Annotated in this window: 214 protein-coding genes, 5 tRNA genes, 1 other RNA gene and 1 pseudogene (2 of these 221 cut by a window edge); 109 read left to right on the top strand and 112 right to left on the bottom strand. The window is 68.0% G+C overall.

Annotated features, from left to right (window positions below; all coding sequences use genetic code 11):
• The 5 genes from purM to G1H10_RS04460 form a co-directional block, all read right to left on the bottom strand.
• Positions 1–369: the beginning of a phosphoribosylformylglycinamidine cyclo-ligase gene (gene purM, locus G1H10_RS04480; protein WP_163733177.1), read on the bottom strand. 705 nt of this gene lie to the left of the window's left edge; the window shows 369 of its 1074 coding nt (coding positions 1–369); it begins with the start codon at positions 367–369; the stop codon falls past the left edge of the window.
• Between the two features lie 80 nt (positions 370–449).
• Positions 450–1199, bottom strand: coding sequence for a VOC family protein (locus G1H10_RS04475; RefSeq protein WP_163733175.1), 750 nt, complete (start codon positions 1197–1199; stop codon positions 450–452).
• A complete protein-coding gene (locus tag G1H10_RS04470; RefSeq protein WP_163733172.1) occupies positions 1196–1360 on the bottom strand; it encodes a ribbon-helix-helix domain-containing protein in 165 nt (54 codons plus the stop codon). The genes G1H10_RS04475 and G1H10_RS04470 overlap by 4 nt, the downstream gene beginning before the upstream one ends.
• A gap of 154 nt (positions 1361–1514) precedes the next feature.
• Entirely contained in the window at positions 1515–3122 is a 1608-nt protein-coding gene (purF, locus tag G1H10_RS04465) for an amidophosphoribosyltransferase (protein WP_163733169.1), read from the bottom strand.
• 98 nt (positions 3123–3220) lie between these two features.
• Positions 3221–4774, bottom strand: a complete 1554-nt coding sequence (locus G1H10_RS04460; protein ID WP_163733166.1) for a DEAD/DEAH box helicase — start codon at positions 4772–4774, stop codon at positions 3221–3223.
• A 370-nt stretch (positions 4775–5144) separates the two neighbouring features.
• Here G1H10_RS04460 and G1H10_RS04455 point away from each other — a divergent pair, with 370 nt between their 5' ends.
• The gene (locus G1H10_RS04455) at positions 5145–5468 is read left to right on the top strand and encodes a DUF3817 domain-containing protein (protein WP_163733164.1); all 324 of its coding nucleotides are present in this window, start codon (positions 5145–5147) and stop codon (positions 5466–5468) included.
• A 42-nt stretch (positions 5469–5510) separates the two neighbouring features.
• On the opposite strand, the gene G1H10_RS04450 is transcribed toward G1H10_RS04455, so the two are convergent.
• A complete protein-coding gene (locus G1H10_RS04450; RefSeq protein WP_163733160.1) occupies positions 5511–6851 on the bottom strand; it encodes a dipeptidase in 1341 nt (446 codons plus the stop codon).
• A gap of 201 nt (positions 6852–7052) precedes the next feature.
• Here G1H10_RS04450 and G1H10_RS04445 point away from each other — a divergent pair, with 201 nt between their 5' ends.
• Positions 7053–8555 carry an APC family permease gene (locus G1H10_RS04445; protein ID WP_216852894.1) on the top strand — a complete coding sequence of 501 codons (1503 nt, stop codon included), beginning with the start codon at positions 7053–7055 and terminating at the stop codon, positions 8553–8555.
• Positions 8556–8644: 89 nt separating this feature from the next.
• Here G1H10_RS04445 and G1H10_RS04440 read toward each other — a convergent pair whose 3' ends face one another.
• The 6 genes from G1H10_RS04440 to G1H10_RS04415 form a co-directional block, all read right to left on the bottom strand.
• Positions 8645–11419: an ExeM/NucH family extracellular endonuclease gene (locus tag G1H10_RS04440; protein WP_163733158.1), complete on the bottom strand. Its 2775-nt coding sequence runs from the start codon at positions 11417–11419 to the stop codon at positions 8645–8647.
• A 194-nt stretch (positions 11420–11613) separates the two neighbouring features.
• On the bottom strand, positions 11614–11871 hold the full coding sequence (locus G1H10_RS04435; protein ID WP_163733156.1) for an LPXTG cell wall anchor domain-containing protein: 258 nt from the start codon (positions 11869–11871) through the stop codon (positions 11614–11616).
• 133 nt (positions 11872–12004) lie between these two features.
• The gene (locus G1H10_RS04430; RefSeq protein WP_163733153.1) at positions 12005–13537 is read right to left on the bottom strand and encodes an Rv2578c family radical SAM protein; all 1533 of its coding nucleotides are present in this window, start codon (positions 13535–13537) and stop codon (positions 12005–12007) included.
• A 125-nt stretch (positions 13538–13662) separates the two neighbouring features.
• The gene (locus tag G1H10_RS04425) at positions 13663–14454 is read right to left on the bottom strand and encodes a sterol carrier family protein (RefSeq protein WP_163733150.1); all 792 of its coding nucleotides are present in this window, start codon (positions 14452–14454) and stop codon (positions 13663–13665) included.
• Positions 14455–14516: 62 nt separating this feature from the next.
• Complete coding sequence (locus G1H10_RS04420) at positions 14517–14939, bottom strand: type II toxin-antitoxin system VapC family toxin (protein WP_163733147.1); 423 nt, start codon at positions 14937–14939, stop codon at positions 14517–14519.
• A complete protein-coding gene (locus G1H10_RS04415; protein ID WP_163733145.1) occupies positions 14936–15250 on the bottom strand; it encodes a type II toxin-antitoxin system Phd/YefM family antitoxin in 315 nt (104 codons plus the stop codon). Before G1H10_RS04415 ends, G1H10_RS04420 begins: the two co-directional genes overlap by 4 nt.
• A gap of 118 nt (positions 15251–15368) precedes the next feature.
• Here G1H10_RS04415 and G1H10_RS04410 point away from each other — a divergent pair, with 118 nt between their 5' ends.
• Positions 15369–16037: an ArsR/SmtB family transcription factor gene (locus G1H10_RS04410; protein ID WP_216852893.1), complete on the top strand. Its 669-nt coding sequence runs from the start codon at positions 15369–15371 to the stop codon at positions 16035–16037.
• Between the two features lie 2 nt (positions 16038–16039).
• On the top strand, positions 16040–16234 hold the full coding sequence (locus G1H10_RS04405) for a hypothetical protein (protein WP_163733141.1): 195 nt from the start codon (positions 16040–16042) through the stop codon (positions 16232–16234).
• A 192-nt stretch (positions 16235–16426) separates the two neighbouring features.
• On the opposite strand, the gene purL is transcribed toward G1H10_RS04405, so the two are convergent.
• The 4 genes from purL to G1H10_RS04385 form a co-directional block, all read right to left on the bottom strand.
• Positions 16427–18688 (bottom strand): phosphoribosylformylglycinamidine synthase subunit PurL, encoded by a 2262-nt coding sequence (gene purL / locus G1H10_RS04400; RefSeq protein ID WP_163733138.1) that lies wholly within the window; start codon positions 18686–18688, stop codon positions 16427–16429.
• Positions 18689–18743: 55 nt separating this feature from the next.
• Positions 18744–19415 carry a phosphoribosylformylglycinamidine synthase subunit PurQ gene (gene purQ / locus G1H10_RS04395; protein WP_163733135.1) on the bottom strand — a complete coding sequence of 224 codons (672 nt, stop codon included), beginning with the start codon at positions 19413–19415 and terminating at the stop codon, positions 18744–18746.
• Between the two features lie 109 nt (positions 19416–19524).
• On the bottom strand, positions 19525–19770 hold the full coding sequence (purS, locus tag G1H10_RS04390; protein WP_163733132.1) for a phosphoribosylformylglycinamidine synthase subunit PurS: 246 nt from the start codon (positions 19768–19770) through the stop codon (positions 19525–19527).
• Between the two features lie 106 nt (positions 19771–19876).
• On the bottom strand, positions 19877–20752 hold the full coding sequence (locus tag G1H10_RS04385) for a phosphoribosylaminoimidazolesuccinocarboxamide synthase (RefSeq protein WP_312856527.1): 876 nt from the start codon (positions 20750–20752) through the stop codon (positions 19877–19879).
• 81 nt (positions 20753–20833) lie between these two features.
• Here G1H10_RS04385 and G1H10_RS04380 point away from each other — a divergent pair, with 81 nt between their 5' ends.
• Genes G1H10_RS04380 through G1H10_RS04370 form a run of 3 tightly spaced genes read left to right on the top strand, consistent with a single transcriptional unit; the run spans position 20834 to position 23398 of the window.
• Positions 20834–21778 carry an ABC transporter substrate-binding protein gene (locus G1H10_RS04380; protein ID WP_163733129.1) on the top strand — a complete coding sequence of 315 codons (945 nt, stop codon included), beginning with the start codon at positions 20834–20836 and terminating at the stop codon, positions 21776–21778.
• Between the two features lie 7 nt (positions 21779–21785).
• A complete protein-coding gene (locus tag G1H10_RS04375; RefSeq protein ID WP_163733127.1) occupies positions 21786–22646 on the top strand; it encodes an amino acid ABC transporter permease in 861 nt (286 codons plus the stop codon).
• Complete coding sequence (locus G1H10_RS04370) at positions 22643–23398, top strand: amino acid ABC transporter ATP-binding protein (RefSeq protein ID WP_163733124.1); 756 nt, start codon at positions 22643–22645, stop codon at positions 23396–23398. The genes G1H10_RS04375 and G1H10_RS04370 overlap by 4 nt, the downstream gene beginning before the upstream one ends.
• A 34-nt stretch (positions 23399–23432) precedes the next feature.
• On the opposite strand, the gene G1H10_RS04365 is transcribed toward G1H10_RS04370, so the two are convergent.
• Complete coding sequence (locus G1H10_RS04365; protein ID WP_163733121.1) at positions 23433–24230, bottom strand: LLM class F420-dependent oxidoreductase; 798 nt, start codon at positions 24228–24230, stop codon at positions 23433–23435.
• 251 nt (positions 24231–24481) lie between these two features.
• Here G1H10_RS04365 and purB point away from each other — a divergent pair, with 251 nt between their 5' ends.
• Positions 24482–25933 (top strand): adenylosuccinate lyase, encoded by a 1452-nt coding sequence (gene purB, locus G1H10_RS04360; protein WP_163733118.1) that lies wholly within the window; start codon positions 24482–24484, stop codon positions 25931–25933.
• A gap of 100 nt (positions 25934–26033) precedes the next feature.
• Here purB and folE read toward each other — a convergent pair whose 3' ends face one another.
• From folE to dacB, 6 genes are all read right to left on the bottom strand, one after another.
• Entirely contained in the window at positions 26034–26639 is a 606-nt protein-coding gene (folE, locus tag G1H10_RS04355) for a GTP cyclohydrolase I FolE (RefSeq protein WP_163733115.1), read from the bottom strand.
• Between the two features lie 3 nt (positions 26640–26642).
• Positions 26643–28679, bottom strand: coding sequence for an ATP-dependent zinc metalloprotease FtsH (gene ftsH / locus G1H10_RS04350; protein WP_163733113.1), 2037 nt, complete (start codon positions 28677–28679; stop codon positions 26643–26645).
• Positions 28680–28844: 165 nt separating this feature from the next.
• Positions 28845–29396: a hypoxanthine phosphoribosyltransferase gene (gene hpt, locus G1H10_RS04345; RefSeq protein ID WP_312856525.1), complete on the bottom strand. Its 552-nt coding sequence runs from the start codon at positions 29394–29396 to the stop codon at positions 28845–28847.
• Between the two features lie 31 nt (positions 29397–29427).
• Complete coding sequence (gene tilS / locus G1H10_RS04340; protein ID WP_163733399.1) at positions 29428–30408, bottom strand: tRNA lysidine(34) synthetase TilS; 981 nt, start codon at positions 30406–30408, stop codon at positions 29428–29430.
• Between the two features lie 66 nt (positions 30409–30474).
• Positions 30475–31692 (bottom strand): Rv3626c family coenzyme F420 biosynthesis-associated protein, encoded by a 1218-nt coding sequence (locus G1H10_RS04335; protein WP_163733107.1) that lies wholly within the window; start codon positions 31690–31692, stop codon positions 30475–30477.
• A gap of 31 nt (positions 31693–31723) precedes the next feature.
• Positions 31724–33151 (bottom strand): D-alanyl-D-alanine carboxypeptidase/D-alanyl-D-alanine endopeptidase, encoded by a 1428-nt coding sequence (gene dacB, locus G1H10_RS04330; RefSeq protein WP_163733105.1) that lies wholly within the window; start codon positions 33149–33151, stop codon positions 31724–31726.
• A 282-nt stretch (positions 33152–33433) separates the two neighbouring features.
• On the opposite strand from dacB, the gene G1H10_RS04325 reads away from it, so the two are divergent.
• Positions 33434–33922: an inorganic diphosphatase gene (locus tag G1H10_RS04325; protein WP_163733102.1), complete on the top strand. Its 489-nt coding sequence runs from the start codon at positions 33434–33436 to the stop codon at positions 33920–33922.
• 50 nt (positions 33923–33972) lie between these two features.
• Here G1H10_RS04325 and G1H10_RS04320 read toward each other — a convergent pair whose 3' ends face one another.
• On the bottom strand, positions 33973–35442 hold the full coding sequence (locus G1H10_RS04320; RefSeq protein WP_216852891.1) for a C40 family peptidase: 1470 nt from the start codon (positions 35440–35442) through the stop codon (positions 33973–33975).
• Between the two features lie 189 nt (positions 35443–35631).
• Entirely contained in the window at positions 35632–36081 is a 450-nt protein-coding gene (locus tag G1H10_RS04315) for an Lrp/AsnC family transcriptional regulator (protein WP_163733396.1), read from the bottom strand.
• Positions 36082–36215: 134 nt separating this feature from the next.
• On the opposite strand from G1H10_RS04315, the gene ddaH reads away from it, so the two are divergent.
• The 3 genes from ddaH to G1H10_RS04300 all read left to right on the top strand — a co-directional run bounded on the left by ddaH (position 36216) and on the right by G1H10_RS04300 (position 38609).
• Positions 36216–37070: a dimethylargininase gene (gene ddaH / locus G1H10_RS04310; protein WP_163733096.1), complete on the top strand. Its 855-nt coding sequence runs from the start codon at positions 36216–36218 to the stop codon at positions 37068–37070.
• 26 nt (positions 37071–37096) lie between these two features.
• Positions 37097–38323, top strand: coding sequence for an ornithine--oxo-acid transaminase (rocD, locus tag G1H10_RS04305; protein WP_163733094.1), 1227 nt, complete (start codon positions 37097–37099; stop codon positions 38321–38323).
• Between the two features lie 97 nt (positions 38324–38420).
• A complete protein-coding gene (locus tag G1H10_RS04300; RefSeq protein WP_163733091.1) occupies positions 38421–38609 on the top strand; it encodes a hypothetical protein in 189 nt (62 codons plus the stop codon).
• A gap of 57 nt (positions 38610–38666) precedes the next feature.
• Here the strand turns inward: G1H10_RS04300 and G1H10_RS34405 are convergent, their stop codons facing one another.
• Both G1H10_RS34405 and G1H10_RS04290 read right to left on the bottom strand, forming a co-directional pair.
• Entirely contained in the window at positions 38667–39314 is a 648-nt protein-coding gene (locus G1H10_RS34405; protein ID WP_163733089.1) for a response regulator, read from the bottom strand.
• The gene (locus G1H10_RS04290) at positions 39311–40762 is read right to left on the bottom strand and encodes a sensor histidine kinase (RefSeq protein ID WP_163733086.1); all 1452 of its coding nucleotides are present in this window, start codon (positions 40760–40762) and stop codon (positions 39311–39313) included. Before G1H10_RS04290 ends, G1H10_RS34405 begins: the two co-directional genes overlap by 4 nt.
• Positions 40763–41508: 746 nt before the next feature.
• Here G1H10_RS04290 and G1H10_RS04285 point away from each other — a divergent pair.
• Positions 41509–43707, top strand: coding sequence for an MMPL family transporter (locus G1H10_RS04285; protein ID WP_163733083.1), 2199 nt, complete (start codon positions 41509–41511; stop codon positions 43705–43707).
• A 112-nt stretch (positions 43708–43819) separates the two neighbouring features.
• On the opposite strand, the gene add is transcribed toward G1H10_RS04285, so the two are convergent.
• The 4 genes from add to G1H10_RS04265 form a co-directional block, all read right to left on the bottom strand.
• Complete coding sequence (gene add / locus G1H10_RS04280) at positions 43820–44812, bottom strand: adenosine deaminase (RefSeq protein ID WP_163733080.1); 993 nt, start codon at positions 44810–44812, stop codon at positions 43820–43822.
• A gap of 39 nt (positions 44813–44851) precedes the next feature.
• Positions 44852–46099: an MFS transporter gene (locus tag G1H10_RS04275; protein WP_163733077.1), complete on the bottom strand. Its 1248-nt coding sequence runs from the start codon at positions 46097–46099 to the stop codon at positions 44852–44854.
• Positions 46100–46239: 140 nt separating this feature from the next.
• A complete protein-coding gene (locus G1H10_RS04270; RefSeq protein WP_216852890.1) occupies positions 46240–47127 on the bottom strand; it encodes a helix-turn-helix domain-containing protein in 888 nt (295 codons plus the stop codon).
• 71 nt (positions 47128–47198) lie between these two features.
• Positions 47199–47621, bottom strand: coding sequence for a RidA family protein (locus tag G1H10_RS04265; protein WP_163733075.1), 423 nt, complete (start codon positions 47619–47621; stop codon positions 47199–47201).
• A gap of 97 nt (positions 47622–47718) precedes the next feature.
• Between G1H10_RS04265 and G1H10_RS04260 the strand changes: the two genes are divergently transcribed.
• Complete coding sequence (locus G1H10_RS04260) at positions 47719–48150, top strand: DUF2000 family protein (protein ID WP_163733390.1); 432 nt, start codon at positions 47719–47721, stop codon at positions 48148–48150.
• Positions 48151–48320: 170 nt separating this feature from the next.
• Here G1H10_RS04260 and G1H10_RS04255 read toward each other — a convergent pair whose 3' ends face one another.
• The 7 genes from G1H10_RS04255 to G1H10_RS04225 form a co-directional block, all read right to left on the bottom strand.
• The gene (locus G1H10_RS04255) at positions 48321–49034 is read right to left on the bottom strand and encodes a sirohydrochlorin chelatase (protein WP_216852888.1); all 714 of its coding nucleotides are present in this window, start codon (positions 49032–49034) and stop codon (positions 48321–48323) included.
• Between the two features lie 370 nt (positions 49035–49404).
• Positions 49405–50553: a uroporphyrinogen-III synthase gene (locus tag G1H10_RS04250; protein WP_163733388.1), complete on the bottom strand. Its 1149-nt coding sequence runs from the start codon at positions 50551–50553 to the stop codon at positions 49405–49407.
• 74 nt (positions 50554–50627) lie between these two features.
• Positions 50628–51035, bottom strand: a complete 408-nt coding sequence (gene nirD, locus G1H10_RS04245; protein ID WP_216852886.1) for a nitrite reductase small subunit NirD — start codon at positions 51033–51035, stop codon at positions 50628–50630.
• Positions 51032–53578, bottom strand: coding sequence for a nitrite reductase large subunit NirB (nirB, locus tag G1H10_RS04240; RefSeq protein ID WP_246219101.1), 2547 nt, complete (start codon positions 53576–53578; stop codon positions 51032–51034). Before nirB ends, nirD begins: the two co-directional genes overlap by 4 nt.
• A complete protein-coding gene (locus tag G1H10_RS04235) occupies positions 53575–55191 on the bottom strand; it encodes an FAD-dependent oxidoreductase (protein ID WP_163733069.1) in 1617 nt (538 codons plus the stop codon). Before G1H10_RS04235 ends, nirB begins: the two co-directional genes overlap by 4 nt.
• Before the next feature lie 13 nt (positions 55192–55204).
• The gene (locus G1H10_RS04230) at positions 55205–57388 is read right to left on the bottom strand and encodes a molybdopterin oxidoreductase family protein (protein WP_163733065.1); all 2184 of its coding nucleotides are present in this window, start codon (positions 57386–57388) and stop codon (positions 55205–55207) included.
• 239 nt (positions 57389–57627) lie between these two features.
• Positions 57628–59067, bottom strand: coding sequence for an MFS transporter (locus tag G1H10_RS04225; protein ID WP_163733062.1), 1440 nt, complete (start codon positions 59065–59067; stop codon positions 57628–57630).
• 632 nt (positions 59068–59699) lie between these two features.
• Here G1H10_RS04225 and G1H10_RS04220 point away from each other — a divergent pair.
• Entirely contained in the window at positions 59700–61061 is a 1362-nt protein-coding gene (locus G1H10_RS04220; RefSeq protein WP_163733058.1) for a threonine/serine exporter family protein, read from the top strand.
• Positions 61062–61106: 45 nt separating this feature from the next.
• On the opposite strand, the gene arsM is transcribed toward G1H10_RS04220, so the two are convergent.
• The gene (arsM, locus tag G1H10_RS04215) at positions 61107–61898 is read right to left on the bottom strand and encodes an arsenite methyltransferase (RefSeq protein ID WP_163733056.1); all 792 of its coding nucleotides are present in this window, start codon (positions 61896–61898) and stop codon (positions 61107–61109) included.
• A gap of 126 nt (positions 61899–62024) precedes the next feature.
• Between arsM and G1H10_RS04210 the strand changes: the two genes are divergently transcribed.
• The 6 genes from G1H10_RS04210 (at position 62025) to G1H10_RS04185 (ending at position 66808) form a co-directional block, all read left to right on the top strand.
• Positions 62025–62396 carry an ArsR/SmtB family transcription factor gene (locus G1H10_RS04210; RefSeq protein WP_312856523.1) on the top strand — a complete coding sequence of 124 codons (372 nt, stop codon included), beginning with the start codon at positions 62025–62027 and terminating at the stop codon, positions 62394–62396.
• Positions 62397–62634: 238 nt separating this feature from the next.
• Positions 62635–63015, top strand: coding sequence for a hypothetical protein (locus G1H10_RS04205; RefSeq protein ID WP_163733050.1), 381 nt, complete (start codon positions 62635–62637; stop codon positions 63013–63015).
• Positions 63016–63158: 143 nt separating this feature from the next.
• The gene (locus tag G1H10_RS04200; RefSeq protein WP_216852885.1) at positions 63159–63926 is read left to right on the top strand and encodes an aquaporin; all 768 of its coding nucleotides are present in this window, start codon (positions 63159–63161) and stop codon (positions 63924–63926) included.
• A 20-nt stretch (positions 63927–63946) separates the two neighbouring features.
• Positions 63947–65383: an FAD-dependent oxidoreductase gene (locus tag G1H10_RS04195; protein ID WP_376778571.1), complete on the top strand. Its 1437-nt coding sequence runs from the start codon at positions 63947–63949 to the stop codon at positions 65381–65383.
• A 19-nt stretch (positions 65384–65402) separates the two neighbouring features.
• On the top strand, positions 65403–66074 hold the full coding sequence (locus G1H10_RS04190; RefSeq protein ID WP_163733045.1) for an arsenate reductase/protein-tyrosine-phosphatase family protein: 672 nt from the start codon (positions 65403–65405) through the stop codon (positions 66072–66074).
• Positions 66075–66151: 77 nt separating this feature from the next.
• Positions 66152–66808 carry an arsenate reductase ArsC gene (locus tag G1H10_RS04185; RefSeq protein WP_312856522.1) on the top strand — a complete coding sequence of 219 codons (657 nt, stop codon included), beginning with the start codon at positions 66152–66154 and terminating at the stop codon, positions 66806–66808.
• A 94-nt stretch (positions 66809–66902) separates the two neighbouring features.
• Here G1H10_RS04185 and pstB read toward each other — a convergent pair whose 3' ends face one another.
• The 4 genes from pstB to pstS form a co-directional block, all read right to left on the bottom strand.
• Complete coding sequence (gene pstB / locus G1H10_RS04180; RefSeq protein ID WP_163733042.1) at positions 66903–67682, bottom strand: phosphate ABC transporter ATP-binding protein PstB; 780 nt, start codon at positions 67680–67682, stop codon at positions 66903–66905.
• Positions 67683–67702: 20 nt separating this feature from the next.
• Complete coding sequence (gene pstA / locus G1H10_RS04175; RefSeq protein ID WP_163733039.1) at positions 67703–68806, bottom strand: phosphate ABC transporter permease PstA; 1104 nt, start codon at positions 68804–68806, stop codon at positions 67703–67705.
• A complete protein-coding gene (pstC, locus tag G1H10_RS04170) occupies positions 68806–69765 on the bottom strand; it encodes a phosphate ABC transporter permease subunit PstC (protein ID WP_163733036.1) in 960 nt (319 codons plus the stop codon). Before pstC ends, pstA begins: the two co-directional genes overlap by 1 nt.
• A 127-nt stretch (positions 69766–69892) precedes the next feature.
• Complete coding sequence (gene pstS / locus G1H10_RS04165; RefSeq protein WP_216852884.1) at positions 69893–71089, bottom strand: phosphate ABC transporter substrate-binding protein PstS; 1197 nt, start codon at positions 71087–71089, stop codon at positions 69893–69895.
• A gap of 290 nt (positions 71090–71379) precedes the next feature.
• Between pstS and G1H10_RS04160 the strand changes: the two genes are divergently transcribed.
• Both G1H10_RS04160 and G1H10_RS04155 read left to right on the top strand, forming a co-directional pair.
• Positions 71380–71697: a DUF2795 domain-containing protein gene (locus G1H10_RS04160; RefSeq protein WP_163733031.1), complete on the top strand. Its 318-nt coding sequence runs from the start codon at positions 71380–71382 to the stop codon at positions 71695–71697.
• Positions 71698–71785: 88 nt separating this feature from the next.
• Positions 71786–73114: a ferredoxin--NADP reductase domain-containing protein gene (locus tag G1H10_RS04155; RefSeq protein ID WP_163733029.1), complete on the top strand. Its 1329-nt coding sequence runs from the start codon at positions 71786–71788 to the stop codon at positions 73112–73114.
• Positions 73115–73147: 33 nt separating this feature from the next.
• Here the strand turns inward: G1H10_RS04155 and G1H10_RS04150 are convergent, their stop codons facing one another.
• From G1H10_RS04150 to G1H10_RS04120, 7 genes are all read right to left on the bottom strand, one after another.
• Positions 73148–75607 carry a transglycosylase domain-containing protein gene (locus tag G1H10_RS04150; RefSeq protein WP_163733025.1) on the bottom strand — a complete coding sequence of 820 codons (2460 nt, stop codon included), beginning with the start codon at positions 75605–75607 and terminating at the stop codon, positions 73148–73150.
• Positions 75608–75742: 135 nt separating this feature from the next.
• On the bottom strand, positions 75743–76204 hold the full coding sequence (locus tag G1H10_RS04145; RefSeq protein ID WP_163733022.1) for a DoxX family protein: 462 nt from the start codon (positions 76202–76204) through the stop codon (positions 75743–75745).
• Between the two features lie 67 nt (positions 76205–76271).
• Entirely contained in the window at positions 76272–76811 is a 540-nt protein-coding gene (locus G1H10_RS04140; RefSeq protein ID WP_163733020.1) for a TrmH family RNA methyltransferase, read from the bottom strand.
• 32 nt (positions 76812–76843) lie between these two features.
• Positions 76844–77452: a class I SAM-dependent methyltransferase gene (locus G1H10_RS04135; protein WP_163733018.1), complete on the bottom strand. Its 609-nt coding sequence runs from the start codon at positions 77450–77452 to the stop codon at positions 76844–76846.
• Positions 77453–77510: 58 nt separating this feature from the next.
• Positions 77511–78548: a class I mannose-6-phosphate isomerase gene (locus tag G1H10_RS04130; protein WP_163733015.1), complete on the bottom strand. Its 1038-nt coding sequence runs from the start codon at positions 78546–78548 to the stop codon at positions 77511–77513.
• A gap of 40 nt (positions 78549–78588) precedes the next feature.
• Positions 78589–80031, bottom strand: a complete 1443-nt coding sequence (gene gnd, locus G1H10_RS04125) for an NADP-dependent phosphogluconate dehydrogenase (protein ID WP_163733012.1) — start codon at positions 80029–80031, stop codon at positions 78589–78591.
• Positions 80032–80183: 152 nt separating this feature from the next.
• Positions 80184–80705 (bottom strand): gluconokinase, encoded by a 522-nt coding sequence (locus tag G1H10_RS04120; RefSeq protein WP_163733009.1) that lies wholly within the window; start codon positions 80703–80705, stop codon positions 80184–80186.
• 193 nt (positions 80706–80898) lie between these two features.
• On the opposite strand from G1H10_RS04120, the gene G1H10_RS34400 reads away from it, so the two are divergent.
• A complete protein-coding gene (locus tag G1H10_RS34400) occupies positions 80899–83322 on the top strand; it encodes a Tex family protein (protein WP_163733006.1) in 2424 nt (807 codons plus the stop codon).
• A gap of 396 nt (positions 83323–83718) precedes the next feature.
• Complete coding sequence (locus tag G1H10_RS04110) at positions 83719–84603, top strand: SigB/SigF/SigG family RNA polymerase sigma factor (RefSeq protein WP_216852883.1); 885 nt, start codon at positions 83719–83721, stop codon at positions 84601–84603.
• Here G1H10_RS04110 and G1H10_RS04105 read toward each other — a convergent pair.
• A complete protein-coding gene (locus G1H10_RS04105; RefSeq protein ID WP_163733003.1) occupies positions 84542–85276 on the bottom strand; it encodes a GAF and ANTAR domain-containing protein in 735 nt (244 codons plus the stop codon). The two genes, G1H10_RS04110 and G1H10_RS04105, sit on opposite strands and share 62 nt — an antisense overlap.
• 170 nt (positions 85277–85446) lie before the next feature.
• Between G1H10_RS04105 and G1H10_RS04100 the strand changes: the two genes are divergently transcribed.
• A complete protein-coding gene (locus tag G1H10_RS04100; protein ID WP_163733001.1) occupies positions 85447–86550 on the top strand; it encodes a baeRF2 domain-containing protein in 1104 nt (367 codons plus the stop codon).
• A 67-nt stretch (positions 86551–86617) separates the two neighbouring features.
• Here G1H10_RS04100 and G1H10_RS04095 read toward each other — a convergent pair whose 3' ends face one another.
• Both G1H10_RS04095 and G1H10_RS04090 read right to left on the bottom strand, forming a co-directional pair.
• On the bottom strand, positions 86618–87946 hold the full coding sequence (locus tag G1H10_RS04095; protein WP_163732998.1) for an NAD(P)/FAD-dependent oxidoreductase: 1329 nt from the start codon (positions 87944–87946) through the stop codon (positions 86618–86620).
• A gap of 58 nt (positions 87947–88004) precedes the next feature.
• The gene (locus tag G1H10_RS04090) at positions 88005–89189 is read right to left on the bottom strand and encodes a zinc-dependent alcohol dehydrogenase (RefSeq protein WP_163732996.1); all 1185 of its coding nucleotides are present in this window, start codon (positions 89187–89189) and stop codon (positions 88005–88007) included.
• A 168-nt stretch (positions 89190–89357) separates the two neighbouring features.
• Between G1H10_RS04090 and G1H10_RS04085 the strand changes: the two genes are divergently transcribed.
• Both G1H10_RS04085 and G1H10_RS04080 read left to right on the top strand, forming a co-directional pair.
• Complete coding sequence (locus G1H10_RS04085) at positions 89358–90641, top strand: ATP-grasp domain-containing protein (protein ID WP_163732993.1); 1284 nt, start codon at positions 89358–89360, stop codon at positions 90639–90641.
• Between the two features lie 14 nt (positions 90642–90655).
• A complete protein-coding gene (locus G1H10_RS04080) occupies positions 90656–92680 on the top strand; it encodes a CocE/NonD family hydrolase (RefSeq protein ID WP_163732990.1) in 2025 nt (674 codons plus the stop codon).
• 58 nt (positions 92681–92738) lie between these two features.
• On the opposite strand, the gene G1H10_RS04075 is transcribed toward G1H10_RS04080, so the two are convergent.
• Positions 92739–94592, bottom strand: a complete 1854-nt coding sequence (locus G1H10_RS04075; RefSeq protein ID WP_174264024.1) for a transketolase — start codon at positions 94590–94592, stop codon at positions 92739–92741.
• 70 nt (positions 94593–94662) lie between these two features.
• Between G1H10_RS04075 and G1H10_RS04070 the strand changes: the two genes are divergently transcribed.
• The 10 genes from G1H10_RS04070 (at position 94663) to G1H10_RS04025 (ending at position 106842) form a co-directional block, all read left to right on the top strand.
• On the top strand, positions 94663–95052 hold the full coding sequence (locus G1H10_RS04070; protein ID WP_163732985.1) for a YidH family protein: 390 nt from the start codon (positions 94663–94665) through the stop codon (positions 95050–95052).
• Positions 95049–95402 carry a DUF202 domain-containing protein gene (locus tag G1H10_RS04065; protein ID WP_163732982.1) on the top strand — a complete coding sequence of 118 codons (354 nt, stop codon included), beginning with the start codon at positions 95049–95051 and terminating at the stop codon, positions 95400–95402. Before G1H10_RS04070 ends, G1H10_RS04065 begins: the two co-directional genes overlap by 4 nt.
• Before the next feature lie 110 nt (positions 95403–95512).
• Positions 95513–95806 (top strand): Fe-S cluster assembly protein HesB, encoded by a 294-nt coding sequence (locus G1H10_RS04060; RefSeq protein ID WP_163732979.1) that lies wholly within the window; start codon positions 95513–95515, stop codon positions 95804–95806.
• 182 nt (positions 95807–95988) lie between these two features.
• Positions 95989–97407 (top strand): extracellular solute-binding protein, encoded by a 1419-nt coding sequence (locus G1H10_RS04055; RefSeq protein WP_163732976.1) that lies wholly within the window; start codon positions 95989–95991, stop codon positions 97405–97407.
• Positions 97408–97412: 5 nt separating this feature from the next.
• Positions 97413–98375 carry a carbohydrate ABC transporter permease gene (locus G1H10_RS04050; RefSeq protein ID WP_174264023.1) on the top strand — a complete coding sequence of 321 codons (963 nt, stop codon included), beginning with the start codon at positions 97413–97415 and terminating at the stop codon, positions 98373–98375.
• The gene (locus tag G1H10_RS04045; protein ID WP_163732973.1) at positions 98372–99301 is read left to right on the top strand and encodes a carbohydrate ABC transporter permease; all 930 of its coding nucleotides are present in this window, start codon (positions 98372–98374) and stop codon (positions 99299–99301) included. The genes G1H10_RS04050 and G1H10_RS04045 overlap by 4 nt, the downstream gene beginning before the upstream one ends.
• A 39-nt stretch (positions 99302–99340) precedes the next feature.
• Complete coding sequence (locus G1H10_RS04040; RefSeq protein WP_163732968.1) at positions 99341–102061, top strand: glycoside hydrolase family 2 protein; 2721 nt, start codon at positions 99341–99343, stop codon at positions 102059–102061.
• A complete protein-coding gene (locus G1H10_RS04035) occupies positions 102058–103479 on the top strand; it encodes a GH1 family beta-glucosidase (RefSeq protein ID WP_163732966.1) in 1422 nt (473 codons plus the stop codon). Before G1H10_RS04040 ends, G1H10_RS04035 begins: the two co-directional genes overlap by 4 nt.
• The gene (locus G1H10_RS04030) at positions 103476–105272 is read left to right on the top strand and encodes an alpha-amylase family protein (protein ID WP_163732964.1); all 1797 of its coding nucleotides are present in this window, start codon (positions 103476–103478) and stop codon (positions 105270–105272) included. The genes G1H10_RS04035 and G1H10_RS04030 overlap by 4 nt, the downstream gene beginning before the upstream one ends.
• The gene (locus G1H10_RS04025) at positions 105259–106842 is read left to right on the top strand and encodes an FAD-dependent oxidoreductase (protein ID WP_163732961.1); all 1584 of its coding nucleotides are present in this window, start codon (positions 105259–105261) and stop codon (positions 106840–106842) included. The genes G1H10_RS04030 and G1H10_RS04025 overlap by 14 nt, the downstream gene beginning before the upstream one ends.
• A 790-nt stretch (positions 106843–107632) precedes the next feature.
• Here G1H10_RS04025 and G1H10_RS04020 read toward each other — a convergent pair.
• A complete protein-coding gene (locus tag G1H10_RS04020) occupies positions 107633–109345 on the bottom strand; it encodes a glycoside hydrolase family 84 protein (protein WP_163732958.1) in 1713 nt (570 codons plus the stop codon).
• 23 nt (positions 109346–109368) lie between these two features.
• On the opposite strand from G1H10_RS04020, the gene G1H10_RS04015 reads away from it, so the two are divergent.
• The 6 genes from G1H10_RS04015 to G1H10_RS03990 all read left to right on the top strand — a co-directional run bounded on the left by G1H10_RS04015 (position 109369) and on the right by G1H10_RS03990 (position 118758).
• On the top strand, positions 109369–111252 hold the full coding sequence (locus G1H10_RS04015; RefSeq protein ID WP_216852882.1) for an MBL fold metallo-hydrolase: 1884 nt from the start codon (positions 109369–109371) through the stop codon (positions 111250–111252).
• Positions 111253–111261: 9 nt separating this feature from the next.
• Positions 111262–112356: a LacI family DNA-binding transcriptional regulator gene (locus tag G1H10_RS04010; RefSeq protein ID WP_163732952.1), complete on the top strand. Its 1095-nt coding sequence runs from the start codon at positions 111262–111264 to the stop codon at positions 112354–112356.
• A gap of 220 nt (positions 112357–112576) precedes the next feature.
• Positions 112577–113545, top strand: coding sequence for an ROK family protein (locus G1H10_RS04005; RefSeq protein ID WP_163732949.1), 969 nt, complete (start codon positions 112577–112579; stop codon positions 113543–113545).
• Entirely contained in the window at positions 113538–114161 is a 624-nt protein-coding gene (locus tag G1H10_RS04000; RefSeq protein WP_163732946.1) for a D-sedoheptulose-7-phosphate isomerase, read from the top strand. The genes G1H10_RS04005 and G1H10_RS04000 overlap by 8 nt, the downstream gene beginning before the upstream one ends.
• Positions 114158–116722, top strand: coding sequence for an alpha-mannosidase (locus G1H10_RS03995; protein ID WP_163732944.1), 2565 nt, complete (start codon positions 114158–114160; stop codon positions 116720–116722). The genes G1H10_RS04000 and G1H10_RS03995 overlap by 4 nt, the downstream gene beginning before the upstream one ends.
• On the top strand, positions 116719–118758 hold the full coding sequence (locus tag G1H10_RS03990) for a hypothetical protein (RefSeq protein WP_163732942.1): 2040 nt from the start codon (positions 116719–116721) through the stop codon (positions 118756–118758). The genes G1H10_RS03995 and G1H10_RS03990 overlap by 4 nt, the downstream gene beginning before the upstream one ends.
• Here the strand turns inward: G1H10_RS03990 and G1H10_RS32265 are convergent.
• Entirely contained in the window at positions 118755–119276 is a 522-nt protein-coding gene (locus G1H10_RS32265) for a phosphotransferase (protein ID WP_281354120.1), read from the bottom strand. The two genes, G1H10_RS03990 and G1H10_RS32265, sit on opposite strands and share 4 nt — an antisense overlap.
• Positions 119277–119916: 640 nt before the next feature.
• Between G1H10_RS32265 and G1H10_RS03980 the strand changes: the two genes are divergently transcribed.
• Positions 119917–121104 carry a Cmx/CmrA family chloramphenicol efflux MFS transporter gene (locus tag G1H10_RS03980; RefSeq protein WP_163732939.1) on the top strand — a complete coding sequence of 396 codons (1188 nt, stop codon included), beginning with the start codon at positions 119917–119919 and terminating at the stop codon, positions 121102–121104.
• Positions 121105–121130: 26 nt separating this feature from the next.
• Here G1H10_RS03980 and G1H10_RS03975 read toward each other — a convergent pair whose 3' ends face one another.
• Together G1H10_RS03975 and G1H10_RS03970 are read right to left on the bottom strand one after the other, a co-directional pair.
• Positions 121131–121559: a MaoC family dehydratase gene (locus G1H10_RS03975; RefSeq protein WP_163732936.1), complete on the bottom strand. Its 429-nt coding sequence runs from the start codon at positions 121557–121559 to the stop codon at positions 121131–121133.
• A gap of 117 nt (positions 121560–121676) precedes the next feature.
• Positions 121677–122672 (bottom strand): helix-turn-helix transcriptional regulator, encoded by a 996-nt coding sequence (locus tag G1H10_RS03970; protein WP_163732933.1) that lies wholly within the window; start codon positions 122670–122672, stop codon positions 121677–121679.
• Positions 122673–122735: 63 nt separating this feature from the next.
• On the opposite strand from G1H10_RS03970, the gene G1H10_RS03965 reads away from it, so the two are divergent.
• Positions 122736–123209 (top strand): pyridoxamine 5'-phosphate oxidase family protein, encoded by a 474-nt coding sequence (locus tag G1H10_RS03965; RefSeq protein WP_163732930.1) that lies wholly within the window; start codon positions 122736–122738, stop codon positions 123207–123209.
• A gap of 82 nt (positions 123210–123291) precedes the next feature.
• Here G1H10_RS03965 and G1H10_RS03960 read toward each other — a convergent pair whose 3' ends face one another.
• A complete protein-coding gene (locus G1H10_RS03960) occupies positions 123292–125541 on the bottom strand; it encodes an MMPL family transporter (protein WP_163732927.1) in 2250 nt (749 codons plus the stop codon).
• Between the two features lie 158 nt (positions 125542–125699).
• On the opposite strand from G1H10_RS03960, the gene G1H10_RS03955 reads away from it, so the two are divergent.
• Positions 125700–126479, top strand: a complete 780-nt coding sequence (locus G1H10_RS03955) for a TetR/AcrR family transcriptional regulator (RefSeq protein ID WP_163732925.1) — start codon at positions 125700–125702, stop codon at positions 126477–126479.
• 1 nt (position 126480) lies between these two features.
• On the opposite strand, the gene G1H10_RS03950 is transcribed toward G1H10_RS03955, so the two are convergent.
• Complete coding sequence (locus tag G1H10_RS03950) at positions 126481–126705, bottom strand: hypothetical protein (protein WP_163732922.1); 225 nt, start codon at positions 126703–126705, stop codon at positions 126481–126483.
• A 59-nt stretch (positions 126706–126764) separates the two neighbouring features.
• On the opposite strand from G1H10_RS03950, the gene G1H10_RS03945 reads away from it, so the two are divergent.
• Positions 126765–127253: a DUF6221 family protein gene (locus tag G1H10_RS03945; protein WP_163732919.1), complete on the top strand. Its 489-nt coding sequence runs from the start codon at positions 126765–126767 to the stop codon at positions 127251–127253.
• A 17-nt stretch (positions 127254–127270) separates the two neighbouring features.
• Here G1H10_RS03945 and G1H10_RS03940 read toward each other — a convergent pair whose 3' ends face one another.
• From G1H10_RS03940 to G1H10_RS34935, 7 genes and pseudogenes are all read right to left on the bottom strand, one after another.
• Positions 127271–128275, bottom strand: coding sequence for a serine hydrolase domain-containing protein (locus G1H10_RS03940; protein ID WP_163732916.1), 1005 nt, complete (start codon positions 128273–128275; stop codon positions 127271–127273).
• Complete coding sequence (locus G1H10_RS03935; protein WP_163732913.1) at positions 128272–128508, bottom strand: helix-turn-helix domain-containing protein; 237 nt, start codon at positions 128506–128508, stop codon at positions 128272–128274. Before G1H10_RS03935 ends, G1H10_RS03940 begins: the two co-directional genes overlap by 4 nt.
• A gap of 70 nt (positions 128509–128578) precedes the next feature.
• Positions 128579–129502 carry an RNA polymerase sigma-70 factor gene (locus G1H10_RS03930; RefSeq protein WP_163732910.1) on the bottom strand — a complete coding sequence of 308 codons (924 nt, stop codon included), beginning with the start codon at positions 129500–129502 and terminating at the stop codon, positions 128579–128581.
• The gene (locus G1H10_RS03925) at positions 129499–130428 is read right to left on the bottom strand and encodes an NAD-dependent epimerase/dehydratase family protein (protein WP_163732908.1); all 930 of its coding nucleotides are present in this window, start codon (positions 130426–130428) and stop codon (positions 129499–129501) included. Before G1H10_RS03925 ends, G1H10_RS03930 begins: the two co-directional genes overlap by 4 nt.
• A 196-nt stretch (positions 130429–130624) precedes the next feature.
• Complete coding sequence (locus tag G1H10_RS03920; protein ID WP_174264058.1) at positions 130625–131032, bottom strand: nuclear transport factor 2 family protein; 408 nt, start codon at positions 131030–131032, stop codon at positions 130625–130627.
• On the bottom strand, positions 131029–131835 hold the full coding sequence (locus G1H10_RS03915) for an MBL fold metallo-hydrolase (protein WP_163732902.1): 807 nt from the start codon (positions 131833–131835) through the stop codon (positions 131029–131031). The genes G1H10_RS03920 and G1H10_RS03915 overlap by 4 nt, the downstream gene beginning before the upstream one ends.
• Positions 131836–131862: 27 nt before the next feature.
• Positions 131863–132475, bottom strand: a pseudogene (locus G1H10_RS34935) (DsbA family protein).
• A gap of 84 nt (positions 132476–132559) precedes the next feature.
• Here G1H10_RS34935 and G1H10_RS03905 point away from each other — a divergent pair.
• Complete coding sequence (locus tag G1H10_RS03905) at positions 132560–133588, top strand: AraC family transcriptional regulator (protein WP_216852879.1); 1029 nt, start codon at positions 132560–132562, stop codon at positions 133586–133588.
• A gap of 129 nt (positions 133589–133717) precedes the next feature.
• Here the strand turns inward: G1H10_RS03905 and G1H10_RS03900 are convergent, their stop codons facing one another.
• A complete protein-coding gene (locus G1H10_RS03900) occupies positions 133718–133981 on the bottom strand; it encodes a helix-turn-helix domain-containing protein (RefSeq protein WP_216852878.1) in 264 nt (87 codons plus the stop codon).
• A 342-nt stretch (positions 133982–134323) separates the two neighbouring features.
• Entirely contained in the window at positions 134324–134509 is a 186-nt protein-coding gene (locus tag G1H10_RS03895; RefSeq protein WP_216852877.1) for a helix-turn-helix transcriptional regulator, read from the bottom strand.
• 295 nt (positions 134510–134804) lie between these two features.
• Between G1H10_RS03895 and G1H10_RS03890 the strand changes: the two genes are divergently transcribed.
• Positions 134805–135938: a DUF4238 domain-containing protein gene (locus G1H10_RS03890; RefSeq protein WP_312856520.1), complete on the top strand. Its 1134-nt coding sequence runs from the start codon at positions 134805–134807 to the stop codon at positions 135936–135938.
• Between the two features lie 91 nt (positions 135939–136029).
• On the opposite strand, the gene G1H10_RS03885 is transcribed toward G1H10_RS03890, so the two are convergent.
• The 5 genes from G1H10_RS03885 to G1H10_RS03865 are packed head-to-tail and all read right to left on the bottom strand — an operon-like array spanning position 136030 to position 139694.
• Entirely contained in the window at positions 136030–136971 is a 942-nt protein-coding gene (locus G1H10_RS03885) for an S-4TM family putative pore-forming effector (protein ID WP_163732895.1), read from the bottom strand.
• Entirely contained in the window at positions 136935–137783 is an 849-nt protein-coding gene (locus G1H10_RS03880; RefSeq protein WP_163732892.1) for a CBASS oligonucleotide cyclase, read from the bottom strand. Before G1H10_RS03880 ends, G1H10_RS03885 begins: the two co-directional genes overlap by 37 nt.
• Before the next feature lie 13 nt (positions 137784–137796).
• Complete coding sequence (locus G1H10_RS03875; RefSeq protein WP_163732890.1) at positions 137797–138306, bottom strand: hypothetical protein; 510 nt, start codon at positions 138304–138306, stop codon at positions 137797–137799.
• 7 nt (positions 138307–138313) lie between these two features.
• A complete protein-coding gene (locus tag G1H10_RS03870; RefSeq protein WP_163732887.1) occupies positions 138314–138796 on the bottom strand; it encodes a CBASS system Cap8 protein in 483 nt (160 codons plus the stop codon).
• A gap of 1 nt (position 138797) precedes the next feature.
• A complete protein-coding gene (locus G1H10_RS03865; protein ID WP_163732884.1) occupies positions 138798–139694 on the bottom strand; it encodes an AAA family ATPase in 897 nt (298 codons plus the stop codon).
• A gap of 210 nt (positions 139695–139904) precedes the next feature.
• Between G1H10_RS03865 and G1H10_RS03860 the strand changes: the two genes are divergently transcribed.
• Together G1H10_RS03860 and G1H10_RS03855 are read left to right on the top strand one after the other, a co-directional pair.
• Positions 139905–140207 carry a type II toxin-antitoxin system TacA family antitoxin gene (locus tag G1H10_RS03860; protein ID WP_163732881.1) on the top strand — a complete coding sequence of 101 codons (303 nt, stop codon included), beginning with the start codon at positions 139905–139907 and terminating at the stop codon, positions 140205–140207.
• Entirely contained in the window at positions 140204–140716 is a 513-nt protein-coding gene (locus tag G1H10_RS03855) for a GNAT family N-acetyltransferase (protein ID WP_163732878.1), read from the top strand. Before G1H10_RS03860 ends, G1H10_RS03855 begins: the two co-directional genes overlap by 4 nt.
• Here G1H10_RS03855 and G1H10_RS03850 read toward each other — a convergent pair.
• The gene (locus G1H10_RS03850; RefSeq protein WP_163732875.1) at positions 140706–142088 is read right to left on the bottom strand and encodes a hypothetical protein; all 1383 of its coding nucleotides are present in this window, start codon (positions 142086–142088) and stop codon (positions 140706–140708) included. The genes G1H10_RS03855 and G1H10_RS03850 overlap by 11 nt on opposite strands.
• A 659-nt stretch (positions 142089–142747) precedes the next feature.
• Between G1H10_RS03850 and G1H10_RS03845 the strand changes: the two genes are divergently transcribed.
• From G1H10_RS03845 to G1H10_RS03830, 4 genes are all read left to right on the top strand, one after another.
• The gene (locus G1H10_RS03845) at positions 142748–143206 is read left to right on the top strand and encodes a hypothetical protein (protein WP_163732872.1); all 459 of its coding nucleotides are present in this window, start codon (positions 142748–142750) and stop codon (positions 143204–143206) included.
• A gap of 14 nt (positions 143207–143220) precedes the next feature.
• A complete protein-coding gene (gene mobF / locus G1H10_RS03840; protein ID WP_163732869.1) occupies positions 143221–146874 on the top strand; it encodes a MobF family relaxase in 3654 nt (1217 codons plus the stop codon).
• A gap of 74 nt (positions 146875–146948) precedes the next feature.
• Positions 146949–147149, top strand: coding sequence for a hypothetical protein (locus G1H10_RS03835; RefSeq protein ID WP_163732866.1), 201 nt, complete (start codon positions 146949–146951; stop codon positions 147147–147149).
• Positions 147146–147562, top strand: a complete 417-nt coding sequence (locus G1H10_RS03830) for a type II toxin-antitoxin system VapC family toxin (protein WP_163732863.1) — start codon at positions 147146–147148, stop codon at positions 147560–147562. The genes G1H10_RS03835 and G1H10_RS03830 overlap by 4 nt, the downstream gene beginning before the upstream one ends.
• A 34-nt stretch (positions 147563–147596) precedes the next feature.
• Here the strand turns inward: G1H10_RS03830 and G1H10_RS03825 are convergent, their stop codons facing one another.
• Positions 147597–147863 carry a helix-turn-helix domain-containing protein gene (locus G1H10_RS03825; RefSeq protein WP_163732860.1) on the bottom strand — a complete coding sequence of 89 codons (267 nt, stop codon included), beginning with the start codon at positions 147861–147863 and terminating at the stop codon, positions 147597–147599.
• 210 nt (positions 147864–148073) lie between these two features.
• On the opposite strand from G1H10_RS03825, the gene G1H10_RS03820 reads away from it, so the two are divergent.
• From G1H10_RS03820 to G1H10_RS03810, 3 genes are all read left to right on the top strand, one after another.
• A complete protein-coding gene (locus tag G1H10_RS03820) occupies positions 148074–148406 on the top strand; it encodes a winged helix-turn-helix domain-containing protein (protein ID WP_216852875.1) in 333 nt (110 codons plus the stop codon).
• Positions 148407–148412: 6 nt separating this feature from the next.
• Positions 148413–148796: a hypothetical protein gene (locus tag G1H10_RS03815; protein WP_163732857.1), complete on the top strand. Its 384-nt coding sequence runs from the start codon at positions 148413–148415 to the stop codon at positions 148794–148796.
• A gap of 104 nt (positions 148797–148900) precedes the next feature.
• Positions 148901–150046: a site-specific integrase gene (locus G1H10_RS03810; protein WP_163732854.1), complete on the top strand. Its 1146-nt coding sequence runs from the start codon at positions 148901–148903 to the stop codon at positions 150044–150046.
• Positions 150047–150116: 70 nt separating this feature from the next.
• Here the strand turns inward: G1H10_RS03810 and G1H10_RS03805 are convergent.
• Positions 150117–150192, bottom strand: a tRNA-Arg gene (locus G1H10_RS03805).
• Positions 150193–150670: 478 nt separating this feature from the next.
• On the opposite strand from G1H10_RS03805, the gene G1H10_RS03800 reads away from it, so the two are divergent.
• Entirely contained in the window at positions 150671–152509 is a 1839-nt protein-coding gene (locus G1H10_RS03800) for a phosphoenolpyruvate carboxykinase (GTP) (protein ID WP_163733351.1), read from the top strand.
• Positions 152510–152541: 32 nt separating this feature from the next.
• On the opposite strand, the gene G1H10_RS03795 is transcribed toward G1H10_RS03800, so the two are convergent.
• Positions 152542–154197, bottom strand: coding sequence for an LCP family protein (locus G1H10_RS03795; protein WP_163732851.1), 1656 nt, complete (start codon positions 154195–154197; stop codon positions 152542–152544).
• 252 nt (positions 154198–154449) lie between these two features.
• Complete coding sequence (locus G1H10_RS03790) at positions 154450–155121, bottom strand: phosphoribosyltransferase (protein ID WP_163732848.1); 672 nt, start codon at positions 155119–155121, stop codon at positions 154450–154452.
• 67 nt (positions 155122–155188) lie between these two features.
• On the opposite strand from G1H10_RS03790, the gene G1H10_RS03785 reads away from it, so the two are divergent.
• A tRNA-Ser gene (locus G1H10_RS03785) sits at positions 155189–155280 on the top strand.
• 245 nt (positions 155281–155525) lie between these two features.
• On the opposite strand, the gene G1H10_RS03780 is transcribed toward G1H10_RS03785, so the two are convergent.
• The 3 genes from G1H10_RS03780 to G1H10_RS03770 all read right to left on the bottom strand — a co-directional run bounded on the left by G1H10_RS03780 (position 155526) and on the right by G1H10_RS03770 (position 157494).
• Positions 155526–156686, bottom strand: coding sequence for a pyridoxal phosphate-dependent aminotransferase (locus G1H10_RS03780; RefSeq protein ID WP_163732845.1), 1161 nt, complete (start codon positions 156684–156686; stop codon positions 155526–155528).
• A 51-nt stretch (positions 156687–156737) separates the two neighbouring features.
• Positions 156738–157235, bottom strand: coding sequence for a hypothetical protein (locus tag G1H10_RS03775; protein ID WP_163732841.1), 498 nt, complete (start codon positions 157233–157235; stop codon positions 156738–156740).
• A 61-nt stretch (positions 157236–157296) separates the two neighbouring features.
• Positions 157297–157494, bottom strand: coding sequence for a hypothetical protein (locus G1H10_RS03770; protein ID WP_163732840.1), 198 nt, complete (start codon positions 157492–157494; stop codon positions 157297–157299).
• 277 nt (positions 157495–157771) lie between these two features.
• Here G1H10_RS03770 and G1H10_RS03765 point away from each other — a divergent pair, with 277 nt between their 5' ends.
• The 6 genes from G1H10_RS03765 (at position 157772) to G1H10_RS03740 (ending at position 162132) form a co-directional block, all read left to right on the top strand.
• A complete protein-coding gene (locus G1H10_RS03765) occupies positions 157772–158314 on the top strand; it encodes a TQO small subunit DoxD (RefSeq protein ID WP_163732836.1) in 543 nt (180 codons plus the stop codon).
• Positions 158311–158736, top strand: a complete 426-nt coding sequence (locus G1H10_RS03760) for an Rv1678 family membrane protein (protein WP_163732834.1) — start codon at positions 158311–158313, stop codon at positions 158734–158736. The genes G1H10_RS03765 and G1H10_RS03760 overlap by 4 nt, the downstream gene beginning before the upstream one ends.
• A complete protein-coding gene (fadE16, locus tag G1H10_RS03755) occupies positions 158733–159908 on the top strand; it encodes an Rv1679 family acyl-CoA dehydrogenase (RefSeq protein ID WP_163732831.1) in 1176 nt (391 codons plus the stop codon). The genes G1H10_RS03760 and fadE16 overlap by 4 nt, the downstream gene beginning before the upstream one ends.
• An 11-nt stretch (positions 159909–159919) precedes the next feature.
• Positions 159920–160735 (top strand): Rv1680 family SBP-like protein, encoded by an 816-nt coding sequence (locus G1H10_RS03750; RefSeq protein WP_163732829.1) that lies wholly within the window; start codon positions 159920–159922, stop codon positions 160733–160735.
• Positions 160729–161739 carry an Rv1681 family radical SAM protein gene (locus G1H10_RS03745; RefSeq protein WP_163732827.1) on the top strand — a complete coding sequence of 337 codons (1011 nt, stop codon included), beginning with the start codon at positions 160729–160731 and terminating at the stop codon, positions 161737–161739. The genes G1H10_RS03750 and G1H10_RS03745 overlap by 7 nt, the downstream gene beginning before the upstream one ends.
• A gap of 105 nt (positions 161740–161844) precedes the next feature.
• A complete protein-coding gene (locus G1H10_RS03740) occupies positions 161845–162132 on the top strand; it encodes a hypothetical protein (RefSeq protein WP_163732824.1) in 288 nt (95 codons plus the stop codon).
• Positions 162133–162216: 84 nt separating this feature from the next.
• On the opposite strand, the gene G1H10_RS03735 is transcribed toward G1H10_RS03740, so the two are convergent.
• Positions 162217–162411, bottom strand: a complete 195-nt coding sequence (locus G1H10_RS03735; protein WP_163732821.1) for a tail-anchor membrane protein — start codon at positions 162409–162411, stop codon at positions 162217–162219.
• Positions 162412–162660: 249 nt separating this feature from the next.
• Between G1H10_RS03735 and G1H10_RS03730 the strand changes: the two genes are divergently transcribed.
• From G1H10_RS03730 to G1H10_RS03720, 3 genes are read left to right on the top strand one after another with little or no spacing between them, the layout of a single operon-like run.
• Positions 162661–163785, top strand: a complete 1125-nt coding sequence (locus G1H10_RS03730; protein WP_163732818.1) for a Re/Si-specific NAD(P)(+) transhydrogenase subunit alpha — start codon at positions 162661–162663, stop codon at positions 163783–163785.
• Positions 163785–164084 carry an NAD(P) transhydrogenase subunit alpha part 2 gene (locus G1H10_RS03725; protein WP_163732815.1) on the top strand — a complete coding sequence of 100 codons (300 nt, stop codon included), beginning with the start codon at positions 163785–163787 and terminating at the stop codon, positions 164082–164084. The genes G1H10_RS03730 and G1H10_RS03725 overlap by 1 nt, the downstream gene beginning before the upstream one ends.
• Positions 164081–165451, top strand: coding sequence for an NAD(P)(+) transhydrogenase (Re/Si-specific) subunit beta (locus G1H10_RS03720; protein WP_163732812.1), 1371 nt, complete (start codon positions 164081–164083; stop codon positions 165449–165451). Before G1H10_RS03725 ends, G1H10_RS03720 begins: the two co-directional genes overlap by 4 nt.
• 66 nt (positions 165452–165517) lie before the next feature.
• Here the strand turns inward: G1H10_RS03720 and upp are convergent, their stop codons facing one another.
• The gene (gene upp / locus G1H10_RS03715; protein ID WP_163732810.1) at positions 165518–166159 is read right to left on the bottom strand and encodes a uracil phosphoribosyltransferase; all 642 of its coding nucleotides are present in this window, start codon (positions 166157–166159) and stop codon (positions 165518–165520) included.
• A gap of 80 nt (positions 166160–166239) precedes the next feature.
• Here upp and tadA point away from each other — a divergent pair, with 80 nt between their 5' ends.
• The 3 genes from tadA (at position 166240) to G1H10_RS03700 (ending at position 168586) form a co-directional block, all read left to right on the top strand.
• Positions 166240–166725: a tRNA adenosine(34) deaminase TadA gene (gene tadA, locus G1H10_RS03710; protein ID WP_246219100.1), complete on the top strand. Its 486-nt coding sequence runs from the start codon at positions 166240–166242 to the stop codon at positions 166723–166725.
• 66 nt (positions 166726–166791) lie between these two features.
• Positions 166792–166878 (top strand) — tRNA-Ser (locus G1H10_RS03705).
• Positions 166879–167092: 214 nt separating this feature from the next.
• Complete coding sequence (locus G1H10_RS03700) at positions 167093–168586, top strand: potassium/proton antiporter (RefSeq protein WP_163732807.1); 1494 nt, start codon at positions 167093–167095, stop codon at positions 168584–168586.
• Here the strand turns inward: G1H10_RS03700 and G1H10_RS03695 are convergent, their stop codons facing one another.
• On the bottom strand, positions 168587–169144 hold the full coding sequence (locus G1H10_RS03695) for a LytR C-terminal domain-containing protein (protein ID WP_163732805.1): 558 nt from the start codon (positions 169142–169144) through the stop codon (positions 168587–168589).
• Positions 169145–169341: 197 nt separating this feature from the next.
• Positions 169342–169632 (bottom strand): type II toxin-antitoxin system VapB family antitoxin, encoded by a 291-nt coding sequence (locus tag G1H10_RS03690; RefSeq protein ID WP_163732802.1) that lies wholly within the window; start codon positions 169630–169632, stop codon positions 169342–169344.
• A gap of 100 nt (positions 169633–169732) precedes the next feature.
• Between G1H10_RS03690 and G1H10_RS03685 the strand changes: the two genes are divergently transcribed.
• Genes G1H10_RS03685 through G1H10_RS03670 form a run of 4 tightly spaced genes read left to right on the top strand, consistent with a single transcriptional unit; the run spans position 169733 to position 175203 of the window.
• A complete protein-coding gene (locus tag G1H10_RS03685; protein WP_163732799.1) occupies positions 169733–172177 on the top strand; it encodes an ATP-binding cassette domain-containing protein in 2445 nt (814 codons plus the stop codon).
• Positions 172170–172874, top strand: coding sequence for a response regulator transcription factor (locus tag G1H10_RS03680; protein WP_216852874.1), 705 nt, complete (start codon positions 172170–172172; stop codon positions 172872–172874). The genes G1H10_RS03685 and G1H10_RS03680 overlap by 8 nt, the downstream gene beginning before the upstream one ends.
• Positions 172871–174004 (top strand): sugar ABC transporter substrate-binding protein, encoded by a 1134-nt coding sequence (locus G1H10_RS03675; protein WP_216852873.1) that lies wholly within the window; start codon positions 172871–172873, stop codon positions 174002–174004. The genes G1H10_RS03680 and G1H10_RS03675 overlap by 4 nt, the downstream gene beginning before the upstream one ends.
• Positions 174001–175203: a sugar ABC transporter permease gene (locus tag G1H10_RS03670; RefSeq protein ID WP_163732791.1), complete on the top strand. Its 1203-nt coding sequence runs from the start codon at positions 174001–174003 to the stop codon at positions 175201–175203. The genes G1H10_RS03675 and G1H10_RS03670 overlap by 4 nt, the downstream gene beginning before the upstream one ends.
• On the opposite strand, the gene G1H10_RS03665 is transcribed toward G1H10_RS03670, so the two are convergent.
• The 6 genes from G1H10_RS03665 to G1H10_RS03640 all read right to left on the bottom strand — a co-directional run bounded on the left by G1H10_RS03665 (position 175143) and on the right by G1H10_RS03640 (position 180712).
• A complete protein-coding gene (locus G1H10_RS03665; protein WP_163732787.1) occupies positions 175143–176039 on the bottom strand; it encodes a carbohydrate ABC transporter permease in 897 nt (298 codons plus the stop codon). The two genes, G1H10_RS03670 and G1H10_RS03665, sit on opposite strands and share 61 nt — an antisense overlap.
• Entirely contained in the window at positions 176036–176923 is an 888-nt protein-coding gene (locus G1H10_RS03660; protein ID WP_163732784.1) for a carbohydrate ABC transporter permease, read from the bottom strand. Before G1H10_RS03660 ends, G1H10_RS03665 begins: the two co-directional genes overlap by 4 nt.
• A 109-nt stretch (positions 176924–177032) precedes the next feature.
• Positions 177033–178313, bottom strand: a complete 1281-nt coding sequence (locus tag G1H10_RS03655; protein ID WP_163732781.1) for an ABC transporter substrate-binding protein — start codon at positions 178311–178313, stop codon at positions 177033–177035.
• A 506-nt stretch (positions 178314–178819) separates the two neighbouring features.
• Positions 178820–179590 (bottom strand): class I SAM-dependent methyltransferase, encoded by a 771-nt coding sequence (locus G1H10_RS03650; RefSeq protein WP_163732778.1) that lies wholly within the window; start codon positions 179588–179590, stop codon positions 178820–178822.
• Between the two features lie 13 nt (positions 179591–179603).
• Positions 179604–180416 (bottom strand): LLM class flavin-dependent oxidoreductase, encoded by an 813-nt coding sequence (locus G1H10_RS03645; protein ID WP_163732775.1) that lies wholly within the window; start codon positions 180414–180416, stop codon positions 179604–179606.
• A 211-nt stretch (positions 180417–180627) separates the two neighbouring features.
• Positions 180628–180712 (bottom strand) — tRNA-Ser (locus G1H10_RS03640).
• Positions 180713–180872: 160 nt separating this feature from the next.
• On the opposite strand from G1H10_RS03640, the gene ffs reads away from it, so the two are divergent.
• From ffs to G1H10_RS03600, 7 genes are all read left to right on the top strand, one after another.
• Positions 180873–180970, top strand: an RNA gene (gene ffs, locus G1H10_RS03635) — signal recognition particle sRNA small type.
• Positions 180971–181033: 63 nt separating this feature from the next.
• Complete coding sequence (locus tag G1H10_RS03630; protein ID WP_216852872.1) at positions 181034–183295, top strand: DNA polymerase III subunit gamma and tau; 2262 nt, start codon at positions 181034–181036, stop codon at positions 183293–183295.
• Positions 183296–183793: 498 nt separating this feature from the next.
• A complete protein-coding gene (locus tag G1H10_RS03620) occupies positions 183794–184228 on the top strand; it encodes a YbaB/EbfC family nucleoid-associated protein (protein WP_216852871.1) in 435 nt (144 codons plus the stop codon).
• Between the two features lie 27 nt (positions 184229–184255).
• A complete protein-coding gene (recR, locus tag G1H10_RS03615) occupies positions 184256–184855 on the top strand; it encodes a recombination mediator RecR (protein WP_163732768.1) in 600 nt (199 codons plus the stop codon).
• Positions 184848–185447, top strand: a complete 600-nt coding sequence (locus tag G1H10_RS03610; protein WP_163732766.1) for a DUF5063 domain-containing protein — start codon at positions 184848–184850, stop codon at positions 185445–185447. Before recR ends, G1H10_RS03610 begins: the two co-directional genes overlap by 8 nt.
• 94 nt (positions 185448–185541) lie before the next feature.
• The gene (locus tag G1H10_RS03605) at positions 185542–186819 is read left to right on the top strand and encodes an aspartate kinase (RefSeq protein WP_163732764.1); all 1278 of its coding nucleotides are present in this window, start codon (positions 185542–185544) and stop codon (positions 186817–186819) included.
• Positions 186816–187874 (top strand): aspartate-semialdehyde dehydrogenase, encoded by a 1059-nt coding sequence (locus G1H10_RS03600; protein WP_163732762.1) that lies wholly within the window; start codon positions 186816–186818, stop codon positions 187872–187874. Before G1H10_RS03605 ends, G1H10_RS03600 begins: the two co-directional genes overlap by 4 nt.
• Positions 187875–187940: 66 nt before the next feature.
• Here G1H10_RS03600 and G1H10_RS03595 read toward each other — a convergent pair whose 3' ends face one another.
• Positions 187941–188396, bottom strand: a complete 456-nt coding sequence (locus G1H10_RS03595) for a GatB/YqeY domain-containing protein (protein ID WP_163733339.1) — start codon at positions 188394–188396, stop codon at positions 187941–187943.
• A gap of 168 nt (positions 188397–188564) precedes the next feature.
• On the opposite strand from G1H10_RS03595, the gene G1H10_RS03590 reads away from it, so the two are divergent.
• The 6 genes from G1H10_RS03590 to G1H10_RS03565 all read left to right on the top strand — a co-directional run bounded on the left by G1H10_RS03590 (position 188565) and on the right by G1H10_RS03565 (position 194772).
• A complete protein-coding gene (locus tag G1H10_RS03590) occupies positions 188565–189443 on the top strand; it encodes a metallophosphoesterase (RefSeq protein ID WP_163733337.1) in 879 nt (292 codons plus the stop codon).
• Between the two features lie 53 nt (positions 189444–189496).
• Positions 189497–189570, top strand: a tRNA-Pro gene (locus G1H10_RS03585).
• A 574-nt stretch (positions 189571–190144) separates the two neighbouring features.
• On the top strand, positions 190145–191398 hold the full coding sequence (locus G1H10_RS03580) for a Gfo/Idh/MocA family protein (RefSeq protein WP_163733334.1): 1254 nt from the start codon (positions 190145–190147) through the stop codon (positions 191396–191398).
• Between the two features lie 67 nt (positions 191399–191465).
• Positions 191466–192398, top strand: a complete 933-nt coding sequence (locus tag G1H10_RS03575) for a carbohydrate ABC transporter permease (RefSeq protein WP_163732760.1) — start codon at positions 191466–191468, stop codon at positions 192396–192398.
• Positions 192399–192416: 18 nt separating this feature from the next.
• Positions 192417–193394: a carbohydrate ABC transporter permease gene (locus tag G1H10_RS03570; protein ID WP_163732758.1), complete on the top strand. Its 978-nt coding sequence runs from the start codon at positions 192417–192419 to the stop codon at positions 193392–193394.
• A gap of 10 nt (positions 193395–193404) precedes the next feature.
• Positions 193405–194772 (top strand): ABC transporter substrate-binding protein, encoded by a 1368-nt coding sequence (locus tag G1H10_RS03565; RefSeq protein WP_163732756.1) that lies wholly within the window; start codon positions 193405–193407, stop codon positions 194770–194772.
• 72 nt (positions 194773–194844) lie between these two features.
• Here G1H10_RS03565 and G1H10_RS03560 read toward each other — a convergent pair whose 3' ends face one another.
• Positions 194845–195912 carry a serine hydrolase domain-containing protein gene (locus tag G1H10_RS03560; RefSeq protein ID WP_163732754.1) on the bottom strand — a complete coding sequence of 356 codons (1068 nt, stop codon included), beginning with the start codon at positions 195910–195912 and terminating at the stop codon, positions 194845–194847.
• Positions 195909–196673 carry an IclR family transcriptional regulator gene (locus tag G1H10_RS03555; protein ID WP_163732753.1) on the bottom strand — a complete coding sequence of 255 codons (765 nt, stop codon included), beginning with the start codon at positions 196671–196673 and terminating at the stop codon, positions 195909–195911. The genes G1H10_RS03560 and G1H10_RS03555 overlap by 4 nt, the downstream gene beginning before the upstream one ends.
• Before the next feature lie 157 nt (positions 196674–196830).
• Here G1H10_RS03555 and G1H10_RS03550 point away from each other — a divergent pair, with 157 nt between their 5' ends.
• Genes G1H10_RS03550 through G1H10_RS03530 form a run of 5 tightly spaced genes read left to right on the top strand, consistent with a single transcriptional unit; the run spans position 196831 to position 201914 of the window.
• Positions 196831–198384: an ABC transporter substrate-binding protein gene (locus G1H10_RS03550; RefSeq protein WP_163732751.1), complete on the top strand. Its 1554-nt coding sequence runs from the start codon at positions 196831–196833 to the stop codon at positions 198382–198384.
• Complete coding sequence (locus tag G1H10_RS03545) at positions 198381–199322, top strand: ABC transporter permease (RefSeq protein WP_163732749.1); 942 nt, start codon at positions 198381–198383, stop codon at positions 199320–199322. Before G1H10_RS03550 ends, G1H10_RS03545 begins: the two co-directional genes overlap by 4 nt.
• Positions 199322–200236: an ABC transporter permease gene (locus G1H10_RS03540; RefSeq protein ID WP_163732747.1), complete on the top strand. Its 915-nt coding sequence runs from the start codon at positions 199322–199324 to the stop codon at positions 200234–200236. The genes G1H10_RS03545 and G1H10_RS03540 overlap by 1 nt, the downstream gene beginning before the upstream one ends.
• Entirely contained in the window at positions 200233–201051 is an 819-nt protein-coding gene (locus G1H10_RS03535) for an ATP-binding cassette domain-containing protein (RefSeq protein ID WP_163732745.1), read from the top strand. Before G1H10_RS03540 ends, G1H10_RS03535 begins: the two co-directional genes overlap by 4 nt.
• Positions 201048–201914: an ATP-binding cassette domain-containing protein gene (locus G1H10_RS03530; RefSeq protein WP_163732743.1), complete on the top strand. Its 867-nt coding sequence runs from the start codon at positions 201048–201050 to the stop codon at positions 201912–201914. Before G1H10_RS03535 ends, G1H10_RS03530 begins: the two co-directional genes overlap by 4 nt.
• Before the next feature lie 5 nt (positions 201915–201919).
• Here the strand turns inward: G1H10_RS03530 and G1H10_RS03525 are convergent, their stop codons facing one another.
• Entirely contained in the window at positions 201920–202852 is a 933-nt protein-coding gene (locus G1H10_RS03525; RefSeq protein WP_163732740.1) for an ROK family protein, read from the bottom strand.
• A 62-nt stretch (positions 202853–202914) separates the two neighbouring features.
• On the opposite strand from G1H10_RS03525, the gene G1H10_RS03520 reads away from it, so the two are divergent.
• Both G1H10_RS03520 and G1H10_RS03515 read left to right on the top strand, forming a co-directional pair.
• Positions 202915–203727, top strand: coding sequence for a creatininase family protein (locus G1H10_RS03520; protein WP_163732737.1), 813 nt, complete (start codon positions 202915–202917; stop codon positions 203725–203727).
• Positions 203728–203773: 46 nt separating this feature from the next.
• A complete protein-coding gene (locus G1H10_RS03515; protein WP_163733331.1) occupies positions 203774–204901 on the top strand; it encodes a mandelate racemase/muconate lactonizing enzyme family protein in 1128 nt (375 codons plus the stop codon).
• 4 nt (positions 204902–204905) lie between these two features.
• Here the strand turns inward: G1H10_RS03515 and G1H10_RS03510 are convergent, their stop codons facing one another.
• Entirely contained in the window at positions 204906–205199 is a 294-nt protein-coding gene (locus G1H10_RS03510) for a WhiB family transcriptional regulator (RefSeq protein WP_163732733.1), read from the bottom strand.
• 220 nt (positions 205200–205419) lie between these two features.
• Between G1H10_RS03510 and G1H10_RS03505 the strand changes: the two genes are divergently transcribed.
• Both G1H10_RS03505 and G1H10_RS03500 read left to right on the top strand, forming a co-directional pair.
• Positions 205420–207891 (top strand): transglycosylase domain-containing protein, encoded by a 2472-nt coding sequence (locus tag G1H10_RS03505; RefSeq protein ID WP_246219148.1) that lies wholly within the window; start codon positions 205420–205422, stop codon positions 207889–207891.
• Positions 207892–207990: 99 nt separating this feature from the next.
• On the top strand, positions 207991–208329 hold the full coding sequence (locus G1H10_RS03500) for a DUF2510 domain-containing protein (protein ID WP_163732727.1): 339 nt from the start codon (positions 207991–207993) through the stop codon (positions 208327–208329).
• Positions 208330–208367: 38 nt separating this feature from the next.
• Here the strand turns inward: G1H10_RS03500 and bagB are convergent, their stop codons facing one another.
• The 5 genes from bagB to G1H10_RS03475 are packed head-to-tail and all read right to left on the bottom strand — an operon-like array spanning position 208368 to position 213976.
• The gene (bagB, locus tag G1H10_RS03495) at positions 208368–209507 is read right to left on the bottom strand and encodes an ArsA family ATPase (RefSeq protein ID WP_163732724.1); all 1140 of its coding nucleotides are present in this window, start codon (positions 209505–209507) and stop codon (positions 208368–208370) included.
• A complete protein-coding gene (bagA, locus tag G1H10_RS03490; RefSeq protein WP_163732721.1) occupies positions 209504–210484 on the bottom strand; it encodes an ATPase BagA in 981 nt (326 codons plus the stop codon). Before bagA ends, bagB begins: the two co-directional genes overlap by 4 nt.
• Before the next feature lie 11 nt (positions 210485–210495).
• A complete protein-coding gene (locus tag G1H10_RS03485) occupies positions 210496–211332 on the bottom strand; it encodes a phosphatase PAP2 family protein (protein WP_216852866.1) in 837 nt (278 codons plus the stop codon).
• Between the two features lie 44 nt (positions 211333–211376).
• Entirely contained in the window at positions 211377–213032 is a 1656-nt protein-coding gene (locus G1H10_RS03480) for an ABC transporter permease (RefSeq protein WP_163732719.1), read from the bottom strand.
• Positions 213032–213976: an ABC transporter ATP-binding protein gene (locus G1H10_RS03475; RefSeq protein ID WP_163732716.1), complete on the bottom strand. Its 945-nt coding sequence runs from the start codon at positions 213974–213976 to the stop codon at positions 213032–213034. The genes G1H10_RS03480 and G1H10_RS03475 overlap by 1 nt, the downstream gene beginning before the upstream one ends.
• 200 nt (positions 213977–214176) lie before the next feature.
• Here G1H10_RS03475 and G1H10_RS03470 point away from each other — a divergent pair, with 200 nt between their 5' ends.
• On the top strand, positions 214177–214746 hold the full coding sequence (locus G1H10_RS03470; RefSeq protein ID WP_216852865.1) for a GbsR/MarR family transcriptional regulator: 570 nt from the start codon (positions 214177–214179) through the stop codon (positions 214744–214746).
• Positions 214747–214777: 31 nt separating this feature from the next.
• Here G1H10_RS03470 and G1H10_RS03465 read toward each other — a convergent pair whose 3' ends face one another.
• Positions 214778–215662 (bottom strand): DMT family transporter, encoded by an 885-nt coding sequence (locus tag G1H10_RS03465; RefSeq protein ID WP_163732713.1) that lies wholly within the window; start codon positions 215660–215662, stop codon positions 214778–214780.
• A gap of 349 nt (positions 215663–216011) precedes the next feature.
• Between G1H10_RS03465 and G1H10_RS03460 the strand changes: the two genes are divergently transcribed.
• The 5 genes from G1H10_RS03460 to G1H10_RS03440 all read left to right on the top strand — a co-directional run bounded on the left by G1H10_RS03460 (position 216012) and on the right by G1H10_RS03440 (position 218835).
• Positions 216012–216539 carry an Lrp/AsnC family transcriptional regulator gene (locus G1H10_RS03460; RefSeq protein ID WP_163732711.1) on the top strand — a complete coding sequence of 176 codons (528 nt, stop codon included), beginning with the start codon at positions 216012–216014 and terminating at the stop codon, positions 216537–216539.
• 31 nt (positions 216540–216570) lie between these two features.
• Entirely contained in the window at positions 216571–216729 is a 159-nt protein-coding gene (gene sp36, locus G1H10_RS03455) for a Sp36 family protein (RefSeq protein WP_129666855.1), read from the top strand.
• 49 nt (positions 216730–216778) lie between these two features.
• On the top strand, positions 216779–217240 hold the full coding sequence (locus G1H10_RS03450; protein ID WP_163733323.1) for a RidA family protein: 462 nt from the start codon (positions 216779–216781) through the stop codon (positions 217238–217240).
• A 71-nt stretch (positions 217241–217311) separates the two neighbouring features.
• Entirely contained in the window at positions 217312–217962 is a 651-nt protein-coding gene (locus tag G1H10_RS03445) for an NUDIX hydrolase (RefSeq protein ID WP_163732708.1), read from the top strand.
• A gap of 51 nt (positions 217963–218013) precedes the next feature.
• Positions 218014–218835, top strand: a complete 822-nt coding sequence (locus G1H10_RS03440; RefSeq protein WP_163733320.1) for an MBL fold metallo-hydrolase — start codon at positions 218014–218016, stop codon at positions 218833–218835.
• 282 nt (positions 218836–219117) lie between these two features.
• Here the strand turns inward: G1H10_RS03440 and G1H10_RS03435 are convergent, their stop codons facing one another.
• From G1H10_RS03435 to G1H10_RS03420, 4 genes are read right to left on the bottom strand one after another with little or no spacing between them, the layout of a single operon-like run.
• Positions 219118–219837: a cytochrome c biogenesis CcdA family protein gene (locus G1H10_RS03435; protein WP_163732706.1), complete on the bottom strand. Its 720-nt coding sequence runs from the start codon at positions 219835–219837 to the stop codon at positions 219118–219120.
• A 4-nt stretch (positions 219838–219841) separates the two neighbouring features.
• Positions 219842–220480, bottom strand: coding sequence for a thioredoxin family protein (locus G1H10_RS03430; protein ID WP_163732703.1), 639 nt, complete (start codon positions 220478–220480; stop codon positions 219842–219844).
• A gap of 60 nt (positions 220481–220540) precedes the next feature.
• On the bottom strand, positions 220541–222004 hold the full coding sequence (gene nhaA, locus G1H10_RS03425) for a Na+/H+ antiporter NhaA (RefSeq protein WP_216852861.1): 1464 nt from the start codon (positions 222002–222004) through the stop codon (positions 220541–220543).
• A gap of 9 nt (positions 222005–222013) precedes the next feature.
• On the bottom strand, positions 222014–222724 hold the full coding sequence (locus G1H10_RS03420) for a Crp/Fnr family transcriptional regulator (RefSeq protein ID WP_163733315.1): 711 nt from the start codon (positions 222722–222724) through the stop codon (positions 222014–222016).
• Between the two features lie 206 nt (positions 222725–222930).
• On the opposite strand from G1H10_RS03420, the gene nth reads away from it, so the two are divergent.
• The 3 genes from nth to G1H10_RS03405 are packed head-to-tail and all read left to right on the top strand — an operon-like array spanning position 222931 to position 225486.
• Complete coding sequence (gene nth / locus G1H10_RS03415) at positions 222931–223641, top strand: endonuclease III (protein ID WP_216852860.1); 711 nt, start codon at positions 222931–222933, stop codon at positions 223639–223641.
• The gene (locus G1H10_RS03410) at positions 223638–224288 is read left to right on the top strand and encodes an NUDIX hydrolase (protein WP_163732700.1); all 651 of its coding nucleotides are present in this window, start codon (positions 223638–223640) and stop codon (positions 224286–224288) included. Before nth ends, G1H10_RS03410 begins: the two co-directional genes overlap by 4 nt.
• A gap of 4 nt (positions 224289–224292) precedes the next feature.
• The gene (locus G1H10_RS03405; RefSeq protein ID WP_163732698.1) at positions 224293–225486 is read left to right on the top strand and encodes a MarP family serine protease; all 1194 of its coding nucleotides are present in this window, start codon (positions 224293–224295) and stop codon (positions 225484–225486) included.
• Between the two features lie 216 nt (positions 225487–225702).
• Here the strand turns inward: G1H10_RS03405 and G1H10_RS03400 are convergent, their stop codons facing one another.
• The 5 genes from G1H10_RS03400 to G1H10_RS03380 all read right to left on the bottom strand — a co-directional run bounded on the left by G1H10_RS03400 (position 225703) and on the right by G1H10_RS03380 (position 230449).
• Entirely contained in the window at positions 225703–226620 is a 918-nt protein-coding gene (locus G1H10_RS03400; RefSeq protein ID WP_216852859.1) for an alpha/beta fold hydrolase, read from the bottom strand.
• Positions 226617–227045 (bottom strand): phage holin family protein, encoded by a 429-nt coding sequence (locus G1H10_RS03395; protein WP_163732695.1) that lies wholly within the window; start codon positions 227043–227045, stop codon positions 226617–226619. The genes G1H10_RS03400 and G1H10_RS03395 overlap by 4 nt, the downstream gene beginning before the upstream one ends.
• 114 nt (positions 227046–227159) lie before the next feature.
• Positions 227160–228434 carry a Na+/H+ antiporter NhaA gene (gene nhaA / locus G1H10_RS03390; protein WP_216852858.1) on the bottom strand — a complete coding sequence of 425 codons (1275 nt, stop codon included), beginning with the start codon at positions 228432–228434 and terminating at the stop codon, positions 227160–227162.
• Between the two features lie 181 nt (positions 228435–228615).
• On the bottom strand, positions 228616–229653 hold the full coding sequence (locus G1H10_RS03385) for a hypothetical protein (protein ID WP_163732689.1): 1038 nt from the start codon (positions 229651–229653) through the stop codon (positions 228616–228618).
• A gap of 34 nt (positions 229654–229687) precedes the next feature.
• Positions 229688–230449 (bottom strand): GntR family transcriptional regulator, encoded by a 762-nt coding sequence (locus G1H10_RS03380; RefSeq protein ID WP_163732686.1) that lies wholly within the window; start codon positions 230447–230449, stop codon positions 229688–229690.
• Positions 230450–230623: 174 nt separating this feature from the next.
• Here G1H10_RS03380 and G1H10_RS03375 point away from each other — a divergent pair, with 174 nt between their 5' ends.
• Positions 230624–230686, top strand: partial view of an SIS domain-containing protein gene (locus tag G1H10_RS03375; RefSeq protein ID WP_163733307.1) — the 5' portion only. It continues 987 nt past the right edge of the window; 63 of the gene's 1050 nt are visible here — the first part of the coding sequence; its start codon is at positions 230624–230626; the stop codon falls past the right edge of the window.

Raw genomic sequence — 230686 nt, 5'->3', positions numbered from 1 at the left:
GCGTTCCGGCACCACCTTGCCGCACGCGACGTAGTCCGTCATGAACAGCGGCTCCGCTCCACAGACGACGAGGTCGTCCACGACCATCCCCACCAAGTCGAAGCCGATCGTGTCGTGCACGTCCATCCGCTGAGCGATCGCGACCTTGGTGCCGACGCCATCGGTACTCGTGGCGAGCAGCGGGCGCCGGTAGGTCTTGAGCGCGCTGGCATCGAACAGTCCGGCGAAGCCGCCCAGCTCACCGTAGGTCTCCGGCCGGCGCGTCTTGGCGACCCACTCTTTCATGAGCTCCACGGCGCGGTCACCGGCAGCGATATCGACGCCCGCCGCGGCATAGCTCGCGCTCGGTCGCGCACTCTCACTCGTCATACCCACACTCTATGCGCTGACCAGCGCTGATCAGTGGCTGACCCCGGAGGCCCGCGGACGCCGGGCCGGCTGCGACGACGCTACCGCGGCGCGCGATGAATCTCGATCCGCTGACCGTCCGGATCGGTCACCAGGACGATGGTAGTCCCACGTACGCTGCCCAGCCGGGCGTCCGAGTGCCCGTCGGTGTGGAGACGTTCGACCAGGTTCTCCGGCGGCTCCGCGGTCTCGAACGACAGCCCGACGCCGGAGCGTCGAGGGTCGCTCTCCGCCCCGATCGTGTGCAGCCCGACGACACCACTGGGCTCGGCGGTTCGGAACGTCTGCCAACCAGCCGCCGCGGGCGGGTCCGGGACGTATCCGAGCTGCCGCAGTACCGTCTCCGGCACAGCGAAATCCACGTGGAACCAGACACCCACCACATTCACGCGTGGGGCTCGCCCGGGCCTGTCATGACGCCGGTAGCCATAGAAGTCCTTCATCTCCTCATTGAGGCCGACCCGGAGGTCGTGCCAGTCAGAGACGTGGAGATAGCGGCCGTATGCCTCGTCCACGATGGTCGCGTCCAGACCGAGTGACGTCAGATACGTACGTGCACTGTCCCCGTCGGGTGTCTCGAAGCACAACCTCGTCTCGCCCGGTTCGGCGCCGACCGCGGAATCGGCCGAGCTGTGCACGGCAATCCGTCCCGATCGACCGCTCAGGATGGCGAACGACTCGCTCCGCGAACTGACGGTACGGGCGAGCCCCAGCGTCGTCAGGAAGTTGATCATGCGTGGCGGGTCATCCGAGAACCGGTAGGGACACAGCGTGAACGCGGGCGCGGTCATTCGGCCCCCTCCTTCTTCTTCGCCAGGTACTCGGCCAAAGCCGTCTCGACCACCGCGGAGAGGCTCCGGCCCTCATCAACCGCTAGGTGCTTGATCCGGACAACCAGCTCCGGCGGGAGATAGACGTTGAACTGCTGCTTACGTGCACCACCGGTTAGCATGCTAGCATGCTAACCGGCCTTCGACGGCCGGATGTCAAGGGGACTGCATGGCTGCGCCGGCCAGATCGACTCGATCAGGGACGGCACCGGGAGCGAGTCCGGCACACCGGAGCCGCGTGCCCGCTCCGGTGTGGGCCCTCGGTGCAGAAAGAGCTCAGGGGTGACGCAGCGCGTCCGCGGCACCGCCGCTGGACGCCAAGGTGGTCAACCCGTCGGTCGGGTCTCCCATGTGGAGGCTCTCCGCTAAGCCGTCCCGGTCCGGGGACTCGCATCCCTGGCCGGACTGGCCCTCCGCCAACCCCGGCAGCGCGGGCTGCTCCAGCGCGCCCTTTCCGGGGGCGACCGGAGGCTCGATCGGGTATACACCGTCGAAGCATGCCCGGCACAGATTCCGCTTCGGCACGGTCGTCGTCTCGATCAACGTATCCAGCTCGACGTAGGCGAGTGAATCGGCACCGATCGAGCGGCAGATCTCATCGGTCGAAAGCCCGTTGGCGATCAACTCCGCGCGGGAGGCGAAGTCGATCCCGTAGAAGCACGGCCACTTCACCGGCGGACTGGAGATGCGCACATGAACCTCGGCGGCGCCTGCTTCGCGCAGCATGCGCACCAAGGCGCGCTGAGTATTGCCGCGCACGATCGAGTCATCCACCACGACGAGCCGCTTGCCGCTCACGATCTCCCGGAGCGGGTTCAGCTTCAGCCGGATACCGAGTTGCCGCAAGGTCTGCGAAGGCTGGATGAACGTCCGCCCGACGTAACTGTTCTTCACCAGTCCCATGCCGTACGGGATACCTGAGGCTTCGGCATATCCCACCGCCGCGGGCGTTCCGGACTCCGGCACCGGGATCACCAGGTCGGCGTCGACCGGATGCTCCTTGGCCAGGCGGCGCCCGATCTCCACCCTGGTCTCGTGGACCGACCGGCCGGAGATATGGGTGTCCGGCCGCGCCAGGTAGACGAACTCGAACAGGCAGCCCTTCGGCTCGGCGGCCGCGAACCGGCGCGACCGCAGGCCCTGTTCGTCCACCGTGATCAGCTCGCCCGGCTCCACCTCGCGGACGAAGGACGCACCGACGATGTCCAGCGCGGCGGTCTCGCTCGCCACCACCCAGCCGCGTTCCAGCCGCCCCAGCACCAATGGCCGGACGCCCTGCGGGTCACGCGCCGCGTACAGCGTCGTCTCGTCGCAGAAGACCAAGGAGAAGGCACCTTTGACCTCGGCCAGCGCCGCCGCGGCGGCCTCCTCCAAGGTGTGCCCCGCGTACGAACCGAACAACGCGGTGACCAGCGCCGTGTCGGTCGTGTTGCCGTACCGGAGCTCGCCGACGTCGCTGCCGACCCGCACACGGACCAGTTCCAGCAACTCCTGCGTGTTGGTCAGGTTGCCATTGTGGCCGAGCGCCACCGTGCCCGCCGGCGTGGCGCCGAGCGTCGGCTGCGCGTTCTGCCACTCGCTCGCTCCGGTGGTGGAGTAGCGGGTGTGCCCGATCGCGACATCCCCGATCAGCGTGCTCAGCGTCGACTCGTCGAAGACCTGGCTGACCAGGCCCATGTCCTTGTAGACGAGGAGGTTGTCACCATTGCCGACCGCGATACCGGCCGACTCCTGACCCCGGTGTTGCAGTGCATACAACCCGAAATAGGTGAGCTTGGACACCTCTTCTCCGGGTGCCCACACGCCGAAGACGCCACAGGCGTCGCGGGGGCCGTGATCGGAAGGATCGAGTTCCTGGGTCAGCTTGCCATCCCCGTGCGCCACATACTTCAGTGTACGTGCTTCGGCGGCGTACCACCGTCGGACGCCGATTCCCGGAGCCCGGAGGCGGTGTACCGCCGAAGCACGAGCACGCGTTGCGATCAGCCGCGGGTCCGTCGGCCCTGGCGCGATCCTCCCGCTGAGCCACCGGACCGCCACGGGCGGCCGCGGCCGGTTCCCGGCCGACGGTTACGTGCCCCGTCGGCGCTCCGGCCGCGATCGCGGCTCGGCAGGTCCATCTCCGGTGCCTGCGCCAGGACGTCCACCGTCATCGGCCCATCGGACACCGCACGCGCGTCGACGTTCTTGGCCTCGACCCCGGCGCGCTGGAGCAGCTGCCCCAGCCCACGCGCCTGACCCGGAGTGGCCATGGTCACCACCGCGCCGGATGCGCCCGCGCGCGCGGTGCGCCCGGACCGGTGCAGGTACGCCTTGGGCTCGCCGGCCGGGTCGTAATGGACCACCATGCCCACGCCGTCGACGTGGATGCCGCGCGCCGCGACGTCGGTGGCGACGACCACCTGTGCCCGGCCGCTCCGGAACCGGTCCAGGTTGCGCTCCCGGACCCGCTGGGAGAGATCGCCATGTAGGTCGACGGAGGGGACACCGGCGTCCTCCAGATCCGCGGCCAGCCGGCTGGCACCATGCTTGGTGCGGGTGAACACGATGCTGCGGGGGTTCGCCTTCAGCAGCGCCGTCGTCACGTCCAGCCGGTTGGCCGGACCGACGACGAGGACGTGGTGGTCCATCGTGGTCACCGAGCCCGCATCCGGGTCGATCTCGTGCCGAGCCGCGTTGGTCAGGTGCCGACGGACCAGCCGGTCGACGTCGCCGTCCAGGGTGGCCGACAGCAGCAGCCGCTGCCCGCCCTGCGGCGTCTGACTCAGCAGGTCGTCCACGACCGGGAAGAAGCCGAGGTCGCACAGGTGGTCGGCCTCGTCCAGAGCCACGATCTCCACGTCCTCCAGCCGGCACGCGCCACGGCGGACCAGGTCGTCGAGACGCCCCGGGGTGGCCACGACGACGTCCGCGCCGCGGTCGAGGCGGCGGATCTGACGGTCGTACGGGGAGCCGCCGTAGACGGTCACCATCTTCAGCCGGAACGCGTCCGCCAGCGGTTCCAGCGCGGCCGTCACCTGGCCGGCCAGCTCACGGGTGGGGACGACGATGAGCGCCCGCGGGTGGTTCGGGCGGCTCCGGTCACCGGCCAAGCGACCGAGAACCGGCAGCCCGAACGCGAGCGTCTTTCCCGAGCCCGTCCGCGCGCGCCCCAGCACATCCCGGCCGCTGTTCGCATCCGGGATGACGGCGGCCTGGACGGCGGTGGGCTCGACGATGCCGTCGACGCCGAGAATCTTCACCGCGAGCTCCGGAACGCCCATCGCGGAGAAAGCGGAGCCGGCAGGGTCGAACGCCTCGATGGCGGCGCGGCGAGCCGGGTCGAACCCGGACCGTTCCCGCGCCGGTCCCTTGCCACGGCCCGAGCGGCCGGCCGAACGGTCGAAACGCTGGCCGTCGCGACGTTTGCCGGACTGCCAGCCACGTCGGCCGGCGGACCCGTCGCGCGGGCCGTCGAAGCCGCGGCCGCGGGGACGATCCGAGTGAGAGCGCCTCGAACCGGCGTTCGAGGGCATGTTGGATTGGTCGATGGTCATGGGCATGCTCCGGTCACAACGAGTGTCGGGCGCACCCGGCGTGCGACCGCAGGTGCGGCGCACGATGAGCCAAGGGTGCGCGGTACCCGACTTTGCTCGACGTGATTACCGTCTACGGACCCGGTCCGTGACCCTTCTCCAGGTCACCACCGGTGTCCACCGCGCGCCGTCATGTCTCCAGCATGCCGACGTGCCTACAACCCGGGCACTGAAACGGCCGGGATCCGCATGGACCCGGCCGTGGCTTCCATAAGCATACCCGATCATCGGACGGTGTCCGGACCCTCCGTCCAGGTATCGTCAACGAAGCCGCGATAATGGGCCCTGGCCGTCCTCGGCAGACCCTCCCGTCAAGCGGACCAAGGAAGACATGAACCCGCGGATCGCGTTCCGTTCCATCGCCATCATCGAAGCCGTCACCTGGCTCGGCCTGATCATCGGCATGATCGTCAAATACGGACCGGCCGACAACGAGATCGGCGTGACGATCTTCGGCCCGATCCACGGCGTGGCGTTCATCATCTACGTGCTCGTCGTGGTCGGCCTGTTCCGCAGATTCCGGTGGCGGTTCGGGACCACAGCTCTGGCCCTCGCAGCAGCGGTGCCACCGTTCTGCACGGTCCTGTTCGATGTGTGGGCGGAGCGCACCGGCCGTCTGGATGCGGCCGCGCCAGAACGCGCGTCCACCGGCTGAGCGCTCAAGGAACACCGCGCTCCGCCATCGGAGGCCGCCGTATCAGGCGCCGTGCTCGGCGAGCCGCTGGAGCAGCAGGGCCTCCGCGTGACAGACCTTGGCGAACTGGTCCAAGTGCAGGCTCTCGTCCACGCCGTGCGCTCGTGAGTCAGGGTCCTCCACGCCGGTGACCAGCACCGTCGCCTCCGGGAAGAGTTCGGCGAACTCGGCGATGAAGGGGATCGAGCCGCCCATGCCGATCTTCGCCGGCTCGGTGCCGAACGCCTCGGTGCACGCCGCGACCGCCGCCTCGAACGCCGCCGAGCTGGTGTCCAGCACACACGGTGCGCCGAGAGCACCGTCCACGACGGTGACCTCCGCGCCGAACTCCGCGTGGCCGCGCAGATGCTCGGTGAGGGCGTCCAGCGCCGCCCGCGGGTCTTGCCCCGGAGCAAGCCGCATGCTGATCTTCGCCCGGGCCCGATGGATCAGGATGTTCGCCGCATCGGCCACCGTGGGCGCGTCGATCCCGATCACCGAGATGGCCGGCTTCATCCACAGCCGGTCGACCAATGAACCGGTGCCGGACAGCTCAACTCCGTCGAGCACGTCGGCTTCGTCGCGATACCGTTCCGCCGCGTAGTCCAGGTCCGCTGCCGTGCCCGCCACCAGCCCGGGCACGGCCACGTCGCCCTTGGTGTCGTGCAGAGTGGCGAGCAGTCGGCACAGTGCCGTCAACGCGTCGATCACCGGCCCACCGAACAGCCCGGAGTGCACCGCGTGCTCCAGCACCCGAACCTCGACCTCGCAGTCGACGAGGCCACGCAGACTGGTGGTGAGCGCCGGGGTGTCGACGCTCCAGTTCACCGAGTCGGCCACCACGATCACGTCGGCGGTCAGTTGCTCGCGATATGTCTGCAGGAACGGGCCGAACGTCGGCGAACCGATCTCCTCCTCGCCCTCGACGAACAAGGTCACGCCCACCGGTGGCCGGCCGCCGAACGCGCGTAGCGCGGCGATGTGTGCCATCACCCCGGCCTTGTCGTCCGCCGCGCCGCGACCGAAGAGCCGCCCATCCCGCTCCGTCGGTTCGAACGGCTGACTCGTCCAGTCCGCGAGCCTGCCGGTCGGCTGCACGTCGTGGTGTGCGTAGAGCAGCACGGTCGGGGCCCCGTCCGGAGCGGGCCAATGGGCGACCACCGCCGGCGCGCCCGATTCCACCGAGAGGATGTGGGCGTCCGCGGCTCCGGCGGCACGCGCGAGCGCAGCCACCGCTTCCGCGCTGGCCTGCACCGCGTCCGCGGACGCCGGGTCAGCGCTGACACTCGGTATGCGGACGAGGCGCTCGAGGTCGTCTCGGACGGAGGGAAGCACGTTTTGGACGGAGTCACGCAGATCGGTCACAGACGCGACTCTAGCGTCCCGCCCGATCACGGCATCGGCGGATGCCGCCATCGGTAACGACACGGCTGCCCCGCCAAACTCAGTACCGGGCCTGCGCCGCTCACGGCATCACGGGAGGAATCGCCACAAGCGGGATGACACCCTCGCATGGGCAAGTACTCTGAGTGCCGTTCATCGACACATGGATGAGGGTGTCCACTTATGGAACACATGACTGGTGACGGCGACGCCGCGCCGACCCATGACGCACAGCGCATGGAGCTGTCCAAGACCTTCAAGCCCAGCTGGATCTGGGCCGTGGCGCTGGGATCAGCCGTCGGCTGGGGCGCATTCGTGCTGCCGACTGACTGGATGTCCACCGCAGGCCCCCTCGGCGCGATCCTCGGATTCGGCATCGGCGGTGCGTTGATGCTCATCATCGCCGTCAGCTACGGCACGTTGATCCGCACCTTTCCGGTCTCCGGCGGCGAGTTCGCCTACGCGTTGTCCGCGTTCGGGCGGAACCATGCCGTCCTGTGCGGTTGGTTTCTCACGCTCGGCTACATCTGCATCGTCGCCCTCAACGCCTCGGCGCTGGCGTTGCTGGCCCGATATGTCCTGCCGGACATCGCTGAGCAGGGCCGCCTCTACGAGGTCGCCGGTTGGGACGTCTACCTGGGCGAGGTCCTGATCGCCACCCTGGCGCTGCTGATCTTCGCATACCTGAACATCCGCGGCACCACGCTCTCCGGCCGGCTGCAGCTGGTGTTCTGCGTGGTCATGCTCGTCGGGGTCGCGTCCATGCTGGTAGGCGTCCTCCTGCATCCGGACGGCCAACTGGGCGACATACAGCCGATGTTCCCGGACGACAAGAGTGCGTGGGCGGCGATACTCGCGATCGTGGCCATCGCCCCTTGGGCATACGTGGGTTTCGACAATGTCCCGCAGGCGGCCGAGGAGTTCGCCTTCTCTCCGCGGAAGGCGTTTCGGCTGATCGTGGCAGCGATCACGGTCGCCGCCATGGTCTACGCGGCGATGATTCTGGTCACCGCCGGTGCGACGTCGTGGACGGCCCTGGTCGCCGAAGACCCGCGCTGGGGCACCGGTGACGCCGTTTCGGACCTGTTCGGCGACGTGGGCACCACCCTGCTGGCCATCTCGGTTTCGATGGGCATCTGCACCGGTCTGAACGGCTTCTACCTGGCCGCCAGTCGCCTACTGTTCGCGATGGGCCGCGGCCAGATGATTCCGAGTGTCTTCGCCCGCCTACATCCGGTCAACCGCACGCCGTACATCGGCATCGCGTTCGTGTGCGGCGTGTGCCTGGTGGCGCCGTGGTTCGGCCGCGAGGCGCTGCTGTGGGTAGTGGACATGTCCGCGGTAGGCGTCACCATCGCCTACACCTACACGTGCCTCGTCGCACTCCGGTTGTCGGTGAGACCCGACGCTGTGCTCGGCCCCGACGCACCACAGCAGCAGCTCGAGACGGTGCGATCGCGGACGTCCGCCCGCACCCAGATCGTCGGCCTGCTCGGTGTGTTGACCGGACTCGCTTTCCTCGCGCTCCTGCTCGTCCCGGCGTCGCCGGCCGCACTCAGCCAGGAATCGCTCACCGCGCTGGCCGTATGGGTCGTTCTCGGCCTGGTCATCTATCTGCTCCGCCGCAAGGAGAACGCGAAACTCTCCGATGAGCGGTTGAGCTACCTCGTTCTCGGCCGCGACTGACGCCACGCCCTAGCCGCCAACGAACGACGTTGTGGTCGTGGTCACGACCACAACGTCGTTCGTTGCGTGCGACGGTAGGCCCTTCCCACTCAGGCGCGGCTCGGCGCGCCGCTCCGGCGCGACCACCCGTAGAGGCCGGCGCCACCTGCCAGGCCGATCATTCCGGCGATCATGAGGCCAGTCGAGATCCCGCTGCCGGTGTCCGGCAGGTCGCCGTCCGCGCCGGTGCCGTCGTCGGTGCCACCGCCGTCGTGGCCGCTGCCGTCATCGCCGATGCCGCCGTCACCGTTACCGTCATCGTCCGCGCCGTTGTCGCCGCCGTCCTCGGCGCCCACGTCCGTGCCCGCGTCGCCTCCGGACTCCAGGCCGCTCTCCGAACCCGCATCGGAACCGTCGTCAGCACCGCCGTCGTCACCGGATTCGGCACCACCGTCGGTCCCGCCTTCAGAGCCGTCGTCGTCACCGGTCTCGTCTCCGGGATCACCGCCGCCGTCCTCCGGCCCGATCCCGACGAGGATCGGGTCGTGGTCGCTGGCTCGCCACACGGTGCCCGGCTCGAACAGCTCGCTCGCGAAGTAGTTGTACCGCGAGTACTCCATCAGCACCGACTCGACCGAGTTGATGTTCCACACGTCGACGCCGCGCACCAGCTCGCCGTCGAGCACCGAAGAACTGGCCAGCACGTGGTCCAAGGATCCGACCTTGCCGTCGAAGACGTACGTCGTGCCGGCCGCGAACTCCGTGGCCAGATCGGTGTAGCCCGCCTCGCGGAACACGTGGATCGGGTCCTCCTGGCCGTAGGCATTGAAGTCGCCGATCAGGAAGACGTCGTCCGTACCGGCCTCTGTCGCCACGTCCTCGGCGAACTCCACCAGCGACTCGGCCTGCGCCACCCGGTCGGCATTGTGGCAGCCCTCGGGGATGTCGTCAGAGCAGTCGCCACCCTTGGACTTGAAGTGGTTCACGATGCCGATGAACGAGTAGCCGGTCTCCCGGACGGTGAACTGCTGAGCCAGCGGCTCGCGCGCATTGGAGAACGCCGAGTCGTCGATCAGAATGGCCGAGTCACCGGCCGGCTCCACGGCGTCAGGCTTGTAGATGAACGCGTTCCGGATGACGTCCTCGTCCTCCGGCGCCGGCACCTGGTCCGGCGACTCCGCGTACGCCCAGGTGTCGGGCGCGTCCTCGTTCAGCGCGTCGACGAGCGCCGCGAGCGCGGCGTCCCGGTCCTTGCCGAACCGCGCCGAGTTCTCGATCTCCTGCAACGCGACCACGTCTGCGTCGAGCGCGTTGATCGCCGCGACGATCTTCGCCTCCTGGCGGTCCAGATTCTCCTGGTCCCACGCGCCGCGCGCATCGCAGCCACCCCGGACGGTCAGCGGATTGCCGTCACGGTCGGTGTACGCCGTGCACCCATCGAGATCCACGCCCAGCGTGGTGAAGTAGTTGAGCACGTTGAAGGTGGCGATGCCGACGTCACCGCCGACCTCCGCGGGCTGCTCGTTCCGATCCCGCGTGTCGCCTCCGTCGAAGAGCACGATGTCCGACGCGTCGCCGTTGACCGGGCGGGTCGGCTGGAAGTTCCACTGGAACCGGTAGTCGAAGATCACGTCGTCGACGAAGGTCAGTTCGACGCCGGTGCGCACCGGGGTGTCGGCCGTGAGGTACGGCACCTCCTGGTCCGACGACGTCCGCGCGGACTGCCCGTCGTCCAGCGTGACGGCGCGAGCCGCGTTGTCGGCCACCACCTCGTCGTACTCCGGTGTGCCCGGACGGGCGACGTCGGTCTCCTGCAGGAGCGGGCCGCCGAGACCGAGGCCGATGGAGCCGAATGCGTTGGTGCCCCAGCCGCCCAGTGCGTACGTGTCCGACACCACGTAGCCGTCGACCGGGCTGACCACCATGCCCTCGAACGGCTCACGATCCTCATCGGTGGCCGGGAGTTCGAACTCGATCGGCTTGACCGCCGCCGCCGGCTCATCGGAGATCTCCAGACCCTCCGCACCGACGACGATCTCGGTCAGACCGAAATGCTCCTCGACTTCACCCGCCACCCGCACGTGATCGCCGACCTCGACCGACCCCGCCGTCTGCGGGGAGTAGACGAAGATGCCGTCCGACGCCGTACGTTCGGTGAGGTCGGTGTCTCCGCCGCTGCCCGCCGTCTGAATGTAATAGCCGTCGAAGCCACCGACCGGATAGGCGGCGGTGACCACACCAGATGTGGTCACCGTCTGGCCGACCAGCGCAGACTCCGCACCCTCACCTTGGATCTCGGCAATGGTGTGGGTGTCTTCGTCCGGCACACCCGGCTGACCGGGCTGACCGTCGTCGCCGTTGCGGGCACCCTTCGTAGGGCTCGAGCTGACCCACTCACCGTCGACGAGCTGGATCGACTGACTGCCCGACGCGGCGGTCACGTCGGTCGGCCGCGCAGACTCGCCACGGACCGCCTCCGGCAGCAGCGCGCTGTCGCCGGCGGTGCTGCCACCATCGACGCCACCGTTCGAGTCCGGCCGGAATCCGATGGTCCAGAAGTCCATCAGCTCGCCCGCTGCGTCGACGGCGAAGACGCTGGACCCGTAGCCACCGGTGGTCGAGTTCGTGATCGGCACGTCGATCGCGAGCGCCCCGGACTCCGGGATGACCGTCCCGTCCGGCACCGTGACCACATGGTCCGCGGTGTGCGGGCGGTCGCCCCGGGTGATGGAACCGAGGACCCAACCGGAGATGTCCGTGCCCTGCGGACCTTCGAGTTCGACGAAATCGGCGTCGTCCCCGCCGGCGTAATGGATCTCGCTGACGAGAGCATCGCCGTCGGCCGAAGCGGCCGGGGCGATCCACATCAGACCGACCCCGGCCATTCCTATCGCTGTCGCGGCCGCGAGCGGCCCCCTCACACGCCCGGTCCGGCGCATCACAACCTCCAAAGACGGAATAATCGCGGCGAACCTACCGTCGGAGGGTGAACGCCCGACCGACACCATGTGGCCGACGCGTGACGCATATGAACACCCGACGGCCGGCCGGCTCCGGTCGCGGGCAGTGTCGGAGAGCTCTACTCGCCGCTGGTACCCGCCCCGCTGTCAGCACCGGTTCCGCTGCCCTTCTTGCTGCTCCACCGCGAGTAGGCGTACAGCCCTCCACCGATCACGAGGACAGCGATCGCGATGATCAGCCACCACTGGACGGACGAGCCGGTGTCGGCCAGAGAGCCGCCCGTTGCCGCCGACGCCGGAAGGGACGCCAGGCCGGTGCCGACGAGGCCGAGCACGGTCGCGACGATTAATCGATCGGAACGCCTGATCTTGCGCATCGGGGAACCTCCACCCACGAGTGATTTCCACAACAGACCAAGGACACGCTACATCGTGCCGCTGACGACGACCGTTGTGGGCCACAGCGCCCGACGAAGATCCATCCGCCCAAGCCCTGCCGCTACTCCGAGATCAGATGAGGCTCAGCTGCTCGTTCCACGTCGGGGGTGCCGCGGCGTCGCCGTCTCGAACGCCGCCTCCGCCGTCGGTGTGTCCGGCATCCCGGTGCGTCCTCCACGACTGATTGACGCCATGTCGCTCCAGGATGGGCTCGATCCGGCTCTTGAGCGCGGACTTGTACTCCGGCGGAACATAGGCGCCACGCTTGTACAGCCACTCGTACCGAGAGACCAGATCGGGTCGTTCCCTGCGGAGCCACTGCATGAACCATGGTCGTGTCCCCGGCCGCAGATGTAGCGGGATCATCGCGACACGCGACGCCCCGGCTTCCGCGAGAGCAGCGACCGTCGTCTCAAGCTGTTCCGCCGAGTCGGTCAGCCACGGCAATACCGGAGCGAGCAGAACCGAGCAGTCGAAACCCGCCTCCCGGATCGCGCGCACCAGATCCAGTCTCGCCCGCGGGGATGGAGTGCCGGGCTCCATACTCCGGTGCAACTCCTCATCCAGGATCGCGATGGAGACCGCCATGCCGATATCCACCGTCGAGGCCGCATCCACCAGCAGCGGGATGTCGCGCTTGAGCAGGGGCCCTTTCGTCAGGATGGAGAACGGAGTGCCGGAGCCGGCCAACGCCTTGATGATCCCCGGCATGAGCCGGTAGCGGCCCTCCGCCCGCTGGTACGGATCGGTGTTGGTTCCCAGCGCCACATGCTCACGTGACCAGGAGCGCCGCGCAACCTCACGCGCGAGCACGTCCGGGGCGTTCACTTTGACCACGATCTCGGTGTCGAAACCCTGGCCTGGATCCAGTTCCAGCCACTCATGGCTTCCGCGAGCGAAGCAGTTATGGCTCACCACTCCGTTGGCGATGAAATCCCCGGTACCGGTCGTGATGTCATGCATCGGGACCGCTCGCCCGAGCGGCTCCACGGAGACGACCCGGAGCGTGGGATGACTGGCGACCGCCGCGCCGTCGATCTGCTGCACACGGCCGAAGGCATCCTTGCCGATGCCGGACATCTGGCTACGCACGGTCAGGTGCGGACGCCGGCGACCGCCGGGCCCGCTCCCGGTCACATGCTTCCAGCCGCGGTTGGTGAGAAACCTGTGGTCTCCGCTCGCCACGAGACGGGTGCCGTCAGCAAGCTCGATCCGATACGCCGGCTTGATCGTCTGCCAATGCGCCACCACCTCGGTGGGAACGTATCGCCGCCGCGCACCCTGACGTCGCGTGCCGTAGATCCGATCGCCGGCCCGCAACTGGTCGAGACGTTTGGCCCTCCCATCGGCCATCAGGATGGGCGTATCTCCCGCAAGGCAATAGGTGCATGCGTGCGTGCATCCGCGGTACGGATTGACCGTCCAGCGGAATGGCACCTCCGACGTGGCCGGCACCTTGTTCAAGACACTTCGCGCGGCTACCTCATGGAACGTCACACCGGCGAACTCGGGGGTGGTCACACTGCGCACCAACCCGGGTATCCGCTGCAGCCCGGGAAGCGCCTCGTACACCTCCGTGTCGAGAGCCTGGGTTTCCCATCGCATTCCCCTATTCGAACATACGTTCCCCGCTGTTGCCAAGTCCTCGTCACACAGCTGGTGGCTCACCGCGCAGCCGTCGGCTCGCATCTCGACAGAAACGCCGGCGACCAGGCACCCGCGGCTTGGCCCTAGAGCACTGGAAGGTGCGCGGACAGGTCCGCGCGGTCGCCACTGGCGGACACGTGCGCCTCAGCCACCTCGCCGGCCCACGTCGTCCGGCCGGCCGCGAGGCGGATCCACGTGGTCGCGTCCATCTCGACGACATTCGGTGGAGTCCCACGGGTATGGCGGGGGCCCGCGATGCATTGCACGGCGGCATGGGGTGGAACGCGAACCTCGACGGTTCTTCCCGGGGCCCGTTCGACGAGGACGTCGAGGAGTGTCCGCACCGCCGTCCGCTGAACACCCTGAGGCATGACCGGAGCATCCAGGTCGGCCAGGGAACGCGCGAAATCGTCCGCATGTACCACGAGTTCGATGACGCGCGTCAGCAGGAAATCGCCCAGCCGGATAGGTCCACGCCGAGCTTCGACGACCTGATCACCGAGACCGAGGCGCCGCACGTGCTCGCCCGCCCGTTCGAACCGTTCGTCGACCGCCGCAAGGATCTCCTGCGGCTTCTGCCCGGCGTCCGCGGCGATATCACGGGTGCCCTCCGAGATGGTGTTCGCCGCCTGCGCATAGCCGGAGATGTAGCCGGCGATACTCTTGGCGACGACCCGCGGACGAGCCTCGACGAGCGCCACGATCGAGTCACCCACCATGGCGATATGCGCGGCCAGGTCGGCAATGGTCCATCCCGGTAGGACACTGGCACACTGCCAATGCTCGTCGGGGATTCTCCCGAGCCACCTCCGGAGAGCCGCGTGTCCCTCCGCGTACATATCCCACGCTTTGCTCGGATCGCTTCGCTTCGCCACGCTGAAACGTTACCCGGCCACCGGACTGGGGCGATGTCTCACCCGGGCAGGACGGCGAACCGTCATCCACTCCACGGATTGCATATCTTCACGCCGGTCGCGCTGAAGTGAGCGACATTACGCGTCACCACCTCCAAACGATGCGCCTCCGCCGTTGCCGCGATCAGCGCGTCGACGACCTCAACACAGCGTCCGACCTTCTTGGTGCGTGCCATCATCCGGCCCCACGCGTCGGCCACCTCAACGTCCACGGGCAGAACACGGCCCTCGAACCGCACCAGCAAGTCGTCGTCCAGCCACTCTGTGTGTCGTTCTCTTCGCCGACCCGGCGGCATCCGTTCCATTCCCTCTCGCAGTTCGCCTATGGTGACGACACTCAGGTACGTACGGTCCTCATCTACCGTGTGGGTCCAACTGACCAACCCCGGATCGGGCTGAGGCTTGAGCCACTCCGACACGACGTTCGTATCAAGCAGGTAGCTCACAACCCGATGCTCTCCGACTCGACATCTTCCTCGGCGTCGAGATCGTCGAAGTCAACCTGTCTCATCTGTCCCCGGGCGCGCTCGATCACCACATCGGACCCGACGAGCGGCGAGGCAGCGAAGAACTCAGCCAGAGTCCCCTTCCGTGTGCTCTTCTTGTGCCACTCCTCGATAGAAACGACCACAACGGCCTCCTTTCCGCGACGGCTGATGATCTGCGGCCCTTCACGCTCCGCCCTGTCGATCACTTCACTCAAGCGGGCCTTGGCTTCGGCAACGCTCCACGCGTGATCAACTTTCGGCATGTCCATACGATCACCTCCAATGACCAAGATAGTCATTATAGTCATCTGCCGCAATCGGCCAAGGCCGTCGGTCGTACCGGTGCATCGCTTGACAGTATGGTCCGCATTGACCGACCATACTGTTATGGCCGACCATATGGCGGATGCCGACCATTTGCGTCCCTCAGAGCACCATCCCGCGGACTCGCTCGTCGACGGCGGCTCTCCAGCAGTCCCGGATTACGAACTCGCCGACGAACTGACCCTCTCGCGGCCGGAGCAATACCGGGCGTTGTTCGAGGACACCCGGCTGGAGATCGTCAGCCTCCTCTTGGAGCGGGCAGCGACCGGGTCGGAGCTCGCCGACGTCCTCGGCAAACCCAAGGGGACGATCGGCCACCATCTCAAAGTGCTCGAAGACGCGGGTCTGGTCCGCGTCGTCCGCACCAAACGCGTCCGTGCGATCGAGGCGAAGTACTACGGCCGGACCGCCAGAGTCTTTCTCTTCGAAAAGGTCGGCGAGGCGACAAACCGGATGCCACGCATCCTCGAGACGGCCGCCAAGGAACTCCAGGAGGTGGACGGGCCCGACCAGGTCGCGATGGCCAACGTCCGTTACGCCCGGATACCGCGCGATCGCGCATGGGAATGGCGACGGAGACTCAACGACCTCGCCGATGAGTTCGCCGCCGAACGACGGGGCGACGACATCATCTACGGCCTCGTCGTCGGTCTGTACGAGACCACGCGCCGCAGCCTGCCGGCGACCGATGACTCCGCTACTCCGGAATCGGCCGGGGAGACAGATCGCTGACCATGTTGCCGCACACCACCGCCCTGATGCGCCACGAGCATCGCCAACGCGAGCGAGAGGCCCTGGATTCGCTCATCCGCACGGTCTCCGCCCGACAAGCACGCGCCGAACGCGGTCTGCGCCGCCGCGAGCGCCGGTTGGCCCGGCTCTCGGCTCAGTCGGCCCGGCTCCGCCGCATCACGTCGCCGACCTACTGAGAATGAGCATGGACATCACCACCGCAGCCGGCTTCCCGATGCCTCGGCTTCCCTTTGCAATGCACACCTATACGCATCGGCCGGCTCGCGTACGTCCCAGATTCTCGTGCCGCTGCTGAGTCGGAGGGCCGTTGCGTATACGTGTGCATTGCAAAGGCGCCGCGAGCCTTGCCGGCCGCTACCGGTCCGCCGCTACTCGCCGAGCGCCGAAGGCAGCGTCTGCTCGTGCGCCCGCCGAAGTTCGTCGAAGCCGATACTGAACTGGCCCTGCACCTCGAGTGTGCCCTCGTCGTCGATCACGCCGATCCGTGTGTGCGGGAACCTGCGAGCCTCGCACATGCCGGTGAACCGCACCTCTTCCGGATGCGGAACAGCGACGACGGCTCGGGCGGTCGACTCGGAGAACAGGAAGACGAACGGGTCGAGCCCGTCCGGCACCCACACCCGTGCACCGACGCCGTGGCGCAGCACCGATTCCACCAACGCCTGCGCGACGCCGCCATCGGAGACGTCGTGTGCCGCCGAGACGAGCCCGTCCCGGGACGCACTGTGCAGGATCTCCGCCAGCTCACGCTCCGCGTCCAGATCGACGGCAGGCGGCAGACCACCCAGGTGAGAGTGGACGACGTGCGCCCACTCGGAACCGCCGAACTCGTCCGCGGTGTCGCCCAGCAGGTAGATGATGTGGCCAGGCGTCCGGAACCCGGACGGAATCCTGCGCGCCACGTCGTCCAGCACGCCGAGCACACCCACCACCGGTGTCGGCAGGATCGCCGTGTCCCCGGTCTGGTTGTACAGCGAGACGTTGCCACCGGTCACCGGGGTGCCCAGCTTCTGGCAACCGTCGGCCAGACCACGCACCGCCTCGGCGAACTGCCACATCACACCCGGGTCCTCCGGCGAGCCGAAGTTCAGGCAGTCGGTCACCGCCACCGGCTTCGCACCCGTGACGGCGACGTTCCGGTAGGCCTCGGCCAGGGCCAGCTGCGCGCCCGCGTACGGGTCCAGCTTGGCGTACCGGCCGTTCGCATCGACCGACAACGCGATCCCCAGCCCGGAATCGTCGTCGAGCCGGAGCACACCGGCGTCCTCCGGCTGCGCCAGCACGGTGTTCCCGAGCACATAGCGGTCGTACTGGTCGGTGACCCAGGCCCGGGAGCACAGGTTCGGTGAGGCGACCATGCGCAGCAGCGTCGACCGCAACTCGTCCCCGCTGGACGGACGCGGCAACGACGACGAGGCGGCCGCCTGCAGCTCATCCAGCCACCCCGGCCGCTCGTAAGGCCGCTGGTAGACGGGGCCCTCGTGGGCGACCGTACGGGGCGGTACGTCGACGACGGTCTCCCCGCGCCACTCGATGGTCAGCCGGCCGGACTCGTTGACCTCACCGATGACGTCGGCCTGAACATCCCACTTCGCGCAGATCTCCATGAACCGCTCGACGTCGGCCGGCTCGACGACGGCCATCATCCGCTCCTGAGACTCGCTCATGAGGATCTCTTCCGGAGCGAGCGTGGAGTCGCGCAGCGGCACCCGGTCCAATTCCACGTGCATACCGCCGTCGCCGGCGCTGGCCAGCTCCGACGTCGCACAGGAGAGACCGGCGCCACCCAGGTCCTGAATACCGGCGACCACGCCGGCGGCGAACAGCTCCAGCGTGCACTCGATCAGCAGCTTCTCCATGAACGGATCGCCGACCTGCACACTCGGTCGTTTCGCCGGGCCGGAGGACTCGAACGTCTCAGAGGCGAGCACCGAGACACCGCCGATGCCGTCCCCACCGGTACGGGCGCCGTACAGGATCACCTTGTTCCCGGCCCCGGACGCCTTGGCCAGGTGCAGATCCTCGTGCCGCATCACACCGACACAGAGCGCATTGACCAGCGGGTTGCCGGAGTACGTCGAGTCGAACACGACTTCCCCGCCGATGTTCGGTAACCCCAGGCAATTGCCGTAGCCGCCGACACCGGCGACGACGCCGGGCAGTACCCGGGCGGTGTCCGGCGCGTCGAGCGGGCCGAAACGCAACGAGTCCATCACACCGATCGGCCGGGCGCCCATCGCGAGGATGTCGCGGACGATCCCGCCGACGCCCGTCGCCGCACCCTGATACGGCTCCACGTACGACGGGTGGTTGTGCGACTCGGCCTTGAACGTGACCGCGTAGCCGTGCCCGACGTCGATCACGCCGGCGTTCTCCCCGATGCCGGCCAGCAGCTTGCCGACCGGCGTCTCCTGCTGCAGCTCACCGAAGCGGCGCAGGTGCACCTTGCTCGACTTGTATGAACAGTGCTCGGACCACATCACGCTGTACATGGCCAGCTCGGAGCTGGTCGGGCGGCGCCCGAGGATGTCACGGATACGCTCGTACTCGTCCGCCTTCAGGCCGAGCTCCGCCCACGGCTGCGATTGTTCAGGCGTCTTGGTCGCGGTCTCGACGGTGTCAACTGTCACGCTCGGGCTCCTCGCTCGTCCCTCGCTCGTCGCCTCGCCGTTCCGGTGTCCAGGCTCACGCTGCCACCAGGCTTTCCAGAACCGAGGCGAAGAAGCCGAGCCCATCGGTGCCGGGTCCGGTGAGCTCCTCGACCGCGTGCTCCGGATGCGGCATGAGACCGACCACATTGCCCCGTTCGTTCGTCACGCCGGCGATGTCGCGGTACGAGCCGTTCGGGTTGACGTCGAGGTACCGGGCGACGACCCGCCCGTCGGTCTCCAACCGGTCCAGCGTGGCCTCGTCGGCGACGTATCCGCCCTCGCCGTTCTTCAACGGGATGACGATCTCTTGGTCCTTCTGGTACGACGACGTCCAGGCGGTGGACGCGTTCTCGATCCGCAGCCGCTGGTCACGGCAGACGAACTTGCGGTGGTCGTTACGGACGAGGGCGCCGGGGAGCAGGTGCGCCTCGCACAGCACCTGGAAACCGTTGCAGATACCCAACACCGGCATGCCGCCGTGCGCGGCCCGGATGAGCGGCTCCATGATCGGCGCGAACCGCGCGATGGCCCCGCAGCGCAAGTAGTCGCCGTAGGAGAACCCGCCGGGCAGGACCACGGCGTCGACACCCCGCAGGTCCGCGTCGCCGTGCCACAGCCGCACCGCGTCACCACCGGCCACGCGCACGGCGCGCGCGGCGTCGCCGTCGTCGAGCGAACCCGGGAAGGTCACGACTCCAATGGTCACGCTCGGCTCCTCACTCCGCGCCACCCGAAGATGTTCCTCGCTCGCGCTCGGATACCGCACGGGAACACCGACTCCTCGGCCGTCGTCTCGACCGTTCCGCGACCGACCGTCATGGTTCCACTCGCAACGCGAAGTCCTCGATCACCGGGTTGGACAGCAGCGTCGATGCGGCCCGCTCGATCTCGGCCACGCGCTCGGGCGTGGCGGTTCCGTCGAGCTCGATCTCGAACCGTTTCCCTTGGCGTACCGAGGCGACCCCGTCGAACCCCAGCCGGTCAAGCGCGCCGTGTACGGCCTTGCCCTGGGGGTCGAGGATCTCGGGTTTCAGCATGACGTCGACGACCACACGGGCCACGGTCAGACGCTCCTTGCATGGCTGGAGTAGGTGGGCACGACAAGAATACCCGCTGCTCATGATCATCGACGCGCGCCCGCGGCAACAGGCTTTCGGCCCTCGGCGATCAGCCGAACGTGCGGCCGGTCAGCCGCTCGTATGCCTCCACGTAACGGTCCCGGGTGCGTTCCACGATGCGGTCCGGCAGCGGGGGCGGCGGCTCGTCGCCGGAACGGTCCCATCCTGAGTCCGGCGAGGCGAGCCAGTCCCGCACGAACTGCTTGTCGAACGAGCGCTGCGGGCGGCCGGGCTCCCACTCGTCCAGCGGCCAGAACCGCGAGGAGTCCGGTGTCAGCACCTCGTCGGCCAGCACCACCGTCCCGTCCGGCCGCAACCCGAACTCGACCTTGGTGTCGGCGAGCACGATGCCGCGCTCCCGAGCCAGCGCCTCGCCGCGCGTGTACACGTCCAACGTCAGCCGGCGCAGCGTCGACGCCAACTCCGGTCCCGCGATCTTCTCGACGGCCGCGAAGTCGATGGCCTCATCGTGTTCGCCGATGGACGCCTTGGTGGTCGGCGTGAAGATCGGCTCGGGCAGGCGTGACCCGTCGACCAGGCCGTCCGGCAGCGGGATGCCGCACACCGCGCCGCTCGCCCGGTAGTCGGCCAGACCCGACCCGGTCAGGTAACCGCGCGCGACGCATTCCACCAGGATCATGTCCAGGCGCTCGACCAGCACGGCGCGGCCGGCCACGGCGTCGGGCACGTCCGTGGCGATGACGTGGTTCTCCACCAGATCGGCCAGCTGCTCGAACCACCACATCGACATGGCGGTCAGCACACGCCCCTTGTCCGGGATCTCCGTGGCGAGTACGTGGTCGTAGGCGGAGATGCGGTCGCTGGCGACGATCAGCAACCGATCGTCGCGGCCGTCCGGCCGGTAGAGGTCACGGACCTTTCCCGAGTAGACATGCCGGTAGCCCGGCAGGGATGGAGCAGTCACACCACGCAGACTATCCCGTCGCGCCGTCTCGAAGTGCAGTCACGAGGACCACAATGTGGACAGCCCGGTACGATCTGCGCTATGCCGAATCTCCCGAGACGCGTTCTGTTCGGTATCCCCATCGCCGCCGCGCTTCTGGTGGCATCCTGCGGATCCGACGACGAGAACACCACCGCCGCCGATGACACCACGGCGGAGACCGGTGCGCCTGCCGATGGCGGAAACGACGACGCCGACACCGGCGACGGCGACACCGACGGCGACGCTACCGATCAGTGCACGCCCGAGAACCTGGAGACGTTCGAGGCGGGCACGTTGACCATCGCCACCAGCGAACCCGCGTACGAGCCGTGGATGGTGGACAACGATCCCTCGAACGGCCAAGGTTACGAGAGCGCCGTCGCCTACGCCGTGGCCGAACACCTCGGATTCGGCTCCGACCAGGTCACCTGGACACGCGTCGACTTCAACGCCGCCGTCCAGCCCGGCCCCAAGGACTTCGACTTCGACATCAATCAGTTCTCGATCACCGACGAACGCAAGACCGCCGTCGACTTCTCGTCCTCGTACTACGACGTCGCGCAGGCGGTCATCACCGTGGAAGGCAGCCCAGCCGCCGACGCCGCGTCGCTGGCCGACTTGAAGGACCTGAAGCTGGGCGCCCAGGTCGGTACCACCAGCCTGCAGGTCATCGAGAACGCCATCGAGCCGTCATCCGATCCGTCCGTCTACAACAGCAACGACGATGCCAAACTCGCGCTGGACAACGGCCAGGTCGACGGCCTCGTGGTGGATCTGCCCACGGCCTTCTACATGACGGCCGTCGAGATCGAGAACGGCGTCATCGTCGGTCAGCTACCACCGATCGGGGAGGAGATCGAGCAGTTCGGCTTGGTGCTGGACAAAGACAGCCCGTTGACCGAGTGCGTCACTCAGGCGGTGGACGCGTTGCGCGAGGACGGCGTTCTCGCCGCGTTGGAGCAAGAGTGGCTCGCCGACGTCGTCGACGTGCCGCGCCTGTCCTGACAGATCGGTGCGCACCACAGAGTTGTACGAGCCCAGTGCCCGCGAACTGGACCGCCGAGCTTACCGGCGGTCCAGGGCGCGCCGCTCCACAGCGGTAGCACTGGCCAGCACGCTCGTCTTCGCTCTCCTCGCCTACCTGACGGTCACCAACGCGCCCGGCTGGGACCGCACCCGGGCGACGTTCTTCGACATCTCGTACGGCTGGGAGGTACTGCCGGACATCCTCGAAGGGCTCTGGCTGAACATCCGGGTCCTCGCCGTGGCGGCGGTCGCCGTGGTGGTCGTCGCCCTGATGCTGGCCCTGCTGCGAACCCTGCGCGGACCGGTCTTCCTGCCGCTGCGGCTGTTGGCGACGGCCTATATCGACCTGTTCCGGGGAATGCCGCTGCTCATCGTCCTGTATCTGGTGGGCTTCGGGTTGCCGGCGCTGCGGCTGGACTGGCTGCCCACCAGCGAGACCACGCTGGGGACGATCGCCCTGGTGCTGACGTACTCGGCTTACGTCGCCGAGGTGTTCCGCGCCGGCATCGAGGCCGTCCACCCGAGTCAACGCGCCGCCGCCAGGTCCCTCGGACTCACCTACCGGCAGACCATGCGCATGGTCGTGCTGCCGCAGGCGGTGCGCAAGGTCACGCCGCCGCTGCTGAACGACTTCGTCGCGATGCAGAAAGACGTCGGCCTGATCTCCGTGCTCGGCGCCGTCGACGCGATCCGCAAGGCACAGATCGAGGTCGCGCAGACCTTCAACTTCACCCCGTACGTGGTGGCCGGGCTGCTCTTCGTGCTGCTTGCCGTGCCGTCGGCACGGCTGGCGGACTGGGTGACCAACCGCGCCGCGCGGCGGCAACAGGCGGGAGGATTGGTATGAGCGGGGCCGCTCCGGTGCTGTCGGTGGACAACGTGGTGAAGTTCTTTGGCGAGCACCAAGTGCTCCGGGGCATCAGTCTCGATGTCGCCGAGCATCAGGTGGTGACCGTCATCGGATCCTCCGGATCCGGCAAGTCGACCCTCATGCGTTGTGTCAACCTGCTCGAAGTCATCGACGACGGCGTGATCGCCCTCGACGGCCGCGACATCACCGATCCGCGAGTCGATCCTGACCACGTACGCCGCCGCATCGGAGTGGTGTTCCAGGCTTACAACCTTTTCCCGCACATGAACGTGCAGGACAACATCACGCTCGCGCCGCGGGTCGTGCACGGCGTTCCGCGCGCCGCGGCGGTCGAGCGTGCGCGGGAGCTGCTCGCGCGGGTGGGGTTGGAGGACAAGGCCGACGAGTACCCCGACCGTCTGTCCGGGGGTCAGCAGCAGCGGGTCGCGATCGTGCGCGCCCTTGCGACCGATCCGCGGCTGCTCCTGCTGGACGAGATCACCAGCGCGCTCGACCCGGAGTTGGTCGGCGACGTGCTGCGGCTGGTGCGCGAGCTGGCCGAGCAGGGCATGACCATCCTGATGGCCACGCACGAGATGGGCTTCGCCCGGCAGGTCGCGGACCACGTCTGCTTCCTCGACCAGGGAGTCGTCTTGGAACAGGGGCCGCCCGAGCAAGTGCTGGGCGACCCCGTCGAGCCACGGACCCGGCAGTTCCTCGCCCGCATCATCGACGCGGGACGGTTGTAGCCGGGAGGGTTGTAGCGAGGACGGTCGGCGTCACCTAGCCTTGACGCGCGTTGTACTCGTCGCGCCAGGCCACCCACTCCCGGACCGGCCCGAGGTCGTACGACGGACCGGAGACCCCGATGGTGAACATCGTGGCCCCCGCGTCCAGCACGTCGCCGACCACGTCGTCGGGAGAGCTGCCCTGCAGCGCACGGACGCCCGTCGACCGCTCGATGTGGGCAGGATCTGTCCCCACGTCGGCGCAGTGATCAGCCAGGATGGCGCTCTTGCGTGCGAGTGTCGCCGCGTCCGAGAAGCTGTGCCAGATGTTCGCGTGCTCGGCCACCAGGCGCAACGTCTTCTTCTCGCCACCGCCGCCGATCAGGATCGGAATGTCCCGTAGCGGCTGCGGGTTCAGCTTCTCCCAGCGCGCACGGATCCGGGGCAGCGCCTGTGCCAGGTCGGCCAGGCGGGTGCCAGGTGTGCCGAACTCGTAGCCGTACTCGTCGTAGTCACGCTGGAACCAGCCGCCACCGATGCCGAGTATCAGCCGGCCACCGCTGATGTGATCGACGGTGCGTGCCATGTCGGCGAGCAGGTCAGGGTTGCGATAGCTGTTACAGCTCACCAGCGCGCCGATCTCCACACGGGACGTCGCCTCCGCCCATGCCCCGAGCATGGTCCAGCACTCGAAGTGCTTGCCGTCGGCGTCGCCGCTGAGCGGAAAGAAATGATCCCAGTTGAAGATGATGTCGACGCCGGTCTCCTCCGCGTCCGCCACGGCCTGACGGATCTGCTTGTAGTCGGCATGCTGAGGCTGGATCTGCACACCGATGCGGACGGCACGGTTCATCGTTGCCCTCTTTTCGATTCTCATCACACACGGCCGGGCGTCACACGGGCGCGTCCGGCCGGCCGGCCGGGTTGCGCGGCCGAACCCACGTTCGCAAGTTCAGGACGGGTTAGCGGTTCCACCTTCCGCGAGCAGACGATACCCACGCGCCGAGCCGCCGTATACGTTCTTCCCTCTCAGCTGAACCGGGAATAACGTCGCACCCCGGGCAGGCTGTGTGGACCAGAGCGCGGCTGTGTAGGTTGGCAACCGTGCCAGAGAACCAGCCCGCTGCGGAGAAACCACTCGTCCGCGACGTCCTCGCCAGCCGCTACGCGTCCCCGGAGCTTGCCCGCCTGTGGTCCGCCGAGCACAAGATCGTGCTGGAGCGCCAGCTCTGGCTTGCCGTGCTCCGCGCCCAGCGCGAGCTCGGGGTGAGTGTGCCGGACGGCGTCGTCGAGGACTACGAGGCCGTCGTCGACGACGTCGATCTGGACAGCATCGCGGCGCGCGAGCGCATCACCCGGCACGACGTCAAGGCCCGCATCGAGGAGTTCAACTCGCTGGCCGGCCATGAGCACATCCACAAGGGCATGACCAGTCGTGACCTGACCGAGAACGTGGAGCAGCTGCAGGTGCGACGCTCGCTGGAGCACGTGCGAGACAGCGTCGTCGCGGCGCTGGTGCGGCTGGCCGCCCGAGCCGGCGAACACTCCAGCCTGGTGATGGCCGGGCGCAGCCACAACGTCGCCGCGCAGGCGACCACTCTGGGAAAACGGTTCGCGTCCGCCGCCGACGAGCTGCTCATCGCGTATGAGCGGCTCAGCGACCTGATCGATCGCTATCCGCTCCGCGGCATCAAGGGCCCGGTCGGCACCGCGCAGGACATGCTCGACCTGCTCGGCGGCGATCCGGCGAAACTGGCCGAGTTGGAGCGCCGTGTCGCCGGCCATCTCGGCTGCTCGCGCGTGCTCACCAGCGTCGGGCAGGTCTATCCGCGCTCCCTCGACCATGACGTCCTCTCGGCCCTGGTCCAGGCTGCCGCAGGGCCGTCGAGCCTGGCGACGACCATCCGCCTGATGGCCGGTCAAGAGTTGGTCACCGAAGGCTTCCGTGCCGGCCAGGTCGGCTCCAGCGCGATGCCGCACAAGATGAACACCCGTTCCTGCGAACGCGTCAACGGGCTCACCGTCGTGCTCCGCGGCTATGCGTCGATGGCCGGAGAGCTGGCCGGAGCGCAGTGGAACGAGGGCGACGTCTTCTGCTCGGTGGTCCGGCGGGTCGCGCTCCCGGACGGTTTCTTCGCCGTCGACGGCCTGTTCGAGACCTTCCTCACCGTGCTCGACGAGTTCGGTGCCTACCCAGCCGTCATCGGCCGTGAGCTGGACCGCTATCTTCCCTTCCTCGCGACCACAGCTGTTCTCATGGCGGCGGTCAAGGCGGGGGTCGGCCGTGAGACGGCGCACGAAGTGATCAAGAAGCACGCGGTCGACGTCGCTCTGGACATGCGCGAACGCGGCGCTGACCGCAACGACCTCCTCGACCGGCTGGCCGCCGACGACCGCCTCGGTCTGACCAAGGGCGATCTCGACACATTGGTCCGCTCACCGATCGAGTTCACCGGCGCCGCCACCACGCAGATCGCCGAGGTCATCCACCGCGTCGAGGAGGTCGCCGCCTCCCACCCCGACGCCGCCGCCTACACCCCCTCCCCCATCCTCTAGCCCTCGCCTAAATGATCATGTGAAGTGGGTTTTCTCGTGCCGTACCATGTCTGCAGGCATGGTAGTGCTGGAGAAAACCCACTTCACATGATCATTTAGGTCAGCGGCCGATGATGAGGCTCATGGCTTCGGAGCGGGTCGCGGAGTTGCGAAGTTGGCCTCGGACGGCGCTGGTCAGTGTCTTCGCCCCGGGTTTGCGCACGCCGCGCATCGTCATGCAGAGGTGCTCGGCCTCGACGACGACGATCACCCCGCCCGGTTTCAGCAGCTCCACCATCGAGTCGGCGATCTGCGTGGTCAAGCGCTCCTGGACCTGCGGCCGCTTGGCGAATACATCCACCAGCCGGGCGAGCTTGGACAGCCCGGCTATCCGGCCGTCCGAGCCCGGGATGTAGCCGATGTGGGCGTAGCCGTAGAACGGCACCAGGTGATGCTCGCACATCGACGCCAGCTCGATGTCCTTGATCAGGATCATCTCGTCGTGCCCGAGCTCGAACGTGGTGGTCAGCGCTTCCGCCGGATCCTGTTGCAGGCCCCGGAACATCTCGGCGTACGCGCGTGCCACACGAGCAGGGGTGTCGAGCAGCCCATCACGCTCGGGGTCCTCACCGATCGCGGCCAGCAACTCTCGGATCGCGGCCTCGACTCTCTCCTGGTCGAAGACGCCTCCCGCCGGCCGCGCCGGCGTCACCGGGGGTTCGGTCAACTCCTAGCTCCCCGGCATCTGGTTCGTCGGGCCCGCCTGGTGACCCGGCTGAACGTGCTCGCCGGCGATCGGCTGGTGCTCATCGGGGGACACCGTGGTGCCCTCCTCGTGGTCGGACTCCGAACCGTTGGTCGAGACCTTGACCGGGATGTCGACCGGGCCGAGCTCGGACGGCTTGCGCGTGGGCGAGCCGGTCCACGCGGGGCGCCGCTCCAGCTTGCGCACCGACTCGAAGACCTCCGCCACTTCTTCCTTGTTCAGGGTCTCCCGCTCGAGGAGCGCGATCACCAGGCTGTCGAGGATGTCGCGGTTCTCCACGAGGATGTCGTACGCCTCTTGGTGCGCGTTCTCGATGAGCTTGCGGACCTCCTCGTCGACCTGACCGGCGATCTCCTCGGAGTAGTCCCGCTGGTGGCCCATCTCCTTGCCGAGGAATGGTTCGGCGCTGTCGGAGCCGAACTTGATCGCACCGAGCCGCTCGGTCATGCCGTACTGAGTGACCATGCGACGGGCCAGGGTCGTGGCCTTGTCGATGTCGTTGGCCGCCCCCGTCGTGGGGTCATGGAAGACGAGCTCCTCCGCTGCCCGCCCACCCATCATGTAGGCGAGCTGATCAAGTATCTCGTTCCGCGTGGTGGAGTACTTGTCCTCATCGGGGAGCACCATCGTGTACCCGAGCGCACCCCCGCGTGGCAGGATCGTCACCTTGTGCACCGGGTCGGTGTGGTGTAGTGCGGCTGCCACCAGCGCGTGCCCGCCCTCGTGATACGCCGTGATCCGCTTCTCCTCGTCCTTCATCAGGCGGGAATTCTTCTGCGGACCGGCGATGACCCGGTCGATCGCCTCGTCCATGAACTTCGGCGTAATGACCTTGGCATCGGCGCGCGCAGTGAGCAGCGCGGCCTCGTTGAGGACGTTGGCGAGGTCGGCACCGCTGAAACCAGGAGTCCGCCGTGCCACGGCCATCAAATCGACGTCCGGCGCCAACGGCTTGCCCTTCGCGTGCACCTCGAGGATGCGCCGCCGCCCGTCCAAGTCGGGAGCGCCGATGGTGACCTGCCGGTCGAAACGACCGGGACGCAGCAGCGCAGGGTCCAGGATGTCTGGGCGGTTCGTCGCGGCGATCAGGATGACATTGGTCTTGATGTCGAAGCCGTCCATCTCGACCAGCAGCTGGTTCAGCGTCTGCTCGCGCTCGTCGTGACCGCCGCCCATGCCGGCGCCGCGGTGCCGCCCGACGGCGTCGATCTCATCGACGAAGACGATGGCAGGCGCGTTCTCCTTGGCTTCCTTGAACAGGTCACGGACCCGCGACGCGCCCACGCCGACGAACATCTCGACGAAGTCCGAACCCGAGATCGAGTAGAACGGCACGCCGGCCTCGCCTGCGACCGCTCGGGCCAGCAACGTCTTACCGGTACCGGGCGGGCCGTACAGCAGCACACCCTTCGGGATCTTCGCGCCGACGGCCTGGAACTTGGCCGGCTCCTGCAGGAACTCCTTGATCTCCTGCAGCTCCTCAATCGCCTCGTTCGCCCCGGCGACGTCGGCGAACGTGGTTTTCGGCGCGTCCTTCGACGCCAGCTTGGCTCGGTTCTTGCCGAACTGCATGACTCGGCCGCCGCCACCCTGGACGCGGCTGAGGAAGAAGATGATCAGCGCCACCAGCAGCAACAGCGGCAGGACGGTACCGAGAATCGCCATCCACGGGTTGGACTGCGGAATGTCGACGTTGTACCCGTCGGCCAGCGTGCCATCCTCGTGCTGCTGCTGCAGCTGATTGACGAGGTCCAGGCCCTGGTCCTCGACGTAGTAGGCCCACAGCTCCTCGTCGTTGTTCAGCGTCAGCTCGATCCGCTGAACATCGCCACCGGTGATCTCAGCAGACTTGACGTTACCCGCCTGGATCTCGTCGACCACCCGCACGGTGTCGACCTCTTCCGGCCCGTCGCCGCTGGAGAGGAAACTGTTCAACACGATCGCCACGAGGACGAACATGGCGAACCAGATCGCCGGTCGGACAAATCGCTTAGCGTTCATGATGCGGGGCCCAGACCCCGTTCCTCCTGCTGAGTCGGTGGCAATCTTGACCGGCGCGACGATGTCTCACCATGCGCTCAATCAAGACGTCTGATCTTTACGACGATACCCTGCGCACGCCTTCTGCGACCATTCGCCGGGTCCCCGCAGGCGGCCAGTGGTCGCCTAAGAGTACATGTGGGGCGCCAGCGTGGCCACGACTCGGAGGTTCCGGTACTTCTCGGCGAAGTCCAGGCCATAGCCGACCACGAATGAACTGGGGATGTCGAAGCCGACATACCGCACGTCGACCGCGGTCTTGGCGGCCTCCGGTTTCCGGAGCATGGTGCAGATCTCGACCGAGGCCGGCCCGCGCGATCGGAGATTGGACACCAGCCACGAGAGAGTCAAGCCGGTGTCGATGATGTCCTCGACAACCAGCACGTGCCGCCCGGTGATGTCGGTGTCGAGATCCTTGATGATCCTGACGACGCCGCTGGATCGGGTGCCCGACCCGTACGACGAGATGTCCATCCAGTCGATCTCCACATGCCGGGAGAGGTGCCGGGAGAGGTCGGCCATCACCATGATGGCGCCCTTGAGCACGCCGACGAGCAACACGTCCTTGCCCGCATAGTCGCGCTCGATCTCCACGGCCATCTCGGCCAGCCGGCTCTGGATGTCGTCCTCGGTCAACAGGACCTTTTCGATGTCGCCATCGATATGCTGCGGTTCCACGCTTCGAAAGCCTGCCATACGCCGCTGCCGCTCACGTCATCCGGCCGAACCACAGGGCACCACCCGAACGCGTGACGCGGATCGCCCCCGGCAGATCGACGCCCTTCTGACCATGCCATTCACTGATCAACGCGTCGATCGATTCGACATGGGCGGCGGTGAGATCGCTGCCGCCGCATCCCGCCTCGAGTGCTGCCGCTCGCAGCACCCGCCACCGGACGGCGCGCGGCGACGAGGCCAACGCGGTGACGTCGTAACCGACCGATCCGGCGGTCGCGGTGTGCTCCGCGGGCCCGACGGTCGCCGCCTCCTTCGCCTCGTGCGCCAGCGTGTCCAGCGCGTCCGCATCCGCGCGCAACAAGTGCGCGGTCCGCGCCAACGCCTCCGTCATGCCCGGCCCCAGCTCGGCCTCCAGTGCCGGCAGAACCCGGTGCCGCACCCGCGCACGCGCATAAGCGGCGTCGGCGTTGTGCGGATCTTCCCAGGGCTCGACGCCGTCCGGGACCGCGGCGCGCACAGTACGGCGACTCAGCCGGAGCAGCGGCCGCCGGAACACACCGGTGCGCGGCGCCATCCCGGCGAGCGACCGCGCCCCGGATCCCCGTGCGAGTCCGAGCAAGACGGTCTCCGCCTGGTCGTCCAGCGTGTGTCCGAGCAGCACGGCCGCCGCGCGGTGCCGCGCGGCCGCCGCCTGCAGCGCCGAGTACCTCGCCCGCCGGGCATCTCCCTCCGGCCCCGACGGCCCGCGTGCGATCCGGACGTGCAGCGATTCCACCGGGTCGAGTCCCATCGCCACCAGCGTCGCGCCGACGTTGCGGGCCCGCCGCGCCGAATCCTGCTGCAGGCCGTGGTCCACGGTGACACCCCCCGCCGCGACGCCGACCCGGCGTGCCTCCGCGGCCAGCGCGGCCGCCAGCGCCAACGAGTCCGCACCACCGGAACATGCGACCAGCACACACCCGTCGCCGACGTGGGCCAGTTCGGCCCGCACGGCGCGGCGCACCTGGAGCATCTCGGGCGAGCTCTTGCGGGATGGCGCCGCCGGCTCCGCGTGTCCGTGCTCGACCACGCTCACCTGTCACATTCCGTGTACGCGCTTCACCCACGCATCCGGGTCGGCGATCTCCGCCGACGACGGCAGCGTCTGCGGGGATTCCCAGATCCGGTTGAAGCCTTCCATGCCGACCCGGTCGATCACGGCATTGACGAACTTGGCGCCATCGCGGTACTGCCGCATCTTCGCCTCGAAGCCGAGCACCTTGCGCACACCACGATCGACCCCGCTGCCCTTGCGGCGACGTTGGAAGCGTCGGCGGATCGTCTCCACGCTCGGCACCACCTCGGGCCCTACCCGGTCCATCACCACGTCCGCATGACCCTCGAGCAGAGACATGAGGGCGGTCACCCGCTGCACCACGGCCTTCTGCTCCGGTGTCTGGAGCAGGTCGAGCAGGCTCGTGGTGTCCCGCTGACCGCGGACAGCACGGACGAGCGCCTCGACCACCTCGCGCAGGTTGGCCACCAGCGCCTTGCTGTCCAGCTGCGACGCCGAGACGAACGACCGGATCTCGTCCTGGAGGTGCTCGCGCAGCCACGGCACCGCCGTGAACTGGACGCGGTGCGTCTCCTCATGCAGGCAGACCCAGAGCCGGAAATCGCGCGGCTCGACCTGCAGCTCTCGCTCAACGTGCACGATATTCGGGGCCACCAGCAGCAGCCGCCCCAGTGACTGGGCCGACGGGACCACCGCCGAGCCCGCACCCGAGACCACAATCGGGCCCACATCGGAGGTCTGCGACGCGTCCCGTGCACCCCGGGCGGGCGACACGTCGGCATCGTCGCCGGCGGGCTCCGGTTGCGCCGATTGACCCGGCTCACCTGCCCAGAACGGGTCGAACTGGCCCAGCACACGTCCGGCGATGAACGCCAGGAACACGCCCGTCTCCAGCCCGGTCGCCTTCGGGCCGATGAAGTCCAGCGGCCCGCCCTCCTTGCCTTCGCGTGCCTTCTGCACCTTGGCGATCAGAGGGGCGACCACGGTGCGCAGGCTGTCCGTGTTCGCCCTGATCCAGCCCTCGCGGTCCACCACCGCCAGCGGCGCCGACGCCGACGAGCCGTCCAGCCCGGTCACCGCCCGTACATGGCCCTCGGCCTCCGCGGCAAACTCACGCAGGTCGGCGACCGTCTGATGTGCCTCGTCTTCGGTGACCACCGGGCCCGAACCAGCGAGCCGGGTCGCCGTCTTGGCCGCCAGGTCCCAGTCGACGAGTTGTCCGGCCGCGTCGTTCGTCGTCATACGTCCACGCTACGTCAACGGACGGCGATCGTTACTCCGCTTCTCGACTCAGGGCGGCGGCGAACTCGTCGAGCGCTGCCCGCGCGCCCAGCGCGTCGTCCGCATCGTCGGCGAGGATCGCGAACGCATATGTGGTTCCATCGACCGCGACGGCGATGCCCGCCAAGCTGTGTACCCCGGTCAGCGTTCCGGTCTTGGCCCGCACGTATCCCGCGCTGCCGTCCGGGGCACGGTCGGCGAGGGTGCCGTTGAAGCCGGCCACCGGCAGACCGCTGATCACCGGCCGCAGCTCCGGCCGCTCCGGATCCGCCGCCATGACCAGGACCGAGACCAGCGCCGACGCCGTCACCGTGCTTCCCCGCGAGAGACCGCTTCCGTCACGGATCTCGATGCCGTCGAGGTCGACACCGAGCTCGCCCAAGACCTCGGTGACCGCCTCGCTCGCCTCCGCGGAGGTCGCGGGCCGGTCCAGGCCCAGCGCCACGTGCCGCGCGAGCACCTCCGCGGCGTCGTTGTCGCTGGTCCGCAGGGTGTGCGCGACAATCGACGCCAGTGCGGGCGACTCGACCGAGGCCACCGGCTCGGAGTCCGGGTGCGCCGTCACCCGCTCGACGTCGCCGGTGACGGAGACACCCTCCTCCTCGAGCATCTCGGCGAATCTCTCGGCGGCCGCCAGCGCCGGATAGTCCGAACGCTCACGCAGCCCCGGAACCTCGCGGGCGCCGTCCACGGCGAGCGCGCTCACCGGACCGGCGACACCGTCGGGCACGTAACTCGGCCGCCAATCGGGGTCGATCGGCGGGCCGGAGAACACGCCGTCGTCGAAGGAGAGCTGCACGGATGTCACGCCGGCGTCCTGCAGCGCACGTGCGGTCCGCGAGGTCAGTGCCTGCAGGCTCGTGGCGCCGCCGATGCGCGTAGCGTCGCGCGTGGACGCGAGCAACGGGTCTCCGCCGCCGACGAGCGTGAGCTCAACGTCGCCCTGCTCGAGCGGCGTGGCGGTGACCGCCTCCGTGGTGAAGGTGTGGTCCGGACCAAGCACGTGCAGCACCGCCGCGGAGGTCAGGAGCTTCATGGTGCTTGCCGGCGTCAGCGCGCCGGTGGGATTGCTCTGGTAAACGTCCTCGCCGGTATCGAGGTTCGCCACGGAGACGCCGACTCGACCACCCAGTTCCGCCGCGCCCGCCAACCCGCCGAGCACATCGGGGAGCGCGCCGGTGGCGGCCGACGCCTGCCCCGCCTCGGACACCTCCGCACCGGCATCGAGGACCGTACCAGCCGGCTCCCACGGCGCCGGTGCCGTCGCCTCGGGGACCGCTCCGGCCGCCTTGCCCACCGCCTGCGACGGCGGCAGGACCCCGGCGGCGAACAACCCGCCGACCGCGAGCCCGGCAGCCGCGATGACACCCGCCATGGCCAGCGCCACCGTCCGCAGCCCGCGCCGTCCGCGGCCTGTCACGCGGCGCTCACGCCGGCTCTCCTGGCCCACAGGCGCTGGGGTGTCGTGCCGCGACATCTCTCTCCGAAGGTCTCGCTGCGCCACGGTGGGAAGCAGCAGTTACATGCCCGTGACGTATTAAACACGCGGGCAATCGCCGATCACGTACCACGGTACGGGAGACTAGTGACATTCCCGGGCCGCGCATACCCGCCGCGGCCGACGCCTCGCTGCGCGCCCGCATGGGTCGCCTGCCCGGGCGAGGACTGAGTGGGTCAAGGACGACGGAAGAAAGGTCACGCCGTGGAGTTCGACGTCACCATTGAAATCCCTGCGGGGAGCCGGAACAAGTACGAGATGGACCACGAGAGCGGACGGATCCGACTCGACCGCCGGCTGTTCACGTCGACCCGGTACCCGCACGATTACGGGTTCATCGACAACACGCTCGGGCTCGACAGCGACCCGCTCGATGCGCTGGTTTTCATCGAGGAGCCGACCTTTCCCGGCTGCCTGATCCGCTGCCGGGCGATCGGCATGTTCCGCATGAAGGACGAGGCCGGCGGCGACGACAAGGTTCTCTGCGTGCCCGCCGACGATCCTCGCAAGGACCGATTGACCGACATCAGCGACGTGCCCGAGTTCGATCGGCTGGAGATCCAGCACTTCTTCGAGGTCTACAAGGATCTGGAGCCGGGCAAGTCAGTCGAAGGCGCCACCTGGGTGGACCGGGCGGCGGCCGAGGCGGAGATCCGCGACTCCTACGCCCGCGCCAAGAAACACGCGCACTGAGAAGGAGCCGGCACGAACGCCACCTCCCCCGGCTCAGGAGACCGCCGGGTTCAGGAGACCCGGCCGTAGAAGGCCGGATCGACCCAGTAGAAGACGCTCTGTACCTCCACGTTCTTGCCGGGACGCGGCGCGTGAATCATCTGTCCGCCGCCGATGTAGAGCCCGACGTGGTACACGCCTGACGCCTGACCGTTGTCCGACCAGAAGATCAGATCGCCGGGCCGCATCTGCGCATAGGAGATCCGCGTGACCGCCGCGGCCTGGGCCGCACTACTGCGCGGCAGGACCTTGCCGCCCGCTTCCCACGCCCGCATGGTCAGCCCCGAGCAATCGAACCCGTGCGGTCCGTCGCCGCCCCACTGGTACGGCTTACCGATCTGCGCGTGTGCGTAGGCGATCGCCGCGTCCGCTCCGGACGCCGGCGGAGCGGGCTCGTCCGGCTCATCCGGCTCCTCGGGTGGCTCAGGCGCTTCAGGCTCATCCGGCTCATCCGGTTCATCCGGTGTCTCCGGCTGGTCAGGCGCTTCCGGCGTCTCCGGCACGTCCGGTGGCCGCGGCGCTTCAGGCTCATCCGGATCGTCGGTGTCGTCTGGCCGCTCGGGCTCCTCGGGCTCGTCCGGCGCTTCGGGCGTCTCCGGTTCCTCCGGGCGCTCCGGCTCACGATCCGAGGGGTCACTCGGATCCGGCGATGGCCCGCCGTCTGGGACGTCGGGGTCTTCATCGGGTTCCTGCTGGTCCTCCTCGGCTCGGCGTTCGCGCTCCGCCCGCTCGGCATCCGCACGACCTTGCTGCCGCTCCTCCTCAAGCGCAACCGTTGTTCCGCGAGCTTCGGCGAGCTCGGCGATCAGCCGGCGGCGTTCTTCCTCGGCCGCGGCGGCCCGTTCCTCTTCCGCGGCGACGGCGGCCTGCGCCTCCGTGCGCGCTTCCTCGGCCTCACCCGCCGCCCGCTCGCGCGCACGGAGTGCGTCCTCGGCCTGCTCCGCGGCCTGCTCGGCCTCGTCGGTGGCGGTGATCGCCTGGTCGACGGCGCCCGCCTGGGAGCGCGTCACGGAGCGGAACGCGGCCACCTGGTTCCGTAGCGCCTCACCGGACTCCGCCTGCAGGATCGTCCGTAACCCCGCGAGGTCACCGCCGTTCTGGTATGCGGCCATCACCACCTGAGCGAGCACATCCCTCGCCGCGGCTGCGCGCTCGGCGGCCTCACTCGCCTGCCGCTGAGCCTCCGCCTCGGCTTCCTCCGCCTCGGCCAGCGCCTCCTGCGATCGGTTGTACTCCTCGGATGCCTTGGCGACGTCGACGCGCAACTGATCCAGCTCTGCCCTGACCTCCGCCAATCGTGCCTCCGCCACGGCAACGGCGTCGCCCGCGGTGCGCTCGGCGTCGCGCGCCTCGTCGACGTCCTCCTGCGACGGATACGTCGGCTCGGCCACCGCCGGAACCACGCCGTACGTGGCGACCGCACACGCCATCGCCGCGATCAACGTGCTTCCCCGCGCAGCGCGCCGGTTCCCCCTACCCATGTGGCCGACCTCCCCGTCGTCAGGCATCACAGGAGACGAGCGTAACCACTCTGATCACACAAGGGAACACTAAGAACACTTTTCCCAATCACCACACGGCGTGTCGACTTGACTAACTACAGCAGTGTCATTTCGAACAGGCAGGTAGAAGCCTCAGCGCCACGCGAGGAACCACACCGCCGCACCGTCTCACATTCCGAGATAGTCTCGGCGCAGCAGCGGAGAGAGCACGAGAACGCTGCGCGTCCGGGCGACGAACGGCTCCGCCGAGATCTCGCTGAGCACTCGCTCGAAATGGCGCATATCGGATGCGAAGACGTGCAGCAGCGCATCCGCGTCGCCGGTCACCGTGAAGGCCGCCACCACCTCCGGATAACGCTCGGTACGGCGCAAGATCTCGTCGCCGGATGTGCGGCGGTTACAGAACAGCTCGACATATGCCTCGGTCGTCCATCCGCGCGCCGCGGGGTCCACCCGCACGGTGAAACCGGTGATGACGCCACGCTCCCGGAGCCGGTCGACGCGTCGTTTCACTGCCGGCGCCGAGAGGTTGACCTTGGCGCCGATCGACCCGTAGCTGGCTCTGCCGTCTTGGGAGAGCACTTGAATGATCTGTCTATCGACGTCGTCGAGCGTCACAGTCACATCCTGATACGGTTCAGCACCGTGACGCAATATTTCGCCGTCATATTGGCATCATGTGCAACGAAATGCATATATGAGCGCAATACTACGGTATAGCGTTGCGTCACGGCGAACTCTATCTTCGTGTCATGGCTCAGTACTCGGTCCGGCGTTATGTCATGTGCCCTCCCGCGCACTTCGCGGTGGAATACGCGATCAATCCTTGGATGGACACGTCGCGGCCGGTGCATCGTGGCCGCGCCGTGGCGCAATGGGAACGGCTGCGAGAGACCTACGAGGCCCTCGGCCACCAGGTCGACCTGCTCGAGCCCATACCCGGACTCCCGGACATGGTCTTCACGGCGAACGGGGCCATGGTGATCGGTGATCGCGCATTGGGCGCCAGGTTCCGCGAATCCGTGCGCGAGCCCGAGGCTCCGGCCCACCGGGAATTCCTCACCGGTCTGGGCATCGATGTACGCCTCCCGCAGGCCGTCAACGAAGGCCAAGGGGACTTCGCCTGGACGGGACGGCACATCCTCGCCGGTAGCGGCTTCCGGACCAGCCGTGAGGCACATGTCGAGGTCGAGCAGACGTTCGGCGTTCCGGTGCTCGCGCTGGAGCTGGTCGATCCGCGTTTCTACCACCTCGACACCGCGCTCTGCGTGCTCGACAGCGACGTCATCGCGTACTACCCCCCGGCGTTCTCCGAGGCCAGCAGACGCATTCTGGCCGAGGGCTATCCCGATGCGATACTCGCCGGCGACGACGACGCCCAGGTGCTCGGGCTGAATGCGGTCAGCGACGGCGAGCATGTGGTCCTGGCCGCACAAGCGGAGAAGTTGTGCGCGCGTATCGCTGAGGCGGGATTCACACCGATTCCCGTGGACGTTTCTGAGCTTCTTCGGGGTGGCGGAGGCGCGAAATGCGCCACCCTGGAACTACACGACCATAACCGTCCCCGCGCGCACACCGCTGGACCGAGAGCCGGGGCCGGCCAATGAGCGTACAAGCCTTCGAAGGAGCCGATATGACCGTCGACACCAACCGCACACAAGAGCTGATCACGCTCACCGAACGCAGCACCGCGCACAATTACCATCCGCTGCCGGTGGTGGTCGCCGAGGCCGACGGTGCATGGGTCACCGACGTCGAAGGACGACGCTACCTCGACTGCTTGGCCGCGTACTCCGCGGTGAACTTCGGCCACCGCCACCCCGAGATCGTGGATGCCGTCCGCGCTCAACTCGACCGCGTGACGCTGACCAGCCGCGCATTCCACCACGACACGCTAGGTCCGTTCGCCCGCGAGCTCGCCGATCTGGCGGGCAAGGATCTGGTGCTGCCGATGAACACCGGCGCGGAGGCGGTGGAGACGGCGATCAAGGTCGCCCGCAAGTGGGGCTACGAGGTCAAGGGTGTACCGGAGGACCGTGCGACCATCGTCGTCGCGGACGGCAACTTCCACGGCCGGACCATCAGCATTGTCAGCTTCTCCACCGACCCGGTCGCGCGCACCCACTTCGGGCCGTTCACCCCCGGATTCAAGGTGGCCCCGTACGGTGACGCGCCGTCCGTGGCCGATGCGATCGACGAGACCACCGTCGCCGTCCTGATCGAGCCGATCCAGGGCGAGGCCGGGGTCATCGTCCCGCCCGAGGGTTACCTCTCTCAGGTCAGGCAGCTCTGCGATGCGCGCGAGTTGCTGTTCATCGCGGATGAGATCCAGTCCGGTCTGGGCCGCACCGGCGCCACGTTCGCCTGCGATCACGAGGACGTCGTGCCGGATCTGTACCTGCTGGGCAAGGCGCTCGGCGGCGGCGTCGTCCCGGTCTCGGCCGTGGTCGGGAACGAGGACGTCCTCGGCGTCATCCACCCGGGCGAGCACGGAAGCACCTTCGGCGGCAACCCGTTGGCCTGCGCCGCCGGGCGCGCCGTCGTCGGCATGCTCGGCACCGGTGAGTGGCAGCGTCGAGCCGCCGAGCTGGGAAGCCATCTGATGGACGGATTGCAGCCACTGGTGGGTCACGGCCTGCACGCAGTCCGTGGCCGTGGCCTGTGGGCCGGCATCGACATCGACCCCGACCTGATGAGCGGCCGGCAGGCGTGCGAGGCACTGCTCGCCGAGGGGGTGCTGGTCAAGGACACCCATGGCTCCACCATCCGGCTCGCGCCGCCGCTCGTCGTCGAGGCGGAGGAAATCGATCTCGCTGTCGACGCGCTCTCACGAGTCCTCGCCGCGGGACCGCAGCGCTGAAGCGCGCACAGAATCCAACGCCCACTCCGGCATGTTTGTGTCGTTCGACACAGTGAGTCTGCTGACGCACACCTGAAGCGAGGAGTAACGTAAAGGTGTGGCCAAACAATCCAAGAAAGACGTCGCGGTTTTCAAAGTGAATCCGACGGTATGGGCACAAGCTCTTGAGCTTGCCGAAGGCGATGGCCGGCGCATCGAGATTCGCGGAGAATTCGACGTCGTCGTACACAATGATCCTCTTCCGCCGAACAAACGCACGCAATTCGCCGCTGCGAACGATAGGTAGCGAGGCGTCCCGCAGAGCCAACAGGTAGGTTCACTCTGCGGGACCTTGCGTGACGCTTCACACCCATCCGGCGTCATGCGCCAGGATGGCGGCTTGCACGCGGTTGGTCATGTCGAGTTTGCTCAAGATTCGGCTGACGTGCGCCTTCACCGTCGCCTCGCGCATGCCCAGGGAGCGTCCGGCCTCGGCGTTGGACATACCTTGTGCCACCGCCACGAGGACAAGCCGCTCCCGCTCACTCAACACATCAAGCCTCTTCGCCGCCACCTCACCATTCCGAGACGCGGCGATAGCGAATCGTTCCAACAAGCGTTTGGTGACGTTCGGCGCCAGAAGAGCGTCACCGTTGTGAATCGTCCGGACCGCGGCAATCAGGTCATGAGGCGGCGTGTCCTTGAGCAGAAATCCCACCGCGCCTACCTGAAGCGCTTTGTGAACGTACTCGTCCAGGTCGAACGTCGTGAGCACAATCACCTTAGGCGGTCGCGGCAGCGCCACGAGCCCGGCGGCCGCGGTCAGCCCGTCGACGCCGGGCATTCGGATATCCAGCAGCAACACGTCAGGTCTCACATCCTGAGCGATCCTGACCGCTTCGGTTCCGTCGGACCCCTCGCCCGTCACCTCGATGTCGTCAGCCGACTCGAGGATCATGCGCAGCCCCGATCGCACGAGCTGCTCGTCGTCGACAATCACCACTCTGATCACGGGTTGGTCTCCGTCTTCCGGTCACCGACATGTTCATCGCCGCTCCCATCCGTACCGCCAGCCGATTCGTCGTCTGGCCGTACCCCGGAGTCCGCTCCGTGGGTGCGCTCATGTTGATCCTCGACGTTCTCGGGCAGGGTAGCGCGGACTTGCCACGAACCGTCCGATAGCACGTCCGTATCCAGCTTCCCGTGGGCCAAGAGGACACGCTCCCGGAGGCCGGCCAGGCCGTAGCCGCTCACCGAGGAACACCCGCCGCCGTGGCCGAAGGTAGTGACTGACCGTCCGTTCGTCACTGTCACGATCAGTTCCTCCAGCCGGTAGTCCAGTTGGACGCGCACGAACGCGCCGGGCGCGTGCTTGGCGGCATTGGTCAGGGCCTCTTGAACCACTCGGTAGCCGGTGCGTTCCACGAGCGCCGGGAACGGGCGGACCGAACCGGTCCGCCCGTACTGCAGGATCATCCCGGCACTCCGCCAACCCTCGACCAGCCTATCCAGGTCGGCCAGCACCGGAAGTGGGGCGGTCGGTGCCTCGGCTTCCGAGTCGTCCCGCAGCACCCCCAGCACTTCCCGCAACTCCGTCAGCGCCTCGCGACCGGTGTCCCGGATCTGAGCGGCCGTCTCCACCACGCCCGGGTCGGTCTTGGCGACCTCAAGCCCGCCGGCGTGCAGGACCATCAGACTCACCCGGTGCGCGACCACGTCGTGCATCTCTCGCGCGATCCGGGTCCGTTCGGCGGCGACCGCCCGCTCGGCCATCAGCTGCTGCTCGCGTTCCAAGCGTTCGGCGCGCTCACGCAGGCTGGCGACGAGTAGCCAGCGGGTGCTGATCCACAGGCCAAGACTCATCGGCATGCCAACGACGACGCCCACGAAGAGGACGCCCAGGAAGAGCTCCGACCAGGTCTGTGGTGTATTCCAGAGGCCGATGACGAGTGCGACGGCGGCGGCCGCCGCCCATCCGACCAGCCGCCTGCGGTTGGTGAACCACGCCGCATAGCTGTAGAGCGCGACAACGATCGGAGCAAGGTCGCCGAACAGGAGCAGCATCATGACCGCGAGGGTCAGCAACCGCTCCGGTTTGGTCCGCCGGTACAGGATTGCCCATGCGGCCAACCCAGGCAGGACGATGGTGGCAGCCAGCCCGAATGCGATGTTGTGGAACACCGCTTCGACCATGCTGTCGAGGCCGGCGAGCTCCGAGTTATCCGGCAGCAGCCCGGGGAGAAGGCGGAACGCCAGACTCGGTGTGTCGCTACGCGACATGTCGCCGTCGTCGACCAGAGCGAGCCCGCCGGGTGTGACCACGAACACGAACACGAAGGGAAAGCAGACAACCGCCACAATCCAGTCCACGACCCGGTGCCGCCGCTGCCGACGCCAGCGGGACACGGACAGGTCAATCTCGGTTTCCGCTGACAGTATGCGACGAAGGAATCCGCTCATGAATGACAACAGCATACGCAGACGTCACCTGTACGCGTCACGTCTACGGAAGACCGCGACGGCGACAGCGAGGGCGGTGGCCGCGAATCCGGCCTTGATACCAAGACCGGTCCACGGCTCTCCCATCCCGTCCACCGGCAGCTCGAAGAGCGTCTCAAAGCCCGGCGAGACTGTGTGGTCAGCCCGGTCGCCTGAATCATGGCATGCCCCTCCCACTCATCGCCTTCCTTTCGAAGGCACATCTTCATATCCAGCTCCTTACCGCATCGGCAGCGACGCGGGCGGGCCGTCGGCCCCTAGCAGTCTCAACACTAGGCACGTCAAATACGGGTGAGCGCCATCCCGAGCACCGAATTCTGGCACCACCTCATGGCCGGTTCTCCGCCGTGCGGCGGCGACTTTCGGCGTAGGGCATGCATCGACCTTCGTCGATTCCCGAGGCGGGGGAACATCGGAGCCCAGGTCGCTGACCTTCAGAAATGCGGCGACACTATCCGTGCCACGCGAGGCGAACGCCGACGACCTCCGACGAAAGTCACACCGATATCTACGTCTAACAGCTCAACCACGCACTTATTCGAACTCTTTCGAGACGGGCGATCTCGGCACTGAGACCGACGCCGATTAAGCGTGCGCGGAAATAGCGTGATGTTGGGTTCGGAAGGTGAGCCCACGGCCGCGGGAATCGAGTTCTGAAGGCCGTGAGAGCAACCCACCTGACAACGGGTGTTCGACAAGGAGATTTCGTGGCACAGTTCTTATATAAGCTTTCCCGCTGGTGTTTCCAGCGGCGGAAGACCGTGCTCGCCGCCTGGCTCGGCGCACTGGTACTCGTGAGCATCGCCGGGGTCACGCTCTCGGAAGAGACCGTGGATGAGTTCGAGATCCCGGATACGGAGTCCTCGCAAGCCTTCGATCTCCTGGAAGAGCGCTTCCCCGACGACTCCGTCGGTTTCACGTCGGCTCAGGTGGTGTTCGCCGCTCCCGACGGCGAGACGCTGATGGACCCAGGAAACCAGGCGGTCCTCGAGCGGACCATAGAGCGCCTGGCCACGGCGCCGGGCGCCTTGGACGTGACCTCGCCGTTCGATGCTGGCACAGTCGCCGAGGACGGCTCCGTGGCTTTCGCGGAGGTAGCGTACGGCGAGGATCCACCCGACGACGCAGCGGACACGCTGGACGAGGCCGTCACAGACGCACGCGACGCCGGGCTGACCGTGGAAATGCGCGGCGAGGCCCTCGAAGTGGAAGGGGAGGCCGGCGCTGCGGAGCTCATCGGCCTGGCAGTGGCGGCACTAGTGCTGGTCATCACCTTCGGCTCGTTCGTCGCCGCTGGGCTGCCGCTGCTGAACGCGGTCATCGGTGTCGGTATCACGATCATGGGCATCGCGGCCGCAACCGCCGCATTCGACCTGGCCAGCGACACGTCGACGATCGCCATGATGCTGGGAATGGCGTTGGCGATCGACTACGCCCTGTTCATCGTCTCCCGGTACCGGCATGAGCTGGCCATCGGACGTACGCCGATGGAGGCTATCGGCCGCGCCGTCGGCACGGCCGGTTCGGCGATCGTCTTCGCGGGCCTGATCGTCATCGTGGCGTTGGGTGGTCTGGCGATCTTCGGCATCTCCTTCACCACGCAGCTCGGCCTCGGGGCCGCAGCAGCCGTCGCGATCGCAGTCATCATCGCGTTGACTCTGCTTCCCGCGATGTGCGGGTTCGCCGGCACCCGCATCGTGGGTGGGCGCATCCCCGGTCTGAGAGCACGGGATCCCGAGTCCAATGGAGGCAAGCCGACGGCTGGGCGCCGGTGGGCCCAGTTCGTCACGCGCCGGCCTGCCCCGGTGCTGGCCATCGCGGCCATCGGCCTGGGCACCCTGGCGGTACCGGCGCTGGACATGCACATGGCGATACCCGACGACGGCACAGCGGCGGAAACCAGCACAGCGCGCAAGGCGTACGACTTGGTCGCCGACGGATTCGGCGCCGGCTACAACGGCCCGCTGACGATCGTCATCGACGCGACAGACAGCTCCGACCCGGTAGGCGCCGCCGCCCACGTCGCCGACGTGGCTGGTCAGCTCGACAATGTCGCCGCCGTCTCGCCGGCAACCTTCAACCCGGCGGGCGACACGGCCACTGTGACCGTCCTCCCCGAAACCGGGCCCAGCTCGCAGGAGACCGAGGATCTGGTCAACGCACTCCGGGATGAGGCCACGGAAGCCGAGGCCGCGACCGGCGCTGCCCTCATGGTCACCGGAGTCACCGCCGTCCACATCGACTTCACCGGGACGCTTAGCGATGCGCTGATCCCCTACCTCACTTTCATCGTCGGCATATCCATGATCCTGCTGATGCTGGCGTTCCGCTCGATCCTGGTCCCACTCAAAGCCGCGCTCGGATTCTTGCTCACCATCTCAGCCACTCTCGGTGCCCTGGTGGCGGTGTTCCAGTGGGGATGGCTGCGCGACGTGTTCGGGGTCGAGAGCACCGGCCCGATCATGAGTTTCCTACCGGTCATAGCGATCGGCATCGTGTTCGGGCTTGCCATGGACTATCAGATCTTCATCGGCACCCGGATGCGGGAGGAGCATGTGCACGGCGCCGCGCCGATGCCCGCCGTGGTCAACGGGTTTCAGCACGGCGCCCGCGTGGTCACGGCTGCCGCGATCATCATGATCAGCGTCTTCGGCAGCTTCATACTCGGCGAAGGCACCATCAAACAGGTGGGCTTCGCCCTGGCATTCGCGATCGCCGTCGACGCGTTCATCGTGCGGATGACCATCGTCCCCGCCGTCATGGCGCTGCTCGGACGTCGAGCGTGGTGGATACCCAGCTGGCTTGACCGGTTGCTGCCCAACGTCGACGTCGAAGGCGAGAAGCTGCGGCACACGCTGGGCGAATCCGCCGACCACGAACAGGAGCTGGCTCACACACCACAGTGACCACAGGCGGGGCGAGCGGACACGGGGCCGCTCGCCCCGCCACACAAACATCACGCCGGACACGGTCGACGGAGCGATCACCATGATGTGGGCAACGCTCGTGCTCAGGTCCCTACCGAAACCACGCGTCTACACCGGCCGTCAGGACACGTTTGATCTCGTCGGGAGCGGCGGACGAGGCGATGCTGTGCCTGGCGAGAACGGCCAGCAGGGCGTCGTCGAGACCGAGCACGTCTCTGCACAGTGCGTACTGTTCGGCGAGACCGGCACCGAAGACCAACGGGTCGTCACTGCCGATGGTGACCGGGATGCCGGCATCGAGGACGGTGCGGACCGGTACGTCGGAAGGTTCGTGGACGCCGAGCGGCGCGTAGGAGGTCGGGCAGATCTCCATGGCGACCTGTCGCTCGGCGAGCAGCGCAAGCACGGACGGCTCGGTGACGGCGGCCGTCCCATGGCCGATACGAGTGGCTTTCAGCAGGTCCACGCAGTCGCGGACGTGGCCCGCCCCGGTATAGAAGCCCGAATGCGGGGTCAGCAGCAGGCCGGCGTCCGCGGCGAGCCGAAACGCGGGCACGTAATCCACGACGTCGCCGAGACGTTCGTCGTTGGAGAGCCCGAAGCCGACGACGCCCGATCCGGCGTATCGGACCGCGAGCCGGGCGAGCGCCTCGGCGTGGTCCCCGGACCGGGCCCAGCTCGAGGCGATGATCACACCCGTCGGCACCGGCGACGCCGCCGCCGCTGAGAGCACCGCCTCGACAACGGCCTCCATGCCACCGAAGGCCGGCGCGTACGACGTCGGATCGACCTGAATCTCCATCCAGCCGCAGCCGTCGGCCGCATCGTCCTCCGCCGCCTCAGAGATCACACGGGCGACGTCGGTGGGCGTCCGGATCACCTCCCGGGCCGCGTCGTACCGTCCCTGAAAGGCGGCCCACTCTTGGACTCGCGTGTGATCCCAGGCAGGAGGCACCGGCACGCCGTAGCGGGTGGCCAGCTCACGCAGAGTGCCCGGACGCATGGCACCGGTCAGATGCAGGTGAGACTGCGCCTTCGGCAGGGCTCGGATATCCCCGAACGACGTCGCGGCTACGTTATCCATCCGGGTCACACTCTCCATACGTGAACGACGTCCCACACTTTAGGGCGTCGACTCATCACGGTCGATCAGGCGTCGTTCAGCGCCCGCCAGAGCCGCGGCAAGCCAGCGGCGTGCCAGCAACGCCAGCGCGAACGCGGTCGCGCACGCCGTCAGCGTCACCGCGAACGCCGCCCGATGCCCGCTGACGTCGGCCAGCCGGCCCGCAGTCCCGGATCCGAGGGCGTATCCAATTCCCGTCGCGCCGGCAAGCAGCGTCATCGCCATTCCTGCCTGGCTCAGCGGCATCAGCTGACGGGCCAACATCGCGACGCTGATCATGTACGGCGCTATCGCCAATCCCAGGACCAGCACGATCGGAATCAGCCCAGCAAGCGAATTCACGAACACCAGGGGTACCGCGAATACGGAAAGGCCGGCGGCGAAGGCCAGGAGCCGACGCTCGTATCCGAACCGTGCCGGCAACGAGGCCACGGATAGCCCCGCCACGACACTTCCGACGGCGAGCAGCGCATGCACCAGGCCGGCGTGGCCGGGATTACCCTGCTCCGTGGCCAACACCGTAGTCCCGGTCTGCGTGGCGCCGAACACCATGCCGATCAGCAGCTGGGCGGCGGCGAGGACAACGAGCTCGGGCGTGATCAGCCGCCGTCCCTTCGATCGGCCGGCGAGCCAAGGGCGGGCGGGCGGCGCCGTCGGATGGATGGCGAACCAGCTCCCGAAGACGGCGAGTAGTGCGGATGCGACGATCAGCGCACCACCGGGATGGACGATGGCGGCAACGGCGCCGACCAAGGCCGGGCCGAGGACGAACGACGCCTCGTCGGCCGCACCCTCGTACGCGAACGCCGCGTCGACCAGCTTCACCTGGCCGGCGCCCGTCCCCCGGGCGATGTGCGGCCATCTGACGCGCGCCAGAGGTCCGACCTGCGGCATGCACAGACCGGTGAACCCGGCGACGACGACCACGACTCCCAGCTCCGCGCCAGACGTGGCCAGCACGACCAGAGTGGCCAAACCGGCGGAGGCCGCGAGCGACTGAATCAAGACCACTGGGCGCTGGCCGACGCGATCCGTCATCATGCCGGCGATCGGGGCACCGACCGCATTCGCCACAGCCACGGCGCCGGCGGTCAGTCCGCCCGCCGAGTACCGCCCGGTCTCGGTAGAAACGAGAAGCAGAGCACCGAGCTGGATCATCGCCATCGGCAGTCGGCCGAAGAACGCGACGACGACGTAGGCGGGACCGACCAGGCCGAATAGACGGCGGTATAGCAACAGGGGCGACACACCGGGCTCCAGATTCGACGCGGTGCGCGTCTCCCCGCCCAGACACGCTGTGTAGCCCCTGCATGGGATCACAAGGATCCGCTGCGTCTACGGCGATAGTACCGAAAGACCGAGGTCCGGTCGACGTCGCGGTGAATGCGTCATCGATCAGCAAACCGGGCATATCGCGCCGGGCTGGTCCCGAGATAGCGCTTGAAATGCCGCGTGAGATGGGACTGGTCGTAGAAGCCGACGGCGGTCGCCACGTCCGCGGGTCGCTCGCCCGCGAGCAGCAGACGACGGGCGAGGTCCATCCGCCGACCGGTGAAATAGGCGTGCGGCGGCATGCCGAACGTCGAGGTGAAGGAACGCACGAGGTGAGCGGGATGCGCCTGCAGGATGCCGGCCGCTTCCGCCAGCGACATCCCGGCGGTGACGCGTTCGTCGAGCAGCTCTCGCAATTCGGCTGCCTTGTCGGGGCGCGCCTTCGCGGGACGCGTCCGTATCTCGGCGTCCGCACGACCGCTCTGCGAGTCACGCGGCCGCGGGCGACGCGCATCGGCGAGCAGATGATCGACGAGCCGCTCGCGCACCAGGGCCAGCCGGCCCTCCGCCTCGAACGCGTCATCGCGGTGGAGAAGTGCCAGGTGCAGCCGGTGTATGCGGTCGCGCAACAGCTCGTCGTCGAATGCGGGGACGTCGACCGCAGCTCCGATCAAATCCTCGCCGAGAACCGTCGAATCCAGGTACACGACCCGTTTGCGGAATCCACCGGAACCGGCGGGACGTCCGTCGTGAACCACGTGCGGCGGCAGCAGCGTCACGGTCGTTCGCCCGGCGCCGTGATGGTGACGGTGCAGGTCATACTGGATCGCGCCGTCGTCGATGATCAGCAGTGCCCAGGCGTCGTGCGTGTGTGCCGGATACGCATGCTCGAGGAATCGGGCGTGGAAGGCCTCGACCACGCCGGGAACCGCGGGCCGCCACGCCCGGATCACCGGATTCGTCGCGCCGTGGCTGACCGGCCGGACGTTCGCCAGCTGGCTCACACGACGAACATATAGGACCCAGGCCGGGGCTGACCACCGTCATCGCAAGTGACGTCCCCCCAGCTCGTCCATCACGTCGCCGGGGACGATTCCCGCACCGCCGCCACCGCCTCGACTTCGACGAGTTGATCGTCGTATCCGAGAGCGGCGACACCCAGCAGGGTACTCGGCGGGTCATGGTCGCCGAAGTAGTCGCGGTATACCTCCCACGCCGCGACGAGATCGGCCTGATCGGTGGAGGCCACGTAGACGGTCGTCTTGACGACGTCGGACAACTCGGCACCGGCCTCATTGAGCGAAATGTTCAGGTTCTCCATGACTTTGCGCATCTGCCCGACGTAGTCACCCACGGCGGCTGTGGAGCCGTCCAGGTTCAACGGGCATGCCCCGGCGACGAACACGAACCTGGCGGATGCTGGTGCTGTCGAGGCGTACGCGTATTCGGCGGCGTCGGAAAGCTTGGTGCTGCGGATAAGGGTTATCGCGTGGTTCACGACCAGATATTAGTCGGAGGTCGCGGCGGGCCACGAACGAGTTTTCGGCCACGTACGCAAAGAACGTACAAGACGTCACGCCGAGCCGACCACCATCATCGGCAGCGTGAACGAACCGATCCGTTTCGACACCAAGATCGCCGTCCTCCTCCGTGACGACCTCGAAGGCTGGCAACGCCTGAACGTCACCGCCTTCCTCGTCAGCGGCATAGCCGGTACCGATCCGGAGCTCATCGGGGAGCCGTACCAGGATGCCGACGGCACCGCCTACCTGCCGATGTTCCGCCAGCCCGTGCTCATCTTCTCGGGCGACAAGGAAACCGTGACACTCGCCCACTCGCGGACGCTGCAACGCGGTCTGCGGTGCTCGATCTTCACGCGCGACCTATTCAGCACCGGCAACGACCGAGACAATCGCTCCGCTGTCCGGGCCGTCGGCCGTGACGCGCTCGACCTCGTCGGCCTGGCCGTGCACGGCCCCAAGAACGCCGTGGACAAGATCCTCAAGGGCGCCGCGCTGCATGGGTGAGGCCGGATGTGCACTCAGGTAACTTCGTGGCCGGGGCACCACCCGTCGATGTCGTTGCCGGCCGCCTCGAACGGATCTGACGCGAGCTCCGGGGCGCAGGCCCCACACGCGGCCGGCAGCTGCGACGCCGGCGGTGTCAGCGCCCCGAACACGGACGGTTCCGGCTTCGCTCAGCGCGGGACGCCCACGGCAGCGCGGTAACGATCGGCGACGAGATCGACGACGGACGGGTGCACGCCGATCGGCGGAGCGACGACGTCGGCGCCCATTCCGTCAAGGCGGCGCAGGAACAGCCCGGGAGCCAACAAGTATGTCGCGATCCCGACCCGCTCGTGTCCGGCGACGCGCAGCGACTCGACGGCGTCCTCCACGGTGGGCGTGGCCGTCGTGATGTAGCCGACGACGACGTCGCGGTCGATCAGCCCGGAGAGTTTGGCCGCGGCGGCCTCCACCTCGCCGAGCGCGCTCTCGTCCGACGACCCGGCGGCGGCCAGCACGACGGAGTCGGGCAACTCGTCCCCCGATGCTTCCCGCAGCCGGTCGGCTACCGCCGCCACGACGGCGTCGTCGGGCCCGAGGGCGGACGTCACCACCGCCCTCCCCCCGGTGGTCTCGACGGCGTCCGGGACGTCGACACGAACGTGGTAACCGGAGGCGAGGAACATCGGGACGACGACGGGTGCTCCGCCGGCCTCGGCCAAGACCTCGTCCAGCATGGGACCGATCACGTCCACGTAGGCGATCCGGACGTCGACGCCGGGCAGCTGCGCCCGGACCTGGTCGAGCAGCTCTTCCAGCACGACGGGACCGCCGGGGTCACGGGTCCCATGCGCGGCCGCCACCAGTGTCGGCGGCGTCGCGGGCCTCGTCTCGGGGATCGTCACGCTCGCCCTCGTCCATGCCCCGGGCGGCTCCCCGGGGTACATGTCACCCTGCCGGCGATGAGGCGGAAGTACGGCAGCTCTTGATTCACGAACACGCGGATCCTCCGGTCATGTCTCCAGTCCTACGCTACCTTGCGGTCTGATTCCGCCCGCCTTTGCAATGCACACATATACGCAACGCCCGCAACGCGATCATCCGCACCTTGCAATGCACATACATACGCAACGCCCGCGCGGTCGCAGGGCACCTGTTGCGTATATGTGTGCATTGCAAAGGCGGTGATGCAGGTACGCGGACCTGCGGCGTTGCCGCAGGAACCGGCGGGGCGATCGCGCCGCGGGCGGGCGGTCGGTCCCCACGCCGCCGGCGTCATCTCGAGGGTGTTCCGTATTTCTCGTCGGCTGTCTCGGGCTCATAGGCGAGTCGATACCCACGCTTCACCACCGTCTGTACCACCCGCGAGCCGAGGACCGCGCGCAGCCGGGTGATCGCCATCTCGACCGCGTGCTCGTCGCTCCCGCCGCCCGGCAGCACGGCCAGCAGATCCGCGCGCGATACCACCACCCCAGGCCGACGGACCAACTCGCGCAGGATCGCCATCGGCGCCGGAGCCAGCTCCCGCGCGACGCCGTCCACCAGTACGGCATGGCCGCGGACCTGCAGCTCGTGCCCGGCGGCCCGCAGCGTCCGGCACCGCGTCGGCAACTCGGCCACAATCTCGCGCACCAGCGCACCCAGGCGCGCACGTTCCGGCTGCGTCGTGGTCACGCCCATCCGCTCCAGGCGTGCCGCGGTCACCGGTCCGACACAGGCCGGCACCACATCGTGCATGAGCGCCGCCAGAATCTCGTCCGCCACGCCTCTCTCGGCCGCCACCGACAGCAGGCTGGCTACCGCGGGAGCGCTGGTGAACACCACACAATCCACAGTGCGCGCCACGATCGCCTCGATGACCCGCTCCAACGGGCCGACATCCTCCGGCAGCACCCAACGGTAGACCGGGATCGGAACGACCTCGGCGCCGGCCGCCTCCAACGCGTCGGTGAAGTCCGGCAGCGGTTCGCCATGGAGCTGGACGGCGACCCGCTTTCCGCTCAGGTCACGCTCCAGCAGGTAATCCAGCACCTCGGCAGACGACTCGGACGCCGGCGACCAGTCATCCACCAGCCCCGCCGCCCGGATCGCACCACGCGCCTTGGGTCCGCGTGCCAACAGCGTCGCCGCGCCCAACCGTGCCAGCAGCGCCTCACCGAGGTCCCAACCGTCGGCGGCCTCCATCCATCCCCGGAATCCGATCCCGGTGGTGGCCACGGCGATGTCGGGAGGATTCTGCACGCATGCCCGGGTGGCGGCGAGGAGCTCGGCGTCGTCGTCCAGCGGGATGATCCGGATCGCCGGCCCCTGCATCACCCGGGCGCCACGTCGCTCCAGCAGTGCACCGAGTTCTTCTCGTCTCCGAGCAGCGGTCAACGCGACGGTGAATCCCTGCAGCGGCAATGCATCGCCGGCGCCGGCCACCGCGTGCTGCGCGTCCGGGGCGTGCACAGCAGTACGAGTCCCTGCACCGTGTCGCGCGGCGGAGACCGCAGCCGTCACGTCACCACCACCTCGACGCGGCCATCCCGGATGCGCACCTCATATACCGGGACGGCGACCTCCGGGTGATCGAAGCACACCCCGGTGCGCAGGTCGAAGACCTCCTTGTGCATCGGCGAGGCCACGGTCGGCGCGTCGCCGCGGGTGCCGACGATGCCCCGGGACAGCACGTACGCGCCGGAGAACGGATCACGATTGGAGACGGCGTGGATCTCACCGTCATAGGTACGGAACAGCGCCACCTGCACACCGCCGACGAGCGCCGCCGCGCCACGCTCCGGGAGCAACGCATCGTAGGCGCAGACGTCCGCCCATTCCTTGCGTCCTGCGGACCGAGCGTCCGGGCCCGCAGTCTGCAGGACATCGGGGATGTGGGTCGTCAGGGTGTCGGTTGTCATGGTCATCGGCGCACCACCTCGAGTTCGGGGCCGGCGATCGGGACGGGCCCATCGCTCGGCGACTGATCGGCCGGGCGGATCTGATCCCGCTCGGTGACGAACTGAATGCTGGGGTCGGGAACGTCCGGCGCGTTCACGAACGAGACGAACCGGCTGAGTTTCTCCTCGTCCTCCAGCACCGCCGCCCACTCGTCCGCATAGGCCTCCACATGCCGCTGCATCGCCGCGTCCAGGTCAGCACAGATGCCGAGTTCGTCGTCGACGATCACCCGCCGGAGATACTCCAAGCCGTCGCCGTGCTCCTCGTTCAGCGCCTCCATCCACGCCGCCGTGCGCTGCAGCCGGTCGGCGGTGCGGATGTAGAACATCAGGAAGCGATCGATGGTGCGGACGAGGTCCTCGGTGGATAGGTCGACGGCGAACTGCACGGCGTGCCGCGGATTGAAGCCGCCGTTGCCGCCTAGGTAGAGGTTCCAGCCGTTCTCGCTGGCGATGATGCCGAAGTCCTTGCTCCGCGCCTCGGCGCACTCCCGCGCACACCCGGAGACGCCGGACTTCAACTTATGCGGAGAGCGCAGCCCGCGATAGCGCAGCTCCAGCATGATCGCCAGCGACGTGGAGTCCTGCACCCCGTACCGGCACCACGTCGAGCCGACGCACGACTTCACCGTCCGCAGCGCCTTGCCGTACGCGTGCCCGGACTCGAAACCGGCATCCACCAGCCGCTTCCAGATCGCCGGTAGTTGGTCCACCCGGGCGCCGAACATGTCGATCCGCTGGCCACCGGTGATCTTCGTGTACAGGCCGAAGTCCCGTGCCACCTCCCCGATGACGATCAGCTTCTCCGGCGTCAACTCGCCGCCCGGCACCCGCGGCACCACCGAGTAGGTTCCGTTGCGTTGCAGGTTGGCCAGGAAATGGTCGTTGGTGTCCTGCAGGGCGGCCTGCTCGCCGTCCAGGATGTGCCCGGAATCCAGGCTGGCCAGGATGGAGGCGACCGCCGGCTTGCAGATGTCGCAGCCACGGCCCGTCCCGTGCCGGGCGATGATCTCCGAGAAGGTCCGCGCCCCCGTCACCCGGATCACGTCGAACAGCTCGGCCCGGCTCATCTCGAAGTGCTCGCACAACGCGGTGCTGACCTCGACGCCGGACTGCGCGATCAGCGTCTTGATCAGCGGCACGCAACTCCCGCAGACCGTACCGGCCTTGGTACAGGCCTTCACCGAGGCGACATCACAGCAGCCCTCGTCGTTGATGGCGGCGCGTATCGTGCCGGCGCTGACGTTCTGGCAGGAGCAGACCTGCGCCGCGTCGTCCAGGCTGGACGTCGCGGGGCCGACCATCAGCACCTGTTCAGGGGTGTCCGGCAGCGGCTGCCCGACCATCGTCCGCAGCGCCGCGTACGCCGACGCGTCGCCCACCAGCACACCGCCCAGCATGGTCGAGGCGTCGTCGGTGACCACCAGCTTCTTGTACACCCCGGCCACCGGGTCGGCGTAGACCACCTCCAGCGCGTCCGGCGTCGCGGCGTGCGCGTCACCGAAGCTCGCGACGTCCACGCCGAGCAGCTTCAGCTTGGTGGACATGTCCGCCTCGGTGAACGCGGCGTCTCCGTCGACCAGCCGATCCGCCACCACCTCGGCCATGTCATATCCGGGCGCCACGAGGCCGTAGATCTTCCCGCAGGCCAGCGCACACTCACCGATCGCCCAGATGTTCGGATCGGACGTGCGGCAGCCTTCGTCGACGACGATCCCGCCGCGCTCGCCGACCTCGAGCCCGCAATCGCGAGCCAGCTGATCCCGCGGGCGGATGCCCGCGGAGAACACCACCATCCCGACGTCCAGCGGATCACCGTCGGCGAAGACCATCCGCAGCCGGCCGTCATCCAGAGCCTCGATCTGCTGGGTGGCGGTCGCCGTGTGGACGGTGAGCCCCAGCTCCTCGATCTTGCGACGCAGCATCTCGCCGCCGCCCTGGTCGATCTGGGCGGGCATCAGCCGTGGTGCGAACTCGACGACGTGCGTGGCCACCCCCAGCGAACGCAGCGCGTTCGCCGCCTCCAGCCCGAGCAGACCGCCTCCGACCACGGCCCCGGTGCCGGCCGTGCCGGCCCGCTCGCGGATCGCGTCCAGGTCCTCGAGGGTGCGGTAGACGAAGCAGCCGTCCGCGTCGGCGCCCGGAATCGGGGGCACGAACGGCGACGACCCGGTGGCCAGCACCAGCGCGTCGTACTCGACCACCCGGCCGGACGCCGTCGTCACCGTCTTGGCGTCCCGGTCGACCGCCACCGCCGGGTCGCCGACGTGCAGCACGCAGTGCTCGTCCGTGTAGCAGCCCTCCGGCACCACGCTGAGTTCCTCGGCGCTGGTCCCGGTCAGGTACGACGTCAGGGCCACCCGATCGTAGGCGGGACGCGGCTCCTCGCCCAGCACCGTGATCCGCCAACCGTGCCCCGCATCCCGCTCGCGCACGGCCTCGACCAGACGCTGTCCCACCATCCCGTTGCCGACCACCACCAGGTGGCCACGGTGCTGTGTCATCGTCATGCGGGGACCTCCACCAGCTTCGCGTCGACGTCATCGGGTCGGTCGGGAACGGCGAGCTCGTCGCCCTCGGTCTCTGCCTCGTTCGCGCCGTCGGCGGCAGCGGTTCCGATCCGCATCGCCGCGACGATCCCGGCGACGTCGTCCCGGCACCCTCCGCAGCCGCTCGTGGCGCGCGTGCACATCGCCACCTCCGCCACCGTGCTCGCACCGTCCGAGCAGGCATGCCGGATCTGACCGGCGGTGACGGTGTTGCAGCGGCAGACCAGATCGTCGTCGGCCAGATCGGCCGGGTCGGTCGCCAGGCCTGCGTCGGCGACGCCGGGAAAGATCAGCGCCCGGCGGTCGGCGGGCGCGAGTGCGACCCGGTCGAACAGCTGGGTGACCGTCCCGACCGTCTCGGCACCGCCCAGCATGATCGCACCGGTCACGCGGTCGTTGCGGATCACCAGCTTCTGGTACGTGCCACGGATCGGGTCCGCGAAGCGCAGCACCTCCACCCGATCCGCCGCTCGGGCGCCGTTCCGCGCCGTCCCGGTACCGTCCGAGATGTCGTCCACGTCCGTCTCGCCCATCGCAGCCAGGTCGATGTCCTCGGCCTTCAGCCGGGTCACCAACCGCGAGCCGGCATACACCCGGTCGCCACCCGTCAGCGCATCCGCCAGCACGCCGGCCTGCTCCCACGCCGGCGCCACCAGGCCGTACACCTGACCCTCGAACTGGGCGCACTCGCCGATCGCGTGCACCCGCGGGTCGGACACGGACGTCATGCGCCCGTCGACGACGATCCCCCGATCGACGGCCAGCTTCGCCGCCCGGGCCAGGCCGGTGTTCGGCCGCACCCCGCAGGCGACGATCAGCAGGTCGGCAGCGATCCGGGTACCGTCCTCCAACACCACGACGCGCTGACCGGCCACTTCGTCGTATGCCCGTACCTGGGCGTCCAGCCGGATCCGCACCCCGAGCGAGCGCAGCGTACCGGCCAGTACCCGCCCGGCCTCGGCGTCCAGCTGGCGTTCCATCAGCCGGTCGACGGCGTGCACCACCTCGACCTCGACGCCCCGTCCCGCCAGGCCGCGCGCGGCCTCCAGTCCGAGCAGCCCGCCGCCGAGCACCACCACCCGGCGGATCTCCGGCCGGTCGACCCGCGCCATGATGGCGCGGCAGTCCTGCAGCGTGCGGAAGACGGCGACGTCACGATCGAGCTCGTCGCCGTCGACCGCACCTTCGATCGGCGGGACCCAGGCCCGGCTGCCGGTGGCCAGCACCAGGTGGTCATAGCCGACGTATTCACCGCGGTCGGTCAGGACCCGGCGCCGCTTCCGGTCGATATGCTCCACGCCGACTCCGAGCAGCAGCTCGACACCTTCGGTCGCATACCAGGACGCCGGGACCATCTCCACGTCGGCCGGTGTCAGTTTCCCGGCCAGCACCGAGGACAGCAGCACCCGGTTGTACGCCTGCTCCGGCTCGGCACCGATCACGGTGATGTCGAACCGGCGCTGCGGATCGTGCGCCCGCAGATCCTGGACGAACCGGGTGCCGGCCATTCCGTTGCCGACCACGACCACCCGTTCGGCGGTGCGTTGCCGGTCTGGTTCCTCGCGGTATGTCACGACGCTTTCCTCCTCACGCCTGACCTGCTATGACAGTGCCGCTCGGCTCCGTTGCCGGAAGGCTTCCCTGGTTGTCGACTCGTTGCAGGCGGACTGCGCAGACCTTGAACTCGGGCATCCGCGAGGTCGGGTCGAGCGCCGCGTTGGTGACCCGGTTGACGGCCTGTTCGCCACCCCAGTGGAACGGCATGAAGACCGTGTCGGACCGGATCGATGCGGTCAGCCGGGCCTTGGCCAGCGCCTCACCACGCCGGCTGACGATCCGCACCCGGTCGCCGTCGCGCAGCCCATGCCACGCGGCCAGATCCGGATGGATCTCCAGGTACGGCTCGGCGGCGGTGGACCGCAACGCTTCGACGTGGCGGGTCTGCGCACCGCTCTGGTACTGCTGCAGGATGCGGCCGGTGGTCAGGTAGATCGGATGATCGTCGTCGATGTCCTCGCCGGCCGCTCGGTGATCGACCGCGACGAACCGGGCCCGGCCGTCCGGCGTCGGGAACGTACCGTCGGTGAACAGTCGGGCCTGCCCGGGCGCATCCACGGACGGGCACGGCCAGAACACGCCGTCCTCCGCCTCGATCCGTTCCCAGGTGATGCCGGAATAGTCCGCGACGCCACCCGCACTGGCGCGGCGCAGCTCCTCGAAAACGGTCCGCGGATCGGTGGAGAAGCCGCCCGGACGGCCGAGCCGGGCCGCCAGATCGGCCATCACCTCCAACTCGGTGCGCACCCCTGCGGGCGGCGGCACCGCCGCCCGCCGCCGGATGACGCGTCCCTCCAGGTTGGTCATGGTGCCGTCCTCCTCCGCCCACTGCGTGACCGGGAGGACGATGTCCGCCAGGGCGGCGGTCTCGGAGAGGAACAGGTCGCAGACGACCAGCAGGTCCAAGGCCGCCAGCCGCTCGGCCACCCGTCCGCCCCGAGGCGAGGAGACCACCAGGTTGGACCCGTGCACCAGCAGCATCCGCGGCCCGCCGTCCGTACCGAGGCTCTCGATCAGTTCGTACGCCGAGCGCCCCGGGCCCGGCAGGGCGTCCGGGTCCACGCCCCACACCCGCGCGACGTGCTCGCGGGCCGCCGGGTCGTCGATCTTGCGGTACCCGGGCAGCTGGTCCGCTTTCTGCCCGTGTTCCCGGCCGCCCTGCCCGTTGCCCTGGCCGGTGATGCACCCATAGCCGCTGTGCGGACGCCCGGGGAGCCCCAGCGCGAGGCCCAGGTTGATCAGCGCGGTGACCGTGTCGGTTCCCTTGCTGTGCTGCTCGGCGCCGCGTGCGGTCAGGATCACCGCGCCGCGCCCGGCCCGGCCCTCGGCGAGCGCCCGCACCGTAGCTCGCTGCGCGGCGACCGGGACCCCCGTGACGCGTTCGGCCCGCTCCGGCCACCATTGAGTGGCCACCCGCCACACGTCGTCGAAGCCGGTCGTCCGGGCGGTGATGTAGTCCCGGTCGACGTGCCCGTCGGCGACGGCGATGTGCAGCAGCCCCAGCGCCAGCGCCAGGTCGGTGCCCGGCAGCGGCTGCAGGTGAAGGGTGGCCTGCTCCGCGGTGGCGGTCCGGCGCGGATCCGCGACGATCACCGAGCCGCCGGCATCCCGGACCGCGTTCAGATATTGCATGAACGGCGGCATCGTCTCGGCGACGTTGCCGCCCATCAGCAGTACCGCGCCGGTCTGGGCGAGGTCCGGCAGCGGGAACGGCAGGCCCCGGTCGATGCCGAAGGCACGGTTCGACGCGGCCGCGGCCGAGGACATGCAGTACCGGCCGTTGTAGTCGATGTTGCTGGTACGCAGCGCGACACGGGCGAACTTGCCGAGCTGGTACGCCTTCTCGTTGGTGAGCCCGCCGCCGCCGAACACCGCCACCGCATCGTCACCGTGCGTTGTCTGAACCGCCCGGATCCGATCCGCCACCGCGTCGAGCGCCGTGTCCCAGGAGACCTCTCTCAACGCCTCGCCGCGGCTGTCCCGCATCAGCGGTGCGGTCAAGCGCCGAGGCGATTGAAGCAACTCGGCCGCCGTCCAGCCCTTCTGGCACAATCCGCCCCGGTTCGTCGGGAAGTCCCGCGGCGTCACCTCGACGGATGAGTGATCACCCTCGACCGTCAGGGTCATCCCACACTGCAGCGCGCAGTACGCGCAGTGCGTCTCGACGGCTCCGGTGTGGAACCGCGTATCGACGACGGGGGTCTCGGCGGCCATGTTTGCGATGGTGTGAGCGGCGGATTTCCCATCGACGTCGGCCATGTTTCCGGAGCGATAAATGCCCTGCACGGTGATCATCTCCCTCGGGTGAGACGGTTGGTGACCACGGAAAGTGGGAGGGAGAGATTCCCGCCCAGGGTGGGCGCGGGCATCGGCGTGGGAGGAGCTCCGCGACGACCTCGCCGCGGGCGAGGGCGGGAACCTCTCCCTCCCACCTCCGACGACCTCGCCGCGGATCAGATGTCCACCGTCGACAGGTTCGGCGCCCGCTGGATCATGAAGGTCCGGCGCATGTAGTGCCACCACGCCAGCGCGATGCAGACCACGTAGAAGCCGAGGAAGATGACGAAGGCGGAGGCGATCGCGTCCGCCGGCACGCCGTCGTCGTAGATCAGCCCGAGGATGCCAAAGGTGGCGGTGATGATGAACCCGCCGAAGGCGCCGACGGCGGAGGACAGCCCGATGACGGCGGCCGCCTCGGTCCGGCCCCGCGCCAATGCCGCCTCGTGTCCCTCGCCCGTGCGGTCCGCGTCGAGCAGCGCCTGCTTCTGAAAGATCATCGGGATCATCCGATAGGTAGAGCCGTTGCCGATGCCGGTGGTGAGGAAGACGAACAGGAACGCACCGAGGAACATCGGCCAGGACTCCGCGTTGACCGCGGCGATCACGAACACCGTCCCGACGCCCATCGCAACGAAGTTCCATACCGTCACCCGGGCGCCGCCGAGCCGATCGGCGAGCCAGCCACCGAACGGACGCGCGACGGACCCGATCAGCGCGCCGAGGAAGGCGTAGTTCGCGATGCTGATTCCGGGGAACAGCAACCCGATGAGCAGCGGGAAAGCCGATGCATAACCGATGAACGAACCAAAGGTCCCGATGTAGAGCCAGGACATGATCCAGGTGTGCTTGTGCCGGAGGACCTTGATCTGCTCACCGAAACTCGCCAGCGAGACGGTGAGGTTGTTCATGAAGAACCACGCGCACGCGGCGGATACCAGCCCCAGCGATGCCCACACGTACCCGGCCCGGGCCAGATCGACCCCACCGGCCGCCGCGCCGACCAGTCCGAACAGCCCGCCCGCCCCGACGATCACCGGCAGGGCCAGTTGGACCACGCTGACTCCGATGTTGCCGCCGGCGGCGTTCAAACCGAGCGCGAAACCCTTCTTGCGGTCCGGGTAGAAGAAGCTGATATTGGTCATACTGGAGGCGAAGTTGCCCCCGCCGACCCCCGCGGTCGCCGCGATCAGGAGGAACGCCCAGTACGGCGTGGACGGGTTGCGGACCGCCACGGCCAGCAGGACGGTAGGGATCAGCAACAGCAGTCCGCTGATCACGGTCCAATTCCGGCCGCCGAACCTCGGCACCGCGAAGGTGTAGGGGACTCGCAGGATGGCTCCCACGCAGTTCGGGACGGCCACCAGGAAGAACATCTGGGCGGCACTGAAGCCGAAGCCGTAGTGCGCCACCAGCAGCGCCGACGAGATGCTCCACAACGACCACACGGAGAACGCGACGTTCTCCCCGAAGATGGAGAAGATCAGGTTCCTACGCGCGACCTTCTTGCCGGTGCGCTCCCAGAACTCCTCGTCCTCCGGCTCCCAGCGGTCGATCCAGCCGCCACCGCGCTGTTGCGGTGCCGCCGCCTGTTCACGAACAAGAGTCTGCGCCATCGTCGCCTCCGCTACGTCGAGAGGTTCGAGCGGTACCGACACCACAACTGGCGGCGACAGTGCCGACCGTGGCCCCGGTGAAGGGGTAACGGGCAACAACAGTAAGAACGCGGCGTTACATCGCCGTCGCGTCAGTGACGCGCATGTGTCAACGTCTGCTCACCCGCCGAGTCGCACCGGTGTGAGAAACGCTGCGGGCAGGCGGCTTCGTGTACGTACGCGTAGCCGCCTCACGCCGGGACGAGCCTGTTCACGCCGGGTCTGAAGGAAGGGTGTCGCAGCTCACACACGGGCATGCGAGATACTTACGTCACATATGAGATGAACTGGGTGTTCGTTGGTTACCGTTGCTAGCTGTGAACCACGTGAACCGACCGGGTCCGGGTGGAGCCCCTGGTTCGCGCGAGGGCAGGACGCAGGCTAGGCCGGGACAGACCTCCGCACCCAAGAACGCTTCCCCGACGACCCCACCGCCGCCGGCTCTTCAACCGCCCCAGGGGCAGCTGGAAGCCACCCCGTCGACGCCGGGCATTCCGAGCGCCGAGTCGCCCGATGCACTCGACGGGCGCTACCCTGCGCGCGGTCCGGCCGCACGACGCCCGGCCGGACCGCTGCGCCAGCGTGCCCGCCGGGTGGTCGCACCTAGCGGGCCGCCGACCATGCCGTTCGCTCAGCCACGCCGGCAAAGCGGGCTGACCGCCGAGGTCGAGAGATCCGTGCTGGACTTGGTGTTGCGCACCGGCGAAGCGCTGATCACGACCGGGGCTCCGGTCGCCGACACCACGGCGGCGTTGCTGCGGCTCGCGGCCGGGTTCGGTGTCACCGCCTGCCAGATCGACATCACCTTCATCTCCATCACGGCATCGATCGACCGCGACGACGACCCCATCACCAAGGTTCGCGTCATCAACGTTCGCACGGCGGACTACAGCCGGCTCGCCGACCTGATGGAGTTGGTCGACGCGGCCGGCAAGGGACAGCTGGACCTCGCGGAAGCGCACACGCGCCTGGACGAGATCGTGGAGTCGCCGCATCCGTATCGCCGATGGGTGGTCACCCTGGCGATGGGCACGATGGCGGCCGGGGTCGCGATCCTGCTCAACGGCTCCTGGCTGGTGGCCCTGATCGCCGGCGTGACCACGACGATCATCGACCGCACCCTGCGCTGGTTGCGACACGAGGGCCTGCCCTACATGTTCCAGCAGGCGATCGGGGCAGCTATCGCGACCATCGTCGCACTGTTTCTGCACTGGGGCCGGAACGAGTTCGGCTGGTCGGACAGCCTGGTGACTCCGTCACTGGTGGTGGCGGCCGGCATCGTCGTGTTGCTGGCCGGCCTCTCCCTGGTGGGAGCGGCGGAGGACGCGATATCCGGCTATCCGCTGACCGCGGCGGCGCGATCATTCGAAGTGGTGCTCTACACGGCTGGGATCGTCATCGGGGTCGGGTTCATGCTCGATATCGGCCAGCGGATGGGCGTACCGCTGCGCATCGCGGACCACTCCACGCTGTCCACCCCGTTGGTGGTACAGATGCTCGCCGGAGGCGTGATCGCCGGCGCGTGGGGACTGGCCTCGTACAGCCGTACCCGTACGGTTCTGTTCGCGGCCGCCGTCGGGATGGTGGCGGCGGGCGTGTTCCTGCTCTTCCGGGATATCGGGCTCGGCCCGTCGACGTCATCGTTCATCGCGGCCATGGTGGTGGGCCTGCTGGCATCGGGCGTGGCCGAGCGGTTCGGAGCACCCTCGCTGGCGGTCTCGGTATGCGGCATCACGCCGCTGCTACCCGGTCTGCTGATCTATCAGGCGATGTTCACCACCGTGGACGCCGACGATCTGTTCGGCGGCGCGTCGATGCTGCTGAACGCCATCGCCGTCGGGCTGTCCCTGGCCGCGGGGGTGACCCTCGGCGAGTTCCTCGCCAACCCGCTCCGCAGTGAGGTGGATCGCTGGCAGCGACGCGTGCGCTCCCGCGCGAAGGGCAGCCGCACCTAGCCGGATCGATCACCGAACCGTTCTCCGATGACGGTCGTGCCATGTTCATGGTGCGATGGCGCGGATGACGGCCGAGTGCATGCCGTCCGCTACCTCGTGCGTGGGTTCGACGACCACGTCGACGAACCCCGCCTCAGCGAGGCCGAGGCGATACTCCGACATGGAGAGGGCACCGGCCACGCATCCCACGTAGGAGCCACGTTCCGCCCGATCGGCGGGCGTGATGCGGTCGTCGGCGACGACGTCCGTGACGCCGATCCGACCGCCGGATCTGAGCACACGGCGGATCTCGGAGAAGACCGCGGGCTTGTCGACGGACAGGTTGACCACGCAGTTGGAGATGACCACGTCCACCGTGCCCGCCGCCAGCGGGATATCTTCGATGGTCCCCTTCAGAAACTCGACGTTGGCGGCGCCGGCCTTCCTAGCGTTGGCCCAGGCCAGGGCAAGCATCTCCTCGGTCATGTCGAGCCCGTAGGCTTTCCCGGTCGGGCCGACGCGCCGAGCGGAGAGAAGGACGTCTATGCCTCCGCCGGAGCCCAGATCCAGCACCGTCTCTCCCGCTCGCAATTCGGCCACGGCGACGGGATTGCCGCAACCGAGGCTGGCCAGCACCGCCTCGGAAGGCAACTCCTCGCGATCCTCCACGGTGTACAGCTCCGCACCGAATCCTTCACTCACGTCCACGGCATCGGTACCGCAACATCCCGTCCCGGCGCTGGGGCCGCAACAACCGTCGCTCTCGAGGATCTTCAACGTCGCGTCTGTTGACGTCACGGCCCTCGCGGATGCCGCGTAGCGCTCGCGGACCTGCTCTCGCATCTGGTTGTCACGCATCCAGACTCACTCCTTTCCGCACCCGCGTGGGCAGCCGGGCTAGGCGGCGCCGCACTGAACGCGCTGAATAGATAGTCGTCTATGCCCTACCGTCTCACCGCCATTGATATGTGTCAATATAGAAGGGTGTCGATCGAAGACCCGGTGACTCAGGTCGAGTCGTGTTGCCCCGTCACACCCGCACCGCTGAGCATGAGCCAGGCGAGCGAACGCGCCGCCCTATTCAAGGCGCTTGCCGACCCCGTGCGGCTTCGGCTGCTCGCACTGATCGCCGCCAACTCCACGGACGGCGCGTGCGTATGCGACCTGGTCGATGCCTTCGACCTCACTCAGCCGACCATCAGCCATCACCTCAAGATCCTCCGCGAGGCTCACCTAGTCGGCTCAGAACGCCGCGGCACATGGGTGTATTACTGGATCGTTCCCGACGCGCTGAACACCGTCCGGAGCACCCTGGACCTGCTCGGCGCCGCACCAGCTGCCGCGGACGCGACCTGAGCTTGCCCATGCCGCAAAGGCCGAACTGCCTCGAAAATAGAACAACATCCAGCCAGACACGCATCTAGTTACACTTTCGCCGAAGAAAATGTAACTAGATGCGGAGGATCAGCGGTGTCGTTCCAGTTTCTCGACCCAGATCCAACCGAGACCTGGCGCAGCTCGCCGAAGTAGAGACTGCCTGCTACTCGACCACATCAGTCGTCACGGCTGGGTCGACGCTGCCAGGGCCGCACCCGTGCTACAGCGTCGCGAGGTCGAGGCCGAAGCCGCGATCGACCGGCTCGCGGGCATGACCATCAGAGACGAGCCGGCAAGCGTTCCGGTTGCCGGTGTGCCTGACGGCGAGCCCGTCGCCTGGCGGCCCTCGGCTGTCGTCCGGACGATGCTGCACAGTCGGCTCCAGGGCGTCCTCACGGGCGCGGGCCGCGAACGGATGATCCTGGATTGGGCCCGTGCCCGCGGCCGGGTGTCCAGCACCGAGGTCGCGGACTTGGCCGGAGTTGCGACGAATTACGCCGGCAAGCTGCTCGGCCACCTCGAAGCTCAGGGCTACATCAGCCCAGGACGTGCGAACCGCAGCGGAAGAGGTTTCTTCTACCGCCCGGCGGCCGTCTGACGGCACTATGCCAGTAGTGTCACTGCCAGCGGCGTAGGCCGACGAAGCCGGCCGGTCGCACCCATGCCGAGCCACGCTACTTCACTCAGTGTTCATTGACTCAATGTTGACTGAGACGATTTGTTGGTAGATCATCGTCTTCCGTGACTGACTCGGTACCGGCCCCGATTGATCAACCACAGCTGGGCCGTCGACTGTTCGCGGAGTTCCTCGGCACCGGCTTGCTGGTGGCCGTGGTGGTCGGCTCCGGCATCGCCGCCGAACGGCTGTCCCCGGACGACACCGGACTTCAACTGCTCCAGAACAGCTTGGCCACCGTATTCGGTCTGGCCATTTTGATCTTGATTCTGAGCCCGGCGTCCGGAGCACATTTCAATCCGGTGGTGTCCCTGGCGGACGCGTCGCTCCGGCGGCGGACCGGCACCGGCTTACCCGTGCCACTGGCCGCCGGGTACATGCTGGCGCAGTTCACGGGCGGTATCGCGGGTGCCGTCTTGGCCAACGTGATGTTCGACGTGCCGACGGAGCTGGCGACGGCCGACCGTGTCACCACCGGCCACCTGGTCGGAGAGATCGTGGCCACAGCCGGCCTGGTACTGGTGATCTTCGGGCTGATCCGCACCGGACGAGCCACTCTGGTCGCCCCCGCCGTGGGTGCCTATATCGGCGCCGCCTACTGGTTCACCAGCTCCACATCCTTCGCCAACCCCGCGGTCACGGTCGGCCGGATGTTCTCCGACACCTTCGCCGGAATCGCCCCAGGCTCCGCGCCGGCGTTCGTGTCCATGCAACTGATCGGCGGCGCACTCGGTCTTGCCGCCACACTCATTCTTTTTCCCGCGCCCACGAGTCCGGTCCGCGATGCCGCCATCGACGACGCCGAGCGGGCCGCCGTGCCACAGCGGCTCTGAGATCCGAACGAGCGAGAGGCATAGCTCCCATGCACATAGTCGCGATCGGCGGTAGCGACGCCGGCATCAGCGCGGCACTCCGTATCCGCGAGCTCGATCAATCCGCGGAGGTCACCGTGGTGGTGGCGGACGCCTACCCGAACTACTCGATCTGCGGCATTCCCTACTACATCTCCGGCGAGGTGACTCACTGGAACAACCTCGCTCACCGCAGCCGAGCGGAACTCGAGGCCACCGGCATGCGCCTGCGCCTCGACACCCGGGCCACGCGGATCGACGTGGCCGATCGACGCGTGGCACTCCGCGGTCCGGACGGATCGCCGTCCTGGCTGGAGTACGACGAGCTCGTTGTCGGCACCGGAGCCGTACCCCTCCGACCGCCGATCCGTGGGCTCGACCAGCTCGGACCCGCCGACGGTGTCCACCTGTTGCATTCCATGGACGACACGTTCGCGCTGTCCCGCACGATCGAGACGCGTACGCCGCGGACCGCGCTGGTGGTGGGTGCCGGGTACATCGGTCTTGAGATGGCCGAGGGACTTGCCGCACGCGGCATCGGCGTGACCCAGGTGGAGATGCTTCCCGAGGTCCTGCCGACCGTAGACCCGCAGCTGGGAGCCCTGGTCCGAGCTGAACTCGTCCGGAACGGCGTCACCGTGCACACCGGCACCAGGGTGGAAGCGATCACTCGCCGCACAGACGCCTCCACAGCCCTTCAGGTCAGCGGCACCGGTCCCGATCAGGAGCCGCTGACCTGGGATGTCGACCTAGTTCTGGTGGCGGTCGGGGTGCGCCCGGACACCGAGCTCCTGGCCGCCGCCGGAGCGCAGACCGGCCCGAGCGGCGCCATCATGGTGGACGAGACCATGTCCACCGGACTGCCACGGATCCGGGCGGCCGGCGACTGCGTCGTGACACACCATCGCCTGCTCGGAGCGACTTACCTACCGCTGGGCACCACCGCGCACAAGCAGGGCCGCGTCGCCGGCGAGAATGCCCTCGGCGGGCAGGCGCGGTTCGCGGGCAGCTTGGGCACGCAGGTCGTGAAGGTCTTCGACCTCGTGGCCGCGCGCACCGGGTTGCGCGATGATGAGGCACGCCGGGCCGGCTTCCAGCCGGTCACCGCAGGGGCCAGCCCGGACGACCACAAGGCGTATTATCCCGGCGCGCAACCGATCAACATCCGCGTGACCGGAGATCTCGCGACCGGCAGACTCCTCGGCGCCCAGCTCATCGGACGACGCGGGACCGAGGTTGCGAAGCGGGTCGACACCTTTGCCACCGCGCTTTTCCATGAGATGTCCGTCGCCAGTATGAGTGACCTGGACCTGTCCTATACGCCTCCGCTGGGTTCGCCGTGGGACGCCGTGCAGGTCGCCGCGCAGGCGTGGGTTCGCTCCCATCAACCGCCGCCAAGGTCTTCCGAGCCGGAGCGCACACTTGACACGGCGATATAGCTCAATGATTATTGACTCAATGAATACTGAGGCGAATCGAGTCGGACGGGCCCGGGTGCATGCAGCGCTCGGAGACCCGGCGCGCCTCGAGATCGTCGACGCTCTCGCGTCGGGCGATGCGGCGCCCGGCGAGATCGCCCGCCAGCTGGGCATGGGGTCCAACCTGGTCGCACACCATCTCAAGATCCTCGAGCAAGCCTGCGTCGTGCGACGGCTCCGCTCGGAAGGTGACCGGCGACGCACGTACGTCACGCTGGTGCCAGAGACACTCCACGGACTCGCGATCGGCGACGAACGGCACGCACCACGCGTGGTGTTCGTATGCGCGCAGAACTCCGCCCGCTCGCAGCTGGCCGCCGCACTCTGGGGCGCCAGCAGTGACGTTCCGGTCGATTCTGCCGGTACCCAGCCGGCCTCTCGTGTCCATCCCGGAGCCGAGGCCGCGGCGGCCCGGCACGGTTTGCGGTTGCGGACGCTCAAACCACGTCACCTCGCCGAGGTGGCCCGCGCCGATGATCTGGTCGTCGCCGTCTGCGATCAGGCGCACGAGGAACTCGGCGACGGGCTTCGGCTGCACTGGTCGATCCCGGATCCGGTGCGGGTGGGAACCGATGTGGCCTTCGACGACACGGTGGACCGGCTGCGCGCGCGAGTGGCGCAGCTCGCCGGGACCGTCAAGCCGGCCCGATGACGTGGACCGCCAAGCCAGGCCGTGATCTGCATGCCGCGTTCAACCGGATGCGGTAGACGTACAAGGAGGTACCGACTGTGACCGAGACTGACCACGACGACCGGCTCGCCCTCGAGCGTGACCTCGCCCTGCGCATGGCTGCGGAGCGGCTCGGCGAAGAGTTCGCCGGCGTCTTCAACACCGAGACGATCGTCCGGTTCTTGGATTCCAGCTTCGACCAGTTCGCCGACTCGGCACGGATCCCGAACTTCCTGCCGCTCATGGCCGAGCGGTTCGCCCGGCAGCGGCTGCGCGCGCTCGCCAAGGTTGAGGGCAAGCACGACGAGGGCCTTCCGACCGTGCTGTTCCTCTGCGTGCACAACGCCGGCCGGTCGCAGATGGCGCTCGGCTTCTTCGAGCACCTGGCCGGCGGCCGGGCGGTCGCCTGGTCGGGTGGATCCGAACCCGGCGTCGAAGTCAATCCCGCCGCCGTCGAGGCGATGGCGGAGCGCGGCATCGACATCTCGAAGGAATTCCCCAAGCCGTGGACCGACGAGATCGTCCAAGCCGCCGACGCGGTGATCACTATGGGTTGCGGAGACGCGTGCCCGGTCTTTCCCGGCAAACGTTACGAGGACTGGGTGCTGGAAGATCCGGCCGGTCAGGGAGTCGATGACGTGCGCCCGATCCGGGACGAGATCGAGCGCCGGGTACGCAACCTGCTGGACGAACTGGGTGTGCCGGTCGCGCCTTGAACGATGCCCACGTCGGCCCCGGCGACAGCCCGGCCGGGGCCGACGTCGCGTACTCAGCGCGCCGCGGCGCCGGTCGGGCCGGCCGCGTACGGAATCAGCCGAACCGGCCGGAGACGTAGTCCTCCGTCGCCTTCACGCCTGGCTTGGTGAAGATCTTGGTGGTGTCGTCCATCTCGATCAGCTTGCCCGGCTTGCCGGTGCCGGCGATGTTGAAGAAGGCCGTGCGATCACTCACCCGAGCCGCCTGCTGCATGTTATGCGTCACGATCACGATGGTGTAGTTCTGCTTGAGCTCGCCGATCAGGTCCTCGATGGCCAGGGTCGAGATCGGGTCCAGAGCCGAGCAGGGCTCGTCCATCAGGAGCACCTCCGGCTGCACGGCGATCGCGCGGGCGATGCACAACCGCTGCTGCTGACCGCCGGAGAGCCCAGCACCGGGCTTGTCGAGACGGTCCTTGACCTCGTTCCATAGGTTGGCACCGCGCAGAGACCGCTCGGCCACCTCGTCGGCCTCCGACCGGCTCATCCGCTTGCTGTTCAGCTTCAGCCCGGCCAGCACGTTGTCCCGGACGGACATCGTCGGGAAGGGGTTGGGCCGTTGGAACACCATCCCGATCTGGCGCCGGACGTTGACCGGATCGACGCCGTAGGCGTAAAGGTCCTCGCCGTCCAGCATGACTTTGCCTTGAACCCGCGCGCCCGGGATGACCTCGTGCATCCGGTTCAGCGCCCGAAGGAAGGTCGACTTCCCACAGCCAGACGGGCCGATGAACGCCGTCACCGAGCGGGCTTCGATCTCCATCGACACGCCCTCGACAGCGAGGAAGTCTCCGTAATAGATATTCAGATCGCCGACGTCGATGCGCTTGGACATAGTGTGGACCTCTTTGGTTTCTAGCGGCCGGTCTTCGGGGCGAACGCCTTGGCGATGAGCCGAGCGATCAGGTTGAGCAGCATGACGATGATCACCAGTGTGAACGCCGCTGCCCACGCTCGATCGAGACTCGGCTGAGGTTCGCTGCCGGAGAGAGGACGCATGGCCAGACTGTAAACGTACGAGGGCAGCGACATCATCCAGTCACTGAACGGGTTGGTGTTGATCGATGACGTGAACCCCGCCGTCACGATCAGCGGGGCCGTCTCGCCGACCACGCGCGCGATCGCCAATGTCACGCCGCTGGCGATACCTGAGATGGCCGTCGGGATGACCACCCTGACGATCATCCGCCACTTCGGCACGCCGAGCGCATAAGCGGCCTCCCGCAACTCGTTCGGGACGATGCGCAGCATCTCTTCACTCGAGCGTACGACAACCGGGATCATCAGAACAGACAGGGCGACGGCACCGGCGAAGCCGTTCCGGGTGCCGACCCCGAACAGCACCGCGAACAGCGCCGCCGCGAACAGGCCGGCCACGATCGACGGGATACCGGTCATGACGTCGACGAAGAACGTGATCGCCCGGGCGAGTCGTCCGCGGCCGTATTCGACCAGGTAGATCGAGGTCATCAGGCCGATCGGAACCGAGATGGCCGTGGCCAGGGCCGTGATGATCAGCGTTCCCACCAGGGCGTGATAGGCGCCGCCGATCAGCGGCGCGCCATCCTGCATGGTCTGCTGATCCTGCAGGCCTGTCACGTTCCGCATCGACGTGGTCAGGAAGTCGACCCCGAACGCGCTCAAGCCATTGCCGATCACCGACCAGACGACGGCGATCAGCGGTATCAGCGCGAGTGCGAACGCGGTGACGACGAGCGTCGTGACCAGTCTGTCGGTGGCCTTACGCCGGCCCTCGACGGCCGCGGAGACCGCGGTCAGTGCGGCGGCGAAGATCACGATGCCCAAGAAGACGAACAACGGGATGCTGAAACCGATGACAGCTGCCAGCCCTGCCGATACAGCGGCCGCGGCGACCAGGAGTCCGGCGGGCGCGAATCGATGCAACTGGTTGCTGGTGAGCGTGCTGGTCGCACGCGGCGTGGACGTAGCGGCGCTCATCAGTTGGCCCCCGAGAATTCCTTGCGGCGCGACACAATCCAGCGGGCGAGCATGTTGACTCCCAGCGTGATGACGAACAGCACCAGACCGGCTGCGATCAAGGTGTTGGTCTTCAGCCCGGAGGACTCTGGGAAGTCCAGGGCGATCTCCGCGGCGATCGTGTTGTTGCCACTGCTGACCAGAGACCAGGTGAACCCGCCGGTGGAGAGCACCATCGCGACCGCCATCGTCTCACCCAGGGCTCGGCCGAGGCCCAACATGACCCCACCGATCACGCCGGGCTTGCCGAAGGGGATGACCGACATCCGGATCATCTCCCACCGGGTCGCGCCGAGCGCGAGCGCGGCCTCCTCGTGCAGCTTCGGTGTCTGCAGGAACACCTCGCGAGAGACCGCGGTGATGATCGGGAGGACCATCACCGCCAGCACCAGACCGGCGGTCATCATGGTTCGGCCCGTCGCGGAAGCCGGTCCGGTGAACAGGGGTATGAATCCGAGGTTCTCGGCTAGCCATGCCCACGCGCCCTGCACATTCGGCGCCAGCCACTGGATCCCCCAAAGACCGTAGACCACGCTCGGGATCGCCGCCAGCAGGTCCACGACGTACCCCAGGCCTTGGGACATCCGTCGTGGCGCGTAGTGCGAGATGAACAGGGCGATCCCCAGCGCCAGCGGTGTGGCGACGATCAGGGCGATCAGGGCCGCGACGAGAGTCCCGAAAACGAGCGGCCATACGTAGGAGAAGAAGCCCTCCCCGCCCTCGATCTCAGACGGATCAGCCTGGAACGTCGGGAGCGCCTCCGACACGAGGAAGACCGTGACGCCGGCCAGCACGATCAGAATGAGGATGCCGGCCGCACGTGCGGCGATCGAGAAGTTACGGTCACCCGGCCGGACACTGCCGCGTCGGCCACTAGGCCGCTGGTCCGCCTCCGGCGGTGCTTTCGTCGTGGTCGTCACGTCTCCACTCCGGGCTCTGTGCGCTGTTGGACCGACCAGTACGCGAGGCGCACGACGCCGGGCGGCCCGCTCCGCAGAGGAGTGTAAACCGCCCGGCGACGTACGATCACCATCGCGATCGAATGGATCAGCCGACCTGGATCGAATCGACGATTCCCTGAACCTGGCTCTGCATGTCCGGCGAGATCGGCGCGGAGCCGGCCGCGTCGGCCGCAGCCTGCTGGCCCTCGTCACTGGCGACGTAGCCGACCCATGCCTTCACCAGGTCACCGGTGGCGGCGTCCGAGTAGGCCGTGCACACCACGGTGTACGAGACGAGCACGATCGGGTAGTTGCCCGACTCGGTCGTGTCCCGTGCCAGCTCGAGAGCGAGGTCGTTCTCCGCACGCCCTTCGGCCAGCGGCGAGTTCTCGACGACGGCCGCGGCGGCCTCAGCGGAGTACTCGACGAACTCCTCACCCACACCGATGGCGGCGGTGGTACGGTCGCCCGCGGCCGCGGCGCTGGTGTAACCGATGGTGCCCTCAGCAGCATCGACCGCCTGGAGCACGCCCGGAGTCTGGGCACCGGCCTCACCGGTCAGACCCGACGGCCAGTCACCGCTGACCTCATGCGTCCAGACGTCGGGCGCGGCCGCCGCCAGGTACTCCACGAAGTTCTCCGTGGTGCCGGACTCGTCGGAGCGGTGCACCGGCGTGATCTGCAGGTCCGGAAGCTCGGCCTCCGGGTTGTCCTCGGCGATCGCCGGGTCGTTCCAGTTGGTGATGTCCTCGTTGAAGATCCCTGCCAGCGTTTCCGGGCCGAGCTGCAGGTTGTCCACGCCGGGGAGGTTGTACGGGACCGCGATCGGGTCGATGTACAGCGGGAGGTTCACTGCCGGAGCGCCGCAGGCCTCCTCGGCCGCAGCCATCTCCTCCTCGTCGAGCGCAGCGTCGGTGCCGGCGAACGGAACCGCACCGGAGGTGAACTGTTCACGCCCCGCGCCGGACCCCTCGGGTGCGTAGTTGACCGTGACGTCCGGGTACTGCGACTGGAAGCCGGCGATCCAGGCCTGAACGGCGGCTTCCTGCGAGCTCGCGCCCGCACCGTTGAGCGTGCCGGACAGGTCGGCCATGGCGCCTTCGTCGCCCTCGGCGTCCCCCTCGGCCGTGTCCTCGCCACCCTCACCGCTGGTGTCGGTGTCCTCCCCCTCGGAGGTGGTGTCGCCGTCGTCGCTGTTGTCCGAATCGGTGTCAGGATCCGAGCCACAGGCGCCCAGCACCAAGGCAGCAGCGCCAACGACAGCGACGGGAGCCAGCTTGCGGCGCGCAATGCTGAGTTTCACGTTGGATGTCCCTTCCTGGACTTATGCGTCCTTTACCGTGCCGAAGGTAGGAAAGCGAAGTGACACCGCGGCCCGCAGAGGGTGAACGGAGCATGAATGCCGACGGTCACTTGACCGTCGATTTCGTGTCCGCCGGCCGACTTTCAGGTGAACAGACCACATGTGCCGTTGCGGCGTGGTCACAACGTCCAGGCCACAGCGGTCTCGGTTTGATGACAGAGGCCAGCCGTGCCATCCGGTACTAGGAGACACCGCAGCGGGTATCGAGGCGAGACAGAGGAGGTAACGCGATGACAACCACCGATGTCGAGCGACTACACCGAGCCTTGTCCGACGTCGACTTTCCGGCCGGCAAGGACGATCTCGTGACTCATGCGGAGCGGGCGCACGCCGATCAGGACACGATCCGCGTTCTCCGTGCCATGCCGCCGGTGCACTACTCCAACATGGCCGAGGTCGAACGCTCGGTGCCGTTGGGGCCCGAGCGAGAGCCCGCGGACCAGGCGGCGCAGCGTCGCATGCATACCCACCCCGGGCTGTCCGAACAGAACAAGGACACCCCCGGGCATCCGATCGCCGACGAGGTCGGTGAGAACAGGGGCAGCTGACGCCGCGGAGCTCCGGGCGAGTGGGTGAAGATCATGTCTGTCGCCGGCCGCCTCCGCCTGATTGAATGGGCTGGTGGAGGTACGCGCAATGAAGCGGACAGCGGCGATCGTCGGAGCAGGGCCGGCGGGCCTGTACCTGCTCGCCAATCTGCTGGAGGCGGACGCGTTTCGGCGGGTTGACGTCTTCGAGGCAGTGCCGGCACCGTTCGGACTGGTCAGATACGGCGTGGCCCCGGATCACCCGAAGACCCGCACGATTTCGAAGGTGCTGGCGGCCGGGTTCGACTACGCCGACGCGCACTACTTCGGCAACGTGACCGTCGGCCAAGACATCTCTGTGGCAGACCTCCGTCGCTGCTACGACGTCGTCGTCTTCTCCACCGGCATGCGTGGCGACCGTGAGCTCGGTATCGCAGGCGAGGACCTGCCTTTCTCGTTCGGCGCGTCGGAGCTGGTCGCCTGGTACACCGGACATCCGGACGCACCCAAGATCACCCTCCCGGACGATCTCCGGTCCGCCGTCGTGATCGGCGCCGGAAACGTGGCCCTCGACGTCGCTCGGCTGCTCGCCCGCGACCCCGACGAACTGGTCGGCACGAGCATGCCGCGCCCGGTGGTGGATGCCTTCAAGGCGAGCACGCTGACCGACGTCCATCTGGTGGCTCGGCGAGGACCTGCCCAGGCCAAGTTCACCTCGCCGGAGCTGCGGGAGATCGGCAAGCTCGACGGGGTCGACGTGGTCGTCGAACCCGATGACCTCGTCCTCAGCCCCGATGATCAGGCCGAGGTGGAGAACCGGCGGCAGGCCAAGACCACGGTCACCGTCCTCGGGGAGTGGGCCGAGCGCTCGCCCAACCCGGCCGCGCGCCGCATCCACTTCCACTTCTGGCGGCGCCCGGTCCGGATTCTCGGTGACACGGCCGTCAACGGCGTCCAGGTGGAACCGACGCGTGCCGTGCCGAGGGCCTCGGCCCCGGACACGATCCTGCCTGCGCAGATGGTGGTGCGCGCGATCGGTTATCGCGGAACGGCCGTGCCCGGTCTCCCGTTCGACGACGGGAGCGGCACCATTCCATCAGCCGACGGCAGAGTGGTCGGCGATGACGGACCGCTACCAGGTATGTACGTCACCGGGTGGCTCCGCCGCGGCCCGACCGGCGTCATCGGGACCAATCGTCCGGACGCCGGCGAGGTGGCTGCGTCGATTCTCGGCGACTTGCCGGAGCTGCCCGTCCCGGACGGCTCTCCTGAAGAGCTGACCGCATTGCTCGATCAGCGGAACACCCAACTGCTGACCTGGGACGACTGGCACCGGCTCGAAGCGTACGAAGCCGAGCTGGGCAGGCCGCACGGTGGCGACCCGATCGTCGTCGACGATCTGGAGACCGTCCTGAGGGTCATCGCGCAGCGCACGTGACCCCCGGGGAGCCAGCCGCGGGTCGGAACCGGCCTACGTCAGGACGCGGGTCACTCCCGACCGGTATGCCGTCGGCCTGGTGTAGGCGGTCTCGTCGCCGAGTGCCGAGGCGCTGCTCGTCCCCGTACCGTCGCCGTCCTCGCCGCCCCAGACGTCGCCGGACTCATCACCGCCGGACTCATCACCGCCCGACTGATCACCGCCGGACTCATCACCGCCGGACTCATCACCGCCCGACTGATCACCGCCGGACTCATCACCGCCCGACTGATCACCGCCGGACTCATCACCGCCGGACTCATCACCGCCGGACTCATCACCGCCCGACTGATCACCGCCGGACTCATCACCGCCGGACTCATCACCGCCGGACTCATCACCGCCGGACTCATCACCGCCGGACTCATCACCGCCCGACTGGTCACCACCGGATTCGTCCCCGCCGGACTCGTCTGACTCTTCTTCGTCAGGTTCGCTGTAGCCGGACGCATCGCCGCCGCCGGACGAGTCATCGTCGTAGTACTCACCGCTGGGCGGAGCAACTGGGGTGTAGGCATTGACGTACGCAGGCTCGGGGAACTCGGCGACCGGTTCGTCTCGGAGCGCGGACTTCATGAAGGCGGTCCAGGTGGTCGCCGGATATCCCCCGCCGGCGAAGTTCTCCATGCCGCCGACACCGTCGAGCGAATCCGTGCCGTCGCCGCGGAAGTAGGCCACGGTCGTCGCCAGTTGCGGCGTGAAGCCGGCGAACCAGGAGGTCTGATCCTGGTGCGTTCCGGTCTTACCGGCGGCCGGCCGGTCGAAGCCCAACTCACGCACCCTCGCCCCGGTTCCACCGTCGACCACCTGCGTCATCGCATACGTGACGTCCGCCATCACGTCCTCGTCGAAGGCGCGGCGCGTCTCACCGTCGTGCTCGTACACGACCTCGCCCGAGGAATCCCGGACCTCCGACACCGTATATGTGTCGGCGTGCATCCCCTGTGCGGCCAGCGTGGCGTAGGCCTCGGCCATCTCCAGCGGCGACACGGAGGCGATGCCGAGCGTCACACGTGCGTTCGGGTCCAGGCCGGGGGCATCTTCGGGTATCCCGGCCCGGACCATGGCGTCGACCACGGTCTGCGAACCGATGTTGTAGGTGAGATCGACGAACGCCGTGTTGATCGAGTTCGCTGTGGCCCGGGTGAGATCCACAGACCATCCGTACGAGACGTCGTTCTGGTTCGCCACCGGCGGGCCGAGGCCTTCCGCCTCGTACGGAGAGTTTCCGGCGAAGCCGCTGTACAGCGAATAGCCCTCTTCCAACCCCGCGGCGAGGGTGAACGGCTTGACGGTCGACCCAGGCTGGATCCGCGCGTCGACCGCGTCGTTGACGGACTGCTCCACGGCGTCCGGCCCGCCATACAGAGCGACGATGCCACCGTCGCCCGGACGCACCGACGCCAGACCGACACGTACGCCGTCGGCGTTCTCGGTCGGCCGCTCCTCGTCGACCGCCCGCTGGGCGACGTCCTGGACACGCTCGTTGAAGGTCGTCGTCACCCGGAGCCCGCCGCTGTCGATCTCCGATTCGGTGAATCCGAGCGTCAGGAGTTCGTCCCTGACCATCTTCAGCAGGTAGCCCTTCGGCCCGCCATAGCGGTTCTCCCGGACCTCGTCCTGGATCTCGGGCAGCTCGGTCTCAGCCGCGGTCTGCTGGTCGATCGCACCGATCTCCACCATGCCGTTGAGCACGTAGTCGAAGCGTTGCTCGAACCGGTCCGCGTTGTCCTCGCTGACCGTCGGATCGTACAAGCTCGGCGAGCGGAGGATGGCCGCCAAGGCCGCGCTCTGCGCCAGGTCCAGCTCCGCCACATCGACGCCGAAGTACGCCTGCGACGCAGTCTGGACCCCGTACGTGCCACGGCCGAACCAGATCGTGTTCAAGTAGTCGGTGAGGATCTGGTCCTTGTCCGTCTCCTGATCCACTTTGACCGCGATGACCAGCTCGTTGAGCTTCCTGGTCCAGGTCTGATCCTGGGTGAGGTAGTAGTTCTTGACGTACTGCTGAGTGATCGTCGACCCGCCGCCCGCCGACGCGCTGCCGGTCAACTGCTGCCAGGCGGCGCGCGCCGTGCCGGTGATGGAGAAGCCCGGGTTCTCGTAGAAGCTACGGTCCTCGGCCGCGACCACGGCGTTCCTCAACGTGTCGGGGATGTCCTCGGTGTTGACGATCTCCCGGTTCTCAACACTGAACCGGCCCAGTTCCGATTCGCCGTCGTCAAAGGCGACGATCGTGGTTTCGGATGTGGAGAAATCATTCGGCTCCGGGACGTCGATCGTGACGAACAGGTACGTGACGGCGCCCGCGCCGAGCAGCAGGAAACCGAGGAAATAGAGCAGGAACGCCTTCCAGGTGAAGAAGCGTCGCCACCCCTTCTTCGAGGTAGCGCGATACTTCGGACCTGAGCGCGCGGCGTTCAGGTCCTCCTTGTCAGGCGGTAGCTCATTCATGCTCGTTCGATCGTATGCGCGTCGTCGTTGATCTGTTGCCACGTTGTTGGCAATATGTGGCCAGACTCACCTCAGCCCAACGCTTCGCCGAGCCGCCGGAGTTCCCCGGCGCGCGCCGCTGCGCGGGGCGGCAGGCTACTTTCGCCGCTTCGGCGCGACCTCGACCACCTCTTCCTCTTCGCTGGAGAACCACCGGACGAGCATCCGGTCCATCCGAATCCGGCCGGGCCCGAGCAGGACGATCGCCGCACATCCGCCGGCCAGCACCAGGACCAGCTCGATCCCGCCGTCCTCGATGAAGATTCCGTTCTCAGCGTGGACCAGCACCAGCGCACCGACCATCACGCCGGAGAACGCCGCCGCGACCAGCCTGGTGAGGATGCCGAGGCCGAGCATCCCGCCGCCCACCAGCTCGAGGACCGCCACCCCAGGCGCGGCCACGTCCGCGAAGGGGACATCCATCTCGGTGAACGTCTCCCGCGTACCGTCGAGCGTCCAGTCGTAGAACTTCTGCCAGCCGTGCGCGACGAAGACGACCGCCAGCACCAGCCGCAGAAGCAGACAGGCGACGTCATGCAGAGCGCGCGACGGATTCATGATCACATTGCACTACGCGGCACCCGGGCGACCCGGGTTGCGACACGCCGGCATGGAGCGGAAAAAGCTACGACGCGTCGGACGACGTCCAATCCTGTCGCCGAATCTCGTAACAGGCCAACGCCGCGGCCGTGGCGACGTTCAGCGATCCCACCTTGCCGATCTGCGGGATGTAGGCGACGGCGTCGCACGAGCCCAGACATGGCGCGGACAGGCCGTGGTCCTCCGCGCCGACCGCGATACAGACTTCGTCCGCACCGAGCTCGAGCTGGTGGAGCGGCTGGGCATCATGGGTGAGCTCCAGGCCGATCACCCGGTACCCGTCCTCGCGCGCCCGCGCGATCCCGTCGGCGACGTCGCTGAAGCTTCGCACGTCCAGGTACCGGTCGGTGCCCATGGCGAGCTTCTGCGCCTTGGCGTCACCCGGTGACGCGGTCCGGCCCACCGCGTAGAGATGCTCGACACCGAGTGCCGCCGCCGTACGCACGATGGCGCCGACATTGAACGGCGACTGCACGCCCTCCAGCAGCAACGCGATCCGCGCCGTGCTGCGCCGCTTCCACGACCGGTGCAGCCGCTTCAGGTCGGTGCCCCGCAATTGCGACACGTCGCCGCTCCTCTCTCCTCGTCGTCGGTGGGTCAGCGATGTGACTCGACCTGAAGCAGCCGATAGCCCCGCTCCGACACCAGCCTCGTGGTCGGAAAGCCCTGCTCAGTGAGCCACTTGGCGAGCGAGTCCGACCCGAGGTGCTTGTGTACGACGAGTACTGCCGTGCCGCCCGGCAGCAACCGGCTCAGCCACCGCTGAAGCAGCTCATGCAGCGCCGCCTTACCGATCCGGATCGGCGGATTCGAATAGATCGCGGCGAAGCGCACCTCCTCGGGCACCTCGTCCGGTGCGGCGGCGACGACGTTGCCACGAGCGGCGGCCCCGGCGTTCAGCCGGACCAGGTGCAGTGCGCGCTCGTTGACGTCCACCGCCCACACCTTGGTCCGTTTCCGCCGGCTGGCGAAGGTGAGCGCGATCGGCCCGTATCCGCAACCCAGATCGAGGATATCGCCGCGGATCCGCGGCATCGGCGCCTGCGCGAGCAACACCCGGGTCCCCGCGTCGAGCCGGCCGTGCGAGAACACGCCCGTGTCCGTGGTCAGATCAAGCTCGACGTCGTCCAACCGCACCCGCACGGTGTCGGTCCGGCTACCGGCGCGCGGCGTCGCAGAGAAGTAGTGCTCACCCCGTTCCGGCACTTCTTCTCCCGCTCTCCCATCGACCCCGTGGCGCTGCTCAATCGTACGCCGCACGCGCTCAGCGCGCGGCCGGCGTGAAGGCGGCGACCGTCGCGGCCCCCGTCACCCGGCACTCACCGGCGGAGTATGGCACCGCCAGCGTCATCCCGCGCTCGATCGCCGTCGTCCAGCCCTCGCCCACCAGGGTTCCGGCTCCGTCCAGCACGACGACGGTCGAATAGCCGGCCGGCAGGACGCCGCCGTCCCGCACCCGCCACGCGCCGAAATACCCGTCCGCGGGCTCCGGCATCAGCCGCACCACCGCCTCACCGGACGCCGCTCGATCACGTGCCCCCCGGATGATCAGCTCCGACAGCACATCGTCGGTGAGCGGCGCGACATCGACGCAGCCGAGCGCGACGTCGAGCTCCGCCCCGCCGAACGCCTGGCTCGAGTCGGGCAGGAACGCCTGCCACTCCAGCAGGACGGAGAGGTCGGCCGCCTGCTGGACCTCCACCAGGAATACGCCTTCGCAGATCGCGTGGGCGGTGCCGGCCGGGACCAGGATGACGTCGCCCGGGCCGACCGGTACCGGATTCATCGCCTCCAGCATCGCCGGGATGTCCTGCCGTCGAACCAGATCGACCAGCCGCCATAGCGGCATCTCGTCCCGCCAGCCGAGGTGGACCCGTGCTCCCGGCGGCGCCTCCATGATCAGCCACGCCTCGGTCTTGCCCTGCGCGGCATCCAGCCGGGAGCGGGCGAACGCATCGTCCGGGTGCACGTGCACGGGCAGCCGCTGGCCGGCATCCAGGTACTTCACCAGCGGAACCGCCAGCGACGACGGCGCCGGCCGCCCCGCCGCCACCGACGTCGCTGGCGCGGGGCCGAGCCAGCCGGCGGGATCGGCGTCGACCGCGTCCCGGAGCAGTCGTCCGTCGGGTAGCGCCGTCAGTCCGGAGCCCGGGTCGCCGAAGCGGCTGACGGTCGAGGCTATCCAGTCCTCCGGCCGGTCCCGTGGCACGACGCCGGTGCGGTCGCCGCGGAAGTCGGCGATCCGTCCGGCGCCCCGATAGAACGTCGGCGGTAGGTGCGGTGGCAGGATCACGGGGCGCACGAGAACTCCATCCGGCTGACGAATCCCGGGCACGGGCGGATCAGCGTTCTTCCTCGGAGCGATCGCCGGACCAGTCGACATGGAAGGTGCCGGGCCGGTCGATCCGCTGGTAGGTGTGCGCGCCGAACAGATCGCGCTGCCCTTGGATCAGCGCCGCCGGCAGCCGTGGCGCACGCAGCCCGTCGTAGTACGACAGGGCGCTGCTGAAGCCCGGCACCGGGACACCCAGCTGCGCCGCGGTCGCCACCACCCGCCGCCAGCCGTCCTGTCCGTTGGACACCGCCTGGCTGAAGTAGTCATCCACCAACAGCGACGGAAGGTCGCGGTTGCGGTCGTAGGCCTCCCGGATCCGATCCAGAAAGCGGGCACGGATGATGCATCCCCCACGCCAGATAGTGGCCATCGCGCCGAGGTCGATGTCCCACCCGAAGTCCTCGCTGGCGGTGCGGATGGTGTCGAAGCCCTGCGCGTAGGCGACCAGTTTCGATGCGTACAGCGCATCCCGGATGTCGTCGAGGAATCGCTGCCGGTCCTCGACCGTCGCCGGCGTGGAGGGCCCGGTCAGCACACCCTGCGCGGCCTCGCGCCGGCCCACGTCGCTGGAGAGTCCACGGGCGAAGACGGCCTCGGCCATGCCGCTGACCGGGATGCCGAGCTCGAGCGCCGCGATCACCGTCCAGCGGCCGGTACCCTTCTGCCCGGCCTGATCCAGCACCACGTCCACGAACGGCTTGCCGGTGTCGCCGTCGGTGTGCGCGAGAACCTCGGCGGTGATCTCCACCAGGAATGACTCCAGGTCCCCGTCGTTCCACGCGGTGAAGACCTCGGCGATCTCGGCCGGCTCCATACCGAGGCCGTTGCGCATCAGGTCGTAGCTCTCGGCGATCAGCTGCATGTCCGCGTACTCGATGCCGTTGTGCAGCATCTTGACGAAGTGTCCGGCGCCGTCCGGCCCGACGTGCGTGCAGCATGGCGTGCCGTCCACCTCGGCGGCGATCTTCTCCAGTAACGGTTGCAGCGCGGCATAGGCCTCCGCGGTGCCGCCCGGCATGATGCTGGGCCCGAGCAGCGCTCCCTCTTCACCGCCGGAGACACCCATCCCGACGAAGTGCAGGCCCTTCTCCCGCAGGTCCGCCTCCCGGCGGCGGGTGTCCCGGTAGTGCGCGTTGCCGCCGTCGATGATGATGTCACCGGAATCCAGCAGCGGAATCAGCTCATCGATGACGGCATCGGTCGGCCCGCCCGCCGGCACCATGATCACCACCCGGCGCGGCCGCTCCAGTGCCTGCACGAGCTCGTCCAGTCCAGTCGCCGGCACGAAGTCGCCTTCCTGCCCGAACTCGGCCATGAGCGCGTCGGTACGTTCCCTGCTGCGGTTGTGCACGCCGACGCGGAAACCGTTCCGGGCGAAGTTGCGGGCGAGATTCCGCCCCATCGTCCCGAGGCCGGTCACCGCTACGTCCGCCAGTCGGTCTTCAGCCATGCTCACTCCTCATCTCAGCCTCGGAGTCCGGCCCAGAACCCCGACGGGACTGCGCCATCAGGTCGAGGACGGACTCTGCAGCAACAGTGAAGCACTCGGCGTTCGCGCGCTGGATGAGTGCCTCCAGGTTCACCGGATCAGAGATCACCGGGTCAGGCTCGAAGGTCGAGGCCGGCCAGAACGGCGTCGGCGATCTCCTCCGGGCCTCGGTCGACGTCCACCGCGATCCCGTCCTCGTCCTCTTCCAGCTCCTCTAAGGTCTCGAACTGAGAGGTCAGCAGGGACGACGGCATGAAGTGTCCGGACCGGTAGGCGATCCGTTCGCCGATCACGTCGAACTCGCCGGACAGATGCGCGAACCGGACCGCGCCGTCGGCCTCCCGCAGCACGTCCCGATAGACGCGCCGCAGCGCCGAGCAGGTCACCACGGTGCTGCGCCTGTCCCGGGCCTGCGCCGACATCCAGTCGGCCACGGCGCGCAGCCAGGGCCACCGGTCTTCGTCCTCCAGCGGCTTACCCGCGGCCATCTTCTGGACATTGGCTTCCGGATGGAAGTCGTCCCCCTCGGCATATGGCCACGCCAGCCGTCGTGCCAGCAGCTTCGCCACGGTGGTCTTTCCCGATCCGGACACACCCATGACGACGATGTGCTGGGGAGTCTGGAGCACCAGCATCCTCCTGTGGTCTTCGCCCGCGGCGGTCCACGGGCTGGCGGCACACGACCTGCGTTCCCCCGGCATCCGGGCAGGCAAACCTGCCCACCCGTGCCCCGCAGTCGCGCCTCGACACTAGCAGGACCGGGCCATCGGGCAGAATGACCCGTCGAGAGTCTGCAGGTGCCGACGCGAGAGGTCGAAGGTCGAGGTCGTGACAGCTACCACGCCCAACTGGGTGTTTCAGAAGATCGCCGAGGAACTCGGCGTGCGCGAAGGTCAGGTCCGCGCCGCTGTTGCGCTGCTGGACGAGGGGTCGACAGTGCCCTTCATCGCCCGGTATCGCAAGGAGGCGACCGGGATGCTCGACGACGCCCAGCTCCGCACGCTGGAGGAGCGGCTGCGCTACCTGCGCGAGTTCGAGGAACGCCGCACGACGATCCTCGATTCGATCCGTGAGCAGGGCAAGCTGACCGAGGCGCTCGAGGCGCAGATCATGGCCGCCGAGACGAAAGCCCGGCTGGAAGACATCTACCTGCCGTTCAAGCCGAAACGACGGACCAAGGCGCAGATCGCCCGCGAGGCCGGGCTGGAGCCGCTGGCGGACGGACTGCTGTCCGATCCGGGCCAGGATCCGGAGACCACCGCGCGGGCCTACCTGACCGAGAGCGTCCCGGACGTGGCGGCCGCCCTCGACGGCGCCCGGGCCATCCTGGTGGAACGCTTCGCCGAGGACGCCGACCTCATCGGCGACCTGCGGGAACGGGTCTGGTCGCGAGGCCACATGGTGGCGAAGGTCCGGGACGGCGCTGCCGAGTCGGGCGCGAAGTACGCCGACTACTTCGACTTCTCCGAGCCGCTGGCGAAGTTGCCGTCGCACCGGGCGCTGGCTCTCTTCCGCGGTGAGAAGGAGGAGGTCCTCGATCTCACCGTGGAGCCGAATCCCGACGACGACGCGCCGGCCGCCACCGGCACGTTCAACCCGTACGAGTCCGCCATCGCCGCCCGGTTCGAGATCGACAACCGCGGCCGCCCCGCGGACGCCTGGCTGGCCAAGGCGGTCCAGTGGGCGTGGCGGACGCGGATCATGGTCAACCTCTCGGTCGACCTGCGCATGCGGGTACGACAGGCCGCCGAGGAGGAGGCTATCCGGGTCTTCGCCGGCAACCTGCGCGACCTCCTGCTCGCCGCCCCGGCCGGCACCCGTCCGACCATGGGGCTCGACCCTGCCTACCGGACCGGTGTGAAGGTCGCCGTCGTCGACGCCACCGGCAAGGTCGTCGCCACGACGACCACCTATCCGCACAAGCCGCAGGGGCAGTGGGATGACGCTCTGGTGGTGCTGGAGAAGCTGGTTCGCGAGCACCACGTGGAACTGATCGCGATCGGCAACGGCACAGCCTCACGCGAGACCGACCAGCTGGCCGGCGATCTGGTGAAGCGCTGCCCGGACCTGAAGCTCTCCAAGATCATGATCTCCGAGGCCGGCGCGTCGGTGTACTCGGCGTCGTCGTTCGCCTCGCGCGAACTGCCTGACCTGGACGTGTCCCTGCGTGGCGCGGTATCCATCGCCCGGCGCCTGCAGGATCCGCTCGCCGAGCTGGTCAAGATCGAGCCGAAGTCGATCGGGGTCGGTCAGTACCAGCACGATCTGTCCGAGTCGGACCTGTCGCGCTCGCTCGACGCGGTGGTCGAGGACTGCGTGAACGCGGTCGGTGTCGACCTCAACACCGCCTCGACACCGCTGCTCGCCCGGGTCTCCGGAATCAGCGGTGGGCTGGCGGAGAACATCGTGGCGCATCGCGAGGCGAACGGCCCGTTCCCCTCCCGTGCGGCGCTGCAGAAGGTGCCGCGGCTGGGACCGAAGGCTTTCGAGCAGTCGGCCGGCTTCCTGCGTATCCGGGGCGGCGACGAGCCGTTGGACGCCTCCAGTGTGCACCCGGAGTCGTATCCGCTGGCTCGACGGATCGCCCAGGCGGCCGGCGGCGACGTGAAGACGCTGCTCGGCAACGGGCGTGCGCTGCGCGGCCTGAAGCCGTCGGACTTCGTGAACGATGCCTACGGCCTGCCCACGGTCACCGATGTCCTCGCCGAGCTGGAGAAGCCGGGCCGCGATCCGCGCCCGTCGTTCAAGACCGCCACATTCACCGAGGGTGTGGAGACGGTGGCCGACCTGAAGCCGGGGATGCGGCTGGAGGGCGTGGTGACGAACGTGGCCGCGTTCGGCGCGTTCGTCGACGTCGGCGTACACCAGGACGGCCTGGTGCACATCTCCGCCATGTCGCACGAGTTCGTCAACGATCCGCGGGACGTGGTGAAGCCGGGCGACGTGGTCAAGGTGAAGGTCCTCGAGGTCGACGTCCCTCGGAATCGCATCTCGCTCACACTCCGCCTCGACGACGAGGTTCCCGCTCCCGGCACGGACCGGCGCCAGTCCGCCGGCGACGGCGAACGCCGCGGCGGTTCGTCGGCGAACCGTCCGTCGCCGGGCCGAGGCGACCGAGGTCGCGGCAAGGGACGGGATGACCGTACCGGGCGCGGTCGTGACCGGGGTCGCGGCGGTCGCGGCGACTCGGCTCCCGACGGCGCCATCGCTGACGCCCTGCGCCGTGCCGGCTACCAGCTCCCCAAGGATTAGCGGGCACGGGCGGCGTCGGCCACGTCGCGCACGGCCGGGAGGCCAGTTTGACGACAGACTGGTCCGTTCCAGTCTCTGGGCCCGCACGCCGACCGGCCGGAGGAATGTCGCGGTCAGGGCCGTACCGGTTTGAACGGCCCTGGTCCGGGTACCTCAGGCGCCATGTCCACTGAACACCACGGCCGGTCGGACGACCCACGCAAGTCGTTCCGACCCAGGTTCTTTGTGCCCTTGGCGGCCTTCCTGATCAGTGCCTTCGTGGTGCTTATGGTGGTTTTCCTCTTCATCTCGGATTAGGCGTTGACATACGCCGCACTCCATGTTTCGGTGGTTTATAACGAAGTGGTTAAGCAGCAGCCACGCACAAAGCTCAAAAGCTCTGAGTAGGTGTTCGCTGTGTCCGCTCCGATGACCACACCCCGTCGCTCCAACCACACCTCGAATCGTGACGATGGCGACCGTGTCGAGCTGACACACCGTCTGTTGAAGGAAGCGGCGGCCGCCCCGGATGATGAGGAGCGTCGCAGGCTTCAGGACGAAGTCATCGTCCTGAACACCGGGCTCGCCGAGTCCATCGCACGCCGCTACGCCAAGCGCTCCGAGGAGCAGTCCGACGTCACCCAGGTGGCGTACGTCGGGCTGGTCAATGCGGTGCGTAGGTTCGCTCCGGACCGCGGCATCGACTTCATCTCGTTCGCCATGCCCACGATCACCGGCGAGATCAAACGCTTCTTCCGTGACCAGGGATGGACGGTTCGGCCGCCCCGCCGGATCCAGGATCTGCATCGTCAGATCACGGCCGCCACCTCCCACCTGTCCCAGACCCTGGGCCGCTCGCCCAGCCCGGAGGAGCTCGCCGACCACCTCGGCGAAGAGGTCGCCGACGTGAACGAGGCGCTGTCGTGCCGCAGTTGCTACACACCGGTGTCGATCGACGCCCCGACACGAACCGAGGAGGGAACCTCACTGTCCGACCTGCTCGGCGCCGACGACGGCAACTTCGACCGCTCGGAGGCGACGACGGCGCTCCAGCCGCTCTGTCGCGAGCTGCCGGAACGGGACAAGCGAATCCTGTACCTGCGGTTCTTCCATGGCTGGACGCAGCAGGAGATCGCGCAGGAGCTGGGTGTGACTCAGATGCAGGTCTCCAGGCTACTGGCGCGGATCCTGGGCCACCTGCGGACCCGGCTGGGGAGCCTGGAGGCGGGGGACGGGCACGTCAAAGGTCGTCGGGAAGCTTCCGGGTCTCAACCAGCTGCTCGGCGACGTCGCGCAGCTTGACGTTGGTGTCCTGAGAGTAGCGCCGCAACACCTCGAACGCCCGGCGCGCGTCGAGTTCGTAGCGCTCCATGAGGAGTCCCTGCGCCTGGCCGATGACATTCCGTGTCTCCATGGCCCGGCGCAGGTCGGACTCCTCACGCATGTTATCGATCGCCACTGCGGCATGGTCGGCCACGGCTTGCGCGCGAGCCGCATCCGCATCGTCCAATCGATCCGGATACGAGGTGTAGAGGTTGAGCATGCCGACCGTGCGTCGCCGGGTGGACAGGCAGGTGCTCACGGCCCCGCGCACGCCCAGGTCGGCCGCGATCGGACCCCACCTGGGCCAACGATCGTCCTGCATGACGTCGCGGACCAGGAAGGATCGGTGCTCGCGTGCGGCGCTCACGCACGGCCCCTCATGCAGCCGGTCCTGCCACGCGTCGGCTTGCTCAGCCGCCTCATCGGAGGCGCCGAGCGGTTCCAGCCGTTGCGCCCCCCGCACGAGCACGACGCTGCCGTCCTCGGCAGCGGTCAATTCGGTGGCACAGCGCACCACTCGTTCGACCGTACGGTCCAGCACCGGCACGTCAGCGAGATTCTTCGCCAGCTCGGCCAGCGCGAGCGCCTCGTCAGAACTCACTGTTACCTCCGCCGTGCCGTAGAACTCGACCGTCTGCGGTCCGGTGCCCACCGGTTCCCCTCGCGGGGTCTCTCAGGACCATCGTCACTCGTAATCCCGCCCACGCCAACACATTCACGCCGGTCTTTACATGACGCCTGCCGCACGTGGGTAACCAGCACAGACAGACACCGGCCGGACAGCCGGTGCGACTTCATTCCGCAGTACCACGGGAGGTCCGGATGGTCGCGAACAACCTCGCGCACAATGTGAAGAACACCCGGCTTGTGGAAGAGATCTGCCAGCACCCGGGACCCTTTCTCAGCGTCTACCTCGACGTCCGCCGCGATGTCGAGGAAGCCGTCCATCAGCTCAACGTACGTTGGCGCTCCGCGCGCGAGGATCTGCTCCGGAACGGTGCACCAGAGGATCTCGTCGACCTGACCGGCGAGCGGATCCAAGCCGGGCACCACGCGGCCGGTGCGGCCGCCCGGATGGTCGTCGCGGCGGACGGGCGCATCCTGCTGGACGATGTCGTGACGGCCCCGGGCGATCACACGGCCCTCACCTGGGGCCCGCTGCCGGACCTGGTCGCGTGGCTCGCCGACCGCAACACCATGCTGCCGCTGCTGGTGGTGCTGGCGGACCGGGAAGGCGCCGACTTCGAACGGTACGACGCGTGGCCGGAGACGCCGGAGGCGACGGCGGACGTACACGGCGATACCGAGCACATGACCAAGGTGCTGGTGGGTGGCTGGTCGCACAAGCGGTACCAACGGCGCGCGGAGAACACCTGGCGACACAACGCCGAGAACGTCGCCGCCGAGATCGAGCACCAGGTGGAATCGGGCGTGCGGATGGTGGCCGTCGCCGGAGACCTGCGGGCCCAAGGCGAGATCCAGCATGCCGTCGGTGAGCGTACCCGCTCGCTTCTGGTCAATCTGGAGACCGGCGGCCGCGCCGACGGCACGTCGCGGCAAGCGCTGGACCACGCCGTCGACGAAGCGATCCGGAAGGTCGTCGCCGCCGACCAGCTCGAAGCGGTCCGAGAGTTCGAGCAGGAGGCCGGCCGGCACGGTGCGGCCGCGACAGGCATCGATGCCGTACTGCCCCGGCTGGCGCAGGGCCAGGTACGTACCGCGTTCATCGCCCCGGACGCCGCATCCGCCCGCACGATCGACCCGGCCCGCTATCCCGGCATCGTCCTTCCCGCCGGCGCGGCGGAGCACGCCGGACTGCGTGCCGATCTGACCGTGCTCTGCGCGGCGGCGATGACCGGTGCGGAGGTTCAGGTCGGCTCGTGGGCGATGGCCGACGACGGAATATCCGCGCTGCTGCGCTGGTAGCCGGCGGCGCTGCCGCAGTGGTAGCCGCGGCTGGGCCCAGCAACGTCGCTGCGCGATGTGCTCAGGTTCAGTCACGCCGCTGGGCTTGTTCGGCGAACTCCTGGCGCGGCCGGTGCAACTCCCCGATGGCCACCACCTGCCGGGGAAACATCGAATCGAGCACCCAGTCGGCGAGCACCCGAGACTTGCGGTTCGCTGTCGGCATCTGCGACAGGTGATACAGCCGGTGCAGCATCCAGGCCGGCAGGCCGCGCACCTTGGCGCCGTACACTTCGGCGACGCCCTGATGTAATCCGAGTGTCGCCACCGCGCCGGAGCTGCGGTGCGCGAAGGCCCGCACCGGCCGTCCCCGGAGAATGGCGCGGATGTTGTCGGCCAGCAGCTTCCCCTGACGCACCGCGTGTTGTGCGGTCGGCGGGTAGGTCGCCCCTTCCTCCTCCGAGGTCAGGTCCGGTATGGCGGCGCAGTCGCCCGCGGCGAAGACATTCGGCACACCCTTGACCTGCATGGAGGGTGTGCACTGCACACGACCCAGCTTGTCGTGCTCGAACTCGGCCTCGGCGATGACAGGTGCGGCCACCACGCCGGTCGTCCAGACGACCGTGCCCGCATCGAACTCGGCGCCGTCGGACAGGGTGACGTGACCGCCCTCCATGGTGTCGACGGTCGTCTCCATGCGCACCTCGATGCCACGACGCCGCAACACCTCGACGGTGTAGTCCGCCAGCGATCGACTGACCTCCGGCATGATCCTGTCTACGGCTTCCACCAGCATCCACCGCATCTCGGCCGGGTCGAGCGTCGGATAGTAGCGCTGTGCGGCGAACCGGGCCATGTTCTCCAGTTCACCCAATGCCTCGATGCCGGCATAGCCGCCGCCGACGAACATGAAGGTCAGCAGCTTGTTCCGCTGCACCGGATCGATCGTGCTGGCGGCCCGGTCCAGCTGGGAGAGCACGTGGTTACGCAGGTACACCGCCTCACCGAGGGTGGTGAACCCGACCGCCTGCTCGCTCAGCCCCGGCACCGGCAGTGTCTTGGAAGCCGATCCGGGGGCCAGGACGAGCAGGTCGTACCCGATATCCACCTCGTTGCCGTCGACCACATCGACCCGCACCGATCGGCGTTCCAGGTCGATGCCGATCGCTCGTCCCGTCAATACCTGACAACGCTTGAGCATCGCCCGAAGCGGGGCGACGGCGTGCCGCGGCTCGATGGCGCCGGATGCGGTCTCCGGCAAGAACGGCTGGTACGTCATGTACGGCCGCGGATCGACGACGGTGATGGATGCCTCGTTCGGGCGGAGTTTCGACTGTAACCGGCGCGCGGCGTGCAGGCCGGCGTAACCGGCGCCGACCACGAGCACGCGCGGGCGCAGAGTGGGATCATCGGTCATGCCCCGCGCTTACCCGGTGCCGCCCACGGCAAACGCGCTCACCGTTCCACGTTCGAGGTCAGGAGGCGTTCAGGATGATCTTGATGCACCCGTCCGACTTCTGCTGGAACATCTCGTAGCCCGACGGCGCCTCGTCCAGTGGGAGCTGGTGGGTGGCGAAGTCGTCGACGCCGAACACGTCGTTCTCCCCGAGTAGCGCCATCAGCTCTGCCGTCCAACGGCGCACATGCGCCTGCCCCATGCGGATCTGCAGCCCCCGGTCGAACATCTCGAGCATCGGCATCGGGTCGGCAGCGCCGCCGTACACCCCGCTGATCGATACCGTGCCGCCCCGCCGCGTCGCGCGGATAGCGGTGTGCAGCGCGTCCAGACGGTCGATCGCGTACCGTTCGGCCATCGGCTCCGCCACCGCATCGGGCAACGCGTTCACCGCCGACTGCAGCAGCTTGGCACCGGGCGAGCCGTGCGCCTCCATGCCCACGGCGTCGATCGTCGCGTCCGGCCCGCGGCCGTCGGCCATCGTCACCAGATGCTGGACGAGGTCGTCCACCTCGGTCATGTCCACCACGTCGACGCCGAAGGATGCCGCCCGATCCAGGCGCTCGGGCACCGAGTCGACCCCGATCACCCGCCGGGCGCCCCGGTGCTTGGCGATCCTGGTGGCGAACTGTCCCACCGGGCCGAGCCCGAGCACCGCCACGGTGCTGCCGTCGCCGACACCTGCATACTGCACCGCCTGCCATGCCGTGGGCAGAATGTCGGACAGGTACAGCCAATGCTGATCGCTGCCCCATTCGGGTACCGGGATCGGGCCGAACTGAGCCATCGGCACCCGCAACAGCTCCGCCTGGGCGCCGGGCACTGAGCCGTACAGCTTGGTGTAGCCGAACATCGCCGCGCCCTTGTCATGCTCGCGCACCTGCGTGGTCTCGCACTGGGCGTACAGCTGCCGCTCGCACATGTAGCAGGTGCCGCACGAGATGTTGAACGGCATGACGACGCGGTCGCCGGGCCGGATGTGGCTGACGTCAGACCCGACCTCCTGCACCACACCCATCGCCTCGTGGCCGAGAATATCGCCTTCGTCCAGGAACGGCCCCAGGACTTCGTACAGATGCAGATCCGAACCGCAGATCGCCGTCGTCGTCACATCGACGATCGCATCGGTGGGCTCTTCGATCCGTGGGTCGGGCACGTTCTCGACCCGCACGTCCCGCTTGCCGTGCCACGTCAGTGCCTTCATGGACGCTTCCCTTCGCTGTGTGCGTCGTCGTGGCTCGTCGTGGTCGCCGATACCCGGCGTGTGCGCAGGCAAACGGTGCCGCCGACGGGGGTGTCGGCGAGAGATCACCGAGTCATCAGGTCACACGTGGGTAACGCTGTGCCACAGGGGACGAGACAAGGAGCGTCGATGGCCAAGAACATCTTCGTCCTGGGACTGGACGACCTGAACGCGGAAACCCTGCGCGCCCTGCCCCACGCCGAGGATTACCGTTTCCACCGCCTACTCGCGAAAGAAGAGCTGCTCACCGATGAGATCCGGCTACCCGAACTGCTCGCCGCCGCGGAACGTCAGCTCTACCATTTCGATGACACGATCGACGCGATCGTCGGGTATTGGGACTTTCCGGTCAGCTCCCTGGTGCCGATTCTGTGCGAGCGCTTCGGCACCACCGGTCCCAGCCTGGAATCGGTCGTGAAATGCGAGCACAAGTACTGGAGCAGGCTCGAGCAACAGAAGGTCATCGCCGAGCATCCCGCATTCGGCCTGATCGACCCCAAGACCGATACCCGGCCGCCTGAAGAGCTGAGCTACCCGATGTGGATCAAGCCCGTGAAGTCGACCAGTTCTGCCTTGGCGTTCCGGGTGCGCAACGACCACGAGTTCGCCTCCGCCGTGGAGACCATCTCCGAAGGCATCGATTGGATGGGCGCACCGTTCGAGCAGGTGCTCGAACACCTGCACCCACCGCCGGAGATCGCCGGTAGCGGCCGGTACTGCCTCGTGGAAGAGGATGTCTCGGGAGAGCAACTGACGGTCGAGGGGTACGTGCAGGGCGACAAGGTGCACATCTACGGGATCGTGGCGTCGATCAATTACCCGGACACCTCGAGCTTTCTGCGCTACGAGTACCCCGCCGCCATCCCGCCGCACGTCGCCGGCCGGCTTGAAGAGGTGACCCGGCGCGTCATCATCCAGTCCGGGCTGGACAACTCGACTCTCAACATCGAGTTCTTCTGGGATCCGGCCAAGGACACGATCAACGTTCTGGAGGTCAACCCGCGGCACTCTCAGTCGCATGCCCGGCTGTTCCAGATGGTGGACGGCGTGTCGAACCATTACCCCATGGTGCGGCTGGCGCTGAACCGCGATCCCGATCTGCCACACCGCCAGGGCGAGCATGCGGTCGCCGCCAAGTGGTTTCTTCGCCGCTTCGCCGACGGGCTGACCACCCGGGTGCCCACCCACGACGAGATCGCACACGTGCAGTGGGAGAACCCGGACGCCACGGTGCGTGTGATCGCGCACGAGGGCCGGTGGCTGTCCGATCTCACCCACCAGGACAGCTACAGCTACGAGCTGGCGCAGATCTTCATCGGCGCGCAGAGCCAGGAAGAGCTGATCGCCAAGTACGAGCGCTGTGTGGAGGCGCTGCCGTTCAAATTCGACACGTCACCCCCGCGAGGAGAGTAGGAACGGAGGAATGGATGCGCACAGCCACCTCTCTGCCCGAGGAGGTCCGTGAGGAGGACGGGATCTGGATACCGATGCCGGACGACGTCCACCTGGCCGGCCGGGTGTGGCGGCCGGTCTCGTCCGATGACCGTCCGGTGCCGGCTCTGCTGGAGTTCATCCCGTATCGGCAACGCGACCTGACCGCGCACCGAGACTCGGTGAACCACCGATACCTTGCCGGGCACGGCTACGCGTGCATCCGGGTGGACATCCGCGGCAGTGGTGACTCCGAGGGCATCCTCACCGGCGAATACCTGGAACGCGAACTGACCGATGCGGAGTGCATCCTGCAGTGGCTGCGCGAACAGCCGTGGTGCGACGGCCACCTCGGCATGATGGGCATCTCCTGGGGCGGGTTCAACGCCTTGCAGGTCGCCGCCCGTCGCCCGCCCGGGCTGGATGCGATCGTCGCGGTCTGCTCCAGCGATGACCGGTACGCCGACGACGTCCACTACATGGGTGGCTGCCTGCTCAGTGACAATCTCTCCTGGGCGTCGACCATGTTCGCCTACACCTCGTGCCCGCCGGATCCGGCCGTCGTCGGCGATCACTGGCGAGAGATGTGGCACGACCGGCTGCACGGCAGCGGCCTGTGGCTGGAGGACTGGCTACGGCACCAGCATCGCGACGACTTCTGGAAGCACGGCTCAGTCTGCGAGGACTACTCCGCGATCCAGTGCCCTGTCTTCGCGGTCAGCGGGTGGGCCGACGGGTATTCGAACGCGGTCTTCCGGATGCTGGAGCGGTTGCAGGTGCCGCGCAAGGGCCTGATCGGACCGTGGTCGCACAAGTATCCGCATTTCGGCCAGCCTGGCCCCGCGATCGGCTTCCTGCAGGAGATGGTCCGCTGGTGGGATCGGTGGCTCAAGGGCGTCGACAACGACGTCATGGACGATCCGATGCTGCGGATCTGGATGCAGGAGAGCGTCCCACCGTCCACGGCGTACGCGGAGCGCCCGGGTCGCTGGGTGGGCGAGATGGAGTGGCCCTCACCCAAGATCAACCAGGTGGAACGGGGGTTCAGCCGTTACCGGATGGCAGAGCCGGGTGAGCCGGTCGACCCGCAGCCGCTGACCGTGGAGTCTCCGCTCTCCGTCGGGCAGTTCGCGGGGAAGTGGTGCTCGTACAACGCACCGCCGGATCTCCCGTACGACCAGCGCGAGGAGGACGGCGGCGCGATCGTCTTCGACAGCAACGAGCTGGAGGAACGGTGGGAGGTCCTGGGCGCGGCCGTCGTCAACCTCGAGTTCAGCGTCACCGAACCGGTAGCCCAGGTGGCCGTGCGTCTGTCGGACGTGGCGCCGGATGGCCGGGCCACCCGGGTGAGCTACGGACTGCTGAACCTGACACACCGAACCGGGCACGAGGCTCCGGAGCCGCTGGAGCCGGGTCGTCGTTACCAGGTCCCGGTCACGCTGAACGGGATGGCACACGCATTTCCGCCGGGGCACCGTATCCGGGTGGCCGTGTCCACCTCGTACTGGCCGCTGGCGTGGCCGCCACCGGTTCCCGTACAGATCACCGTCTACCCGGAGCACAGCAGTCTCGAGCTCCCGATCCGGCCGACAGACCACCCGGACGACGTGGCGTTGCAGCCGTTCGACGAGCCCGAGGGAACCGAGCCGATCTCGACGACGACGCTGCGCTCCGGTGAGCATCGCTGGAACGTGACGCGTGACCTCATCGACTACCGTTCGATGCTCGAGGTCGTCAAGGACCTGGGCACGGTACATTTCGACGACATCGACATGGACGTCTCCCGGCGCGCCGAGGAGTACTACAGCTGGGTCGACAATGATTTCGCGACCGTGCGTGGCGAGGTGATCTGGACGATGGCGTTCGCCCGCGACGGCTGGAGCGTGCATACCCGGACCCGGACCACGCTGACCTCGACGCCGACGGAGTTCCATCTCGCGGCGGAACTCGACGCGTACGAAGGTGAACATCGGGTCGCCGCCCGGAACTGGCACTCGACGATCCGCCGGGACCAGGTCTAGATCGCCTCCCTTGATCATCGAGGATCCGGGGTGCCATGACGCCGCGGATCCTCGATGATCATCGGGTGGGTCGGGCTGTCACGCTCCGGTTCGTCAGGAACGTGCGGACGGCGGAGGCGATGGCCGCCCGGTCGATCCCGGCCATGCGCAACTGCTCGGCCGGCGACGCGGAACCCGGCATCTCGCGTACGGCGAGTTTGATCATCGCCGGGGTCGGAATGCCGGAGGCGAACACGTCGGACACGGCGTCGCCCAGACCGCCCTCCGCCCAGTGGTCCTCCACGGTCACCAGGCAGCCGGTCTCCTCCGCGGCCGCCCGTACGGTGAAGGCGTCGACCGGTTTGATCGAGTACACGTCGATCACCCTGGCACGAACACCCTCGGACTCCAGCTGGTCGGCGGCGGCGAGCGCCTCGTGAACGGTCACACCGGCACCGATGAGGGTCACCGCGTCATCGGATGACGAGCGCAGCACCCGGCTGCCCCCGATCGGGAAGTCCTCGTCGGGACCGTAGATGACCGGGGTCTCGCCGCGTCCGGTCCGCAGGTAGGAGATCCCCGTTCGGTCCGCCATCTCACCGACCAGGGCAGCCGTCTGATTGCCGTCGCACGGGTGCAGCACCGTGCTGGAATGGACGGCGCGCAGCGCGGCGATGTCCTCCAAGCCCATCTGGGACGGGCCGTCCTGCCCGATCGCGATCCCGGCGTGCGAGCCGACCAGACGCAGGTCCGCACGGCTGATCGCGGCCATCCGGATGAAGTCGTACGCGCGGGAGAGGAACGCCGCGAAGGTCGCCGCGTACGGTTTCCACCCGCGCACCTGCAGCCCGACGGCCGCGGCGATCATCTGCTGCTCGGCGATGTAGAACTGGAAGAACCGATCCGGGTGCTCCTTGGCGAAGAACTGCATCCGGGTGGAATCGGAGACCTCGGCGTCCAGTCCCACCACGTCCGGGCGGGCATGGCCGAGTGCCGCGAACGCCTCGCCGAACGCGTTCCGCGTGGCCACGTCGTCTCCGACGTTATACGTCGGCGGCTCGTACCTGGCCGGCTCGCCGAAGCTGTGCGGCGGCGCGGTGTACGACGGCTTGACCACGCCGACCCGGATCTCGCGCGGACCGCCGAGCTCAGAGATCGCCTCGTCCACGTCCGGCACCGGCTTGCCGTGCTTGCCCTCCTGATCGGCGACGGCCGACACCCCGGCCCCCTTGGTGGTCCGGGCGAGGATGGCGGTCGGCTTCGCGGACGATTCGGCGGCCGCATAAGCCTGCTCGATCTCCTGCGGGTTGTGACCGTCGATCTCGATGGTGTTCCACCCGCGTGGCTCGATCCGCCGGGCGTAGGCACCGGTGTCCCAGCCGAACCTGGTGGGTCCACGCTGCCCGAGCCGGTTGACGTCGATGATCGCGACCAGCCGATCCAGGCCTTCGTAGCCGGCGTGCTCGAAGGCCTCGGCCATCGACCCCTCGGCCAGCTCGCTGTCTCCGCAGAGGACCCACACGCGGTAGGGCAATCGGTCAAGCCGCTTGCCGGCGAGCGCCGTGCCGACGCCGATGGGTAAGCCCTGGCCGAGCGCGCCGGTGGCGACCTCCACCCACGGCAGCCTGGGCGTCGGATGCCCCTCCAGCCGGCTGCCGAGTGCACGGTAGGTCACCAGCTCGTCGTCGCTGATGGCGCCGGCCGCCTTGTACATCGAGTAGAGCAGCGGGGTCGCATGCCCCTTGGAGAAGATCAGGTGATCGTTCTCCGGGTTGCTCGGGTCGTCGAAGTCGTAGCGCAGGTGCCGGGCGAGCAGGACGGCCATGAGATCCGCCGCGGACAGCGACGAGGTCGGATGACCGGAGCTTGCCACCTCGGAGCACCGCACGGCGTCGACGCGCAGTTGTTGGGCCAATTCCGTCAGGTCAGTCATCTGTCCATCACTCACGCCCCTCCCGTACCCAGTTCGCGCACGCGGATTCAACCCCCGGAGAATAAGGACCATGGTTGGCGGCGCAGACGACGAGAATTCCCGGCGGAGGTGGCCCCGTCGTGTCTACGAGGTCGGCGAGGAGCCGGACCCGAGATTCACCTTCGCCAACGAGCGGACCTTCCTCGCCTGGATCCGCACCGCACTCGCACTCGTCGCCGCCGGCATCGCCCTGGAGGCCCTGGAGGTCCCCGCCCAGACCGCTGCCCGGGTGCCGCTTGTGCTGGTTTTGGCGCTGCTCGGCGCCGCCAGCAGTTCGGTCGCGTTCGTCCGGTGGGCACGGGCCGAGCGTGCGCTGCGCCAGTCGAAGCCGTTGCCCGCGCCCGCGCTCGCGCCGGTGCTGGCCTTCGGTCTCGCGGTGCTGGCCGTGACCATCGGCGTCGTCTTCCTCACCTCGTTATGAGCGACGGCGAACCTGAGCGGACCTTCGATCCCGGGGCGCAGAACGAGCGCACCGCCCTGGCCTGGACCCGTACCGGACTGGCGCTCCTGCTCGCGGTGGTCCTCGCCAGCCGGCTGACCGCCGGACCACTGGGCCTGGCCGCGCTCGCGTTCGGGCTGCTGACTGCGCCGTTCGCGGCGGCGATCCTGGTCCTGGCCCGTCGCCGCTATCAGCTGGCGCACCGCTCCCTGCGGCGTGCCGGACACCTGCCGGACGGTCGGCTGCCCGCGCTGGCCGCGGCGGTCACACTGCTGCTGGCATTGCTGGAGATCGCCTTCACCGTGACCGAAGCCGCCGGAACCGGGCTCTAGCGACACGCAACGTCGCCGGTAAAGGCGGCATGAGTGGGTACTGGCGAAGGTGCCGGAGCGAGCCCGCATCACCGGGAACGCGTCGAGAAGATACGAACTTGGAGCTTGCCATGCTCGTTCTGACCAGCAATGCGGTGTCAGCCATCCGCCAGCTGTCCCAGGAGACCGCCGGTGCGGAGCACGCCGGCTTACGGATCTCCTCTGCAGCGGACACGAACGGCACCACCGATCTCATGGCGTCGATCAGCTCCGGCCCGGAGCCGCACGACGAGGTGGTCGAGATCGAGGGCGCGCGCGTCTATCTCAGTCCGCAGGCAGCGCCCGCGCTGGAGGACATGGTTCTGGACGCGGAACCCGCCGGGCACGGCGAGGTCCGGTTCGAACTGATGCCGCAGCCGAGCTGACCTCCGCATAGACGCGTGCCGCCGCCTCAGAGCGGCACGCGTTGCCTGGGCTTGTGTCCATTTCGTTACGCCTACCCGTTGACGGGCGTTAACCGGTGTGGCAACGTTCTCACATGAGATCGTTGCCACATTCTGAGGGTGCCGCTCGCACGGCCCCGCATTTCGACATGGAGGGCAGGTCCATGAAATCAGCTCACGTTCGCTGGCTGGCTCTGATCGCCGCTACCGGACTCTCACTCGCGGCCTGCGCCAGCGGGACCGCAGACGACGACACAGCAGACAGTGGCAACTCCGGCGACGAGTCCGAGGATGCAGGTTCCGCTTTCGCCGCCGACGCCGAGCTCAGCGGCGACCTGAGCATCATGGGATTCAGCCTCGGTGACGAGATCGCCGAGGTCCGCTACGACGAGGCCGTCGCCGCATTGGGCGAGGTCGATGTGAGCCTCGCCGAGGGTGAGCTGGATATCCAGCAGTTCCTCTCCTCGGCCGCTACCGGGCAACCCCCGGACATCATCTACGCCAACCGCGACCAGATCGGCACCTTCGCCTCCCGCGGCGCACTCCTACCCCTGAACGAGTGCATCGCCGGCGAAGAGATCGACATGTCGATGTACCGGGAGCCGGCGGTCGAGCAGGTCACCTTCGAAGACAGCGTCTACGGCATTCCCGAGTTCAACCAGGTGCAGATCACCATGGCCAATGCCGGTCTGCTCGACGACGCGGGCCTGGCCATCGAGGACGTGAACGGCTCCGACTGGGACGCGATGGAGGCGGCCACCGAGGCGATGATGGAGAAGGACGGCGGCAAACTGTCCGTGATCGGGTTCGACAGCAAGATGCCCGAGTTCCTTCCGCTCTGGGCCAAGGCGAACGGCGCCGATCTGCTGTCCGAGGACGGCCGCACCGCCCAGCTCGACGACCCGAAGGTTCTCGAGGCGCTGGAGTGGGCGGTCGGCATCTACGATCTGCAGGGCGGCTTCGGCGACGTCAAGGCGTACCGGGACTCGGCGGACTTCTTCGGCGAGGGCAACCAGTTCGCCACCGACGTGCTCGGCGCCATGCCGATGGAGCAGTGGTACGTCAACGTCTTGAACGACGTCTCCCCCGACGTCGACATGGCCTTCGACACCGTCCACGGGCTCGACGGCGCGACGCTGGCGTTCGCGTCCGGCTCCGCCTGGGCGATCCCGGCCGGCAGCTCCAACCCGGAAGCCGCCTGCCGGTTCGCCAAGACGATGACCACAGTCGACACCTGGATGGCGGCTGCGCAGACCCGGGCGGACGCCCGCGCCGAGAGCGACAAGCCGTTCACCGGCCTGCTGACCGGGAACGCCGTCGCCGACGAGGAGATCTACAACGCCTTCGTCGAACCCAGCGGCAGCGAGGTGTGGGACGCCGCCATCGAGGCCACCTACGAAGCCAACGACCACACCTTCAGCCTCCCGGCCAACCCGGCGGACGCCCAGTTCAAGACCGCCTGGCAGGACGCCGTGAACCGGGTGCTCAACGGCCAGCAGGAACCGCAGGCCGCGCTCGAACAGGCACAGCAGGAAGCTCAGAGCGCGCTCGATGACGCCTGGGCCACCTGGGACGAGGAATAGGACCATTGGCCCAGTCCGCGACGACGACGCCCGAAGCGCCACGTGACTCCGTGGCGCTTCGGGCGAAGCGCCTGAGCCGCCGCCGCAACACCAGAGCGGCGCTCCTGTTCATCAGCCCGTGGATCATCGGGTTCCTCGTCTTCACCGCGTGGCCGATCGTCTACAGCGCCTACCTGTCGCTGACCGACTACGACGTGCTCAACGACCCGTCGTTCATCGGCCTCGAGAACTACCAGGAGATGGTCGAGGATCCCAAGATCCGGCTCGCGCTGTGGAACACGTTCTACTTCACCGTGCTGCAGGTACCGCTGTACGTCATGGTCTCGCTGGGGCTGGCGCTGCTGCTGGACAAGGCGGGGCGGGCCGCGGGCTTCTTCCGGACGGCGTTCTTCCTGCCGAAGATGACCCCGCCGGTGGCCGTCGGCATCCTGCTGCTCCTGCTGTTCAACGGTCAGGACGGGTTGATCAACACGGTGCTGGGCTGGGTCGGCGTCGACGGTCCCGCGTGGACCACCGATCCGACATGGGTCAAACCCGGCTTGATTCTGATCAGTCTGTGGTCGGTCGGCTCGTCGGTGATCATCCTGCTCGCCGCCCTGCAGAACGTCCCCCAGGAGCTGTATGACTCCGCCCGGGTGGACGGAGCGGGCTGGTGGCAGCAGACCTTCAAGATCACCATACCGATGATCAGCGGTGCGCTGTTCTTCATCTTCATCGTCAACACGATCGCGGCGTTCCAGACGTTCACCGAGGCCTACACCGCCTACTTCGGCGCCGGCAACAGCACGTACAGCAACGATGCCGCCCTGTTCTACGTGATCTACCTGTTCCAGCAGGGCTTCGAGTTCTTGAACATGGGTTACGCCTCGGCGATGGCGTGGCTGCTGTTCGTGATCATCATGATCTTCACGGCGATCCAGATGCTGGCCAGCCGCAGGTTCGTCTACTACGAGGGAGAGCAGCGATGACCGCCGGTCCAGTCGGAGCCGAACGGGTGGAGGAACCCAAGGTTCCGCCGACCCCCGTACAGACCCCGCCGCGGCCGCCGATCCGGCCACGCAAACCGAAGGTCACCGTCCGCAAGGTCTTGATCCTCGCTGCGCTCAGCGCCTTCACTCTGCTGTTCATCTATCCGTTCATCTGGCTGCTCAGCGCGTCGTTCAAACCGCGCGGCGAGGTGTTCGACAACAAGCTCATCCCGGACACGTTCGTCTTCGAGAATTACATCAACGTCTGGCGTGAGGCGCCGATGGCGTTGTGGATGTGGAACACCGTCTTCGTCACGGTCCTGGCCGCCGTGACGGTGACGCTGTCCAGCGCTCTGGTGGCGTGGGGCTTCGCCTACTTCCGGTTCCGGGGGCGCAACCTGCTCTTCGGGGTGGTCCTGGCCACGATGATGCTGCCCGGCGCGGTGACGATGATCCCGGTCTTCCTCATCTGGAACAACCTGGGCATGGTGGACACGCTGACTCCGCTGTGGGCGAAGAACCTGTTCGGAAGCGCGTTCTACATCTTCCTCCTGCGCCAGTTCTTCCTTGGATTACCGCGCGACCTGTTCGAAGCCGCCCGAATCGACGGCGCCAACAACTGGACGATCTTCTCCCGGATCGCCGTGCCGCTGACCAAGCCGGCGCTGATCATCACCATGATCTTCGAGTTCCAGGTGGCCTGGACCGACCTGTTGCAGCCGCTGATCTACCTGCGCGACAGCAGCAACTTCACGGTGCCGCGAGGGTTGAAGGCGTTGCTGGACCAATACGGCTTCGGCGGGAACTGGCACTGGGAGATCGTCGTCACCGCCAGCGTCATCACCACGGTGCCGATGATCATTCTGTTCTTCCTCGGTCAGCGCCACTTCGTCCAGGGCATCGCCACGACCGGCACCAAGGGCTGAACCACCGCTCCTACGACATCAAGGTTCCTCATCGCCACCATGACGACACCACGCGTACTTGTCGCTGCCGTGGATCTTGACGGATCGGAGTGGTCGGTCCGGGAGGCGTTGGGCGACACCTGGCGCTGGTACCTAGACAAGCCGGTGACCGCCCGGAACAACGCCGGTGCGGCGCTGGGCAAGTCCGGACGCGCGCCGGGCTGGTTGCCGGCCCTGGTGCCGGGCTCCGTCGTCGGCGACCTGGTGCGCGCCGGCGAGCTGGCCGATCCTTACCTCGGCCGGAACTCCCGGCAGGCCGAGTGGGCGGCGTCACGGACGTGGGTGTATCGCCGCGAGTTCGAGCTGCCGCCGCTGCGGCAGTTCGAACGCGCCGTGCTGTGCTTCGACGGCATCGACCCCGGCGGCCGCGTGTACGTCGACGCGGTCGAGGTCGGCCGGGTGGACGGCCTCTACCACCAGGCGCGGTTCGACGTCACCGAACAGGTCGCCTACGGCGGTACGCACCGGCTGGCCGTCGTCATCGATCCGGCGCCGCCCGGTGAACCGCAGGTCGGCAGGACCGACCGGGTCGGCCGGCACGCGCCTCGGATGGGCTACGGCTGGGACTTCTGTCCCCGCCTGATCCACCAGGGCATCTGGCGCAGCGTGCGACTCGAGGTGGGGCCCGCCCACCTCAGCGGCGTCCAGGTCCGCACTGAACTCGACGCCGACCTGGTCAGCGGCCGGGTCCATGTTCAGGCGGAGCTCGACGTGTCGCCGGGCGTTCCGGCCGGCGCCGATCCGCAAGCCTCGGTGGAGATCCTGGTCAAGCATGGCGAGCGCGTCCTCGCCGCCGGCGCCGCCACGCCGCTACCGCGTGCCCCGCGCGCGGATGCCGATACGGATGCTGATGCGGATACGGATACAGACGCGGCCCGCATCAGGTTCTGGATCGGCGCCACGGTGGAGGTGTCCGAGCCAGCGCTGTGGTGGCCGAACGGACTCGGTGAGCAGGCGCTGCACACGGTCGAGATCCACCTCGTCATCGACGGCGAACGCGTCTTGGCCGGCACCCGGACCGTCGGTTTCCGGCACGTCCGGCTGGTCTCGAACGAGGGGTCCCCTCCGGGCGCTCTTGCGTACACGGCCGAGGTCAACGGCCGCAGCACCGAACTCATCGGGTGGAATTGGGCGCCCGCCGAAGCGTTGTACGGGGAGACCAGCCCGGACAAGGTCCGGCACCTGGTCGACCTGGCCGCCCGCTCCGGCGCCCGCCTGTTCCGCGTATGGGGAGGCGGCCTGGTCGAGACACCGACCTTCTACGACGCCTGCGATCGCGCCGGGCTGCTGGTCTGGCAGGAGTTCTCCCAGTCCAGCTCCGGCATACAGAGCGCTCCGTCGGATCATCCGGAGTTCATCGAGCACCTGCGGGCCGAGGCGCGGGCGGTCGTTCCGTCCCGCACGCACCACCCGTCCCTGCTGATGTGGGGCGGCGGCAACGAGCTGGAGGACGACGCCGGGCCGCTCGACGAACGCTCCCCCGCTCTGGCCGCGCTGCGCGACGAGATCGCGCGGCTGGACCCCGGCCGACCCTGGATGGCCACCTCTCCGACCGGTCCGGTGTTCCACAACCGGCTCGACGTGCTCGCGTCCCGGCCTGATGACCTGCACGACGTACACGGGCCGTGGGAACACCAAGGTCTCGAGGCGCACTACACGCTGTACAACCGGGGCCGGGCGCTGGCGCACACCGAGTTCGGCGTGGAGGGCATGGCGAATCGCCGGCTGTGGAGCGCGCTGATACCGCCCGGGGACCGATGGCCGGTGAGCCGGGAGAACCCGGTCTATCGGCACCTGGGCGAGTGGTGGAACAACGCTGAGCTGGTGCAGGAGTGCTTCGGCGGCCGGCTGACCGATCCCGACGAGTTCCGCCGCGCCAGCCAGTTCATGCAGGCCACCGGGCTGGCCTATGCGGTGGAGGCGGACCGCCGCCGCTGGCCACGCGCGAGCATGGTGCTGCCGTGGCAGCTGGCCGAGTCCTTTCCGAACGCGTGGTGCACCGCCGTCGTCGACCATGCGGGCGAACCGAAGCCCGCCTATCATGCCGTCCGCCGCGCATACCGCCCGGAACGCGTCACCGCCCGGATCGACCGGATCGCGCTCGACGGCCACCCTGCCGCCGTCGAGGCATGGGTGTGGTCCGAGTCGGGGCGCGAGCCCGGAGGTTCGGTCACCGCCCGGCTGCTTGACATCCACGGGACGGTGCTGGCGGCCGACGAGTGGCCGGTTCCCCATGCGGTCCGGGTACCCTGTCCAGCCGGGCGGCTGGAGGTCGACCTCGACGGCGTCCTACCGAGCCGCGCCGGGCTCCTGGTCTGGTCGCTGGACTGGCGCGACCGGGACGGCGGCACCGTCGACCGGGAACGGATCGTGGTGTCCGCGGGGGCAGACCTGGCCCCGCTGCTTGACCTGGAGCACGCCAAGCTTCAGGTGACGGCCGTGCCCGTCGCCGCGCCAGGGTCCGCGTCGTCGGCGGGGTCCGAGAGGTGGTTGATCGGCGTCGAGCACGTCGGCGGTCCCGTAGTCGTCGGACCACAGCTCAGCGACGACAGGTCCGCAGAGGCGACCGGCTGGGCCGTGGTCGACGCCGATCCCGGCCCGATCCTGCCTGGCGAGCGCCGCGAATTCACCGTCGAATGGCGAGCGGCCACCGGCCCCCGGCACCTGTTACTCGAATCGTGGAACACCGACCCCCAAACCGTGGAGGACATCACTTCATGATCGGCTCCGATCCCAGCCACGACCATGCGGCCGCCGTCGATCAGACGGGCTCGTTTCCGCCGGGCTTCCTGTGGGGCGCGGGCACGTCGGCGTACCAGATCGAGGGCAGTCTCGACGCGGACGGCCGCGGTGAGTCGGTATGGGACGTCTTCGCCCGGCGCCCCGGTGCTATCGAGGGCGGCGGCGACGCGTCCATCGCCTGCGACTCGTACCGGCGGTGGAAGGACGACGTCGACCTGATCGGCGAGCTGGGGCTGCGCGCGTACCGGTTCTCGGTCGCCTGGTCCCGGATCATGCCCGACGGCCGGGGCCGGGTGGAGAGCCGCGGGCTCGACCATTACGAGCGGTTCGTGGACGCGCTGCTGGAGCGCGACGTCACCCCGGTGCTGACGTTGAACCACTGGGACATGCCGCAGGCGCTGATGGCCGACGGCGGCTGGGCCGGGAGATCCAGCGTCGACGCGTTCGCCGAGTTCACCGCGGCGGTGGCCGAGCGGCTGGCCGACCGGGTCTCCTGGTGGATCACCCAGAACGAGCCGTGGATCATCGCATTGCTCGGCTACCGGCTGGGGCTGCACGCGCCCGGCATCAAGGATCTCGCCGCCTCGGTGGCGGCCGGCCACCACGTCATGCTGGCGCACGGTGCGGGCGCGGACGTGCTCCGTCGTTATCCCGGCGTACGGGTCGGTGCGGCGCCTAACCTGTTGCCCTGCGAACCGGCATCGGAAGACGAGCGCGATGTCGCCGCGGCGTGGGCATCCGACGGCTACTGCAACCGCTGGTTCCTGGACCCGCTGTTCGGGCGCGGCTACCCGGCGGACATGCGCGAGCACTACGAACGTGCGCTCGGCCGGGAGCTGACCGAGATCCGCGACGGCGACGAGGAGGCGATCGCCGGGCGCAGCGATTTCCTCGGCGTCAACTACTACACCCGCCGGGTGATGGCGGCGGGTGAGCCAGACGGGGCGGACCAACCGTTCCCGTGGCGGGTGGTGTCGCCGCGAGAGCAGGTGCCGCGCACCGACGAGGCCACCGAGATCGCGCCGACGTCATTCCGCGAGCTGCTGATCCGCCTGCACCGCGAGTACGACGGCGTCCCGCTGCTGATCACCGAGAACGGCGGCGTCTTCGGTGACACGCCGGCTCACGACGGCGGTGTGCACGACGTCCGCCGCACCTCGTTTCTTCGCTCACACGTCAACGCGATGGCCCAGGCCATGGCCGCCGGCGCGGACGTGCGCGGATACCTGCACTGGTCTCTGCTGGACAACTTCGAGTGGGCGCTCGGCTACCGGCCCCGCTTCGGCCTGGTCCACGTCGACTACCGCACCGGTGAACGCACCATCAAGGACTCCGCCCTCGCCTACGCCGAGCTCATCCGGACCGGGCACCTCCCGGAAGGGAACACACACCGATGATCTTCACCGGAAAGGACTACGAGATCGAGATCGACCCGGTCGAGCCTCGCGCCGTGTTGCGCGACGGTGGCGGCCGGGTCTGGACCGAGCTCTCTCTGCTGGCCAGCCTGGATCTGATGGACGGTCGCGACGAGTGCTACGACATCCAGCCGGCGCGCGTCGTCGCCGAGGACGGTGACACCGCCGAGTTGAGGATCGAGATGTCCAGCCCGATCTGGCGAGGCAAGGCGGTGCACGTACGGTGCACGGCCACCGACGTGGAGATCTGGGCCGACGTCCACGGGCCTATCGGCCGGTCGAGCGCCCGCCTGGAGGAGGTCGCGCTGCTGGGGGGCCGGGCCATCCTCCCGAACGGCGCCGGCGGGACGTTCCGGTCGTCGATCAAGTTCGCGTCGCTGTTCAGCCCCACCCCGACCGAGCCGGTGCACGTGGTCCGGCCCGCTGCCGTCGCGTCGTCGCTGGGCGTGGTCGGGGATGCGTCGCCGGGACGGTTGCACGGCATCTTCTCGCCGCCCCCGCTGTGCTGGGCGCTCGGTGAACGGCCGGCGAGCGGCGCCACCGACGTTCCGGAGGGCCGGTGGTGGGGCATGTCGCTGCGCGCCCCGGTCGACGAGCTCACCATGACCGCGGTCCGGTACACCCCGTTGGACGGCGGGTTCTTCCTGCGGCTGGATTATGAGGGCCACACGGTCGTCGGCGACGACGGGCTGCGCACTCCGAGCGTCGTCCTGCGCCCCGCATCCACGCCCTGGCAGGCGCTGACGGACTACCGTGACGACCTGGTCGCCCGCGGTCTGGCACCGGCGGCGCCGCAGACCTCGCCCGCTTGGTGGTCCGAGCCGATCTTCTGCGGCTGGGGTGCGCAATGCGCCCGCGCCGCCGCGCAGCGCCCGGACGAACCGGTCGCGGACGGCCTCGGCTTGGTCGGCGGGGCGACGGTGGTCAAGGCGGCGGACCTGGCCCGGCAGGAGGTCTACGACGACTTCTTGGGCACGCTCGATGCCGCCGCGCTGGACCCCGGCACCATCGTGATCGACGACCGCTGGCAGGACGCGTACGGCGCCGGCACCGTCGATACCGACCACTGGCCGGACCTGCGCGGATGGATCGCCAGGCAGCATGCCACCGGCCGGAAGGTGCTGCTGTGGTGGAAGGCGTGGGATCCGGAGGGCGTCCCGGCCGAGGAATGCATCGTCGACCCCGCCGGCCGTCCGGTGGCGGTGGACGTGGCGAACCCCGCCTATCTGGAGCGACTGCGCCGGATCGTCACCCACCTGATCGGGCCGGAGGGATTGGACGCCGACGGCTTCAAGGTCGATTTCACTCAGCGTTCGCCGTCCGGTGCGTCACTGCGCGGGGCCGATGGGCCGTGGGGCATCGCCGCCTTGCATACACTGCTGGCGACGCTCAACCAGGCCGCGAAGCGGGTCAAGCCGGATGCCCTGCTGATCACCCACACTCCGCATCCCTCGTTCGGTGACGTGTGCGACATGGTCCGGCTCAACGACGTGCTGGAGCGCGACAATGCCGGCGACCGGGTACACGTCGTCGAGCAGCTACAGTTCCGGCACGCCGTCGCCGCCCACAGCCTGCCCGGTCACCTGGTCGACACCGACCAGTGGCCGATGCCGGACCGCGACTCGTGGCGTGGGTACGTCGAGGAGCAGGCACGGCTCGGGGTGCCGGCGCTGTACTACCTGGAGTCGATCGACGCATCCGGGGAGAGACTGACCGCCGACGACCTGGCCCTGGTGGCCCGGACCTGGAAGGAGTACCGAGATGAGCGAGCGTGACGTCCAGGCCGCCGTGAACCCTGACGTACCGGCCGCCGTGTACGACGTCGTCGTCTACGGCGCGACGTCGGGCGGCGTGTGCGCGGCCGTGGCGGCCGCCGAGTCCGGCGCCTCGGTGGTGCTGCTCGAGCCGGGACGGCACGTCGGCGGCATGACCTCGGGTGGCCTTGGCTACACCGACCTCGGCGACGCCCGGGTGGTGCAGGGGATGGCCGGCCGGTTCCGGCGGGCGGTCGCCGACTACTACGGGGTTGCCGTGGGGCACTACGCCGGGCCGGAGCCGCACGTCGCCGAGACGATCTTCACCCGCTGGCTGGAGGAGGCCGGCGTGAGCGTCCGTTTCGGCGCCCGCGTCGACGAGGTCGTCACCGCTGACCGGCGGATCGACGAGGTCGTGCTCGCCGGCGGCGACCGGGTCCGCGGCGCGGCGTTCGTCGACGCGAGTTACGAGGGCGACGTCATGGCCGGAGCGGACGTCTCGTACACGGTGGGCCGGGAGGACCGGTCGCTGTACGGTGAGCGGTATGCCGGTCGGCAGGAGCTGGTGCCGGGGCGGCATACCGTGCCGGCGTGGATCTCGCCGTTCGTGGACGATCCGTCCGGGCACGAGCCCGGCCCGGTGCTGCCGCAGATCCACGAGACCGAGCTGGTCGACGTCGGCCGCGGCGATCGTGGCGTCATGTCCTACGGGTACCGGGTCTGCCTGACACCGGACGCGGACCGCGTCCCGTTCACCCCGAGCGAGAATTACGACGAGGGCTACTGGGAGCTGGGCCGGCGGATCTTCGACCGCTGGGAACGGGACGGGTACGAGGTGCGCGCGGGGCAGCTGCTCGGCCTGGAGCAGAACCTGCCGAACGGCAAATGCGACGGCAATTCGATCGGCCCGTTCTCGCTGAGTGTGCTCGACGGCTCGGCGTGGCGATATCCCGAGGCGGACGCCGCCGGGCGGGAGCGGATCCGGCTCCACCACCTGCAGCACGCCCAGGACTTCCTGTACTTCCTTGCGAACGATCCGGCGGTGCCGGCGAACGTGCGCAAGGAGATGTCCCGATGGGGTCTGCCGGCCGACGAGTTCACCGACACCGGCCACCTGCCGCACCAGCTGTACGTGCGCGAGGCGCGGCGGATGCTCGGCGCGTACGTGCTGACCGAGGAGGACCTGCTCGGCACCCCGCCGCGACAGTACGACGCGATCGCCATGGGCTCGTACCACATCGACGTGCGCGAAGTGCAGCGTGTCTGGCGCTGGGTACACGAGCACCCGCGGCCGCTCGGCATGGTCTTCACCGAGGGTTACCTGTCGGTGCCGGTGCATCCGTACCAGGTCGCGTACCGGAGTCTGGTGCCGCGGTACGAGGAGTGCACCAACCTGCTCGTGCCGGTCTGCGTATCCGCGTCGCACGTGGCGTTTGCCTCGGTGCGGATGGAGGTGCAGTACCAGATGCTCGGCCACGCCGCCGGGCTGGCCGCCGCGCAGGCGGTTCGGACCGACCGCGCGGTCCAATCGATCGACGTCACCCTGCTGCAGGACCGGCTGCGCGACCAAGGCCAGATTCTGGCCCTGTGACCTGGAACGACATCGTCAGCTCCGCGCACCACCCCCGCCCCCTCGACTGACCTTTGCAATGCACACATATACGCAGCGCGGTCCAGAGCATCAAGTGTGGGGATGTGCGGGCAGACCTGTAGGCAACCTAGTCCGGGTACCTGGGTAGGCCGCTCAGCGTAACCCTGGTAGGCGGCGCAGCCGCGAACCGTACTTAACGCGCATCCAGCAAGTCGTGTTCGGTGTCGTGTGCCATCTGCCGGAGGATTCGCGATTCGGCTGTCGTGAGCATGGTCGTGGGAGATTGAGCCGCTCAGCGCGGCGCGGAGGCACACGGCGGCGCGCGCGACCTTCGATATTGGCGTTTTAGCGGCCGGCACTTACACGACTGCGCACACGACCGTCGCTTAGCCGGTCGAGGACCACACGATCCCTCGCACGACCCGGCCGTGTCAGCAGCCGTGTGAAACTGAACCGGCACACACCCGGCCGTGTCAGCAGCCGTGTGAAACTGAACTGACAGTGGCCCCGCTGCGTGGGCGGCCCGGCGAACAGCTCCAGACCCCGCGTACCGTCTGGGGGTCATTCTCACCCGCCGATATGAGGCGCCGGCAGGTAATCTGCCGAACCCGCGCACGCCGTTCCGTTCCGGCCTTAACCATGAGGAACCTCGCTGTCGTCGTTGCAACAGTAAGGTGACTCACCGCAGGTGCGAGCGGCGCGTGGCCGAGAGCCACCAAACTCAACTGCTCCCGTCCAGGCGGCGCCCGCGTCTTACGTCTCGAGGCGCCACGCGGACCGGACGCGCACCTTAGTGCTGAGCGAGGACGCGTTCGACGAAGGGCGGCACCACAGACTTCAACACGTTCTGCTCGTAGGTCTGCGCCTCGGCCAGCAACTTCTCGGCGGCCGATCGTGTCGTCGCCGTCGGCGATGCCAGGTGGTCCAGCGCGGCGAGACCGGCGCGGCCCATGGCAGCCTGCGTGTCCAGCCACGGCTTGAGCTCCCGTGCGAGCCGTTCCCCGCGCGCCGTCGAAGGTTCGGCGGATCGGGCCATGGTGTGGAATGTGACGTTCGCGCGTTTCGCGGCCGCGGCGTCGCCGGCGAGGACGTCGTCCAACAGGGCGGAGAGCTCGGGATGCTGCGGTGCCGACGGCGGCCACGAGCTGCACGACTCGATGAGCATGTCGACGGCGTCATCTGCCCCTAACGACGCCCGAACTCGCCGATGCGACGCGGCCGCGTCGTACGCATCCGGATTCCAGGCCCAGTCGGCCACCGTCGCCAGCGCGACCTCCGACGCCGCCGCCTGCGGCATCGGATTGGCCGTGACGCCGGCCAGCGGGGCGTCGCTCAGATCCAACGTCCGGCCGGTGAGCGGGCCGAGGAAGACCCGGGAGAAGTCGAAGTCGTTGACCGGGAAGTTGTCCCAGAGCAGGAGGCGGTGGCGGAAGTTCTGCGCCGCCGCGTCGATGTGCTCGCGGGTGACGTCCCCGACGACGATGTCGCGGCCGGTCCACCACACCAGTACGTCACCGTCGAGTTCGCCCGCGAGCTTCTCCCGGTACGGCGACGAGCCGGTACCCGCGTAGTCGGTCGGGACCATCAGTAACGGGCGGTCCGCATCTCGCGGGCGCAAGAACTCCTCGATCACTCGCCGGCACACGTCGGCGTGGGCGAGCGCGCTGGAACCCGGCTCCGTACCGTATGCGGCGACGTCTTCCTCATGGACCAGATCCGGCTCGATGTCGTCGAAGAGCAGCCCGACGTCTCGGACGCCGACGTCCCACACCTGCTGGAGCTTCGCCAGCAGCCGATCGAGCTCGCCCGGATCGCTGTAGACCATCGACAACCCGGGAGAGACCGTGAAGACGAAGCGGACGTGGTGCCGCCGCGCCTCCTCGACCAGCTCGGCCAGCCTGGTGAGCTCGGCGTCCGGGTACGGATCCCTCCACTGGGCGCGGTGGTAGGGGTCGTCCTTCGGCGCGTAGACGTAGGCGTTCAGCTTGTGCCTGCCAGCGAAGCGCAGGTGCTCCAGCCTGTCGGCGTGCGACCACGGCGTCCCGTAGAACCCCTCGATCGTGCCTCGCCACCCCAACTCCGGCCAGTCCCGGACGGAGCCTGTCCGCAGTTCACACGTTCCGCTGTCCGTACCGGCGGCCAGCTCGATCAGCGTACGGGCGCCGTAGTACGCCCCGCCCGGATCGGCGGCCGTGATGACCGCCTGCGGCTCGCCTGCCGGCCGGTCCACCACCAGCGCGTAACCCTCCGGGGGAAGCTGCGCGGTCGGCTGCGTGTCGATGCGCACTCGCAGCGCGGGCGCCCCGCTCGCCGCGGTCGGCTGCCCGAATGCGGCTGCCCAGGCGTCGACAATCGCGCGTGCCGCGTCGCAATCCGGCGCCGCCTCGACGAGCACTTCGCCGAATCGCACCGACTCGCCGCCGAGGGCCAGCTCACGAGGTTGCGGCACCAACCGCTCGTCGGGGGATGACATCGAGGCAGATCCAGGTCTTCCAGCGGTCATTGTGGGAACGATACCATCGTGGCGTGAGTACACATGCCGCCGAAGAAGCGCCAGTATCCGAGGTAGCTCCGGGTGTGTTCCGCGTCCGGGACACCTGCGACGTCTACGTCATCCGGAACGAGGCCGACGCCGACGGCGAGTCGACCGGGATCGCCATCGATTTCGGCTCCGGCACCGCGCTCGATCATCTCCAGGCGATGGGCATCGACCGCCTGACGCACGTTCTGATGACCCACCACCATCGCGATCAGGGGCAAGGACTGCCCCGCGCGATCCAGGCAGGCGTCGAGATCCACGTCCCACCGGTCGAGTTCGGTTTGTTCGCGCACGTCGACCATATGTGGGTCACCCGGCCCATCGCCAACGACTACAACCTCCGCCAAGACAAGTTCTCCCTGTTGGAGCCGGTGCACGTCACCGGAACCGTGCCGGAGTATCGCGCCGCCGGCTACGGCGGAGTCACCGTCACGGTGCTCCCCACGCCCGGCCACACCACCGGCTCGGTGACCTACATCCTCGAACGCGACGGTTTGCGCATCGCGTTCACCGGCGACCTCATCTATGCCCCCGGAAAGGTCTGGTCGCTCGCCGCGACGCAGTGGTCCTACACCGAGAACGAAGGGCCGGCGATGGCGGTCCTGAGCTGCTACCAACTCATGGATGAGCGGCTGGACCTCCTGCTGCCGTCGCACGGCGAACCGATGAACGATCCGCGCGCGGCCCTGGAGTTGCTGGCGGAACGGATGAGCCGGTACGTCGACTCCCGCCGGCCGTACCCGTGGGATCTACGCGACCGGTTGGAACGGCCGTTCGTCGAGCTGACCCCACACCTGCTGCTGAACCGGACCGCGAATTCGTGTTCGTACGTGCTGCTGTCCGAGACGGGCGCGGCGATGATCATCGATTACGGCTACGACATGACCACCGGCCTGCCGGCCGGGACCGACCGCGCGTCCCGGCGACCGTGGCTGGCGTCGCTGCCGGCGTTGCGCCGAGACTACGGCGTCACCGATGTGGAGGTCGTGCTGCTCACGCACTACCACGACGACCACGTCGCCGGAGCTCCGCTGCTACGCGAGGTGGAGGAGGCCGAGGTCTGGGCGCCCGCCAACGTCGCGCCGATCCTGAACGATCCGGACCACTACGACCTGCCCTGCCTGTGGTACGACCCGATCCCGGTCGACCGGGAGCTGCCGCTGGAAGAGACGTTCACCTGGCACGAGTACCAGATCACCGTGCATGAGCTGCCAGGCCACACGCTGTACGCGGCCGGGTTCGCCTTCGAGGTGGACGGGGTCCGCGTCATGGTCACCGGCGACCAGCAGGACATCCAGGGTGTCCCGGGTGAACGGCGCGAAATCCTCAACTACCAGTACCGGAACCTGTTCCGGATGGACGACTTCCGGAAGAGCGCGGCGCTGTACCGCAGGGTCGCTCCCGGCCTGATGGTCAGCGGGCACTGGAAGCATCGCTGGGTGGACGATGCATATCTGGACATGCTCGCCGAACAGGCCGAAGAAGTGGTCCAGATCCACCAGGAGCTGCTCCCGCTGGACGAGCTCGACATCCAGCCGGACGGCGTGGTGGCACACATCGCCCCTTACCGCAACCGGGTGACCACCGGAGGAAAGGTGCGCCTGGACGTGACGGTGCGCAATCCGGTCCGTGCGGCGGCGGAGGCCATCGTCCATCCGGTCCTCCCGGAGGGGTGGTCCTGTGCACCGGAGGCGCTAGTCCTTAAGCTCGAAGAAGGGGAGACGGCGACGGCGGAACTCGTGATCGCCACCGACGGCGAGGAGCGGCGACGCGCGCGGGTGGCCGTGGACGTCACCGTCGGCACCCTACGCTTGGGCCAGCATGCGGAGGCACTGGTCGACGTCGTCGCCGATGACGCCGACCTGGGGTGAGGAGATGAGATGGGGCAGGACGCGAGCGTGGAGCCGGCAGACCCACCGGCTCCGGCCGATCCGCTGCGACCCGCCCCGGCGGCGAGCTCCGTCCCCAGACGCGCGACCATCAAGGATGTCGCCGAAATGGCCGGTGTGTCCCGATCCACCGCCTCCCGCGCGCTGACCGGGCGCGGATATGTGGCCGAGGACGTCCGCCGTCGAGTGCTCAGCGCGGCCGGGAAGCTCCGCTATGTCCCCGACGCTACGGCCCGCCACCTCAAGCAGCAGGTCAGCCTCTCCATCGGTGTCCTCGTCTCGGACTTGCGCAACTCGTTCTACGCCGAGCTCGCCGCCGGTGCCGGGCAGGCGGCCCGGTCGCACGGCTACAGCATGATGCTCGCCGACGACGGCGGCGTGGCCGAGGACGAGGCGGGAGCGGCGGAGGCGTTCGTGGCGCTGCGGGTCGCCGGCGTCGTGGTGACACCGGTCTCAGCCACCATCATCGATTACCTGCGGCGGCACGGCGTGCCTGTGGTCGAGGTGGACCGGCAGTTCACCGCGGGCGAGTGCGACGCCGTCGTCGTGGACAACCATGCCGCCGCCCGCCGGGCGACCGAACGGCTGACCGGTCTCGGCCACCGCCGGATCGCACTGTTCATCGACGAGACCGACTGGACCACAGGGCGCGATCGCTACCGCGGCTACCGCGCGGCGCTGGACGCCGCGGAGATCGAAGAAGACCCCTCGTTCGTGGTGTCCAGCGGCTGGGACGTGGTGGCGGCGCAGGACGCGGCGCTGCGCCTGTTACAGGGCGACGCCCGGCCCACGGCCGTGTTCGCGGCCAACAACGTGCTCGCCGAGGGGGTGTGGCGCGCGGCCGCACAGCTCAAGCTGCGCATTCCGGACGAGCTCAGTGTGGTCAGCTTCGACGACGCCCCCTGGATGAGCATGGTCACCCCGGGTGTCACCGCGGTCGCGCAGGACGCCACGACGCTCGGGCGGGCCGCCGTCGAACGGCTGCTGCAGCGCGTCGCCGTACCGGACGCACCACCCGCCGTGGACGTCATCCCCGTGGACATCATCGAACGCGGCTCCACCGCACCCCCTGGACAGATCGCGTAACCGCTCGCGTCACCGCTCGCGTCACCGCGCCCGCAGCCCTGCCCATCCGCTTCTGCGGGATCGGCCCGACGCGGCGGCCTCGTGCCGCTTCCGATGCGCCGCTCTGGGAACGATCCCCTGACGTTTGACCGGCGCGGAAGCGCCCTCTACGATGGCGTGTGGGAACGATGTCACACCCGGCCCAGCGGGCCTTCCGTCCCGCCGCAGAACCGGAGGATGCATGAGCACACCCCCCGCCGTCCTGTCCTTGGACATCGGCGGCACCAAGCTCGCCGTAGGCGTGGTCACCTCCGACGGCCGGGTGCACGGCCTGATCGTGGAACCGACACATCGCGACGAGGGTCCCGAGGCGGTGATCGCCCGCCTGTTCGATATGGGGCATCGCGCCGTGGCGGATGCCGCCCTGGACACCCCGATCGCGGCAGTGGGGATCTCCTGCGGTGGACCTCTGGACGGCGCCGACGGCGTGTTGCTGTGCCCGCCGCACCTGCCCGGCTGGATCGACATCCCGCTCGGCTCGATGGTGCTGGAGGAGTTCGGCGTCCCGGCCTTCCTGGAGAACGACGCGACCGCCGCCGCACTCGGCGAACACCGCTTCGGCGCGGGCGTCGGCACATCGACCATGCTCTACCTCACCGTCTCCACCGGCGTCGGCGGCGGCTCGGTGGTGCACGGCCGGCTGCACCGGGGCGCCGCCGGAAACGGTGGCGAACTCGGTCACATCATGGTCCGGCCCGGTGGCCGCTTGTGCACCTGTGGGCGACGCGGGTGTCTGGAGGCCTACGTCTCCGGCACCGCCATCGCCGAACGCGCGGCCGAGGCGCTCGAATCCACGGAGAGCCCGGCCCTGGCCGGGGCGTCGCCGCTCACGGCTGCCAGCGTGTCCGCGGCTGCCCGCGACGGTGATCCGCTGGCGGAACGGATCTGGGCGGAGACCACCGACATCCTCGGCCAGGCCCTCACCGACCTGGTGAACATGTTCGAACCGGAACTGGTCGTGCTCGGTGGTGGCGTGACGCGCTCCGGGGCGATGTTGCTGGACCCGGTCACCGAGGCGGTCGCCCGCGATGCCATGGCCCCGGCCGCCAAGGCCGTTCAAGTCGTACTGGCCAAGCTCGGCGACGTGGTGTGCGTCGTCGGCGCGGGCGTCGTCGCCCTCGATGCACTCGCCGAGGTGAGCCATGCGTGACGCCCAGGCCAACCCCCAGATCGCGGCACCGCGGCAGGACGCCGAGCTCGCGCGCCAGCTCGACGACCATGTGGGCACCGCGCGGGCGATGGAACCCCTGCTCCCCGCCGTCCAGGCCATCGGCACGTTGATATGCCAGAGCTTCGCCGCCGGCGGCGTGCTGTACACGTTCGGCAACGGTGGCAGTGCCGCCGACGCGCAGCATTTCACCGGTGAGCTCATCGGCCACTACAAGCGGGATCGCGCCCCGCTGCCGGCCGTCACCCTCACCACCGACCCGACCGTGATGACCTGCGTCGCCAACGACTACACCTACGATGACGTCTTCGCCCGCCAGGTCGAGGCGCTCGCCCGTCCCGGCGACGTCGTCGCGGCCTTCACCACCAGCGGACGCTCGCCGAACATCGTCGCCGGGCTGGAAACGGCACGCAAGCGCGGAGCGACGACGGTGCTGTTCGCCGGCGGCGATGGCGGCAACGCATATGTCCACGCAGACCACGCACTCCTGGTACCCTCGACGGTCACCGCGCGCATCCAGGAGATGCATACCCTGGCCATGCACCTGATCAGTGAGATCGCCGACATCTGGGCGGTCGAAGTGGAGCACCCCTCATGACTATGGATCGTCCAGTAGCGACCCCGGACCGCGCCCTGCACATGATCGGCAACGCGCACCTCGACCCGGTGTGGCTGTGGCCGTGGCAAGAGGGCTATCAGGAGGCCCGTGCCACCTTCTGGTCGGCGATCCAGCGCATGGACGAGTACCCGGATTTCGTCTTCACCTGCGACCAGATCGTCCTCGTCGCCTGGGTGGAGGAAGCGGATCCGGAGCTGTTCGCCCGGATCAAGGAGCGAGTGGCCGAAGGGCGCTGGGTGATGGCCGGCGGCTGGTGGGTCGAGCCGGACTGCAACATGCCCGGCGGCGAGTCGTTCGTCCGCCAGGGCCTATACGGCCAGCGCTACCTGCATGAACGGTTCGGCGTCACGGCGAGCGTCGGGATGAACGTCGACCCGTTCGGGCACAACGCGATGCTGCCGCAGATCCTGCGCGGCCAGCGGATGGACTCGTACTGTTTCCTCCGCCCCGGCCCCCACGAGAGCGACCTGGACGGCACCGCGTTCTGGTGGGAGGCGCCGGACGGTAGCCGGGTGCTCGCTTACCGCATCCCGTTCGAGTACTGCAGCCCGCCCGGCGACGTGGCGCACCAGACCGAGAAAGCGCTTGGCCAGCTCGACCGCTCGCTCGGCGACGTCATGATCTTCTACGGCGTCGGCAACCACGGCGGCGGCCCGACCAAGGCGAACATCGAGTCGATCTACCGCTACGACCGCATGGGCTCCTACGGCCGGATGGTGCTGTCCTCACCGCGCCGGTACTTCGACGAGCTGATCGCGAAACGAGGTGCGGCGGAGATGGCCGAGCTCCCGGTCTGGCGAGATGACCTGCAGCATCACGCGGCCGGCTGCTACTCCGCACACTCCGGCATCAAGCAGTGGATCCGTCGCGCGCAGGCCGCCCTGCTGAGCGCAGAACGTTGGGCCGCCATCGGCTCGGTCACCGACGGCCTGCTCTACCCGCGCGACGAGCTCGACCACGCCTGGAAGCAGGTGCTGTTCAACCAGTTCCACGACGTGCTGCCCGGTTCCGCCATCGAGTCCGCCTACGACGACGCCCGCGACCAGCTCGGCGAGGCCGTGGCCATCTCCAAGCGGATCACCACCTGGGTGCACAACACGATCGCACGGCAGGTCGACGTGCCGTTCGAGGAAGGCACCCAGCCGGTGCTCGTCTTCAACCCGCACCCGTGGCCGGTCACCACCGATGTGGAGCTGCAGTACGGTGTCCAGCCCACCGGCGTGCACGTCGTCGACGCGGACGGCCGTCAGACCCCGTCGCAGCGGACCCAGTCCGTGGCCACCACGAACGACAAGGGACGCGGCGCGGCTGTCTTCCAGGCCGAGCTGCCGCCCCTGGGTTACCGCCTCTACCGGCTGCGTCCGGGTTCCGCCCCGGCCGGAACGCCGTGGAGCAGCCGGGAACCCGGCACCCTGTTCGCCACGGACACGGTGCTGGAGAACGAGATCCTGCGGGTGGAGCTGGATCCGGCCACGGGGTGGCTGTCGAGCCTGCTGGACAAGCGGACCGGAGCCGATCTGGTGGCGGGTGCGCGGGGCGAGCACACGCAGGTGTGCGAAGACCCCACCGATACCTGGGGACACCACGTCATCACCTACGCATGGCCCGGCAAGAGCATGGCCACCACCCGGATGGTGCTGCGGGAGAACGGACCGGAACGGGCGCGGCTGCGGGTCGAGCGTGAACTCGGCCGATCCAGCCTGGTGGAGGAGTTCATCCTGCGCCAGGGGTCGGATGAGCTGGAGGTCCGGGTCACGCTCGACTGGCGCGAGCAGGCGCACCTGTTGAAGATGCGATTCCCGACGGCGCTCGTGGACCCGACGGCCACCTACGAGATTCCGTTCGGCAGCCTGCAGCGCCCGGTCGACGGCGCCGAGGAGCCCGGGCAGTCCTGGGTGGACCTCACCGGTGCCGTGACAGCGGCCGACGGGACGACGGTCCAGGCCGGACTCGCGGTCGTCAACAACGCCAAGCACGGCTACGACGTCTCCCCGGCGTCCGACGACGGCGCGGCGACGCCGAGCATCGGCATCACGGCGGTGCGCAGTCCGGTCTACTCCTGGCACGATCCCAAGCTGCTGGACCCGGACGGCTTCTACTCGTTCCATGATCAGGGCGTGCAGAAGTTCAGTTATCTGCTGGTGCCGCACGCCGGCGAGTGGCGCGACGCAGGGCTGGCCCGGCGCGCGGCTCTGCTCGGTGCACCGCCACGGGCCATGCTGGAAAGCTCCCACGCCGGCGAGCTTCCCGCTGCACAGAGCTTCGCGTCGGACGAGGGCGGGCAGGTCATGGTGACCGCCGTCAAGGGCTGGCAGGACGGCGAGCCGGACGCTCCCGACGTGATCGTCCGGGCCGTGGAGACCACAGGTATCGCGACGTCGGCGCGGCTGCGGCTGCCCGTTCTGGGCCGGGTGATCGACGCCGAGTTCGGTCCGAGCCAGATCCGCACCTTCCGTGTCCCGCGCGACCCGTCGGCCCCGGCGATCGAGGTTGACCTGCTGGAATGGGACCTGGCCGAGAATGGTGAGGACGTCACGTGACCGAGCCGCCGATTCCAGTGCTACGACTCGAGGCGCTGGACGGCTCCGGGGGCGTGGTCGACTCCGTCCTCCTACCGTCCGCGCACACCTCCGAGCGTCCCACGGCACGCATCGGCGGCTTGGCGGAGATCGGCCGGCTGGAGGGGCACACGCCGGCCACCGATCCTGCACAAACGCCGGTGCTCGTCGGTCCGTTCCGGGTCGATGTCTCGATCAAGACGATCGCCGCGGGCACACCATCGGACGTCATCCTGGACGTGGTGAACCGCAGCGGCACGCCGTTCTCCGGACACCTGCGGTTGCGAGCCGAGGTCCGCGACGCGGCGGATCCGTGGTGGCTCATTCCCGGCCTGTTCTACGGGGAGAACCGGCCCGAGGCGTGTGACCGCCGGTTCCCGCGGTTCGAGGCTGGTGCGTCTGATCCGGACGGGATGGTCAGCGATCGCTGGTCGTTCCGGTCCGACCGGGCGGCGACGCCCGCCGTCTTCGCGTGGGGTTCGCGCGGCGGCGTCGTCGTCATGACCAACGAGACCTCACCGTGCGGTCTCACCGGCGTCGGGCTCACACACACCGGGGACGTCGCCGGGGTGCACGTGGACTTCCCCTTCCGGGAGGAGCCGGTGACCTACTACGGGTCCGCCGAGCCGCGAGCGCCCGAGGCCGGCCGGTACACCTGGGCGCCTGGAGAACCGGTCCGGCTGAACGCGTCGGTCGGCCGTCTGGCCGCCGACCGGCACGCGTATGCACCCGTCCTGCGCGACGTCCACGATCGCAACCGCGCCGAGCACCCCATCGAGCCGTGGACCTCCGTGCCCGACGCGGCCGACATCGCCGCGGAGGGGTTGGTGCGCTGGCACTATGATCCCGATCCCGGTGTCCTGCTGGAAACGGTCGGCTTCGACCGTGAGGTCACCGGCGGCGACGGCAGCCGAGTGGACCGGCAGGCGATGCACGTGGGCTGGGTCAGCGGAGTCCCGTGGGCCTACGCGCTGCTGGCGCACGGCCGTCGCTCACGTGCGGAACGGATCGAGGAGCAGGTCGCCGAGTACGGCCCGGCCGAACAGATCGCGGCGGCGGAACGCGTCATCGACTTCATCTGTTCGAACCTTTCCCCCTCCGGTACCTTCTGGGGCACGTGGTACCGGTCCAAGGGCTGGTCGCAGAGCTGGACGCCGATCCGCGACGGCCTGCACGCCCGGACACTCGGCGAGGCCACGCTCTTCGTGCTGCGGGCCCTGGAGCTCGGCGACGACGTCCGAGCGGCGCATCCGCTGTGGGAGGTCGCAGCCCGCTCGAATCTCGACGCCATCGCCGACCGCCAGCGAGGGGACGGCAACGTCGGCTCGGTGCACCATGCCCACGACGGCCGGGTGCTGTCCTGGGAGGGAGCCTCCGGTCTGACCTGGGTGGCCGCGCTCGCCGAGGCGGAACGGTACGACGACGGCCGGTACCTGGCCGCGGCTGTCCGTGCCGGCGAATACTACGCGCAGTTCGTGGAGCGTGAGTTCATCCACGGTGCGCCCGAGGACGTCGACCTCGCTCCGACGTCGGAGGACGGGTACGCGGCGGTGATGGCATACGTGGCGCTGCACCGGCGGACCGGGGAAGACCGCTGGCTGGAGCTGGCACGCCGGGCCGCCGAGTGGATGCTGACGTTCCGCTACACCTACAACGTCGAGTTCACGCCGCGCAGCCCGCTCGGCGTGTACGGGTTCGCCACCCGCGGTTCCGACCAGGCGTCGCCGTCCAATCAGCATGTGCATGCTTACGGTCTGGTCTGCACCCGGGAGCTGCTCGAGCTCTCCGAAGCCACCGGCGATCCGCATTTCCGCGAGCGAGCCGAGGAGACGCTCGCCTGTTTCCGGCAGCTTATCGCGAGTGAAGACGGCGAGGTCAACTCCTACCGAGGCATGGTCACCGAGCGGTACTACCAGACCTCATGTTTCCAACCGAAGGGCATGCTGCTGACGCTGTCCCACGCATGGAGCGTCGGAGTGCTGCTTCTCGGCTGCGAGCAGTTGCTCAACCACGGTTAGAGCCCGCCGAACGGGCCATCTGGGCCGCGCAGGGCGGCCAGCTCGGCCGCCTCTGCATCGAGGTCCTCGACATCGCCGCGGGCGGCGAAGACGGTGAACGGGTGAATCCCCTGCGCGGACAAGCTGACCACCCGTTCCTGCTCGACGGCCTGCAGGTCGCGAAGAGCGTCCAAGACCGTTTCCGCATCAGCCCCATACGCTCCGCACAGCACTTTCAGCCGATGTCGAAGATCCGGCTCAGTATCGAAACCGCACTCACGGTGACGGTTCTCACCGCCAAAGATCGGCACCCCATACCAAGCCGCCTGGGCAAGATCCCACAACGGTGGCGCGGGCTCCGCGAAATCCCAGTCAACCAGGCCCACCAGTCGGTCGCCTTTCCAGATCGTGTTCCACGGCCCGACGTCGCCGTGGCGCATCGACGTGGATCCCGAAACCGGCTCGGTCCGCCACACCGGGTCAGCTGGAGGTACGAAGTCTTCCACGGCCTGTGTCAACTCCCGAAGTATCCGCCCCATCTCGCGTAGACCGCCGTCAGAACGCATGACTGACGGCCAGGGCCGCAGAGCCGGTTCACCCTCGATATACGTCAGGACCTCACGTCCCTGGTCGTCGAATCCCAGAACTCTGGGCGAGTATGGGAAACCGACAGACTCCAAGTGCCTGAGCAGCGCATGCACCGACGGCGTCCACGGGCCCGTGGAACGTCGTACGGTATTCCCCACTCGGACGACCTCGTTGACCACGCCACCGGTCATGACGTGTTCGACCTCGCCGTTCATGCGTCGGCCGCCATCATCGCCTCCTGCCTTGGCGTTGCGCGTGGAACGTCTCACACACTTCCATGCGAAACCTGACCAGGAAACAGGGGGCACCTGGAGAGTGATCGGAGCCGCGTTGTTTTTCCTGCGCCGGGCTCCGCTGGTCCGTGGACCCGAGGAAAACGACGTGCCGTGCGCGCGCCGATCCGGTACCGTCCATGCCGTGTCGAGTCCAGAGTCATTCGAGGTGGGGGCTTTCGGTCACCCCGTCAGCCCCTTGAACCACTGATGCATTAGCGCCCGGAACGGCAACTGCGGACCGGGGCGAGTCTTCTTGCGCGGCTGGCCGCGGTGACGAGACGTCTCATCCGATCTCTCATCACCACGGAGTCACTCGATGCCTCTCCCTCTCTATTTCCTTGCCGTGGCTGTCTTCGCCATGGGCACCTCGGAATTCATGCTCGCCGGCCTATTGCCGGACATCGCCGCAGACCTCGACATCTCCCTCGGGACAGCGGGTCTGCTCACCTCCGCGTTCGCTATCGGCATGGTGCTGGGTGCCCCACTGATGGCGGGTCTCGCACGCAACTGGCCACGACGGACGAGCCTGCTCGCATTCATCGGCCTCTTCCTGATCGTCCACGTCATCGGCGCCATGACCGAGGATTTCGCTGTTCTGTTCATCACTCGGATCATCGCGGCGCTCGCGAATGCGGGCTTCCTGGCCGTCGCCCTGACCACGGCCGCCGAGTTGGTCCCCGCCGATCGGAAGGGCCGTGCCCTGGCGGTCCTGCTGGCAGGCGTCACGGTCGCCACCATCGCCGGGGTACCGGGCGGCGCGCTACTCGGGGCATTGTTCGACTGGCGCGCCACGTTCTGGGCGGTTGCCCTGCTCTGCCTGCCGTCCGCGCTCGGCGTCGTGCGGGGCATTCCCACCAGAACCGAACCGCTCGACGGCCCTGGCGACGACACGGGCAGCGGCCCTGATCTCGGTCGAGAGCTGGCCCAGCTGCGGCGGCCCAGGCTGCTCCTGGTCATGTTGCTGGGCGCACTCGTCAATGCCGCCACCTTCGGCGCTTTCACCTTCCTCGCCCCAGTCGTCACCGACGTCGCCCACCTCGACGACCTGTGGATCTCGGTGGTGCTGGTGCTGTTCGGACTAGGGTCGTTCGTCGGCGTCAACGTCGCCGGGCGGCTGTCCGACCATCGTCCCGGCGTCGTCGTCGCGGCCGGGGGTCCGCTGCTCTTGGTCGGGTGGATCGCGTTGGCTCTCATGGCCGACTACCCAGTGGCCGTGCTCACGCTCGCGTTCACTCAGGGTGCGCTCTCCTTCGCCGTCGGGAGCACGCTGATCGCGCGGGTGCTGCACGAGGCCGCGGAGGCGCCTACCATGGCCGGCTCCTATGCGACCGCAGCCCTCAACGTCGGCGCGACCGTCGGTCCCGTCATGGCCGCAGCCACGCTCAACACAGGTCTTGCCGAGCGCGGTCCCTTCTGTGCCGGAGCCGCCCTCATCACGCTCACGCTCGGCCTGATTCTGCGCTTCCGTCGGCTTGTCACCGGCAACCGTGCAGAGCTCACCTAAGAAATGCGTGTGCTGACCGACAAGCCCTACCGATCGCCCAGCTCAGAGGTGTAGGTCACCGCGGTTCCGTCGAGGACGACTGTCCCGTCGCCGCGCGTCACCGTCGTGTGCAACGTGGCGATCGGCTTGTCCGCGCGCACCTGAAGCACCTCGACCTCTCCGGTGACCTCGTCACCGGGTCGTACCGGTGCCAGGAACTTCCAGTGGACTTCGAGAAAGACGGTACCGGGACCGGGCAGATCCTCGGCCACAACGGCGTTGAGAATGCCGGACGTCACACCACCCTGCACGATGATCTCGCCGAACCGCGATCCGCGCGCCGCCGCGTCGTCGTAATGGAGTGGATTGCGGTCCCCCGTGATGCGGGTGAACAACTCGATGTCCTCGGCGCGGACGGTCCGCGTCCGGCGCGCCGCGTCGCCCTCGATCGGGGCGCCGTTCGGCCAACCCGACATGTCGCCTCCCCCGTTGCATGCTGCACGTCCCCTGGCCCTGACCTCAGTGTGAGCGCACTTGCGACGCTTGGCTACCGGCAACGGTCGCGCGGCACAGCCTTCGTCACCGCACAGCCTTCATTGCGGCGCATCCATGCCGGCTGGCCGCGCACCGTTCCGTTCGGCGAGCCGTCTTCCGACGTCGCGCAGCGACTCCCGCAACGACGACGGCTCCAGCACCTCGACGCCGGGTGCCAGACAGATGAGCTGAGTGGCGGCGACGTTCTCGCCCTCGGTCGGCAGAGTCACCTCACGCCAGCCGTCGTCGTCGGGCGGACCGGCGGACGCCGCCGCGGCCTGATACGACGCGACACTGACGTAGTGGCGGAGGAATCGGAACGCGTGCGGAGACAACCGCACCCGGCAGGTGAACCTGAGCAACGACCGATCGAATTCTGCTGCCGAGGCGGCCCACCAGGAAGCGAGGTCGAACCCCGGTGGCCGCACCACGGGTTCGTCACGCGTGGTTGCCGATGCGATCCTGCCGAGGCGATACGTCCGGGTCTGATCCTCGAGCCCTGCCACGAGATACCACGTGCCGGCCTTGAGCACCAGGCCGAGCGGGCTCAGGCGGCGCTCCACCTCCCGCTCGCCTCGCCGGTAGGTGATGTCCAGCCGCCGCCCGGACCAGACCGCATCGGCCACCGTCGCCAGATGCTCCGGCGTCTCCTCCTGTCCGAACCACCCGGGCGCGTCCAGATGGAACCGCTCGCGCAAGCGGCCGGCGCGGCCGCGCAGCTCTGGCGGGAGCGTGGCGATCACCTTCGATTCGGCCGCCGTGAGCACCGCACCCAGGCCCAGGTCGGAGACGGCGGTGGGCGCCCCGGCCAAGAAAAGCGCGGCCGCTTCGTCGCCGGTCAGGCCGTCGAGCCGGGTGCGCCACCCATCCACCAACCGTATCCCGCCGCCCGGCCCCGGCTCCGCCCACAACGGCACCCCGGCAGCCTGCAGGGCGGCGATGTCCCGGTAGATCGTACGAACCGAGACCTCGAGCTCCTCGGCCAGCGCGGCAGCCGTCGTGCCGCGGCGCTGCTGCAGCAGAAAGAGGATCGACATCAACCGGCTCGCTCGCATATCCGAGAATCTACGCCAAGACACTGACACAAGATGTCAAGAATGCGCGCGCACAGTGGAGGCATGGCAACCTGGAAACAGTTCTCCGTCGAGGCGCCCGAGCTGGCGGCCGCCGTCCGCGCGCGTCTCGAGTTCACCAAGCACCATGTCCTGGCGACGCTCCGCCGCGGCGGGGCACCTCGGGTCAGCGGCACCGAGGTCGATTTCCACGGCGATCACCTGACCATCGGCTCGATGCTCAACGCGATGAAGGCGAAAGACCTGCAGCGGGATCCGCGTTATGCGCTGCATTCCAACCCGGGCGACGGGTCCATGGAGGGCGGCGACGCGAGGATCTCCGGCCGTGCGGTGGAGGTTCCGCCGGAGCGGTTCGACGAGTATCTCGAGCATCCCGTCAATGCACCGGGGGCGTTCCATCTGTTCCTGATGGAGATCGACGACGTCGTGCTGGCCGGCCTGAACGAGAGCCGGACCGGGATGTTGATCCAGCTCTGGCGCCCAGGCCGACCGGTCGAGACCTTCGAACGCAAGGACTGACCCCGCCCCTCGACCATGATCATGAACACGAACCGTGCTATGTGAACGGAAAGTGTTCATGATCATGGGGAGGGAGGGGCGGTCAGCTGACCGGCTGCAGGTCCTTCTCCGCGGGCGCGGGCATGTGCACCTCGGGACGGCCTTCGACGTGCAACTGCGGCAGCCGCCGCTCCCACGACGCCGGCAGCCACCAGTTGCGCCGGCCGAACAGGTGCATCACCGCGGGCACCAAGAGCATCCGCACGACGGTGGCGTCCACCAGGATCGCGGCGGCCATGCCTACACCGATCACCTTGAGGAACACCTCCTCGCTGGGGATGAAGGCGGCGAACACGGCGATCATGATCGCGGCGGCCGCGGTGATCACCCGTCCGGTCCCCGTCAGCCCTTCCACGATGGCCCGCGCGTTGCTTCCGCTCCGCACCCAGGACTCGCGCATCCGGCTCATGAGGAACACTTCGTAGTCCATCGAGAGCCCGAACAGTACGGCGAAGATCAGTACCGGGATGAACGCCGGCATCGGTGTCGCCGTGTCGATGCCGATCAACTGACCGAACCAGCCCCCGTCGAGAGCCAGCGCGACCACGCCATAGGCCGCCGCGACGGAGAGCAGGTTCATCACCGCCGCGGTGATCGGGATCGCGATGCTACGGAACGCCACCAGCAGCAACACCATCGACAGCAGCACCACGCCGCCGATCAGCAGCGGCAGCCGGTCGACCACGTTGTCCGTCGAGTCGATGTTCGTCGCCGTGATGCCGCCGACGTAGATCTCCAGCCCGGTTCCGTCGGTCGCCACCGGAACCACGTCGTCGCGGAGCGTGTGCACCAGGTCCGCCGTGGCGTCGTCCTGCGGACCCGTCGTCGGAATCACGGTGAACACGGCAGTATCCCCGGCCTCGTTCAACACCGGCGGGCTCACTGAGGCCACGCCCTCGGTCGAGGCGATCTGCTGGGCGACGGACTCGAGGGCGGCGGCGTCGGAGCCGGAGATATCGGCGGCAAGCAGCAGCGGCCCGTTGGCCCCGCTGCCGAACGCCTCGGCGGTCATGTCGTAGGCATGCCGGACGGACTTCTCCTCCGCCTCGTTGCCGGCGTCGGGGAACCCGAACCGGGCACCGAGGAACGGGGCCGCCAGCGCAAGCAGGACCGCGACCCCGACGACCGTGGCGATCGCGCTGTGCCGGTCGACGACGCGGCCCCACCACGTCCACCCCCGTGAGGCCGCCACATGGCCGCCCTCGGCGACCTGCGCCTGCCTGCGCCGCCCCAGCGGCAGCCGCAGCTTCTCGATGTGGGTGCCGAGGTATCCGAGCAGCGCGGGGAAGAGGGTCACCGCCGCGACCATCACGATCACGACGGCGACGATCGTCACCGCGGCGGCGCCGCGCATGAACGACAGCCCCATCGCGAACAGGCCGAGCATGCTGACGACGACGGTGGTACCGGCCACCAGCACCGCACGCCCAGCGGTATCCAGGGTCGCGACGGTGGCCCGCTCCGAGTCCAGGCCCACGAGCCTCCATTCGCGATAGCGGGTGACCATGAGCAGCACGTAGTCGATCCCCAGCGCGATGCCCAGCATGGTGGCCAGCGCGGTCGACCAGTCCGGTACGTCGATCACGGCGGCGACCAGACCCGTCGCCATGGCGCTGACGCCGAGGCCCGAGATCGCCACCAACAGCGGCAGCCCGGCGGCCACCACGGAGCCGAAGGTGAACAGCAGAATGAAGGCCGCGGCGACCAGCGCGATGCCCTCGGAACCGATTTCGCCCTGCTCTGCGAGCTGGATCGACTGCCCGCCGAGCGCCACGTCAAGGCCGGGGCGCTCCGCCTCGTCGGCCGCCGCCAGCAACTGTTCACTGGCTTCGTGCGGGACGTTCGCCCCGTTCTCATAGGTCAATCTGAGCTGCGTGATGAGGGTCCGCCCGTCCTCGGAGACGCCGCCCGGCTCTTGGTACGGGTCGCCCACCGAGGCCACGTGATCGGCCGCGGCAAGTTCGCCGAGCAGTTCGTCGACGTCGGCCCGCACGTCCGCAGAGGTGACATCGTCGGCGCGGACCACGACGTCCACGGTGTCCCCGGCGAAGGCGGGGAACCGGTCGCTGAGCAGGTCCTGTGCCTGCTTGGAGTCGGAACCTGGCGCGGAGTAGTCGGCCGCGAAATCACCGGCGAACGCGGCGGAGAGTCCGACGGCGGCGGCGATCGCGACGATCCAGCCGACGACCACACGGCCCCGACGACGGAACGCCACGCCGGCGAGTCTGCCGAGCGGTCCAGGCCGTGGCGGTGCGGGCTCCCTCCGGTCAGGCGTGGAGGTGGAGGTACTCATGGTGATCCCCTGTTAGTGCCGAGATGGAGCGTGACGTAGCTAATGCGCAGTCACATCTGTTATGGCTCATAACTATTCGCCAGTACACTCGAACTTGTCAAGGGCCTTCACTTCTGTAACGATGCTTAACCGAACGTTCATCTGAGGAGACACGTCACGTGGACACATCGCAGACCGGACCCGGCGCGTCCGAGCCGCCGGACGTCGCATCCGAGGCGCGACCGTCCCGGCGGGAGCGCGCCCGTGCCGCGACCATCGAGGAGATCAAGGAGACGGCCCTACGGCTGATGCACGAGCAAGGCCGGACCGACCTGAGGTTCTCCGACATCGCTCGCGAGATGGGCATGACCGCTCCAGCGCTGTATCGATACTTCAACGACCGGGACGAGCTGCTGACCGCGATGATCGTCGACGCGTACGACGATCTCGGCGACAAGGTCGCCGACGCCCGGGAAGCGGTCGACCCTGAAGACCTGCCTGGCCGCTTCTACGCCGTCGCCGCGGCGTACCGTGCGTGGGCCAACCGCGACCCGCAGCGCTTCGCGCTGATCTTCGGCCTGCCGGTGCCCGGCTACATCGCCCCCGAGGAGGGACCGACGACGGAGGCGGCCCAACGTGCGATGATGCAGCTGAAGGCGATGTTCCTCGACGCCGACCAGCGCGGCATGCTGGGTTCACCGATCATCGCCCAGGCACATCCCTCACTACACAAGCCGGCAAAGGACGAGGACGAGGTCATGACCCCGGCGGGCGCGGGGCCGTTGCCACCGGAGTTCTTCCAGGCCTGCTTGACCGCCTGGTCCATGCTGCACGGCTTTGTCACGCTGGAGACGTACGGCCATTTCAGCTTCATCGGACCTGAGGGACGCGACGCCCTGTTCGACACCGTGGTCCGGCTGACCGCGATCACGTCCGGATATCCCTGGCCCGACTCCTGACTCACGGGGCGTCACGTTGAGCCTCGGACTGCCCGGCCTCCGGAGCGCCATCGGCGCCGCCGCGAGGCCGCGGCACGGGGGTATCGCCGGCGTCGGCGAGGAACTGCTCGAGCGCCGTCATCACCAGTGCAGACATGCTCAGCCGCCGCGCCTTCGCGTACGCCTCCGCGCGCCGCCACAGCTGGACATCCTCTTCGCGGACATATACGGCCTTCTGCACTCCCATAGTTGTTGATCATGAGCTACGTATAGAACCTATAAGGACCGTGGGAGTACTTTGTGGTCATGGGTTCGCGTTTGAGATGGTCTCCCGACCCCGCAGAGTTCGTGATGCGGAGGCTCGACGAGGCCGAAGCAGCAACGCTGCAGGCGATCGCCGCCGGCGCATCTCTGGATGCGGGCGAGGGCGGCGAACTTATCGCGCTGGCTCCCGACTCCACCATGATCTTCGACGAGGCCGAGCAGTTCGCGCTGGCACCCCTGGTGTGCAGCTGCGATGACGAGGGATGGCATGCCACCGAACGCGACCCGTCGAAAGTACTGGTGCGGATCTACGATCGGCGAGAAATCGCCCGCGACTGCATAGCCCGCCGCGAGTCGCCGAATCCGTTCCTCCGAGACGAGCCGTTCCTTCACGTGCTGGCCAGCGGCTGGAGGGACCACTCGGACTGGTATGCGGGCTGGGGCCCGGACGGCGAGGACTTCGGCAGGACGCGTAGATCCGCTCCACGGCCGACCGACACCGAACACGAGCCACCCGCCATCGACGACTGACCGGCCGCGGGATACCTCTACCGGGACTCTCCCGCTCCCTGGTGTGCCGACGTGGCTCGCTCCAGCAGCAAGGCGAGACCGTACCGATCGACCGACACGGACGTGGCGGACAGGACGACGACGCCAGCCCCAGCCGCCCGATCGACCCCGAGCCACGATCGGAAGCCACCCGTGCCTCCGTTGTGCCAGGTGATGGGCCGCCCCTTCACGACCATCGTGATCCACGCGGCACCGATCCGCGCACCGCGGCCGAAAGGGGCGACGGGATCGAGCGCGGCGACGCCCGCAGCCGAGCCGTCGAGCAGCGACGCGAGAAGGCGAGCCATGTCGGCGATAGACGCCCGGACGCCGCCCGCCGGCCCGATCGCTTCGCCCGTCCAGGGCTCCCGCACCCGCCCACGCCGGCTTCGCCCCGCAAGTGCCCCTGGCCGGAGCTCATCCGGGCCGGCCGGCACGTAGCAACGTTCAAGTCCGAGTGGACCTACGATGCGGCGCTGTACGAGCTCGGCGTAGCCGGTGCCAGCGGCGCGCGCGACGGCATGACCCAGCAACTCGAAGCCCAAGTTGGAGTAGCGCGGCCGCGGGGTTCCGACCCGGACGTCGCGCGCCTGGTCCAGCAGCTGCGCGAGGTTCTCGCCATACGGATTCGTTCCGTGCCGCCACAGAGCGACCGTGCGCCGCCATGGCTGTGCCGATCTCGGCAGGCGGGGAAGGCCTGACGTGTGCGTGCTGAGGGCATCCAACGGCAGCCGCGCGGCAGGCACGTCACCTAGCGGTAACAGCTCGCCGAGGGTCGAATCGGAGTTGACCTCACCTCGGACGATCGCGTCGGCGTAGAGCAGCCCGGTGATCCCCTTGGAGATCGAGCCGATCTCGAAGTCGGCGTCAAGTCCCGCGCCACGGCTCGCGACGGACACGCCCTCCGGCGACACCACACAGGCCGCGACGACGGGGTGACGAGAGGCCGGCAGCTCTCTCAGCCGGCTGGCGAGCGGGCCATCGCCGTACAGCGCATCGGTCATGGCTGGCCGCCCAAGATGCGGCGACCGCCGTGCTTCTTGTGCACCGCCTGCTTGGAGACACCAAGGACGTCGGCAATCTCCGACCAGGTCGCGCCCTTGTTGCGTGCGCGGCGGACGAGTACGGCCTCGGCCCGTTCCATCTCCGCGCCGATCCGCGCCACGGCCGCCAGGCCCACCAACGGATCCTCATCGGCCGTGGTCACCACCAGGTCTCGCAGTTGCTCCACATCCATGCGTCAACAGTAGTTGACCCCATAGAGCTTCGTCAACAGTGGTTGACGACCCTCGTGGCGGACTTCCGGGTCAGGCCGGCGGGCGACGAACGCTTTGAGCCGCACGGGCGACCGCCCAGGCGTCACCCACCGGCCCCACATGCCCGAGCTTGTCGGGGTTGATCACGGAACGGATCGTCTGTATCCGGCCGTCGAGTATGTCGAACGCCATGGTGTTGATGATCTTGCGGTCCCGGTCGCGGAAGATCGCGCCGGGCTGGCCGTTCACCTCGCGTGGCTCCACCGTGACCTCGACCCGGAGGAGCAGCGGCACTGTCGCGGCAAGCGCCCGCGCCACCTTGTCCGCACCGACGATAGGCCTGGCGAACTGTGGAGCCTTGCCGCCGCCGTCGCCAACCATCTGGGCGTCGGCGGCAAGGAGATCTCGCAGGCCGTCGACGTCACCTTCAGTGAAGGCGACCAGGAACCGCTGCGCGAGCTGATCGCGCTCACGACGGTCCGCCTCGAATCGAGGCCGGCCGTCATCCATGTGCCGGCGCGCTCGCACCGCGAGTTGACGGCACGCCGCCTCCGAGCGCCCCACCGCTGAGGCGACATCCGCGAAGCCGAACCCGAACACCTCTCGCAGCACGAACACCGCCCGCTCAAGCGGGCTGAGCCGCTCAAGCAGCAGCAAGGCCGCCATCGATACCGAGTCGGCCAACTCCGCCGAACGCTGCGGATCTTCGTACGGGTCGTCGAGCAACGGCTCCGGGAGCCATTGGCCGACGTACGTCTCCCGCCGGACGCGGGCCGAGCGCAGCACGTCGATCGAGATCCGGGTCACCGTCGCCGAGAGAAACGCCTTCACGGACGTCGGCTGGGTCGCGGACGCCTCATAGCGCAGCCAGGTCTCCTGGACCGCGTCTTCGGCCTCGCTCACGCTACCCAGGAGCCGGTAGGCGATCGAGAACAGCAGCGGCCGAAGCTCCTCGAACTCATCGACCCGAGTCATGCCAGCACTTCCTTGAAACCCCGGCGCCACGACGGATAGCGCGGCTCCCAACCGAGCTCCCGTTTGGCCTTGGCGTTGGAGAAGCCTCGGCCTTCGGTCATCATGATCACCGCCATCTCCCCGGCGAGCAGCCTGGCCAGCCACTTCGGCACGCGCATCGGTGGCTTCGCGCCCGCGCACTCAGCCAGATACGGCAGCCACTCGCTGGCCGGGGCCGGCTCGTCGTCGACGATGTTGAAGACGCCGGTCGATTTGTGCTCCACAGCCAGCACCGTAGCGCTTGCCGCGTCATCGAGGTGCACCCAGGAGAAATGACCGGTGCCACGCCCGACGAGCGGAAACCTCCGTTTCCGCACCAGGTCGACCTGATCGTCGGTGGCACCGGGTCCATACAGCGCGCCGTACCGCAACACCACGCCGCCGGCTTTGACGACCGCGTCCTCGAGATACCGCAACGCCTCCGCCAGCTTCGGAGCCTTCGCCGGACCCGGATCCAACGGGTCGTCCTCGGTCTTCACCCATCCGCCCTCGCGGATTCCGTTGAAGCTCCCGAAGCCCTGCGCGACGATGTGCGATACGCCGGTCGCCTCGGCCGCGGCCAGCAGGTTGTCCGTCCCTTCGGTCCGCAACCGGACGGTGGCGGCGAAGTATCGGTCCGGGTGCCGCAGATCCGGCTTGCCTGCGTGCGTCAGGGACAGGGCGGTCATCTGATGCACGATCGTGTCCGGCTGAGCCTGCGCCACGGCCTCACCGACCGACATGGGGTCGAGCCCATCGACAACGACCGCTTCCGCGCCCATCTGGGCCAGGACGTCCAGCTTGGCGGCGCTGGTCGTCGTCGCGGTGACGTGGTGTCCCCGGGCAACCAACTGCGGCACGAGGCGCCGTCCCAGGACGCCGGTGCCACCTGCCACGAACACCCGCATGCCCATCACACCCTTCCGACCTCGGCTTTGTCCTCTCAGACCTGAGACGAGACAGACCCGCCTACGTGTGACATGCCGCATCCACCTCGCTGCCCTGACGGGGCGGTGAAGGAGACCGATACCGTGGCGAGATCCCACGTCCCGCACCTACGTCAGCTGCGATGATCAAACTCGGGTCCGCGGGCGCCGTGCCGAATCATGGGGTGATCGCGTCGCGGACCAGCGCGGTGTCGACGAACTGTTCGAACCGGACGATCAACCCGCCACGCACCGTGAAGTGGTGTGCCACCCGAACGTTCAGGGGTTTGCGGGTCGCCTTGTGGGTCGCGGTATAGCGGGCCAGGACGACGACGTCCTCGCCGTCCGCGACGTAGGTGTCGTCGTGGACGACCCAGTCGTCCCAGTCCTGCGCCAGTTTCTCCATCACCTCGCTCGTCACGCCCTCGGGTGTGCGGTAGGTGCCGGCGAGCGGGAACCCGGCCATCTCAGTCCACTCCACGTCGGGGGCGAGGGTCGCCCGCAGGGCGGTAAGGTCGCCCGCGGCGGAGGCGAGGTACTGTCGCCGGACCACGGCGGCCGGTGCCGTGTCGTCGGCCGGGCTCAGCCCCACGTCATCTCTCCCTTCGCGACCTTGGTGCCCAGCGAGGCGGCGATCCGGAGCCCGGCGTCCGGGTAGGCGGCCAACAGGCTTTCCTCGGCCGCTGCGGCGTCGGCGGCGTCGGCAACGGTCTTCTCGAAGTACCGCAGGTACTCGCGGGTGTGCCGGATCGCGGTCGTGTCGGTGGGCGCGCCGGCGACGCGGTGGCCGGCGACGACGAAGGCGGGGTTGAGCGCTTCAACGCTGTCGAGGAAACGGAGCCATTCCGTGCGCTCTCCGACTGTGGGGGTGTCGGCGGTCCACACGTGCAGCCCTTCGAACAGCAGCACACCGCCGAGCAGAGCGCGTCCCGCCGGTTCGAAGACGTACCAGGCACGGTCGCCGAGAGCCTCGCTGCCGTGGCGCACCTCGAGTTCGACGCCGTCCACGGTGACCGACGGCGTGGTCAGCGGCGCGATGTCGACCAGCCGGGTGGGGAGGTTGGCTCCGAGGTGTGCCCAGGCGCCCAGCTTTTTCTCATAGGTCTCGCGGATGTGGTCGATGACGTTGGCCGGTGCCACGAACACCGCCTCGGGGAAGGCGTCGGCGACGACCTCGGCGCCGAAGTAGAAGTCCGGGTCACCGGCGGTGATCAGCACGGTGGTCAACCGCTTGCCGGAGTCGAGGACCTCGGCGACGATCCGGTGCCCGTCGGCCCGGGTGAAGGTCGCGTCCACCACGATGGACTCCGTGTCACCCGTGACCAGCGTGCTCGTCTTGTTGAGCGAGCTGTCGGCCGCGTCGATGATCTTGTAGGTGAGGTTGCTCATTGCTGTGTCCCTTCGGACTGTTGTTGTTTATTCGGAATGGGCGAGGTGCCGGTCGATCGCGTTGGTGAGCTGAGTGGCCGTGGACGCGGGACCGCCGAGCCTGATCACGCCGGTGTCGGTGTGCAGCAACAGGGTCGGGTAGGAAGTGACCCCGAGCCGGGCCGCGCGCGTGAAGTCCTGTGCCGCCGCGGTCCGGCCTGTGGGCGAGGCGAACCCGGTCACGACCGCGTCGGCGTCCAGGCCCTGCTGCTGGGCGATGTGACGGTAGGTCGACACCTCCGACAGGCTCAGCCCGTCGAAGTAGAACGCCCGCTGCATCGCCTCCGCCGATTCCAGGGCTCGGCCGGGAGCCGCCGCCCGCAGCGCGGCGAACCCGGCGGCGGCGGCCGTGGAATCCATCTCGAAGCGGCCGTCGGCCACGAGCTTTGTGGTAGCCGGGCCCGAACTGGACACCGGTCAACGCGGCGATGCGCGCGTTGGCTCCTGCCACGTACGTCATGGTGCCGATCGGCACAACCTGGGCTCCGGTGAACAGGCCCCCGCTGACGACGTCGAGCTCGACTCGCCCGGCGTTGGCGGCGGCGAAGCCGCGGACCGCCGGGCCGAAGCCGTAGCACCAGCCGCAGTAGGCGTCGAACACATAGGTCAATTTCACCGTCATGCTCGAAGCCTAGGGACCTGGCCTGCGGTTTTCACGGTAGCGGCGCGACGTAACATGGTAAAAATGGGAACGATGTCCCCCGACGCCATCCGGCCCGTCCGGTATGTGCCACCGCCCGGTGTGACCGGAGAGATCGAGCTCACCTCACTGGCTCGCATGCGGGTACGCGGCGGCCCGCGCGAGTTCATCGCACCCCAGCGCCTCGACTTCGACCTGCTGATCCGTGTCGAGTCGGGCGGCACCGTACACACCGTCGACTTCACCGGGTACCCGCTCGAACCCGGCGACCTCATCTGGGTGCGCGCCGGCCAGGTGCAGCAGTGGGGTGCCATCGACGACATCGAGGGCCCGGTCTTCCTGTTCACCCCGTCCGCGATCGACACCGGTACGTGGGAGCTGATCCGGTCGGCGGGTGCGGTCACCCCCAACCACTGGGCCGCCGCCACGGTCGCAGGCACGCCCGTGGCAGCCGCCCTCGACGCCGCGCAGGCCACCGCCGCGACACCGGCACCGTCGACCGCGGACGTCCGTGACGCAGCCTTGGCCCGTGCTCTCGCCGCGGCGCTGCTCCTGCTCGTCATGGCCGAACCGGAGGCCGGCAGCCACCGCCCGCCCATGCACCAAGTGTTCGTCTGGTTCCGCGACGAGCTGGAGGCGAATTTCCGCACCAGGCACAAGGTCGCCGACTACGCGGCCCGCCTGGGCTACTCGACCCGCACCCTCAACCGACTCGCCCGTGAGAACACCGGCCTCAGCGCCAAGCAGCTCATCGACGAGCGCGTCGTGCTCGAAGCCAAACGCCTCCTCGCCCACGGACCCGACTCGGTCGCACGGATCGCCGACCAACTCGGCTTCGACGATCCGTCCAACTTCTCCAAGTACTTCCAGCACCGCACCGGGACGACGCCGGCTGCCTTCCGGGGCCGTTTCAGGCCGCGCACTGAATCGCCCGAACGACACCCCAAACTCGGTGGCTCGCTAACTCTACCTGCGCCGAAGCGGCAACGACCGCTGCCGAGGTCACTCGGCATGGGCCGAGGCGGGCGCGACGCCGCCTCGTACATCGGCGACATCCTGGCTGAACGTGAGTGACCATTTCACGCGAGGTATGGCCGGATTGCGTCGGCGAAATCGACTTCCGCCAGGCCCAGGAGCGTGCCCCGCAGGTACGCCGGATACAGCACACAGGTGTCCAGCAAAAACTCGAACGGCCATGGCACATCACCGTGTACGCCGCGGCGTCGCAGTGGCCTCGTACGCTCCGGCGTCTTCGGAGATCTCCGTCAACTCATCCAGCGCCGCTCGGCGCTCATGACGCCGTCGTTCTTGAAAGTCCAGGAGGTCGCGGAGCAGCACACGCCTGTGCCGCCCCGGCTGCGAGTACGGGATCTCACCGTTCTCCAGCAACCGCACCACCGTCGGGCGACTCACCCCCAGCAGATCCGCCGCCTCCTGTGTCGTCAATGTCTGGTTGTGCGGAGCCACCGTGACCACCTGTCTGTCCGTTCGCCATCACATCACAATGTCGTGCATCACGGAGACGTGAACACGGTCGCAAAGTGGGGCCGCACAACGACAAAGCGGCTGGTCAGATCGCTCTGACCAGCCACCGTCGATGGGCGCGCCCCGAGGGATTCGAACCCCCAACCTTCGATCAGGTGCACGAAGTGCGCGTTGGTAGCCGTTGGCTTGGCTGGGTGACCTGGCACGATGCAGTTGATCGCCGCTGGCGCCCGTTGGACATGTCGAGTAGTTTTGTGGTCGTAAAGCGGTCGAACTTGATCTTCGAACACCTGTCGCGCCCGCGCCGAGTCAGCACGGGCCTACCTAGGCTGCGCCCTCGGCCCGTGCCGCCGCGACGAACGCTTCAACGTCCTCTCTGGCGTACAACACGCGGCGGCCGCCAAGCCGGAAGCTCTTGGGCCCCTTGCCGATATAGCGCCAGTAGCGCACCGTCTCTGCGGGGACCCGCAATAGCTCCGCCACCTCAGCCGTAGTCATGTACTCGTTCACGAGCGATCTCCCTCCTTGGTGTCCTCACCCAATAGGGAGCCCCATCAGGCCGCACAACGGACCTGTCATCAAATCCGCCTCACAAGGCAGCTCGTCCTCTCGCCGCATTTCCCTAGCAGGCGCCTTTGGCCTGCCCGGTTACCGTCCATCAAAGCATGCGGGGCAGGATGGGCGGCGCGTCCAGGGGCAGGGCGTTCGATGCGTAGAGACGGGGTCGTAAATGGCGAATCATGACGCCGCCGTTCTCAATCCGGCCGTCTTGGCATGTGAATAACTCGCCTTTGACCTCAGACGCATGTCACCGCCGTCCACCATACTCATTGACTCGGGTCGGTATCCGAGAGGAAACATCATGGGCGACAAAGCGCGGGCAACCAACGACCACTTCGTGCCGCAGATGTACCTGCGGCGGTGGGCCGTCCCGCGTTCTGGTCGAGGCGGCCACCAACTCATCGCAGCACCCGCCGACAACCCTCGGAGTGAGTTCCCCGCAAGCACTCGCAACATCGGATCTGAGAAGGGCTTCTACTGGGGCACGACGCCTGAAGGTGTCGAGCACCATCACACGGAGAAGTTCCTCAGCATCATCGAGAGCGAAGCGACGACCGCCTTTCGAGCGCTCCTCGACAAAGACGAAGGCTCACCGGCTGCCGACGCGTTGCCTCGGCCCTGGCCACCGAGACCAGCCCATCGCCTAGCGATGTCCTGGTGGATCGCAGCCCAGATACTGCGGACACCCCGGCAACGCGAGCGCCTATGGAACCTCGACGGCAGCCCCCTCGATCCGCCACGATCAATCGCCAGCGCCAACCACCACATCCGGTACATAGCCGAGAACGTCGCACCGCTAGCGGCGACCATCTACAGGCGCGCATGGGGCGTCGGCTACTCCACGCCATGCCTCCTCACCAGTGACGCACCGGTCCAAATCATGAATGCACAGGACGATTCAGATCAACTACGCGCCGCGTCGTACTGGGACATCTACCTGCCACTCGATCCCCACCGATACCTCCTCATACCGATCCAGCGCCCCCAAGCCCGCGACCTGACCATCGACCACAAGATCGACCCGAACGGTGCACCCATCACCATCCCCCTCAACGAAACCGTGATGGAGACCGCCCACCGCCACATCTTCTGGCACCCCGACCATGACCCCCGGCCGCGTCTCGACCTCGACCAAGTCCTGGCGATCCGGCAACAACGACCTGCCGCGGGCGGAAGCCAGTCGACCTTCTCCTATGCCACGTTGCACCCCGACGCCGGCATCGAGCGACGATGGCTCCACCGTCACGTACCCGACCACGCATCCAGCGAACACCCCGGCACAGAACGAACCACGACCGATCCGACCGCCACGGCAGAAACAATGCTGAACCGTCTCAACACCGACATCCAGCGATACCGCAACACGGGCAGAACCTGAGCCATATGGGCATTCGCGGGAGCCGGTATGACGCACTCAGTTCAGCAGAATCGGACGCTTCGAGCTCTCAGTGCCCTCGAACTGTCGAGTCCTACTCAGTCGTCCAGGCCCGGCCGGCAGCGATGGCTTGTTCGATGTAGTGCTCGGTGCTCTGCCGCATGCTCGTCTCGTAAGTGTTACGGCGGCGGTTGTCGAACCAGTCTGGGACGCTGGCGTTGTTGCGGCGCGTGGTCAGGATCAGGTCCTGGATATCGCGGCAGTCTGAGAGCGTCACAGCCGACGGGTCCGCGAGCGCCTGGTCCCAGACCTTGCGAGCCTTCGCCTCGGCGTTGTCTTTCGACTCCGCGCTGGTCCGGTGTTCGCGGCCCAGCTCGAAGAGATCCTTCGCAGGCGCAGCGAGTGGGAGGACGATGAAGATGCCGTCGTCAACTAGCCAGATCACGATGCCGACCATGAGGAAGAGCGCGACCAGGACTCCGGTGAGGAACGTTGCGTACTGGCGGTGTGCGGCGGTGCCCCAGCCCAGGTTGCTACGCTGGCACACCAGGACGTCCAACGGCCGCGGAAGTGGTCCGGTCCTGGGGTACCAGCCGGCGAGCCGGTTCCCCTTGTAGCGGCCGGCGGCCTCGGCGATTGTCGTGGCCGACGGATGGTCGACGGCGCTCGACTTCCACGGCAGGTCGAAGACGTAGCAGTCGAACTCCTCCTGGGTTGCGGCCGCCGTCATCCGCTTGCGCCGCTCCGGGCCGAACGCCAGGGCGGACCATCCCAGGCTGACCAGGGCGCCAGCCAGGCCCAGGGCGGGGCGAGCGTCCGGGAACGCCAAGCCGGCCAGGACGCTGAGAGCCGCGAGGCCGAAGGTGACCGGCAACCGGAACCTCCGGATGTGCTTGGCGTCGCTGTACAGGCGGGACTGGCCAGCGAGGAGCCGCTGGGCGTGCGGGTCTTCCTGACGCAAGTTGATCGGCCCAGGCTCGTGCTCGGTGACACTGGCCATCAGCCGGGCATCCGGGAGCCGAACAGGGTCTTCCACGTGCTGACCGCGGCGCGCTCCCGGCCCTCGTTCTCCAGCAAGATGGCCTCCTCCGCGACGGCGAGCCAGGACCGGAAGGCGTTCTGGTACGCGGTCCGCTCCCAAGACGAGACGTCGCCGTTGACGTCGGGCCCCAGCCGGGCCGGGTCGGGCCAGTCTTGGAGCGCGGCGTCGGCGGCCGCAGCCAGGAAAAAGCGGACCTCGTCCTGGTACCTGCCCAGCGGGGCTTCGACGAGCTCAAGGGCCATGACCTCGATGAGGAACGACGGGCTGATGGGTTCACCGGCCTCGCGGTTCATGCCCTTGATCATCTTGACCAGCGGGACGAACTTGCCGCCGCAGGCCTTGTTCTTGGCGGTGACCATCTCGGCATGCTTGTTGGGGTTGGTCTCCATCCACCCGGTGCCGTTGGGGATCTTGTAGCCGTTCTCGGTGGCGAACGCCGGCGCGATCTCGTAGGAGGCGACGTCTTCATCGGCGTAGGAGACGGTGACCACGGTGTCGTCTGTGGTGACGCTCCACCGGGTGGCGAGGATCTCCGCAAGCGCGTCGACCGCGCCCGTCCCGGTGCCCTTGGCCAAGTGTCCCTGGTCGCCGTCGGGGTCGATGACGACGAACAGGTCGACGTCCTTGAGCTTCTTGGTCTTGGTGTGGCGGTCGTAGCTTCCGGTGATGAAGTCGGCGGTCAGGGTCCACCGGGTCTTCACGTGGTCGCGGATGAGGATGTGTCGGCTCTGGGCGAGTGCCTGCTCTGCCGAGGTGATCTCGAGATTGGACTTCAGCCCGGAGAACGCGTCGTCGACAATGGTCATAGTGCTTCTCGTCTCAGGAGTGGATGCGGGTGGTAGCGGTGGCGTCAGGCCCGCCGGCGAGCGTGCCGACGGTGCGGATACGCAGACCGCTCGTCGAAGCCTTGCTGCCCGGACTCCAGCCGACCTGATCGGAGTGCCAGGTCGAGTTGAAAGAGCACACCAGCCTGTAGGTCGTGCCAGCGGGGACCCGCTCGAGCTTGGCCATGTACTTCAGGAGCGAGGCGTTGTCCGCGGTGAACTTGCGGTCGCCGACCCCGCCGGGCGCGTAGGTGACGTCGAAGTCGAAGACCGGCTTGACGGTCCCGTCGGGGCGGTGGCATTCCAGCGCGACCGTCTTCAGGGTGCCTTCCTCGATCCAGTTGCTGATGGCGGTGAAGTCCTGGCTCCAGTCCTTGTAGAAGCGGCTGGTGCTGATCCCCAGGGTGGTGAGGATGTCACCGATGGAGGACATGATGACGTCGGAGAGGTGGTTGGCCGTGTGCGTCCTGGTCGTGGCGTGGACGCCGACGGAGGTGCTCGTCATGGTCGGCTCAGATCTGCCGCAGCGCGGCGGGGTCGATGGCGTAGATCCGGCTGGCGCTCCCGGAATCGGCGGCCTCTGTGGCGGCGGGCGGCTTGCCGGAGATCAGGTGGTCCTGTCCGGTGCACGCCTCAGCGACTGTGTCGCGCAGGTGGACCGGTGACGGCACATACATCCGCCAGTTCGCGGAGCTGCTGGCCGCTCCGGGGACCGGGCCGAGGTTCTCCTCGACGTCGAACGCGGCGTCACCGCGGACGGCATACAGGTTGAGCCGCAGGTCCCCGGCGACGACGACCAGCGGCTCGGTTGCCAGGTAGCCGCTGGCGATGAGAGAGGGCACGAGACCGTCGAGAGGGCCAAGCGCGGTGGCGACGGTGCTGTCCGGCACCGCCGCACTGCGCTCGAGCGACTCGGCGAGCAGGTCCTTGATCTGCGTCCAGGTCGCGTTCGCCGGCCTGACCGGCGATGCGGCGAACTTGCGGGTGCGCTCCATGTCAGCTGCGCTCCTTACCCGGCGTGGTCGACCGCGATGCCAGTGCCCCTGCGGCGACCAGGAGGTCCCCAATGGTCAGCTCGTTCGGGTCGATGGTCGTCTCGTTCCGCGTGAGCATCGCGGCGGAGACGAGCTTGCGCAGCCCGCGTCCGTCCTGGCCGACGAGAAGGTCGGCGACCTCGGCAAGACGGGGGTCCTGTGCGACCTTCTCCAGGGCCGGGAAGGCCTCGGCGAAGTCCGTCAGGGTGGAGGCGAGGATCGTGTTCACGGCCTCCTTGCCGGGCAGGGGCACCTCGACGACAAGGTCGGCGCGGGACACGAAGGCACCGTCGAGCGCCTCGATGAAGTTGCTGGTCGCCACGGTGAAGATGTGGGGCGACTTGATCGCCACGTCGTCGAGGGCGGTGAGCACGGCGTCGGTCGCCCGATGCACGTCGGCCGGGTTCGCCTGCAGGGACGCGGCGCCACGAGCAACGGCCATGGACTCGACCTCGTCGAGGAGCACGATCGTCGGGAGTCCGTCGAGGGCGAGGTCGGGGATGTGCTCGGCGAGGAGCTTGGAGACCCGCTGCTGGCTCTGTCCGTGCTCCGCGCTCATCAGGCCGTGGGGGTTGACCTCGATGAACCGGGCCTTGGAGTCGGGCATCAGACTGGCGACCTTGTGCGCCGAGCCGCGCGCCAGTGTGGTCTTGCCGGTCCCGGGCGGGCCGGTCAGGAGCGCAAGCCCGTGCAGCGCGGTGGCGTGGAACGGGAGCTTGGTGCGCAGGTTGAGCCCGAGGGCCACCGAGCGGACCAGCTGCTGCTTGATGGTCGGGTCAACGACGATCGAGTCCCAGAAGCCGCTGTAGCGGTCGTCGGGGACGAGGTCGTTGCGCACGATGCACTCAGAGACGTTCATGGTGCGCCTCGGGCCGGGAGGTAGAGGTGTGCTGGGCCTTGGTTCCGGGGTGGCCGGATTTCTTCGGGTCTCGCATGGTTCTCCTAGGCTTGGGGAGCTGGACGTGGTCGACAGAACTACGTCGCGTGTACTCACAATGTACAGACACGGGTTGCTTAACGCAAGGGTCTGTGAGTACATTGGGTTCACATTCTGTGGAAGGAGTCCTTCATGCCTAATGAGGAAGCCGCAGCTGCCCGTCCCGTACGCGACTCACGGCTCAACATCCGAACCTCGGCTAAGCAGGACAAGCTGATCCGTCAGGCAGCGCAGGCAGTAGACAAGAGCATGAGCGAGTTCGTTCTAGACAGCGCGACTGCGACCGCCGAGCATGTGCTCGCAGATCGCCGATACTTCGCTGTCAGCGATGACGCTTGGCAAGCGTTCGAAGCTGCCCTTGAGCGACCGGCTGTGTTCAAGCCAAGGCTCCAGGAGCTGCTCAACGAAGACTCGCCATTCGAGCCGCAGACGTGACGTCGTATCGGGAACCTGCCCGGCTGAGCCCCGACCATGAAGTGTCTGGGTTCCGGTGCGGGCGTCAACCCCTGGACGACTGGCTCAAGCGCTACTCGTTGATCAACCAGCATGCCGGCATGACCACCACGTTCGTGACAACGGTCGACGACTCAGACGAGGTCGTTGGCTTCTACTCGCTGGCTACGGGTGGCGTGGACCATCAGGACGCGCCCGCCAGGATGACGAAGGGCGTGCCGCGGCACCCAATCCCGGTCATCGTTCTCGCCCGCCTGGCCGTGCACGAAGATCATCAAGGCCGGAAGCTTGGCCGTGGACTCCTGCGTGACGCACTTGTGCGCGTCTCGAACGCAGCGGACGAGATCGGCGTCAAAGCGCTACTCATCCACGCCAAGGACGACGAGGCACGGGACTTCTACCTGGCCCAGGCTGAGTTCGAGCCATCGCCAATCGATCCCTTGCAGTTGTTCCTTCTGCTGAAGGACTTGCACAAGTCAGTCAATCAGTAGGGCCATCAAGTACCGACAGTCGTTGCCGCCACAGATCCATTTGCTCCTCCTCGCCGAGCTCTTCAGCGAGGTCTCGGCCCAGGCGACGGATGTAAGTCACAAGGTCAACGTTCTCGATCGTCGGTTCGTCGGACGCGATCAGATTGTCCCAGAGCCAGGCTGGCTCACTGCGCCCGCCTGTCTGATCGAGTGCGCGCTCGGCCGCCGCCAATGCGTCCGCCGGTCTGCCAAGTAAGCGCAATGCGATTGACTGATTGAGGAGGTTCAGAGCCTTGGCCGCAACGCCGAGTTCCTCTGCACGGACAAGTGCACGGAGGGCGGTCTCGGGGTCGTCAGGCGTCAAACAGAATCCGTAGTTGTTGTGCGCCTCCGCGTCCTGCGGTTCAAGTATGCGAGCGGCGTCGAAGAGGGCGGCAGCTTCACGGCGACGACCCTCACTAAGCAAGCCAATGGCCTGGCTCCTGACCTCAGCGAGCCGAGAGCGCGAGCCTTCGACAGACCTCCGGGCAAGCTCGCGATCGACATCGCTCTTTGTAAGTTGTCGGCGCATCATCTCTGCGATGGTGGTAGGCGGATCCTGCCTGCCACGTAAGTAGTGGTACTCGTGGTGAAGCGAGGTCTCGACCCAGTCCCGAAGGTACGTTTCGGTGAAGCGATCGATCATCCAGCGCGCCTGACCATCATCAGGGTCGGTGCCGTCGGTAGAGTCATCCATGGGCGTCCACGCCACGACGTCGTGCAGAGGCGCCTGCTGTAGCCAGCGCCTGACCCATTCGATGAAACCACTCCTGTGAGCAGCCGCCAGCAACTGGCCGATGTCAGTGCTGTCGCACTCACCTACGCGATTCTCGAAGGCATCGAGCCACGGGGCAACCCACTGCGGGCGCTGCTCTGTCTGGCCAAGCTCGGAGTACCAGCCGATTACCCACAGGGCCAGCATGGTTGGTAGCTCCTGCGCCAACCCGAACCGCACGATCCACTCCGAGTCGAATCCCCGCTGACCGAGATATGCGAGCGCGTTGGTGGCATCGATCTCACGAACGAGGAAATACTCACCACGGTGACTTCGGGGCGGACTCAGAAGAGCCGATCGAAGTCGTAGCAGTAGCGACGACGTGTGCCAGTTCGCGTCCGGCACCGCCGTCGATTCACTCAACAGGTACTGTCGGGCGTCGAATAGCGGACCGGCGAGGATGGTCCCGCCCGTGTGTCCGGGCTTCGACAGGCGCACAACCTCGTCTCGGCACTGTGAACGGCAGGTTCGGTTCCCTTCCGACTCTTCGACGTACGGGCAGTCCGGGTGCAAGGTCGGCGGGCAAGAGTCGGCGTACCGCACCAAGGCCACGGAAATCAGTTGTGCTTCCTGGTCCACCTGCGCTCCCTTGCTCCCGAGTCAGCACCATCTTGCGGGCCGGTCAAATGTACGATACGTCGGAGATCCGACACTTCTAAAGATCCGGCAACCTTGATCAACGTCGGCGTGAGACGGCTGCGGTCAAGGCGCCCGTTTGGCAGAGCTGAGGGCACTCGAACCCGACCTTCAGAATTGCGGGATCACTGTCACGGCCGGACTTGAGCGCAGTCTGATGCGCCATAGTGGGCGGAATGACGCAATCTCTAAGCTTCCGGCGACGTCATATGAGCTGACGTTCTCGTAGGCGTCCGTCGGAATGCGCCGAACACCGTGGGGGAGACCTATGTGGCTCTGGTGTGAACGCGGTCCAGATAGACACGGCCCGAGTGACAAAGCCACGCTTCACCGAAGGCCCACCACTCTGACCGAGCTCTCTGCTCGCTGACAACAGCCACGACCTTCGCTTCCGACGAAGACATCGGACATCTCAGTCCGAACTAGCGCCGCGTCACCAACAGACTTGGACCTGACCGTCTGCCGCTCGACCGTCAACACCGGACACCGTACACGTCTGGCATCTCCCGGCACAGCTCGCCCAGCGTGCGCTCCGCGGGGGCTCCCTAAGTAGTAGAAGGCGCTGATTTCAGGGCCGTACCTACTGCTGGTGAGGAGTTGCGATGACGCACTTGCGTGATGCCGTGGACGCGATCCGTGGAACCCTTCATGATCGAGCCGAGCTAGCTCCGTCCGATCTCTACGATACTCTCGGCGAGCTAGACGAACTGTTCCGGCTTCTGCAGGCCGTAGCAGGTCGGGTTCGGTCGCGCATCGAGAGCATGGCTGAGTCGCCGAACCTTCGCGTTGACGAGATGGGCGAAGCAGCTGCGCCTGAGGTCTTGGCACGGGAAGCCTGCACGTCCCTCGCCGACGCCGAGATGCACGCTGCGGAAGCGAATCGACATGTCGGCGATGCATGGTCGAAGGTTGGCCGGTTGTACGTCTCGGACCAGTTCACGCGTGCGGTGGGTACAACGCCCGACCGCAAGCAACCGACGGTGCGACCGTCGCTTGAGGGGGTCCACGCGGCGAAGCCTCATCAGCCGCTGCGACGTCGAGATGCCTCGCCAGACATGTGACGTGGGCGTCGGGCATGATGTCGGTGAAGGAACTGCACGCCGGTGACGGCTACGCCTACCTACTGCGCCACGTAGTGGATGGTGAGGGCATGGCCGCCTCGGCGTCGTCGATGTCGCGGTATTACGCGGAGTCGGGGAATCCACCGGGCAGGTGGCTCGGCACGGGCCTCACTGGTCTTGCCGACAGTCAGGGCCTCACGGCCGGGTCGGTGGTGAGCGAGACACAGATGGAGCGGCTGTTTAAGCACGGCACAGATCCGGTGACCGGTGTCGCATTAGGTCGGCGGTTCGCGCAACCGAAGTCGTGGCGTGAGCGCGCGGACGCGCGGATCCGCGCTCTGCCCGCCATGCTGACCGGCGATGAGCGCGCAGCCCGTGTCGCGACAATCGAGGCGCAGGAGCGAGACCGCCCGACCCGGCGGCCGGTGTCCGGGTTTGACTGCGTTTTCTCCCCGCCGAAGTCGGTGAGCGCGCTGTGGGCGCTCGCACCCGACGACGTGCGCACGGTCGTCGAGCAGGCCCACCATGACGCTTTGGCCGAGGTGGTGAGGGTGATCGAGCGGGATGTCGCCCGCACTCGCATCGGTACGAACGGGGTCGCGCAAGTTGAGACGCGTGGCGTGATCGCGGCCGCGTTCGATCACTACGACTCCCGGGCAGGTGATCCGCAGCTGCATACCCATGTGGTGATTGCCAACCGCGTTCAGGGTCCGGACGGGGCGTGGCGGACGCTGGATTCGCGTGGGTCGTTGTTCCCGGCGGCGGTGGCGATGAGTGAGCTGTATGACACGCTGCTGGCCGACAACGTCACCAACCGACTCGGAGTCGGCTGGGAGCAGCGCGGCAACCCGGTGAAGGCGAAGAACCAGTCGTGGGAGATCGCTGGGGTGCCGGATGAGCTGATCGCTTCGTTCTCTCGGCGCGCGCACGGGATCGAGTCGGTCAAGGATGACCTGGTCGCGGCGTATCGGGCGTCGCATGGCCGTGACCCGGATGACGCCACGGTGCTGCGGTTGCGGCAGCAGGCCACCTACGCCACCCGGCCCGCGAAGCAGTTCCGTCCGCTCGTGAGTTTGCGCGCCGAGTGGCGCGCACGCGCTGCGCGGCAGCTCGGCACCGATCCGGACCGTTGGGCGCGCACGCTCATCGTGGACGCGAGCCGGACGCCGTCTCGTCTGGTAAGTGAGGGTGAGTGGGCGAGCGTGGTCGAGCAGGTCGCTGCCGCAACGCTGCATGAGTTGAGCAGTGAGCGCTCGACCTGGCGGAGCTGGAATGTCCGAGCTGCTGCTGCCCGTGCGTCCATGCCATACCGGCTCGCCAGCGGCGACCAGCGTGATGAGCTGATCACGGCGGTTACTCGGCGGGTGGCCGAGCAGAGCATCTGCCTCACCCCGCCAGAGCTTGCGAGCACGCCGGGCGTGTTCCGTCGTGCGGATGGGACGTCGGCGTTTCGTCGTTCTCACGCCGACGTCTACACCAGTGCGGCCATCCTGGCTGCCGAGGACCGGCTCCTCGCCACGTTCGAGACGCGCACTGCACCCACCGTCGACGAAGCGCTGGTACGCACGGGCGCCACGTCGCAGACGAACGGCCAAACCCTCACCCTGGACCAGGTGGCCGCAGTCCGGCAGATCGCGACAAGTGGACGGATGGTGGATGTGCTGGTCGGCCCGGCCGGGAGCGGAAAGACCACCACCCTGGCCGTCCTCCGCCGAGCTTGGGAGGCGCAGTATGGGGCGGGAAGTGCGGTGGGGCTGGCGCCATCGGCTGCGGCGGCCGAGGTACTCGGGGACAGTCTCGGCATTACCACCGAGAACACGGCCAAGTGGCTGCACGAATCCACCGGCCCAGGCGCACAGGCACGCATGACCCGCGCCGGTCAGCTCCGTCGGCATCGCGACGCGGCTCTCGCGGCCGGCGAGTCGACTCGGCGGTGGGATGCCGCACTTGCCGACCTACAGGCTGAGTCCAGCCGGTGGCAATTTCGCCCAGGCCAACTGGTCATCGTCGATGAGGCGTCTCTGGCCTCCACGCTCGCACTGGATGAGCTGCGTGCCCAGTCCGAACAGGCGGGTGCGAAGCTGCTGCTGGTCGGTGATCCTGCGCAGCTGTCCGCCGTCGACGCCGGTGGGGCCTTCGGCCTGTTGGTCCGGCACTACGGCGGTCAGGTAGCTGAGCTGACCGGGGTTCGACGGTTCACTCACGCCTGGGAGCGCGAAGCCAGTCGTCGGTTGCGCCGTGGCGAGATCGACGTCATCGACACCTACCTTGGGCACGCCCGCATCCGTTCCGGCGACCATCACCAAGCCCTGGATGACGCCTTCCTGGCGTGGCAGTCCGACACCGCCGCAGGGCTCGCGTCGCTGCTCATCGCGCCGGACGCGGCCACCGTGCGCGATCTGAACGAACGCGCCCGCGCCGATCGTGTCGCCGCCGGGCAAGTCGCCCTCGATGGTGTCCCCTTGCACGACGGCACGACGGCCGGGCGCGGGGACCGCATCGTGACCCGCCTCAACAACCGCAAGCTGGCGACCGGCCCGCGCTCCTGGGTGAAGAACGGCGACCAGTGGACGGTCCGAACGCGCCACGCCGACGGATCGCTCACGGTCACCCGCGCCACCGGTGGGCAGCCAGTCACTCTCCCCGCCGCGTACGTAGCCGAGCATGTCGAACTCGCGTACGCATGCACCGCCCATCGCGCGCAAGGCGCCACCGTCGACACCGCCCACACCCTCGTCGCCGAGACCACGACCCGCGAGACTCTCTACGTGGGCATGAGCCGCGGCCGGCACGCCAACACCGCCTACGTCATCACCGGCGATGAGGATGAGGTCGCCGACGGGCACGTTCCGTCCGTGCGCGATGTGCTCGCTGCGGTCATACGCCGCTCGGGTGCTGAGTCCTCGGCCCACGAGACCATCACGGCTGGGCAAGATCAGGCCACCAGCATTGCCCGACTCGCAGCCGAATACGACACCCTGGCCCGCGAGGCCGACACTCACCACTGGGCCGGCATCCTTAACACGACGTGCCCGGCGGACACTGACATGGCGACCTCGCCGTCGTACGCGACTGTCGTCGCGGCGATGCGACGAGCCGATGCCCATGGCCTCGACCCGGCAGCCCTGCTGCCACGGCTCGCCTCCCGCGCCGAGCTTCAGAACAGCGACGATCCGCTAGGGTTGCTCGGTCACCGGCTGGAACAGCTCACCGATCAAGCCACTGCCACCGGCCGCAGCCGGACGTCACGGCGGATGATCGCCGGGCTCATACCCGCCGCCGTCCACGTTGACGATCCCGAGATTCGCCGAGCGCTCGACGAACGAGCAACGCTCATCGAACAGCGTGCTGCCGCCCTCGCCCAGCAGGCCATTACCGACCAAGCACTTTGGCTCCGCGAGCTTGGGCATGCGCCCCAAACATCACAACAGCGCAAACAGTGGCTTCGCAACGTCATCACAGTCGCGGCGTACCGTGAACGCCATGGCATCACCGGTCGCGGTGCCATGGGCGAGGTAGATCCGGACTGTGGGAGCTGGGCGCTACGTGCGGACCGCCGACGCGTCGAACACATCGTCCGGGCCGCTCGACTCGGTGCCCAGCTAGATCTGCCTGCGTCGAAGTCCAATCATCGGCCACAATCTCAGCGATCCGCACCTTCCTTGTGACCGGTCGGGAAGAAACGCGTCGAGCATGCTTCACCCCCGAGCACAGGTCGGATCTGAAAAGTATGCTTGGTCACATGACAGTGACGCGTGAAGACTTGCACAACATGGTCGAACGCATCCGCCCGGACGAACTCGACCGGGCGGCCGAGGCGCTGTCCAGCCTCACCGCGCCGAAGCGTCAACGACGTCTCCCCAAATCGCTCGGCATGGGTCGCGGCGGCCGAGACTCCTCCTCGCGAGTCGACCAGATCCTCGCCGAGGGCTTCGGCGAGTGATCCTGATCGATACGGGTGTCCTGGTCGCACTCGTGAACGCCGAAGATGCGCACCACCACGCCTGCCAAGACTGGTTCCTCGCCGCCGACGAGACCGACCTGCTCATTCCTGCTCCGCTCGTGTCAGAGGCGTGTTACGTGATCTGGCGACGTTGCGGACCAGACGTTGAAGCCGCCTTCCTCAGCGACCTCGCCGAAGGCTCATACGGCCAGATCTCCCAGGTCGAACCAGGCGACCTACGCCGCATGAGTGAACTGGTCGCCACCTATACCAACCTCCCGCTTGGTGGCGCCGACGCCTGCGTTGTCGCCATGGCCGAACGGTTGAAGATCGCCGATATCGCGACCATGGACCGCCGTCATTTCTCCATTGTTCGCCCGAACCACGTGGACGCGTTCACTTTGCTGCCCTGATGAGCAATCGGGCTGAAACCACCAGGGGAACGGGCTACGCGTCATTCTCCGTCGCCGGACGCCGGGTCTTGCCGCTTCGGCCCTCGGCGATCTGCTGCACGCGGTTGCGGTGAAGCCCGAGCGCTTGGCCGATCTGTCCGTACGACCATCCGGCAGCACGAAGCTCAAGCACGGCCGCCTGCCGGAGTTCTCGCAGGTCGCTTGCCATCTCAGGCAGCCCGTTCAGCACTTTGCCGATCTCCACCGCACGTTCGACCGGATCTGCGATCGCGGCGATGCGTTCTCTGAACGGATTCTCCACGATGCGAGCGTAACGACATCCCGGATGTACGTAGTGGGCGGCCTTGTCGTATGTAGTGGGCACCAACTACAGTTGATATCTCCGTATCAACACCGAGGAGGTTCCCGCCACCACGGCAGCGCACGACCGACCAACGAAGACGGGACCGCCGGGAGCAGCCACTCCACGACGGTCCCTTGATCCCCACCTGAACACGCCAGGAGGAGACCCATGGGTACGCTACCCAACCACGACCAGCCCGGCATCGCCCCGCGCCGAGAACACGGCGATGACCGCCACGTGATGGACCCTGCCAGCACGGAGTTCGATCCACGCGCGGGAGAGCCGGGCTACATCTATCTCAGGCTCGCTAACCACCTCGCCGGGCTCATCGCTACGGGCGAGCTGAAGCCCGGCGCGAGGCTACCGGGCGAGAGAGACTTCGCTTTCGCGCTTGACGTCTCGGTCGGGACACTGCGCAGATCCATGGACGAGTTGTGTGAACGCGGGCTTGTCGTCAAGGTCCCCGCCAAGGGCACCTACGTCGCCCATCACGTCGGGTGATCAGTGATGAACGCTGCCCGATACACCTGCACAGCGGTCAAGGACGATACAGGCTGGCTCACCCACTGTGACCAGCACCCGGGCGTGTGCACCCACGCGCGCACGCTCAGCCACACCGCACGGCTTCAGCGCCGCGCCCTGGCCGCCATGCTCGACGTGCCCGAAGACGACGTCACCGTGGACGTACAGCCGGTCATCCCAGACGCCGTGCACGAACACCTCGACCGCGCCCGCGTGCTACGCGAAACCGCCGCCTGGGCCCGTCGCTCCGCCCACCATGAGACCCGCTCAGCCGTACGCCTCCTTAACGACCTCGGCCTGACCTGCCGCGACATCGGCACCATCCTCGGCGTCTCCTACCAACGCGCCCATCAGCTGATGAACCGCTGAACTGTGCGCCGCGAGGGCGTTCCGAACTACGAGCCCTCCGGGGGCGTGTGCGCGCCCGGAGGGCTCCCTCACAACATGAGAACCACACCGATCAGGAGTTCCTGATGGGCCGACCGCCCCTCCCCGTCGGCACGGCGGGGACCATCGGATTCACCCGGATGAACAACGGCACCATCCGAGCACGCGCTCTGTTCCGCGACTACGACGGCATGACACGGCCGGTCACCCGGTACGGTCCGTCGAAAGCGGCTGCGGAGCGACGCCTGAAGGAAGCCCTGCGCGACCGGCGCAGCCCCACCGATCACGACCAGATTGCCGCCACCACCCGGGTCCGCGACCTCGCCATCATGTGGCTGGCCGAGATCGACGACGCCGACCTGTCCGACGGCACCAAAGACCTCTACCGCCGCACCCTCACTACACACGTCCTCCCCGCGCTCGGCGCACTCCAGATCAGCGAATGCGACGTCCCCACCGTCGACCGGTACCTCAAAGCCGTCCGCACGAACCAGGGACCCGCCGCAGCGAAAACCGCCAAGACTGTCACGTCGCTGCTGCTCGGCATGGCCGTACGCCACGGCGCGCTGCCCGCCAATCCGGTCACCAACACGGCGAAGATCCCACGCGGGACGAGGAAGCGCCCCAGAGCCCTCACCCTCGCCGAAGAGAGCGAGGTCCTCGCCAAGTTCCGCGCCGACAAGCTCGCCGCAGCTGACGACATCGTCGACCTGACCGAGTTCATGCTCGGCACCGGACTACGCATCGGCGAGGCCCTCGGCGTGCGCGCCACCGTCGTCGACCTCGACGCCGGCGTCCTCGAAGTCAACGCCAAAGCCACCTACAAGAAGGGCCACGGCGCAGTCCTCGAAGAACGACCCAAGACCGCCGCCGGTTGGCGCGTCATCGCCCTGCCAGACCACATCGTCGAACTATGCCGCCGACGCACGGGCATCACCCGGCACGCCAACGAGCACGACCTACTCTTCCCGACCCGTACCGGCGGAGTGCGGCTGCCCACCAACGCCGATCGCGCCCTGCGCAAAGCCCTCGACCGGATCGGAGGCTACGACTGGGTCACATCCCACACGTTCCGCAAGACCGTCGCCACCCGCCTCGACCAGGCCGGACTCACCGCTCGCGAGATCGCCGACCACCTCGGCCACGAAGAGCCCAGCATGACCCAAAACGTCTACATGGGACGCGGCGTCGCCTCCACCAGCGCCGCCGCCGTGCTCGGCCCGACAAAGTGAATCATGGTCGTAAAGTGGTCGCACAACGACGAAGTGGCTGGCCAGATGAATCTGACCAGCCACTTCGTTTTGGCGCGCCCCGAGGGATTCGAACCCCCAACCTTCTGATCCGTAGTCAGATGCTCTATCCGTTGAGCTAGGGGCGCACGGCCTGTTTGCCGGACCGAGGAACGAGTGTACCGGCCCACACCCCGGAAGATGAAATCGGCACGTCCGCCGACACGTGCGCCGCCGGTCACCGCCTTCCAGCACCGTGATCCTCTCCGCTCAGGCGGCGCGGACACGAGCTGACTTCTTGAGTTTACGTAACGCTTGGGCGGCGTGGAGCGGCTCCGTGCGTTACGTGCACTCAAGAAGCCAGAGAAGCGCGACATTGGTACGGACCTCGCGTGGGCATGGTCCGATGACGTACGTACCAATGTCCATTTTGTGCCGATTTAATGCCCCTCTTGTGAAACTCTTCACCCCTCTGTTCATCCCACGAGATGAGATAGGCCACCTATGGTCGGGGTAACTCCAGCGAGCATCGACCCGCTCCAGAACGGACTGGTCCGGGTGACGTTCGCATACCCGCTACAAGACTCCGGCCCGGAAGACGCCGCACGAGAGGGTGAGCCGACCGCCATGACAGCGATCATCGACCAGCACGTCGCGCACGACCTGGAGAACGCCCCGACCTCCCACCATGGACTGCTTGCCTGGGTCCGAGAGGTGGCCGAACTCACTCAGCCGGACCGGGTCCATTGGTGCGACGGATCCGACGCCGAGTGGAACGCGCTGACCGATCAGCTCGTTGACGCCGGAACACTCGTCCGCCTCAACCCGGAGAAGAAGCCCGACTCCTTCTGGGCCCGCACCGACCCGACGGATGTGGCGCGCGTCGAGGAGCGTACGTTCATCTGCTCCGTCGACCAGGCAGACGCCGGTCCCACCAACAACTGGCGCGATCCGGCCGAGATGAAGGCGGAGATGACCGAGCTGTACCGCGGCTGCATGCGCGGCCGCACCATGTACGTCATCCCGTTCTGCATGGGCCCGGTCGAGTCGTCCAATCCCATGTTCGGCGTCGAGCTCACCGACTCCCCCTACGTGGTCGTGTCCATGCGGATCATGGCCCGCATGGGGGCCCGGATCTTGGAGGCGATGGGCAGTACCGCCGACTTCGTTCCCTGCCTGCATTCCGTCGGCGCGCCCCTGGAACCCGGCCAGGAAGACGTCCCGTGGCCATGCAACCAGACCAAGTACATCACCCAGTTCCCTGAGGAACGGATGATCTGGTCCTACGGCTCCGGCTACGGCGGCAACTCGCTGCTCGGCAAGAAGTGCTACTCGCTGCGGATCGCCAGCGTCATGGCCCGCGACGAAGGCTGGCTCGCCGAGCACATGCTCATCCTCAAGCTCACCTCGCCCACCGGCGTCGTCCGCTACATCGCCGCCGCGTTCCCGTCCGCCTGCGGAAAGACCAATCTCGCGATGCTGGAACCGACCATCCCGGGCTGGAAGGTGGAGACACTCGGCGACGACATCGCATGGATGCGCTTCGGCGACGACGGTCGGCTCTACGCACTCAACCCCGAGTACGGCCTGTTCGGCGTCGCCCCCGGCACCGGATGGGATACCAACCCGAACGCGATGCGCACCATCGCGCGCGGCAACAGCGTCTTCACCAACGTCGCGCTCACCGACGACGGCGACATCTGGTGGGAGGGCATGACGGACGAGCCGCCCGCCCACCTCACCGACTGGAAGGGACGCGACTGGACACCGCACTCCGACGAGCCGTCGTCGCATCCGAACTCGCGGTTCTGCACTCCGATCACACAATGCCCGATCATCGCGCCGGAGTACGACGACCCGCGCGGCGTCCCCATCTCGGCCATCCTGTTCGGCGGCCGCCGGGCGACGACGATCCCGCTGGTGACCGAGGCCAGAGACTGGACGCACGGCGTCTTCATGGGGGCGACGCTCTCTTCCGAGACGACGGCCGCCGCGGCCGGCAAGGTCGGCGTCGTGCGGCGCGACCCGATGGCGATGCTGCCGTTCATCGGCTACAACGGCGGAGACTACTTCGACCACTGGATCTCGCTCGGCAAGGAGGCCGACGACGCCAAACTGCCGAAGATCTTCTACGTCAACTGGTTCCGGCGGAATGACGAGGGGCGTTTCATCTGGCCTGGCTTCGGCGAGAACGGGCGCGTTCTCAAGTGGGTGGTCGAGCGGCTCGAGGGTGACGCCTCCGCCGTGGAAACGCCGATCGGCCATGTGCCGACGCCGGAGTCAATGGACATCGACGGGCTCTCGCTCACCCGGGAACAGCTGGAGGCGTGCCTGCGCGTCGATCCGGCCGAATGGCGTGACGAGGTGCCCGGGATCGAAGAGTGGTTCGCCAAGTTCGGTGACAAGCTGCCTACCCTGCTCTGGGCCGAACTCGACGGCCTCAAGGCCCGGCTAGGGATGGCCTGAGCAAGCCGGCCGCCGGACGAGAGCCGGCCGGTTCAGCACGTGGTTTCGGTCTCCACGGGTTCGTCGCCGGCCGGCTCGTCCTCTTCCCCGCCGTCGTCCGTTCCGTCGGACGGGGCTTCCTCGGTCACGGTGACGATCTCCGCATCGGCAGCGTCGTCGGTATCGGTATCCGAGGCGCCGGAGGCGTGATTCGAGTCTGTCGGGTCCGTCGATGCGTCGGCTTCGTCGGATTCATCGGCGCGAGAGGTGTCTTGCTCGTCCGGTTCCTCGTCGGAGCCTCCGCCGCTCGACGGTTCAAGGATCTCCGCGATGCGTTCGTGGACCTGCGCGTAGTCCGGGTTGGCGGAGGTGGCGCCCATCTCCCCGAAGAAATCCCGGTCGAGTGTGAGGCTCTCCATCGTGCCGTCCTTGACGGTCATCAGAAGCTCGATCAGCGCGGGGAACAGGTCATCCGGGACGTCGGTCTCCACGGTCTCCGTGGTGGCCGACGCCAGGCTCTGGTACTGGGTGAGGAGCTTCCGGGGATTCGCCTCCGTGACGATCGCGTCGATCACGCACTGCTGACGGGCCATCCGGTCGTAGTCGTCCGCGCCGCACCGGGAACGCGCGAACCAGAGGGCTTCATGCCCGTTCAGTTCCTGGTCCTCGCCCTCCTCGATGTAGCCGCGTGGCGTCGTGCAGCCGCCACCGGGGAGTTCCTTGTTCCCGATAGGAATGTCCCGCGGCACGTCGAGCGTGATCCCGCCGAGGGCGTCGACGATATAGGCGAAACCTTCCAGGTTGACCATCAGGAAGTAGTCGATGTCGATGCCGAGCGCGCCCTCGACCGCCCACTTGGTGGCGTCCGCGCCCGGGTTGCCGACACCTTCGAAGATGTCTGGGTGCGTGGCGGGCACGTTCCGGTACACCGCATTGATCATCCATTCGCCCGGGTCCGCGCCCGCGGGCTGGAGCCATCCATCCGGATAGATGTCGGAGAGCGGGCTCTCATCAGGGAACGGAAAGCCTTGGAGGTTCCGGGGAATGGAGATGGTCGTCGTGTCGCCCGTCTTGGTGTCGATGCTGGCCACGATCTGCGTGTCGGGCCGGACGCCGTCGCGTCCGTCGCCCGCGTCGCTGCCCAGCAGCAGAACGTTCAAGCGCGGCTTGTCCGCCCACGGGTCACGTTTGTTCGCGATATGTGGCGTGGTGTGGCTGTGACCGCTGGAGGAGATCGCTCCGATGAGGTCCCGTTGCGTAAGCGCGGTGTTCGCCGTGAACGCCAGCGGCGCTACGACCAATGACGTCGCGGCGATCACCACAACCGCGCCGGTCAGGCGCTTACCGGCAGGCAGCCCTTCGGGTTCGAGTAATCGGTGGCTGGTGATCGCGACGACGGTCCATATCGCCGATGCCGCGACCAGGCCCGCACCGATCAACAGCAGCATCTGCCGGTCCCCGCCGTACGACAACAACCGGCCCTGCGGAACCAGGATGACGACGGCGAGCGCGAGCGCGGCGGCCATCGCGAGCACCACCAAGAGGAACGTCCCGATGCGTCGCCTACCGGCAGCGATCAGGCCGGCTCCGGGCAGCAACGAGCCCAATGCGGCGAATCCAAGAAAGCGGCCATAACGCTGCTGCTTCTGCTTGCGGCGCGTCGCGAGCCGAGCGGTGCGAGCCCCGCGTGGGCCCCTCGCTCTACTCACGATTCCACCTTTCCTGGACGATCATTCCGGCCGCGAGCCAGTCTAAGGGGTGTATCGCTCAGACAGGCCCCGGCAAAGCAAACTTCATATGTAATGACGTCCGACGCCGGGACAAGGTTGCCAGGTGTGACACAAATCAACAACACAGCAGGCGCTCGGCACCACCATGAGCCGGTGGAACGTGCCCGGCGACGCTCGACGCCCGCGGCTCGACTCCCACTGACCTGCGGCTCACCTCACAGCGCTCACGGCTCATCTGTCACCGGCCATGAACTCCTGCACCTCCTCATCGGTCACCTGCGTGAAGTTGATGAACCACTCGCCGACCGCCACGAAATGCCTCGGCGTGTGCAGCACGACGACGTCGTCCGTATACGGCTCCAGCCGGGCCACCGTGTCGGCCGGTGCGATGGGTACCGCCAGTGTGACGTGTTCGGGAGGCGATTCGCCCTTCCGCAGTAACTGCAGAGCCGCGAGTGTGGTGGCGCCGGTGGCGATGCCGTCGTCGACGACGACGACCGGCCGGTCCGCCTTCGACAGAGCCGGCCGGCCAGTGCGGAACCGCTGCTCGTGCTCGGCGGCCTCGGCCCGCGCCCGGGCGAAGGCGGCCTCAGTGTCCTGTTCGCCGAGATGCGTCCGGCGGATGACCTCGGAGTTGTACACCCGCACGTCCGATGCGGTGACCGCGCCCAGAGCAAGCTCGCGGTGCCACGGCACACCCACCTTCCGGACCACCAGGACGTCCAGGTCACCGCCGACGGCGGCGGCCACCTCCGCAGCGACCACCACGCCGCCACGTGGAAGGCCGAGCACCAGCGGTGCACCATGCTCCCGGGGACGCCTGCCCAGGGTCGCGCGCACCGCCTCGCCCAGCTCCCGACCGGCCTCGGACCGGTCCCGCCACGGCTCGCGGGTGACGTTCATACCTCGACTTTGCTCTCTCATGCGCTCTACGGGTACCCTTGCCACGCCGCAGGTTTTCCTGAGGTGTGGAGGCGTCGCCTAGTCCGGTCTATGGCGCCCGCCTGCTAAGCGGGTTGAGGGTCAAACCTCTCGCGGGTTCAAATCCCGCCGCCTCCGCCACTCCGACCAGGCACGTCCTGGCGATCACCCACATATCGATCGTGCCCGGTCGGTGCCTTTCCCGGAAGGGCCTCGGCCTCAGCTCCGCCTCTCGTGGGAGTATCCGCTGGTCTACTTGGCGTTGCCTCCACACGGTGGTGCGGAGAATGGCCATGCAGAACGCCAGACGGTTGCGAAGATCCGTTCCGGTTTGACGACGAACCCGTCACACCGTGAGGTGGGGCTCGTACAGCCCTCACCTCGCGTCAGCCCAAGGCGGTACGGAATCTCGCCCCCAGTTCGGCGAGGCGTTCCACGGGTTCGTTGGCGAACACGATGCGCAGATAGGACTCGCCGCCGGGTCCCCACCCGTTCATGGGCGTGGTGGCAACCTTGGCTCTGTCGAACAGGCGAGCCGAGGCCTCGGCCGGGGCAAGGCCGAGCTGAGTCGTGTCCACCAGCAGTGACCATCCGCCGTCCGGCCGGACGCACGGGTAATCTGCGAGCTGCTCGAGGACCGTGTCGCGCCGGCGTCGCCAGACCCCTGTGGCCTCCGCCACGTCGCCATCCGCATCGTCGGCGGTCAGAGCCGCGGCGACGGCTTGCTGGGCGATGCCGACCTGGCAGACCACGTTGGTCAGGCCGACGAGTCCGATGTCGGACATGATCCTGGCGGGGCCGACGACCCAACCGACCCGCCAGCCGATCATCCGCAGTTCCTTCGACGCCGAGCCCACTGTCACCGTCCGGTCGGCCAGGCCGGGATGGAGCGCGGGGTGACTCGGTCCACGCTCGTCGAACCGGATCCGTTCCATGGCGGCGTCGTAAATCACCCACGCGTCCGAGCGCTCCAGAGCACCGGCCAGCGCATCCCAATGCGCGTCGGAGAGGACGGCACCGGTCGGCATCGACGGGCTCATCAACAGCACCGCCGCCGTCCGGGGACCTACGGCCGCGCCTAACGCATCGGGGTCGGTGTGCCAACCGTCAGCCGCCGGGATCGATCGCACAAATCTCGGGATGCCACCGGCCAGCCGGATCCGGTTGACCAGGCCGGCGTATGCAGGGTCACAGATGACGACCTCGTCACCCGGCTCGACCATCGCGAGTAACGCGTTGAGCACGCCGTTCAGCCCTCCCGCCACGGAGACGCACTCGGTGGCCGGGTCGTACGTACGTCCAGCGATCCGCCCGACGTGCGCCGCGGCCGCCTCGCGCAGGGTCGCGTGCCCCTGGAACGGCAGATAGCTGTTGGCATCGTCGCTGTCGATGGCGGTTCGGGTCACGGCGAGTGCGACCTCGGGTGGGCGGATATCGGTATCGAGGTTCTCCAGACGCAGAAAGTCCGGATCGCCGACCGCGTCGGCGGCATCGCCCACCTTGTCGACCCCGATTCCGGGGATGTCCTTCAGCCGCGACACCGTCATGCGCCAGACCTCCAGCTCAGCACCCGCGTCTTCAGGGCACCACGCGTGTGTTCACCTTCCCACGCCGTCGACACGCTCCGCCTGCGCGGAGCCCAACGGGGTGTACCCGCGGTTTCGGTTCAGCCGCGACCGTAGCTCGCGGGCGAGCTCTCGTGGGTCGACGTCGAGCGCCGACGTCCGGATCAGGCTCTGCCGGCTCCCGGCCACGTCCACCGAGACCACGGAACCGTCGGCCTGCACCTTGCGGACGTCCCGCCAGGCCACCCGGCGTACCCCAGCACCCGGCCCGGTCGCATTCAGGAAGCCGTCCTCGTCGAGGACGAGGCGACTGCGCAGACCGGCCGCCCGAGCCGTCCCGGTGCCGAAGAAGACCAACGCCACCGCGGCGAGAATCCCCAGCGTCACCCACAGGACCACCCCGAGGGGGCCGTCCACGTCCGCGGCACGGATCAGGGTGGCTCCGACGACGCACGCCCCCAGACCGACCGCGCCGAATCCGAGGCCGCGCACGCCGAGCGCGATCGGCGCCCGATAGACCGTACGACTCACACCACCAGTGTCACATGTGCGCGACGACTCGGGTGCGCCGGCAGGTGTCCTTGACAGAACACTAAGACCGGAACCCGCCGTCGGCGCGGGCCTGGCCGGCATACGACACGTCCGATGTCACCAGCCGGCACAACGGACACGTGTCCAGGCCGTTCCGCCAGGACCAGCCGTTCAGGCCGTCACGGAGCTCGGGTGCTGTCGCCCCGACTGCCCCGATATCGCCACATCGGTCACACACGATCGCGACCTGTGCGCTCATCGACTCCCCCTGGAGCTTCGACCGGCCACACGACCGGTCCCGGCCTCATCTCGACGACGACAGCGGCGACGACGACGAACCCGGACGTACTGGAACGAAATGCCAAGTACCAGGATGCCCGCACGGCGGCGAACCCGCCAGTCCTTTCGCAGTTTGTAAGGATCATGCGGCACGCGTCGTGCTTCCATCGGACCAATGGCTCGCTCACCGGCGGACCAGCCCAGACGGTGGCCGTGCACGCGGCCGGCACCGACGACGCGACGAAGCGGACGTGCCCATGACGGTATCGAGACCGACGGACGTCGGAACCGCGCTCACGGCCTCCCGGCTCAACGGCTGGCTCCTCGGTGCGTGCCGGGTCGGCGTCGCACTGCTGTGGATCGACAACGTCTCCTGGAAACAGCCGCCGGACTTCGGCGAGGGCGACCCGCCGCGAACCCTGTACCGATGGACGCTTCAGGCGGTCGAACACGAGGTGCTGGCCCCGTACGCGTGGTTCGTGGAGAACGTGGTCGTGCCGAACTTCGCTCTCTTCGGCTGGCTGGTCCTCATCGTCGAGGCGTCGCTCGGCGCGTTCCTGCTCGTCGGCCTGGCCACGCGAGCGTGGGCCGTGGTCGGCATGGGCCAGAGCATCGTGATCTCGCTCTCCACCCTGAACGCGCCACACGAGTGGTATTGGGCCTACCTGCTGATGTTCCTGGTCCACCTGATGCTCTTCGCGACGGCCGCCGGCCGGTACGGCGGCCTCGACGGTGTGCTCCGTCCCGCCTGGCGACGGAGCGACACCGCGCTCGCCCGGCTGCTGGAGCGGCTGTCATGAGCGGCCCCGGCGCCACCTCCCCGAGGCATCCGTTCGACCGGGCGTGCGTCGTCATGGGGGCGGCCTCCATCGTCAGCGTGGTCTTCGTCGCCGAGGGTCTGCAGGAGTTCAGGTTCATCTGGCTGGACGGCGTGTCCGTCGCGATCGCGCTCGGCGTCGGCGCTCTCGCCTGCCTAGCAGGGCTGCTCGCCCGCCCGGTCCTCGCCGTCGTCGCCGGCACCGCCTACCTGATCGCCGCCGTCCTGCAGGTGATCTCCACCGCCGCCGGCGACGACTGGCTGGGCGGCAACATCAGCGCCGCATCGTTCTGGGTCGGCCTCGGATCCGGGCTCCTCGTCGTGGGGCTGACACCCCGCGACGCCGCCGAACCGTCCGCACAACCGGAGTCACCATCGGACACCAGCTGGAAGGGAACGGGATGAATCTCACCCACGAACACCTCACCGACGCGCTCGCGCCGGTTCTCGACGCGGCTCGCGCCGCCGCCCCGGACGTCGACGCCGACAGCCGGTTTCCACACGAGGCCGTGACCGCGCTCCGCGAAAGCGGCCTGCTCGGTCTCACTCTGCCCGCCGACATCGGCGGCATGGGCGGCGGGCCGGTGGAAGCCGCCCGGGCGCTGGCCGAGGTCGCGTCAGTGTGCGGATCCACCGCCATGGTCTACCTCATGCACCTCAGCGCCGCCATGACCACCGCCGCGGCCGCTCCGCCGGGCCATCCGAAACTGCTGGAAGAGCTGGCCGACGGTACGACGCTCGGCACCCTGGCCTTCTCCGAACCAGGCTCGCGGTCGCACTTCTGGGCGCCCACCTCGCAGGCCCGGCCGGCATCGTCGGGCGATCCCGGGAAAGGCGGCACGAACGCTGTCACGCTGGATGCGAAGAAGAGCTTCGTCACCTCAGCAGGCCATGCCGACGTCTACGTCGTCTCGACGCTGGCCACGGGCGACGCCGGCGCCGCGTCCCCGGCCGTGGACCTCTACGCGGTACCCGGCGGGCGCGACGGCGTCACCGTCGCCGGCGCATGGCGCGGGCTGGGCCTTCGAGGGAACGCCTCGGCACCGATGACGTTCCAGCTCGACGTCACCGACGACGACCGGATCGGCGCACCCGGCGGCGGATTCCAACTGATGCTGGATGCTGTCATGCCATGGTTCAACCTCGGCAACGCCGCGGTGTCGGCGGGATTGTCGCAGGCCGCGGTCGGCGCGGCGGTGACGCACGCGTCCGGATCCACGCTGGAACACACCGGCCAGTCGCTGGCCCAATTGCCGACGATCCGCGCCCAGCTCGCCAAGATGTCACTCGACGTGGCCGCGGCTCGCTCGTACATCGACCTCACGGCGCGCAGCCTGGCCGCACCCGGCGACGAGACCATGCTCCACGTGCTCGGGGTCAAGGCGTTCGCCAACGACACGGCGCTGCGGGTCACCGACGCGGCGATGCGGGTATGCGGCGGAGCGGCGTTCTCGAACCGCCTGCAGCTGGAGCGTTTCTTCCGGGACGCGCGAGCTGGACACGTGATGGCGCCGACGGCCGACGTGCTGTACGACTTCTACGGCAAGGCGATCACCGGTCAGCCGGTGTTCGGATAGGGGGCAGGGCGATGAGACAAGCCGTACTTGTCGGTGCGGTGGCGTACACGACCAACGTCGTCCCGATCTGGGAAGGCATCCGGGACTACTTCGCCGACGGCCCGGTGGAGATGGACTTCGTGCTGTTCTCCAACTACGGCCGGCAGGTGGATGCCCTGATCGACGGCACGATCGACATCGCCTGGAACACGAACCTGGCCTGGGTGCGGACGGTCCTGCAGACCGATGGGCGCTGCCGCGCGCTCGCCATGCGCGACATCGACCGGACCTTCCAGACCGTCTTCGTCTCCCGCGCCGGGGCGAGTCTAGGCGACCTGGCCGACCTGCGGGGGCGCAGGGTCGCGCTCGGCTCGCGCGATTCCGCTCAGGCGGCGATTCTGCCGGTGAAGTACATGCGCGACGCCGGCCTGGGAACGGACGACGTCGAACTGATCCGCATCGACACCGATCTCGGCAAACATGGCGACACCGGGCGGAGCGAACTGGACGCCGTCCGGGCGTTGCTGGACGAGGAGGCTGACGCCGTCGCCCTCGGCATCAACACCTGGGAGGCGATCGGCTCGGACGAGTTGATGCCGGACGCGCTGACCGAGTTCTGGCGCTCGCCGGAGTACTGCCACTGCAACTTCACCGCGCTGGACTCGCTGCCGGACGACGTCGGCAAGCTGTTCGTCGATCACCTGCTGGCGATGTCGTGGGACGATCCGAAGCAGCGCACGGTCATGGAGCTGGAAGGGCTGCGCCGTGAGTGGGTCCTCCCTGAGCTGGACGGGTATGCCTCGCTGTTCACCGCCGTCGAAGAGCAAGGGATCCCGGCCCGATGGTAGGCGACGCGCGAACCCTCGTGGACCTGGTCGCGCGTGTCGGCGCCGCCGCTGCCGGGGAACGGGTCCCGGTCCAGGTCGGCGACAGCGACCCGGAGCTGGTGGGGCGCTGGTGCGAACGTGCGGGCCATCGGCTGCTCCGGATCGACGACGGCGTCGCGGTGATCATGCGCGGACCGATTCCCGACGACGACGCCGTCCTGGCCGAGATCCCGCCCGAGCGACAGCCGGGCACCCGGCTGTGGATCTACACCAACTTCGACTGCAACCTGGCATGCGACTACTGCTGCGCCCGCTCGTCCCCGCAGGCGGAACGTCGGGCGGTGGGTCCGGAACGCATCCGCAGGCTGGTCGCCGAAGGCGCGGAGCACGGCGTGACCGAGGTCTACCTGACCGGCGGCGAGCCCTTCCTGTTGCTCGACCTGGACGAGATCGTCCGCGACTGCGTGGCGCGGCTGCCGACCACGGTGCTCACCAACGGCATGCTGTTTCGGGGCCGCCGGTTGCGGATGCTGCGGGCCATGCCGCGAGACGGGCTGGCGCTGCAGATCAGTCTCGACTCCGCGACGCCGGACCTGCATGACCTGCACCGCGGGGCCGGCAGCTGGCAGCGCGCATTGGACGGGATCCGGACGGCCCGGGACGAAGGCTTCCGGGTGCGGGTGGCGGCGACGGTCTCACCCGGCGCGGCGGGCACCGACGAGACCGCGGCGTTCCACGGACTGCTCGACGGCCTCGGGATCGAACGCGCGGACCGGGTCATCCGCCCCGTCGCCCAGCGCGGTTTCGCCGACGACGGGGTGACGCTCACGGTGGAGTCGCTGGTCCCCGAGGTGACGGTCACGGCGGATGGCGTGTACTGGCATCCGGTTGCGGCGGACCATGCCGATCAGCTCGTCACCCGTGACCTGTTCCCGCTCGCCGATGCGATCGATGAAGTACGACGTCGATTCGCCGACTACCGAAGAGAGAGCGAACTCGCAGCGCAGCGATTCACGTGTGCCTGACGAACCGGCGAGCCCACGCGAGAAATGCATATAAACCTGACAAATCAACCACTACACAACACGGCAAACTTCGCATAGTGTGCGCCTCGGTTGCCTGAACAAAGTTTGACCGAGCAGAACCCGGGGGACAGCTCAACCATGGCAGTAGACACGGACACCGCGGCCCAAGCAAGAATCGTCGTCGATGACGGAGGAGCACTCACACTCTTCATCGGAGACTCTTCCGAGCCGGCAGCCGAGGACGCCACGAACATCGCCGTCCTGCGTATCCTCATGGACCACGCGGAGAGACTCGAGCGCGACCTCACCGTCGCCACGAAGTATCCCAGCGGCCACCAGACCTATTACACCCTCAAGCCCGACGGCACCATGGACGTCGAGACGGACCGCTGACGACGGCGCGCAGGTCTCGTCCACGAATCGATTCGACGGCCCCGGCCGAGACCCGGCTGGGGCCGTTGCCTGTCTCACCTGCGCTCAGGGACCGATCCGCCGACGACGACGCTGCTCGCGGAGGCGGCGGCGCTGGGACGGGTCGAGCATGAGGTAACCGGCGGCCGGGATACCGATGATGGCGACGATCGCCAGCAGCTTCAGCCAGCCCGGCAAGAGCAGGAAAAAGATGACGCCGACGGCGATCCCGCCGACCACAACCGGTGTGTTCTTCGCCATGGCCGTACCTCTCATCGCGTCGGCTCGGTAGATCCGAAGTCCAGTCTATGCCGCCCCCGAAGGTCGGCAAGACAGCGGCATTCGGGCCATCCATGCCGGCCCCGAGATGTGCCAGAATGGCACCCGCCAGTGGTCCTCCAGCGTGGGAGGTTGGAACGTCGTGTCCGTAGGTGCGCGTACAGATGCCCATGAGGGCTCCAGCGCCGACAAGCGTGTGGCGCCAGTGAAGTCCGCAGGCTTCGGGTCGCGATGAGGGTCGCCGTCGTTCGGGAGACTCGCCCGCAGGAGAAGCGGGTCGCCCTGGTGCCCGAACTGGTCGGCCGGTTGACCGGGGCCGGCCTCGACGTCGTCGTGGAAACCGGTGCGGGACTCACGGCCTTCCACACCGACGACGCCTATCGCGACGCCGGAGCGGACGTCCGGGACGACGTGCTGGAGGGATCCGACGTCATCTTGTCGGTCCAGCCCCTCGACCCGGTCCGGGTGGCGAACCTGAAACCCGGCGCGATCACGCTCTCGTTCATCCCTACCGCGAGCGAGCTGGAGTTCGTCCGGCAGGCACGAGACGCCGGGGTGACCGCATGCGCGATGGAACTCGTCCCGCGGATCTCTCGCGCACAATCGATGGACGCGCTGACGTCCCAGGCGCTGGTGGCCGGCTACCGCGCGGTGCTCGTCGCCGCCGAACGGCTGCCCCGGTTCTTCCCGCTCTCGATGACCGCCGCCGGCACCGTCCCGCCGGCTCAGGCGTTGGTGCTGGGCGCCGGCGTCGCCGGTCTGCAGGCGATCGCGACGGCCCGGCGGCTCGGCGCACGCGTGGACGCCTACGACGTCCGGGCCGCCTCGGCGGAGGAGATCCGCAGTCTCGGCGCGCGGTTCGTCGAGCTCGACCTGCCCAGCCTCGAAGGCGCCGGCGGCTACGCGCGGGAGATGACCGAGGAGCGGGCCCAGCAGCAGCGAGATCTGCTCGCTCCCTACGTCACGGCCGCCGACGTCGTCATCACGACCGCCGCGGTCCCGGGACGGTCGGCTCCCCTGCTGGTCGAGCGGGACGCCGTCGAAGCCATGAAGCCGGGCAGCGTGGTGGTCGATCTGGCCGCCGAGTCCGGCGGGAACGTCGAGGGTAGCCGGCCGGGCGAAGAGCTGACCGTGGGCCAGACGCTGCTGTGGGGTGGAGCGAACGTCCCCAGTCAGCTGCCCGTGCACGCCAGCCGGCTCTACGCGGCCAACCTGGTCAATCTCATCCTGCTGATGACCAGCGAAGGAGAGATCACCGTCGATCTGGACGACGAGATCATCGACGGCGTCTGCGTCACCCACGACGGCACGGTGCGGCACGAGCCCACACGTGCATCGCTCGAAGAGGAGGGCTGATGGACTCGGAGGTCGCGCTCCTGACCATCTTCGTGTTGGCGGCGTTCACCGGATACGAGGTGGTCTCCAAGGTTTCGTCGACACTGCACACACCGCTGATGTCGGGCGCGAACGCGATCCACGGGATCATCCTGGTGGGTGCGGTGCTCGTCACCGGCCACGCGGACGGCGGCCTGGAACTGGCGATCGGTGTGGTCGCCACCGTGCTGGCTACGCTGAACCTGGTGGGCGGGTTCGTCGTCACCGACCGGATGCTGGAGATGTTCCGCGGCAAGAAGTCGACGGGAGGCGGCGCGTGATCGACACCTGGGCACAGCTCGCCTACCTCGCCGCCGCCGTCTGCTTCGTCCTCGCACTCAAGGGTCTCTCCTCGCCGAAGACAGCTCGTACGGGCAACCTGCTCGGAGCCGCGGCGGCGCTGGGCGCGATGATCGTCACATTCATCGCCTACGAGCTGGACAACCTGCCGTGGATCATCGGCGCGATCGTGGTCGGCTGCGCCATCGGCATACCGGCGGCACGACGCGTGGCGATGACGGCGATGCCGCAACTGGTGGCGCTGTTCAACGGTGTCGGCGGCGGTGCGGCCGCGCTCGTGGCGTCGCTGGAGCTGTCCGGGGCCGAGACCGTCTTCCCATTGGCGGCGGCGGTGCTGACCGTGCCGGTGGGGTCGATCGCCTTCAGCGGCTCGGTCGTGACGTTCCTGAAGCTGCAGGAGCTGATCACCACCCGTCCGGTCACGCCTCCGGCGGGACCGACGTTGTTCGGCGCCTCGCTGGTCGCCGCGCTGGTGCTGGCCGTGTTCCTCTACGCCGGTGACGGCGAGAGCGCCTGGCTGGCGGCGGTGCTGGGCCTGGTGGCGCTCATCGTCGGCGTCCTGCTGGTGCTGCCGGTCGGCGGAGCCGACGTGCCGATCGTGATCTCGCTGCTCAACGCCGCCACCGGTATAGCCGTCGCGGCCGGCGGTTACGTACTCGGCAACGCGCTGCTGTTGATCGGCGGAACGCTGGTCGGCGCCAGCGGTACGATCTTGACCCGGTTGATGGCGCAGGCGATGGGACGCTCCATCAGCTCCATTCTGTTCGGCGCGTTCCGCGGTGGTTCCACCGCCGGCGGTGGCGCGGTCTCCGAACGTCCGGTCCGCTCGGCGGGCGCGGACGACGTCGCCATCATGCTCAACTACGCCCAGAAGGTCATGATCGTCCCCGGCTACGGCCTCGCCGTGGCGCAGGCACAGCACACCATCCACGAACTCGCCGAACTGCTCGAGGGTCGCGGCATCGAGGTCTCCTACGCGATCCACCCCGTCGCCGGGCGGATGCCCGGGCACATGAACGTCCTGCTGGCCGAGGCGAACGTCCCTTACGAGCAGCTGCTCGAGATGGACACCGCCAACGGCCAGCTGCGCAACACGGACGTGGCGCTGGTGGTCGGCGCGAACGACGTCGTCAACCCGGCCGCCCGGGATTCGCCGGGCTCGCCGATCTACGGGATGCCGATCCTCGACGTCGACCAAGCTCAGGCGGTGGTCTTCCTCAAACGCTCGATGCGGCCCGGTTTCGCCGGCATCGAGAACGAGCTGCTCTACAACCCGCGGACGACGCTGTTCTTCGGTGACGCGAAAGACTCGCTGACCGGACTGGTCACCGCGGTGAAGGCGCTGTAGAGACGGTCCGTCGACCATGCGCCAGGCCGGAGGGACCTGACGTCCGCGAAGCGGCCGGTGTCCTCTTCAGTCGGCGAGGCCGTAGAGTCGGTCGCCGGCGTCGCCCAGCCCGGGCACGATGTAACCCTTGTCATTCAGCCGCTCGTCCACGGCCGCGGTCACGATGGTGACCGGGATCTGCAGCTCCGCCGTCTCCCGTTCCACCCGTTCCAGGCCTTCCGGCGCCGCCAGCAGGCACACCGCCGTGATGTGGTCGGCGCCCTTCTCCGCCAGATAGCTGATCGAGGCCGCCAACGTGCCGCCGGTAGCCAGCATCGGATCCAGCAAGTAGCACTGGCGGCCGGTCAGGTCCTCCGGAAGCCGGTTGGCGTACGTCGTGGCCTGCAAGGTCTGCTCGTCCCGGATCATGCCGAGAAAACCGACCTCGGCCGTGGGCAACAGCCGCGTCATCCCGTCCAGCATGCCCAGGCCGGCGCGCAGGATCGGCACCACGATCGGTTTCGGCGACGACAGTTTCACACCACGCGCCGGGGCCACCGGGGTCTCGACCACGATCTCGGCCACCCGCGCATCCCTGGTGGCCTCGTAGGCCAGCAGTGTCACCAGTTCATCGGTCAGCAGGCGGAAGGTCGCCGAATTGGTGCTCCGGTCGCGGAGCACGGCCAGCTTGTGGGCGACGAGTGGGTGATGGACGTCGAGCAGGCGCATGCGGACAGCATGCCATGTATGCCCTCGAGCGCGCCTCGTGCGGCATCGTGAGCGGTTTCACTGCTCTCTAGACTCGCAGTATGCCGTCCCCGGTCCCGATCGCCGCGCTGGAGCGCCGATACGCCCCGGCCATGCGAGAAGCCCTGCGCGAAGCCCGGAACGCGTTGGAGGCCGGCGACGTGCCGGTGGGAGCCGTCGTGCTAGATCCGGACGGCCGTGTGATCGGCCGCGGCTACAACCGTCGTGAGTTCGATCACGATCCGACCGCTCACGCCGAGGTGCTGGCGCTACGCCAGGCCGCTGCCGAGCGGCGGTCGTGGCGGCTGGACGGCGTCACCGTCGTCGTCACCCTGGAACCGTGCGCCATGTGCGCCGGCGCGCTGGCGCTCGCCAGGGTCACACGGGTGGTCTACGGTGCGGCGGACCCCAAGGCAGGCGCGGTGGGCTCGCTGTGGGACCTGCTGCGCGACCGGCGGCTGAACCATCGCCCCGAGGTGATCGCAGGTGTGCTGGCCGGCGAGTGTTCCGCGATGCTCGCCGAGTTCTTCGCCGCCCAGCGCGGCTGAGAACCTCCAACCCGGTGCCCCGATCCGATTTCGTGTGCGCGGGACGTCTCGGGTACCCTCGACGACGGTAGCGTGTCCGAGCGGCCTAAGGAGCACGCCTCGAAAGCGTGTGAGGGGGCAACTCCTCCGTGGGTTCAAATCCCACCGCTACCGCCCGAGAAGAGCGGGCCGTGTGCATCTTCCGACACGGCCCGTCGCTTCAGCCGAGTGGTGAGGAATGGCCCTCACGACTCGTCATGCGTCGAGCCCGTTCCGATGACACCACCGGGACGGGCTCGTCGTATCTGTGCGGTGTCCGAGTTGCGTCGTTGCGGCGTCCCAGCCGGAAATCGTGGCACCCTAAGCAGACGGGGAAGAAAGGACACGCGTGGACGTCCCATCGCTCAACGTGTTCTTGCTGGCCGGTGCTCTGGTCCTGATCGCCGCCGTGCTCGCCGTCCGCGCCAGTGTCCGTTTCGGCTTGCCGTCCCTGGTGTTGTACCTGCTCATCGGGGTTGCCCTGGGCGAATCCGGACTGGGCATCCAGTTCGACGATCCGAACGTCGCGCAGTCACTCGCGTATGCGGCCCTGATCGTCATCCTGGCCGAGGGCGGGCTGACCACACGCTGGGACGATGTGCGCCCGGCGCTGGGAGCGGGGGTGGCCCTCGCCACCGTCGGTGTCGGCATCAGCACCGCGGTCGTGGCCCTGCTCGGGCACTACGTGTTCGGACTCGACTGGACGCTCGCCATCCTGCTGGGTGCGGTGTTCGCGCCGACGGACGCGGCCGCCGTGTTCTCCACCTTGCGTCGGATGCCGTTGACCAAGCGGATGTCCAGCACGCTGGAGGCGGAGTCCGGGTTGAACGACGCCCCCACCATCGTCCTGGTCGTCCTGATCAGCACCGACCAAGCCACCGAGGGACACCCGGTGGTGGTCGCGCTGATGGTGCTCTACCAGCTGCTCGCCGGTGCCGGCATCGGGCTCGCGATCGGGCAGCTGGGCTCGATGATGTTGCGCCGGATCGCACTGCCGGCACCGGGCTTGTATCCGCTGATGATCATGACTCTCGCCGTCCTAGCCTACTCCGGCGGCGCCTTCGCACAGGCCAGTGGATTCGCCGCGGTCTACGTGTGTGCGTTGGTGCTCGGCAACGCACGGCTCCCGCACCGCGCGGCCACCCGCTCGTTCGCCGAAGGACTGGCCTGGGTGTCGCAGATCGGCCTGTTCGTCATGCTGGGCCTGCTCTCCTCCCCGTCTCAGATGCCCGGGGCGTTCCTGGCGGCGCTGGCATCCGGCGCCGTCCTCACGTTCGTCGCGCGGCCGATCGCCGTATGGGTGTCGACGTTGCCGTTCAAGCTGCGGTTGCGTGAGCAGACCTTCCTGTCGCTGGCCGGGTTGCGCGGCGCGATCCCGGTCGTCCTGGCCACCATTCCGCTGGCGGAGGACGTCGAGGACGCGGATTGGCTGTTCGCCGTCGTGTTCATCGTCGCGGTGCTGTTCACCCTGCTGCAGGCTCCGGCGTTGCCGTGGCTGGCCGATCGGCTCGGCGTCGCGCCGGGTGTGCAGGCGCAAGACGCGGAACTGGAATCCGCTCCCCTCGAACGCGTGGAAGCCGATCTGATCCAGGTGCGGATCCCGCCCGAGTCACGGCTGCACGGCGTCACAATCAGCGAGCTCAGACTGCCCGAAGGTGTCACCGTCCCGCTGATGGTCCGGGACGCACGGCCTTCGGTACCGGACGATCGCACCACGTTGCGATGCGGTGACGAGATCCTCGTCGTGGCTCCGCGCGCGCTGCGGGCCGCCACCGAACGACGGCTCCGGGCGGTCGGGAGGCGTGGCCGGCTCGCCGGTTGGTTCGGCGAGGACGGCCGCTGATCACGGGCAGGCCGCGTCGGTCGCGTCGGGTCCTGGCATCGCCGCGAGCTCGTCGAACGCTTCCCCCAGCACCAGGTCCACCGCCTGGGAGTCTCGCTCCTCCCGCACCAGGACCGCGTCCGGCACCATCGACGCCAACAGGCTCGCCGCCGCCTCGCTGTCCGGATGCAATCTGATCTCCGCGGTCTCTTCGACGGTCTTGTCCAGCGGATCGTTGGCGACGTCCAGCACGGCGAATCCTCGATCCCGCAGCGTGCCCGCTACGTCGCGGGCCAGACCACCGCGATCGGTCGCGTTGTAGACGTTCACCTCGATCTCCTCCGGCGGAGGAGCATCCGTCGGCGCCATCGTCGGGCAGGTCGCGACCGTGTCGCCCGCGTCGTCGGCGTCGGTCGGTTCCATGACGTTGTTCCAGCTGTACCAGGCGGCACCGACCACGAACGCCACCAGAACGAGCAGCGTCACCGCGGTGCGGACATGGCGCCACGTGTGCCTCGGCCGGTAGTCGTCCTCGGCGTCGGTCAGCTCGTAGCGATCCGTCGGATCTCCCGGCTCCATGGCTCCTCCACGTCAACTCTCCTGCTCGCGCAGGAGCTCCCAGCCCGCGCCCGTGGCAGCTCTACCTTGGCAAGCGTGTTCCGGCCATGAAGCCTAGCTCGGATCGCGGTTGATCTGCGCGGCGGAGGTCTGACGGGCGTGTCTACCCAGAACAGGCCGCCGCACACCCCGCCGAACGCGCGGGTCCGGCGGGCTTGTCAGAGCTCGAGTACGCGCGCGTGGATGACGGGACGCTGTTGCAGCGCCGCGCGCAGCGCCCGGTGCAGTCCGTCCTCCAGGTAGAACTCACCCTCCCACTCGACCACATGGGGGAAGAGGTCGCCGAAGAACGTGGAGTCCTTCGCCAGCAGTGTCTCCAGGTCGAGCGTGCGCTTGACGGTGACCAGCTCGTCCAGCCGAAGCAGCCGAGGCGACAGCTCAGCCCATTCGCGCAAGGTGGTGTCGTGGTCCGGGTACGGACGTCCCTCGCCGACACGCTTGAAAATCACCCCGTGGATTCTATTAACCTCCGTCCGCCGACGGTCGAGCGCCCCCACCCGCGCGTCGTCGCGGCCGAGCGGACGGTGACGTGCCGGTAGCATGTTCCAGGTGGCCGAGACGGAGGCCGGGCGCAGCGGAGCGGCAGTGGCGCTGCACGTGCGCAACCTCAGCAAGCGCTACGGGAGGCTGCGCGCTCTCGACGATGTGACCCTGTCCGTGCACGGTGGCGAGATCGTCGGGGTGATCGGCGAGAACGGCGCCGGTAAGTCGACCCTCGTCGCCTGCATCGCCGGCGATACGGAGATCGACGCCGGCCACGTCGAGGTCGCCCCGCGCGGCGGTGCCGTGGCGGTGGTCTGGCAGGACCTCGGGCTGTGTGAGGACCTCGACGTCGTGGCCAACGTCTTCCTGGGCCGCGAGCGCGGCCGTGGCCTGCTGGCCGAAACGCAGATGAGCGACGAAGCGCGCAGCACCTTCGAGAGGTTCGGCTCGCGCCTCAGTGACCTTCGGGCCCGCGTCGACTCTCTCTCCCGCGGCGAGCGGCAGGAGGTGGCGCTGGCCCGGGCGCTCACCACGGACGCCGACATCTTGGTGCTGGACGAGCCCACCGCGTCGCTGAGCGTCATCCAGCGGACCGGCGTCCTACGCCTGTTACGCGAGATGCGCGACGACGGACGCGCGATCCTGCTGGTCAGCCATGACCTCGACGAGGTTTTCGCGTTGGCCGACCGGATCCTGGTGCTGCGGCACGGCACGCTCGTGGCGAACGTCTCACCGCTTGAGGTACACGCCGACGACGTGACCGCGCTCATGTCCGGCATCGAGACCGAGTCGATGGCGCGCCGTCAGCTGAACCGGCTGAAGAGCCTTGTCGAGCAGCTCTCGTCGGCCGATCCGGGCGCATCGCTTCCGATCGTCATGTCGGCCACCGCCGCCGCCTTGGACCAGGACATGCTCTGTATCCACCTGATCGAGACGCGTCCCGGCGGACCCGTGTTGCGTAGGACCGCGGCGGTCGGGCTGCCGCCCAGGCTGATGGCCGTCACCGACGAGCTTCCGGTAGGCACCGCCGGAGGTCCTGCCGGCACCGCGGTGCAATACGGCGAGTTCGTCGTCGCCGACGACAGCCGTGACGACCCGGCCTGGTCCGGATACCTGGAGACGGCCTCCGCCGTGGGCGTGCGCAGTACCTGGTCCGCTCCGATCGTGGGCAGCGAGGGTGTACTGGGCGCGATCACCGCGTTCAGCGAGTCCGCCGGGCAGCTCGACCAAGACCGGATCGAGCTCGTGTCGCTGTATGCGGGCCATGCCGCCACGGCCATCGAACGCGAGCGCCTGCTGGACGAGGTCCGCCGCCGGAACGGCGTGCTGGAGTCGTTGCGCGCCATGCTGGAGACCCTGGCCGGACCGGACCGTGTCGACGGCGGTCTGTCCGCGGCGCTGCTGGCGCTGTGCCGGGGACTCAATGCGCGAGCGGTGGGCATGCTGCTCCCGGAGTCCGCGGCGACGCAGGACGGCACCGGCCGCCGCTGGGTCGCGGTGGACCTGGACGGCACGGACGGACAGGACGTGCGCGAGGCGGCCGAGGCCGCGCCGCCCACGGTCGGTTCACCCGCACGCTTGGCCCGCGGCCTCGCCGTCGCCGGGCTGCCGCTGCCGGAAGGGCGAGGCGTCTTGGCCAGCCGATGGCTCGACCCCGGCGAACCGAGTCGCGACGCTCTGGAGCTGCTGGACGACGCGCGCCGGTCGCTGGCACTGGCGCTGGAACGGGAAGGCCTGGAGCGGGCGCGGCGCGATGCGTCGGCCGCGCGCCGTTCGCAGGCGCTGCAGCGCGACCTTCTGCAGCAGCTCAGCCACGAGCTGCGTACGCCACTGACCGCCATCCACGGGTACGCGTCCACACTTCAGCAGCCGGATCTCACCTGGGACGCCGACTCGGTGGATCGATTCCTGGCTGCCATCTCGACCGAGTCGGCGCGGATGGAACGTCTGGTCAGCGACCTGCTCGACTCGTCCGCGATCGAGTCCGGCGTGCTGCGGCTGCGTCCCGACTGGACCGACCTGCGCCCGCTGCTGGCCGCGGCGCGCAGCTGCGTGCCCAGACATCAGGCGATCCAGCTGGAGATCGATGTCCGGCTGGAGCCGATCTGGGCCGACCACGACCGGCTGGAGCAGGTGTTCGTCAATCTGTTGGAGAATGCTGTCCGGCACGGTCCCGCCGACGGCGCGGTCCGGGTGGTCGCGCGTCCGACGGCGACCCGTGAGAGTGTCGAGATCCTGGTCAGCGACGACGGCCCGGGCATCCCGCCGGAGATCGCCGAGCACATCTTCGAGCCGCGCGTCCGCGGCGACGGCGGGAGCGGAGCCGGACTCGGCCTCGCGATCGCCCGGGGCATCGCCGAGGCACACGGCGGCGCCTGCGAGCTTCTGCCGGGGGTTCCCACGACCTTCCGGATCACGCTACCCGTCGAACCCCGCAAGGAAGAGGACGAAATGGGACATGCTGAACAGTTGGAGACCTCCGACCCAGCAGGGTGGCAGGCAGGTGGATGACCGGACGGCCGTGCTGATCGTCGAGGACGATCGGAACATCGTCGACCTGCTCCGCTCCAACCTGCTGGCACGGGGGCATCGCGTGCTCGTGTCGCTCGACGGTACCGGAGTACTGGATCAGCTCGAGGAGGCCGATCCGGACATCGTCCTCCTCGACCTCATGCTGCCCGGCGTCGACGGCTTCGAGCTGTGCAAAACGGTGCGGGAGCGCTCGGACGTCGGCATCATCGTGCTGTCGGCCCGGCGCGGGGAGACCGACAAGATCCGCGCGCTCAACCTCGGCGCGGACGACTATCTGACGAAGCCGTTCGGGATCGAGGAGTTGCTCGCCCGTATCCACGCCACATTGCGTCGTTCGCGTCCAGCGAAACCTCAGCACGCCGAGGCGACGTCCGTGATCACGGCCGGCGATGTCCGGATCGACCTCGACGCCGAGTCCGTCACCAAGGCCGGACGGCGCATACACCTGACCCCGACGGAATACGCGCTCCTCCGGGAACTGGCCATCCGGCCCGGGAAGCTCGTGTCCCACTCCACCCTGCTGCGCCGGGTATGGGGGCCGGGTTACGAGACACAGACCGAGTACACACGGGTGTACGTGGCCCGGCTGCGGGCCAAGCTCGAGGGTAAGGACTCGACCGAGCTGATCGTGACCGAGCCACGAGCCGGCTACCGATTCACCGCGGACGCGACATGAACAGAGCGCGACCGGACGACTCCAACGGACGCGGCGCCACCCGGCTGCGGCCCGTCGTCGTGGCCGCGCTGCTCACCATGGTGTGCGGCCTCGCTCCGGCCTGTGCGGCGGTCGGTTCCGACGGCACGGACGACGACGCCCGCATCGCGCTGCTGTTGCCGGAGAGCAAGACGGCCCGGTACGAGTCGCAGGATCGCCCGGCGTTCGAGCACCGCGTCGAGGAGATCTGCCCAGCTTGCGAGACCCTGACCGGCAACGCCAACCAGGACGCTGCCCGGCAGCAGGCCCAGGCCGAGGCCGCCATCACCAACGGCGCCGACGTGCTGGTACTCGATCCCGTGGATTCGGTGGCCGCCGCCGTGATCGTCCGGCACGCCGCCAGTGCCGGGGTACCCGTGGTCACGTACGACCGGCTGGTCCTCGACGCGCCGGTGGCGTTCCACGTCACATTCGACAACCGACGGGTCGGAGCGTTGCAGGCGCAGGTCCTGCTGGAAGCGGTCGGCGACACGCGCGAGGGCGACGTCTTCGTCGTGTTGAACGGTTCCCCCACCGACCACAACGCCGCGCAGTTCCGCGATGGTGCGACGTCCGTGCTGGACGCCGCGGGCATCACCGTCGGGGCGGAGGTCGACGTGCCGGACTGGTCGCCGGACCAGGCGCAGCAGGCGATGGAGCGCGCGCTCGCGACGCTCGACCGGGACCGCGTCGTCGGCGTGTACGCCGCGAACGACGGCCTGGCCGGCGGGGCGATCGCGGCCATGACGACCGCCGGGCTGGACCCGCCGCCGCCCGTCACCGGCCAGGACGCCGAGCTGGCCGCGATCCGCCGCATTCTCGCCGGACAGCAGCACATGACCGTCTACAAGGCGGTCCGCACCCAGGCGACCATCGCCGCGGAGGTCGCCGTCACGCTGGCCCGCACCGGTGAGGTGCCCGAGGGTGTGGCCACCGACCATATCGACAACGGGTACGGGCAGGTTCCGGCGCTGCTGCTCGAACCGATTCCGGTGACCCGCGAGACGATCGGCTCCACCGTCGTCGTGGACGGGTTCTGGTCGGTCGAGGAGATCTGCGCCGGCATGGAGCGGGAATGCACCGACGCGGGCGTGATGGGAGCATCGCCGTGAGGGCGCCGCGCGTGTCGCCGGTGAGCCTCGGGCGCTGGGCGTCACCGTTCGCGTTGCTGGTCATCTGGATCGTGATGACCGCGCTCAATCCGCGGTTCCTCTCCGCGGTGAACCTGACCAACCTGATGCTGCAGATCGTGGCGGTCGGCGCGATCGCCGTCGGCGTCGTCCTGGTGTTGCTGATCGGCGAGATCGACCTGTCGGTGGGCGCGGTCTCCGGCCTGGGCGCGTCGATCACCGCCGTGCTGGTCATGAAGGAGGGCTGGCCCGCCGGACTGGCGATCGCGACCGGATTGGCCACCGGGGCCGTCGTCGGCCTCATCCACGCGGCGATGGTGACCAGGATCGGGATCCCGTCCTTCGTCGTCACGCTGGCCGGTCTGCTGACCTGGCAGGGGGCGCTGCTCTTGGTGCTCGGCGACACCGGCAGCGTGAACGTCACGGACGACGGCCTGACGGCGATCGCCGGCACGTTCCTCTCTCCCGTGCTCGGCTGGATACTCTCCATCGGCGTGGCGGGCGCGGCGCTCGCGACGATCGTGCTCCAGGTCGCGCGCGGGGACCGGAGCCGGCCATGGGAGATGTGGAGACCCGGGCTGATCGCCGCCGCGGCCCTGGGCGCGGTCGCCGTGTTCAACGCCGACCGCGGTACACCGCTGGCCGTCGTGCTGTTCCTGGCCGTGCTCGCGGTCTTCGACATCGTCACCCGCCGCACCAAGCTGGGCCGGCACGCCGTCGCGATCGGCAGCAACGCGAGTGCGGCCCGGCGCGCGGGCATCCCGGTCGACCGTATCCGGATGGCGGTGTTCGCACTGGCCTCGGTGCTGGCCGTCACGGGCGGCATCCTCGCCGCGTCCCGACTCCTCGCGGTCAACCAGTCCTCGGGCGGTACCGATCTCATGCTGACCGCGATCACGGCGGCCGTCATCGGCGGCACGAGCCTGTTCGGCGGCCGCGGTTCGGTCTGGTCGGCGCTGCTGGGCAGCCTCGTCGTCGGGTCGCTCGCCAACGGTCTCGACCTGCTCGGGGCGTCGTCCGCCATCCGGTCGATCTCGACCGGACTGGTGCTGGCGGTCGCCGTCGCCCTGGACACCCTCGCGCGCCGGGGCGAGCTGCCCCGGCGCGCACGAGGACCGATTCAGGTCTTGAGGGAGCCGGCCATGAGGCCCCCGATGAACCAACGGCCGAGGACGATGTAGACGATGAGCGTCGGGAAGGACGCGATGAGCGCGCCGGCCATGCTGGCGGCATAGTCGGTGAGCTGGCCTCCCGCCAGCGCATTGAGCGCGATGGTGACCGGCCCGTTCCGGGTGTTGGACAGGAAGATGGCGAACAGGAAGTCGTTCCAGACCGACGTGAACTGCCAGATCAGCGTGACGACGAAGCCAGGGGCGGACAGCGGGAGGACGATCAGGGCGTAGGTGCGGATCAGCCCGGCGCCGTCGACCCGGCCGGCCTCGACGAGTTCGTTGGGGATGGTGGTGGAGTAGTAGCCGCGGAAGATCAGCGAGCAGATCGGGATGCCGTAGGCGATGTGCACCACGATGAGCGTGGGCACGCCGCTGGCCAGACCCAGATCGCTGGTGAGCTGACGCAGCGGGATCATCACGGCCTGGTAGGGGATGAACATCCCGAACAGGAACAACGTGAACACGATGTCCGAGCCTGGGAATCGCCAGCGGGAGAAGACGAACCCGTTCATCGACCCGAGAATCGCCGACACGATCGAGGCGGGTATGGCGATGGCGAACGAACGCCACAATGATGGGCTCAGCGCATCCCAGGCTTCTCGCCAGGCATCCAGCGTCCAGTTCTGCGGCAGATCCCAGGCTCCGGTCAGCGTCGCCTCGGTTCCGGGCTTGAAGCTGGTGACGAGCAGCACGTACACCGGGATCAGTACGAAGACCAGGAACAGGAACAGCAGGGTGTAGCGGACGGTGCGCGCCGTGACGCGCCGGGCGTCGGGACCCATGCGGCGAGGCGACGGCGGTGTCGGCGTGGTCGGCTGCGGTACTCGGGTGTCGACGGCGCTCATCGCTGACGCTCCGTTCTCGCGTTGTGGATCAGGTACGGCACGACGAGCACCGCGACGACGACGAGCAGCACGATGGCGATCGCGGCCGCCTTGGCGTAGTCGTTGGTCAGCAACGCCTGCCACATGTACACGGCGGGAACCTCGGTCAGGTACTGCGCGCCGGAGACGGCCATGATCAGGTCGAACATCTTCATCGACATGTGGCCGATGATGATCAGCGCGGTGAGCGCCACCGGAGAGAGCTGCGGAAAGAGCACGTGACGGTAGAGCTGCGCCTCGCTGGCGCCGTCGACGCGCGCGGCCTCGCGCAGCTCATTCGGGATGCCGCGGAACCCGGCCAGGAACAGCGCCATCACGTAACCGGACAGCTGCCAGATCGCGGGCACGGCCATCGCGGCCATCCCCCAGTCCGGGTGAGACCACCACGGGTTCTGCAGGACATCCAGCCCGGCCATGCCGAACAGCGCGTTCAATCCGCCGGCGCCCTCACCTTCTGCGCTGTTGAGCAGCCACCGCCACACGACGCCGGAGGCAACGAAGGACACCGCCATCGGGAACAGGTACGCCGAGCGGAAGAACCCCTCGCCCTTCACCCCCTTCTCCAGCAAGAACGCCCACAACACGCCCAACACGAGGGTGCCGGTGACGAACACCACGGTCAGGACGGCGAGGTTTTTCAGTGAATGGATGAACCGGTCATCGTCGAGCAGGTTCGCATAGTTCTCCAGGCCGACGTAGTTCTCCGCCGGCGCCGCAGTGTGCCGATCGGTCAATGACTCGTTGACCGTCGCCCCGATCAGCACATAGACGAAGACGGCGATGACGACGATCGATGGGGCCACCATCAGCAGGCCAGGACCCCAGTTTCTGATGCGGCTTCGCACCCGCACTCCTTCGACGGATTCGACTGGCTTGTCTGGGCCGGCGGCCCGGGCGCGGTTCACGCCTGCCCGGGCCGCCGAGGTACGTCAGAGACTCCGCTACCGCCCGTGCTTACTGGGCGGCAGCCGCCAACTGCTCTTGCAGGGCCCCTACGTCGCCGCTGGTGCTGAACTGTCCCACCGCGCTGTTCACGGCGTCGATCCAGCCGACCGGGGCCGCGGAACCGTGCGCCAGCGAGGGCGCGAGGGCGTCCGAGGCCCAATCCTCCATCGCCGCCTGCGCATAGGGTCCGTAGTCCGACGGGTCTGCGTCGGTGCGGGCCGGGATCGACCCCTTGGCCGTGTTGAACTCCCGCTGGCCGTCTTCGCTGCCGACGACCTCGAGCCAGCATTCCGTCCCGGCCCGGTTGGGCGCGCCCACCGGGAGGACGAAGGAGTCCGCCAGCCACTGGAACACACCGTCGGTCCCCGGCGAGGGCCACCACACATAGTCGGTGTCCAGCTCGAGCCCGTCCGCGTCGAGCTTGCCCGCGGCCCAGTCGCCCATCAGTGTGTACGCCGCGTCGCCGGCGGTGACCTTGTTCACCGCGTCCGGCCAGTCCAGGCCCGCCCGGTCGGCGTTGGCGAACTCCAGCATCTGGCCATACTTCTCCAGCGCGGCCGGCACCTCTGCCGATGCCCAATCGGTGCTTCCGTCGTACAGGCCGGTATACGCCTCCGGACCCAGCTCCGCGATCAGCACCGCCTCGAGCAGCATGGTCTGGGTCCAGTCGGTGGCGATCGCCAGCGGCGCGTCCACTCCGTTGTCGCGCAGCGTCTGCATGTCCGCCAGCCAGTCGTCGACGGAGGCGGGCGCTTCAGCCGGCAAGCCGGCGTCTTCCAGCACGGTCGGGTTCGCCCACACCACATTGGCGCGGTGGACGTTCGCCGGAACCGAGTAGATCGCGCCGTCGAGGGTGATCGCATCGAGCAGGTTCTCCGACACGCTATCGGACAGTCCCCACTCGTCGTACAGGCCGCTCAGGTCCTCCAACTGGTCGGCGTTGATGTAGTCCAGCAGCTCACCGCCCGCGTGAGCCTGGAACGTATCCGGCGGTTCACCGGTCTGCAGCCGCGACGCCAGCACCTGTTTGGCATTGGACCCCGCACCGCCGGCCACCGCACCATTGACGAATTCGAAATCAGAGCACTGTTCGGAGAAAACGGAAACCAAACCGTCCAGTCCGGCTTTCTCCCCGCCTTCGGTCCACCAGGTGAAGACCTCGACTTCACCGGACGCTTCCTCTTCGGACCCGCCCGAGCCTTCGGTCGTGCTTTCATTGTCGTCATCACCACAGGCCGTCAGTACGAGGGCTACTGCGGCAACACTCGCGAACCACGACATACGACGCATTTTCCGTTGCCTCCTTGCCACGGCGCCACATGAGACACGGCCACGTCCCGGCCGTGTGTCCAGGCAGCGTACAGACGCCACGGCGCTGGTCGAGCCCGTTTCGGCAGATATTTGCAGTTCATTTACGGCGGCAACGTCGATATTTACGATTCGTTGATTTTGCGACCTTCCGTATGACGACGCACAGCGTTACCAAAATGAGACAGCCCGAGTCCCGGGACAAGCAACGCTATCCAACAAGGAGGGGTGGAGAATGTCACCAAGAAAATCGGCGCGTAGCGGCAATTATCCTGCCGCCCAGAAGAAACAGAAAACTCCTCGCGCAGCCCCTCTACCGCGGGCCACCAGAGTCGGAGGGTCGTTGCGGACGGTATTCTCGACTATAGAATGCAGCGTATTGAAATAATGATGCGCCAAGTAGTGCGCATTCCGGCGACATCGCTCCACAGAATCTCTGGCTCGCGGGGCAAGCACATCACCGTTGACCGCGGCGTCGAGGATGGCCGTCAACGCCGCCGGGCGGTGACCAGCCAGGCACGGGAGTCGAACCACACGCCGTCGCCGGTATCGTGCGCGGCGAGAACCGCCCGCAGCCGATCGAGCGCCCGCTGGGAGGATGCGGCATCCAGGTCGGTGACCAGCTCCGCCGCCATTCGCAGCTGGAGTACGGCAGCACACGCGCTGTCGGTGTCCGGGCCGTAGTAGACGGGTTCGCGTACGTCGACGACGTCCAGGTCCGTGAAGCCGGACGCGTTCAGGACGTCCGCCACCACGTCCGGATCGGCCAGTGCGAAGGCGTCGCCGGCCGTTCCAGCCGGCATCGATGACACGTGCCCGCCGGTGAGTGCCGCTCGGATCGTGGCATCCCACTCCTGACGATCGCCGGCCTGCCAGATCAGCTGTACGAACCGCGCTCCCGGACGCAGGGCCCGCCCGATGTTGGTGAACGCGGCGACCGGGTCGGAGAAGAACATCGTGCCGAACCGACTGATCCCGAGGCTGAAATGCTCCACCGGGAAGGCATGGGCCTGCGCGTCGGCCTGCACGAAGCTGACATTGCGCAACCCTTCCGTGTCGGCCTGTCGGCGGGCCAGCGCCACCATCGGGCTGGAGACGTCGATGCCGAGCGCGCTCCCGAGCTCAGCGGCTCGGGCCGCGTCCCGGGTCGTCTTGCCGGAGCCGCAACCGATGTCGAGCACGCGATCGCCGGGTTGGATGTCGAGGGCGTCCCACAGCCGGTCGTGATAGCGGCGGAGCTCGGCGTCGTAGTCGAACATTGGGACCGCCTCTTCACCTCAGCGGGCCGTCGCGGAGTACGCCTCGCACAGTGTCGAGACGTACCCCCGGATCGAGCTCCGGCAGCCACCACGTCGCGCCGGCCTTGGCGTATGGCTCGGGGTCGACACCACGCGGGAGGCTGATGGCGATCTCGTATGAGGCCATGTCCCCCTGGCGCAGCTCGGTGAGGGTTCCGACGACCTCGGCAAGCTGGTCCGGGTGCTCGAGATTGATCGGGAAAAAGCCATCCAGCCGTGCAGCCCTGCGTATTGGCTTGAGGTTGCCCGGGAAGCCGGCGGCCCACACCGGCACGCCGGGCCGCTGAACCGGCCGGGGCAGGAACGCGATGTCGTCGACGATGTAGTGCTCGCCGCGATGACGCACCGGATCACCGGACCAGGCGGCGGCGAGAATCTCCAAGGCTTCGTCGAGCATCCGTCCGCGCTGCCGGTCGTCGAGCTGCTCGCCCGTCTTGGACAGCTCACCGCCGAATCGGTCGCCGCCGATGCCGACGCCGAGGATCAGACGACCGCCGCTGAGCAGGTCCATCGTCGCGGTCTCGCGCGCGACCTTGGTCGGCCGGCGACGGGTGAGTGGCGAGACCATCGGGCCGAGCCGCAGCCGCTCTGTCGCGGTGGCGATCGCTGCCAGCGTGATCCACGGGTCGGCGACCTCCCGCACCGGCTCCCGCCACAACAGGTGATCCCACACGAAGAGGCCGTCCCAGCCGGCCTCCTCCGCCTCGGCGGCCAGGCGCGCCACGACCCGCGGATGGGCGACTTCGTCGAACAGTGGCAGCCAGAGTGCCGACCGGAGCCGATTCATGGGCGACCTCTTTCCGTGTACCGCACTAGGACGGACCCGAACCTTACCAAGCGCAGCATCCGGAGACAGCACGTCAAGCGCACAATCGGTTGATCAATGAAGCAGGGCGTCGGCGACACCCAATAGGGCGGCGAGTCCTGCATCTGAGGACGGGCAGGCGCCGGGGCGGCCCGAATCGGGCGTCGCCCGGCGTCTGTCCTGTTCAGGTGGGCGGAGGATGCGGGATTCGAACCCGCGAGGGGTTGCCCCCAACACGCTTTCCAAGCGTGCGCCCTAGGCCACTAGGCGAATCCTCCGCCGAAGAGCGTATCCGACGATCCGGCCGACCCTGAAATCGGCTCCCGCCGAGCCGACCACGGGCACGTGTGATCGACGGCGCTGAGCAGCGTTGATGGCGACAGGTAGCCGCCGTGCGGTGGGCGGATGGATCTGCGCGCAGATCCGGGTACACTGGTCGCCGACCCCCCGTGCGGCGGTATTCCTGCTGAACTCCCCCAGGGCCGGAAGGCAGCAAGGGTAAGTGGGCTCTGCCGGGTGCGCGGGGGGTCCCTACTGTCCGCCTCTGGCGTAACGGTGGCAGATGCACGGCGTCGGCCTAGGGGACTATGGTTCGCAGAGTGTCGTCCCTCGCGTTGTACCGCACATACCGGCCCGGGCAGTTCGCCGACGTGGTCGGCCAGGAGCATGTCACGGTGCCGCTCATGCGTGCGCTGGACAACGACCGGATCCACCACGCCTATCTGTTCTCTGGACCGCGCGGGTGCGGGAAGACCTCCTCGGCCCGGATCCTCGCTCGCTCGCTCAACTGTGAACAGGGTCCGACGGCGAGCCCCTGCGGCGCCTGTCAGTCCTGTCAGAATCTAGCCCCGAACGGCCCCGGCAGCGTTGACGTGGTGGAACTCGACGCGGCCACGCACGGCCTGGTCGACGACGCACGCGAACTCCGCGAGAAGGCACACTTCGCCCCCGTTTCGTCCAGGTTCAAGATCTACGTCATCGACGAGGCTCACCAGCTCGGCCCGGGCGCGGCGAACGCCCTGCTCAAGCTCATCGAGGAGCCGCCGGCACACCTGAAGTTCATCTTCGCCACCACGGCGCCGGACAAGATCCTCGGCACCATCCGTTCCCGGACGCACCACTATCCATTCCGGCTCATCCCGAACAAGACGCTCCAACAGAACCTGGCGTGGATCTGCGAGCAGGAGGGCGTACCGATCGAGCCGGGCGCGCTGGCGCTCGTGGCACGGGCGGGTGCGGGCTCCGCGCGAGACGCCCAGTCCGTTCTCGGGCAGCTGATCGCCGGAGCCGGTGAGGAGGGCGTCACCTATCAGCTCGCGGTCGAGCTGCTGGGCTTCACCGACGCCGCACTCCTCGACGAGGTGGTGGACGCGATCGCCGGCCACGACGGCTCATCCGTCTTCGCGGCGGTGGACCGGGTGATGGACTCCGGGCACGATCCGCGGCGCTTCCTCACCGACCTGCTGGAGCGGTTCCGCGACCTCGTCGTCGTCCGGGCCGCGCCGGAAGCCGTCAGTCACGGCCTGATCGACGCGGCAGAGGACCAGGCCGAACGGATGGCGACGCAGGCGTCGCAGTTCGGCCCGCATGACCTCATCCGGCTGGCCAACGTCGTGGACGAAGGCATCACCGCCATGAAGGGCGCCACACCCACCCGTCTCCAGCTCGAACTGGTGTGCGCGCGTCTGCTGCTCCCGGGCGCTGACGATGCCACATCCGGAGTTCAGGCCCGGCTCGACCGCTTGGAACGACGGCTGACGGGTACCGGGGCACCCGTGGCAACCTCCGCACCGCCCGTTCAACCGACCGCCGCGCAACCGGCGTCCGCGCAACCGGCGCCGAGTCCGGCCGCCACCGAGCCGGCGCCACCGGTCGAGCCGCCGCGCCCGAACGAGCCGGTCCCGCCCGCGGAGCCCCCTCCGCCGGCCGAGCCGGTTCCGCCGCGCGAGCCACCGCCGCCCCGCGAGCCCGTCCCGCCGGCGGAACCGCCGCCGCCCACGCAACCGGAACCCGGCGCCTCCGCACCGGCCCAGAGCGGCACCCCGGCGGCCGGCGGTGCCACTCCCGGGACCAACGTGGCCGATGTCAGGCGCATGTGGCCGGAGGTGCTGGCGCGGCTGCGTGAGATCAAGCGCACGCCATGGAGCCTCATCTCGCAGGAGTCCGTGGTCACCGATGTGGCCGACGGCGTGCTCACGCTGGCCTTCCGGCAACCGACGCTGCGCGACACCTTTACCCGGCGCGAGGACTTCCAGCGATACGTCCAGCAGGCCGTCAAGGAAGTGTTGTTCATCGACGTGCGGATCGAAGCGATCGTCGATCCGTCCGTCGACCCGTCGGCGTCCGCAGGTGGTCAGAGCGCTCAGAGCGGCATGCAGGCCGGCGCCCGGTCGGCGCAACGCCCAGCCGGCAGCGCCCAGCAACCGGCGGCGAGCGGTGGTGCAGCGTCTGCCGGCGTGCAGCCGGCCGGCCAGGCACCACCGGAGAGCCGTCCAGGTACGGCGGCGGATCAGAGTCCGGCACCCGCGGCCGCGTCCGCAGCCCCGCAGACCGAGCCGAGCCACCCGGCCGAGCCTGGCCACCCGGCCGACACCGGTACTCCAGCCACGGGCCACGCCACCGCCGAGGCCGCCGAGACCGCCGCGCCGCCGCGCGGGGCAGCGGCGGCCAGAGCGGCCATCCAGCAGCGGGCCAACGGGGGTGAATCGGTACCGACCGATGAGCAGCCCGAACACCGCGAGGTCACCAATGATGGCGCCAATCTCGACGACGACGATCTGGACAACTCTGGTGAGACCGAACAGGAGCTACTGGCACGGACGCTCGGCGCGACGGTGATCTCGGAGTCCGAGAACTCCTAACGCCCACACGGCGACCAAGGCGATCCCAACGCGTCAGCAAGGACACACGAAATAGACTGGCTGGTCAGCAGTAGGGCCGTCGGCTAGCGCGGCGAATCGCCCGAGAGCACCGCAGAGTCTCCCGCACCCGCGGCGAGTTCAATTGCAGCCGATGCGGACACACCGCCCATGCAGATCTCAGCGCAACGGTGAACATCGCCGAACGCGCACGAGATTGCCAAACCGCCTGGAAAAGAGCCGGGACATCGTCGTTACCCAGTGCGGACCGCGCCCGCAACGACGACGGCGAACACACCCCGTCGAACCCGAACCGGCACCCGCCTAGACTGGTGTAGCACGACCGGGGCCGGGTCGGCTCCGGGGCCACCAGCATCTGGTGACCGAATGCAGGAGTGACGACGTTATTCCCGCGCAGACCCTAGGCTCGAAACGTTCGACGTCGCCCGCACATAGGAGTTCCCAACCATGTTCCCGCCCGGAGGTTCGGAAGGTTTCGACATGGGTCAGCTGCTCCAGCAGGCCCAGCGCATGCAAGAAGAGTTGATGTCCGCGCAGCAGGATCTGGCCGAGAGCGAGGTCACCGGCTCCGCGGGCGGGGGCCTGGTGCGGGCCACCATGACCGGCGGCGGTGAGCTGACCGGGCTGCAGATCGATCCGTCGGTGGTTGATCCGGACGACACGGAGACGCTCTCCGACCTCATCGTCGCCGCCGTCCGGGACGCGCACGCAGAGATTCAGCGGCTGGCCAGTGAGCAACTGGGTTCGATCAACGCCGGAGTCGAGGGCATGCTCGGCGGGACGGGCGGGCTGGAAGGTCTGTTCGGCGGTGGCGGCCAGCAGGCTGCCGCGTCGGCGGAGATCAGCGGCGCTGTCGAGGACACCGACGACTCCGACGACGAGTCGGACGGAACCTCGCCCGGCGCCCGCGGTTAGGCACGCAGAGGCCCAGGGGTACGACTCATGTACGAAGGCGCGGTTCAAGGCCTCATCGATGAATTGGGGCGGCTACCCGGGGTTGGCCCCAAGAGCGCCCAGCGGATCGCGTTCCATATCCTTGCCGCCGACCCAGAGGACGTGCGCCGCCTCGCTGCGGCTCTCATCGAGGTCAAGGAGAAGGTGCGGTTCTGCACCGTCTGCGGCAACGTGGCGGAGGACGAGCAGTGCCAGATCTGCCGCGACCCGCGGCGCGACCCGTCGATCGTCTGCGTGGTGGAAGAGTCCAAGGACGTCGTCGCCATCGAACGCACCCGTGAGTTCCGTGGCCGCTACCACGTCCTCGGCGGAGCTATCAGCCCGATCGAAGGCATCGGCCCGGACGAGTTGCGGATCAAGGAACTCATGACGCGCCTCGCGGATGGCAGCATCACGGAGCTGATCATCGCCACTGATCCGAACCTCGAGGGCGAGGCCACGGCCACCTATCTGGCCCGCTTGGTCAAACCGATGGGATTGAATGTGACACGCTTGGCGAGTGGATTGCCGGTGGGTGGCGACCTCGAATACGCCGACGAGGTCACGCTGGGCCGCGCTTTCGAGGGTAGGAGACTGCTAGATGTCTGACGACACGACCACCACACGTACTGCTTCCGAGGAGTACACCGAATTCGCCGCGGAGATCGCGGATCAGATCGAGAGTTTCCTGCTGGCGACCAAGGAGATCGCTCGCGGCGATGATCCGGCCAGCACGCTGTCGCTGCTGCTGTTGGAGGTCAGCCAGCTCTCGCTGGCCGGCGGCCGGCTCGGAGCCATCAGCGACGTCGTGCCGGAGGACCGTTTCGAACCCGACACAGGCCCGGACGCGGACGTCGACGAGCTGCGTGAGCGCCTCGCCAAGCTGTTGGATCCGATCGATGCCTACGTCGAGGTCGTCGATCCGCTCGAGCCGGACCGTGGGGTCATCGGGTTCCGGATCTCGGACGATCTCGCCAGCATCGTGGCCGATTTGCTGCATGGGCTGTCGCATTACCGCGATGGGCGGACGATCGAGGCGCTGTGGTGGTGGCAGTTCTCGTATTTGTCGTCCTGGGGTTCCAGCTGCGGCGCCGTGCTCCGCGCGCTGCATTCGCTCATCGCGCACACGCGCCTCGATCGCGAACGGAACGATGCCAGCCACGCGGAGGAGCGGTCGCTGCTCGCCGAGGTCGACACCTGAGTCACATTGTTCCGCAATCTGGACAACTGCCGGTCACGGCCACGCCTCGCATAGACTGCCAGGGCACGAGACACGCTTACACAAGGAGTACGCCGTGGGCCTGGTCGTCCAGAAGTACGGCGGATCTTCCGTCTCCGATGCCGCGGCTATCAAACGAGTGGCACGACGCATCGTCGATACCAAGAAGGCCGGTCATGAAGTCGTGGTGGTTGTCTCCGCGATGGGAGACACGACGGATGAGCTGCTTGACCTAGCCAAAGAGGTCTCTCCGGTTCCATCCGGTCGGGAACTCGACATGCTGTTGACCGCCGGTGAGCGGATCTCCATGGCCGTTGTGGCTATGGCCATCAGCGACCTCGGTCACGAGGCGCTGTCGTTCACCGGGAGCCAGGCCGGGGTCATCACCGATTCGATGCACGGCAAGGCACGGATCATCGACGTCACGCCGAGCCGGATCCGCCAGGCGCTCGACGATGGCGCGATCGCGATCGTCGCCGGGTTCCAGGGCGTCAGCCAGGACAGCAAGGACATCACGACGCTCGGCCGGGGCGGTTCGGACACCACGGCCGTAGCGCTCGCCGCCGCGCTCGGCGCAGACGTCTGCGAGATCTTCAGCGACGTCGACGGCATCTTCACGGCAGATCCCCGGATCGTGCCGGCCGCCCGCCGGATCCCTCGGATCAGCTACGAGGAAACGCTCGAGATGGCGGCGTGCGGCTCGAAGATCCTGCACCTACGCTGTGTCGAGTACGCGCGCCGCTACGGCATTCCCATCCACGTCCGCTCCAGCTTCTCCACGCTGGACGGCACGTGGGTGTCTGACGAGTCCAAAGGAAGTGACCAGACCGACATGGAGCACCCGATCATCTCCGGGGTCGCGCACGACCGCAGCGAGGCGAAGATCACCGTGGTGGGCGTGCCCGACAAGGTCGGCGAGGCCGCCACGATCTTCCATGCGATCGCCGACGCCGGCGTCAACATCGACATGATCGTGCAGAACGTCTCGGCGGCCGACACGAACCGCACCGACATCTCGTTCACCCTGCCCGCCACCGACGGCCCGGCCGGTATGGAGGCACTCACCGCCGTCCAGACCGCCGTGGGCTTTGAAGCACTCCGCTACGACGACGGCATCGGCAAGGTGTCGCTGATCGGCGCGGGCATGCGCAGTCACCCCGGCGTCAGCGCGAAGTTCTTCGGCGCGTTGGCGGAGGCCGGCGTGAACATCGAGATGATCTCTACATCCGAAATCCGCATTTCTGTTGTCGTACGTGGCGAGGATGTGGACACTGCTGTAGGAGCACTGCACCGTGCCTTCGACCTCGACGCCGAGGAGGTCGAGGCAGTCGTCTACGGAGGGACAGGCCGATGACAGACAGAGACCTCCCCTCGCTGGCCATCGTCGGAGCCACCGGGGCGGTCGGCACGGTCATGCGGCAGATCCTCTCCACCCGGCAGAACGTCTGGGGTGAGATCCGCCTGGTCGCGTCCGCCCGTTCCGCCGGACGCAAGCTCCCCGTGCGCGGGGAAGAGATCGAGGTCCAGGCGCTGACGCCGGAGGTGTTCGACGGGGTCGACGTCGCGATGTTCGACGTCCCCGACGAGGTATCCGCCGAGTGGGCGCCGATCGCCGCCGAGCGTGGCGCCGTCGCCGTCGACAATTCGGGGTCGTTCCGGATGGACCCCGACGTGCCGCTGGTGGTGCCCGAGGTCAATGCCCGAGCGGCACGGAACCGCCCGAAGGGCATCATCGCCAACCCGAACTGCACGACCCTGTCCATGATCGTCGTGCTTGGCGCGCTCCACGCGGAGCTGGAACTCACGCGCCTGTTCGCGGCGTCGTACCAGGCAGCTTCCGGCGCGGGCCAGAGCGGCATCGACACCCTGCATGACCAGCTAAGCAAGGTCGCCGGCAACCGGGACATCGGCTCGCAGCCGGGCGATGTGCGTCGCGTCGTCGGAGATGACCTGGGGCCGTTCCCGGCACCGTTGGCCATGAATGTCGTTCCATGGGCCGGGTCGCTCAAGGATGACGGCTGGAACTCCGAAGAGCTCAAGATCCGCAACGAGTCGCGGAAGATCCTCGAGCTGCCGAACCTTGCCGTCTCGGCGACATGTGTACGGGTGCCCGTGGTCACCACCCATTCGGTGGCCATGCATGCCACGTTCGAGCGTGAGGTCACCGCGGATGTCGCTTGGGAGATCTTGCGTGACGCACCCGGTGTGGTCCTGTACGACGATCCGGCTCGGGGCGAGTTCCCCACCCCGGCAGACGTCGTCGGCACGGATCCCACCTGGGTCGGCCGGGTCCGGCGCTCCCTGGACGATCCGCAGTCGCTCGAGCTGTTCGTCTGCGGCGACAACCTCCGCAAGGGAGCGGCGTTGAACACCGCGCAGATCGCCGAGCTGGTCGCCGCCGAACTCTAGACGCCACACCGCGACGTCCTGCAGACCGTGTGGCCGATGGCCCGCGGTCTGCAGGACGTTGTGATGTCAGGAAGCCAGACGGGCTTTCACGGCGTCGGCGACGACGCGGCCCTCGGCGCGCCCTGCCACTTTCGGCTGCAGCGCCTTCATCACTTTCCCCATGTCGCGTGGCGATTCCGCACCGACCTCCGTCACGGCGGCGTCGACCAGTTCGGCGAGCTCCTGCTCGGAAAGCTGCGCCGGCAGGTACTCCTCGATGATCGCCGCTTCGGCGTCTTCGCGCTCGGCGCTGTCGGTACGACCACCGGAACGGAAGGCCTCGGCAGCCTCCCGTCGCCGCTTCACTTCTCGGGTCAGCACCGTGATCGTTTCCTCCTCCGACAGCTCCTTCGCGGACTCGCCGGCCACCTCGGCGGTGCCGATCGCGGACAGGACCATCCGCAGTGCGCCCTTGCGCACGTCGTCGCGTGCCCGCATCGCTTCGGTGAGATCACCCTTGATTCGATCTTTCAAAGAGGCCATGGTGCATAGTCTGCCCTCCGAAGACGCCTGCCGTCGCATCCGTGAGCGGACAGGCGCGGTGCACGGAAGCCGGCCCCGGCTGGATTCGAACCTTCACCCGGCCGGCGGTCCCGCGAGCGCCGGCAGGCATGGGTGTGGCAACCTTGGCGGGTGGTTGCGAAGAAGACGATGATCGGCCTCGCTGGGCTCGCCACGGGCGGTCTGGCATACGCGGCCGGATACGAGGTTCGCTCGTACCGCCTCCGGCGTTTCGACGTCCCGGTGCTGGCGCCCGGCAGCAGGCCGCTGCGGATCCTGCACCTATCCGACCTGCACCTCACGCCACGGCAGAACCGCAAGATCGAATGGGTGCGGAGCCTGGCAGCGCTCTCCCCCGATCTGATCGTGAACACCGGGGACAACATCGCTCACCGCGACGCCGTACCGGCAGCCCTGCACGCCTTCGAACCGCTGCTGTCGATACCCGGCGTGTTCGTCTTCGGCTCCAACGACTACTACAGCCCGCGGCCGAAGAATCCCCTGTCGTACCTGCTACCCACCAAGGGGCCCGCTCGCGTGGAAGCACCCGACCTGCCGTGGCGAGACCTTCGCGACGGCATGACCGCATCCGGTTGGGTAGACCTGACGAACACGCATCAGAAGCTGACCGTGGACGACCGTCTACTGGCGTTCGTCGGCGTCGACGATCCGCACCTGAACCGCGACCGTTACCCCGCCGGTCCAGCCGAAAAGGACGCCGATCTCGCCATCGGCGTGGCGCATGCGCCGTACCTGCGCGTGCTCGATGCGATGGCGACGGATGGGTACCGGCTGTTGCTGGCCGGGCATACCCACGGCGGACAGCTCTGCGTACCCGGCTACGGCGCGCTGGTGACCAACTGCGATCTCGACACCGCACGGGTCAAGGGTGTCTCCCAGCACCCCGCCCACGGCGGCCCGGACGCCTCCTGGCTGCATGTCTCGGCGGGCCTCGGCACCTCGCCCTACGCACCGGTGCGGTTCGCCTGCCCGCCGGAGGCGACCTTGCTCACGCTGACGGCCGGCTGAGGCGAATCCGATTTTAGAAATCGGCCCTGTCTCGGCTATGCTGACTGCGGTTACGGGGCTTGGCGCAGTTTGGTAGCGCGCTTCGTTCGGGACGAAGAGGTCGTGGGTTCAAATCCCGCAGCCCCGACATAGTTCAAGGCGGGTTTCTCATCGCGAGGAACCCGCCTTTCGCATGTCCTGCGCCGCTCGTGTGCCACGAGTAAGTAAGATCCGTCCTCCGCGGCCATGACGCAATCACCTTGTTATCGGCATCCAGCACACCGACGTCACCGCAACCGCGGTCGGGCCGCCGCGTTCTCGCCCGGTGGATCCGCAGATCAGGCGGCGTCGTGGCGTCCGCACGCCTTGCCGACACGGCGGCCCATCGACTCAGGCGGCAAGGTCCGGCGCGACAGTAAGCAAATTCCTCTGTTGAGTTACTTGACAGAATGAACGAATAGCCCGCACTGTGGTGCCGTGCAGCGCGGCGTCGAGACACCCCGAAGACCACGAGAGCACTATCGCCGCACAGCGCGAGACCAGCCCCGACGTCCTAGTTGCACGCCCTTGTCCAGGGCGTCTCCGCCAACACAGAAGCACCGTGACCCAGCGTCGTCATGATGATCAGCACCGGCGCGTCTACACGACAACGCGGCGGCCGTGACACGGATAATTGCTTAACTAAACAAAAGGACGCCGCTCCATTGGATGGGAAGGAACAGATGTACGCACTCCCGCTCGAGCCCAAGGCCCCCCTCGATCCGGATGCCGGTTCGTTCAGTGTCGGCATCGTCGGTGCGGGTCAGTTCTCGAAGAGCTTCGCCACGCTATGGGATCTGCATCCGAACGTCAGCCGGATCCAGATCACCGACCTGAAGCCGGAACGCGCCGAGCGGCTGGCCGAGCGCTACGAGACCGCCACCACCATCGGCAGCTTCGAGGAGATGCTCAGTTCCGACATCGACGCCGTCGCCATCTTCACCCAGCGCTGGACCCACGCTCCGCTCGTGCTCGCCGCGCTCGAGGCCGGCAAACATGTCTATTCCGCCGTCCCGATGGCGACCGAGCTCACCGACATCGAGGCGATCATCTCCGCCGTCGAACGCACCGGCCTGATCTACATGATGGGCGAGACGAGCTACTACAACCCGGCGACCGTCTTCATCCGGCAGAAGATCCGCGAAGGCGCCCTCGGTCAGGTCTTCTACTCCGAAGGCGACTACGTGCACGACATGGACCTCGGCTTCTACGCCGCGTATCAGTACAGCGGCGGAGAGAACTGGAAGGCCACCGCCAGCTACCCGCCGATGCTCTACCCGACCCACGCCGTCGGCGGCGTCCTCGGCGCCGTTCCGGCCAGGGCCGTCAGCGTGAGCTGTCTGGGAGTGGAGGACCAACGCGGCGACGGCGTCTTCGACCGCGACGTCAGCATGTTCAACAACAGCTTCTCCAATGCCACGGCGCTGTTCGAGCTCTCCGACGGCGGGGCGATGCGGACCAACGAGATGCGCCGCGTCGGTTATCCGTCACACATCCGCGAGTCACGGTTCCGCTTCTTCGGCACCGAGGCCAGCTTCGAACAGCTCGCCCACCAGAGTGTCTGGCACGACAAGAGCGAGTCCCGAGACGTCTCCGCCGAGTTCGTTCCGGTCCGCCGTCCTGCACGGGACGCCGCGGATGACGACCTCGCCGACGTGGATCCCGCACTACGGGAGGCGTTCACGTCGGGCTCCGCCCCCGTACACGATCGATCGCGGCTGCCCGGCGTCTACGCCGACGCACCCAACGGGCACGAGGGCTCGCACCACTTCCTCGCCGACGACTTCGTCCGCGCCGTCGTCACCGGCGAGCACCCGCCCGTGAACGCCTGGCGCTCGGCGATGTTCACCGCACCCGGCATCGTCGCCCACGCCTCCGCACTGGCCGGCGGAGAGCGCATGTCGATCCCCGACTTCGGCGTCGGCCCGGAGGACTGAGCCGGCGCCGGCACCTGGTATCCCACCTGTCCCCCCTCCCTGCAAGGGCGCACAAGGAGGAACGACCATGGCCACCGTCCCCACAACCCCGAAGTCCCGGGGCGCGTCATCGCAACCGGCGACGCGTCCACGGCGACGTGACGACACGCGTCTCGCCCTGCTCTTCATCCTTCCCGCCACCATCGGCCTGGTGGTGTTCTACTTCTGGCCGCTGGTGCGCGGGATCGGGTTGAGCTTCACCTCCTGGGATCTGCTCACCTCGGCCGAGTTCGTCGGGCTGGACAACTACCGCCGGATGATCGACGACCCCGTCTTCTGGAACGCCGTGCGGGTCACCCTGCTCTACGTCGTGATCAACATCGGTGTGCAGACCGTCGTCGCGCTGGTGATCGCCGTGCTCATGCAGCGGCTGAGCAACTCCACCGTGCTGCGATCGGTCGTGCTCGCTCCATACCTGGTCTCCAACGTCGTCGCGGCGCTGGTGTTCCTGTGGATCCTCGACTACCAGCTCGGCATCGGCAACCAGGCGCTGGAATGGCTCGGCACCGACCGCATCCCGTTCCTGACCGACGAAACCTGGGTGATACCGACCATCGCCCTGATCAACGTGTGGCGGCACATGGGCTACACCGCCCTACTGCTCTTCGCCGGCCTGCAGACCATCCCCCACACGATGTACGAGGCGGCACGCGTGGACGGGGCATCCGAGCTGCGGATGTTCTTCCGGATCACGTTGCCGCTGCTCCGCCCCATCCTCGGCCTCGTGCTGATCATCTCCGTGATCGGCTCGTTCCAGGTGTTCGACACCGTGTCGGTCACCACCAACGGCGGGCCGGTGGACTCCAGCCGCGTGCTGCAGCTCTACATCTACGACAACGCGTTCGGCCAGTTCGACTTCGGCTACGCGTCGGCGTTGAGCGTCGCACTCCTGCTCATTCTCATCGCGGTGACCTTCCTGCAATACCGGGCCACCCGGGCCGGCCAGACCGATCTGAACTGACGACGGAGGTGAGTTCTCATGGCTAATCCGACCGCACCAGCCGAGCACCACGCCGAGACCGCCGCCGTCGACGCGGCCCCACCCGGCACGCCCCCGCCCGGCACGCCACCGGCGCGCCGCCGACGCCTCTCCCCGGGGAGGATCTTCGCGTGGGTGGTCCTCGTTGCCCTGCTGCTGATCACCATCTTCCCCTTCTATTGGATGCTTCGAACCGCGCTGTCCAGCAACGACGCGCTGTACGCGAACTCGAGCTCGCCGCTCCCGGTGGACTTCAGCTGGGGCGGCTTCGAGCGGGTCTTCGGGCTGCAATCGACCGAGGAGGCGATCGCCCAGGGCGGCTCCGGCGCCTCCATCGACTTCTGGCGCTACCTGATGAACTCGGTCGTGGTGGCCACCTGCATCACGGTCTGTCAGGTGTTCTTCTCGGCGATGGCGGCCTACGCCTTCTCCCGGCTGCGCTGGCGCGGGCGGGACCTGGTGTTCAGCCTGTTCCTGCTGTCGCTGATGGTCCCGATGATCTTCACGTTGCTACCGAACTTCGTCCTGGTCCGGGAGCTCGGGCTGATCGACTCGCTACTCGGGATCATGCTGCCGAGCCTGTTCATGACGCCGTTCGCCATCTTCTTCCTGCGGCAGTTCTTCATGAACATCTCCACCGAGGTCGAGGAGGCGGTGCTCATCGACGGAGCCGGGAAGATCCGGGTCTTCTTCAACCTGATCATCCCGATGTCCGCCGGACCGATCGCTACCATCTCGATCCTCACCTACATCACCGCGTGGAACGACTACCTCTGGCCGCTCATGGTCTCCTACACCGACGAGTCCAGGGTGCTGACCGTGGCGCTGGGGACGTTCAAGTCTCAGGCCCCGCAGACCGGGCCGGACTGGGCGGGTCTGATGGCGGCCACGCTGGTGGCCGCGCTACCCATGATCATCCTCTTCATGGCGTTCGCGAGACGCATCGTCAACTCCATCGGCTTCAGCGGAATCAAGTGAGGTGACGACGATGACCCACGCACCACGCTCGATCGGCCGCCGGCGGTGGCTTGTCCCGGCCACAGGGCTGACGCTCGGCGCGCTGGCCCTGGCCGGCTGCGGCTCCGCCCCTGTGGTGGGCGACGGCACGGTGGCCCTGGACTACTGGCTGTGGGACGCCAACCAGCTTCCCGCGTATCAGCGATGCGTCGACGCCTTCGAAGAGGAGAACTCGGATGTGAGCGTGCGGATCAGCCAATACGGCTGGGACGACTACTGGACGAAGCTCACCGCCGCATTCGTCGCCGGAGCCGGGCCCGACGTCTTCACCGACCATCTGAACCGGTATCCGGAATATGTCCAGCGAGGTCTGCTCCGCGATCTCGGTTCCCTCGACGCCACCAGTGACTTCGACCCCGCCGACTTCCAGGAGGGGCTGGCGGATCTCTGGACCGGACCCGACGGCAAGCAGTACGGATCGCCCAAGGACTTCGACACCATCGCGCTGTTCTACAACACCGAGATGGTGGAGGAGGCGGGCTTGACCTCCGAGGACCTGGCGAACCTCGACTGGAACCCGCGGGACGGTGGCTCCTTCGAGGACGTCATCGCCCGGCTGACCGTCGACGCGAACGGCGTTCGCGGCGACGAAGAGGGTTTCGACCCGGACAACGTCGCCACCTACGGCCTTGCCTCCAACGGCTCCGGCGGCACCGACGGGCAGACCGTCTGGTCCTGGCTGGCAGGATCTACCGGCTGGACGTTCACCAACGCCGACGTCTGGGGGGACGAGTACAACTACGACGATCCCCGCCTACAGGATTCACTGGCGTGGCTGTTCAGCCTGGTCGACAAGGGGTACATGGCGCCGTACCAGGAGGTCGGCACCGAACCGAACCCGCAACAGGCACTCGGCTCCGGGCGGGCGGCGATCTCGGCCAACGGCTCCTGGATGATCAACACCTACGCCGGCCTGGAGGGGATCGAGCTCGGGATCGCGTCGGTGCCGTCCGGTCCGGTCGGCCACCCCGTGTCGATGTACAACGGCCTGGCCGACTCGATCAGCGCGCAGTCGGAGCACCCAGAGGAGGCCGCCAGGCTGGTGGAGTTCCTCGGCTCGGACGAGTGTCAGACCATCGTCGGCGAGGCCGCTGTCGTCTTCCCGGCCAGGCCCGCCGGTACGGAGGCCGCCATCGAGGCGTTCGCCGAGAAGGGCATCGACGTATCTCCGTTCACCGACCTGGTGGAGAACAACCACACCATCCTCTTCCCAGTGACCGACCAGTACGGCTCGATCCAGTCGCTGATGACGCCGGTGATGGACGAGATCTACATCGGCGACCGGGACGTGAGCACACTGACCCAGCTCAACGAACAGGTCAACGACCTGCTCAAGTAGCTCTCCCGTGACCGCAACTCACTCCATGATCATGAACACTACGCGTGCTATATGTACGCGAAGTGTTCATGATCATGGGGTGGGGTTGAGGGTGGTCGCGGCAAGGTTGTGGAAGACCTGCCGGATGTGCCGGATGCCGGTGCGTTCCCGCGAGGGGTGAACCCGATTGGTGAGCAGCACGAAATACCGGCCCAGCCGCGGATCCACGAACAGGCTGGTCCCGGTGAACCCGGTGTGACCGAACGCCTCCGGGCTCAGCAGGTCACCCACGGGCGAACCGTCCGGATCGATCCCCTGCCAGGCCAGCCCGCGTGCCTCGCCCAGCGCGGCGGTCCGGTTCTCGATCATGGTGGCGAACGTCACGGGGTGCAGAAGCACTCGTCGGTCCAGGTTGGCGACCAGAGCGCGGCCCAGGCGAGCCATGTCATCGACGCTGCTGAACAGGCCGGCATGCCCGGTCACTCCGCCGAGCACCACCGCGTTCTCGTCGTGAACCTCTCCTACGACGACCCTCCCGCGCCAGCGGCAGTCCTCGGTGGCGACGCACCGATCCCGATCCTCCTCACCGGGGCGGAACCGCGTCGACTCCAAGCCGAGAGGGCCGGAGACATACTCGTCCATCAGCGCGCTCAGTGATACTCCGGCCGCCGACTCGGCCATCAGGCCGAGCAGGATGAACCCCTGTGAGGTGTACTCGACTGCTTCTCCGGGGCGACGGCGCAGCGGCAGGATCCGCAGCCCCTCCAGCATCGCCTCGCGGGTCGGATGGCTCCGGTACATCGGCACCTGGCCGGGAACCCCGGAGGTGTGCAGCATCAGGTCCCGCACGGTCAGATCGCTCTTGTCGGTGTCCTGGAACGACGGCAGTAGCTCACCCACGGTGCTGCTCAGCGTCAGCACACCGCGTTCCAGCAGCGCCATGATCACGATTCCGACCAGCGGCTTGGTGACCGAGGCGAGGTCGAACAGGTCGGTGCGGGTGAGCGGCGCGACGCCCCAGGAACGAGTGCCGACGGCGCCCCCCGTCAGCTCGCGCTCGGCCGTCCCGACCGACCATGCCGCCGCCGAGTACACCTCCCGTTCCCGGCCCCAACCGAGCAGCTCCTCGATGCTCGTGAAGCCTCGGGTCGTGACGGTCATGCGATGCCCACGTTCCCGGCGTGGCCCTCCGCCGGGAGAACGGCCTGCAGCGTGGCCGAAAGCAGTGCTGCCTGCTCGGCGAGCAGTGCCCCGACGACCTCGATCGTCTCGGCGTTGAGATTGAACCCGAGACCGGTCACGATCAGCGCCCCTGTCTCATCGCCCGCGCGCGCCACACCCGACGCGACAGACCGGACGCCCTGGCGCGGCTCGTCGTCGTAGGCGTATCCCAGCCGCCGGGCACGCTCGACCGCCTCCGCCTCCGCCTCCGCCGGCGCGGCGTCGCGGTCGCTTCCCGGATGTCGGTCGAGAGCGAGCATGGCCACGCCGGCCGCACACTCGGCCAGCGGAGTGCGCACACCGAGACGGGGCGAGACCCGGTAGGCCTGATCCGGCTCGACGTTGTCGATCACGATCACCGACGTGCCCCACCGGATCGCGTACGACGCGGTGAGGCCGGTGCGGGTGCGCAACTCGTTCAGGCTGCGCTGGATCAAGGGACGCTCCTTGAGACCGCCGACGGTCGCCGCGGAGACACCGATCAGGGCTGGGCCGACGGTGTAGAGCCCACCGCCCAGCGCACGCACGTAACCGGCCGCCGTCAGAGACCTGAGCAGCCGATGAACCGTGGGCTTCGTCATCCCGGAGCGAGCGGCAAGGTCCCCCAGGCGCTGCGGGGCTGCCCCGGTGGCAAGTTCCGCCACCAGGGTCAGGGCCTTGTGGACTGACCCCAGGCCGGTGTCCTTCGCTTCCGCTGTCATGGGAACAGTATCGGCCACCGGTTCGCCAGGGGATCGTGCCATGTCGCTCATATTACGCCGTCGTTCTGAAATACGGAAAGCTTTACATCTATTCCAGAATAGCCTTAGTCTGTGGCAGAACTTCGCAGTGCTCCTCCTCACATCCATGGAGTGACATATGGCACCGGATGCCCGACGCTGGTCGCGGCGGTCTGCGCTGCGATTGATGGGCGCTTGCATACCGGCCGCGGCGCTGGGGGCGTTGGCGGGCGGCTGCGGCTCGGACGACGCGGGCGGCTCAGGCACCCGCGTACTACGGGTCTCCCAGCCGGATGACCCACGCGTTCTCGACCCGCAGAAGCAGGGCGACATGCCCTCGATGAACGTGCTGATCAACATCTTCGACACGTTGACCGGCCGAGACGAGAACAACGAACTCGTTCCCCGGCTCGCCCTCAACTGGGAGCCGATTGACGATCTCACCTGGCGGTTCAAGCTTCGCGAAGGGGTGACATTCCACAACGGCGAACCGTTCGACGCGCAGACGGTCAAGTTCAGTATCGAACGGTTGCTGAACCCGGAGACCGCGTCACCCATCGTCGAACTGCGGTATGTCGTCTCAGTGACCGTCGTCGACGATCACACCGTCGACATCAACACTGACCAGCCGGACCCGATCATTCCCGCCAAGCTCTCCCTGTTCGGCGGCGTCATGGTGCCGCCCGGGTACATCGGCGAGGTGGGCGACGCCGAGTTCGCCGAGCGACCCGTCGGGACCGGCCCGTTCCAATTCGTCCGCCTGCAGCGCGCCGTCGAGACCGAGCTCAAGGCGAACCCCGACCACTGGGCCGGCCCGCCCGCCGTCGACGTCCTATTCTTCAAGCCCATCCCGAACGCGGCGTCCGCACTAGCCGCGCTGCAGAGCGACGAGGTCGACCTGGTCACGGGGATGGTGCCCGACGCCGCGCTCCAGCTCGAGGGCTACCACGGCATCGAGAACAACAGCTACCCGGGAATCCGTACCTCGTACCTCTCCCTCGACACCGAGGATCCCGTGCTCAGCGACAAGCGGGTCCGGCAGGCCCTCAACCACGCCGTCGACGTCCCCCAGCTCATCGAGGCGGTGCTCAACGGCCACGCCCGGGAAGTGCCGACGATGATCCCCCGGGAGTCGTTCGGCTTCGACGAGACCATCGAGCCCTACACCCGGGACCTGGAACGCGCCCGCGCGCTGCTGGCCGAGGCCGGCCACCCGGACGGATTCAGCACCACCCTCACAGCCTCCAACAACGACGCCTTCGTCGCCGAGGCCGTCTCCGGCCTGCTCGCCCGGGTCGGCGTCGATGCGCGCGTGGACCTGTTGGACCCGGCCATCTACTCCGCCCGCCTGACGTCGGAGAACCGGCGCGCGCTAGGACCGATCTACCTGGCGGCGAGCACCGGCTGGACGCTGGACGGCTCCAGCAACGTCCAGTCCAACGTCCGTCGCGACCGACGGCAGAGCCGGTGGACGTCCGATGCCGCCGACGCGCTGATCGACCGGGAAGAGCTGACCGTCGACCCGGAGGCGCGGCTGGCGGCGTTCTCCGAGCTGCAGAAGCTGTTGAAGGAGGAGGCGCCCTTCGTGTTCCTCTACCAGATCGACAACATCCTCGTGCACGCCTCGGGGGTGCACTGGCGGCCCAACGTCACCGGCTCGCTCGCCATGGAGCGCGCGGAGGTGACGACATGACCGACCGCCGTCGCGCCGTTCTCCGATCGGCCGGGTCCAAGACCCTCTCCGCGCTGATCGTCCTCTACCTGGCCGCTACCGTCGCCTTCCTGCTGGTGCGGATCTCCGGTGACCCGCTCGCGATGCTGCTGCCGCCGGACGCCACCCAGGAGCAGTCCGATGAGATGGCCGCGACGCTCGGCCTGGACCAGCCGCTGATCGTCCAGTACCTCGACTATCTCGGCGGGCTGGTACGTCTCGACCTGGGCGACTCCATCTTCTACGGCGAGCCGGTGAGCTCAGTGATCGCCGACCGGCTCCCGGCCACCGCGCTGCTGGCCGTCACGGCGATGGCGATCGCGCTGCTCATCGCCGTCCCCGCCGGCATCTTCTCCGCGATGCACCGTGGCAAGGCCGGCGACAAGGGGATCATCACGGTGATCCTGATCGGCCAGTCGACGCCGGCGTTCTGGGTCGGCATCCTGCTGGTCCTGATCTTCGCCGTGCAGCTGCAGGTGCTTCCGGCCGCCGGATACGGATCGGTGCAGAACCTCGTCCTGCCCGCGGTGACCCTCGCCGTCTACTCGGTGGCGGTGATCGCCCGGCTGCTGCGGTCGTCGCTGATCGACGTGCTCTCCTCGGACTACATGCGCACCGCGACGGCCAAGGGTTACGGCCCGACGCGGGCCGTACTCTCGCACGGGCTGCGCAATGCCTCGCTGCCGGTGATCACGGTGGTGGGCCTGGAGACCGGCTCGCTGCTGGGCGGCGCCATCCTGACCGAGCAGGTGTTCGGCTGGCCCGGGCTGGGGCGGCTGACGGTCGAGGCGATCTCGAACCGTGATCTTCCGCTCGTGCAGGGCACGATCCTGCTGTTCGCCGCGATCTTCGTCGTCATCAACCTCGTGGTCGACCTCTCGTACAGCGCCCTCGACCCCCGCGTCCGGCTGGAGAAGTGATGGCCACCGTCTCGATCACCACCACCGCCGACGGCGACAGCACGACGACGACCCGTCGCACCGGCCACAGCGCGTGGCGTGCACTGCGGCGCAACCGCTGGGGCATGGCGGCGCTGAGCTTCCTCGGGCTGGTGGTGATCGCCGCGCTGCTGGCACCGATGCTCGCTCCGCACGACCCACAGACACAGGATCTTCTCGGCCGGCTGGCGCCGCCGTTCTGGGATGCCGACGGCAGCGCCGCGCACCTCCTCGGCACCGACCATCTGGGCCGGGACGTGCTGAGCCGGCTGATCTACGGCAGCCGGGTCTCACTGCTCGTCGGTGTCTGCGCCGCGCTGCTCGCCGGGGTGCTCGGCGCCACTGTCGGGCTGGTCGCCGGCTACTACGGCGGCTGGGCCGACCGGATCCTGATGCGGCTGGCCGACGTCCAGCTCGCGTTCCCGTCCATCCTGCTCGCCCTGGCGGTGGTGGCGTTCCTCGGCAACGGCCTGTGGATCGTCATCATCGTCCTCGGCATCACCGGCTGGGTCGCCTACGCACGCGTCGTGCGATCCGAGGTGCTCAGCCTGAAGACCAGAGAGTTCGTCACGGAGGCGCGTGCGATCGGCGTCGGCGACCGAACCATCATCACCCGGCACCTGCTTCGCAACGTCACGGCTCCGATCGCCACCATCGGCACGCTCCAGGTGGCGTCGGTGATCGTGGCCGAGAGCGCGCTGAGCTTCCTTGGGCTCGGCGTGCCGGCGTCGGTCCCCACCTGGGGAAGCATGCTCGCCGACGGTCAGCTCTACCTCGGCACGTCGTGGTGGATCGCCGTCTTTCCCGGGCTCGCGCTGATGCTGACGTCGCTGTCCATCAACATCACCGGAGACGCCATCCGGGATGCCACCGACCCGAAGGCCTACCGCGGATGACCCCACTGCTGCGCATCTCAGACCTGACCGTCGACTTCGAGCTCGGACACCAGACGGCGCACGCGGTCCGCGGTGTCTCCCTCGACATCGCCGAGGGCGAGACCCTGGCCGTGGTCGGCGAGTCCGGCAGCGGCAAGACCGTGACGGCGCTGTCCATCCTGCAGCTCAACCCCGTCCCGCCGTGCGTCTACCGCTCCGGCTCGATCACCTTCGACGGGCGAGAGTTGTTGAGCCTTGGTCAACGCGGCCTGCGCAGCGTCCGCGGCGACCAGATCGCCATGATCTTCCAGGACCCGATGACCAGCCTGAACCCGCTTAAGAAGGTGGGGATTCAGATCGGCGAGGCGCTCCGGCTGCACCGAGGAACGTCCCGGCGCGACGGGCGCCCGGCGGTGATCGAGGCACTGGCCGAGGCCGGAGTGCCGAGGCCCGAGCAGCGGGCCGACCAGTACCCGCACGAGCTCTCCGGTGGGCTCCGGCAGCGGGTGATGATCGCCATGGCACTGGTGACCCGCCCCCGGCTGCTCATCGCCGACGAGCCGACCACCGCGCTCGACGTCACTGTCCAGGCACAGATCCTGGAACTCCTGGTCGATCTCCAGCAGCGGCATCACATGGCGATCCTGCTGATCACGCACGATTTCGGCGTCGTCGCCGACGTCGCCGACCGGGTCACCGTGATGAAGTCCGGCGAGGTGGTGGAGGAGAGCGACGTCGGCCCGATCTTCGCCGCGCCTGGCCACGACTACACCCGGCGGCTGCATGCGGCCACACCCCGGCTGGCCCCGGCCGCCACGACGGAGGTGGACGGATGAGCACGACGACAAACGACGCCACGCCGGCGACGATCGAACTGGAGAACCTGCGCAAGGAGTTCACCACGGCGGGAGGGCGGCGCACCACGGTCGCCGTCGACGACGTGTCGCTGACTGTGCGGACGAACGAGACCATGGCGGTCGTCGGCGAATCCGGATCGGGCAAGACCACCCTCACCCGGCTTCTGCTCGGACTGCTGAAGCCCACGTCCGGCCGGGTCCGGGTGGACGGAGCCGACCTCGCGGCCGGCACGCCGCAGCAGCTCAAGGAGCTTCGCCGGCGGATGCAAGTGGTCTTCCAGGACCCGTACTCCAGCATGAATCCCCGGCTGCGGGTCGCGGACATCGTGGCCGAGCCGCTGGTGACCCATGAGCCCCGGGCTCGTGGCCGCTCCGGGCGGCGGCTCCGCCGGACCAGGGTCGGCGAGCTGCTGGAGGCGGTCGGCCTCGATGCCGACGTGGCGCACCGCTACCCGCACGAGTTCTCCGGCGGTCAGCGGCAGCGGATCTCGATCGCCCGTGCGCTGGTGCTCAAGCCCAGCATCGTCGTCCTCGACGAGCCGACCAGCGCCCTGGATGTCTCGGTACAGGCACAGGTCCTGGACCTGCTCGCGCAGCTGAAGCGAGAGCTGCGCCTGACCTACGTCTTCGTCTCGCACAACCTGGCCGTGGTGAGCCGCATCGCCGACCGCGTGGCCGTGATGAAGGACGGCGGTCTTGTCGAGGTCGCCGACACCCACGAGCTGTTCAGCGCGCCGTCGCATGCCTACACGCGGGCGCTCATCGACGCCGTTCCGGAACCCGACCCGACCCGGTCCCGGCTGCGTGCCCGCCGTGACCGGACGGAGAAGACGGACGCCTGATGCGATCAGCCGAGCCGAGTCAGCACCAGGCCAGCCCCGCCGAGCAGCGTGGAGGCGTCCTCGTCGACGTCGGCCACGACGACCTGAGGGCGTTCCGCCTCCACGTTCCAGGACGTCACCTCGAGGAGGCGTCGCTCGATCCGGTCGCAGAACTCACGGCCTGCCCATCGGGCGTCGCCGTGCAGGATGAACCGCCCGGGGGCGAACAGGTGCTGGATGTTGATCAGGCCCAGCGCGATGTTGTCCGCGTAGCCGCTGAGCAGCCGGGTGGCGGGAGCGTCGCCCGTCTCCGCGAGCGACGCCAGGCCGGCGACGTCGGCAGTGGCCATCCCTGCGCCGGTGGCCTGCTGCCGCAGCCAGGCCGTCGTCGCGACGGTCTTCCAGCAGCCCGCGCTGCCGCAGGTGCAGACCTCACCGTGCGCGGCCACGATCATGTGCGCACCGCTGCGGCCACCCGGCGGAGCGATGATCTGGCCTTCGAACAGGATCCCGACGCCGAGCGTCTCGCCGGTGCTGACCGAGGCGAACGAGCGGCGGCCCCGGCCGTGCCCGAACCAGCGATCGCCCAGCGCCTGCAGCCGGGCCCGATGCTCCACGAACGCGGGCGCCCTGCCCTGCCCGGCGATCAGCGCCGCGAGCGAGAGTCCGTTCAACTGGGGCAGGTCCAGCGATTCCACGACGACGCCGGAGGTCGTATCGACCAAGCCCGGGCTTGCCACACCGATCCCGCGCACGCGGTGAAAGGTGAAACATTGCTGGATCACGTCGGAGATCACGGCCTCGACGGCGCCGACATCCCCGGACGTGTCGAACTCGCGCTCGATCAGGTGACGGATGGCACCGTCGCCGTCGACCACAGCGGCGCGCACGAGCCCGGGAAGCAGCTCGACCGCGCCCAGCGCGGTGGGACCGTCGTTCGCCACCGGCGAGTCGTGCATCGCAGCCGTCCTTCCGCAGCAGACAACCGGACCGGGCGGAGCACCCAGGCAGGGAGACGGGCATGACTGTACGACAGCTGAGCGAGCTCACGTGGCTGGAGCTGCGCGCGGCGGCGCCGAATTCGCTGGCGCTGCTCCCGATCGGCTCGCAGGAGCAGCACGGCGGTCATCTTCCGCTCGGCACCGACCAGCTGCTCGCCGAGACGGTCGTGGCCGGGGCGATGCGCGAGCTGAACGCATCCGCCCCCGACGTCGTCCTGCTGCCCAGTCTGCCGTACGGGTTCAGCCCGCATCACATGTTCGCGGCGGCGGTCACGCTGTCGTCGTCCACGCTGGTCAGCGTGCTCGGCGAGATCCTCGACAGCCTCGCCGGCGTGGGTTTTCGGCGGATGATGATCGTCAACGGCCACGGCGGCAACGACGAGGCGATGCGGCTGGCGGTCAAGGAGGCCGCGTTGCGCGCTGATGTCGCCGTCGGCGCCTGTAATTACTGGAACGTGCGCGACGCCGGGGACGGAGTCGGCGGGGACGCTGACGGCGCCGCCGATCGCGACGCCGGTCAGGGCGGCCGACGGGTGCCGGGGCACGCCGGCTGGTTCGAGACGTCGTTGATGCTCGCCGCTCATCCGGAACTCGTGCGCGCCCGCCGATGGGAGGACCGGCAAGGGACGCCGCCGCTGTTCGACCGGCCTCCGCATCCTGGCCTGGTGGCCGAGCGCCACGGCGAATGGGCCCGGGTGGGCGGTGTCACCGATGACCCGCGTGAAGCCTCGGCGGACGCGGGTGACCGGCTGCTGGCGACGCGGGTGCGCGTGCTGGCCGCCGCGATCGTCGCCTTCGCCGAGGCCACCGAGGACAGCCATGGCCCGAGCTGACCCCGGCACCACCAGCGCGGCCAGTACGTTCACGAGAGGCAACACCATGCAGATCAGATCGGTCGACGTGTGGGTCGTCAACCTGCCGCTGACCAACCCGTTCACCAGCTCGTTCGAGACCAAGACCGGAGAGACGCGGACGGTGGTGCGGATCAGGCTCGACGACGGCATCGAAGGCTGGGGCGAGACTATGTGGGGGCAGCCGGTGGCCGCCTTGGCGCGCAGGCTCGGGGACGAGCTCGTCGGCACCAGTCCGTTCGACCTGGAGGCGTTCCACGCCAGAAACGCCATGGTGCCGTTCTTCCACGGGTATCTCGGATATGCCGCACTCGCGGCGCTGGATGTAGCCTGCTGGGACGCCATCGGCAAGATCACTGCACAGCCGCTGGTGAACCTTCTGGGCGGCAGGGTCCGCGACCGAGTTCCGCTCACCGCCCTGGTCACCCGCGCGGACGCCCCCGACGCGGCCGACCGAGACCTCCCACGGGCGCTGGCCGAGCACGCGGCCGCCGTCGTCGACGGAGGCGGATTCACGGCGGTGAAGCTCAAGGGCACGCGTGACGTCTTCGGCGACGTGGCGATCCTGCGCGCCATCAGGGACCGCCTGCCCGAGGTGAACCTGCGGGTCGACCCGAACGCGGCCTGGTCGGTACCCGACTCGATCCGGGCCGGCGTTCAGCTCGAAGACGTCGACTTGGAGTACCTGGAGGACCCCTGCACCGGCCTGGAGGGTATGGCCCAGGTGCGGAGCAAGGTGCGCATCCCGCTCTGCACCAACATGTGCGTGGTCCGGTTCGAGGACTTCGCCCCAGCGGTCCGGCTCGGCTCCGTCGACATCATCCACGGCGACGTCTACAAGTGGGGCGGGATCACCGTGACGAAGAACCTGGCCGCGCACTGTTCGACGTTCGGGCTGGGCATGAACCTGCACAGCGGCGGCGAGCTTGGGATCGCTACCGCAGCTCACCTCGCGGTAGTGGGCAGTACCCCGATACTCGATCGCGCCATCGACAGCATGTATTACCTCCACGCCGACGACATCATCGAGCCGCTCGAACTCGCTGACGGGTCACTCACCGTTCCCACCGGACCAGGTCTCGGCGTAAACGTCGACGAGGACAAGCTCGGCTACTTCGCCGCCCTCAACGACAAGGAAGGCGACCTTACCCGGTGACTGGTCAGCCGGCTACGCGCATGTCCTCGTACTGGTCCCGCGCGGCCTCCAGCAGGGCTTTCCACGACGTGACGTTCGGCCGGCGGCGCAGCAACGCACGGCGCTCACGTTCGGTCATGCCGCCCCAGATACCGAACTCGGTCCGATTGTCCAACGCGTCGGCGAGACATTCCGTCCGCACCGGACAGCCGAAACACACCGCCTTGGCCCTGTTCTGCGCTGCCCCGGGCACGAACAGCTCATCGGGCTCAGCGCTGCGGCATGCCGCTTGACTCATCCAGTCATTGAGTACTGTCATACCTCGACCACCCCCGTGACCTGGGCGGGATACCGGAACACCCGCCTTGTTACCTGCATGTCTTGACGATAGGCAAAGTCCTTAGTCACAGGCTAGACCTGATCGAACCGAATGGAATCGTCCAGTCGACCCATTGCGTGATAAACGTTACATGTGATATACGCGCGTGCGCATGCGCGCTCGCTTTGTGATGTCAACGCCACACGCTAGTGTGCTTCCTATGGCCTTAAGTCCCGCTGGCATCATCACCGGCCTTCGCAGACTCTTCCTTGTCATCGGCGTGAGCGCCCTCGCAGGTGTCCTCATCGCCGGCATAGCACTCCCCGTGGTCGGCGCGCTCGGCCTCGGCGCTCGTGAGAGCTCAGACTGGTTCCAGGAGATGGAACTCGACTTCGAGCCCGGCGAACTCTCCGAGACCTCGACCATCCTCGACGCCGACGGCGACGAGCTGGCGACCGTGTTCCGAGAGAACCGAGAGTACGTCGGGCTCGACCAGATCGCCGACGTCATGATCGACGCGATCCTCGCGATCGAGGACGATCGGTTCTTCGAACGGGGGCCGATCGACTTCCAGGGAACTCTGCGCGCGCTGGTCCAGAATGTCGATGCCGGCGAGACCACAGGCGGTGGCTCGACGCTGACTCAGCAGTACGTGAAGCAGGTCCGGCTCAGCCAGGCGACCACCGACGAAGAGCGCGCGGAGGTCCTGGCCAGCGAGGGGACCGATGGATACAAGCGCAAGCTGGACGAACTGCGGATGGCCATCGACGTCGAGGCCGAGTACACCAAAGAGGAGATCCTCGAGCGGTACCTGAACATCGCCTACTTCGGCGCCGGCGCGTACGGCGTCGAAGCCGCCGCACAGACGTACTTCTCCAAGAGCGCCGCGGACCTGAACCTCATCCAGTCGGCCACACTCGCCGGTCTCGTCCAGAACCCCAACGGCTACGATCCGACCCGGAATCCGGAGGCCGCCCTGGGCCGGCGCAACGTCGTACTCACGCGGATGGCCGACACGGGAAAGATCACCGACGCCAAGGCCGCCGAGGCGCGGCAGCGGGATCTGAACCTCGATACCAGCGAGATCTCGAACGGGTGCACCGAGTCCGATTACGGGTACTTCTGCGACTACGTGATCGAAGAGATCAAGAACCTTGAAGCTCTGGGAGAGACCCCGGAGGATCGGGTCCAGGCGCTGTACAACAACGGTCTGACCATCGAGACCACGCTAGACCCCGACGTTCAGGAGGAGGCCGACGACGCCGTCTCGGACCGGGTCGCGCCCGGTGACGACAGCGTGGCCTCGCTCGCGTCCGTGGAGCCCGAGACCGGCTACATCCAAGCGCTCGCCAACTCCCGCCGGTACGGCGTCGACGGGGATGGAGTCAGCAACATCAACTACGCCGTCGACAAGAACATGGGCGGCGGCGGCGGAATGCAGCCCGGCTCGTCATACAAGGCGTTCTTCCTGGCCGCCGCGCTCGAACAGGGGATCGGCCTGAACCAGCGCTATAACTCGCCCGCTCAGATCGATCTGCAGGTCAGCAGCTTCAGCAACTGCGACGGTTCGATCCGTAGCACGGAGACGTGGAGCCCGAAGAACTACGACACTGGCTACGGCAACATCGACATCCGCGAGGCCACCGAGAAGTCCGTCAACACCTATTACGCGCAGCTCGCTCAGGATATCGGGTTGTGCGAGCCCACCCGGCTCGCCGAAGCGATGGGAGCCAAGCGGGCAGACGGTGGAGATTTCCAGCAAGTCCCGTCGATGGTGCTCGGCGCGAACGAGGTCTCACCGCTCGGCATGGCGCAGGCGTACGGCACCTTCGCCAACCGCGGCGTTCACTGCGAACCCACCGCCATCCTGAAGGTCCGGGACCGCAACGGCGACGTCATCGTCGACAACACCGAACCAGACTGCGAGCGCGTGCTGGACAAGGAAGTCGCCGACGCGGTGAACTCTGTCCTCGAGGGTGTCATCCACAACTCGGGCGCCACCGGTGGCCGGATGCAGCTGGAGGACGGGCGCCGTGCCGCAGGCAAGACCGGTACCACGAACAATGCCATCGCGGTCTGGTTCGTCGGCTACACTCCGCAGATCGCCACCGCGGTGGCGGTCGCCGACGTGGACCCACCGCAGGAAGGTCTGGACGGACGGAGCTTCAACGGCGAAACCATCGCTGAAGCGTGTGGTGGGTGTGTGCCCGGTCCCATCTGGAAGCAGTTCATGGACGAGGTCCATGAGGGCAAAGACCAGGAAGAGTTCAACGAGCCCGACGGCAGCGTGATCAACGGGGTCACCACGACGGTTCCCGACGTCCGCGGTATGAGCGAAGACGACGCGATCGACGCCTTGGAGGACGAGGGTTTTTCGGTGTCCGTGGCGGCTCGGATCAATTCTGACTTACCCGAGGGAGTCGTCGTCAGCAGCGATCCTGGCGCCGGCTCCGAGACGGCGTCCGGCACCACCGTCCAGCTCTTCGTCAGCAATGGCGTTCCGCCCCAGCGCGATGACGAGGACGACGAGGATGACGAGGACGATGACGACGACGATGATGGAGGCTTGCGTGTCCCGGAGCAGCCTGCCCCGACTCTGTCGCCACCTGATCCCGACGGCAACGGCAACGGCAACGGCAACGACAACGACAACGGTGATGATGATGATGACGACGACGAGGGCTGGAGCTGACCAGACCGGCATCCTGACTCGTTCCTCGTGGGGCTAGCGCGCTGAGCCGCTCCGCCGACTCCATCAGCATCAGTGAGAACCCATGAGCAAGAGGCCGCAATGAAACGAGTGCTCAAGGTCGGTTCGGCTACGCTCGTCAGCTACGTCGTCGCCCACCTGATTCTGGCGTCCGCATTCATGGGAATTGTTGAGTGGCTCGGCTATTCGAGCACTACGGGGCTGTGGTATGCCGAGAATGCCGCGCCGGTGGTGGCCGTCTTGATCGGGCTCCTCGCAGGGTGGTCGGCGTACCGATCGGCGCGTCGGCGCTCCGCGCCTCCCGGCTGGTATACCTACGGCAACGATCGAGATCTCCAGCGGTGGTGGGACGGCCAGAGGTGGACTCAGGCCACACGACAACGTATCGCCGAGCGGGAAGAGTCTTCGTCAGGACGATGAGCTTGCCCTGACGCAAGCGAGCACATCGGGAGTATGGTTCAGCCCGCGAGCAGGCGGCCGATCTCCCTAAGGCCTTCCAGGTCGTGCACGTCGGTCGGGAGCGCCTGAACGGGAGCGACCGGCACGTCGGGGTGAGCCGCGCTGAACCGCTCAGCCGTCCGTCGGTCGTGTGCGGCCGCCGCCAGGCGATCCGCGTGCAGCCGCAGCAGCGAGGCGGTCAATTCGTGTCCGTCCAGCGCCTCCAGGCGTTCCGCTCCGGCGACGGCCTGCTCCTCGCTGATGCCGCCCGCGTCCCCGACGTGCAGGCGGTTTAGCACCAGGCCCGCAAGCGGCATCGCCTCCTCGGACAGACGGTCCACGAAGTAGGACGCCTCGCGTAGCGCGTCCTGCTCAGGAACGGCCACCACCAGGAAGGACGTCTCCGGTCGCTGCAGTAACGCGTACGTCTGTTCCGCCCGCTCCCGAAACCCGCCGAACATCGTGTCCAGGGCGTTGACGAACGTCTGCACATCGCGCAGCAGCTCGCCGCCGAGCACCTTGGTCAGTGCGCCCGTCACCACATTGAACCCGGCCTGGAAGACCTTCCGGTACGCCTTGCCGCCGGTCCGGGCCGGCCCACCGAGCAACCGGATCAGGCGGCCGTCGAGAAACGACCCGAGCCGTTCCGGCGCGTCCAGGAAGTCCAGCGCGGACCGCGACGGCGGTGTGTCGACGACAACCAGGTCCCACTGGTCGCGGCGACGCAGCTGACCCAGCTTCTCCATCGCCATGTACTCCTGCGTCCCCGCGAACGACGACGACAGCGCCTGGTAGAAAGGGTTCGCGAGGATCTGCCGAGCCCGGTCCGGCGTGGTGTGCGCCTCGACGACCTCGTCGAACGTCCGCTTCATGTCGAGCATCATGGCGTCCAGCCCGCCACCCGCCCCGACATCCACGCCGGTCACCTTCCGCGGCACGTTGTCCAGCTCGTTCAAGCCCATGGACTGTGCGAGCCGTCGTGCGGGATCGATCGTCAGCACGACAACCTGGCGGCCGCGCTCCGCGGCGCGCAGCCCCAGTGCCGCCGCCGTCGTCGTCTTGCCGACGCCCCCGGAGCCGCAGCACACGACGATGTGCGTGCGCGGATCGTCGATGAGATGGTCGACGTCGAGGTGCGGCCGGCGTCGGCGAGCGGTCACGAAGCCCCCTGTCCGTTCAGCAGCTCGGCGAACTCGTACAGCGCCGTCGGGTCGATTGCGCCAGTCAGGTGCGGCAGCTCGTACACGGGCCGGCCCAAACCCTCCAGGCTGGCCCGTGCGTCGTTCTCCAGGTCGATCCGCTTGGCGTGCCCGGAGGCCTCCTGGCGGAGCTGGTCGACGAACGCGTCGGTGTCCGGCAGCGCGGCAGCTCGCAGGCTCTCCGCAATGGCAGAACGGTTCAGCTGCCCCGACCTCGCCACCGCGAGATCATCCGCACTCAGAAACGGCGTACGGGTCTGGTTGATCACCACCGCACCGACCGGTATCTTCGCCGCACGCAGCTCGGCGATCGCGTCGACCGTCTCCTGCACCGGCATCTCCTCCAGCACGGTGACGACATGCACGACCGTTCGCGGGCTGTGCACCAGTGAGGTGATCGCGCTCGCCTGCCGATGGATCGGCCCTACCCGCGCCAGTGAGGACACAGCGGTGTTCACGTCCAGAAAGCGGGTCACCCTCCCTGTGGGCGGCGCGTCCAGCACGACCGCGTCGTAGACGTACTCACCGTTATCCTTCCGGCGCCGCACCGCCTCGTAGGTCTTGCCGGTCAGCAAGACGTCCCGGAGCCCGGGGGCGATCGTCGTGGCGAAGTCGACGAACCCGACCCGATCGAGTGCCCGTCCGGCCCGCCCCAGGCGGTAGAACATGCCCAGGTACTCGTACATCGCCTCGCGGGCGTCGATCGCGAGTCCGTAGACCTCGCCGCCGCCGGCCGCCGGCACGATGCGGTGCTCGGCGTACTCCAGCGGCGCGACGTCGAACAGCTGCGCCAAACCCTGGCGCTCCTCGACCTCGACCAGCAACACCTTTCGTCCGCCGGTCGCCAGAGCGATCGCCAGCGCCGAGGCCACGGTCGTCTTGCCGGTGCCTCCCTTGCCGGTAACGACGTGCAGCCGCACGCCTTCCCAGTCACCCATACCGGCAAAGCCTACGTAACAGTTGCCACCTCACGCGTGAACGCATAGACGGGACGTCCGTAGAGCATCCATTGCAGCAGGAACCCGATGCCCAGCGTGGTCCAGCCGCCCACGGCATCCAAGATGAAATGGTTGGCTGTCGCCATGATCACTACCAGCGTCGCCAGTGGGTAGAGGACGCCCAGCGCCTGGATCCAGCGCCGGCGCGCGAACATCACGATGAAGATGCCGCACCAGAGCGACCAACCGGCGTGCATGGACGGCATAGCGGCGTACTGGTTCGACAACTCCTGCATGTCGCCCGAGGTCAGCGATCCCCACGTCTCGTGGACGCGGAGCGTGTCGACGAAGTCGGCGCCCGGGAGCAGTCGCGGCGGCGCGAGCGGGAAGAGGAAGTAGCCGAACAGCGCCAGGCACGTCGTGAAGGCCAGTACCGTGCGCGCGGCTCGGTAACGACCCGGATGCCGCCAGTACAGCCAGACCAGCACCGCCGCCGTCACCACGAAATGCATGCTGACGTAGAAGTAGTTCATCGGGATGACGAGCCACTCGATGCCATGGGTCGTGCGGTTGATCCACAGCTCGACATCGATGTTGAGGTTCTGCTGTTGGAACCGCCACAACTCGAACCCGCGCTCCACCGCACCGGCCTGGTGATCCGGCACCGCGTTGCGGATCATCGAGTACACCCAGTACGTCACCCCGACCAGCAGCACCTCCGCGATGAAGACAGGCCGCCGAGGGGTACGGATGTGGGCCAGGACACGGCGCAGCCCGGTCGGGCCAAGCGGACCTCCCGGCGCAGGGAGCTCCTGCGCCGGGCTGTCGCCCCTGTAAAGAACTGCCACGCCGTGGTCCTACTTCGTACTGTTCACGCTGATCGTCTCGACCCTCACGTGGAGTGAAGATCGCGCCGACGGAAGCCGGCCAACCCTGCCAAGATTAACACCGCGGCGATGACGGCCATGATGAGCAGCGGGGCTATTTCGAGGTCTTCAGCCGGCAGCTCGGGAACGTGCCCGAACGGGGACAGATTGTGCGCCGACTGATCCACGCCGAACAGATCACCCAGGTACACGACCAGGAAACCGTAGACCGGGATTATCCAGGCCAAACCCAGTGCCCGCGGCACAAGTCCGTACAAGGCGACCGCCAATCCGACGGCCACCCAGATGGCCGGGATGAACACGGCGGCCGCGGCTACGGAGTCGCCGAGGTAACCAATATCACGTCCGTCGATCGCCGCCGCGATCCCGAATCCGAACCCGCCGATGACGATGACACCCGCGCTGCCCGCCAGCGCGACGGTCAAGTGGCTGGCCGCCCAGCGCGTTTGAGACACCGCGGTCGCCAGCACTGGTTCCGCGCGACCAGCGGTCTCCTCGGACCGCAGCCGCTGCACCGCGAGGATGGCCGGCACGGCCGCGAGCACGCCCAGCATGCCGATGAAGCTCACAATCCACCGGTCGGCGAAGCTCGCGCCTTCGAAAGCCCACATATCCTCCAAGGCACTGATCTGGTCGAACATCTCGTCCGCCGCGCTGATGAGCGCGCCGTAGAACGCACCGAACACGGCGAGGCCGACGGCCCACGCGATCACGCTGGACCGCTGCAGCCGCACGGCCAGCCCCAACGGGCTGGAGAGCAGCGGCGACGCGGTAGCGCTGCCGAGGCGGGGCGGGCGCAGCCCTGCCCCCACATCCCGCTTGTCGCTCAACCGCCCCGCGACCACGATCAGCACCGCGGCCAGCACGACGAGGAGCAGCAGCGGCCAGGCGCGCTGATCGTCGGAGAACGGCCTGGTCTCTCTAGCCCAGTGCAGCGGCGACAACCACGAGAGGAAGTTCTCCCCGACGTCGCCGACGCTGCGCACGGCGTAGGCGGCACCGAGCACGGCCAGCGCCATTCCGGACGCCCCCCGCGCGTACTCGGTGATCTGTGCCGTCACGGCCGCGACGGTGGCGAACACCACGCCGATCAGGCCCAGCCCCATGCCGTACAGGTACGCGCCGCCCATCGTGACGCCGTCGACTCCGGACGCGCCGACGCTCATCGAGACGAGCAGCCCGGCGACCAGGGCGGTCCCACAAACCACGATCAGTGCGGCCGTCGTCTGCGCGTGCCGGCCCAGCACGCTGGATCTGATCAGCTCCGCACGCCCGGCTTCCTCCTCGGCGCGGGTATGCCGGATGAACAGCAGCACACCCATGAGCGCGAAGATGACGCCCACGATCAAGAAGGTCACGTGGCCGAACATCAGCCCGTGGGTATACGGCTCATCCGGTGCGTAGTTGTTCCCCACCATGGCCACCATGGCCGGGAGGTCCGCCATGTCGGCGATGGTCTCCCGGTCGGACGCCTCGGGATAGTTCTGCTCGTAGCTGGACAGCGCGCCGGTCGTGTATGCCGTCAGGCCGAGGATCCACACCGGGATGCGGATCCGGTCACGGCGCAGCATGAACCGGATCATGGTTCCGGTGCCCACGAACGCATGACCACGCCCGGCAGGGATGGTCCTCGCCTCCGGCGTCATCGTCGCCGTGCTCATCAGTTCGCTCCCGGACCAGTGGCACCGTGAGGGTCGACGTGCGCGCTCTCGCCGTTGCCCAGTTCGTCTCCGTAGTGCCGCAGCATGAGCTCTTCCAGCGTCGGTGGGTGCGCCACCAGACTCCGCACGCCCAGTTGGCTGAGCTGCCGGACGGCGCCGTCGAGATGACTGCCGTCGACGGCGAAGGTGACCCGCCCGTCTTCCTGCCGGAAGTCGTGCACACCGTCCATCGACTCCAGCGCACCGGCGGCTTCGGAGATCTCGGCCTGCACCGTCGTCCGGGTCAGGTGGCGCATCTCCTCCAGGCTGCCCGACTGTACGACCTCGCCTTGGCGGATGATGCTGATGGTGTCGCAGAGCTTCTCCACCTGAGCCAGAATGTGGCTGGAAAGCAGCACAGTTGTCCCCTCGGCCTTCGCCTCGGCGATGAAGTCCTGGAAGACCGTCTCCATCAGCGGGTCCAGGCCGGCGGTGGGTTCATCCATGATGAGCAGTTCGACGTTCGACGCGAGCGCGGCCACGATCGCGACCTTCTGCCGGTTCCCCTTGGAGTACGTGCGGCCCTTCTTGGTGGGGTCCAGGTCGAAGCGTTCGATCAACCGCCGACGACGGTCCGGATCCAGGCCGCCACGCAGCCGGCCCAGCAGATCGATCGCCTCGCCACCGGTCAGGTTCGGCCACAGGTCGACGTCGCCGGGCACGTAGGCCAGCCGCCTGTGCAGGTGGACCGCGTCCCGCCACGGGTCGCCGCCGAGAAGGCTGGCCTCTCCCGAGTCCGCCTTGAGCAGCCCCAGCAGTATGCGGATCGTCGTTGACTTCCCGGCTCCGTTGGGGCCCAGGAAGCCGTGGATCTCTCCCTGCTCGACATGCAGGTTCAACCCGTTCAGGGCGCGCGTCTGGCCGAAGGTCTTCACCACGCCAGTCACATCGATCGCTGTCGTCATGAGGATCACGCTACATGCTTTTCACACTTTTGTGAAATGTCAGAACTACGGTATTCTCAACTCCTGAGACAATGAGAGATATACCGAAAACGGGGTGCGCACCAGCGCAAGGCCCCCGACGTTCGTGGCGACCCGTCGCACCACCGGCGGAACAGGTCCCGAACGTGCCGGAGAACTCGTTCCGTGGAGGAGGTTTCGCCTTGTCGACACACTCTCTAGACGCGACCACGGGCGCCTCCCACTCGGATGAGGCCGCCCACGAAGAGGCCGTGCTCAGATTCGTCGAGCAGTTCGCCCTCCTGCTGAACGAAGCGGGGTTGGGCCGCATGCCGTCACGCGTCTTCGCCTATGTCCTGGCGGACGATGCCGAGAGCTACACCGCCCGGGAGCTCGCGGACGGCCTGCGAGTCAGCCCGGCGGCCATCTCCGGGGCGGTGCGTACGCTCGTGCAAGCGGGACTGCTGGCTCGGGAACGCGCCCCCGGCGGACGCGTCGACCAATACCGCGTCTACGACGACGACGTGTGGGCCGCGATCTTGCGGCAGCGGATACCGTTCATGCGGCGCTGCGTCGAGATCCTCGAAGACGGCGTCGAGCTGGTCGGGGCGGATCGCGCCGGCGGACACCGTCTGCAGGAGACGCTGGAGTTCTACCGGTACTGGGAGAGCGAGGTGGAGCACTTTCTCCAGCGCTGGCAGGCACACCGGGAGCGCTGGCTGAAAGGTGACACGGCCGAATCGAACGATTCCCGCGAGCGGCGCGGGGCCTGATCGGCGTCGGCCGAGCGGATCGGGGCCCGGCTCACACGCCGCCAGAGACCAGCACTTTCTCCCGGACGACGAGGGCCTGGCGCTGACGCGCCAGCAGGACGATGCCACCAGCGGCGACCATGGCACCCACACCGGCCAGCACCGCCCCGGCGAGACCCGCCTGGAAGTGCTCGCCCAACAGACGAAGCCCGATCACAGCCGCGACGATGGGGTTGACGATCGTCAATGTGGCCAGCGGTGCGCCGATGCCGGCACGATAGGCGGCCTGAGCCAGCAGCAAGCCGCCGAACGCCAGCACGACCACCATGGCCGCCGCAGGGGTGAGCACCTCTTCCCACCCGGACCGCGACATGCGGATGGTGACCGTCTGCGCGAACGCGGACGCCACACCGAACGCGATACCGGCCGCCGCGGCGTGCAACAGACTACGCGGCACGAGCCGACGAGAGCGGGTCGCCACGAGGATGAGCACCGCCAGCGCGCCGACAGCCGCCAAGGTGACGCCCAGCACCTCTCCCGGAGCCAACGAATCGCGCTCGGTGTCCACCGGCGACAGCGCCAGCAGAACGCCCAGACCAGCCATCGTGAACCCCAGGCCGCACCATTCCGAGCGGGCCACTCGCCGGCCCGCAAGCACGGCCGACATCGACAGCGCCAGCACCAGTGTCAGCGCGCCGAGCGGCTGGACCACCGTGAGCGGCCCGAAGTGCAGCGCGGCTACGTGCAGCGCTGAGGCGACGCCGGTGAGTACGACGGCCCACCACCATCGGGCCCGCCACAGCATGCGCAAGGTGCCGAGCCGGCGCGCGACCTTGGCACGCCGATCACTTGCCATGCGCTCCTGGAAGACCGCCGCGACAGCATGGAAGAGCGCAGCGGCGACAGACAATCCCACCGCAAGCCCCCATGCGTTCACCTGAGCATCCTCGCATCATTCCGCGACAACGGGAACAAGAGTACTTGTGTTTAGAGTCTACATATTTTTCACAAATTCGTGAACGACCACGTCAGAGCTAACATGCGCGGCATACAGCGGCTCGATGCCGACTACCGCCGCCGACTGCACGCGGCCGGATCGATCCGGGCGACAGCCGCTGATCGGGCCAGAGGACAGGCGCTGATCAGGCCGGACGGGACGCGGATCGGAGCCAGAGTTCAACTGATCATTCCCCCACTCGTCCCTTGACTTAAATTCGCGCACTCGATGAGATGGTCTTCTCCGTATATGCGGCACATTGATGACAGTCGGCTGAGGAGACGGGGCCATGGACGACCGAACATCTCAGCATGACCCTCGCCACTCATGGCGGACCGGCCAGTCACCCCCAAGCCCCCTTGACGATGTCGACAGGGCCATTCTCGGTGAACTCCAGCAGGACGGCCGGGTGTCCGTGCGCACCTTGGCCGAACGGGTCCACGTGTCGCGCGCCAACGCCTACGCACGTATCAACCGGCTGCTCTCGGACGGCGTCATCACCGGCTTCAGCGCCGATGTCGACGCCGAACGCGCCGGCTTGGGGACAAGCGCCTTCGTTCTGCTCTCGATCCAGCAGAACACCTGGAGAGAGGTGGCCGAGGCGCTCGGCGAACTGCCGTTCGTCGAACACTACGCTCTGGTGGGCGGGGACTTCGATGTGCTCACGCTGGTCCGCACGCCCAACAACGCGGAACTCCGGCGGATCGTGCTGGAACGCATCCACGAGATCCCCGGCGTCCGCAGCACCCGCACCTGGCTGATCTTCGACGAACACCCGGGCAAGGGCCCGATCTGGACTACGGACTCCCCGCAGTAGGACACCACGGGACACCAGTAGGCTCGGCGCCATGACCAAGTGGGAATACGCAACCGCACCTGTACTGATCCACGCGACCAAGCAGATCCTCGACACCTGGGGCGAGGACGGCTGGGAACTCGTCCAGATCGTTCCGGGAGCGAACCCGGAGAACCTGGTGGCGTACTTCAAGCGTGAGAAGCCAGAATGAGCAGGCCGGACAATGCCGTCAGCGATAGGGAGTGACCAGGGTGAGCGACGTGGTGAGCCCGGAGAGTCGGCTGGCCGAGGCCGGCCTGGAGATCCCCACCGTAGCCGCGCCCGTCGCGGTATACGTCCCTGCCGTCCGCTCGGGTTCCTACGTCTACACCTCGGGCCAGCTGCCCCTGCGGGACGGAGACCTGATCCGCACCGGCAAGGTCGGAGCCGAGGTCAGCCCCGAGGAAGCGTACGAGTGCGCGCAGCAATGCATGCTCAACGCGCTGGCGGCCGTGCGGGCCGAGCTGGGTGACCTGTCCGCCGTCGCGCGCGTGGTCAAGGTCGTGGGCTTCGTCGCCTCGGCGCCGGGATTCACGGCACAGCCGCAGGTGATCAACGGAGCGAGCGAGCTGCTCGGCACCGCGTTCGGTGACGCCGGCCAGCATGCGCGCAGCGCGGTCGGCGTGGCCGTCCTGCCACTCGACGCGCCGGTCGAGGTCGAGCTCGTCGTCGAGGTCCGTTGACGCTGGCCCGAAGGCTTCCACAGGCGTCCGCACGACGGGCGCGGACGTTCGTCGCACAGCGGCTCGCGCCCGTGCCCGCCAGACCGGCGTCGTCGGTGCTCCTGATCCGTCCCGGCCAGGACGGCATCGAGGTCTACATCCAGCTGCGGCACGTGAGCATGGCGTTCGCGGGCGGGATGGTCGCCTTCCCCGGCGGTGGTGTCGGACCGGCGGACACGGCACCGCTGCCGGACGCGGCCGGCTGGGCGGCCCGGCTGGAAACCTCCGAGCCGGCCGCGACCGGGTTCGTCAACGCAGCACTGCGTGAGACGCACGAGGAGACCGGCGTCATCCTGGATGCCGAGGCGCTGAACCCGTGGGCGCACTGGATCACCCCGCGGTTCGAGGAGCGCCGGTTCGACACGTGGTTCTTCACCGCCACGGCCCCCGACGGTCAACAACCACGCGACGTCTCCGGCGAGGCCGCCACCACGGAGTGGATCACACCGGACGCCGCGATCGAGCGCGCGGAGCGCGGCGAGTGGGCCATGCTGCCGGTGACCTGGACCCTGTTGGAAGACCTGGCGCGGTGCGCGTCCGTCGAAGACGCGTGCGCGCCCCGCCGCGTCGAGACCGTGTTGCCGGGCTGGATCGACCAAGGCGACGCCGTGCTGGCGGTGCTGCCCGACGATCCACGCTACCCAGGAGACGACCCCGGAGAGCACCATGATCATGAACACTAACCGTTCACATGGCACGGTTACTGTTCATGATCATGGGAGGAGGGCCGTGTGATGGTTCCGGAGTGGTGTCACGTCGTCCGGGCGGACAATCCAGGGCCGATGACGCTCGACGGCACGAACACCTACGTCCTTGCCACCGATGCCGGCAACGTCGTCATCGATCCCGGTCCGCTGATCGACGCCCACCTCACGGCGATACTCGGCTACGGCCCCGTGATCCTCACCGTCCTCACCCACCACCATCTCGACCACTCCGAGAGCGCCGCCCGGTTCCATGAGCTCACCGGCGCCCCCGTGCGGGCACGCGACCCGAAGCTGTGTATCGCCGGCGCCCCGCTCGACGCCCACGACGCCGCCCTCGACGTCCCCGGCTCCGGAGCGCCCGCGCTGGAACTGCGGGTGTTGCACACGCCCGGCCACACGGCCGACTCGATCTGCCTCGAACTCACCGGCCCAGCGCCTTCGGCCGATCAACCAGACGAGACGCACGAGCCAAGCACATTGCAGCGGCCATGGCGCGGCCTCATCGCCGGCGATACAGTGCTCGGCCGCGGCACCACCGTCGTGATGCACCCGGACGGCCGGCTCGGCGACTACCTGGCCTCCCTGGAGCTGCTCCGCACCCGGCTCGACCACGCCTGGACGTTGCTCCCCGCCCACGGCCCGGTCCGCACCGATGCGGCCGCCGTCATCACGCAGTACCTCGAGCATCGCCGGGCCCGCCTCGACGAGGTGCGAGCCGCACTGGCCTCCGGAGCGACGACGCCGCGGGAGGTGGTCGAGATCGTCTACGCCGACGTTGACCGCTCGGTGTGGCCCGCCGCCGAGCGCACGGTCGCCGCGGCCCTGGAGTACCTCGCCTCGCTCAGGTGACCACAGAAAGTGGCTCGCTCACGTGGCCACAGATGGCAGGTCGCTCAGGTGACCACAGGAGGTGGGGAGGGGGAGGATCCCGTCCAGGGTAGGCTCGGGCATCGGCGTGGGAGGAGCCCCCGGGGTCCCCCGCGAAGTATCCGAGCGCTAGCGAGGAACTTCGTGGGGTGGGGCCGACGACCTCGCCGCGGGCGAGGACGGGATCCTCCCCCTCCCCACCGCTTGCTGAAGCCCTCGGTTCGGACGCACCCGCAGACCAGCGAGGACCCGTCAGCACGACCGTTACCGCAGGCTGTCCTCCAAGTCGAGCTGCCAGTCGAACCATCCGTTCTGCACCAACCAGCTCAGCAGCTCCTTATCCAGGCCGGTACCGATCGCCACACCGATGACGATGAACAGCACGCCCATGGTGCGCTTGAGCCAACCCTCCGGGTTCACGCCCCAGCCGAGCTTGGCGATCACCTGGCGGCCTCCCAGGACCACCACGAGCATCATCGACGCCAACCCCACCAGGAACGCGACCAGGTACACCACACCCTCGACCGGCTCCGCCGGAAGAACCCCGGCGACGATCACCGCGTAGGTCGGGCTGCACGCGCTGAACACCGGCCCCAGGCTGGCGCCCAGCACGACGTCCCCGGCCGCGCTCTGCCGGCCCGCGCCGTACCGGGCACCCCGATTGCCCAGCTCGGCCAGCCGCAGTCGCGCCGACACCGCGTCCCACATCCCGGGGAACAACGTGACGAGCCCGAACAGCACCAGCACCGCCCCGGCAAACGCCTGCCAGACCTGCTGATCCACCCCTATGAGCAGCGTCGTCGCCTTGAGCAGGATGGAGAACGCGAAGATCGACGCACACAACCCGACGATCACCAGACCGACGTTCCGGGCCCGGCTCTCCGCTCCCACGGAGCGCCCGATCAGGATCGGCAACAATCCGACCACGCATGGCGCGAGTACCGACAACCCGCCCGCGACGAGGGCGACAGCGGCGAAGGGCACCGGCTCAGCCCAGCTCGTTCAGGATGGTGTCGACCGAGCGGTCCTGCTCGTACCCCACCCACGTCCCGAGCTGCTCGCCGTTCTCGTCCACCCGGACGAAGGTGGTCTGGATCGTCACGTCGTAACGCTGCTTCAGCTCCGATTCGGAGTCATAGTCCACCTTGAGGATCTGCACGCCGTCCGGGATCGGTCCCGCCTCGATCGACTCTTCGAACGCCCGGCACTCGGGACACCAGGAAGCGTGGAAGAACAGGATCGTGGTGTCGAATCCCGCGTCGGCCACGGCGTCCTCGCTGTACTCGCGGTAGGTCCCGGCTGCGAGCTCGGCCTGGCCGGAATCGTCGCCTTCTTGGTCGGACACGTCGGCGTCGTCGTCCATCTCGTCATCGCCGGCGTCGTCGTCCATCTGGTCGTCGGTGGCGTCGTCGGACGTGGACTCGTCCTCCATCTCGTCGGAGTCGCTCGTCTCCTCCGCGTCCTCCATAGGTTCCGGCGACGACTCCTGGGACGCCACAGCACCGCTGTCATCGCCGGCCGGTGCCGCGTCGTCGTCACCACATGCCGTCAACGCCATTCCGGATACGAGCGCCACCGCGGTCAGCGCACGCCGCACACGCATATCGGTCTTGATGATCTGAATCATGGCTGAGACTGTACGGCCACCCGGGAGACCCGAGGCTTACGATTCGCTGACGTCTGCTCCTCAGCGTGCCGCGGGTTCCTGTTCCACACCGAGCGACGACGTCTCGTCATGGCGGCGACGGCCGGCGAGGATCAGCAGGGCGGCCCCGATGCTCGCGGCCACGATCGATCCGCCGAGAACGCCGACCTTCGCGTCGTCTGCCGGCAAGGTCCCGTCGCCGAACGCCAGCCCGGTGATGAACAACGACACGGTGAAGCCCACCCCGGCGACCATCGCCAGACCGACCATGGTGGTCCACGACGTCCCGGTCGGCAGCCGGCCCCAGCCAAGACGGACGGCGAGCCACGACGTGACCGTGACACCCACCGTCTTGCCCACCACAAGACCGGTGGCCACTCCGAGCGTGATCGGTGACCCCAGCGCCTCGCCGAGCACCCCGCCGCCCAGGTCGATGCCCGCGTTCGCGAGCGCGAAGATCGGCAGCACCACGTAGCTGCTCCAGGGATGCAGCGCGCGTTCCAGCCGCTCCGACATCGAGATCGACTCGTTCAGCAGGAAGCGGTATCGGCGTACCTCGCTCGGGTCGAGTTCGTCCGGCAGGGACTGGCGTGCGTACTCCTTCGCCTGAGCCTGATCGAGCAGCGGCTTCGCCGGGGTGAGCAGTCCCAGGATCACACCCGCGATGGTGGCGTGCACCCCGGACTGGAAGGTCGCGAGCCACACGAACATCCCGAGGGTGATGTACACGTACGGTGACCACACCCGGATCCGGCGCAATCCGATGATGATCAGAATGCCGGCCAATGCGAGCCCGAGCCAGATGAACGAGATCGACTCGGTGTAGAAGACCGCGATCACCGTGATCGCACCGATGTCGTCGACGATGGCCAGCGTGAGCAGGAACACCCGCGCGGCGGACGGGATGCGCCGGCCGAGCACGGCCAGCACCCCCAGCGCGAACGCGATGTCGGTGGCCATCGGGATGCCCCACCCGTCGGCCCCGTCACCTCCGGCGTTGAAGGCGATGTAGATCGCGGCCGGAACCACCATGCCACCGAAGGCGGCCATGATCGGCACCGCGGCCGAGCGCGGGTCGCGCAGTTCGCCGCAGGCCATCTCGTACTTGATCTCCAGGCCCACGACGAAGAAGAACAGCGCCATGAGGGCGTCGTTCACCCAATGGCGCAGGTCCTCGGTGAGTTCGTACTCGCCGATCCGTAACGTGAACTCGGTCGTCCAGAACGACTCGTAGGTGTCCGACCAGGGCGAGTTGGCCCAGAACAGGGCGATCAGCGCGGCGGCCAGCAGAATGATGCCGCCGGCGGCCTCCACCCGGAGGAACGCCGCCACCGGACGCCCGACGAACCGGGCAAGCTTGCGGTCACTGGCCATCCAGATGGGACCCGCCCGCCAGATGCCTGACTTCCCGGGGTTGCCGGACTGTTCAGCGCCTTCGGTGTCTGGTGGCCCCGATTCGTGGCGGTCTCCGTCCGCCATGCCCCACGGAGCGCGAGGTTCGCTCACAGTGTCCGATCAGCGCGCACGGCGCCGGATGCGCTCCACGTCGAGGAGAACGACGGAGCGCTGCTCGAGCCGGATCCAGCCACGGCCCACGAAGTCGGCCAGTGCCTTGTTGACGGTCTCCCGCGAGGCGCCGACCAGCTGGGCCAGCTCTTCCTGGGTGAGGTCGTGCGAAACCCGGATGCCTTCGTCGGACGGCACGCCGAACCGATTGGAGAGATCGAGCAACCGCTTGGCCACCCGGCCCGGAACGTCCGAGAAGACCAGGTCGGCCAGCGTGTCATTGGAGGTGCGCAGCCGTGACGCCAGCTGGAGGAGCAGGCCGCGGGCAACCTCGGGACGGCCGGTCAGCAGCGGCACGAGATCAGCGTGCCCGAGCGCGAGCAGCGACGTCTCCGTCACGGCGGTGGCGGTGGCTGAGCGTGGACCGGGATCGAACAGGGATAACTCCCCGAACATCTGCCCCGGGCCGAGCAGGGCGAGAAGGTTCTCCCGTCCGTCCTGCGCCGTGCGCCCCAGCTTGATCTTGCCCTCGGTGACGACGTACACGCGGTCTCCGTCGTCGCCCTCACGGAACAGCACCTCGCCCCGATCGAGATGGACCTCGATCATCGAGGCGCGCAGCGCCGCCGCGGCCTCGTCGTTGAGCTCCCGGAACAGCGGTGCGCTCCGCAGTGCCTCGTCAACCACCACCTGGCTCCTTCTACTCTGACCGTCCGGCATCAGGGGGTTGCCCTGCACGTTGGTCGCCCACATGCCCGGTACGCTGCGTGTGCCCCAGCGCACGGACACGTGTTTCGTCTCACGTTGTGTCGACACCTATTGTGCCTGGCCACCATCATGACGCATTATTCGCCCCCATGCGCGACGTCTTCACCGGACGCCGTGCGGATTCCACGGATGTCGGCGGCGGAACATAAGGTGAGCGTGTGCCCTCGGTCAACACTGAGTCCCGGCTGGCGCTGGTGCGCCGCGCCCGCAAGATCAACCGTGAACTCGCCGTCATGTTCCCGGACGCCCACTGCGAGCTCGACTTCACCTCGCCGTTCGAGCTGCTCATCGCGACGGTGCTGTCCGCTCAGACCACCGACGTGCGGGTCAACTCAGTGACGCCTGCGTTGTTCGCCGCCTATCCCTCCGCCGCCGACCTCGCCTCCGCGGATCCCGCTCACGTCGAGGAACTGATCCAGCCCACCGGCTTCTTCCGCGCCAAGACCAAGTCGATCATCGGGCTCTCCCAGGCGCTCGCCGAGCGCTTCGGCGGCGAGGTCCCCGGCAAGCTCGACGATCTGGTCACGTTGCCCGGCGTGGGACGCAAGACCGCCAACGTCGTCCTCGGTAACGCCTTCGACGTTCCCGGGCTGACCATCGACACGCATTTCAACCGCCTGTCCCGACGGTGGGGATGGACCCAGAGCACCGATCCGGATCAGATCGAGACCGACGTCGCGGCTCTCTTTCCGAAGAAGGAATGGACCATCCTCTCGCACCGCGTCATCTGGCACGGCCGGCGTTACTGCCATGCGCGACGGCCGGCGTGCGGAGTGTGCCCGCTCGCTCAGCTGTGCCCGTCGTTCGGCGAAGGTCCCACCGACCCCACCGCGGCGGCCAAACTGGTCCGGGATGGTCCTCGGTCATGACCATTCCCGCTTGGCTGAAGCCGATCGTTCAGGTCGCTGAGGACAAGACCGAATGGCCGCCCACATTGGCTCCACCGGAGGACGGTTCCGCTCGGGCCTCCGCCGTATTGATGCTCTTCGGAGAGACCGACGGCGTCCCCGACGTGCTACTCACCGAACGCTCGTGGGGGTTGAGCAGCCACGCCGGCCAGGTGGCCTTCCCCGGTGGCACCATCGATCCCGACGACGACGGGCCGATCGGCGCCGCCCTACGCGAAGGCGTCGAGGAGACCGGGCTGGACCCCTCGGGCGTGCAGATTCTGAACACGTTGCCCACGTTGTGGATCTCGGTGACCAACTACGCGGTGACCCCGGTGCTCGCGTGGTGGAAGCAGCCGTCACCGGTGCGAGCGGTCGATCCCGGGGAGGTCGCGTCGGTGCACCGGGTACCCCTCGACGACCTGCTCGATCCGGCCAACCGGATGCAGGTCCGACACCCTAGTGGGTCGGTCGGCCCGGCCTTCCGCGTCGGAGACCTGCTCGTCTGGGGTTTCACCGCAGGCGTTTTGTCGCGATTGTTCGAAGTGGCCGAAATGGAGCGACCGTGGGATCGTACCCGGGTGACATCTTTGCCCCAAGACGCCTTCCGATCGCCGAGGAGGGCTTGAGCTCGTGATCTTCGGTCTGAATGTGGTCGACTTCATCATCATCGCCCTGGCGATCGTCGTCGGCTTCACCGGATGGACCCATGGCTTCGTCGTCGGACTGCTGTCCTTCGCCGGATTCGTGGGCGGCGCGGCGGCGGGTCTCCTCTTGGTCCCCCTCGTGCTCGGCGGCCTGGAGCCCGGCCTCGGTGTCTCCATCCTCGCGGCACTGCTCATCCTCGGTGTGGCGTCGATAGGTCAAGGTCTCCTCGCCTGGGCGGGCGGCTGGGTGCGATCGAAGGTCTCATCCCAGCCGGTGCGCCGCGTGGATGCGGCCGGCGGAGCGTTGCTCGCCGTCGCCGGTCTGCTGCTCGCCGCGTGGGCGTGCGGATTCGCCATCTCCTCCGCGGCCATACCGTATGCGTCGAAGTCCATCCGCGAGTCCGCGATCCTCGGCGCGGTGGACGAGGCCGTCCCGGTGTCGCCGGAGCGGGTGCGTAACGCGTTCGAGGACGTGGTGGTCGCCGGCGGCTTCCCGGACGTCGTCGTGCCCTGGCAGCCGGAGCCGATCGACGAGGTCGACCCGCCGTCCGGGAATCTGCACCGGGACGAGGACGTCCGACGCGCGACCGCGAGCGTCATCAAGATCACCGGACGGGCACAAGAATGCTCCCGTGTCCTGGAGGGCACGGGTTTCGTCATCGCGCCCGAACGCGTGATGACGAACGCACACGTGGTTGCCGGAGTCGCCGAGCCGGTCGTCAGCTTCGCGGACGGCGATCCGCTCGCCGCCCAGGTCGTCCAGTTCGACCCGGACACCGACGTGGCGGTGCTCGCCGTTCCCGATCTGCCGCACGACCCGTTGAACTTCGCCGAGAATGAACCGGTCGCCGGCGACGACGGGGTCGTCATCGGCTATCCGGAAGGCAACCCGTTGACGACCTCCTCGGTACGTGTCCGCGGACAGTACGAGCTCCGTGGCCACGACATCTACGGCACGGACCAGGTGGAACGGAGCGTCGTCGCGCTCCGCGGCAGCGTGCGTCCGGGCAACTCCGGCGGTCCGGTCGTCAACCTCTGGGGCAACGTGACCGGCGTCATCTTCGCCGCGTCGCTGACGGACCCGAACACGGGTTACGCGCTCCACCTCGACGAGGTACGGGAGATGGCGGAAGCGGCGCCGGACGCCACCGAGCCGGTCTCGACGGGCAGCTGCGCCTGATCAAGCCGCAGCCTGCGGCGAGGACGATCCACCCGTCCCTGCTGTAGCAGTAAGGCTCCGGTGGGGAGGATGAATCCCAGTCTCGCCCGCGGCGAGGTCGTCGCCTAGCGGCTCCTCCCACGCCGATGCCCGCGCCTACCCTGACTGGGATTCATCCTCCCCACCTTGGCGTTTGGGCCTGCGCGGCGGACGGTTCGCCCGCTCCGCGGCGGCGGGCTAGATAGTGGCGAGCCAGTCGAGGAGGATGTCGGTGACGACGTCGGGGGACTCTTCATGGGGGAAGTGGCCGACGCCGGCGAGGTGATGCCAGTGATGACGGCCGGAGACCTGGTGCCGGGACGAGGCGACCAGCGATGACGAGTACTGCGGATCGGCGCCGCCGTGGATCTGCAGAACCGGCGCGGTGATCGGCTGGCGTTCCAGGCGACGGGCGAATCGTCGTCCGTCGGATCGGAACAGTGAGCGGACAGCCCACCGCTGGTACTCCAATGCGCAATGCGACGCGGGCCAGATGCTGAACGCCTCCCGATACCGGGCTGCCGTATCGGCGTCCGGGAACGGGCTCGATGGCGCGGCCCAGTTCCGCAGCAGATACTCGACCCGTACGCCGTCCGCGGCGACAAGGCGACGCTCGGGGATGAACGGGAACTGCGAGGCAAGCAGGGATCCGTGCCGGGTGATCCCGCCGCGAAGCAAGTGGCGGCGGAGGATCAACGGGTGCGGCATGGAGAGGGCGGCGAGGCCGCGGACGTGAGCAGGCCGGAACGACGCCGCCGTCCAGGCCCCGTAGGCGCCCCAATCGTGCGCGACCAGCACGGCTTGCCGTTCACCGATGGACTGGATCACCCCGGTGATGTCGGCGGCGAACGTCATCGGGTCGTAGCCACGCGGGGGTTTGTCGCTGCCGCCGTACCCACGCAGGTCCATCGCGACCACCCGCCAGCCGGCTTCGGCGACCCTGGACAGCTGGTGCCGCCATGCCCACCAGAACTCCGGGAAGCCGTGCAGGAACAGCACCAGCGGACCGTCACCGAGCTCGGCGACGTGGAACTGCGCCCCGTTCGCCGCGATCCGCCGATGACTCCAGGGTCCGGGTACCTCCACCACATCGTGGAGCAATGCGGGCGCGGTCACGACGCCGAGGTGGCGCGCAGCGCTTGTACTGCTTGACGCGCCGCCACCTTGGCCCGTGCGGGGCCGGTGATGGAGGAGAACCGCGACTTCGCCCACAGCCCCAGCAGGCCGGCCACAATCAGGTAGAACGCCGCAACGATCAAGAACGCCCAGCCGGGGCCGAGCCCGAGCGCCGAGACGCCGTAGGCGAGCGCGACCGACAGCAACACGACCGCCAGCACGACCAGGAAGCCGGCGGCCGCCACGAGCGCGCCGCCCATCCCCGCCGACTTGACGTCCTCTCGGATCTCCGCCTTCGCCAGGTCGATCTCATCCTTGATCAGGCCGGTGAGATCTTCCCTGACCGCGGAGACGAGCTGTCCGACGGACGCCTGGGATGCCTCGTCGACACTCTCCCCGCCGCTGATACTCGGCCCGGTCGTCATGCCTTCTCCCATTGCAGCTCAGACATCGGATACATGGCGAAGATTCGCCCAGGCACGACTGTACCCTTAGCGCGCCGGGTTAGCCGGAGATAACGTCGTCCAGCCGTGCCGCCGTCACTGTCCCGATTCGGAGTCGGAGACCGTCGATCGCGAGCCGTGCTCACCGGACTCCGCCTCCAGCTCGCCCTCGTCCTGGTACACGTCCGGGATGCCGTCCAGGTTGCTGTCGCGCGTCTCCTCCTCGTGGATGGTGCGATATGCGCGGTTGCGGGCGCCGAGCACGAACGTCGCCAGCACGGCCGAGATCAACGAGCCGAGCAGCACGGCCATCTTGACCATGTCCGTGACCTCCTCGTCGCCGCGGAACGCCAGCTCGCCGATCAGCAACGAGACCGTGAATCCGATGCCGGCGAGCAGCCCGAGACCGAAGATGTCGCTCCAGGCCAACCGGTCACTCAGCTGCGCCTTGGAGAACTTGGCGGCCAGATAGGTGCCGAGGAAGATGCCGACGCCTTTACCCACGACCAAGCCGAACGTGACACCCAACGGGAGCGCCTCGGTGAAGGCCTCGCGCAACGACTCGCCGGATATGGTGACGCCCGCGGCGAAGAACGCGTAGATCGGCACACAGATCACGGCCGAATACGGCCGCACCTGGTGCTCGACTCGTTCGGCCGGCGCCTCCCGCTCTCCTTCGCGGTGATGCGCTCTGGTCAGCAGGCCGAATGCCACGCCGACCACGGTCGCATGCACGCCGCTCTCGTGCATCAACGCCCATGCGACCACACCCATCGGGACGTAGATCCACCACCCGCCGAGGTCCCGCCGCTGGAGCAGGTAATAAACGACGAGGATGGCCGCCGCGCCGGCCAGCGGCAAGAACTCCAGGCCGGAGGTGAACGCCACCGCGATGATGGTGATGGCCAGCAGATCGTCGACGACGGCCAACGTGAGCAGGAATGCCCGCAGCGCCGCCGGCAGCCTGGAGCCGATGACCGCGAGTACGGCGAGCGCGAACGCGATGTCCGTCGCGGTCGGCACGGCCCAGCCGCGCATGTCGCCGTCACCGATCGTGTTGAACAGGGTGAACACGAGAATCGGCCCGACCATGCCGCAGATGGCTGCGATGATCGGCAACGCAGCCGCCGCCGGCCTGCGCAGGCTCCCGACGATCAGCTCGCGCTTGAGTTCCAGACCGACGACGAAGAAGAAGATGGCGAGCAGCCCATCCGCCGCCCAGTGCGCCAGATCGAGGTCGAGATGGATCGCCGACGGCCCGATGGTCGTCTCCGACAACGTCGTATAGGAACCGGATGCGACGTTCGCCCACACCAAGGCCAGGACGGCGGCCCCGAGCATCAGGAACCCGCCCGTGGTCTCATTCCTCATGATGGACGCCAAGTAGCGCGCCTCCGGCCACGGTATCCGACCGAACAAGCGGGAGGAGGCAGGGCGATTCACAGGGATACCACCTTAGGTCTTGGAACGGGCATCACGGACAGACTCAACGCCGACCAGACTTCCCGGCACACCCGTGGCTGATTCTACGCGAACGGTAGCGATCTTCGTTCTAGCGCATGAACGCTGCCACGTGTTCCCAACGGGGATCGTGGGACGTGGCGATCGACGTCTTGCCCCGGCTCCATCCCCCGAGTACGGGCCTGATCGCCTCCGCGTCGATCTCCAGGCCGTCGACGTAGAAATGCGCCACGACCTGCCCTCCACCAGTGACATGTCCCACATGGACGATCCGCGGGCCCTCGCCACCCCAGGCGTCGACGATCTGCCCCTCCAGCTCCTCGATGTCGGTGGAGATGGTGGGATCCGCCGGCATGCCGTTCCCGGCGGCGTCGTACCCGAGAACGACGGCGACGTGCGTGTCGGCGAGCGGATGCGAGTGCCGGCCGACGGACCGGCGGATGATGGCGAACACCGGGCCGCGGGGCCCTCGGCCTTCCATCGCCGCCCACTCGCCGCTCCCGGCCGAGGAGAGTTGATCGACCACGTCGCTGAGCGAGGCCATCGGGATGGCGTCGATCGGCCGGTCCACGGCGACATCGACCGAGCCGATCCAGCGTTCGACGTCCGTCTCACCGAGCGCCGCATCCAGCCCGACGAAACCGACGTGCAGCCGGTGGTCGTGATCGACCAGGGTGAACAGGGGATGGTGCACGACCACGTCGACCTTGCCCGACGAGGTGTCCACCCGCGCGCCGACCTCCAGCTCGCTCATGTCGAAGTCATAATCGTCGACCTTGAGCGTCGAGCCGAACACGGACGGATCGCGCTTCCGCGTGGAGAGGAACTCGACCTCGGGGTCGTCCGGCGCCGCCATCATCCATCGTTCGGCGACCCCGCGCAGTTCTGGTTCGCCCGCACTGGAGAGGACCAGCGCGAACCGCTTGCTGCCGCTGCCGCCGATCTGCCAGCTCAGCCGCTCGTCCAGCGCCGCCACCAGCGGCTGGAGCATCCTGAGCGCGTCGTCGCTACGATCCTCCTCGACCGCCTTGACGACGTCCCCGCGGTTCGCGGCCCACCAGGACCAGAAGTCGGCGATGGCCGGGCGCGGATCGACCGCACGGGCGGTCCTGCGTCGAAATAGGCCCATGAGAGCCAGCTTCTCACGGCAGCGGGCGTGGCTTCTACGTCGGCCGGTGTCCGTGTAGTGCGCTGTCCAGGGTCATGTGCACCTGGTAGCGGTCGGCCCGGTACCAGGACGTCACGTGTTCCATCGGCCGCCCGGAGGCGTACGACGTCTTCCGGAATACGAGCAACGGCGCAGCCGGCGGCACCCGGAGCAGACGAGCGCGCAGCGGATCGGCGCCTTCGGCCCAGACGGTCTGCGCGGCCGAGTCCAGAACCCGCCCGTAATCGTGCGCGAGGATGGAGTAGATCGAGCTCATCAGGTCGCGTTCCAGCAGGTCCGGGAGGGGCGCGGCGGGAAGCCAGGACACTTCGTGCGCCATCGGCGCGCCGTCGGCGGAACGCAGCCGCTCGATCCGGAACGCCCGGTCGGTGACGTCCAGGCCGAGGGCGGCACGCGCCGGCGGCGGCGCCACCGTCTCGTCCGCGCCGAGCACCACGGTCGACGGCTTATGTCCACGACGCCGCATGTCTTCGGTGAACGAGGCCAGGTGCATCTGGGACTCGACCTTCGGAGCAGCGACGAACGTCCCCTTGCCACGGACGCGATACAGGCGCCCTTCCGATACCAGCCGGCCCACCGCTTCGCGGACCGTCGCCCGGCTGACGCCGAAACGCTGCACCAGCTCGCGCTCGGACGGAATCGGAGCGTCCGGGACGAGTTCCCCCTCGACCATGGCCAGCAGGATGTCTCGCAGCTGGCGATGCTTGGGCACCGGACCATCGACGACGTTCACCGCACCGTTCCTCCTAGAGCCCATGTCCTCAGCTCCGAACAGGCTCTTACCCGGAACCTGAACCAGTGGTCTGTACTGGTTCTGACAACCTGGTGCCCCTTACGATGATGCGTGAGGAGTAGCGATGTCAAGGTCTCCGCCTGGACAATGTGGGATCAACCTGCCGAGAGGAAGCACGTGACCGAGTCCACGACCACGATGGCGCGTGAGATCGCCGAGCAGCCGGCGGCCCTGGCGCGGACGATCGAATCCCTCCGGCCC

This window comes from Phytoactinopolyspora halotolerans (assembly GCF_010550675.1).
Lineage (GTDB): Bacteria > Actinomycetota > Actinomycetes > Jiangellales > Jiangellaceae > Phytoactinopolyspora > Phytoactinopolyspora halotolerans.
The sequence above is the reverse complement of the archived record's forward strand: the minus strand, read 5'-3'. Positions and strand labels throughout refer to the sequence as shown.

Bases quoted from the DNA above. Each gene is read 5' to 3' on its own strand.
- G1H10_RS04230 (WP_163733065.1), bottom strand. From the start codon at position 57,388: ATGGCCGCCGAGACCCCCGTCGTCGATACGCGGTTCCACACCGGAGCC.
- G1H10_RS04145 (WP_163733022.1), bottom strand. From the start codon at position 76,204: ATGAATCCGTCGCGCGCTCTGCATGACGTCGCCTGTCTGCTTCTGCGG.
- G1H10_RS32265 (WP_281354120.1), bottom strand. From the start codon at position 119,276: ATGGGGCGGATACTTCGGGAGTTGACACAGGCCGTGGAAGACTTCGTA.
- G1H10_RS03645 (WP_163732775.1), bottom strand. From the start codon at position 180,416: ATGAATCGGCTCCGGTCGGCACTCTGGCTGCCACTGTTCGACGAAGTC.
- G1H10_RS04290 (WP_163733086.1), bottom strand. From the start codon at position 40,762: ATGAGCGGATTCCTTCGTCGCATACTGTCAGCGGAAACCGAGATTGAC.
- G1H10_RS04010 (WP_163732952.1), top strand. From the start codon at position 111,262: ATGGGGCAGGACGCGAGCGTGGAGCCGGCAGACCCACCGGCTCCGGCC.
- G1H10_RS04380 (WP_163733129.1), top strand. From the start codon at position 20,834: ATGCCGAATCTCCCGAGACGCGTTCTGTTCGGTATCCCCATCGCCGCC.
- ftsH (WP_163733113.1), bottom strand. From the start codon at position 28,679: ATGAACGCTAAGCGATTTGTCCGACCGGCGATCTGGTTCGCCATGTTC.
- G1H10_RS03610 (WP_163732766.1), top strand. From the start codon at position 184,848: ATGTCTGACGACACGACCACCACACGTACTGCTTCCGAGGAGTACACC.
- G1H10_RS04440 (WP_163733158.1), bottom strand. From the start codon at position 11,419: ATGGCCGGGGTCGGTCTGATGTGGATCGCCCCGGCCGCTTCGGCCGAC.
- G1H10_RS03515 (WP_163733331.1), top strand. From the start codon at position 203,774: ATGCAGATCAGATCGGTCGACGTGTGGGTCGTCAACCTGCCGCTGACC.
- G1H10_RS03475 (WP_163732716.1), bottom strand. From the start codon at position 213,976: ATGACGACAGCGATCGATGTGACTGGCGTGGTGAAGACCTTCGGCCAG.
- ddaH (WP_163733096.1), top strand. From the start codon at position 36,216: ATGGCTCAGTACTCGGTCCGGCGTTATGTCATGTGCCCTCCCGCGCAC.
- G1H10_RS03800 (WP_163733351.1), top strand. From the start codon at position 150,671: ATGACAGCGATCATCGACCAGCACGTCGCGCACGACCTGGAGAACGCC.
- G1H10_RS03695 (WP_163732805.1), bottom strand. From the start codon at position 169,144: ATGGAGCCGGGAGATCCGACGGATCGCTACGAGCTGACCGACGCCGAG.
- G1H10_RS03940 (WP_163732916.1), bottom strand. From the start codon at position 128,275: ATGACCGATGCGCTGTACGGCGATGGCCCGCTCGCCAGCCGGCTGAGA.
- G1H10_RS04370 (WP_163733124.1), top strand. From the start codon at position 22,643: ATGAGCGGGGCCGCTCCGGTGCTGTCGGTGGACAACGTGGTGAAGTTC.
- G1H10_RS03590 (WP_163733337.1), top strand. From the start codon at position 188,565: ATGATCGGCCTCGCTGGGCTCGCCACGGGCGGTCTGGCATACGCGGCC.
- G1H10_RS03765 (WP_163732836.1), top strand. From the start codon at position 157,772: ATGACGGTATCGAGACCGACGGACGTCGGAACCGCGCTCACGGCCTCC.
- G1H10_RS03750 (WP_163732829.1), top strand. From the start codon at position 159,920: ATGAGACAAGCCGTACTTGTCGGTGCGGTGGCGTACACGACCAACGTC.
- G1H10_RS04095 (WP_163732998.1), bottom strand. From the start codon at position 87,946: ATGACCGATGATCCCACTCTGCGCCCGCGCGTGCTCGTGGTCGGCGCC.
- G1H10_RS03760 (WP_163732834.1), top strand. From the start codon at position 158,311: ATGAGCGGCCCCGGCGCCACCTCCCCGAGGCATCCGTTCGACCGGGCG.
- G1H10_RS04190 (WP_163733045.1), top strand. From the start codon at position 65,403: ATGAATACTGAGGCGAATCGAGTCGGACGGGCCCGGGTGCATGCAGCG.
- mobF (WP_163732869.1), top strand. From the start codon at position 143,221: ATGATGTCGGTGAAGGAACTGCACGCCGGTGACGGCTACGCCTACCTA.
- upp (WP_163732810.1), bottom strand. From the start codon at position 166,159: ATGCGCCTGCTCGACGTCCATCACCCACTCGTCGCCCACAAGCTGGCC.
- G1H10_RS03945 (WP_163732919.1), top strand. From the start codon at position 126,765: ATGGGTTCGCGTTTGAGATGGTCTCCCGACCCCGCAGAGTTCGTGATG.
- G1H10_RS03870 (WP_163732887.1), bottom strand. From the start codon at position 138,796: ATGGAGCGCACCCGCAAGTTCGCCGCATCGCCGGTCAGGCCGGCGAAC.
- G1H10_RS03520 (WP_163732737.1), top strand. From the start codon at position 202,915: ATGACTGTACGACAGCTGAGCGAGCTCACGTGGCTGGAGCTGCGCGCG.
- G1H10_RS03965 (WP_163732930.1), top strand. From the start codon at position 122,736: ATGGCAACCTGGAAACAGTTCTCCGTCGAGGCGCCCGAGCTGGCGGCC.
- G1H10_RS03770 (WP_163732840.1), bottom strand. From the start codon at position 157,494: ATGAGCGCACAGGTCGCGATCGTGTGTGACCGATGTGGCGATATCGGG.
- G1H10_RS03880 (WP_163732892.1), bottom strand. From the start codon at position 137,783: ATGACCATTGTCGACGACGCGTTCTCCGGGCTGAAGTCCAATCTCGAG.
- tadA (WP_246219100.1), top strand. From the start codon at position 166,240: ATGCCGTCCCCGGTCCCGATCGCCGCGCTGGAGCGCCGATACGCCCCG.
- G1H10_RS03550 (WP_163732751.1), top strand. From the start codon at position 196,831: ATGGCACCGGATGCCCGACGCTGGTCGCGGCGGTCTGCGCTGCGATTG.
- G1H10_RS04070 (WP_163732985.1), top strand. From the start codon at position 94,663: ATGGTTGGCGGCGCAGACGACGAGAATTCCCGGCGGAGGTGGCCCCGT.
- G1H10_RS03890 (WP_312856520.1), top strand. From the start codon at position 134,805: ATGTCACCGCCGTCCACCATACTCATTGACTCGGGTCGGTATCCGAGA.
- G1H10_RS03875 (WP_163732890.1), bottom strand. From the start codon at position 138,306: ATGACGAGCACCTCCGTCGGCGTCCACGCCACGACCAGGACGCACACG.
- G1H10_RS04415 (WP_163733145.1), bottom strand. From the start codon at position 15,250: ATGGACATGCCGAAAGTTGATCACGCGTGGAGCGTTGCCGAAGCCAAG.
- G1H10_RS03950 (WP_163732922.1), bottom strand. From the start codon at position 126,705: ATGGGAGTGCAGAAGGCCGTATATGTCCGCGAAGAGGATGTCCAGCTG.
- G1H10_RS03960 (WP_163732927.1), bottom strand. From the start codon at position 125,541: ATGAGTACCTCCACCTCCACGCCTGACCGGAGGGAGCCCGCACCGCCA.
- G1H10_RS03820 (WP_216852875.1), top strand. From the start codon at position 148,074: ATGGGTACGCTACCCAACCACGACCAGCCCGGCATCGCCCCGCGCCGA.
- G1H10_RS03815 (WP_163732857.1), top strand. From the start codon at position 148,413: ATGAACGCTGCCCGATACACCTGCACAGCGGTCAAGGACGATACAGGC.
- add (WP_163733080.1), bottom strand. From the start codon at position 44,812: ATGGATAACGTAGCCGCGACGTCGTTCGGGGATATCCGAGCCCTGCCG.
- G1H10_RS03745 (WP_163732827.1), top strand. From the start codon at position 160,729: ATGGTAGGCGACGCGCGAACCCTCGTGGACCTGGTCGCGCGTGTCGGC.
- arsM (WP_163733056.1), bottom strand. From the start codon at position 61,898: ATGCGTGACAACCAGATGCGAGAGCAGGTCCGCGAGCGCTACGCGGCA.
- recR (WP_163732768.1), top strand. From the start codon at position 184,256: ATGTACGAAGGCGCGGTTCAAGGCCTCATCGATGAATTGGGGCGGCTA.
- G1H10_RS04025 (WP_163732961.1), top strand. From the start codon at position 105,259: ATGAGCGAGCGTGACGTCCAGGCCGCCGTGAACCCTGACGTACCGGCC.
- G1H10_RS04455 (WP_163733164.1), top strand. From the start codon at position 5,145: ATGAACCCGCGGATCGCGTTCCGTTCCATCGCCATCATCGAAGCCGTC.
- G1H10_RS03725 (WP_163732815.1), top strand. From the start codon at position 163,785: ATGGACTCGGAGGTCGCGCTCCTGACCATCTTCGTGTTGGCGGCGTTC.
- G1H10_RS04435 (WP_163733156.1), bottom strand. From the start codon at position 11,871: ATGCGCAAGATCAGGCGTTCCGATCGATTAATCGTCGCGACCGTGCTC.
- sp36 (WP_129666855.1), top strand. From the start codon at position 216,571: ATGACCAAGTGGGAATACGCAACCGCACCTGTACTGATCCACGCGACC.
- G1H10_RS03555 (WP_163732753.1), bottom strand. From the start codon at position 196,673: ATGACAGCGGAAGCGAAGGACACCGGCCTGGGGTCAGTCCACAAGGCC.
- G1H10_RS03500 (WP_163732727.1), top strand. From the start codon at position 207,991: ATGAAACGAGTGCTCAAGGTCGGTTCGGCTACGCTCGTCAGCTACGTC.
- G1H10_RS03575 (WP_163732760.1), top strand. From the start codon at position 191,466: ATGGCCACCGTCCCCACAACCCCGAAGTCCCGGGGCGCGTCATCGCAA.
- G1H10_RS04060 (WP_163732979.1), top strand. From the start codon at position 95,513: ATGCTCGTTCTGACCAGCAATGCGGTGTCAGCCATCCGCCAGCTGTCC.
- G1H10_RS03595 (WP_163733339.1), bottom strand. From the start codon at position 188,396: ATGGCCTCTTTGAAAGATCGAATCAAGGGTGATCTCACCGAAGCGATG.
- G1H10_RS03980 (WP_163732939.1), top strand. From the start codon at position 119,917: ATGCCTCTCCCTCTCTATTTCCTTGCCGTGGCTGTCTTCGCCATGGGC.
- pstB (WP_163733042.1), bottom strand. From the start codon at position 67,682: ATGTCCAAGCGCATCGACGTCGGCGATCTGAATATCTATTACGGAGAC.
- G1H10_RS04100 (WP_163733001.1), top strand. From the start codon at position 85,447: ATGGTCGCGAACAACCTCGCGCACAATGTGAAGAACACCCGGCTTGTG.
- G1H10_RS04075 (WP_174264024.1), bottom strand. From the start codon at position 94,592: ATGACTGACCTGACGGAATTGGCCCAACAACTGCGCGTCGACGCCGTG.
- G1H10_RS03510 (WP_163732733.1), bottom strand. From the start codon at position 205,199: ATGACAGTACTCAATGACTGGATGAGTCAAGCGGCATGCCGCAGCGCT.
- G1H10_RS03420 (WP_163733315.1), bottom strand. From the start codon at position 222,724: ATGCCGGACGGTCAGAGTAGAAGGAGCCAGGTGGTGGTTGACGAGGCA.
- fadE16 (WP_163732831.1), top strand. From the start codon at position 158,733: ATGAATCTCACCCACGAACACCTCACCGACGCGCTCGCGCCGGTTCTC.
- G1H10_RS03565 (WP_163732756.1), top strand. From the start codon at position 193,405: ATGACCCACGCACCACGCTCGATCGGCCGCCGGCGGTGGCTTGTCCCG.
- G1H10_RS03810 (WP_163732854.1), top strand. From the start codon at position 148,901: ATGGGCCGACCGCCCCTCCCCGTCGGCACGGCGGGGACCATCGGATTC.
- G1H10_RS04040 (WP_163732968.1), top strand. From the start codon at position 99,341: ATGACGACACCACGCGTACTTGTCGCTGCCGTGGATCTTGACGGATCG.
- G1H10_RS04065 (WP_163732982.1), top strand. From the start codon at position 95,049: ATGAGCGACGGCGAACCTGAGCGGACCTTCGATCCCGGGGCGCAGAAC.
- G1H10_RS03650 (WP_163732778.1), bottom strand. From the start codon at position 179,590: ATGTTCGACTACGACGCCGAGCTCCGCCGCTATCACGACCGGCTGTGG.
- G1H10_RS04365 (WP_163733121.1), bottom strand. From the start codon at position 24,230: ATGAACCGTGCCGTCCGCATCGGTGTGCAGATCCAGCCTCAGCATGCC.
- G1H10_RS04080 (WP_163732990.1), top strand. From the start codon at position 90,656: ATGCGCACAGCCACCTCTCTGCCCGAGGAGGTCCGTGAGGAGGACGGG.
- G1H10_RS03995 (WP_163732944.1), top strand. From the start codon at position 114,158: ATGACTATGGATCGTCCAGTAGCGACCCCGGACCGCGCCCTGCACATG.
- G1H10_RS04120 (WP_163733009.1), bottom strand. From the start codon at position 80,705: ATGCTGGTGCTCCAGACTCCCCAGCACATCGTCGTCATGGGTGTGTCC.
- G1H10_RS04225 (WP_163733062.1), bottom strand. From the start codon at position 59,067: ATGGCGCAGACTCTTGTTCGTGAACAGGCGGCGGCACCGCAACAGCGC.
- G1H10_RS04000 (WP_163732946.1), top strand. From the start codon at position 113,538: ATGCGTGACGCCCAGGCCAACCCCCAGATCGCGGCACCGCGGCAGGAC.
- G1H10_RS04430 (WP_163733153.1), bottom strand. From the start codon at position 13,537: ATGCGATGGGAAACCCAGGCTCTCGACACGGAGGTGTACGAGGCGCTT.
- G1H10_RS04150 (WP_163733025.1), bottom strand. From the start codon at position 75,607: ATGAATGAGCTACCGCCTGACAAGGAGGACCTGAACGCCGCGCGCTCA.
- G1H10_RS04460 (WP_163733166.1), bottom strand. From the start codon at position 4,774: ATGACCATCGACCAATCCAACATGCCCTCGAACGCCGGTTCGAGGCGC.
- G1H10_RS03865 (WP_163732884.1), bottom strand. From the start codon at position 139,694: ATGAACGTCTCTGAGTGCATCGTGCGCAACGACCTCGTCCCCGACGAC.
- G1H10_RS03525 (WP_163732740.1), bottom strand. From the start codon at position 202,852: ATGCACGACTCGCCGGTGGCGAACGACGGTCCCACCGCGCTGGGCGCG.
- G1H10_RS03835 (WP_163732866.1), top strand. From the start codon at position 146,949: ATGACAGTGACGCGTGAAGACTTGCACAACATGGTCGAACGCATCCGC.
- G1H10_RS04090 (WP_163732996.1), bottom strand. From the start codon at position 89,189: ATGAAGGCACTGACGTGGCACGGCAAGCGGGACGTGCGGGTCGAGAAC.
- G1H10_RS04005 (WP_163732949.1), top strand. From the start codon at position 112,577: ATGAGCACACCCCCCGCCGTCCTGTCCTTGGACATCGGCGGCACCAAG.
- tilS (WP_163733399.1), bottom strand. From the start codon at position 30,408: ATGCTCCAGGTGCGCCGCGCCGTGCGGGCCGAACTGGCCCACGTCGGC.
- G1H10_RS03845 (WP_163732872.1), top strand. From the start codon at position 142,748: ATGACGCACTTGCGTGATGCCGTGGACGCGATCCGTGGAACCCTTCAT.
- pstA (WP_163733039.1), bottom strand. From the start codon at position 68,806: ATGAGCGCCGCTACGTCCACGCCGCGTGCGACCAGCACGCTCACCAGC.
- G1H10_RS04045 (WP_163732973.1), top strand. From the start codon at position 98,372: ATGACCGCCGGTCCAGTCGGAGCCGAACGGGTGGAGGAACCCAAGGTT.
- G1H10_RS03925 (WP_163732908.1), bottom strand. From the start codon at position 130,428: ATGCGGGTGTTCGTGGCAGGTGGCACCGGCGTCCTGGGACGGCGCCTC.
- G1H10_RS03530 (WP_163732743.1), top strand. From the start codon at position 201,048: ATGAGCACGACGACAAACGACGCCACGCCGGCGACGATCGAACTGGAG.
- G1H10_RS04335 (WP_163733107.1), bottom strand. From the start codon at position 31,692: ATGACGACGAACGACGCGGCCGGACAACTCGTCGACTGGGACCTGGCG.
- G1H10_RS03505 (WP_246219148.1), top strand. From the start codon at position 205,420: ATGGCCTTAAGTCCCGCTGGCATCATCACCGGCCTTCGCAGACTCTTC.
- G1H10_RS03430 (WP_163732703.1), bottom strand. From the start codon at position 220,480: ATGATTCAGATCATCAAGACCGATATGCGTGTGCGGCGTGCGCTGACC.
- G1H10_RS03460 (WP_163732711.1), top strand. From the start codon at position 216,012: ATGGACGACCGAACATCTCAGCATGACCCTCGCCACTCATGGCGGACC.
- G1H10_RS03935 (WP_163732913.1), bottom strand. From the start codon at position 128,508: ATGGATGTGGAGCAACTGCGAGACCTGGTGGTGACCACGGCCGATGAG.
- rocD (WP_163733094.1), top strand. From the start codon at position 37,097: ATGACCGTCGACACCAACCGCACACAAGAGCTGATCACGCTCACCGAA.
- G1H10_RS03975 (WP_163732936.1), bottom strand. From the start codon at position 121,559: ATGTCGGGTTGGCCGAACGGCGCCCCGATCGAGGGCGACGCGGCGCGC.
- G1H10_RS04405 (WP_163733141.1), top strand. From the start codon at position 16,040: ATGTTGCCGCACACCACCGCCCTGATGCGCCACGAGCATCGCCAACGC.
- G1H10_RS03970 (WP_163732933.1), bottom strand. From the start codon at position 122,672: ATGCGAGCGAGCCGGTTGATGTCGATCCTCTTTCTGCTGCAGCAGCGC.
- G1H10_RS03735 (WP_163732821.1), bottom strand. From the start codon at position 162,411: ATGGCGAAGAACACACCGGTTGTGGTCGGCGGGATCGCCGTCGGCGTC.
- G1H10_RS03580 (WP_163733334.1), top strand. From the start codon at position 190,145: ATGTACGCACTCCCGCTCGAGCCCAAGGCCCCCCTCGATCCGGATGCC.
- nirD (WP_216852886.1), bottom strand. From the start codon at position 51,035: ATGACCATGACAACCGACACCCTGACGACCCACATCCCCGATGTCCTG.
- G1H10_RS03410 (WP_163732700.1), top strand. From the start codon at position 223,638: ATGACCATTCCCGCTTGGCTGAAGCCGATCGTTCAGGTCGCTGAGGAC.
- G1H10_RS03655 (WP_163732781.1), bottom strand. From the start codon at position 178,313: ATGCGTCGTATGTCGTGGTTCGCGAGTGTTGCCGCAGTAGCCCTCGTA.
- G1H10_RS03790 (WP_163732848.1), bottom strand. From the start codon at position 155,121: ATGAACGTCACCCGCGAGCCGTGGCGGGACCGGTCCGAGGCCGGTCGG.
- G1H10_RS04055 (WP_163732976.1), top strand. From the start codon at position 95,989: ATGAAATCAGCTCACGTTCGCTGGCTGGCTCTGATCGCCGCTACCGGA.
- G1H10_RS03730 (WP_163732818.1), top strand. From the start codon at position 162,661: ATGAGGGTCGCCGTCGTTCGGGAGACTCGCCCGCAGGAGAAGCGGGTC.
- G1H10_RS04035 (WP_163732966.1), top strand. From the start codon at position 102,058: ATGATCGGCTCCGATCCCAGCCACGACCATGCGGCCGCCGTCGATCAG.
- G1H10_RS03540 (WP_163732747.1), top strand. From the start codon at position 199,322: ATGGCCACCGTCTCGATCACCACCACCGCCGACGGCGACAGCACGACG.
- G1H10_RS04030 (WP_163732964.1), top strand. From the start codon at position 103,476: ATGATCTTCACCGGAAAGGACTACGAGATCGAGATCGACCCGGTCGAG.
- G1H10_RS03860 (WP_163732881.1), top strand. From the start codon at position 139,905: ATGCCTAATGAGGAAGCCGCAGCTGCCCGTCCCGTACGCGACTCACGG.
- G1H10_RS04020 (WP_163732958.1), bottom strand. From the start codon at position 109,345: ATGACCGCTGGAAGACCTGGATCTGCCTCGATGTCATCCCCCGACGAG.
- G1H10_RS03905 (WP_216852879.1), top strand. From the start codon at position 132,560: ATGGGAACGATGTCCCCCGACGCCATCCGGCCCGTCCGGTATGTGCCA.
- G1H10_RS03395 (WP_163732695.1), bottom strand. From the start codon at position 227,045: ATGACGACCGGGCCGAGTATCAGCGGCGGGGAGAGTGTCGACGAGGCA.
- G1H10_RS04410 (WP_216852893.1), top strand. From the start codon at position 15,369: ATGGCCGACCATATGGCGGATGCCGACCATTTGCGTCCCTCAGAGCAC.
- G1H10_RS03545 (WP_163732749.1), top strand. From the start codon at position 198,381: ATGACCGACCGCCGTCGCGCCGTTCTCCGATCGGCCGGGTCCAAGACC.
- G1H10_RS03570 (WP_163732758.1), top strand. From the start codon at position 192,417: ATGGCTAATCCGACCGCACCAGCCGAGCACCACGCCGAGACCGCCGCC.
- G1H10_RS03620 (WP_216852871.1), top strand. From the start codon at position 183,794: ATGGGTCAGCTGCTCCAGCAGGCCCAGCGCATGCAAGAAGAGTTGATG.
- G1H10_RS04475 (WP_163733175.1), bottom strand. From the start codon at position 1,199: ATGACCGCGCCCGCGTTCACGCTGTGTCCCTACCGGTTCTCGGATGAC.
- G1H10_RS04155 (WP_163733029.1), top strand. From the start codon at position 71,786: ATGAAGCGGACAGCGGCGATCGTCGGAGCAGGGCCGGCGGGCCTGTAC.
- G1H10_RS04320 (WP_216852891.1), bottom strand. From the start codon at position 35,442: ATGGGTAGGGGGAACCGGCGCGCTGCGCGGGGAAGCACGTTGATCGCG.
- G1H10_RS03780 (WP_163732845.1), bottom strand. From the start codon at position 156,686: ATGACGGTGTCGCGGCTGAAGGACATCCCCGGAATCGGGGTCGACAAG.
- G1H10_RS03480 (WP_163732719.1), bottom strand. From the start codon at position 213,032: ATGAGCACGGCGACGATGACGCCGGAGGCGAGGACCATCCCTGCCGGG.
- G1H10_RS03385 (WP_163732689.1), bottom strand. From the start codon at position 229,653: ATGGGCCTATTTCGACGCAGGACCGCCCGTGCGGTCGATCCGCGCCCG.
- G1H10_RS03380 (WP_163732686.1), bottom strand. From the start codon at position 230,449: ATGGGCTCTAGGAGGAACGGTGCGGTGAACGTCGTCGATGGTCCGGTG.
- G1H10_RS03560 (WP_163732754.1), bottom strand. From the start codon at position 195,912: ATGACCGTCACGACCCGAGGCTTCACGAGCATCGAGGAGCTGCTCGGT.
- gnd (WP_163733012.1), bottom strand. From the start codon at position 80,031: ATGGCTGAAGACCGACTGGCGGACGTAGCGGTGACCGGCCTCGGGACG.
- nirB (WP_246219101.1), bottom strand. From the start codon at position 53,578: ATGACGATGACACAGCACCGTGGCCACCTGGTGGTGGTCGGCAACGGG.
- G1H10_RS03915 (WP_163732902.1), bottom strand. From the start codon at position 131,835: ATGAGCAACCTCACCTACAAGATCATCGACGCGGCCGACAGCTCGCTC.
- G1H10_RS03535 (WP_163732745.1), top strand. From the start codon at position 200,233: ATGACCCCACTGCTGCGCATCTCAGACCTGACCGTCGACTTCGAGCTC.
- G1H10_RS03665 (WP_163732787.1), bottom strand. From the start codon at position 176,039: ATGAGCGCCGTCGACACCCGAGTACCGCAGCCGACCACGCCGACACCG.
- G1H10_RS04470 (WP_163733172.1), bottom strand. From the start codon at position 1,360: ATGCTAACCGGTGGTGCACGTAAGCAGCAGTTCAACGTCTATCTCCCG.
- bagA (WP_163732721.1), bottom strand. From the start codon at position 210,484: ATGGGTGACTGGGAAGGCGTGCGGCTGCACGTCGTTACCGGCAAGGGA.
- G1H10_RS04445 (WP_216852894.1), top strand. From the start codon at position 7,053: ATGGAACACATGACTGGTGACGGCGACGCCGCGCCGACCCATGACGCA.
- G1H10_RS03600 (WP_163732762.1), top strand. From the start codon at position 186,816: ATGACAGACAGAGACCTCCCCTCGCTGGCCATCGTCGGAGCCACCGGG.
- nhaA (WP_216852858.1), bottom strand. From the start codon at position 228,434: ATGAGGAATGAGACCACGGGCGGGTTCCTGATGCTCGGGGCCGCCGTC.
- G1H10_RS04160 (WP_163733031.1), top strand. From the start codon at position 71,380: ATGACAACCACCGATGTCGAGCGACTACACCGAGCCTTGTCCGACGTC.
- G1H10_RS03930 (WP_163732910.1), bottom strand. From the start codon at position 129,502: ATGACTCGGGTCGATGAGTTCGAGGAGCTTCGGCCGCTGCTGTTCTCG.
- G1H10_RS03675 (WP_216852873.1), top strand. From the start codon at position 172,871: ATGAACAGAGCGCGACCGGACGACTCCAACGGACGCGGCGCCACCCGG.
- G1H10_RS03440 (WP_163733320.1), top strand. From the start codon at position 218,014: ATGGTTCCGGAGTGGTGTCACGTCGTCCGGGCGGACAATCCAGGGCCG.
- G1H10_RS04085 (WP_163732993.1), top strand. From the start codon at position 89,358: ATGGCCAAGAACATCTTCGTCCTGGGACTGGACGACCTGAACGCGGAA.